Source organism: uncultured Aliiroseovarius sp. (genome assembly GCF_947492455.1).
In the GTDB taxonomy this organism is placed as follows: domain Bacteria; phylum Pseudomonadota; class Alphaproteobacteria; order Rhodobacterales; family Rhodobacteraceae; genus Aliiroseovarius.
Genome location: NZ_CANLNB010000002.1, coordinates 342,125 through 567,813, shown reverse-complemented (window position 1 = coordinate 567,813; position 225,689 = coordinate 342,125). Strand labels below are relative to the sequence as shown.

Sequence of the window (225,689 nt, the reverse complement as noted above, 5' to 3'; positions counted from 1 at the left end):
TGGAAGAGGTGATGGCGGATGACAAGCAGATCCTGCTGTCCAGCCAGATCGACCCTTCCGTGGATGAACCGGACGTGGACGGCATCTATCAGGTCGGCGTGCTGGCCAATGTGCTGCAGCTGCTGAAACTGCCCGATGGCACCGTGAAGGTGCTGGTCGAAGGGCAGTCGCGCGTGCGCATCACCGACTATGTTGACAATGCCGATTACTTCGAAGCTTTTGCCGAGGTGATCGAAGAACGTCCGGGCGACCCGAACGAAATCGAAGCGCTGCTGCGCTCGGTCGGGGAAGAGTTCGAGCGTTACGCCAAGATCAAGAAAAACATTCCCGAAGAAGCGCTTGCCGCCGTGTCCGAGACGCGCGCGCCCGATAAGCTGGCTGACCTTGTGGCCGGTCATCTGGGTGTCGAGGTTGAACAGAAGCAGGAGCTTTTGGAAACCTTCACCGTGTCCGAGCGGCTCGAGAAGGTCTTTGGCCTGATGCAGGGCGAAATGTCCGTCCTGAAGGTCGAGAAAAAGATCAAAACCCGCGTGAAGTCGCAGATGGAGCGCACCCAGCGTGAGTACTATCTGAATGAGCAGATGAAGGCCATTCAGAAGGAACTGGGCGACGGCGAGGAAGGCCAGAACGAACTGGCCGAGCTGGAAGAAAAGATCGAAGAAACAAAGCTTTCCAAGGAAGCCCGCGAAAAGGCGGATGCCGAGCTGAAGAAGCTGCGCAACATGTCGCCCATGTCGGCGGAAGCCACGGTTGTGCGCAACTATCTGGACTGGATGCTGGGTCTGCCATGGGGCAAGAAAAGCCGCGTGAAAAAGGATCTTGTGAACGCCCAGAAAGTTCTGGATGCCGATCACTATGGGCTTGAGAAGGTCAAGGAACGTATCGTCGAGTATCTGGCTGTTCAGCAGCGCTCGAAGAAGCTGAAAGGCCCGATCATGTGCCTTGTTGGCCCTCCGGGCGTGGGTAAAACTTCGCTTGGGAAATCGGTCGCCAAGGCCACAGGGCGCGAGTTCATTCGTATCTCGTTGGGTGGCGTACGTGATGAAAGCGAAATCCGCGGTCACCGCCGGACCTATATCGGTTCGATGCCCGGTAAGATCATCCAGGCGCTGAAAAAGGCGAAAACCACGAACCCGCTGATCTTGCTCGATGAGATCGACAAGATGGGGCAGGATTTCCGTGGCGACCCGGCCTCGGCGATGCTGGAAGTGCTGGACCCGGAACAGAACTCGACCTTCGTGGACCACTATCTTGAAGTGGAATACGACCTGTCGAACGTGATGTTCCTGACCACCGCGAACTCTTACAACATGCCGGGCCCGCTTCTGGACCGGATGGAGATCATTTCACTGGCCGGCTACACCGAGGACGAGAAGCGCGAGATCGCCTCGCGCCACCTGCTGCCCCAGACCATCAAGGATCACGGGCTGAAGAAGGGCGAATTCTCGGTCTCGGAAGGCGCTTTGACGGATGTGATCCGCTATTACACCCGCGAGGCGGGCGTGCGGAACCTGAAGCGCGAGCTGGCGAAACTGGCGCGGAAAGCCGTCACCAAGCTGGTGAAGAAAGAGGTCGAGACCGTCGATGTAACCCCAGATCTGCTGGACGACTATCTGGGCGTGCGCAAGCACCGCTTTGGATTGGCCGAACAAGAGGATCAGGTGGGTGTTGTCACCGGGCTGGCTTGGACCAGCGTTGGTGGTGATCTGCTGTCGATCGAGGCTCTGCGTCTGCCGGGTAAAGGTCGGATGAAGACCACCGGGAAACTGGGCGACGTCATGAAGGAATCGATTGATGCGGCCAGCTCGTATGTCCGCTCGGTCGCGCCTGAGATTGGCGTGAAGCCGCCCCAGTTCGAAAAGTGGGACATCCACGTGCACGTGCCGGAAGGCGCGACGCCCAAGGATGGTCCGTCGGCCGGTCTGGCCATGGTGACGTCGATCGTGTCTGTCCTGACGGGCATTCCGGTGAAAAAGGACATCGCCATGACGGGCGAGGTGACGCTGCGCGGCAATGCGCTGGCCATTGGTGGCTTGAAAGAAAAGCTGCTGGCTGCGTTGCGCGGGGGCATCAAGACGGTTCTCATTCCGCAGGAAAACGAAAAAGACCTGCGCGAGATCCCGGACAACGTGAAAGAGGGGCTGACCATCATTCCCGTCAGCCATGTGTCCGAGGTTCTGGAACACGCTTTGGTGCGCAAGCCGGAAGCCGTCGAATGGGACGAAGCCGCAGAAGAGGCCGCCGCGAAAGCGCTGGCCAAGGATGCGGGCGGATCGGGTGCCGTGGCGCACTGATCCTGACCGGATCGGCAAAAATTCTGGGGCGCGGCAGGTATCTGTCGCGCCCTTTTTCATTTACGCGGGAATTGGCTGCATTCTGCCTCTTGCACCCCCGACGCGGCGGCGCTACATAGCGTCCAGTCGGGTGATTAGCTCAGTTGGTAGAGCGCTTCGTTTACACCGAAGATGTCGGGAGTTCGAGTCTCTCATCACCCACCATTTCCCTTTGAATACAAAGTGATGGCACCATTGGCTAACGGGTGGTACGCGCGCGTCTTTGGTTAAGATAGGTCTTCAGGCGCTGCTTGTAACGCGTCGAATTGCGCCCGATCAGACCATGCACACCGCGGATCGCCCCGACCGAGATATCATCTTCGATAAAGGCCTGCATGATGTCACGCGTGACGCCCGTGCCATCCATATGCTTCAGCGCTGTGTGACCGCCAAAGGGCAGGGCGACGCACTTAAGGTCCGGGTGCAAAGCGCGAATGTGGTCTGCGTGCAGACGATCCTGCGGGGCTTGCCTTGGATCATAGGCAATGATGCCCTGCAGACGGTGGCCGTCTTCCAAAGGCTCAAGCTGGTCCAGTGCAGGGTCCAGCAACGCGGCTTCTTGCTGATATCCGGCCTCGTAAGGCGCTTTCGATTGCATGATGGAATATTGCGGGGACAGAAGCAGAACCCGACGCAGGCGCAGCGCATTGGCGAACAAAAGCGCCCCATATCCCCCCATCGAGAACCCGACCGAGCAGCTTTCTTTCCCCTGACACAGCTCTGACAGAAACGCGCGCAATCGGGTGGTGTCTTGGTTCAAGAACCAGTCGTTCTCTGCCGTTTGGACGTAGATATGCCCAAAGCCGTGCTCCAGAGCGGTCTTGGAGGGTGTGTAGTCCGGGAATGACGCACGATGGCGCCGCCAATGGTCGAAAGTGACGAACAGTTTTGGGCGGTCGACCGAGCTTCCAATGACCCGGAGAGAGGTGCCGTCAAAAAGAAGTTCGCTCAAACCGGGCCCCAATACTCAGTCGTCATAGGTTGCAAATACGCGCGCCGCGCCGCTTGGACCAATCTAGGGCGCGGCGGGTCCCCGGTTCAAGCCCAAGTGCACGCGAAACATAGGGTAAATGTATGCCAAGCTTCGGCGAATTTTGCTTTCCTCTTTGCAGGTTTTCCGGTTCACTTCTCCGGTCACGCAACAGGAGGAACGCATGTCAGAACATGGCTATGCAGGCGGTCGGTTGAACCTGCCATTTGTCGGAATCGCCACCTTTGGCAAGAAGCCCTACGTGGAAAATTGGGATCAGATTGACGCCGATGTGGCCGTTCTTGGCGCGCCGTTCGATTTCGGCTGCCAATACCGGTCCGGCGCACGGTTTGGCCCGCGGGCGGTGCGCGAGGCCTCGACCCTGTTCAGCTTCGGCCATGCGGGGGCCTATGATCACGAGGATGACGCGACCTATCTTGGCAGTGACGTGCGGATCGTCGATCTGGGGGATGCGGATATCGTCCACACCATGACCGATAAAAGCCACGCCAACATCGAATATGGCGTGAAGAAGATTTTGGACGCAGGCGCGTTGCCGGTGACCATCGGCGGGGATCACTCGATCAACATTCCCTGCATTCGCGCGTTCGAGGAAGACTGCGCCGAAAAGGGGCCGATTCATGTGGTGCAAATCGACGCCCATCTGGATTTCGTCGACGAACGCCACGGCGTGACCGAGGGCCACGGCAATCCCATGCGCCGCGCGATCGAGAAGGACTATGTCTCGGGCATGACGCAGCTGGGGATTCGCAACGTGTCCTCGACCGCGAAGGAAGGCTATGACGACGCGCGAGCGCGCGGTTCGGACATCCTGTCGGTGCGGCAGGTGCGTAAGCTGGGCACGGACGGCGTGTTGGACCGCATTCCGGAAGGCGCGCGCTATTACGTAACCATCGACATCGATGCTTTCTGCCCGTCGATTGCACCGGGCACAGGCACGCCCAGCCACGGGGGCTTTGCGTACTACGACGTGCTGGAGATCCTACAGGGACTCAGTAAACGCGGCGATGTGGTGGGCATTGATCTGGTCGAGGTGGCGCCCGCCTATGATCCGACCGAAAGCACGCAGATTCTGGCCGCCCAACTGCTGCTGAACTTCCTAGGCTTCATCTTCCACTACAAGAAAGCCAGATAAGGACTTACCCCCCGCCAGCTGAGAAGCGGTGGGGGGACATGCCAAAGGTCTCGCGGAATCGTTTCGAGAAATAGGCCGCAGAATCATAGCCACAGGCGATGGCCACATCGACGACCGGCATGTCCGTTTCCGCCAGCAGAATGCGGGCGCGTTGCAAGCGTAAGTCTTGCAGATATTTCTTCGGCGTCGTGTTCAGATGGTGGCGGAACAGGCGTTCCATCTGGCGGCGCGAAATGCCGAGTTCTTCGGTGACAATGTCCAGATTGACGCTGTCCTCGAGGTTCTCTTCAAAATAGGTCAGCACCCGCACCAGCTTGTCATTGCGCACCCCGATCGTGGCCGAGGTCGAGCTTTGCTGGCGATCCGTCTCGGACCGCTGGACGGTGTGCAGGCACATGTTCAACACGGCCTGCGACAGCACGGGCCCATGCGTGTCATAGATCAGCCGCAAAAACAGGTCGGTCGCCGCCGCGCCTCCCCCGCAGGTCAGGACGCGATTGTCGATGGTGTAAAGCTGCTCGACCGGATCCAGATCCGGGAAGTGTTCACGGAAGGGGGCGATGTTTTCCCAGTGCAGGGTGAACTTGTGCCCCCCCAGAATGCCTGCTTTCGCAAGCGTATAGGCCCCAGTACACAGCGACCCGACCGTGCGCCCCAGGCGCCATTGCAGCCGTACCCAGTCCGATACTTTGGTGGATAGCGATTTCTCGGGCTGAACACCCGAGCACACGAAGACCCGGCTATTGGCGGGAGTCTCGCCAATGGGGCGATCAATGCCGATCTCGATCCCATTTGAACAGCGCACATTTTCGCCATCAGCCGACATGGTTGTCCAGCGATACAGGATATGCCCCGTCAACTGGTTCGCAATGCGCAAGGGTTCAATGGCAGACGTAAAGGCCAGCATCGACAGGTTGTCCAGCAGCACGAACACAATCGTTTCGGGCTCGGCCGGAGGGGTGACGACGACATGGGCAACGCCCTTTGGAACGACGGGTTCTTGCATGGCAAACCTGATAGCTAACGAACGCAGTTTAGCGCGCTTTGCCATGCACACAAAGTAACTCAGCGTCCAGTTTTAATGCGTGTGCGTCAGAAAATGAAAAAAGTGGATTTCACCTCTTGCCAAGCCCCGGCGAATAGCGATATGTCGCGTCCCACGGCGGGTGATTAGCTCAGTTGGTAGAGCGCTTCGTTTACACCGAAGATGTCGGGAGTTCGAGTCTCTCATCACCCACCATTCCTTCCCCAAAGCATCGTATGTGATCCCTACGCGGGGCATCTGTTTCCGGACGTCTTTGCGGTTCGTCATGCGCGGGCAGGGGGCATGTTTGGCCAGATTTCGCGCCAATGACCGGGGCATCAAAAAATAATTCGAAAACTGCAAAAGGCCGCTTGACGCCCCCGGTGGGTGCGAATAGAACGCCCAAACAGTCGCAAGACTGGCAGTGAGCGGTTGTAGCTCAGTTGGTTAGAGTACCGGCCTGTCACGCCGGGGGTCGCGGGTTCGAGCCCCGTCAACCGCGCCACCACTGCCCGAAAGAAGCCCCGCCCTTGGCGGGGTTTTTTCGTTGTTGGGGTGTCGAAATGCCGCCCTCATCAGCGCCGAAACTTTTTCCCCAGAAACCGCATTTTTCCCCATTGACCCCCCGCGGGCCTCGGGCTATTCCCACCGCTACGCGCGGTTGTAGCTCAGTTGGTTAGAGTACCGGCCTGTCACGCCGGGGGTCGCGGGTTCGAGCCCCGTCAACCGCGCCACTTCACCACATTTCATAAAGTGATCTGGCCTGTTAGGGCAGGTGAACCCGTGTGGTGTAACCCTTTGGATCAGGAGACCCTTATGTCCTTCATCGACGAAATGCCCTTTTCCCTGATCCTTATTGCCTGCCTGACCTTGGGACTGGCCCCCTTCGCCCCACCGCATATTTGGGAGAAGCTGGTGATGCTGGCCTCTGGTACGCTGGTGAAGCCTGTCGATATCTTCGATTTGCTGCTGCACGGGGTGCCGTGGATCCTGTTGATTCTGAAACTGGCGCGCCTGAAGCGGGCATGAAAAAGCCCCGGAGCGCGGGTGCGTCCGGGGCTTTGGTGTGTTTCGCGATTTAAATTCGCTTAGGCCAGTTCGGCCAAGATCCTAGCCCAGCTGCGGATGCCCTTGTGGAAGCTCTGCAGGTCGTATTTCTCGTTCGGCGAGTGGATCTTGTCGTCGTCATTGGCAAATCCCACCAGCATGCTTTCCATGCCGAGGATCGACTTGAAATAGCCCGCGATCGGGATTGATCCGCCCATGCCCGCAAAGACAGCCTCGCGATTCCATTCGTCCGACAGCCCTTTCTGGGCGGCGCTGAATTCAGGGCGGGTGATGTCCATCACGGCGGCGGGCGAACCTTCCAGATCGTTGTCCCAGACCACTTTCATATCGGGCTTCAACTGCGCCTCGACATGGTCGCGCACGCGGTCGCGCAGCTTGTCAGGATCCATATCGCCCACAAGGCGGCAGGTGATCTTGCAGTGTGCTTCCGACGGAATCACGGTCTTCGAGCCGACGCCGTTATAGCCGCCCCAGATACCGTTCACTTCCAGCGTCGGGCGCGCCCATTGCTGTTCTAGGCACGAGCGGTCCTTTTCGCCGTGGCTCTGCGTGTAGCCCGCATTGTCCAGATAGGCTTTTTGATCGAAGCCCGAGTTTTCCCACGCTTCCAGCTGTTCCGTCGGGGTGTCATGGACGCCTTCATAGAATCCCTCGACCGCGACCTTACCGGTTTCGTCATCATAGAAACTGGCAACAATGCGGGACATTTCGCGCAGCGGGTTCAGGCCCGGACCGCCGTAGTGACCCGAGTGCAGATCGAGCGACGGCCCGACCAGTGTGAATTCGTCTTTCAGCATGCCGCGCAGCTGGCTGGCGATGGAGGGTACGCCGGGGCTGACCATCGAAGTGTCACAAATCAGCGCGATATCGGCGGTCAGCTCATCACGATTCTGTTCCATGAAGGGCACCAGCGACGGCGAACCTGATTCCTCTTCTCCTTCCAGGAAAATCGTCAGTTTCGCAGGGAGCGATCCATGCACTTCCTTCCAAGCGCGGCAGGCCTCGATGAAGGTCATCAACTGGCCCTTGTCGTCCGACGCGCCGCGGGCGCGGATGATCTTGCCATTGGGCGTGTCTTCGACAAACGGGGCGAAGGGGTCGTGGTCCCACTTATCCAGCGGATCGACGGGTTGCACATCATAGTGGCCATAGAATAGCAGGTGGCGATCCCCGTCGCCGCCATGCCCCACAACCATCGGATGGCCGGGGGTGTCGCGTCTATCCGCCTGAAAACCAATCGTTTTCAGATCATTTGCCAGCCAGTCAGCAGCGGTTACGCAGTGATCTGCAAAGGCAGGGTCAGTAGAAATCGACTGGATGCGCAAAAGCTCCATCAAACGGTCGAGGGCGTCGGGAAGGTCCGCATCAATGCGGTCCAGAACTTGATCAAGCGACATGTCTTGTCTCCGGTCTCGGGAAAATTTGGACCGAGCCTATCATTGCCAGTGCCACTGTCCAGATCGGATCCGATCTGAGCGCGGATTGGACGAGTTGTCGCGTCGGCTATGAAAACGCTTCCGTTTGAGGTGGATCAATGTAAAACCGCACCAAGTCCCTGATGATGGGCAAGCGAACAGGCGCGACATACGTTTTTTTGAATGTGTTTTGCGGGGGAATCCCTGTATAAGCTGCGCAGGGAACAGGATGAAACGGCCCGGGAGGGTAAATTGGACTACGAAAACAAGCTGGACGAGGCGCTGTCGCGCCTGCATGAGGAAGGGCGCTATCGCACCTTCATCGAGATTGAACGCCGCAAAGGGCAGTTTCCTCATGCCATGTGGACCAAGCCTGATGGCAGCGAAATGCCCGTCACCGTATGGTGCGGCAACGACTATCTGGGCATGGGTCAGCATCCGGTTGTTCTTGAAGCCATGCACGAAGCCATCGACGCCACCGGCGCTGGTTCGGGCGGTACGCGCAACATTTCGGGCACCACGGTCTATCACAAACGGCTTGAGGCCGAGCTGGCCGACCTGCACCGCAAGGAAGCCGCGCTGGTCTTTACCTCGGCCTACATCGCCAATGACGCAACCCTGTCGACGCTGCCCAAGCTGTTCCCCGGCCTGATCATCTATTCGGACGCGTTGAACCATGCCTCGATGATCGAGGGCGTGCGCCGCAATGGCGGTGCCAAGCGCATCTTCCGTCACAACGATGTCGCCCATCTGCGCGAGCTTTTGGAAGCCGACGATCCCGCCGCCCCGAAACTGATCGCCTTTGAAAGCGTCTATTCGATGGACGGTGATTTCGGCCCGATTGAAGAGATCTGCGATCTGGCCGACGAGTTTGGCGCGTTGACCTATATCGACGAAGTTCACGCGGTGGGCATGTACGGCCCGCGCGGAGCGGGGGTCACCGAGCGTGATAACCTCGCCCACCGGATCGACATCATCAACGGCACGCTGGCGAAAGCCTACGGCGTGATGGGCGGCTATATCGCCGCATCAGCCAAGATGTGTGACGCGGTGCGTTCTTATGCGCCCGGCTTCATCTTCACGACCTCTCTGCCGCCGTCGGTGGCAGCTGCGGCCGCGGCATCGGTTAAGCATCTAAAGACCGACCAGTCGCTGCGTGACCAGCACCAGACCCAAGCCAAGATCCTGAAGACCCGCCTGAAAGGGATGGGCCTGCCGATCATCGATCACGGCTCGCACATTGTGCCGGTGATCGTGGGGGATCCGGTGCACACGAAGCAGCTGTCGGATATGTTGTTGGAAAACTTCGGGATTTACGTCCAGCCGATCAACTTCCCGACGGTTCCTCGCGGCACAGAGCGCCTGCGGTTTACGCCGTCGCCGGTTCACGGCCCGGACGAAATGGACAAGCTTGTCCGCGCTCTGGACAGCCTGTGGTCGCATTGTGAGCTAAATCGTGCCGAACTGTCGGCCTAAGCCGAAAGTTAATATACACAATTTTGCGTGATGTGTTACTTTCCCTGCAGGGAAACGATGGACCACGAATCGTGTCCTAGGGACAAGAGGCATCAGGAGCAGTTGTATGATCGGGCGTTGGAGCACGTCACGGGTCGAGGATGAAGAACAACCTACGGGGTTCGATTCCTACGAGGTCCTGTTGGGCGATGTGATGCGCGGCGAACGTGCGACTCTTGGGAAGTCTCTTTTAGACGTTCAGCGCGAGCTGAAGATCAAAGCCAACTACATCGCAGCCATTGAAAACGCAGATCCCTCGGCCTTCGCGTCGCAGGGTTTCATTGCGGGCTACGTGCGCTCTTATGCGCGTTATCTGGGGCTTGATCCCGAATGGGCCTATTCGACCTTCTGTGCCGAGGCTGGCTTTGAAGTGGACCGCGGCCTGTCCAATGGGCTGGTCAGCGAGAAGAAGGCGCAGCGCACCTCTGAACACCGCGGAGATCCCCTGTCCAATCCAAACGCAACCTGGGTCCCCCAAAAGGAAAGCATTTTTGCCGGGATCGAGCCGGGCGCAATCGGATCAATTTCGATGTTGCTTCTGCTGATCGGTGGTCTGGGCTATGGCGGATGGGCCATGCTGAAGGAAGTCCAGCGGGTTGATTTTGCACCGATCGAACAGACGCCGGGTGTCTTGTCTGAGCTGCCTGAGCTGGAAAACGCTCCCCTTGCTGCCGACGGTGAAAACACCCAAGTCGCCGCCGCTGGCCTGACCGCGCCGCCGACTGTCGAGGCTCTGGATCGCCTCTATCGCCCGCAGGCGCTGGACGTGCCGGTTCTGACCCATCGCGACGCACCGATTTCAACGCTGAACCCGAATTCAGTTGGCGTTTTGGCTGGGCTTCAAACGCCTGAGCTTCCTGTCATCGAAGAAAGCTTCCCGGAAAGCGATACGCGCCTTGCCAGCGCAGCGCCGGTCGCAGGTAAAGTGCAGGTGCTTGGGGCAGATGCTGCAGATGTGGCTGTGTTTGCCGTTCGCCCGTCATGGGTTCGTATCCAGACTGCAGATGGCAGCGTGATCTTCGAAAAGATCCTCGACGCGGGCGAGACCTATGTCCTGCCGAAGACCGAACAGGCGCCGATTATGCGGTCGGGCAATGCAGGGTCGGTCTATTTTGCGGTAAACGGATCCGCTTATGGTCCTGCCGGTGATGGCGCAACAGTCGTTAAAAACATCGCCCTGTCTCAGGATGCGGTGCGTGAAAACTTTGCGCTTGCCGATCTTGAGGGTGACGCCGATCTGGCAACCGTCGTGGCCGAGCTGCAAGCCGCCGAATAATCACTTAATAGTCGATCTGTTCTCGCGCGTACCTTGTCGCAGGTACGAACGCGGGTTATCTGTCTGAGCAAGAGTAGCCAGCTGGAATTCTACACATGTCTCACAATCCCATTCGTCCGTGGCGTGACATCGAACGCCGGAAATCCCGGCAGATCATGGTGGGCAATGTGCCTGTAGGTGGTGGTGCGCCGATCGCGGTGCAGACCATGACCAACACAGACAGTTCGGACGTAAAGGCCACGCTGGGACAGGTGCTTGCCGCCGCAGAAGCGGGCGCTGATATCGTCCGCATCTCCTGCCCGGATGTGGGCTCGACCACTGCGCTGAAAGAGATCGTGGCCGAAAGTCCGGTCCCCATCGTGGCCGACATCCATTTCCACTACAAGCGCGCGATTGAGGCCGCTGAAGCAGGTGCTGCCTGCCTGCGGATCAACCCCGGAAATATCGGCGATGCTGGCCGCGTACGCGAAGTAATCAAGGCGGCCAAGGATCACGGCTGCTCGATCCGGATCGGGGTAAATGCGGGCTCGCTTGAGAAGCATCTGCTTGAAAAATATGGTGAGCCTTGCCCCGAGGCGATGGTGGAAAGCGGGCTCGAGCATATCCGAATTCTGGAAGACAACGATTTCCACGAATACAAGATCAGCGTGAAGGCCTCGGACGTGTTTCTGTCGGCCGCCGCCTATCATGGCATAGCCGAGGCCACCGATGCCCCCATCCATCTGGGGATTACCGAGGCAGGCGGGTTCGTGTCTGGCACGATAAAATCGGCCATCGGACTGGGCAACCTGCTGTGGGCCGGCATCGGTGACACGATCCGTGTCAGCCTGTCGGCGGATCCCGTCGAAGAGGTTAAAGTCGGCTACGAGATCCTGAAATCCCTTGGCCTGCGCCACCGGGGTGTCAACATCATCTCCTGCCCGTCCTGCGCGCGTCAGGGCTTTGACGTGATCAAGACTGTGGCCACGCTGGAAGAACGCCTTGCGCACATCCATACCCCGATGAGCTTGTCGATCATCGGCTGTGTCGTAAACGGCCCCGGTGAGGCGCTGATGACCGATGTAGGCTTTACCGGTGGTGGTGCTGGATCGGGCATGGTCTATGTCGCTGGCAAACAGGACCATAAGCTCGATAACGACAAAATGGTCGACCACATCGTAGAGCTGGTTGAGAAACGCGCCTCCGAGATCGAGGCGGAAGCGGCAGAATAGGGGGCGTTGCCCCCTCGAGCCTGCGGCCTCACCCCCAGGATATTTCTGGTAAGAAAATAAGAGTTTCTTAACCATATTCCTTCAGGGTGAAATGACGGTACAGGCGGGGACGCCGATGGCCGCGTAAGGAAATGAGACACTCGTTTCGGGGGGCTTCGTGCCCCCTTTTCATTTTCTTACTTCAAATATCCCGGGGAGCATGAATTTCCGAAGGGAAATCATGTGGGGGCAGAGCCCCTAACCGGCGCAGCCGGCCATCGCCTTGTTGGGCGCGAGGCACGGCCGAGCGCGCGTTTTATTCCGTTGGGATGATGTCCCGTATGGGAAAGCGCAGTCCGTCTTCTGTGATCAGGGTCAAGCGCGTGCCGTTCAGGACGATCAGATCACAGCGTGTGCTTCCAGTGACGAAAGTGGTGCAGGCGACACCATCCTCTTTCAGCTCATAGTGCCCAAGCCACGTGCCGCCTTCGCCGTAGGTGTAGGAGTATTCTCCATTCGCCGCGTAGACGGACCGCCCATTGTCGAAGAATACGAGAGTGCTCCCTACCAATTGGTCGCGCAGCTCTGATGTCGAGAGTGGCTGATCGCCCCCGCGCGTGTTCCAATCGCTTGCGGCGACAAGGGTGGGAAAGGCGCAAAGTATGATGGCTAAGGGGGGCAAACGCATGAGACGCTCCAGATACTTGTCGGGGAAGTCTAGCGTGCCATGCCATGACGTGCTGTCACGTTGCGGTGAAGGGCAGTGATCAGCCTTGGTTCAGGCGTGCTCGCCGTCCACCGCGCCGCTTGGTGAGGCTCGACTTGCGGGCCGGCAGGTCTTCCATGATGCGCGCGCGGTCTGCGTCGCTCATGCGGGACCAGCCACCGATTTCTTCAATCGTACGGTAGCAGCCAGTGCAGATCCGCGCCTCTGGGTGAACCACGCAGATCTTCACACAGGGGCTTGCGATTTCGTTACGTTTCCAGACGTCGTCTGTCATCACAGATGCCTCAACCGGTCCAATACACCTTGCAGGATATACCCTGCGGCCACATGGTCGATGACCTCGGCGCGACGTTTTCGAGACGTATCCGCCTCGAGCAGGGCGCGTTCGGCGGCCACGGTGGACAGGCGTTCGTCCCAAAAGCCGATGGGCAGGTCGGTCAGTTTCTCAAGATTGCGTGCAAAGGAACGGGTGGACTGGCAGCGCGGGCCTTCCGTTCCGTCCATATTGCGGGGCAGACCCAGCACCAGCCCACCCAATTGCCGACCCTTGGCGATCTCAAGCAGGCGTTCGGCGTCCAGCGTGAACTTCTTGCGCTTGATGGTTTCCAGCGGTGTGGCCACCTGACGGAAACTGTCCGAGACCGCGACGCCGATGGTTTTGGTTCCCAGATCCAGCCCGGCAAGGGCGGTCATGGGGGGCAGGGCGGTTGCGAACTCTTCGATGCTCTCACAGATCATTCCGCAATTCCCGCCTGTTGGGCAGCACGGGTCACGATGGTCAGGGCCTCGGGCTGGGTGGCAAAGACGGATTGCGCCTCGGCGTAGATCGCTGCGGCTTGTTCCGTCTCACCCACGACGCTGAGCGCCATGATCAGGCGGGCCCATTCCGCAGGCGTGCCGCCATAGGCTGCCAGCCGGTCGGAGAGGCGGGTGATCATGCTTTGGATCATCTCAGCCCGTTCTTCTTCCGACATATCTTCTGCCGCCTCAATATCATCGGCGCTGGGGCCGCTAAGGTTGCTTTCAGGGGCGGCGGGCGGAATGTAGTCTTCGCCCGCAAGGGCCGCGAGGTCACCGATCTGATCGCGGATGGCAGGCCACCATTCGGCGTCGGTCGGACCTTCTTCCAACAGGCGGCGCCACATGCGGAACGCCAGATCCGGGCGGCCGTTCTGGGCAAACATCAACCCGGTATAGAAACGGGCGAAGGCGTGGGTCGGATCGCGTTCCAAGGCTGCACGCAGCATGGCTTCGGCATCGGGCGAGACGAAGCCACCAGCGGCGTTGATCATCAGCTCCGCCTGACGTGCGTAGTCATCCGGTGTGGCGGTATCGCCTTTGATCTCAAGCAGTTGGCTCATGGCCTTGCGGGCGGCGACCATGTTGCCAAGCGCCGCTTCATGGGTCGCCAGAAGGTCCAGCCCACGCGGGTCGTCAGGGCGCCCTTCGACGGCTTTGCGCAGCCCGTCGACCAGTTCAAGATAATCGGCAGGCGCATCAATCGGAGGGCCTCCCCAGACCGGCATCTGGGCTTCGGCTTGTTCTTGCGAGGGGCGGTTCTGGCGCACCTCGTCACTGATCGCGATGCGCTTGGCGCGTCCGTAATCCGGTGCCCCCGGCACGCCGATGGTCCAGTACAGGCCAAAGCTGCCAGCCGCCAAAATAATGGCAATCAGGCCCATCGTGACGCGGGTCAAACCTTTGGGCGTGTCCTGCGCGACCTTACGGGCTTTCGCGGCTTTGTCTGCGTCCAGCAGGCGGCGCGAAATTTCGACACGGGCGCGGTCGGCATCTTCTTTTGACACGGTGCCCCGGGCAATATCGCGATCGAGTTCAGACAGTTGGTCGCGATAGACCTTCATGTCCGATGTCATTTCGGCTTCGTCCTTAGACGTGTCGCCGGAAGATGTCGCCAGCAAGCGCCGCGCCAGAACAAGGATGGTCGCCAAGGTGGCTGCGCCAATGATGGCCCAGAATGCCAAGTTATCCATGTATCCTCCGCGCGGCTTTGCAAACAGTAGCTCACCCCATGTAATGCGCCACGCGCCTTCGCAAAACCCCAGATCGTGGGCTGCGACAATCGGCATGCCGGAAAAGTGACGCGATTTGTGGATTATGTCGTCTTTTTCCGATCAAATGACGCTGATCTTGGATGGTGTCATGTCGCTTCGGCGTAAAACCGACACAAACCGAAAACCCAGACAGGGGAATCGCATGCGACGTTATTCGGCATTTGCCATTGCGCGGGAAGCTGCGCGCTATCACACCGGTTGGGAGCGGGCGTGGAAATCGCCCAAACCCAAGAAGAAGTACGATGTGGTGATCGTAGGGGCTGGGGGCCACGGGTTGGCCACGGCATTTTATTTGGGCAAGAATTTCGGGATCACCAATGTGGCGATCATCGAAAAGGGTTGGCTGGGCGGCGGGAACACGGGCCGTAACACCACCATCATTCGCTCGAACTACCTGCAGGATCCCTCGGCGGCGATCTATGAAAAGGCGCGTTCTCTGTACGAGACGATGTCGCAGGATCTGAACTACAACGTCATGTTCTCGCCCCGCGGCGTCATGATGCTGGCCCAGACCGAGCACGAGGTGCGCGGATATGAGCGCACGGCGCACGCCAACGCGCTGCAGGGGGTAAAGACCGAGTTCATTTCGCCCCAGCGCGTGAAAGAACTGGTACCGATTATGAACATCAACGGTCCGCGCTATCCCGTTCTGGGCGCGCTGTGGCAGGAGCGTGCAGGTACCGCGCGTCACGATGCGGTCGCATGGGGCTATGCCCGTGCCTGTTCCGATATGGGCATGGACATCATCCAGAAATGCGAAGTGACTGGCGTGCGTCAAGAAAACGGCGTTGTCACCGGCGTCGACACCACGCTGGGTCAGATCGATTGCGACAAGCTGGCAATGGTTGTCGCGGGCAACGCAGGTCACCTGGCCGAGATGGCAGGCTTCCGTCTGCCGATGGAAAGTGTGGCCCTGCAAGCGCTGGTGTCCGAGCCGATCAAGCCCTGCATCGACGTGGTCGTCATGGCCAACACCGTGCACGGCTATATGTCCCAGTCGGACAAAGGCGAGCTGGTCATCGGCGGCGGCACCGACGGGTTCAACAACTACACCCAGCGCGGATCGTTCCACCACGTGGAAGAGACCGTGCGTGCACTGGTCGAGACCTTCCCGATCATCTCGCGCCTGAAAATGCTGCGCCAATGGGGTGGCATCGTGGACGTGACCGGCGACCGCTCGCCCATCATCGGCAAGACGCCTTTGGGCAACTGCTTCATCAACTGCGGTTGGGGCACCGGCGGCTTCAAATCCATCCCCGGATCGGGCTGGGCCATGGCCGAGACCGTCGCCAAAGGCGAACCCGGTTCACTGGCCGGCGAGTTTGGCCTGAACCGCTTCACCGAAGGACGCTTCATTGACGAAAGCGTGGCTGCGGGGGTGGCTCACTGATGGCACTGACAACCGTACTTCAATCTTTCCGCGCGGCGCAATCGCGTAACTTGATGAAAGGAGCTGCAAAATGCTGATCCTTGAATGTCCATACTGCGGCGTGATGGCCGATGAAACGGACCTGCATGGCGGTGGCGAAGCGCATCTGAAGCGTTTTGGCCCCGGATCAAGCGATGACGAGTTCGAGACCTATCTGTTCCACCGCAAGAACCCGAAAGGCGTTCACTTTGAGCGCTGGCGGCATGTCTCGGGTTGCGGCAAGTGGTTCCACGCGGCGCGCAACACCATGACGCTCGAGGTTTATGGCACCTATCCGGCCCAGACCTATGAGCCGCCGAAAGAGCTGGTCGCCAAGATCAAGAAGAAACATCCTGAGTGGGGGGGCTACGAATGAGCACCCGTCTGGCAAATGGCGGTCGCCTGATCGACCGTTCGAAACCGAAAAACTTCACCTTCAACGGCAAACGCATGAAGGGCTACGAGGGCGACACACTGGCCGCAGCACTTCTGGGCGAAGACCAGATGCTGATGGGCCGGTCGTTCAAATACCACCGTCCGCGTGGCGTTGTGGCCTCGGGCGCGGAAGAGCCGAATGCTCTGGTCAATCTGGGGCAGGGCGAGCGCTTTGAACCCAACCAGCGCGTCACCACGACCGAGCTGTTTGACGGTCTGACCTGCACCTCGCAAAACCACTGGCCGAGCCTCGAGTTCGACGTGGGCGTGGTGAACAACTATGCGTCGCGCTTCCTGCCGGCTGGTTTCTATTACAAGACCTTCATGGCCCCCGCGGCGGCGTGGAAACACGTGTTCGAGCCGATCATCCGTAAATCCGCCGGTCTGGGCCAAGTCCCGACCGAGGCCGATGCGGACCGTTACGAGCACTATTACCACCACACCGATGTTGTGATCATCGGTGGCGGTGTGGCCGGTCTGGCGTCGGCTCTGGCTGCTGGCCGGTCGGGTGCGAAAGTGCTGGTGATGGAGCAAACCCATCACTGGGGTGGCCGTGCAGCAGTTGATGGTGGCGAGATCGACGGTCAGTCGGTTGACGCGTGGATCGACGCAACTCTGGCCGAGCTGGAAGGCATGGAGAATGTCACCCTGCGCACCCGCATGATGGCCTCGGGCGTTTATGACCACGGCTATGTGCTGGGATACGAGCGTGTGGCAGATCATACGCCGGGCGACGGGCGTCCGCGTCATCGTTTGTGGCGCATCCGCACCAAGCAGATCGTGACCGCTACCGGAGCCATCGAACGTCCGCTGTCCTTCGCAGGAAACGACATTCCCGGCGTCATGCTGGCCTCGGCCGTGCGCGATTACGTGGTGAACTGGGGCGTGTCGATTGGCGACCGCACTGTGGTCGTGACCAACAATGACGACGGCTATCGCACCGCGCTGACACTGAAAGAGGCCGGGCTGGAAGTGCCCGTCGTTCTGGACGCCCGCGCGGAAGCCACCGGCCCGCTGGCCGAAGCGGCCCGTGCTGCTGGCATCCGCGTTGAGGCTGGCAAAGCCATCGCCAAAGTGCATGGCGGCAAGCGCGTCACCGGCGTGTCGGTCTGCTTGCAGGCGGGCGAAGGCTCGGCCTTGGAAGAGATCAAATGCGACGCGGTGGCCATGTCCGGCGGCTGGTCCCCGGTCGTGCACATGTGGTCGCATTGCGGCGGCAAGCTGATCTGGGACGAGGCGCAGGCGCATTTCCGTCCCGATCCGAACCGCGCACCGACCAGCCATGACGGCGAAGCGTTTGTTGTGACCGCAGGCACGGCCTCGGGCGCGATGTCGCTGGCCGACACGCTGGAAGACGCCTATGCGGCCGGTAAGGCTGCGGGCAAAGCGGCAGGTGGCAAGGCCATCCGCAAGGCTGGCCCGAAAGCCGACGCTGAAAGCGAACAGCCGATGGCACCGGTTTGGATCATGCCGCAGGGCGCAGGTCCGAAGAAGCGCATGAAAATGTGGCTGGACTATCAGAATGACGTTAAGGTTTCCGACGTTCAGCTGGCTGCGCGTGAAGGCTATGAAAGTGTCGAGCACACCAAGCGTTACACCACGCTGGGTATGGCGACCGATCAGGGTAAGCTGTCGAATATCAACGGCTTGGCAGTGCTTTCGGATGCTCTGGATCAAGAGATCCCGACCACCGGCACCACCACCTTCCGCCCGCCTTATACGCCGATCAGCTTCGGTGCGATCGCTGGCGAAGCCCGCCATGAAATCTTCCAGCCGATCCGTCGCACGCCGATGCATCAGTGGCACGAAGATGCGGGTGCCTACATGGAGCCCGTCGGTCACTGGCGGCGCCCTTACTGCTATGCCAAACCGGGCGAAACCAACGAACAGGCCGTGCATCGCGAGGTGCTGAATACCCGCGAAAACCTTGGTCTGTTGGACGCATCCACGCTGGGTAAGCTAATCGTGAAAGGCCCCGACGCGGGCAAGTTCATGGACATGATGTACACCAACATGATGTCGAACCTGGCCGTTGGGAAATGCCGCTATGGTCTGATGTGCTCGGAAAACGGGTTCCTGTCGGATGACGGCGTTGTTGCGCGGATCGACGAGGAAACATGGCTCTGCCACACGACCTCGGGCGGTGCTGACCGCATCCACGCGTGGATGGAGGAATGGCTGCAGACCGAATGGTGGGACTGGAAAGTCTATGTCGCCAACGTGACCGAGCAGCTGGCGCAGGTCGCCGTGGTTGGTCCCAACGCCCGCAAAGTGCTTGAGAAGCTCAATGCACAAGCCGGTGGTGGTATGGATCTGTCGGCCGAAGCACTGCCCTTCATGCAGTGGGCTGACGGCAAGATCGGTGACTTCGACGCGCGCGCCTACCGCATCTCGTTCTCGGGCGAGCTGTCCTACGAGATCGCCGTTCCGGCGTCGCAGGGCCGCGCCTTCTGGGATGCTCTTCTGGAGGCCGGTGAAGAGTTCGGCGTGATGCCCTATGGCACTGAATGTCTGCACATCATGCGCGCCGAGAAGGGCTTTATCATGATCGGCGACGAGACCGACGGCACCGTGATCCCGCAGGATCTGGGGCTGAACTGGGCGATTTCCAAGAAGAAGGAAGACTTCCTTGGTAAACGCGCGCAAGAGCGTAGCCACATGACCGATCCCGAACGCTGGAAGCTGGTGGGTCTGGAAACGCTGGACGGGTCCGTCCTGCCGGATGGTGCTTACGCAGTGGGCGAGGGCAACAATGTCCACGGCCAGCGCAACATGATCGGGCGCGTGACCTCGACCTATTATTCGCCGACGCTGAAAAAAGGTATCGCGATGGGTCTGGTCAAGCATGGTCCTGACCGTATGGGCGAAGTCATCGACTTCCCCACGGTGGATGGCTCGAACACGGTGATCAAGGCGCGGATCTGTGATCCGGTCTTCTATGACAAAGAGGGAGCGAAGCAAAATGTCTAACGCAGTTTCCGCACTCCAAGGCGCGTCGTTTGACGGCTATTGCAAAGTCGAAGAGGCCGGCCTGACTGGCATGATCACCCTGCGCGGAGATCTGGCCTCGAAAGGTGTTGCCAAGGCGGTGAAAGCCGTCACGGGCGCCGCTATGCCGGGTCAGGGCGAAGTGACCGAAGGGGACAAAGGCCGTGTGGGCTGGATGTCGCCGGACGAGCTTTTGCTGATCGTCGATCACGCCGAAGCGCCCGCCATTGTCGACGCCGCGACCGCATCGCTGGGCGACGAGCATTCGCTGGTGGTTAATGTCTCGGACGCGCGGGCCGTGTACCGTGTGAAGGGCGCTGCCTGCCGCGAGATCATCGCCAAGCTTGCACCGGCCGATACCTCGGTCATGCAGCCCGGCATGCTGCGCCGTACCCGCATCGCACAGGTCCCGGCCGCTTTCTATCTGGAAGATGACGAGACCGCAGTCGTGGTCTGCTTCCGGTCGGTTGCCCAATACGCGTTCGATCTGCTGAAAGACGCGGCCCAGCCGGGTGGCGAGGTCGGAGTGCTCTGACCGGTCCACCCTTAGGTGACCTTGCGTGCCACGCCGGCACGCACATTTAAGACCATTCGCGTCCTGCCGCTAGAATTGGCGCGGGGCGCGTTTCTTTTTGGAGGGCAGGTGGATAAAGCCTGCCTTTCCTCCTTTTTTATGCAAGAGAGATCGTCTCCCTTATTTTGAAAAATTAGAATATAAATCTCTGTATGATTGTGCTTCGATTCCGATAGTGCGATGTATTCGCAGATGTTTTTTTTGAAAGGATCGATTCACAATGAAAAATCTAGTTGCACCACTGTTTGGCCTGATGCTGGCCGCTTCAGCGTTTCCTGCATTTGCCGAGACGTATGACTGTTCGGTGGATGAAGCGCAGAGTGGGAACAATAAGGGAATCCCGCCCCATATCATCGTCACGCATAAAGATGGCAAGGCGACGGTCATTGATGGCTTGATCCAAACCATTGTCGGCAAGCCCATTCCCGCAAAAATTGCCGTCAACAACAGCAAGCGCATTACGTTTTCGTGGACGATGTCACAGGTGAAGGGCGAGACGGGCAATGGTGGACCCAAAAGGAACGGCAACCTAGTGTACCGGCTGACCTATCAAAAAGGCAGCGGCAAGACGACGGTATCCATGAAGCCAGTGGGCTATGCCAATACCTTCCGCGCCAAGGGGGGATGTGTCGTAACTCCATAAAGTTTGGAGTTAGGGGGACTGTCCCTCTTGACCTTTCCCCACCTGCTGCCCCATCTAAAGGCAACAGAAACACGCATTGAACAGGGGGCCCAAAATGGCTTTTGAACTTCCCGATCTTCCTTACGCCCACGACGCTCTGGCCGAGTTCGGCATGTCGGCTGAAACCATGGAGTTTCACCACGACCTGCACCACAAAGCTTATGTCGACAACGGCAACAAGCTGATTGCTGGCACCGAGTGGGAGGGCAAGACCCTCGAAGCGATCATCGTTGGCACCTATGACGACAAAGCTGTCGCGCAGAACGGTATCTTCAACAACATCTCGCAGCTGTGGAACCACAACCAGTTCTGGGAAATGATGGGCCCGGGCAAGGTTGCCATGCCGGGTGAACTGGAAAAAGCGATCACCGAAAGCTTCGGTTCGGTTGACGAATTCAAGTCGCAGTTCTCGGCTGCCGGCGCTGGTCAGTTCGGTTCGGGCTGGGCTTGGCTGGTGAAGAACGCTGACGGTTCGCTGGCAGTGACCAAGACCGAAAACGGCGTGAACCCGCTGTGCTTCGGTCAGACCGCACTGCTGGGCTGTGACGTGTGGGAGCACTCGTACTACATCGACTTCCGCAACAAGCGTCCGGCCTACCTGTCGAACTTCCTCGACAACCTGGTGAACTGGGAAAACGTGGCCTCGCGCCTGTAACCCAAACGGGCGTGATGCCCGAGATCACAAGATTAGATGCGGCTGCCCCTTGGGTGGCCGCTTTTTTTGTGCAAAGTCTTCCGGGAAGGGCAGGAGGGCCGCATGAGCGACACAACCAAGGGCGTCATCGCCATCATCGTGGCCTGCACTGTCTGGGGGCTGTCGCCGTTGTATTACTATGCGCTAGCCCATGTGCCGCCGCTGGAGCTGCTCAGCCATCGTACGCTTTGGTCACTGGTGCTTCTGGGGCTTTATCTGGCGCTGCAAGGGCGGTTGAAAGAGCTGCCTGCGTTTATGACCGGCCGCACAGCGCTTTTGGTGTTGCTGGCTGCGGTGATGATCTCGGTCAACTGGGGCGGGTTTATCTTGTCAGTGCAGGTCGGGATGGTGGTCGAGGCCAGCCTTGGTTACTTCATCTTCCCGCTGATCATGGCGACGCTGGGTATGCTGTTCTTTGCTGAAGGCCTGTCCGCCAGCAAGCTGACGGCTGTGCTTTTGGCGACCGGAGCGGTCCTGACCCTGACCATCGGGCTAGGCGTTGCACCGTGGTTGGCGCTGCTTTTGGGCGGCACGTTCGCGACGTATAGCGTGATCAAGAAACTGATCGCGGCCGGCCCCGTGGTCACGGTGGTGGCCGAAGTGCTGTTCTTGGCACCGCTTGCGCTGATCTGGCTGTGGGGCACGCATACCCAAGGCTGGGAAGGGATCGTGGGTCGTAATGGCTCTGTGTTCGGCTCGGATTTTGTCTCCAGCGCGATGCTGATCGGATCTGGCCTTCTGACGGGTGGTCCGCTGATGCTGTTCAGCTATGCCTCGCGCCGCCTGAAACTGTCGACCGTCGGTGTGGTGCAATACCTGAACCCCAGCCTTCAGTTCCTCTGCGCGGTCGCCATTCTGGGTGAAACGATCACCATCTGGCACATGATCGCCTTCCCCTTGATTTGGGCGGCGTTGGCGATCTATTCGGCTGGCGCCTATCGTCAGGACAGGGCAGCACGCAAAGCGGCGACTGCCTGATCCACATCATCCACGACGGTGACAAAGCCCTTCAGGCTGTCCTCGGCAAAGCCCTGATTGATAACGTGATCCAGCAGCCCGATCAGCGGATCCCAGAACCCGTTCACGTTCAGCAGCAGGATGGGTTTCTTGTGCAGGCCCAGCTGACGCCACGTCAGGATCTCGAAAAACTCGTCCAGCGATCCAGCACCCCCGGGCAGCACCACCACCGCGTCCGAGTTCATGAACATCACCTTTTTACGCTCGTGCATATTCTCGGTCACGATGAAGCTGGTAAGATCACGCTTGCCGACTTCCCAGTTCAAAAGGTGCTCGGGGATGACACCAAAGGTGTTGGCACCTGCAACCTGCGCTGCCTTGGCGACTTCCCCCATCAGCCCCACATCTCCGGCCCCATAAACCAGCCGCCAGCTATTGTCGGCCAGCGCTTTACCCAAGCCTTCCGCACTGGCGCGATAAGCGGGGTCATTCCCCATGCGAGAGCCGCAGTAAACGCAGATCGAGGCTGTATGTTGTGTCATCAGGGTCTCCGGGTGCGAATATATCGGAATGATCTTTTGACCGGTGTTAGCGGTATTGTTAGGGTCGGGCAAGACAACGCGACAGTAAGATCGCAACAGGGGATGTAAATGGCTGAAAACTCAGGCGGCGCTGCGGGCGCTGGCAAGATTTGGATTGGTGTCGGGGCTGCTGTCATTGTGGCTGCGCTTGGATATTGCAGCTTTGATCAGCGTGCTCAGGCGCCGGTGTCCGATCCGGAGGATACACCACAAACCACCCAAGACGCCCCCGTTGTCGAACAGCCGGCTGCACCAACCGCCGAGGGGTCTACCGCCGAGGCCGAAACGGCCACCGATGCCGCACCGACCGAGCCCTCTGCGGCCCCCAAAGCGCCAGCCTTCGACGTCGTCCGTGTTGATCCCGAAGGGCGCGCTGTGGTCGCCGGACATGCCGCACCGGGTGCGACTGTAGAGCTATCGTTCAACGGCACCCCGATCGAAACGCTGACTGCGGATGACGCTGGCAATTTCGTGGCCTTGCTGGATCTGCAGGTCACAGAGCCCGGCCAATTGAGTCTACAGATGATGAATGACGCAGGCGAAGTGGTGGAAAATGCAGCTCCAGCACAGACCGTTCTGATCGAACCGCGCACGCCCGCACCGACCGTCGCGCCCGAGGCGCCCGAGGTTGCCAGCGCCGAGGACGCGCCTGCACAGCCCGCCGCTCCGGAAACACCTGCCGCCCCGGAAGCTCCCGCCGCACCGCGTGTTCTTTTGGCGGATAACGATGGGATCACCGTCCTGCAGGACGATGCGGGCGATCTAACGGTACAGAACGTCATCATCGACGCGATTTCCTATGATGATCAGGGCGAGGTTGCTTTGTCCGGCCGTGCCTCGGGGGGCGGAGCCTTGCGGGTCTATCTGGACAACGCGCCGATCAAAACCGCGCCTATTCCGCAAGACGGCCAATGGCGCCTGCCGCTGCCCGATGTCGCAGCGGGCATTTACACCTTGCGCGTGGACGAGCTTGCCCCCGATGGCACTGTCACGTCGCGCACGGAAACCCCGTTCAAACGCGAAGAGGTCGCACAAATCGCCGCCGCCACCGCCGCCGTGGACACCCGCGCCCGCGTCGAGGCCGTCACCGTGCAACCCGGCTCAACCCTTTGGGCCATCGCGCGTGATAACTTGGGGGAAGGGGTGCTCTACGTCCGTGTCTTTGAGGCAAACCGCGATCAGATCCGCGACCCGGACCTGATCTATCCCGGGCAGGTCTTCACGATCCCCGAGTAAGGCACTGCCCTCATTTTCTTGTTGAAAATACCTTGGGGTTCGAAGGCTTCCTGGAAACTGTCCGGGGGACAGTTTCGCCTGAGAACGGGCGGAGCCCAGGCCTGGGACGAGGGGCGACGCCCCTCTATACCTTCTGGGCGCGGGGCGCGATGCAGCCGGAAATCTCGGCAGCCCCAGCGCAGCAGTCGTTCAAAAGATAGGAAATGACACCCCCAAGGGCCGCCCGGTCCGCCGCATAGATCACATGCCGGCTTTCCTTGCGCGAGGTCAGAAGCCCTGCTTGCTCCAACTGCGACAAGTGAAATGACAGGCCCGAGGCGGATACCCCCAGCGTTTGCGCAATGTCACCGGCGCACAGCCCGTCATCGCCACGCGGAACCAGCAGGCGCACGATCTCAAGCCGCGTGTCATGGGCCATGGCAGACAGGGATTTCAGGACTCGACTCTGTTCCATAGTTCAAATATTGATGAAATATTGAAACGACGCAAGTCTGAACCTTGCGTCGCCCGAAGTTTCACAACAGTCAGGATCAGACGCTATGTCGCCCAGCCGCATCACCTCGACCGAGCTTCCAGACAACAATTGGCGCACCATCCGACGCGTCGCCCCTTATCTTTGGCCCGCCGAGCATCCGTGGGTGAAACGTCGCGTCGTGCTGGCCATGCTGGCGCTTCTGCTTTCCAAGATCGTCGCGGTGGCAACGCCGTGGTTCTATGGCTGGGCGGTGAACGAGCTGGCGGGCGACAGCACGGCGCCAGCCTATATGCTTGGGGCAGGGGCGGTCGGCCTGACCTTGGCCTATGGTATGGCGCGTCTGATGACCAACGGGTTCCAACAATTGCGAGACGCAATCTTTGCCCGCGTCGGCCAGCGCGCGTTGCGCCAACTGGCGCTGGAAACCTTCACCCACATTCACCGCCTGTCCATGCGCTATCACATCACGCGTAAAACCGGTGGCCTTAGCCGCATCATTGAACGCGGTGTGAAGGGCGTCGAGTTCCTGCTGCGCTTCATGCTCTTCTCAATGGGCCCTCTGATCCTTGAGCTTGGCCTGATCGCACTGATCCTGTTTGTAACCTTTGACGTGTGGTACCTTGCGGTCGTGGTGGTCACGATCTGGGCCTATGTCTGGTTCACCTTCAAAGTGACCGAATGGCGTGTGCGCATCCGCAAGGAAATGAACGATCAAGACACGGACGCCAACCAAAAGGCCATCGATAGCCTTCTGAACTTCGAAACCGTCAAATATTTCGGCGCCGAGAAACGCGAGGCCGAGCGTTATGACAGCGCGATGGCGGGCTACGAACAGGCCGCGTTGAAGACCTCGTACTCGCTGGCCTTCCTGAACTTTGGCCAGGCCTTCCTGATCACTGGCGGTTTGGTCGCGGTGATGGTTCTGGCAGCGATTGGGGTGCAGAATGGCCAGCTGACCGTCGGCGATTTCGTCATGGTTAACGCCTATATGATCCAGATCACCATGCCCCTGAACTTCCTTGGCACCGTCTATCGCGAAATCCGGCAGGCGCTGGTGGATATGAGCGAGATGTTCGACCTGCTGGAACAGCCCGCTGACGTGACCGACAAGCCCAATGCGTCCGAGATCACCGTGACCGGTGGGGCGCTGTCCTTCAACGATGTGCATTTCGGCTATGACGCCGCACGGCCCATTCTGAAAGGTGTGTCACTGGATGTGGGTGCGGGGAAAACTGTAGCCATCGTCGGCCCGTCCGGGTCGGGAAAATCCACCATCGGGCGGCTGTTGTTCCGCTTCTACGATGTGAATGGCGGGGGGCTGTCCATCGACGGGCAGGATGTACGCGATGTGACGCAGGACAGTCTGCATGCGCAGATTGGTGTGGTGCCGCAGGACACCGTTCTGTTCAACGACACAGTGCTTTACAACATCGCCTATGGCCGCCCCGAGGCCTCGCGTTCCGAAATCGAGGCCGCTGCCAAGGCCGCAAAAATCCACGACTTCATCATGGAACTGCCGGAAGGTTATGCGACGCAAGTGGGCGAACGCGGGCTCAAACTGTCGGGCGGTGAAAAGCAACGCGTCGGCATAGCGCGGACGCTTCTGAAGAACCCGCCGATCCTGCTGTTGGACGAGGCGACCTCGGCTTTGGACACTCAGACCGAGCGCGACATTCAGGACAGCCTGCGCGAGATGGGGCAGGGCCGCACGGTGATCACCATCGCGCACCGCCTGTCGACCATCGTGGACGCGGACGAAATCGTGGTGCTGGAAGCAGGCGTCATCGTCGAACAGGGCACGCATGACGCGCTATTGGAACATGGTGGCCGCTACGCCGCGATGTGGGCACGTCAAGCCAGCGAGGAAGAGCCGCAAGCTCTGGCGGGTTGATCCCAGTATCCAGAAACGAAAAAGGCGCGGTTTGCTCCGCGCCTTTTCTTTATTCTGCGGCGGCCTTACCGCTGCCCGGTTTGGGGTCTGGTTCGGGGTGCAGCGCCTCGGCTGTGGCCGGGGGCGGGGTCTCAGCAACCTCTGGCTCGGGTTTGTCCTCGGCCGGGGCGGGCTCGTCCTCGACCCATTGCAGCTCGTGCAGCTCCTGCTTCTTGGCGGCCTTTTCCAGCATCCGGTCGCGGGCAATCTGGCCCGAGCTATGGGCAAGGCTTTCCAGAACCGTGAACGACCGATAGGCGCCCGCCGACATCCAGACCCGCAGGGCCAGCATCGACGGCGTGAAGACCAGCGTCAGCACGGTTGCGATACCTAGTCCGAAGACCACGGCGGTTGCCAGCTGTTTCCACCACAGTGCGGTGGGGCTGTCGATCGAATAGCCGCCGCCAAAGAAGTCCAGCGACAGGCCGAACATCATCGGTGCCAGACCGGCCATCGTGGTGATGGTGGTCAGCAGAACGGGACGGATGCGCGCCTCGGCGGTGCGGGTGATCGCTTCGATCCGGGGCATGTGGCCCGCATAGTCCTGATAGGTGTCGATCAACACGATGTTGTTGTTCACCACGATCCCCGCCAGCGCAACGATCCCGGTCCCGGTCATGATAATCGAGAACGGCTGTTGCATCACCATCATCCCGATCAAGACGCCTGTGGTGGACAGAACCACCGCCAGCAGCACCAGAATCGAGTTATAGATGCTGTTGAACTGCGCCAGAAGGATGATGAACATCAACCCAAGTGCCCCGATGAAAGCTTGCCCCAAGAAGGCTTGGCTTTCGGCCTCGTCTTCCTGATCGCCGGTCCATTCATAGCTGATGCCATCGGGCAGGCCGGTGGTATCGATCCAATCAGTCAGCGTCGCGATACGCTCGGCAGGCGTGACCGGGGTGCGGGTTAGATCCGCGTTCTCGGCCATCAGCGCGTCGACGTCTTCCAGCGGAACGATCTTATCGAAGCCACTGTCATCGGTTAGACGCACAAGATCGCTGACCACAGCGGCTTTGATGTCATAGTAGCGGCTTTGATCGACACGGTCGATTTGGGCGAAGCTTGGCACCGGCGTGCGGGTGACGAAGTTTGACAGCGGCACCAGCCCGCCCGGTGTGCGCAGACGTAGGGTGTCCAGTGTGGACAGCACGCGGTCTTCTTCTGGCAGGCGGACGCGGATCTCGATTTCCTCGTCCGAGCTGTCGACCCGCATCGTGTCCAACAAGATCCCGTTGGTGATCAACTGCACCATGCCGCCCACGGTGGCGACGTTGGTGCCAAACCGCCCGGCCTCGGCTACGTCGACTTGGAGCTGCCAGTCGATGCCGGGCAGGGGCAGGGTGTCTTCGATGGCGTTCAGACCCGGTGTGCTTTCGAACTTGGCGACAGCGACTTCAGTCGCGGCTTGCAGGACTTCCCAATTATCGCCCTTTAGGCGCAGATGCACGGGCTTGGCCGATGCCGGACCCCGGTTCAAGTTCAGAACTTCGATCCGAATGCCGGGGATGGTTTTCAGCGCTTCTTCCAGCCGCAGCATCACGGCATCGCCGTCATATTCGGGGTCGATCTCGTGCGTTTTGAACGGGATGATCCCGAACAACGGCGCGTCTTTCTCGATCGAGGGGCGGTCGGCCCAGGCGACAAGTTCGATCTGCAACTGCCCCACCGTGTCGCGCGGCCCCGAGGCGCCACCGGTGTTCTGGTTCAGACCGCCTGCGCCTGCAAAGGCAAAGACGCTTTCGATGCCCTTGGTGTTCAGCGCGATTTCCTCGGCCTGACGGACCATGGCGTCTTTTTCGGCCACACTTAGGTTGCCGCGTCCGCGCACGTACACGATGGCCTGTTCCGGTTCGCTGTCGGTGAAGAACTCGACCCCAAGGCTGTTACGGCTGAACGTGATGAAAGTGCCGACCACGAAGGTGACGACCAACGCGATCGAGACAATCGGCATGATCGGATTGCCCGCGATGAAGTGGATCACACAGCCAAACGCGGTGCGCTGATAGCCGCCGTGGATGTGATCATCTTCACGGTGCCACGGCATGTGCCAGTCGATGGAGCCCATCGCGATGGACGTCCCCGAAGCCCCGATCAGGAACATCAACGCGCCCGGCAGAATGGCCATCGCGCCCTCAATCGGGCTGGTGCCACCGAAGATATAGCCGGGGTTCAGAAGTTGCAGGGCCGACAGGAACAGCACATAGGCGAAGATTACCGCCAGCGGGATACGCACCCAGATGGGTGCGAAAGACAGGGCTTTTGACAGGGTGCCAAAGAGGCGACTGATCCGGCCCGAGACGCCGCCCACAACGGGCAGATAGACCAGCGCCACCAGAAGCGAGGCAGACAGCACATAGATCAGCGTCTTCGGCAGCCAGCCCATGAACTGGCCGGGAATGCCGGGCCAGAACAGCATTGGCAGGAAGGCACAAAGCGTCGTCGCGGTCGAGCTGACGATCGGCCAGAACATCCGCTTGGCGGCCATGGTATAGGCCTGCATCGGGCCAACGCCCAGCTTGATCTTCTTGTCCGCATATTCGACGACCACAATGGCCCCGTCGACCAGCATCCCCACGGCCAAGATCAACCCGAACATCACGATGTTCGAGATCGTGACGCCAAGCGCGCCGAACAGCGCGAAGGTCAAAAGGAACGAAGTCGGGATGGCGAAGCCCACCAGCAGGGCAGGGCGGGTGCCCAAGGCGCCCAGAACCACGATCATCACCAGTGCAATCGCGGTCACCACCGAGCCTTCCAGCTGGCGCACCATGCTGTCCACGATGATGGATTGGTCGTTCGAGGTGCCAACCCAGACGGCTTTTTGCAGCTCGGGCGGCCATTCTTCGCGGGTTTCATCCACGACGCGGCGCACCTCGGCGGCGGTGCCGATCAGGTTGAAGCCTTTGCGTTTTACGACCTGCAACGCGACGGTGGTGTCGCCGTTGAAGCGGGCGGTGCCCTCGCGGTCTTCAAAGGTCAGGCGGATCGTCGCCAGATCGCCAAGTGTCACCACACTGTCGTCGTTGACCTTGATTGGCAGGTCATAGATGTCCTGTAGCTCGTCAAACGACGACGGGATCTTGACGGCGGTCGAGCCGGTGGGCGTCTTGATATCCCCGGCCGCGATCAACTGGTTGTTGTTCTGCACGACCGAGATCAACTCGCCCGCCGTGACGTTATAGGCTTCCAGTTTCAGCGGGTCGATTTCGACCTCGATCATCTCGTCGCGATAGCCAGCCAGCGAGGCTTCCAGCACGCTGTCCAGCGCCTCAAGCCGGTCTTGCAGATCGCGGGCGATCTGGACCAGCGTGCGTTCTGGCACATTGCCGGTCAGGTTCACGATGATGATCGGGAATTCCGAGAAGTTGATCTCGTTCACCGAATAGCTGTCGGCCCCCATCGGGAAATCCGCTTCGGCGTTGTTCATCGCGTCGCGCACGTCCGCCATGACCTTGGTTTTGTCCCAGCCGAATTCGAACTCCAGCGCCACACCGGCATAGCCCTCGGCCGCGGTGGCGGACATGGTTTTCAAGCCATCAATATCGGCCAGCTCGGTCTCCATCGGGCGGACCAGAAGCTGTTCGGCATCTGCGGCGGAAATGCCGGGGAAGGGGACCGAAACGAACAAAGCCGGAATTTCAATATCCGGCTCGCCTTCTTTCGGCAGGCTGACATAGGCAATCGTGCCTGCCAAAACCGACAGGATCACGAAGGCTATGACCATACGGGCCCGTTCAGAGGCCCAGTCGATGATGGCGGTCATAACCCGGACTCCTGATAGGTGATCGCAAGGGCCGACCCGTCAGTGACATAATGGTGGCCGATGATGATCACGTCAGCGGCGTCCCCTAGGCCAGCGACCCAGACACCTTTCAGGCTGTCGCGCACAACGGTGATGGGCATGAAGCCCGCGACGTCGCCGTCCAGTGCAACGCGCACGCCCAGATTGCCGTCGTCGTTCAGCGTCAGGGCGCTTTGCGGTAGCAGATGTGCCTCGGTGCCTTGGCCGGTCGCCACGATCTCGGCAGTCTGTCCGGCGCGCACGGGGGCATCGCCCTCGGCGGGGATCACTTCGACATCTACGCGGAAGGTGCGGGTGACGGGATCTGCCGTGTCGGCCACGAAGCTCACCGTGCCTTGCAGCATCCGGCCCGAGGCCAGACGGACAGTCGCGGTCAATCCGGTTGAGAGTTGGTCAACCAGAAGCTCGGACACGTAGCCCACGACGCGCACGGGGTTGTATTGCACCAAGGTGGCGCAATCTGCGCCCGGTTGCAGCAGGGTGCCGATGTCGGCGGTGTCGGTTTCCAACTCGCCCGCAAAGGGCGCGCGGATTTCAAGGCGCTCGATCTCGCGTTCAGCTGCGGCGACGCCAGCACTGGCCGACTGGATCGCAGCGTCCGAGGTGGCGGCACCAGATTGCGCCGAAATGACACCGGCGCGTGCGGCTTCCACGCCTGCGCGGGCGTTGGCCACGCGGGTGTCCGAGGCAAAGCCACCTTCCGACAGTTTCTCGGCTGCGGTCAGGTTGATGGTGGCCTCGTCCAACCGGGCTTGCGCCTCGATCACGCGGGCCTCGGCCTCGGGGGCGCGGGCTTTGGCTTCGGCCAGACGGGCCTTGGCTTCGGCAAGGCTGGCATCCCGCGTGCCGGGATCAAGGCGGCACATCACGTCGCCCTTGGCAACTGTCGTCCCCTTGGCAAGCTTGTCGGAAATGACCTGGCCCGAGGTTTCAGCGCGCAGCTCGACCCGGCGTGAGGCTTCAGTGCGGCCCCGGATCACGATGGGGGTTTCGATTTGACTAGCAATAGATTTCAGAACAACTACGGACAATCCGGTTTGTGCGTCGGCGCCGGTCTCAGCCTCGGCTTCTGCTGTCATTTCCGTGGCGTCGGTCACACCGGCGGCTTCGTCCAAAGTATCACGCTGGAACACAAGCATGAACAAGCCCGCGACGACCAGTAATGCGGTCAAAATAGGGAATAGGCGCATGACCCCTCCTGATGGGTAATGTTTTGCGTTTGAACATAGGTATTCCTGTTCGCGGTAACAAGCTTGCCCCTAGGTGAACTTGATCACTGTTTGTGATCGGAAAGATCGCCGAAACTGCTTTATCGCTCTGTCGGGTTGATGCCTCTTGGCATCGGGGCTTCGTTGGGGCAAAAGAAAGCGACTGAAATCGGAGGCAAACCCGTGAGCGACACAGACAGTTTCATTGATGAAGTGAGCGAAGAGGTTCGCCGGGACAAGCTGTATGGCATGATGCGCCGCTATGGCTGGATCGGGGTTGTGGCCGTGGTCGCTGTGGTGGGCGGTGCGGCCTATAACGAATGGCGCAAAGCCAGCGCGCAGACCGCAGCCGAGGCGTTTGGCGATGCCATTCTGGAAGCGGAAGGCATTGAAGACCCACAAGCCAGAATTGCCGCCCTTCAGGGTGTCGCGGGCGAGGGCACACAAACCGCCATTCTGAACCTGCTACTGGCGGGCGACAGTGGCGATGTTTCCGCCGATGCGCTGGGGCAGATTGCGGCTGATGCGTCGCTGCCCGATCATTTCCGCCATCTGGCAATGCTGCGTCTGGCGCAGATGCAGGATGATGCCGGATCGCTGGACGAGGTACGCAGCCTGCTGGCGCCGGTCGTCGTGGCCGGTGCGCCTTACCGTGTGCTGGGCGAAGAGGCCTTGGCCCTGGCCGAACTGCGCGCGGGGGACGAAGCGGCGGCGATGAGCCGCTTGCAGGCGCTTCTGCTGGACGATGAGGCCACGACAGCCTTGCGTCGTCGGGCAACTCAGTTGATTGTGGCGCTAGGGGGCACGCCAGAGGCATCCTGATCGTCGGGTTTTGCCACAAGCCTTTGATGAAATTTATAAGAGTCCTTTTTGGGGGGTTAACGTGAAATTCAAATTCAGCGCCGCGCTTCTGACTTCGATGAGCATTTTGGCAGCCTGTTCCACCCCGGAATACATCCTGCCGGGCGAGCGCGAGGATCTTCGCAGCCCGAACCCTCAAACCCTTGGAGCTGATGCCGCGGACGCGGCCATTGCTGCCCGCGCCGAAACCGAACAAGAGGACGGCCCGCGCCCCATCACTTTGCCCGCCACAGTGAACCACACCAGCTGGACCCATCTGGGTGGATCGCCCTCGCATCAGGTGCAGCACGCGGCCCTGTCCGCCAACCCGCAACTGATCTGGAGCGCCTCGATCGGGCAAGGCAATGACCGCAAACACCGCATCACGGCGGAACCCGTGGTGGCAGATGGGCGGATCTACACGCTGGACAGCCGCGCACAGGTGGTCGCGACCTCGACAGCAGGTGCGACCGTTTGGTCTCGGGATCTGACACCGGGATCGGATCGTTCGGATGATGCCTCGGGCGGTGGTCTGGCCTATGCGAACGGCACGCTCTTTGTGTCCTCGGGCTTTGGCATCGTGTCGGCGCTGGACGCGGCGACCGGAAACGTTAAGTGGCAACAGCAGATGGACGCGCCCGGATCGGCGGCCCCGGCAGCCGTGGGTGGACTGGTTTATGTGGTCAGCCGTGACAACACCGCATGGGCAATGGATGCGGCCACCGGCAAGGTGAAATGGCGTTTGACGGGCACGCCGAGCAACGACGGCGTAGTCGGTGTCTCGTCGCCTGCTGTGACGGACCGCGTTGTTCTGCTTCCCTTTGGCTCGGGTGAAATCGTGGCCGCTCTCAAGAAAGGCGGAACGCGCACGTGGTCCAGCATCATCGCAGGCGAACGCGTGGGCCGTGCCTATACGCAGGTCAGCGACATCACTGGCGAACCCGTTGTGAAGAACGGTGTGATCTATTCTGGCAACTCGGCTGGGCGCACTGTTGCGCTGAACCTGTCGGGTGAACGCCTGTGGACTGCGAAAGAGGGCGCCGTTAGCCCGGTCTGGGTCACTGGCGGTTCCGTCTTCCTGGTTTCGGACGAAAACGAACTTGTGCGTCTGGACGCCTCGAACGGCGAACGTATCTGGGGCGCAAGCCTTCCGTATTTCACCAAGGAAAAAATTCGCCGCCTCAAGCGCATTCATGCCAATCTTGGCCCGGTTCTGGCCGGTGGTAAGCTTTGGGTCGCGTCGTCAGATGGGATCATGCGGGGCTTCAACCCCGAGGATGGCAGCGAGATCGCACAGGTCGCACTTCCGGGCGGAGCCGCGACCCGCCCGGTCGTCGTGAACGGTGTTGCCTATGTGGTGGCCCGCGACGGCAAACTTCTGGCTTTGCGCTGACTTAAAAACCGTGTATGCGGGGCGCTTGATGTGACCCGGAGTCCGATATGAGCTTTACCCTTGCCATTGTGGGGCGCCCGAATGTGGGCAAATCCACCCTGTTCAACCGACTGGTTGGCAAACGTCTTGCGCTGGTGGATGACCAGCCGGGCGTAACCCGCGACCTGCGCGAAGGCGAGGCCCGGTTGGGGAACCTGCGGTTTACCGTGATCGACACGGCGGGTCTGGAAGAAGCGACGGATGAAAGCCTTCAGGGCCGGATGCGCCGACTGACCGAACGCGCTGTGGAAATGGCCGACGCCTGCTTGTTTCTTGTGGACGGTCGCGCCGGGATCTTGCCCGCGGACGAAGTGTTCGCCGATATTCTGCGCCGCAAGAACGCCCATGTCATTCTGGCCGCCAACAAGGCCGAGGGCAAAGCCGCCGATGCAGGTGTGATCGAGGCCTATTCGCTGGGGCTGGGCGAGCCTGTCCGCATGTCTGCCGAGCACGGTGAAGGCATGGGCGAACTTCTGATGGCGCTGGAGCCCATCGCCAAAGAGTTTGAAGCCCGCGCGGCTGAATCTGCCCCCGAGACCGAGGTCGAGATCGACGCCGACAGCGATGAAGACGCCCCGGTTCTGCCCACCCGTGACAAGCCGCTTCAGGTCGCCGTCATTGGTCGCCCGAATGCGGGCAAGTCGACATTGATCAACAAGCTGATCGGCGAAGAACGGCTGCTAACCGGACCCGAAGCTGGGATCACCCGCGACTCGATTTCGCTGAAGTTCGACTGGAACGGAACGCCGACCCGGATCTTTGACACCGCCGGGATGCGCAAACGCGCGAAGGTGCAAGAGAAGCTTGAAAAGCTGTCCGTATCTGACGGCCTGCGTGCTGTAAAATTCGCCGAAGTGGTTGTGGTTCTGCTGGACGCAGCGATACCCTTTGAACAGCAAGACCTGCGCATCGCGGACCTGGCCGAACGCGAAGGCCGTGCTGTGGTCATCGCCGTGAACAAATGGGATGTCGAGCCCGAGAAACAGGCCAAGCTGAAAGGCTTGCTAGAGGCCTTCAACCGCCTGCTACCGCAGTTGCGCGGCGCACCGTTGATCACGATCTCGGCCAAGACGGGCCGGGGGATGGACCGACTTCACGAGGCCGTTATGCGCGCCTATGACGTGTGGAACCGTCGGGTGAAAACCGCCCATCTGAACGGTTGGCTGGCCGAGATGGTTTCAGCCCACCCGCCCCCCGCACCGGGCGGCCGCCGCATCAAACTGCGCTACATGACACAGGCCAAAACCCGCCCGCCGGGCTTCATCGTGATGTGTTCGCATCCCGATAAACTGCCCGACAGCTATTCGCGCTACCTGATCAATGGTCTGCGTGAAGACTTTGATATGCCAGGTACGCCCATCCGTCTGACAATGCGGGGGCAGGGGGACAAAAACCCCTATAAAAACCGCAAGAAATCAACGCCTTCGCGGCTTCGCAAACACCTTGGGAAGGGCCGCGCGGACGAATAGTTTCTGCGCTAGAATACCGCTACAGAAAAGGGGCGCCTGAAACGGGCGCCCCTTTTTCTTGTCTCAAATATCCCGGGGTGAGCCCCGAAGGGGCGAGGGGCAGAGCCCCTCATCCCGTCAGTTCAGATAGGGCATCGGATCCACAGGTTCGGTGCCTTTGAACACAAGGAACTGGATCGCGTTATAGCGGTTCTTGGTGGCCACAGCGATTTGCTGCCCACGGTTGACCTTCTGACCCTTCTTCACCGTGATGCCAGAGATAAAGCTATAGGCCGTCTGGGTGCCGTTGCCGTGGTCGATCACCACGATCTCTTCCCCTTCGACGTCCTTCGATACCAGCCGCACCGTGCCGGCAGCCGCAGCGTTCACCGGATCGCCCGGCTTGGCGGAAATCAGGATGTATCCCGCTTTCTCGGCGTCAAACGCGCTGGTCACCTTGCCCGCGACGGGCAGGGACATCTGGGCTGCGCTGGCCTTGGTGCGGGTGTCTGCCAGTTTCGGCGCCTCGGGGGCCTTGGGGGCAGGGCGCTTCACTTCGTCCTTCGGAAGCGCTTCGGCAGCGGACGGAGGTGTTGGGGTGGATGATCCCTGACCGGGCTGCGAAATACGTGTCTCTTTCACGGGAGCGGCAACTTTGATCGGGATCAGCAGGTGCTGGCCTTCTCGGACCGTCAGACTGGACCCTAGCCCGTTCCAATCGGCTAAGGACCGAACCGACACGTCATAGTTACGCGCGATCGAATACGCGGTCTCGCCGCGTTCAACGCGGTGGCGGATGGGCTGCTGGCCCGAGACTTTGGGCGCCGTGGTCGTCGTTGCCAGGGAGTTGCCCGCGCGGTCAATGGCGTCGCCCGCCAACGTGGTGATGTTAATCTCACCCTCGGGCTTGATCACACCGCCTGCAGGTTCCGCCACGCGGCGGGGCAGGGCCAAAAGCTCGCCTTCGCGCAGGGGCGCGTCCAGTGCTAGACCGTTATAGCGGCCCAGCTCGGCGGGGCTCATGCCGATACGGCTTGCAACGTCCGCGACCGTGTCCCCGCGACCCGCAAGCGCCACCTGATAGCCCGGATAGGAAATCACGCCTCGGTTATCGGGTTGGGGGCGTTGGGCGGTGCCGACGGATTGGGCGGCTTGGGCGGTGGACAGCTCGCCCCCAGCCAGACCGCGGAAATCCATGTCGAAATTCCCGCATGCGGAAAGCGCCAGAAGCGATCCCAAAAGAAGTGTCGCGCGCGTTTTCGCCCCGCGACGCGTCGCGACATGCGGGGGCAGGCACGCAAATGTGCTGTGGAGTGGCATTGCTCGTCTCTTCCTCAATTCATGGGCCTGTTTGTCAGGCTCTGCATGTGACCCTTTTTGCGGGCCTTGTCATGATGTGGCTGGGATACCCCAACCGGACCCCGCCGTCGCGGGAAAAATCGTCACTCGCGCCCCAGCCCTTCCAAAAGGGGTACGAACCGCACCGGCAGAAGCTCGTCATAGTCAAATCCTGTCTCGGTTCTTGTGACCTTGATCAGGCTTTGTACGGCGTCAGACTGTCCGACCGGTATGATCATGATACCGCCAACCGCCAGCTGCGCCAAGAGCGGACTGGGCGGGTCTTCTGCGGCCGCCGTGACGATGATGCGGTCAAAAGGCGCCTGATCGGGCAGCCCGCGCGATCCGTCACCGGTGATGGCGGTGATGTTGTGCAGGTCCATCGCTTCAAAAAGCTCGCGTGCTTCGGCCACAAGGCGGCGGTGGCGGTCGATGGTATAGACGCGGCGGGCGAGCTTCGACAGGATCGCAGCCTGATAGCCGGACCCGGTGCCCAGTTCGAGCACCTTGTCACGGGGTGAAATGTCTGCCGCCTGCGTCATCAGCCCCACGACCGAGGGCTGCGAGATCGTCTGACCGCAGGTAATCGGCAGGGGCATGTCTTCATAGGCACGCTTGGCAAAGACGCCGCGCACAAAGGGGCCGCGATCGATTTCTTCCATGGCCGACAATACACGTGGGTTTGTTACACCTTTGGAGCGCAGCGCGAACAGGAACTGCATTTTCTGCTCTGCGTCCCATGCGGCGGGGGCTTGTCCGTCGGCTTGGCTCATTCAAACAGCCCTTCCAGCGTGGCCAGATGGTCATGCGCGGTCAGATCTGCCCGCATCGGGGTGACCGAGACGTAGCCTTCCAGATTCACCGTCAGGTCCATGCCCGGCTCGGACGGGGTGGCTTGCGGCCCGCCCTTGATCCACAGGAACTTGCGGCCAGAGGGGCTGTGATGCGCCTCGGCCCCGAAAAACGCGTCGTGGCGCCAGCCTTGCGGCGCGGTGCGGATCCCCTTGACCAGATCGGCGGCGACCGGCGGGAAGTTCACGTTGTAGAAGATCGGATAGTTCGCGCCCTTGTCCCACGGACCGGCCTCGACCAATTTGCGCACGATCTCGGGGCCGTAAGCGGCTGCGGCTTGAAACACGCTGTCCAGATCCTTGGTGCCCACACCCATATATTGCGACAGGGCGATGGCGGGCAGGCCTTGCAGGGCGGCTTCCATCGCGGCGCCCAGCGTACCGGAATAAAGCGCGTTTTCGGCCGAGTTATTGCCCCGGTTCACGCCAGAAATCACCAGATCGGGGCGTTCGGGCATGACATCATAAAGCGCGGCCAGCACACAGTCGGCGGGGCTGCCCTCGGCGGCGAAACGGCGCGGGGCAAGCTCGGCGATCATAAAGGGGCTGGTGTAGGAAATGCAGTGGCCAACGCCGGATTGCTCGAACGCGGGGGCGACGGTCCAGATCTCGGCCTTTTCACCGGCCAGATCCTGCGCGACCTGCTGTGCGATGGCTTCGGCCACTTTCAGGCCGGGCGCATTGATCCCGTCGTCATTGGTGATGAGAATGCGCATGGTGTGCCCTTTCCGCCGAGCCCTGATTTGGTGGCCTTTGGCCATTCAATAGGGCAGCGACGCCGGTGCAGCAAGCACGGCGGGCGGTGTTAGGGCGACGAAGTGAAAACCGTTGCGATCCGGCCAGAGTTTTAGGCGAGGTCCGCTTCGGACAGGATGCGCTTTGCCTCGTCTTCGACCGGGGCCAGTTTGCTGCGGTCTTCGCCGGGGAAAAACCGTGCGCGCATTGAGGTCGCCAAAGGCTTGGGTTCTGCCACGACCACACGCGGGCCGATATTGGCGTTCTCAGCCGCCCAGCTGCGCACCATTGCGACTTGCGCGGCCTTGGTCGCACCATAGCCTGCAAAGAACTTCTCGCCCGCATGGTCGTCTGCAAAGAACAGCGCGGTGCTGTCGTCGGTCATCAGCGCGTTGACCATGTAGATCAGGTTGCGCGTTGCCTCGACATTCGTGTTCCACGCCTGCGTCCAGCCCTTGTCGTCCAGATCAGGGGTCGGCATCAGGGCAGGGCCGTAAATCGCCGTATGCGCCCAGACATCAATCGGCCCCCACCGATCATGGATCGACCGACACAGATGCGCCATCGCGTCCTTGTTGGTCACATCCATCGGCGCCAGCGTGGCAGAGCCACCGGCAGCCTTGATCTTGTCATCCAGCTCTTCCAACGCACCCGTCGTGCGGCCCACGGCCACAACGTGATGGGTTTTGGACAGCTCCAGCGCGAGGGCGGCGCCAAGGCCACGCGATGCACCGGTTACGAGGGCGATTTTCTGTGTGTCGGTCATAGATGTCTCGCTTGGAGCATTCGAGGCGCTAGCGGAGTTTACTCCGCCGCCTTCAGCTCGAACCCTTTTTCGATCTGGTCCGCAGGCGTCACCGGATATTCACCCGAGAAACACGCGTCGCAATATTGCGGGCACTCTTTGTTGCGGCCTTCGGCCTCGCCAACGGCGCGGTAGAGGCCGTCGAGCGAGATGAATTTTAGGCTATCGACCTTCAGATGCTCGCACATCTCGTCTTCGGTCATCTGGGCGGCCAGCAGCTTTTCGCGGTTGGGGGTGTCGACGCCGTAGAAGCAAGGCCATGCAGTGGGGGGGGACGCGATGCGGAAGTGGACTTCCTTGGCACCTGCGTCCAGCAGCATTTCTTTGATCTTGCGGGTCGTGGTGCCGCGCACCACGCTGTCATCGACCAGAACCACACGTTTGCCGCGGATCAGGGCGCGGTTCACGTTCAGCTTCAGGCGCACACCCATGTTGCGGATCTGCTCGGTCGGCTCGATGAAGGTGCGGCCCATATATTGGTTGCGGATGATGCCCAGGGCATAGGGGATGCCGCTTTCTTGGCTATAGCCGATGGCCGAGGGCACGCCGCTGTCCGGGATCGGGCAAACCAGATCGGCCTCGACGGGTGTTTCGCGGGCCAGTTCCACACCGATCTGACGGCGGGTTTCATAGACCGAGCGACCGCCATACGAGCTGTCGGGGCGTGAGAAATAGACGTGTTCGAAGATGCAGAACTTCGAGGGCTGCGGGCGGAACGGGAAGCTGCTTTCGACGCCCTCGTCGGTGATGACGACCATCTCGCCCGGTTCGATCTCGCGGATGAACTCGGCACCGATGATGTCCAGCGCGCAGGTTTCCGACGACAGAACCCAGCCGTCGCCCAGCTTGCCCAGAACCAGCGGACGTACCCCGTGCGGGTCGCGCACACCCATCAGTTTGGTGCGGGTCATAGCCACCACCGAGAACGCGCCTTCGACACGACGCAGCGCGTCTTCCATCCGCTCGGGGATGGTGCGTTGTAGCGAGCGGGCCATCAGGTGAATGATGCATTCACTGTCCGACGAGCTTTGGAAGATCGAGCCGCGCTCGATCAGCTCGCGGCGCAAGGCGTCGGCATTGGTGATGTTGCCGTTATGGGCAATCGCAGCGCCACCCATCGAAAACTCGCCAAAGAAGGGCTGCACGTCGCGGATGACGGCGCCTTTCGATCCGGCGGTGGAATAGCGCACATGGCCGATGGACAGCGGACCCGGCAGGGTCTCCATCACGCTGGCCTTGGTGAAGTTGTCGCGCACATAGCCAAAGCGGCGGGCCGAGTTGAAGCCTTCAACCGGGTCATGGCAGACGATGCCGCCTGCTTCTTGTCCGCGGTGTTGCAGGGCGTGCAGGCCAAGCGCGACGAAGTTGGCCGCGTCTTTCAGGCCGATGACGCCGAAAACGCCACACTCTTCTTTTAGCTTGTCGTCATCAAACGGATGCGCGAATGGCATGGTGGAAGGGCAGGCGGGCGAGGTGTCGGACATGAGCAGCGGTCTCCGATTCCGTGGCGTTGGGCCTCTCTTACTGGAGAGGTTGGCCCGTGTCATCAAACTATCACAATGCCGGGGCGATTAATTCTAGCCCCTGAAACGAAACAACGCGCCCGGGGGCGCGTTGTGATGGGATCAGTTTCCGGTCTCGGTGGTGGGCAAACCGCCCGAGCAGGCACCGACCAGCTCTTCGTATTTGCCGACGATCCAGCCGGGCGCGTCCTCGGGGATCTGTTCGTTGATGCGATCCTGCGTGCGGGCGAAGATTTTGGCAGTGCGGCTGTCATCCACCATCGGGATCGTATCGGTCGTCACGATGCGGTCGTAGACCACCAGCGCGATTGCCACCAATACAAGGCCACGCAGCACGCCGAAGATGAAGCCAAGCGCCTGGTCCAGCCCGCCAAGGGCCGAACGCTGCACGGCCGAAGAAAACAGCGGTGTGAAGATCGATACGACCACCAGCGCCAAGGCAAAGACGCCCGCGAAGGCCGCAATCATCGACAGCTCGCAGCTGTCGGCGATGAAGTCTTTCAGAACCGGGATTTCCTTGATCAGCGGCAGGGCGCGCGGGGCAAAGATATAGGCCAGAACCGCGGCGGCAACCCAACCTAGGATCGACATCCCTTCGCGGACGAACCCGCGCGAATATGCCAGAATTGCCGAGATAAGAATGACCGCTGCCACGATCCCGTCAATCAGCGTGAAACCTTCCATTATCGTCACTTCGGTTCGGATATTGTCCCGATACCGTCCCTGTTGTTGGGCCTATCCGGCCCCGAATATGTCTCCGACGAACCCGGTCAGGTCCGACATCTTTTGTATGTTCAGCCCAGAGCCCGAGCCGGTCTTGCTGCGCGTTGGCGCTATCGCAGACGTGAAACCAAGTTTTTGGGCTTCTTTCAACCGGTTTTCGGTCTGTCCAACGGGCCGCAATGCCCCTGATAGACTGATTTCGCCAAAAACCACAGTGTCTTTGGGGATCGAGGCGTCCTCGCGCGCGGAAAGTAGCGCCGCCGCCACAGCCAGATCGGCTGCAGGTTCCGAGATTTTCATGCCGCCGGCGACGTTTAGATAGACGTCGAGCCCGGCAAACGGGATGCCGCAGCGGGCTTCGAGCACGGCGAGGATCATGGCAAGGCGCCCGCTGTCCCAGCCCAGTACCGACCGGCGGGGTTGCGAGTGCGGCGAGGGCGCGACGAGCGCTTGCAGCTCGACCAAAACCGGGCGCGTGCCTTCGATGCCTGCGAAGACCACGGACCCGGGTGCTGGGTCTTCGCGGTCGGACAGGAACAGGGCGGATGGGTTTACCACCTCAGACAGACCAGCCCCCGTCATCTCGAACACGCCTATTTCATCCGCTGGGCCAAACCGGTTCTTCACGGCGCGCAGGATGCGGAACTGATGCCCGCGCTCGCCTTCGAAATAGAGCACCGTGTCGACCATGTGTTCGACCACGCGCGGGCCAGCGATTTGGCCTTCCTTGGTGACGTGGCCCACCAGAACGACGGAAATCCCGCGTTTCTTGGCGAAGGTCGTCAACTCGTGCGCGGCAGCGCGAACCTGACTGACGGACCCCGGCGCGCTGTCCACATTGTCGGCCCACATGGTCTGAATCGAGTCGATGATGGCCAGCGCGGGACGTTCATTGTCCAGCGTCGTCATGATGTCGCGGAGGTTGGTTTCGGCGGCCAGCCGGACGGGCGCATCTGCCAGCCCCAAGCGCTGCGCACGCATGCGAACTTGGGCCGAGGCTTCCTCGCCCGAGACATAGATCGTGGGCAGGCCAGCTTGTGCGAAGCGCGCGGCAGCCTGCAAAAGCAGGGTGGATTTCCCGATGCCGGGATCGCCGCCCACAAGGATGGCGGAGCCGGGGACCAAGCCGCCACCCAGCACGCGGTCCAGCTCTCCCATGCCGCATTCGGTGCGGGGGGGAGGGGCCTCTTCTGTGGACAGATCGGTCAGGGCAATCGATGCCCCGCGCTTGCCGCCCAAGGATTTCGAGGCTGGCCCCGCGCTCAGCGGTGCTTCTTCGCTGATGGTGTTCCATTCCCCACACGCCTCGCAGCGCCCGGACCATTTCGAGGAGCTGGCCCCGCAGGCCGAACAGGTGAAGGTTTTTTGTGCTTTTGCCATGCGGAATTTCTGCCCGGTTGGGACCGCCTGCGCAAGGGGTTAGGCGGCTGTCCCGTCAGGCTTTTTGGCGTTTCGCCGTCGCGAAACTCAGCGCGATGGAGGTCAGGATGCAGGCGGTGAAGAGATAAAGACCCCAGCCGGTCTCGATCTTTGCCAAACCCACGCCCTTCACGATCACGATATAGAGCGCGATCAAAAAGACATCGGCCATCGCGAGTTTGCCCAAGACGTTGAACGCGGGCAGCATCCGGCGGCGCATCATGCCGAACTGGATGAGCGCGAGGCCAAGCACTTTCAGGATCGGCGCGAAGACGGCGAAGAAAGTGACCAGCAGGGCGAGGACCACGTCCGTGTCCCACAGCGCTTGCAGACCCGAGACGACGCTGACCTCTTTTAGCCCGAAGAGGGGCAGGTTGATGCCCGCATGCATTAGCGGCGCGAACCATGCGATGGGGAAAGCGATCAGGAGGGCGAGGTTGAGATAGCGAAGTGTCATGGAATCTATGAAAGCCCTCGAAGGCGATTTCGCAAGGCCGGTGTTCGGGGAGAAATGAAAAGGTTTTCCCGCTGAAGAAAGCTACCTTACCGCCTCAATCGGTCCCTCAGCGCTGCCGGAAATAAACTGCGTCACGTAGGGGTCGCCCGAATTGTCCATGTCGCCAACGGGGCCGGTCCATTGGATCTTGCCCCCGTGCAGCATCGCGACGTGGTCGGCGATCACGCGGACGGATGACATGTCATGGGTGATGGTCATGGCGGTGGCGCCCATTTCGACGACGATTTCGCGGATCAGGTCGTTGATGACGCCGGACATGATCGGGTCAAGGCCGGTGGTGGGCTCGTCGAAGAAGATGATCTCGGGCTCGGCGGCGATGGCGCGGGCAAGGCCGACGCGTTTTTGCATGCCGCCCGAGAGTTCCGCCGGGAACAGGTCGGCCACATCTGGGGTCAGACCCACGCGGCGCAGTTTCTCGATCGCGATCTCGCGGGCCTCTTCTTTGGGTTTCGCCAGCGACCCGCGCAGCAGGCGGAAGGCGACGTTTTGCCAGACGGGCAGACTGTCAAACAGTGCGCCGCCCTGAAAGAGCATGCCGAACCGGGCCAGAAAGGCGTCCCGCTCGACTTTTGAGGTGTCTTCGCCGTCCAGCGTGATTGTTCCCTGATCCTGCACCATCAGGCCCAGAATGCACTTCAACAGCACCGATTTCCCGGTGCCGGAGCCGCCGATGATCACCATGCTTTCGCCGCGGTTAATGGTCAGGTCTACCCCATCCAGAACACGCTTCGGGCCAAAGGCTTTATGGACGTTTGTCAGTTCAATCATGTGGCAAAGAAGAAGCTGGTGAGAAGGAAGTTGGCGGCAAGGATCAGGACGGCGGCGGCCTCGACCGAGGTTTTGGTGGCCCGACCAACGCCCTGCGCGCCGCGACCCGAGCGCATCCCGTGATAGCAGCCCATAACGGCGGCGATAAAACCAAAGGCCGCGCCCTTGATCAGCGAGGACACGATGTCGGACATCTCGAGGAAGTTCCAAGTGTTGTTCAGGTAGGGGCCGGTGGCAAAGCCAAGTTGTTGGGTGCCGACGATGAAGCCGCCCATGATGCCGATGATGTCGCCGATGCCAACCAGAAGCGGTACGACCAGCGTCGCGGCCAACACGCGCGGGGCAGTCAGGTATTTCATCGGGTGGGTCGAGAGGGTGACAAGGGCGTCAATCTGCTCGGTCACTTTCATCGTGGCGATTTCGGCCGCAATGGATGAGGTCACACGCGCCGCAATCATCAAGCCGACCAGCACCGGGCCAAGTTCGCGGACCATACCGATGGCGACGATCTGGGGCACCACGGCCTCGGCCGAGAACCGCTGGCCGCCGGAATAGATCTGAAGGGCAAGCGCCGCGCCGGTGAAGATCGCGGTCAGGCCAACGACGGGTAAGCTGAAGTAACCGATGTTCAGAACGGCAGTCAGAAACTCGCGCGGGTAAAAGGGTGGGCGGACGATATGGGCGATAGATTGGCCCGCAAAGATCGCCACGCGTCCGACAAGCGCCAGAAACCCAAGGGTCACGCGGCCAATGGTGGCCAAGGGTCTGGTCACGGCGTTCATGCGCGGCCCCGTGCATAGTGGCGGTGATAGCGGTGGCCCAGTTGGGTCAGGAACTCATAGCCAATGGTGCCCGCGATCTCGGCCAGATCATCAACGGTCTGTTGGTCCGACATCATGGTCAGGAATTTCGGCGTGTCGCGCAGATGGGTCACGTCTACCCCGATCATATCCATCGAAACGCGGCCCAGAATGGGGCAGGGCGTGTCCTCGAAAAACATCACGGCTTGGTTCGACAGGTGACGGTTCAGACCGTCGGCATAGCCCGCGGCAACGGTCGCCACGCGGGACGGGCGTTCGGCGCGCCAGGTGTTCGAATAGCCCACGGTCTCGCCTTCTGCGACATCGCGGATTTGGATGACGGGCAGGTCCAGGTGGACAACGGTTTGGGCGTCCTCGAACGGGAAGCCGCCATAGAGGCCGATGCCGGGGCGGGTCAGATCGAAGTGATAATCCGGCCCCAGAAGGATGCCGCCGGTGGCCGCAAGGCTGCGCGGAACCTGAACCCCGTCGGTCATGTCGTGGAACGCCGACAGCTGCTGGTGGTTCATCGGGTGATCCGGTTCGTCCGCGCAGGCCAGATGGCTCATGATCAGGCGCGGGTTTTGCGGTAGCAGGATGTCACGCAGGGCGGCCCATTCGGCGGGTTCCATCCCCAGGCGGTTCATGCCCGTGTCCAGCTGAATGCCGAACGGATGGCCGGGGAGCGCTTCCAAATGGCGGGTGACTTGTTCGACCGAGTTCAGCATCGGCACAAGGCCCAGATCGTGGACCATATCGGTATCGCCGGACATATGGCCCGAAAAGACGCTGATTTCGGGGCCGGGGCCAAGGGCTTCGCGCAGGTCGGCCCCTTCTTCGGCGGCGGCCACAAAGAAGCGCCGTGCGCCAGCGGCGGCCAATGCACGCCCAACCTTGCCCACGCCAAGCCCATAGGCGTCGGCTTTTACCACGGCAGCGGTCTGAACCTCTGCCCCACTTTTTGCATCCAGCGCCCGCCAGTTTGCGACCACTGCATCCAGATCAATTGTCAGTCTGCCCGTACTCATACAGGGGTTTTTGACGGAGCGGTGGCCCGGGTCAAGGTAAAAAGCGGACGCGCAGCACCTGCACGCGGATTTCGCCCGTCAGTGTGCTGTGTCAGTCGGCCAACACGGTTTCGATATGGCTGGAGTTTTCAAGCGTGCGATGCACCGGGCAGCGGTCTGCGATTTCCAGAAGGCGCTGGCGTTGATCGGCATCCAGATCGCCCGTCAGGTGGATTTCACGCCGGAAGGTGTCGATCCGGTTTTTCGCTCCGGTTTCGGCATCTTGGGCGTGGACCTTGTCGTGGAACACCTCGACCCGGACATGGTCTAGCGGCCAGCCCTTGCGGCGGGCGTACATGCGGATGGTCATCGAGGTGCAGGCGCCTAGCCCCGCTGACAGAAAGCCATAAGGGGACATACCCTTATTGGTGCCACCATAGGCAAGCGGCTCGTCCGCGACGGTGTGGTGTTTCGGGCCGGACTGGATGTCCTGCAGGAAGCCGCGTGGGTCGGCCTCGGACACGCGGACGATGCCCTCGGGCGCGCCGATGGGCGGGGCGGGCGGAGCGAGGTTGACGTATTTCGTGGCCCAAGTGGCGATCACCTCGGCCACGTATTCGGCGTCACTTGCCCGGCTGATCAGGTGGTCGGCATCGTCCAGCGTAATGAAGCTTTTCGGATGCTTGGCCCCCATGAAGAGCGTCGCCGCGTTGTCGATCGAGACGATCTGATCGCGCGGGGCGTGCAGGACCAGAAGGGCGGCGTTCAGGGATTGCAGCGCCTCGTCCAGTTGGTGTTCGCGCACATCATCCACGAAGCCTGATCCGATGCGGAAGGGGCGCCCACCCAAACAGACTTCGGTTGCCCCATCGGCGGCGATGTCGGGCAAAGCGTGTTCGAAATTCTCGATAACGTGCGAGGGGTCGGCAGGCGCGCCGATGGTCACGACCGCCTGAATGTCCGACAGGTGGGAGGCCGCCTTGATCACAGCCGCCCCGCCAAGCGAGTGGCCAATCAACAGGGCGGGCGGGTAGCCGCGGTCACGAAGCGCCTTGGCGGCATTTTCCAAATCGCGCACGTTCGAGGTGAAGCTGGTGTTCTCGAAATCCCCGTCAGAGTGGCCAAGGCCGGTAAAGTCAAACCGCAGGACGGCGATGCCAAGCGCGGCGAGGCGGGCCGAGATCCGACGCGCAGCCGCGATATCCTTGCCGCAGGTGAAGCAATGGGCAAACAGCGCGGTCGCCAGATGTGGGCCATCCGGCAGGTCCAAACGCGCGGCCAGATCGTGACCGGAATGTCCGGGGAAGGTGAACTTTTCGGTCGGCATGGAGGCTCCTGTCGTGATCGGCATTGCCAAAGCGGGCGCAGATATCGACCGGTCTGACGGAATTGAAGTGGTCGGACGAAGGTGGCGTGCGGCGAGCATCGGGGCAAGGGGGGCGGGGGCAAGCTCACGCAAGGGTGAAGAAACGTAGGTTCAGGTGAAGGGGCGCAGCAGATTGCGCTTGCGCCCCCGTGACGCGCCGCGCACAGTCCGGCCTGTCAGTCGGCAGGAGATGCAGATGGTCGAGATCTGTCAAAACGAGCTACCGATTCTGCCCTGGGCAGATCCCAAGACCGCGCGGCTTCCGGGGTTGAATCCGGTCGCGCCCGGAGACTGGCTGTTGGTTGACGATGCGTATGACGCGCAAATGGCGCACAGGCTGTCTTTGATGCGCGAACATAGGCAGATCGTTCATAAACTGTCCGATGGCGCGCGCGCTGCGGCGGAAGAACTGCTTGAAAATGTGCTTACGGAGCTCTCGGACAAAGAGGACTTCGAGGTGCAAGCAGACGCGGTGCGCTGCCCAGATGGGCGTTTGGTGCCGTTGGACTGGTCTCAGCCGCTTTTAACAGCGGGCGCGCTGGTGCAGGAAGACTTTGTCATCATGCAAAAACAGGGCGATGAGCATGTGATGACAGGTGCCATCCTTTGTTTTCCAGCCAGTTGGTCGCTTGAGCAGAAGTTTCTGAAACCATTGGTGAAAATACACATACCTGTTGATGCCTACACCCCGGAAATTGCCCGGCGGGTTCAACGCCTGTTTGATGGCATTCAGGTCGCGCGCCCAATGTGGCGGGCGAATTACCTGTTCTATAACGATCCCGAGCTGCATCAGCCGCGTCGGGAAGAGGAGCGTAGAAGCTATGACGCGAGCGGCCCCAATTGGTTGCGAGTCGAGCGGCAGAGCATGAAGCGACTTGCGAAAACGGGTGCGGTGATCTTCTCGATCCATACCTATGTGGTGGCACAGCAAAGGTTGGACGCGTTGGGGATCACACTGCCGGAACGTGAATGATCAGCGTTCTTTGGGCAAATAAGCGCAGTTTTACTGAATTTTGCGCGCTAATATTCATAGTTTAGACAAATTTTGTGGCTTAAAGCTAGATGTGCCCGACGGGCAGATATCGCGAGTGAACATGGAGCGGGAAAAAATTATGAAGAAACTTACTTTGGTGATGGCAATTGCGGCCACCGGTGTGATGGCAGGCTGTGTCGACAAATCGGCGTATGAAAGCAACCCGGTGCAAGTGAAGACCGAACAGGGTGTTGTGACCTGTCAGCTGTATACCCGTGACCGTGTGCAGTGGGATGAAGCGATTGCCGTTCCCGCGGGTATGACGAAAGCCGAAGGTGATGCAATTTGCTTTCAGGAAGGGCATCGCCAGTATAACGCGGCGCATAACCGCGTCTGAGCGAGCGGTTAATCCCAACCAATAATACGGTTTCGAATATCGAGACCAAAGTGAAGAAGGCGCCGGATCTGGCGCCTTTTTTGTGGTCTTGATTCCGTCAAAGCTTGGTGAACGAAAAAGGGCACCGAAAACGGTGCCCTTCTCCAAATATGTGATGTGATTAGCAGCTGTAGTACAGCTGGTATTCTACCGGGTGCGGGGTGTGCTCGTAGGCGTAGACCTCTTCCCATTTCAGGTCGATGTAACCCTGGATCTGGTCTTTGGTGAACACGTCGCCAGCGGTCAGGAAGTCGTTGTCGGCTTCCAGGCTTTCCAGAGCTTCACGCAGCGATGCGCAAACAGTCGGGATGCCTTCCAGCTCTTCTGGCGGCAGGTCGTACAGGTTTTTGTCCTGTGCGGGGCCCGGATCGATCTTGTTCTTGATGCCGTCAAGGCCAGCCATCAGCAGGGCGGCGAAGCACAGGTAGGGGTTCGCTGCCGGATCGGGGAAGCGAGCCTCAACGCGCTTGGCTTTCGGGCTTTCGGTCCACGGAATACGCACGCAGCCCGAACGGTTCGAGGCCGAGTAGGCGCGCAGAACGGGGGCTTCAAAGCCCGGGATCAGACGCTTGTACGAGTTGGTTGACGGGTTGGTGAAAGCGTTCAGGGTCTTGGCGTGCTTCAGGATGCCGCCGATGAACCACAGAGCTTCTTGGCTCAGGTCAGCGTATTTGTCGCCAGCGAAAAGCGGCTTGCCGTCTTTCCAGATCGACATGTTCACGTGCATGCCGGTGCCGTTGTCGCCTGCGATCGGCTTGGGCATGAAGGTTGCCGTTTTGCCGTAAGCATGCGCCACGTTGTGGATGATATACTTGTATTTCTGCAGCTCGTCGGCCTGTTTGGTCAGGCTGTCGAAGATCAGACCCAGCTCGTGCTGGCACGAGGCCACTTCGTGGTGGTGCTTGTCGGTCTTCATGCCGATGTTCTTCATCGTGGTCAGCATTTCCGAACGCAGGTCTTGTGCGTCGTCAATCGGGTTCACGGGGAAGTAACCGCCTTTGACGCCCGGACGATGGCCGGTGTTGCCCATTTCGTATTCAGCGTCGGTGTTCCAAGCGGCGTCTACAGCGTCCACTTCGAACGATACTTTGTTCATGGTGTTCGAGAAACGAACGTCGTCGAACAGGAAGAATTCAGCTTCCGGGCCCATGTAAGCCACGTCACCAATGCCCGAGGACTTCAGGTAAGCTTCAGCTTTCTCGGCGGTGCCGCGCGGGTCGCGACCGTATTTCTCGCCGGTGTCAGGCTCGACGATCGAGCAGTGCACGCACAGAGTTTTTTCTGCATAGAAAGGGTCGACATAGGCGCTGTCGGTGTCGGGCATCAGTTTCATGTCCGAGCTTTCGATCGACTTCCAGCCGGCAATCGACGAGCCGTCAAACATAAAGCCTTCTTCCAGGAAGTCTTCGTCGACCAGGTCACAGTCCACGGTCACGTGCTGCAGCTTGCCGCGTACGTCGGTGAAACGGATGTCGACATAGGCGATGTCTTCATCTTTGATCTGCTTGAGTACGTCTTGTGCGCTCATATCAGTATCCTTTGGTTCGTGTGTATTCGTTAGGTTCAGAGTGCATCGTCACCGGATTCACCGGTGCGGATGCGAATGGCTTGTTCAACGGGGCTGACAAAGATCTTGCCGTCGCCGATCTTGTCGGTCTTGGCGGCGTCGATGATGGCCTCAACGGCTTCATCCACCTGATCGTCGGCCAGAACGATCTCGATCTTCACCTTGGGCAGGAAGTCGACCACATATTCGGCGCCGCGATACAGCTCGGTATGACCTTTCTGACGGCCAAAGCCCTTCACTTCTATCACCGACAGACCCTGCACACCAATGTCCTGCAGCGCTTCCTTTACTTCATCCAGCTTGAACGGCTTGATGATGGCTTCGATCTTTTTCATGGATAGCCCCCCGGTTCGAAACATCGTGTTGGGCTTCACTGACCACTTTCCTTGGCGAGGGGCAATTGGCTAGGGTGGTGGTAGCGCACGCGTGGTGTGAAAAACTAAGCATGTGCCTAAAAATTAAGCAGAGCGCGCGAAGTTTGAGCAGAGTGAGAAGATTGAGATGAGTGAATTGCTAACCGCTGCCCAAATGCGCGCCATCGAGACGGCCGCAATCGAGTCGGGCGAGGTCACCGGGCTGGAGCTGATGGAACGCGCGGGCCGGGGCGTGGTCGAGGCCATATTCGAGGAATGGCCAGAGCTGGCAAAGACCTCTCACAAAGCAGTGGTACTGTGCGGGCCGGGGAATAATGGCGGTGACGGGTTTGTGGTCGCGCGGCTGTTGAAAGAATGGGGCTGGGAGGTCGAAGTGTTCCTGTATGGGGATGCTGAGAAGCTGCCGCCGGACGCCCGGGTGAATTATGAGCGGTGGGATAAGGTTGGTGAGACACTCCCTTTGTCGCCAAAAGCCTGTGACACTAAACGACATGCAGGTGTTCTTTATGTAGACGCCTTGTTTGGCACTGGGATAGGACGCCCTTTGGAAGATGAGGCGTTTGACATCCAACGACGCCTGTTTGGCCTGAAAGGGCCCATTGTGCCGGTTGGTCCGATTGTCGCGGTCGATTGCCCCTCGGGTCTGTGCCTCGATTCAGGGCGTGCTCTTCAGAGGGCAGCAGGTGCAGCGGGCATCTATGTGCCGATTGCCGCGCTGACAGTCACATTCCAGACCAAGAAGGTGGGTCATGTCCTTCAGGATGGTCCTGTGCAGTGCGGTAAAGTTCGTGTGGTCGATATTGGGTTGGCCGAACGCGTATCGAATGCGGCCCAGGGTCGTTCGACGCAAGCGATCGACCCGATTAAATCTCGAGAATACGTGCGAGAAGTTGTGGCGCCGGATGCGTCAGGACATGACTATGCTGGGGGAGGTCCTAGGGGATCCTTACGAAAACGGGTCGACCTGAACAAATTCAACAGCGGCCATGCTCTGATCCTGTCGGGATCAACCGGTAAGGGGGGCGCTGCGCGGCTTGCGGCGCGCGGCGCATTGCGCATCGGAGCAGGGCTGGTGACTGTTGCGCCCACGCCCGGTGCGCTACAGGAAAATGCCGCGAGACTTGATGCGATCATGTTGTCGCCTGTCGGCGATGCAGCAACTCTTGATACTATGTTGTCCGATAAGCGGCTCAATGCACTGTGCCTTGGTCCCGGATTGGGTCTGGATCGCGCAAAGGAACTCGTGCCAACAGCCTTGGCAGTTGAGCGTGCGACAGTGCTCGACGCTGATGCTCTCAGTGCATTTAAGGGAAAGCCGTCTGCGCTTTTTGAAATGTTGAATGCATCCTGCGTAATCACCCCACATGCGGGAGAGTTCGAGCGACTGTTTCCTGACATCGCTAAGAAAATGAAAGCGGTTAGCAAGACGGGCCCGGCCTACTCAAAGGTTGAGGCCGCCCGAGAAGCAGCTGCGCGGGCAGGGTGCGTCGTGCTCTTCAAGGGACCCGATACCGTAATCGCACATCCCAGCGGGCTTTGTTCGGTTCATGCAGCACACTACAACCGCTCCGCACCGTGGCTGGCCACCGCTGGATCGGGCGACGTGTTGGCGGGTTTCATCACCGGATTGCTCGCGCGGGGATTCTCGCCAATGCAAGCCGCGGAAACCGCCGCGTGGTTGCATGTGGAATGCGCACTGGAATTCGGGCCGGGCCTGATTGCTGAGGATCTGCCCGAGCAATTGCCCGCCGTGTTCCGCAAATTGGGGGCGTGAGCGCCTGATTCTGAGGCTCACGCCCTGCATCCCCGCCGAAAGAGCAAAAAATTGGGCAAACTCCAGCCGGATAAGGGCGCTTTTCCTCTCGCATCCGCTGCGCACTGGTGCTAGAAGGACGCGAATTTGGACGGCCCCGTCCTGAAAACGCGGGCCGTCCTCGGTTTTAGCGGGTGTGGCGAAATTGGTAGACGCACCAGATTTAGGTTCTGGCGCCGCAAGGCGTGGGGGTTCAAGTCCCTCCACCCGCACCAAGATTGAAAGAAGGACGAGACGATGCAGGTCACCGAGACCCTGAACGAAGGTCTGAAACGCGGCTACAAGATCGTGGTTCCGGCCGCTGATCTGGACGCCAAAGTCAACGAAAAGCTGGTCGAAGCGCAGCCCGAAGTCGAAATGAAAGGCTTCCGTAAAGGCAAAGTGCCGATGGCTCTGCTGAAAAAGCAGTTTGGTCAGCGCCTGATGGGCGAAGCCATGCAGGAAGCTGTCGATGGCGCCATGAACAAGCACTTCGAGGAATCGGGTGACCGTCCGGCCATGCAGCCTGACGTGAAGATGACCAACGAGGACTGGAAAGAAGGCGACGACGTTGAAATCGAAATGTCGTACGAAGCTCTGCCCGAGATCCCCGAGGTTGATCTGAAAGGCATCAAGCTGGAGAAGCTGGTTGTCAAAGCCGGTGAAGGCGAAGTTGACGAAGCGCTGGCCAACCTGGCCGAGACCGCTCAGGACTTCAAAGACCGCAAAAAAGGCACCAAGTCGAAAGACGGCGACCAGGTTGTGATCGACTTCCTGGGCAAAGTTGACGGCGAAGCCTTCGAAGGTGGTGCTGCTGAGGATTACCCGCTGGTTCTGGGTTCGGGCTCGTTCATCCCCGGTTTTGAAGAGCAGCTGGTTGGCGTGAAAGCCGGCGAAGAAAAAGAGGTCAACGTGACCTTCCCCGCCGAGTATGGCGCCGAGAACCTGGCTGGCAAAGACGCCGTGTTCGAATGCACCATCAAAGAGGTGAAAGAGCCCGTTGCTGCTGAAGTAAACGACGAGCTGGCGACCAAATTCGGTGCTGAAGACCTGAACGCTCTGAAAGAGCAGATCAGCGAGCGTCTGGAAGCAGAATTCGCTGGTGCAGCCCGTGCCGTTATGAAACGTACCCTGCTGGACGAGCTGGACAAGCTGGTTGATTTCGACCTGCCGCCGTCGCTGCTGGATGCCGAAGCTGGTCAGATCGCACACCAGCTGTGGCACGAAGAAAACCCGGACGTGCAGGGCCACGATCACCCGGAAATCGAAGCCACCGACGAGCACAAAGCTCTGGCCGGTCGCCGCGTGCGCCTTGGTCTGCTGCTGGCCGAATTGGGCCAGAAAAACGAGATCGAAGTCACCGACGCCGAGATGACTCAGGCTGTGATGAACCAAGCCCGTCAGTACCCGGGTCAGGAACGTCAGTTCTTTGAATTCGTTCAGCAGAACCCGCAGATGCGTCAGCAGCTGCAGGCACCGATCTTCGAAGACAAGGTTGTCGACTACATTGTCGAACTGGCCGAAGTTTCGGAAAAAGAAGTCTCGAAAGACGACCTGCAGAAAGCCGTTGAGGCTCTGGAAGACGAATAAGTCTTACCGACAGAATTCAAGAAGGCCGCTCCGATTGGGGCGGCCTTTTTCGTTTCTTAGCGCATTTTCTTGCTGAAAATATCCTGGGGTGAGGCCGCTCGAACTCGAGTGGCCGAGGGGCAACGCCCCTATAGGCTCACGAAGTGAGCCACCAGCAGCCCTATCCCGGGCGCAGCCCTGTTTCGACCAGCAGACCCAATCGCTTGGCCTCATAGTAATATCCACGCGCATACCAGCCCATCGCCTCCTCGATATCTCCGCCTGACACAATATAGGCCCCACGCAGATATTTACCGGCGTATTTCAGGTTTACATCCGGATCCAACAGCTCCTCGGCCGGGCCGCGATGGCCCATCGTGCGGGCGGTTTGGGGCAGGATCTGTAAAAGCCCCCAATAGGGTCCGTTGCGCGCCTCGGGACGGTGTGTGCTTTCGCGTACGGCCTGACGATGCACCAGCTCGCGCGGGATCTGATAGTGGTCAGCCCATTTGTTGATCAGGACACGCAATTCGGGCGTTTCGTTGGGGTAGAGGGGTGGGTTGAAACCGTCCGTAGGCTGGGTACGTCGTCTTGATCGGCGGCCACAGGCGGTCAGGGCGGTTGCAGCAAATAGGACGAGGGCGGTGCGGCGCGAAAACTTTCTCATGCAATAACTATAGGGGCAGAATTGTCAGCAGGAAAAGGCTGTAGCCTCCGCGTTAAAAAGTCGCCGATTTGTGCCTATATATACGGTAGACCAATGCATTGATCGGGAAATCAGATATGAAATGGCGTGACTTGGCCGAACACCAAATCCAGAAAGCGAAAGCCCAAGGGCAGCTGGATGATCTGAAAGGGCAGGGGAAGCCTCTGCCAGATCGACAGGGCGGCGATGTCGTGTCTGCGGGCATGGGGATCATGGCCGAAGCGGGCGTGCTGCCACGCGAGATTGAGCTGAAGAAGGCGATTGATGCGCAATTGAAGGTGTTGGGTCAAACCAAAGACGAAACTGAAAAGAAAGCTGTAATGCGAAAACTGGCGGATCTGGAGATGCGCCTGTCGATCGAACAGGAAGCACGCCGCAAGTTCTATCGCACCTCCTAGGAACTTACCGGATTAGTACAAAAGAAAAAGGCCGCTCAATCGAGCGGCCTTTCTGATCTTGTGTCGACAGAAGATTACTCTTCGTCCGAAGCTTCTTCTGCTGCGGCAGGAGCTTCGTCGTCGTCCGATGCAGCAGCACCGATGTCGTCGAACAGCTCGGCGATCTCGAACTCGGCTTCAGCTTCTGCTTCAGCGGCCAGTTCCTGGATCGATTTGCCCGAAGCCTGCAGTTCGGCTTCTTCTTCCGAGCGTGCCACGTTCAGGGCAATCTCGGTTTCGACTTCCGGGTGCAGACGTACGGTGACGGTGTGCAGACCCAGGTCCTTGATCGGAGCGGTCAGGATAACCTGCTTTTTGTCGACCGAGAAACCACCAGCGGTCGCAACGTCGGCGGCGTCACGGGTGGTGACCGAGCCGTACAGAGCGCCAGCGTCCGAAGCCGAGCGAATCACGATGAACTGCTCGCCGCCCAGCTTTTCAGCCAGAGCTTCTGCTTCTTTCTTGGTTTCCAGGTTGCGGGCTTCCAGTTGCGCTTTCTGAGCTTCAAACGACGCGATGTTGGCGTCCGAAGCCGACAGGGCTTTGCCCTGGGGCAGCAGGAAGTTGCGTGCGTAACCGGGCTTTACGTCAACGACGTCGCCCATTTGGCCCAGCTTGGCCACACGTTCCAGAAGGATAACTTGCATTGATCAGATCCCCTTACTTAACGGCGTAGGGAAGCAGAGCAAGGAAACGGGCGCGCTTGATAGCACGGGCCAGTTCACGCTGCTTCTTTGCCGAAACGGCGGTGATACGCGAAGGAACGATTTTGCCACGCTCAGAGATGTAGCGCTGCAGAAGACGGGTGTCTTTGTAGTCGATCTTCGGTGCGTTGTCGCCCGAGAAGGGGCATACCTTGCGGCGACGGAAAAACGGTTTAGCTGCCATGAGTTAGACCTCCGATTAACGGTCACGGCCACGGCGGTCGCCGCGTTCGTCACGTTTTTGCATTTGAACAGACGGGCCTTCGGCGTGATCGTCGACCTTGATGGTCAGAACGCGCATAACGTCGTCATGCAGGCGCATCAGGCGTTCCATTTCCTGAACAGCCGTCGACGGAGCGTCGGTCTTCAGGAAGGCATAGTGGCCTTTGCGGTTCTTGTTGATCTTGTAGGCCATCGTCTTGACGCCCCAGTACTCGCTGTCAACGACTTTGCCGCCGTTGTCACCCAGTACGGTGCCGAAATGTTCGATGAGGTTCTCAGCCTGCGCGTTGGACAGATCCTGACGCGAGATGAAGACATGCTCATAAAGGGGCATGTGAACTCCAGTTCTATTTTCAAGCGCGCTTCAAAGAATGGGTCAAAACCTTTCCGCGACCCATCCACGAGAGGCAACGCGGTTCATTCACTTACGGAAAGGACGGTGCCTTATACACGTCTGACCATGTGGCGCAAGGCTTTGCGGCAGGGGGGCGGGGCAAAAATGCTGCCTATTGGTGGCAGGCCGCGCAAATTATGGCCCCGCATTAACCAATTGGATGCCTAACTTCCGTCACACTTCGGGTCGAACGTTTAGGAAGCGCCCTTACTTGGGCGTGAAAATTACTCTGACACTCTGCTGCCCGTCAGATTCGCAAATAAAAACAAGAAAGTCTTGTCCCATGACCATGGTTTCACCTGTACCTCAGTCTGGCACGGAAATGTCCCATTCATCTCAGCCGGTTTTGCTTACGCCTACCAATTGGGGGTACGCGTTGACGAACCAAGTAAAGGCAGTCGGTGGCGGGCTGGTTTTGCGGGCATTCAGCCGTTTTCTGGGGGTGGCGTTGGCGATTTCGTCGACCGGTCTGTGGGTGATGCAAAGCGCTCCGGTGTTGGATGACACCGTCCTTCTGACGATGAAGATCGGTTTGACCTGTTTGTTTGTTGGTCTGGGTGGGCTGCTGTATCTTCTGGGTCAAAGCACAGGCGTAGCATCGACCCATGTCGATCTGCGCAACCGCGAGGTGCGTCGTGGGCGGATTGCCTCGGGCAACACGTTCCAGACCGAAGTCGTTGTGCCGTTCGACGACGTGACTGGATTGCTGTTGTCCTGCAGCAAAAGCACCGGGGGATTGGCCAATTCGCGTCAGGCGACGCTGTATCTGCGTCTTGATGATGGTGATATGAACCTGACCGCGGTCGAGGTTCTGTCCGGTCCCGAGCAGCTGTTGCGGCCGATCCAAGACCGCCTTTTGCGAGACCTGAAAGATGATCGCGGCGGGTTGACGATCCCCAGCTATGAAAGCCATCGGAGCACCGCGCCTTCGCATGGAGCAGTGGGTCGCGCCTTCCGGGCCGCCTGATCTTAGGCGGTTCGTTCCCAAACAGTTTGCACAGCGCTGCGTCGCAAGGTATCCCATTCCCCAAAGCCATTGGCATAAAGAGGAGGGGCCATGAGCCGCGCATTCGTATTTCCCGGGCAAGGGGCCCAAAGCATTGGCATGGGCAAGGCCCTTGCAGACGCCTATCCCACAGCGAAAGCCGTTTTTAACGAGGTCGACGAGGCGCTTGGCGAAAAGCTGTCGTCTCTGATCTGGGAAGGTGAGCAGGAAGAACTGACCCTGACCCAGAATGCTCAGCCTGCTTTGATGGCAACCTCGCTGGCCACCATGCGCGCGCTTGAGGCGGAAGGCGTCTCGATCGACGCGGCGTCTTATGTTGCCGGCCATTCGCTGGGGGAATACTCGGCACTGGCTGCAGCGGGCGCTTTGAGCGTTGCCGACACGGCGCGTCTGCTGCGCACCCGTGGCAAGGCCATGCAGGACGCCGTGCCGGTGGGTGTTGGCGCGATGGCCGCGCTTCTGGGGTTGGACTTCGACACGGCGGCTGAAGTGGCTTCGGAAGCCGCTCACGACCAGATTTGTCAGGCGGCAAACGACAACGACCCCGCTCAGGTGGTCGTGTCCGGCCACAAAGAAGCCGTTGAGCGCGCAGTTGAGATCGCCAAGGGCAAGGGTGCCCGCCGCGCGGTTTTGCTGCCTGTCAGCGCGCCTTTCCACTGCGCCTTGATGCAGCCCGCTGCTGAAGTTATGGCTGAGGCGCTGGTCCACGTGGAAATGAATGCGCCTGCCGTGCCGCTGGTCGCAAACGTTCGCGCCGCAGAGGTCGCTGATCCGGCGATGATCCGATCGCTTCTGGTGGAACAGGTGACGGGCTCGGTTCGCTGGCGTGAAAGCGTGGCCTATATGGCCGAGCATGGCGTGAGCGAGATCTGGGAGATCGGCGCAGGCAAGGCCCTGTCCGGCATGGTTAAACGGATCGACAGATCGGTAGCCACCCGAGCCATCGGAACGCCCGAGGATGTCAAAGCCGCTGTAGAAGCGCTGAACGGATAATCAGAAAATTCAGCCGGTCTAGCACTCTGAAGATGGCAGGCCGGAAACGTGAAGAAGGATAAGCAGATGTTTGATCTGACTGGAAAAAATGCTCTGGTGACGGGCGCATCCGGCGGCATTGGTGGCGCGATCGCCAAGGCGTTGCACGCTGCTGGCGCAACCGTGGCGCTGTCTGGCACCCGTGTGGAACCGCTTGAGGCGCTGGCCGCTGAACTGGGTGAACGCGCCCATGTACTTCCCTGCAACCTGTCGGATGGCGAGGCCGTGGACGCCCTGCCGAAGCAGGCCGTGGAAGCGATGGGCGGTGTCGATATTCTGGTGAACAACGCAGGCATCACCCGTGACCAACTGTTCATGCGTCTGTCGGATCAGGATTGGGACGACGTGATTAACGTCAACCTGACCTCGACCATGCGTCTGTGCCGTGGCGTGATGCGCCCGATGATGAAAGCCCGCTGGGGCCGCATCATCAACATCGGCTCGATCGTTGGAGCAACTGGCAACCCCGGTCAGGTAAACTATGCCGCGTCGAAGGCCGGTATGGTCGGCCTGACCAAGTCCATCGCCTACGAAGTTGCCAGCCGTGGTATCACCGCAAACTGCATCGCGCCCGGTTTCATTGGCACCGCGATGACCGACAAGCTGACCGACGACCAGAAGTCGGGCACACTGGCGCAAATTCCGGCTGGCCGCATGGGCTCGCCCGAAGAAATTGCAGCAGCCGTTCTGTATCTGGCCTCGAACGAGGCAGGCTATACGACCGGGGCAACCATCCACGTCAATGGCGGTATGGCTATGCTCTAAAGGTGATGGGCGCGGTCAGCGTTTTTTTGTCTGCGCCCTTGCACCGCGAAAGCGTTTGCCTATCTTCACCGATGTGTTATAGGCGGCGCAGGTTTTCCCCATTAGCCCACGTTGGGCAGTCCGCATGGGCTGGGGGTCTCGGCGTAACGCGCGGGAAACTTAGCGGCCCAAATGGGTCAAACGAAAAGGGCCAAGCCCTGAACTAACGTGAGGATTTATCATGAGCGACGTCGCAGATCGCGTGAAAAAAATCGTAGTTGAGCACCTGGGTGTTGAAGAGGACAAGGTCACCGAGACCGCCTCGTTCATCGACGACCTGGGCGCAGACAGCCTGGACACCGTAGAGCTGGTTATGGCTTTCGAAGAAGAGTTCGGCATTGAAATCCCGGACGACGCTGCTGAAACCATTCAGACCTTCGGCGACGCTGTGAAATTCATCACCGAAGCTGCCTGATCTTTCAGGGCACACGAGTTTCAAAGACGGCCTATCTTCGGATGGGCCGTTTTTTATGTTTAAGAGCGCCTTTTGCCGGTTTCAGCCCCAATTGAGCCGAAATTAAACGCCCGCTGTGGGATGTGCTAAACTTCACTGAGCCGTGAATGGTAAGGCGAAGGAGACGCTTCATGATTATCTATCCTACTCTCGAATTGCAGAACGGACGTTGTGTGACGTTGCATCGCGGTCGTCTTGAAGAGCCCTCGATCTGGCATGTGGACCCTGTGGAAACAGCACAGGGTTTTGCCGAGGCTGGGGCCGAATGGATCCAAGTCACCGATTTCGATGCGGTTGCTGGCGAAGGCGACAACGCCGAGCTGATCGAAAACATCATCAACGCGTCCGGATGTTCGGTGCAGGTGGCTGGCGGGATCCGTACCCGCGACATGGCGGAAGCCTGGATTGAGAAGGGCGCCGGGCGTGTTGTGATGGGAACCGTCGCCACGCGAGATCCCGCCATGGTGAAAGAGCTTGCGAACCGCTATCCGGATCAAATCGTTTTGGCCGCTGACGTTTGGCAGGGCAATCTGATGACGGACGGGTGGCGCAATCCTGTCGCGATGTCTCCGGAAAGCTTCCTTGCATCCTATGCCGATGTGCCACTGGCCAGTGTTCTGATTACCGATATCGATAGCGATATCGAGCAGCCGGATGCGCAACTGGGTCTATTGAGCGCGCTTGCGGGCGAAACAAAGCATCAAGTGATTGCGGCTGGCACCGTGCACGAGCTGGATGATGTTGCGCGGTTGAAATATGTGCCGAACATTGCGGGTACGTTGATCGGACGGGCGTTGTTCTCGAAGGATGTGGATCTGGTGGCGGCTTTGGACGTCGCGCGTCCTGCACCTGAACCCAAGGCAGAGTTCATCTGATCCTTTTTGGAACGAGTTTGTTGGCCAGTGACCAATGCGGACACATGACCGTCGCTGGCCAGCAATCACAGGGGTAACGGTGCGCGCATCGATAGGCGAGCTTTCACCTGTGCACGGATTCGGCTTGCCCCACCATGCCCAGCCGCGCTATCACCGCCAAGACATTTGAAAACCTGAGAAAGGGCACCAGAATGCGTCGAGTGGTTGTAACAGGATTGGGCATGATTTCTCCGCTGGCAAGCGGCGTCGAGGAAACATGGGAGCGTATTCTGGACGGACAGTCCGGCGCAGGCCCGATTACGAAATTTGACGCCTCGCGCGTGACTACCAAATATGCCTGCGAAGTACCGCTGGGAGATGGCACCAATGGCACCTTCAACCCGGACGACTGGATGGAGCCGAAAGAGCGCCGCAAAGTTGATGATTTCATCCTCTATGGTCTGGCCGCGGCCGAGATGGCTGTGAAAGATGCTGACTGGTTGCCCGAGGATGAGGAAAGCCTTCTGCGTACCGGCGTGATCATCGGCTCGGGCATTGGTGGTCTGTCGACCATTGCCGATACCTCGATCCTGCTGAACGAGCGCGGCCCGCGCCGTGTGTCGCCGTTCTTTATCCCCGGCTCGCTGATCAACTTGATCTCAGGTCAGGTGTCGATCAAGTTTGGCTTCAAAGGCCCGAACCACTCGGTCGTGACGGCCTGTTCGACCGGCGCGCACGCCATTGGCGACGCAAGCCGTCTGATCCAGTCGGGTGATGCGGATGTGATGGTTGCCGGTGGCGCCGAGGCCGCAATCTGCGAGTTGGGCATTGCTGGTTTCAACGCCTGTAAAGCCCTGTCGACCAAGCGCGGCGACGATCCGCAGGCTGCAAGCCGCCCCTATGACGAAGACCGTGATGGGTTCGTGATGGGCGAGGGCGCGGGCATCGTGGTTCTGGAAGAGTACGAGCACGCAAAAGCACGCGGCGCGAAGATCTATGCTGAAGTGCTGGGCTATGGCCTGTCGGGCGATGCGTACCACATCACTGCACCGGCCGAGGATGGCGACGGTGGTTTCCGCGCCATGCAAGCCGCCCTTGGCAAAGCCGGGCTGGAGCCTGCGGCGATTGACTATATCAACGCACACGGCACCTCGACCATGGCCGACACGGTGGAACTGGGCGCAGTTGAGCGTCTGCTGGGCGATGCAGCCGATAAGGCCACCATGTCCTCGACCAAATCGTCGATCGGACACCTGCTGGGTGCTGCGGGCGCTGTGGAAGCGATCTTCTGCGTTCTGGCCATCCGTGACCAGATCGCTCCGCCGACCATCAACCTAGACAACCCGGCCATCGCGCCGCGCCTGTCGCTGGCCGCCAACAAGGCAGAGAAGCGCGAAATCAACGTCGCGCTGTCTAACAGCTTTGGCTTTGGTGGCACCAATGCCAGCCTTGTGATGGGGAAGGTTGCTGACTGATGTGGCGCAACATCGCCTCGAATGCGCTGAGCCTGTTCATTGTCGTGCTGATCGTTGCGGTCGGCGTGGTGGCATGGGGCCAAAAACAGTACACGTCTGAAGGTCCGCTTGCAGAAACCATCTGCCTGCGAGTCGAGCGTGGCAGCTCGTTCTCGCGCGTGGCGGATAGTCTGGAAGCGCAGGGGGCGATTTCGAACGCTGCGATTTTCCGGATTGGTGTTGAGTATTCGGACAAGGCCTCGGCTTTGAAGGCGGGCTCGTTCCTTGTGAACGAAGGCGCCTCGATGGAAGAGATCGTGGATATCGTCACGCGTGGCGGGGCGTCGACCTGCGGGACGGAAATTCTGTATCGCGTCGGTGTTCTGTCGGCTGTTATGCAGGTGCGTGAACTGGATCCGGCCACGCAAGAGTACCAGATCACCGCCGAGTTCAAACCGGCCGAGCTGGAGGGGGATGCCCCTGCCGCATATATTGAGAAGCGCGATGAGAGCGACACGCGGTTCCGGATCGCTGTCGCCGAGGGCGTGACCAGCTGGCAGGTTGTGGACAGCCTGAACCGTGCCGATTTCCTATCGGGCGAGGTTGCCAGCACCCCCGCTGAGGGCAGTTTGGCCCCCGATAGCTATGAGGTGAAAGCGGGTGCAGATCGTGCGGCGTTGATCGCCTCGATGCAGGATGCGCAGGTCGAAATTCTGGCCGAAGCGTGGAACAACCGCGCGGCGGACCTGCCTTATGCGAGTGCGGAAGAGGCGCTTGTGATGGCGTCCATCGTCGAAAAGGAAACCGGTCTGGCCGAGGAACGTCGTCAGGTTGCCAGCGTGTTTGTGAACCGCCTGAACAAAGGGATGCGTTTGCAAACGGACCCGACGGTTATCTATGGCATCACCAAAGGGCAGGGCAGCCTTGGGCGTGGTCTGCGTCAAAGCGAACTGCGCCGCGAAACGCCGTACAACACCTATGTGATTGACGCGCTGCCGCCGACACCGATTGCCAACCCGGGCCGCGCTGCGATCGAGGCCGCTTTGAACCCGGACAGTACACCCTATCTGTTCTTCGTGGCAGATGGCACGGGCGGGCACGCCTTTGCGGAAACCTTGGCGCAGCACAACGCCAACGTGGCGGAATGGCGCAAGATCGAAGCCGAGCGCGCAAACCAGTAGGTTGCCAAAATCTTACTGCAGCGCGCGGGAGCCGCGCGTTGCTTTTTGACCGAACGTACGGTCCCGTGTAGTCTCTGACATACGCTAGAAGACGTGAACGTAACGGCCTTGGGCATCCGCCCGGGGCCGTTTTTTCATGTCGCTTGTGCGGACAAGAGCATGAGAGGCAACAAAAAAAGAATGACAATGATTACGCCTTTGGGGAAAGACGCCGCTTCGGAAGATTATCTGAAGATCGCGGACGCGTTTTTTCTACGTGTTTTGAAAGAGTTGGATCGCCAGTTGTCTACGGCGGAAACAGGTGGGTGCGAAACCACGCCGGAATTGGCGAAGGCCGTGACCGATGTGCGCCGCGCGATGCAAACGGTATTTGAAGAAAGGAAACGCCTTGAACAAAGTGGTAAAGCCGGATTTGGCGGCGGACGAGCGGCAGAGCTGGACCTTGCTCAGGCCCGAGACGAAATCGGGCGCAGACTGGCTTGCCTGCGCGACGAAAGACGAGCGCGAGAGCTTTCTGAACGATCTGAGTGACGGGGCGCTGATGGCGCTGCCCTATCTATTTGAGTTCTGGGCCTTGGATCACCAGCTGCCACCCGAGGGGGACTGGCGGACATGGGTGATCATGGGCGGGCGTGGCGCGGGGAAAACTCGCGCCGGGTCCGAATGGGTGCGGTCCGAGGTCGAGGGGGCAGGGCCGCTGGATCCCGGCCGTTCGCGTCGTGTGGCCTTGGTGGGGGAAACCATCGATCAGGTGCGCGAGGTGATGGTGTTTGGCGAAAGCGGCATTCTGGCGTGCTCGCCGCCGGACCGGCGTCCGGTGTGGGAGGCCGGGCGACGCAGGTTGGTCTGGCCCAATGGCGCAATCGCACAGGTGTTTTCAGCGCACGAGCCGGAAAGCCTGCGTGGCCCGCAGTTCGATGCGGCATGGGTGGACGAGCTGGCCAAGTGGAAAAAGGCCGAGGAGACGTGGGACATGTTGCAGTTCGGGTTACGCCTTGGGACGCATCCCCGGCAATGTGTTACTACCACGCCGCGCAATGTGGGAGTGCTAAAGCAGATCCTGAAGAACCCCTCGACGGTGACGACGCATGCGCCGACGGAAGCCAACCGCGCCTATCTGGCGAAAAGCTTTCTGGACGAGGTGCGAACGCGCTATGCGGATACGCGGTTGGGGCGGCAAGAGCTGGACGGTGTGCTTCTGGAAGACACGGAAGGTGCGCTGTGGACCATGGCGATGCTGGACCAGCATCGTTTGGGGTCCGAGACGCCCGTGCTGGATCGGGTCGTGGTGGCGGTGGATCCGCCGGTGACTGGCCATAAAGGGTCCGATGAATGTGGGATCGTGGTGGCGGGTGTCTTTACGAAGGGGCCTCCGGGCGAATGGAAGGCCGTGGTGCTGGAAGATGCCAGTGTGACTGCGGCCAGCCCGTCCGAATGGGCCGAGGCCGCGTTGAACGCGATGGATCGGCATCAGGCGGACCGGCTGGTAGCCGAGGTCAACCAAGGGGGTGACCTTGTGGAAAGCGTGATCCGTCAGATCGACGCGACTGTGCCCTACAAGGCTGTGCGCGCGACGCGCGGCAAGGTCACGCGGGCGGAACCTGTGGCAGCACTCTATGAACAGGGGCGGGTCAGCCATGCGGGCAACATGGCCGCGCTGGAGGATCAGATGTGCCGGATGACCAGCCAAGGCTACGAAGGCAAAGGCAGCCCCGACCGCGTAGATGCGCTGGTCTGGGCTCTGCATGAGCTGATCATCGAACCCGTTGCGTCCTACCGCAGACCGCAGGTGCGCACGCTGGGTTAAAGAGTTTTTTAACCCTCACTGGCAAAGTGCCAAACATCGAAAGGCGGGGCGAATAGCCCGATGGGTCTGAAGCCCCGCCTGATCACGAAATGACAAAATATCCGCTGGGTGGCGCGACCGCGTTTTGCCCGGACAGGACAGGTTTGCCCGGGAAACGCCGGGGGGCCGGAAACCGAAACCAAGGAGCCAAGGCGCATGGTATTTGATTTTCTGAAGCGAGGCGCGGATGACGCAAAGGCCGAGATGCCGCATGAGGCAAAGGCATCGGCCACCGGGCCGGTGATCGCCTACGGGAATGCGGGCCGTGTGGCCTGGAGCCCGCGTGACACGGTCAGCCTGACGCGCTCTGGCTTTTCGGCCAATCCGGTCGGCTTTCGCTCGGTCAAGCTGATCGCGGAAGCTGCCAGCGCCCTACCTTTGGTGCTACAGGACGACCAGCAGCGCTATGACATTCACCCGCTTTTGGACCTGCTTGCACGTCCCAACGCGGCGCAGGGCCGGGCCGAGCTGTTCGAAGCATTTTTTGGTCAGATGTTGCTGACCGGGAACGGCTACCTTGAGGCGGTTCTGGACGGCGAGGGCCAACCGCGCGAGCTGCATGTGCTGCGCTCGGACCGAATGGCGCTGGTGCCCGGCGCGGATGGTTGGCCGGTGGCGTATGACTATACGGTCGGATCGCGCAAACACCGCTTCCATGTGTCCGAAGGCTCCTCGCCGATCTGCCATGTGAAAGCCTTCCATCCGCAGGATGATCATTACGGGCTGTCTCCGCTTCAGGCAGCGGCCACGGCGATCGACGTGCACAACGCGGCAAGCCGCTGGTCCAAGGCGCTTCTGGACAATGCGGCGCGACCCTCGGGCGCGATTGTCTACAAGGGGGGTGAAGGGCAGGCACAGCTGAGTGCGGATCAATATGATCGCCTGCTGTCCGAGATGGAAAGCTATCATGTCGGCGCGCGCAATGCCGGGCGTCCGATGCTGCTGGAAGGTGGGCTGGATTGGAAGCCGATGGGGTTCAGCCCCTCGGATATGGAATTCCAGAAGACCAAGGAAGCCGCAGCACGCGAGATCGCACAGGCCTTCGGGGTGCCGCCGATGCTGATCGGCATTCCGGGCGACGCGACATACGCAAATTATCAAGAAGCCAGCCGCGCCTTCTATCGCCTGACTGTGGTGCCTCTGGTGTCCCGTGTCGCAGCCAGTGTCGGCCATTGGTTGGCGGGGTTCACTGGCGAGGCGGTGAAGCTGAAGCCGGATCTGGATCAGGTGCCCGCGTTGGCGGCTGAACGTGACCAGCAGTGGAAACGTGTGGCCGAGGCTGACTTCCTGACTGAATCCGAGAAGCGCAGCCTGCTGGGCCTGCCGCCGCTGGCTCAAGACTAACTAGAAAGGGTGCATTCCATGAGTGATTACCACACCGATTTCGGGCTTGAGCACAAGTTCGTCAAGCTGGGCGAGACGGTCCAGACCGCAGACGGCATTCAGATTGATGGCTATGCCAGCTTCTTCGACCAGGTCGACAATGGTGGCGATGTCGTGGCCCAAGGGGCCTATGCCAAATCGCTGGACGAGCTGAAGGCCAAGGGGCGCGGCGTGAAGATGCTGTGGCAGCACGACCCGGCTCAGCCTATCGGGATCTGGGACGAGGTGCGCGAGGATGCCAAGGGGCTTTACGTGAAAGGCCGTATCCTGAGCGATGTCGAGAAAGGCCGCGAAGCCGCCGCGCTGATCGAGGCGGGCGCAATTGATGGGCTGTCCATCGGCTATCGCACTAAGAAATCGACGAAGACCCAAACGGGCGGACGTCGCCTGACGGAATTGGAGCTGTGGGAGGTGTCGCTTGTGACCTTCCCGATGCTTCCGACAGCGCGGGTGGGGGCTAAGGGCGATGCGCTTGATGCCGATAACACCACTTTGCGTGAACTGGCCGCAACCCTTGAGGACGCGCGCCTGATGCTGGCCCGCAACGCCTGAGCCAGCGATCTGAACCCCTGAAAAGGACCCAAAGATGAGCAACAAAGAGACGAAGGCTCTGGGCCAGTCGGCTGCGCCTGCTGGCCAGGTTTCGGGCCCCACTCCGGCTGCCGAGGTGAAGACCGCGCTGGCTGGTTTCGTGAGCGATATCAATCAGTTTCACGAAGACATTTCCACCAAAATTCAACAACAGGAAGAGCGACTGACCATGCTGGATCGCAAATCTAACACCATCGCGGGACGCCCGCATCTTGCCGCGGCTGCCGATCTGGAAGCCCCGCATCAGAAAGCTTTCGAGGCCTATGTCCGTTCGGGCGACGATGACGCGCTGCGTGGCATCGATCTGGAAGGCAAGGCCATGTCCTCGGCCGTGGCGGCTGACGGCGGCTATCTGGTTGACCCGGTGACCGCTGACACCATCAAGGGCGTGCTGAACAACGCCGCTTCGCTGCGTTCGGTTGCCAATGTGGTGAACGTGGAAGGCACTGCCTATGACGTGCTGATCGACCAGGGTGATCTGGTCACCGGTTGGGCGTCGGAAACTGGTTCGGCCGCTGAAACCGGCACCCCGCAGATCGACCGCATCTCGATCCCGCTTCACGAGCTGTCGGCCCTGCCGAAGGTTTCGCAGCGCCTGCTGGATGACAGCGCCTTTGACATCGAAGGTTGGCTGGCTGGCCGCATCGCCGACAAGTTCTCGCGTGCGGAAAGCGGTGCGTTCATTAACGGTGACGGCGTTGAGAAGCCAGTGGGCATTCTGAACCACACCGCTGTGGACAATGGCAGCTGGACCTGGGGCAATCTGGGTTATGTTGCCACCGGCGAGGCCGGCGGTTTTGACGCTGCCAACCCGGGCGATGCGATTTTCGACCTGATCTATGCGCTGGGTGCGGACTATCGTGCCAATGCGGTCTTCGTGATGAACTCGAAAACTGTGGGTGCTGTGCGCAAGCTGAAGGACGCCGATGGCCGCTTCCTGTGGTCGGATGCGACCGTGGCTGGCGAACCGGCCCGTCTGATCGGCTATCCCGTTCTGATCGTCGAAGACATGCCCGATATCGGTGCTGACAGCATGTCGATCGCCTTTGGTGATTTCGCTGCCGGTTACACTATCGCGGAACGTCCCGACACGCGCATCCTGCGTGATCCGTTCTCGGCCAAGCCGCATGTCTTGTTCTATGCCACCAAGCGCGTAGGCGGTGACGTCAGCGACTTTGCTGCGATCAAACTGCTGAAGTTCTCGGTCTCGTAAGGACCGGACCTGATCCCGTGGTGACCTTCGGGCCATCACGGGGCAGGGCGCGCGCCGACCACTCCCGTGTTGTCTAGCTGCTCCCCCTCCGTCCGAGCAATACGGACGGTGCGCGCCCACCCTTTCCCACATGACGTGAGGGGCCCGAATTTCGGAGATGATCCATGATGTTAGTCGAGCAGACCACAGTGCCGGGTACGGCCCTTCCGGTCGCCCAATTCAAGGACCACCTGCGGCTGGGGACCGGGTTTGCCGATGATGGGGTGCAGGATCAGGTGCTGGAAACCTACCTTCGGGCCGCAATGGCCGCGATCGAGGCCCGCACCGGCAAGATCCTTCTGTCGCGCGAATTTACCTGGACCCTGACCGCTTGGCGCGATCTGGCGTCGCAAGCCCTGCCGGTGGCACCCGTCACGCAGGTTCTGAGCCTTGAGATCCATGACCGTCTGGGCGGGACCGAGGTGATCGCCCCCACCCGCTATGGGTTGGAGCCGGATATGCACCGCCCCCGCCTTGTGTCGACCGGGCTGTGTTTGCCCGCCATTCCCGTGGGTGGTCAGGCCGTGATTGGCTTTGAGGCTGGTTTTGGAGCCACCTGGGGCGATCTTCCTGCTGATCTGGCGCACGCCGTCATGCTGCTGGCCGCGAGTTACTATGAGAACCGTGCGGATGGCGCCATGACCGGGCAGGGTGAACTGCCTGCGGCGATTGCCATGCTCTTGCAGCGCTATCGTACTGTGCGCCTTTTTGGTGGTGGAGGGGCAGTATGAAACGCCCTGTCCTGAACCGCAAGCTGTCGCTGGAAGAGCCCGTGCGTGCGCCTGATGGCGCGGGGGGCTTCTCCCAAAGCTGGCAGGCGCTTGGCACCCTCTGGGCCGAGGTCAAGCCCGGCTCGGGGCGTGAACGTGCCGCGGGCATGGCCACCGTGTCGTCGATTGCCTTTCGCATCACGGTGCGCGCGGCCCCGGACGGTGCACCGTCGCGCCCAAAGCCGGATCAGCGCTTTCGCGATGGCTCGCGGATTTTCCGCATCCTTGCGGTGACCGAGGCCGACGCGGGCGCGCATTACCTGACCTGCTTTGCACAAGAGGAGGTCTCGGCATGAGCTATGGCGTTTCTGCGGCTTTGCAACAGGCCATTTACCAGCGCCTCGCGGCGGACAGCACGCTGTCCAGTTTGGTGCCCGGTGCGATCTATGACGCGGTGCCTGCGGGCATCATCACCGGCACATATGTCAGCCTTGGGCCTGAAGACGTGCGCGAACGGTCAGACATGACCGGGCAGGGCGCGCTGCACGAGGTCACGATCAGCGTGGTCACGGATGCTGCGGGCTTTCAGGCCGCCAAAGAGGTCGCCGCGGCGGTCAGCGACACGCTGGTGGATGCCAGCCTGATCCTTGCACGTGGCCGGCTTGTGTATCTGAACTTTCATCGTGCGCGGGCGCGGCGGGTTGAAGACGCGGATGTACGCCGCATCGACCTGATCTTCCGCGCACGTGTCGAAGACAACTAAACATTTCAAAACGGAGTGATCCTATGGCTGCGCAAAACGGCAAAGACCTTCTGATCAAGCTCGACATGACTGACACCGGCGTGTTCGAGACTATTGCGGGCCTTCGGGCCACGCGCCTGAGCTTCAACGCGGAAAGCGTGGATGTGACCAGCCTGGAAAGCACGGGCGGTTGGCGCGAACTTCTGGGTGGCGCGGGTGTGAAATCGGCGTCGATCTCGGGTTCGGGTGTGTTCAAGGATGCCTCGACCGATGAACGGGCACGTCAGATCTTTTTCGACAATGAAGTGCCGAATTTTCAGGTCATTGTACCAGATTTCGGTGTGGTCGAAGGCCCGTTCATGATCACCTCGATCGAATATGCGGGCTCGCATAACGGCGAGGCGACATATGAGCTGTCGATGGCTTCGGCCGGCGAACTGACCTTTACGGCGCTGTGATCATGACCAACCGGTGGACGGGCGAAGTGGCGCTGGTGATCGATGGCACATCCCATGTGCTGAAACTGACATTGGGGGCGTTGGCCGAGCTGGAAGAGCAGCTGGGCGAAGCCTCGATTGTGTCCTTGGCCGAGCGGTTTGAACATGGTCAGTTTTCCAGCCGCGATGTGCTGGCGCTGATCGTGGCCGGACTGCGCGGTGGGGGCTGGCAAGGCACGGCAACGGATCTGCTGGCCGCCGAAATCCAAGGTGGCCCGGTCGAGGCGGCAAAGGCAGCCGGTCAACTTTTGACCCGCGCCTTTGCATTGACCCCGAACGAGGCCGCCGATGGCTGAGCCTGCCGGGTTCGACTGGCCGGGGCTGATGCGCCTTGGCCTTGGAAAACTGGGGCTGCGCCCGGATCAATTCTGGGCGCTGACCCCCATCGAATTGGCTGTGATGGCCGGGCTGGAAGGGCAACCTTCCACCTGCTTGCGATCCCGGCTGGAAGAGCTTGCACGCGCGTTCCCCGATGAACCGCGTGCCCCCACTGGAAAGGGCATGTGATGGCTGGTTTGGACAGTATCGACAGCTTTGAAGATCAGATCGACGCGCTGGAGGCCGCACTTGGCGGTGCGCAGCAGATGACGACCGGATTCATCTTTGAACTGAAGGGGATGCATTCGACGATCTCGGATCTGAGCACAGATGTGAGCAAGCTGTCCTCGGGCATCTCGTCCGGGTTGCGGCGTGCGTTCGAAGGGTTGGTCTTTGACGGCATGAAGCTGTCGGATGCGTTGAAAATGGTTGCGAAATCCATGACGGATGCGGCCTTCAACGCCGCGATCAATCCCGTCACCAACCACTTTGGCAACATCCTTGGCCAAGGGGTTGGAGCGCTCACGAACGCCTTTCTGCCCTTCGCGGATGGGGGCGCGTTCACCCAAGGGCGTGTGATGCCGTTTGCCAAGGGGGGCGTTGTCACGCAGGCGACGACCTTCCCGATGCGCGGTGGGACGGGTCTGATGGGCGAGGCCGGGCCGGAAGCGATCATGCCGCTGAGTCGCGGCTCCGATGGCCGTCTGGGCGTGCGTGCCCAGGCCGGTGGGGTGCCGATCAACATCACCATGAATATCTCGACCCCGGATGTGGAAAGCTTCCGCCGGTCGCAAAGCCAGATCGCGGCAAATGTCCAACGTGCGCTTGCGCGCGGGCAACGTTACCGCTGATCCCCTGATTTTACGACCTGAGGAGGGTTCGCCATGTCCTTTCACGAAATTCGTTTCCCGGCCAATCTGAGCTTCGGCTCGGTTGGTGGGCCTGAACGGCGCACTGAAGTCGTGACGCTGGCCAATGGGTTTGAAGAACGCAACACCCCGTGGGAGCATTCGCGCCGCCGATATGACGCGGGGATCGGCATGCGCTCGCTTGATGATGTCGAGACGCTGATTGCTTTCTTTGAAGCGCGGCGTGGGCAGTTGCATGCGTTTCGCTGGAAGGACTGGTCGGATTATAGAAGCGGGCTGCCTTCGGCGGATCCTGCCTTCACCGATCAGATCCTGGGTTGGGGTGACGGCGAGAAGACAACGTTTCAGTTGATCAAGACCTATCGGTCGGGAACGGATACCTACGAGCGTCCGATCCATAAGCCCGTCGAGGGCACCGTTAAGCTGGGGCTGAAGGGCGACCCTCAGATCGAGGGTACGCAGTACAGCGTGGATCTGACCACGGGTGTTGTCACTTTCGTCACAGCGCCGGAAGAGGGGGCCGAGGTCACGGCAGGGTTCGAATTTGACGTACCAGTACGCTTTGACACTGACCGCGTGCATACCTCGGTCGCGTCATTTCAGGCCGGTGAAGCCCCCAATGTGCCCGTTGTCGAGGTGCGTGTCTGATGGCGATCTCAACAGAATTTCAGACCCATCTGGACGAAGCGGTCACAACAATTGCACGGCTGTGGAAGGTCACGCGACGCGATGGTGTGGTGTATGGTTTCACCGATCACGATCTTGACGTGCAAATGGATGGGGTCACCTACAAGGCCGATACTGGGATGACCGCGCATGCGCTGAGCCAAACCACGGGCCTTTCGGTGGACAACACCGAGGCTTTGGGCGTCCTGTCCACCGAGGCGATCAGCGAAAAAGACATCCGGGCGGGTCGCTATGACGGGGCCGAGGTCGAAGCCTGGCTGGTCAATTGGCGTGACGTTTCTCAGCGTTTTCTGCGTTTTCGGGGAACGGTCGGAGAGTTGGCCCGCGAGGCGGGCGGTTTCCGCGCCGAGCTGAATGGATTGAGCGAAGCCATGAACCAGCCGCAGGGGCGGGCGTATCAGTCTCCGTGCTCGGCGGTGCTGGGGGATGGGAAATGCCGGTTCGATTTGGGACAGACGGGCTATTCGGTTGAACTGGATCTGGTCGGTAACGACGAAGAGACGGTGTTCCGGTTCGCGGACATGGCGCTCTATCCCGCGGACTGGTTTGTGCGCGGGCGTTTCACGGTCATCAGCGGGGACGCGGAAGGCCTAAGCGGGATCATCAAAAATGATGCCAAAGGGGACGACGGTGCGCGGACCATCGAACTGTGGGAGGCGCTTCGCGCTGAGATGCAGCCCGGAGATCGGGTGCGGCTGGAAGCGGGCTGTGACAAGCTGCCCCAGACCTGTCGCGAGAAGTTCAACAACTTCCTGAACTTTCGTGGATTTCCTGACATTCCCGGTGAAGATTGGCTGATGTCTTATCCGATCCCATCGGGTCAGAATGACGGAGGCGATGGGCGCGAGACGCTAGACATTGATGGGCTGCTGTCGGGCGACGAAAACCCGTTCTCGCCGATCTTTGGGGGTTAAAATGGGACAGAGACAGGCAGAGATTCAGCGGGAGCTGCAGGAATGGCTGGGGACGCCCTATGTGCATCAAGCCTCGCAAAAGGGGGCAGGGTGCGACTGTCTTGGGTTGGTGCGCGGGGTTTGGCGGGCCGTATTGGGGCAGGAACCGGTCGAGGTGCCGCCCTATACCGCCGACTGGTCCGAGACTGATGGGCAAGAGACCTTGTGGCAGGCGGCACAATCTCATCTGGTGTCCAAACCCCCCGAAGATCGACAACCGGGCGACATCCTGCTGTTCCGCATGCGCTCGGACGCGGTGGCCAAGCATCTTGGCTTTGTCAGCCGCATCGGGCCGGCCCCGTCGTTTATCCATGCCTATAGCGGGCATGGTGTCGTCGAAAGCCCGCTTTCGACCCCTTGGGCGCGCCGCATTGTGGCGTGTTTCGAATTTCCTGAAAGGACAAGCTGATGGCGACGATACTTCTTTCTGCCGTGGGTGCTGCGGCTGGTGCCTCGATTGGTGGCGGTGTTCTGGGGCTGTCTTCGGTGGTCATCGGCAAGGCCATTGGGGCCACGATTGGTCAAACCATCGACAACCGTATTTTGGGCGCTGGCTCTGACCCGATCGAAACGGGGCGCGTGGACCGGCTGCGTATGAGCGGCGCGTCCGAAGGGACCCCGATTCCGATGATCTATGGGCGGGCGCGTTTGGGCGGGCAGGTGATCTGGTCCACCCGTTTCAAGGAAAACACCACCACAACCGGGGGGGGCAAGGGGCTGGTCAAACCGCCAGAGCCTGAAGTCACGACCTATAGCTATTCAATCAGCTTGGCCGTCGCGCTGTGCGAGGGTGAAATCACGCGTGTTGGCCGGATCTGGGCTGATGGCAACGAAATCGAGAAAAGCGACCTGACCATCCGTGTCTACAAAGGCACCGAGGACCAGTTGCCCGATCCCAAGATCGAAGCCGTCAAGGGTGCGGGGAAGGCACCGGCCTATCGCGGGATTGCTTATGTGGTGATCGAGGATCTAGACGTCACGCCCTTTGGTAACCGCGTGCCGCAGTTCAGTTTCGAGGTCTTCCGCCCTGAACAGCCCGGTCAGGACAAAGAGGTCGCGCGCGGCACGCAGGCCGTGGCATTGATCCCGGGGACGGGTGAATACGCAATGGCGACCACCAAGGTGCATTACGACGCAGGTCCGGGCGTCAGTGGCGGATCGAACCAAAACAGTCCCTCGGGCAAGACGGATTTTGTCACGTCGTTTCAGCAGCTGCGGGATGAACTGCCCAACTGTAAGAACTCGGCTTTGGTCGTGTCGTGGTTTGGCAATGACCTGCGCTGTGGATCGTGTCAGATCCAGCCGCGGGTCGAGCAACAAGACATGGATGGCAAGCCCATGCCGTGGACCGTCAGTGGTGTCGCACGTGCTCAGGCTGGGCTGGTGCCACGTGACGAAGACGACCGCCCGGTTTATGGCGGGACGCCCTCGGATCAGGCGGTGAAAGAAGCCATCGCCCATGCGTCGCAGAATGATCACAAAACCACCTTCTATCCGTTCATTCTGATGGAGCAGATGGAGGGCAACACGCTGTTTGATCCTTGGTCGGCTCAGATCGGGCAGCCCGCTTTGCCGTGGCGTGGCCGGATTACCACCGTGCTTGCTCCGCATCATCCCGGATCGCCTGATGGGACGACGGGGGCCGTGTCGCAGGTGAATGCGTTCTTTGGCACCGCGCAGCCTGGCGATTTCACCGTGACAGACGATGGGGTGGACTATACCGGCCCGGTTGAGTTCTCGTATCGCCGCTTCATTCTGCACTATGCGCATCTCTGTGCCTCTGCCGGGGGCGTGGATGCCTTCCTGATCGGGTCAGAGCTGCGCAGCCTGACCCAGATCCGTGGGCCGGGGAACAGCTTCCCGGTGGTCGAACAGCTGATCCAGTTGGCGGAAGATGTGCGCGGGATTCTTGGGGCCGAGACCAAGATCTCTTACGCCGCCGATTGGTCGGAGTATTTCGGCTATCAGCCGCAGGACGGGACGGGGGACGTGTTCTTCCACCTCGACCCGCTGTGGAGCCATGACGAGATCGATTTTATCGGCATCGACAATTACATGCCCCTGTCCGATTGGCGTGATGGATTGGACCATGTGGATGCGGCCTATGAGGCGATCTATAACCTCGACTATCTCAAGGCCAACATCGAAGGCGGCGAGGGGTTTGATTGGTACTATAAAACCCCCGAGGCGCGCGATTTACAGATCCGCACCCCGATCACAGATGGCGCACATGGCGAGGACTGGGTCTATCGCTATAAAGATCTGCGCAGTTGGTGGGAGAAGTCGCACCACAACCGCGTCGACGGCGTGCGCGATCCGATCCCGACCGATTGGCTGCCCGGATCGAAGCCGTTCTGGTTTACGGAAATCGGATGTGCCGCAATCGACAAGGGCACCAACCAGCCCAATAAGTTTCTGGACCCCAAAAGCTCGGAAAGTTCGCTGCCGCGCTATTCGAATGGTCGCAGGGATGATCTGATGCAAGCGCAATACTTGCGTGCCATTTACGAGTACTGGGGCGACGGGGCCAACAATCCGCATCACAGTGCCACCGGCGTTCAGATGCTGGATATGAGCCGCGCCCATGTCTGGGCATGGGACACAAGGCCGTTCCCGCATTTCCCCAATCGGAAGGGGCTGTGGAGCGATGGGGCGAACTATGAACGCGGGCATTGGCTGAACGGACGTGCGTCGTCGCGGTCGTTGGCCTCGGTGGTGAGCGAAATCTGCGAGCGTTCTGGAGTGACGCGCTATGATGTGTCCAAGCTTTATGGTTTGGTGCGTGGCTATGTGGTGGACCAGATCAGTGGGGCGCGGGCAGCGCTCCAGCCGCTCATGCTGGCCTATGGGTTTGAAGTTTCGGAACGCGAAGGGGTTCTGATCTTTGCATCACGTACAGGGCGGCCTGACCACATCTTGGACCCCGAGAAGATAGCGCTGTCACCTGAACGCGACACCACCCTTGAACGCATCCGTGCGCCCGAGGCTGAGATCGCCGGACGTGTCCGTTTGAACTATATTGAAAGCGGTGGGGACTATGACATCCGTGCGGTCGAGGCGATCTTCCCGGATGAAACCAGCTATACGGTCTCGACCTCGGAGATCCCGCTGATCCTGACCCGCGCCGAGGCGCGTGCCATCACCGAACGCTGGCTCTCCGAGGCTCGCGTGGCGCGGGATAGCGCCAGCTTTGCGCTGCCGCCGTCGGAACTGTCCAAAGGGGCAGGGGATGTGCTGAAACTGGAAACCGACGCCGGGACCGAGCATTTCCGTGTGGACCATGTCGAGCACGCAGGTGTGCAGAACATCCGCGCTGTACGGGTCGAGCCGGGCTTGTTTCTGCCGTCGGATAACGTCGAACCCGCTTCTGCGGTGAAACCTTATATTCCTGCCGGGCCGGTTTTTCCGATCTTCATGGATTTGCCCCTGCTGACGGGCGAAGAAGTGCCCCATGCACCGCATATCGCCGTTACGGCCGAGCCGTGGCCGGGTAACATTGCGGTCTACCGCTCGGCCAGCGACAATGGCTATCTACGGATTGACAGCGTGACGGCACGGTCGATCATCGGGGTCACCGAAACCGAACTGCTTGCCGCGCCTACGGGTATGCTGGACCGCGGACCTGCTTTGCGCGTGAAACTCTCCTCGTCCGACACGCTGTTCTCGGTGTCCACGGATGATCTGCTGAATGGGGCGAATGTGCTGGCGATTGGGGATGGAACACCAGAGAACTGGGAGATCCTGCAGTTCGCGACGGCAGACCTTGTGGGCGAGCAGACCTATGACCTTGGCCTGCGTTTGCGCGGGCAGCAGGGAACGGATGCAACCATGGCGTCCTCGTGGCCCATTGGCAGCTACGTGGTCATTCTTGATGGTAAGCAGACTCAAGTTCCGTTGGCGTCGTCGGCGCTTGGATTGAACCGCCACTATCGCATTGGCCCGGTACGCAAAGCCTATACGGATGATAGCTATGTGCACATCGTGCAGGGCTTCAACGGCATTGGCCTGCGCCCCTATCGGCCCGTGCATCTGACCGCGCGAGATGAGGGCGGGGATCACCAGTTCGGCTGGATCCGCCGCACACGGATTGACGGGGATCCGTGGGGCGAGACCGAGGTGCCGCTGGGCGAAGTTGATGAACGTTATCGTCTGCGGATACGAGACGGAGCCACCGTTCTGCGAGAGGTGGACGTCACCGGCCCAAGTTGGTCCTATGACGCCGCGCAGCGCAGTGCCGATATGGCGCCCAGCACCTATACGCTCGACGTGGCACAGATATCCGAGCGGTTTGGGCCGGGGCCATATGCGCAGTTGCAGGTGACGCTCTAAATGCGGCCGGTACTGCCCGGTGATGCAATGGCCGCGGCCTGTGCGCTTCTGGCGCTTGGGCCGCGTAGGCGGCCCGGTGCAATGCTTGCGATGCTTCAACGTGCCGATGCTGCGGATCGATATCGTCGGGCGCTGGGCCGGGTGCATCCGCGCTGGGGAAATGGCAGTTTGGGATCGGTCGCCATGTCTCTGCCGCGACAGGCCGAACCCTTCCACGATGATCCCGAGTTTCTGGACTGCCTTCTGACGGTCTATGCGGCCCTGAAAGCGCGCCATAAGCGCCTTACCCGGCGGCGCAGCTAACACATTTCGGGGCGGTGGGGTCCAGATCCAACCGCCCCTTCGCGATCTCTTCTCCGCAATCCTCGCAATACCCGAACTCGTCGTCGTCAATCCGAGCCAAGGCCGCAATGATCCTGTGGCGCTGGGCAGTGCGGCGGGTCTGTGTGGCTTTAGCCATCGCCTGATTTTGCAGCGCATCCATCCGCGACAACCGCCCGACCGCCTGTTGATCCAGCGTCACCACCTTCTGTCCCTCAGCCCCACGCGCATCATCACGGTCCAGCTCGTCCAACTCGGACAGCAATCGTGCTTTGAATTTGGCAAGGTCATCTGGGGTCACGATTATTTCAGGCGCTTTCCGGCTTTGCTTTTTTGAAATTCAAGCCTATCTGGTGTATCCTAAGCGTGCAACGCAGGAGACATCATGGCCGAGAAACGCGCAATCCTTACCCGGATTGATCCGGTTTGGGATCGGATCACCGACGAAGCCAAGCAAGCTATCGCCGAAGAACCGCTTCTGGGCGGTCTGATTGGTGCCTGTGTGCTGCATCACAAAACGCTGGAAAAGGCGCTGTCCTATCGCTTTGCCGCCAAGCTTAGCTCGAACGAGATGAGCATGGTGCTGCTGCGTGAAATTGCGGACGAAGCCTATGACAGCTGCGCCGAACTGGCCGAGGCGGCGCGCGCCGACATCACGGCCGTTCTGGATCGCGACCCGGCCTGCCACCGCATGTTGCAGCCGGTCCTGTACTTCAAGGGCTTCCAGGCGATGCAGGCCTATCGTCTGGCGCATTACCTGTGGAAGGAAGGGCGCAAGGATCTGTCCTATTTCATCCAGATGCGCTGCTCCGAGGTCTATGGCATCGACATCCACCCCGGCGCGCGGATTGGCCGTGGCATCATGATCGACCACGCGCACTCCATCGTGATCGGTGAAACCGCTGTGGTGGGCGACAATGTCTCGATGCTGCACTCGGTCACGCTGGGCGGGACCGGCAAGGAAGACGAGGATCGCCACCCCAAAATCGGCGACGGCGTGCTGATCGGGGCCGGCGCCAAGGTTCTGGGCAACATCAAGGTCGGGGATTGCTCGCGCATCGCGGCGGGCTCGGTCGTGTTGGAAGAAATTCCCTGCAACGTCACCGTGGCAGGCGTGCCCGCCAAGATCGTGGGCGAGGCTGGATGTGACTGCCCGTCGGTCGAAATGGACCAGACACTTATCCAATAAGTAGATCTGCGCCGGTTGCCGTGCAGGCGATCGGCGGATTTCCGCAAATTTGCGCTAAATCAATGTAAAGCTTCAGAAGTTTCATCTAAAGAAGCCCAGTGATAACCTGGGAGACCCCGAAGATGAAGCAAATCTGGCTTGCCACCGTGGTGGCGTTTTCTGCAGTGTTTTTGGTAGCAGTGGCCGGTTAATCGTTGTGAAGACGACCTGAACCACGGGTCCAATCAGCACAGCACTCAGAGGCAGAAAAGAAAGACCGCACAGACGGTCAAAAGACAAAAAGGGCGACGCATCTGCGCCGCCCTTTTGTGTGTCTGGGGGATTAGGCCGACAGCTGGTCGAAGGCTTCCATGGCGCGTGCGCCATACATATAGCCGGGGCCACCGCCCATCAGGATCGCAACAGCCACGGTCTCGGCCATTTCTTCGCGGGTCACACCTGCTTTGATGGCCGCACGGACGTGGAAGCCGATGCAGTCGTTGCACTGTTTGGCGATGCCGATGGCAATGCACTGCAGCTCTTTGTCTTTGACCGACAGCGCACCGTCTACCAACGCGGCCTTGTGCATGGTGCGGAAGCCATTGGCACCGTCTGCGTGCGCGGCTGCAAAGGATTTTGTGTTCTTGGTGGTGTCGTCCAGCAGGGCTTTGAAGTCCATGAAGTCTCTCCGAAATTGACTGTTCGGAAAAGCAAATGGCCCAAGGCGAGCTGTCCCGCCTTGAGCCATGTCAATAAATTCGCGATTGCGAATGCTTATGCCAGCATCGACATCGGGTTTTCCAGATTGTCGACGATGGCTTGCAGCAGGTTCGCCCCAACGGCCCCGTCAATCACGCGGTGATCGACCGACATGGTGACGCTCATCACCGTCGCGACGGTCAGTTCACCATCTGCGCCCACAATGGGTTTCTTCACGCCCGCGCCGACGGCCAGAATGCCCGCATGCGGCGGGTTCACGATGGCGTCGAAATTATCGATGCCAAACATACCCAGGTTCGAGATTGCGAAGCTGCCGCCCTGATACTCGGTCGGGGCCAGCTTGCGCTCACGGGCGCGCGACGCCAGATCTTTCATCTGGGTCGAAAGGCTGGACAGCGACTTCTGATCCGCATCTTGCAGGACCGGCGTGAACAGACCGCCTTCGATCGCAACGGCAACTGCCACGTCCGAGGCCTTCATCTGCAGCACACGGTCGCCTGCCCAAACGGCGTTGGCTTCCGGCACGGCCTGGAGCGCGTTGGCGACCGCTTTGATGATGAAGTCGTTGACCGACAGTTTCACACCGCGCGCTTCCAGCTGTTTGTTCAACTGGCTACGGAAGGCCAGCAGCGCATCCAGCTTGATGTCGCGACGCAGATAGAAATGTGGGATGGTCTGCTTGGCTTCCGACAGGCGGGCGGCAATGGTCTTGCGCATCCCGTCGAGGCTGATTTCCTCGTACTCGCGGTCCTGATACATGGCAGCCACCATATCGGCCGAGGGGCCGGTGGGCGCCGCAGCAGCAGGTGCAGCCGCCGGAGCCGCAGCAGCGGCAGGCGCCGCTTTCGGAGCCGCAGTCGCATTTTCCACATCCGCTTTCACGATCCGACCTTTCGGGCCCGAGCCAGTGATCTGCGTCAGGTCCAAACCCTTGTCAGCTGCGATGCGACGGGCCAATGGGGACGCGAAAATGCGTGTGCCATCAGCAGCCTGCGGGGCAGGGGCTGCGGGCGCGGCAGCAGCGGGTGCCGACGCTTCCACCGCCGCAGGGGCGGCCTCAGCCTCGGCAGCAGCAGGCGCTGCGGGTGCGCTTGCGGCGATGTCGTCCGCGCTTTCACCTTCTTCCAAAAGCACAGCAATGGCAGTGTTCACTTTCACCGCTTCGGTGCCTTCGGCCACAAGGATCTTGCCGATGATACCTTCATCAACGGCTTCGAATTCCATCGTCGCCTTGTCGGTTTCGATTTCAGCAAGCAGGTCACCCGACGCGACCTCGTCACCTTCTTTGACCAGCCATTTTGCCAGCGTGCCTTCCTCCATCGTGGGGGACAGGGCGGGCATCAGAATTTCGGTTGCCATGTCTCGGTCTCCTTAACGATAGGTCACGGCTTTGGCGGCTTCGACCACCTCGGCGGTGGTCACAAGTGCCAGCTTTTCAAGGTTGGCTGCGTAGGGCATCGGAACATCCTTGCCCGTCAGGTTGATCACCGGCGCGTCCAGGTAATCGAACGCGCGTTCCATGATCTGCGCGGTGATGTGGTTGCCAATCGATGCGACCGGCCAGCCTTCTTCCACCGTGATGCAGCGGTTGGTTTTCTGGACCGAGCGGATCACCGTGTCGTAATCAATCGGGCGCAGGGTGCGCAGGTCGATCACTTCGGCCGAGATACCCTCTTCCGCCAGCTTATCAGCCGCTTCCAGCGCGTATTTCATGCCGATGCCGAAGCTGACGATGGTCACATCCGAGCCTTCACGCCAGATGCGCGCCTTGCCGAACGGGATGGCGTAGTCGTCCATCACCGGCACGTCGAAGCTTTGACCGTAGAGCAGCTCGTTTTCCAGGAACACAACGGGGTTCTGCTCGCGGATCGCGGTTTTCATCAGGCCTTTTGCATCCGTTGCCGAATACGGCATCGCCACATAAAGACCGGGGATCTGCGCGTACCACGCGGCGTAATCCTGCGAGTGCTGCGCACCCACGCGGGCAGCGGCACCGTTCGGGCCACGGAAGACGATCGGGCAGGACATCTGACCGCCCGACATATAGCGGGTCTTGGCGGCGGTGTTGATGATGTGGTCGATCGCCTGCATGGCGAAGTTGAAGGTCATGAACTCGACAATCGGTTTCAGACCGCCAAACGCCGCACCCGTTGCCAGACCGGCAAAGCCGTGCTCGGTGATCGGGGTGTCGATCACGCGCTTGGCGCCGAATTCGTCCAGCAGACCTTGGCTGACCTTATAGGCACCTTGGTATTCCGCGACCTCTTCCCCCATCAGGAAGACGGTGTCGTCGGCGCGCATCTCTTCCGCCATCGCGTCGCGCAAGGCTTCGCGCACCGTGGTCGAGCGCATTTCGGTGCCTTCCGGGATTTCCGGGTCGGACAGGTCTTCCGAGGTGATCGGTTGCGCAGCAACCGGGGCGGCTGCCGGCGCAGCAGCAGCAGGGGCTTCCGCTGCCGGGGCAGGGGCCGACGCGACGTCGTCTGCGCTTTCGCCTTCTTCGATCAGAACGGCGATGGGGGTGTTCACCTTCACGCCTTCAGTGCCTTCTGCGATCAGGATCTTGCCGATGATGCCTTCATCAACAGCTTCGAATTCCATCGTCGCTTTGTCGGTTTCGATCTCGGCAAGGATGTCGCCCGATGCGACTTCGTCACCTTCTTTGACCAGCCATTTTGCCAGCGTGCCTTCCTCCATCGTGGGGGACAGGGCGGGCATCAATACTTCAGTAGCCATATCGTGTTCTCCTCTGTCCTAGGCTTAGGCGTAAATATCGGTCCACAGCTCCTCGAGCGCGGGCTCGGGGCTGGTTTTCGAGAATTCGGCGGCGTCATTCACGACGGCCTTGATCTCTTTATCGATGGCCTTCAGGTCATCCTCGGACGCATGTTTACCCTGCAGCAGAAGCTCGCGCACATGTTCGATGGCGTCGCGTTCTTCGCGGACTTTCTGAACCTCTTCGCGGGTGCGGTACTTGGCCGGGTCCGACATCGAGTGGCCGCGGTAGCGATAGGTTTTCATTTCCAGAATGTAAGGGCCTTTGCCCGAGCGGCAGTGCGCGGTCGCGCGCTCGCCGGCTTCCTTCACGGCCATGACGTCCATGCCGTCCACCGCTTCGCCGGGGATGCCGAAAGCTTCGCCGCGGGTATAGATGTCGGGGGTGGAGCTTGCCCGCTGCAGCGAGGTGCCCATGGCGTAGTGGTTGTTTTCGATCACATAGATCACCGGAAGCTGCCACAGCGAGGCCATGTTGAAGCTTTCATAGACCTGACCTTGGTTGGCCGCACCGTCACCGAAATAGGCAAAGGTTACGCCGCCATTGTCCAGATACTTATCTGCGAAAGCCAGACCGGTGCCAATCGGCACCTGTGCGCCAACGATGCCGTGGCCGCCGTAAAAGTGCTTCTCTTTCGAGAACATGTGCATCGAGCCGCCTTTGCCGCGCGAATAGCCGCCTTCGCGGCCGGTCAGCTCGGCCATGACGCCTTTCGGGTCCATGCCGCAGGCCAGCATGTGGCCGTGGTCGCGATAGGATGTCAGGCGCTTGTCGCCTTCTTTCGCGGCGGCTTCCAGGCCGACAACAACGGCCTCCTGACCGATGTACAAGTGGCAGAAGCCACCGATCAGGCCCATCCCATACAGCTGGCCCGACTTTTCTTCGAATCGACGGATCAGAAGCATCTCGCGATAGTATTCGAGAAGCTCTTCTTTAGATGTGTTTGATTTTGCGGTCTTTTTCGGAGCGCTTTTCCGAGCTGCCATGCGGCGTCCTCCTCCTGGCGTCATCTGGCTTAGAGTAATAGTTTAGTGTTAAACTATCTTATACAGACTTCATCCTCACCGGTCGACAAAAACTTGCAGAACCTTGCGCGGGGCAGGGTTGCGCCAGACGCAAGGCTTGCGCTTCTATAAGATTACAAAGGGAAAATCGCGCGCTGTTTAGCGCAGAACGACCTCGTCCGCGCGCACAACACCCAGCACATTGCGGGCTTGTTCGTCCAGAAGATCCAGATCCAGATAGTCGTCGGACAGGCGTTTGGTGCGATTGCGAAGATCAGCGATCTGAGCCGAGAGCGCATCACGCTCTTTCAAAAGCGCTTGCGTCTCGGCCTCGATCTGTACGCGCCGGAACAATCCATAGTCGCCCTGCACACTGGCAAACGTGAAGTAAAGGCCAAGGCCAACGGCCCCGACAAAGTAGATTACTCCACCAATTCCAGTCTGTGCGCGAGGTGCGCCCATAGGTCTCCTGCCTGTATGTACTGCCTCTTGCCCACCTCTTTTCGGGCGGTGCAAGAAGACTATGCCATAGGTGATTCGGCTTGTGAATCCCAAAAACGAATCGGTTGGAAAGTTTTTTCGGGCGTCAAAGAAAAACGGCCCGCAAAGCTGCGAGCCGTTTCAAAATGCAATCAAAGCAGGGGCTTATCCGGCGATGGAGGCCTGATAGATGCTGTCGATGGTATCCGCGATGGTGCCGTTGAATTCGTCATCCGATTGGCCCGCCGACAGGCCTTCGGTCAACGCACGCGAGAAGCTGGCGATCATGCCAGTGTTCTGCGACAGGCGCGTGTTGGCTTCTTCGCGTGAATAGCCACCCGACAGGGCCACAACCGACGCCACGCGCGGGTGGTTCACCAGCGATTTATAGTGGTTGGCGGTTTCCGGCAGGGTCAGTTTCAGCATGACGGTCTGGTCATCCGACAGTGCGTCCAGCTGGGCGGTCAGCTCGGCCAGCAGGATGTCTTCCGCCGCTGCCTTATCTGCGATCGAGATCGTGACCTCGGGCTCGATGATCGGCACCAACCCGTGACCGATGATCTGCTTGCCGACTTCAAACTGCTGGGCGACGACGGCTTTGATGCCGTCCGTGTTGGCCGCATTGATGACCGAGCGCATTTTGGTGCCGAATACGCCTGCTTTCACAGCGCGTTCGCACAGAGCGTCCAGTTCCGGCATCGGCTTCATTACTTGTACGCCGTTCTCTTCATCGGCAAGGCCCTTGTCCACTTTCAGGAAAGGCACCACGCCGCGCTCGTCCCACATATAGGTGGCGGTCGGCTTGCCGTCGATCTGACGGTCCATGGTCATCTCGAACAGAATCGCGCCGATCACTTTCTCTCCGGTAAAGGCGGGCGCCTGCGCAATACGCGAGCGCATGGCGTGGATCAGGTCATACATCTCGGCATCGCCCGAGTATGCATCTTCTTCGATGCCATAAAGGCGCAAAGCTTTCGGGGTCGATCCGCCCGACTGGTCCAGTGCTGCGATGAAGCCCTGACCGGCTTTGATCTTGTCCATTTGTGCTTGGTTCGGCATGTCGATCCCACGTGTGAATAAAGGTCTGAATTACCCCGTTCATAGGCGAGGGCGCGCGGGCATGCAATTCTGCTGGCGCTAACAAATGCACGTAGCAAGGGGTGAGGGGCAAGGTTGGATGAAACGGATATGGGCCTTGCCCCTCGGCAACGGGCGCGAAGGGAACTTGGACGGCGCAGGGGAACTCTGGCCGACACGCGCCGGTGCGTTCGCGATTACGCGGGTTACTTGGTCAGGATCAGCTTTCCGGCGCGGGTGATGGTCAGCGTATAAATCATGTCGTTCAGCACGATGCGGGCAGTCTTGCCGCTTTGCGTCAGATCCAACGCATCATGTTCGGGCGGAGCGGTCCGCAAGGCGGTTTCAAATGCGGCGCTGGTGATGGGGGCGGTCATGTGCGGTCTCCTTCAAGGATGGCGTCGATCCACGCGGCCAGAGCTTTCAAACCGTGGACAAAGGGGATGGGGTTCGGAATGTCGGTGCGGGCGGTTAGCTGCCCGCGGTGAAAGTCAGTCATATGTCGCGCTCCTGATGATATGGGGCTGGTGCCCCTCAGGCCTCCGGCTGATCGCAGTGGGTGCGACTGGCTGATAAATAATACTTATAAAAATAGTCAGGTATTAGTCAAGCGGGAAATACGCAACAAAAAACGCCCCGCGCATTTCTGCGTAGGGCATTGAAAGAATGATATTTTCGGGGATTGGCTTAGCCCAAAGCGGCGACGCCGGGCAGGGTCTTGCCTTCCATCCATTCCAAAAACGCACCACCAGCGGTTGAGATATAGGTGAAGCGTTCGGCAGCACCCGCCTTGTTCAACGCGGCCACAGTGTCCCCGCCACCCGCGACCGAGGTCAGGTTGCCCGCTTCTGATAGCTCAGCCGCTTTCAGGGCGGCTGCGTTGGTGGCGGCGTCAAACGGCTCGATCTCGAACGCGCCAAGGGGGCCGTTCCAGATCAGCGTGTTGGCGTGTTCGAAGACGTCCGAGATCTTGGCAACCGCTGCGGGGCCTGCGTCCAGGATCATCGCATCCGATGGGCAGGCGTCGGCGGCGACGGTTTCATTGGCGGCGTTGGCGGCGAATTCGCGGGCGACGACAACATCCGATGGCAGAATAATCTCGCAGCCAGCTTCTTGCGCTTTGCTCAGGATCTCTAGCGCCGTGTCGGTCATGTCATGCTCGGCCAGAGATTTTCCCACATCGATGCCTTGTGCCGCAAGGAAGGTGTTGGCCATGCCGCCACCGATCACCAGATGATCCACCTTCGCAACCAGATTGCCCAACAGATCCAGCTTGGTCGAGACCTTGGCGCCGCCAACCACGGCAACCACCGGACGTACCGGCTCGCCCAGAGCGGCCTCAAGCGCCGACAGTTCGGCCTGCATCAGGCGACCGGCGCAAGAGGGCAGAAGGCGGGCAACGCCCTCGGTCGAGCCGTGGGCGCGGTGGGCGGCCGAAAACGCGTCATTGCAATAGATATCGCCCAAAGCGGCCAGAGCGGCGGCAAAGGCGGGGTCATTCTTGGTTTCCGCCGCGTGATAGCGGGTGTTTTCCAGCAGCAGAACCTCGCCCGCCTCAAGTGCGGCAACGGCTTGTTTGGCAGGCCCGCCAATACAGTCCTCGGCAAACTTCACCGGGCTTCCAAGGGCGGCTTCAAGGGCAGGGCGCACGACAGACAGGCTCATATCCGCCACGCGTTCGCCTTTGGGGCGGCCAAAGTGGGCCAGTAGAACCGGCTTGCCGCCAGCGGCCAGAATATCGCGGATGGTAGGCAGGATGCGCTGGATGCGGGTGTCGTCGGTCACCACGCCATCTTTCACCGGCACGTTGATGTCTACACGGGTCAGAACGGTTTTGCCGTTCAGGTCCATCTCGTCGAGTGTTTTCCAGGCCATCGGTCCCTCCATTAGGTGTCGGGCGTGTTGCACACCAAAAGCACGCGCGGGTCAACAGGCGTGGCGAAAAGAAGCCCGTCTGCCCTTCCATCTTTTCGCCCGCGTGCTTAGTTTGGCGCCAACGAAACACATAATCTTAGAAGGAGGCCCCGATGGCCGAATATAAAGATCCCGAAAACACCATCCTGATGGAGCTGAAAGACGGCACCGTGGTGATCGAACTGCTGCCCGACGTGGCCCCCAAGCACACCGAGCGCATGAAAGAACTGGCCCGCGCGGGCGAATATGACGGCGTAGTCTTCCACCGCGTGATCGACGGCTTCATGGCCCAGACCGGCGACGTAAAGAACGGCAAAGACGCGACCATGCTGCGCTACGCAGGCACCGGTGGGTCGGACCTGCCGGATCTGCCGGCTGAGTTCTCGAAACTGCCGCACGACCGTGGCACGCTGGGCGCTGCCCGTTCGCAGAACCCGAACTCGGCCAACAGCCAGTTCTTCATCAACTTCAAAGACAACCACTTCCTGAATGGTCAGTACACGGTTTATGGCCGCGTGACCTCGGGCATGGAGCATGTCGACGCCATCACCCGTGGCGAGCCGCCTGCAAGCCCGGACATGATGGTTTCGGTCAAGGTCGCTGCAGATGTCTGACGACAGCTATACTTCGCGCGAGCGTCGCACCTTCTGGGCCGCGTTTCTGGCAGGCGTGGCGCTTGTGGTCGGCTATGCGGTCTATACTTTATGGCCGCAAAACTTTGAGCCGAACGCCGCAATCGCGCAAAGTGACTTCCCCAAGGTCGAGATCACCGTCGCCGGCGAAGCCAATGGCGTGATCGAGATCACCTTGCGCCCCGATCTGGCCCCTGAACATGTCGAGCGGATCATCACTCTGGCCAATGAAGGCACCTATGACAACGTGGTCTTCCACCGTGTCATCGATGGCTTCATGGCACAGACTGGTGATGTTGAGTTTGGCAAGGCCGACGGCAATGGAGGCCGCGCAGGCATGGGCGGATCGTCCTACCCGGACCTGAAGGCCGAATTCACGGACGAGCCTTATCTGGCTGGCACCGTGGGCATGGCCCGCTCGCAAAGCCCGAACTCGGCCAACAGCCAGTTCTTCATCATGTTCGCCCCTGGCGATTTCCTGAACGGGAAATACACTGTGGTGGGCAATGTGACCGGCGGCTTTGACGTGGTGCAGGCGATCAAGCGCGGCGAAGGCCCGAACGGGTCCGTGCTGGGTAAGCCCGACGTCATGACCTCGATGCGCGTGGTCGAATAACTTCGCGCACGAATGCTCAAACCCTCGTGAGGGGGGCTATGGGGCCGCTTCTTTCTCTGTCAGGCTGGGTCTGTCCGAGAAAAGGAGCGGCCTTATGCGTATTCTGATGACCATGCTTGCGATCACCGTTGGGCTTTGGGCGCAGGATCTGCGCGCCAATCCGATCCAGTGGGAACGCGAGTTTCCGAAAACCGATTTCACACAATCCAATATTGGCGGCTGGAACGAAATCCTGTCGGGCGGTCCCGGTCGCGACGGCATCCCAGCGCTCTCTGACCCAGCCTTTCGCAATGCCAGCGATGAAACCCGCATCGGCCCCCGCGAACCTGTCCTGACGGTCGAGATCCAAGGCGCGACCCCGCGCGCCTATCCGCTGCGCTATCTGACATGGCATGAAATCGTGAATGACACTGTCGGCGGTGTGCCCGTTGCTGTGACCTTTTGCCCACTCTGCAATTCTGGCATGGTCTTCGACCGCCGCGTCGGCGGGCAGGAGTTGACATTCGGCGTGACGGGCAAGCTGCGTGCCTCGGACATGGTGATGTATGACCACCAGACGGAAAGCTGGTGGCAACAGGCACTGGGGGAGGGGATCGTTGGCAAACACACCGGCACCCAGCTGAAGCAATTGCCTGCCTGGATGGAAAGCTGGGCCGAGTTCGTCCGGCGCAACCCTGACGGGCTTGTCATGGACCAACCTCGCGCCAACCGCTCCTATGGCCGCAACCCCTATGCGGGATATGACAGCCGCAACCGGCCTTATGGTTTCTTCACCGGTGAACAACCTCCCCATGGCGTCCCCGCACTGGCCCGCGTCGTCCGCGTCGGCGACCGCGCTTGGCCCGTCGCGCGCCTGTCGAAAGAAGGCGAGATCACCGAGGCGGGCGTGACCATCAGTTGGACTGCAGGACAGGCCTCGGCCTTGGACACGGCGCAGATCTCAAAAGGGCGCGACGTGGGCACGATCCGCGTGCGGGATGCGCAGGGAAGGGACGTCCCGCATGATGTGCTCTTCGCCTTTGCGTTCCATGCCTTCTGGCCAGACGGGGAGTGGATGCTAGGGGGCTAGATGTCGTTCGCGATGCGTCGCGATTTCTCGACCGCCGCCTCCAGCCCATCACGGACTACACGCTCGATCCCGGCAGCTTTCATCGCCTCAAGCCCCGCTGCCGTGGTCCCGGCATAGTCGATCATCCATTGAACCTGCTGGGCAGGAGAGGGGCCACCGGCTCCTATCTCTTGCCCCGCCGCCAAGAAAAGCTGCCGCACGGCGCGCTCGGCCACATCTGCGTTTACGCCCTGATCACGCGCGAACCCGATCATAGCATCCGCAAACAGCGCGACGAACCCGGGCACTGGGCCTGCAATCGCAGTGAATACATCCAGTTGCGCCTCATCCGTCAGAGCATCCGTCTGCCCAATCGCACCGAACAGACTTTCGGCCACCGTACCATCGCCCTGCGCACCTGCACCCAACACGTAAGGGGAATAGGCCAACCGCCCAGCCGCAGCCGGGCTCGACATGGCCCGGATCACCCGGTCATGGCCCGCGATCTCGGCCATCTGGGCCAAACTCACCCCGGCCATGACGGACAGAACCAATTTACCCTTGGCCTGAAGGCGCAGCGCTGTCGCATTGGCAGGTGGGACAGACAGAAGAATGACGTCGCAAGCCGCGACCATCTCGTCAATGCCCGAAACCAACCGCACCCCGTCCGGCAGATCCCCCCGAACACCACTTCGGTTCGCCACAAGGATCTGTTCAGCAGGAAGCGCATTGGCCTGCACCAGCCCGCGAATGATCGCGCAGCCCAATTGCCCGCTGCCTCCGATCACTCCTAAAACCAAATCGCCAAGCATCGCCGCCCCCATCCTCTTGCCAGAAATACCTTGGGGTGAATGCGCGAAGCGCAGAGGGGCAACGCCCCTAACCCCTTAGCGGTTGCCGCGCCGGGTAAACTTGGCCGCATCCTCGGCCGCGCGCCGGATGGCTTTCGACTTGTTCACCGTCTCTTCATATTCGGCCTCGGCATCGCTGTCATAGACAACCCCGCCACCGGCTTGAATATACAGCTTCTCGTCCTTCACGACAGCGGTGCGCAGGGCGATACACATGTCCATATCGCCACCCGCGCTGAAATAGCCCAAGCCGCCGCCATAGACGCCACGCTTCTCGGGTTCCAACTCGTCGATGATCTCCATTGCGCGGACCTTTGGCGCGCCGGACACGGTGCCCGCGGGCATCCCCGCCATAAACGCCGACAGCGCGTCCTGATCATCGGCCAGCTCGCCCACCACGTTTGATACGATATGCATCACGTGGCTGTAGCGCTCGATGATGAACTCTTCGGTCGGGCGCACGGTGCCAATCTTGGACACTTTTCCCGTGTCGTTGCGCCCCAGATCCAACAGCATCAGATGCTCGGCCAGCTCTTTCTGGTCGGCCAGCAGATCGGCCTCCAGCGCTTTGTCTTCCTCGGGCGTCTTGCCGCGCGGACGGGTGCCTGCGATGGGGCGGATGGTGACCTCGCCATCAAATACGCGCACCAGAATTTCCGGGGACGCGCCCACGACCTGAAAGCCGCCGAAGTTGAAATAGAACATGAAGGGCGAGGGGTTAGTGCGCCGCAGGCTGCGATAAAGCGCAAAGGGCGGCAGCGGGAAGTTTTGCGTCCAGCGTTGGCTGGGCACGACCTGAAAGATGTCACCTGCGCGGATGTATTCCTTGGCCTTTTCGACCGCCGCCAGATAGTCGGGCTTGGCGAAGTTGGACACCAGCGGACCAAGCTCTTGCGCTTCGCCCAGATCGCGTGTCTCGCCCGCCGTGCCGCGATCCAGATCACGCAGCGCGTCCATCACACGCTCGGCAGCCTGCGCATAAGCAGCCTTGGCCGTCAGGCCCGAACTCACGAAGGCGGGTGAAACAAGCGTCACGTCGCCCTTCACGCCGTCCAGAACCGCCACGACCGACGGGCGCATCATCACCGCATCCGGCACGCCAAGCGGGTCGGGGTTCACGTCGGGCAGATGCTCGACCAGACGGATCATGTCATAGCCCAGATAGCCAAACAGCCCGGCCGAGGCCTGCGGCAGATCATCCGGCAGATCAATCGCGCTTTCGGCCAGAACGGCGCGGAAGGCGTCCAACGGATTGCCTGGCATGTCCTCGTAGGCCTCTGCATCAAACCGCGCCATGCGGTTTACGCGGCTTGTTTCGCCCCGGCATTCCCAGATCAGGTCCGGTTTCATGCCGACGATCGAGTATCGACCGCGCACTTCACCACCCGTGACACTTTCCAGCATAAAGCTGTCACGGCGGGCCTCGGTCAGTTTCAGCATCAGGCTGACCGGCGTGTCCAGATCCGCGGCCAAGCGCGTATAGACCACTTGGTTTTTGCCAGCATTCCAACCGGCTTCGAACTCTTTGAACGAGGGCGTAAGGGCCATGTATGTCTTCCTGGTCCGAGGTTACTGGAACTGTGCGTTCACGGCGTTGATCATCGGGCGGTTCAGTTCGATCCCCGCCTTGGTTTGAACGGCGCGCGCAAAGGCGTTCTCGATGTCGATGGCGATTTCCTGCGCGGTTTGGGCTGCGAAATTGGCCTTGATCGCGGTGGCTTCATCGCTGTTTTGGTCGACGGGTACAACCGCGTCCAGACGCACAAGGATCACACCGTCAGCCGAGGGCACGACCTGCCAGTCACCGGCGTCCATCGCGAAGACTTCGGTCAGGAAGGCGGGCGGGGTGCCTTCGACAAAGGCGTCGCGCTCTTGGCCTCCTTCAACCACTTCGGTCAGCCCGAGCGAGGCAAGGCTTTCGCCACCTTCCAGCGACGGGATCATGGCGCGGGCTTCCTCGGCCAGAAGCGCCAGACGCTTTTCTGCCTGCCAACCCGCCAACACGGCCTCGGTCACTTCGGCCTGATCCTGCACGCGCGACGGCTCCAACGCATCAACGCGCAGGGCAAAGACGCCGCCATCGGACATCAGCGTGATTTCCGGGAAATCGCCGTCAACGGCAGCGCTCGCGGCCTCGCGGAAGGCTTCATAAGCAGCAATGCCGTCCGAGGTTTCGGCCGTCCAGTCGATCTGTTCCAGCACCATGTTGTGGCTTTCGGTGATCTCTTCCAGCGTCGCGCCACCGGCCATCAGATCATCCAGCTCCGCCACCATGTCGCCCACCCGACGGCGGGCCACATCCGAGGCCAGTTCAGCGTTCAAGTCATCGCGCACGTCCTCGAACGGGGTGTTCTGGGCCACAAGGATGGCGTTCACGCGATACAGCGCCGGGCCAAGATCGCTGGGGGCAGGGCCAGCAATTCCGGTCTCAGTCAAAGCAAAGACTGCATCCCCGGCGGCACCCAGCTGGGCTTTGGTTTGGTCACCCAGATCAATGTCCGACAGGGTCAGATCACGGGCGGTAACCAAGGCTTCAAAGCTGGTGTCGCCCGCGGCAATCGCGTCAGCCGCAGCCTGCGCTTCAGCTTCGGTGCCGAAGACCAGACGTTCGACCAGACGGCGCTCGGGCTGGTTGTATTCGTCGGACCGCTCGTCATAGAGCGCCTTGATCTGTGCTTCATCCACTTCGATCTCGCTAACCAGCGACTGCGGGTCCAGCCACGCATAGGTGATCTTCTTGGTCTCGGGCAGGGTGAAGGCGGTCGGGTTCGCGTCGTAATATGCCGTCAGCTCGGCCTCGGTCGGTTCGGGCAGGTCGGTCGTCAGCTTGGACACGGGCAGCTCGGCCCAGGTGAAGTTCCGAGCCTCGCGCGCAAACGCATAGAGCGTGTCGACATAAGTGTCGTCAGCGGCAATGCCATTGGTCACGGCAGCTTGTAGGATCTGGCGGCTGACTTCCGAACGCAGGGACTGTTCAAAACCAGCGGCGGTCAGGCCCGACTGCTCCAGCGCAAAGCGATAGCTTTCGCGGTCGAACTGCCCATCCACACCGGCAAAGGCGGGAATGTCGACGATGCGTGCGCGCAGATGATCATCGCCCACCGAAATTCCAAGACGCGCGGTCTCGTCTTCCAGCGCGACAGCGGCGATCACGCGGGCCAGTACCTGCTGATCCACACCAAAGGCCTGTGCCTGCTGCATGGTCAGGCGTTGACCGGTCTGCGCCTCGAACGCGTTCAGCTCGGACTGAAGCTCGCGCGAATAGCGGCGCGCGTCGATCTCGGTGTCGCCCACCGTGCCAATCGACCGGCCTGAGCCTCCGAAATTCGTGGACCCGAACCCTACGAGTCCCACCATCACCAGACCCATCAGGATCCAACCGAAGGTACGAGAAGCCTTGCCAGTCGCCATGGACGCTTTCCTTTTCATCAGACTGTTAACGGGGTTTGTAGGCGGTTCATGACCGATTGCCAAGCCGCCCTGCGCAGGGGATTAGGGCTGAAATGCCGCCAGCCGGGACAAAGCGGTCTGAATGCCCGCCGCATCGATGTTGGCAAAGGCCACGCGCAACTGCTGCGCACCGCTTTTGTCTCCTTCTGGCGTGAACATCGTGCCGGGCAGGGCCAGCAGGCTGGCCTTGTCGACCAAAGCCTGCGCCAGCTGGTCCGAGGGCTTGTCGAACGGGTGCTGCAGATAGGCAAAATACGCTCCGCAGCCCATCAATTTCCACCCGCGTTCCGCCAAGGGCGCGAACCCGTCGCGCATCGCTTGGGCGCGGGACAGAATCTCGATCCGTTCACCCGCCAGCCATTCGTCCAAATTGCGCAATCCCCAAAGCGCCGCGTGCTGGCCTAGTTGCGCGGGACAGATGGTGACGGTGTCCAGAAACTTCTCAATCTCTAGCAGACGGGCAGGCGAGGTCAGAACCGACCCAACCCGGTGCCCGGTCAGGCGATAGGATTTCGAGAATGAATACAGCTGAATGACCGTATCGGCCCAGTCGGGATCGGCCAGAAGGTCATGCGGCGACCCGTCTTGACTGTGAAAATCGCGATAGGTCTCGTCGATGATCAGGGCTATCCCCCGGGCGCGCGCAAGATCACGGAAGGCTGCGATCAGATCGGAAGGGTACTCCACCCCGGTCGGGTTATTGGGTGTCACCAGCGCAATTGCGCGGGTGCGCGGTGTGATCAGCGCGGCGGCCTTATCGGGATCCGGCAATAGATCTTCACCAGTCGCCAGCGGCACCGCCGTGATCCCCCCCATATCGAGCCACATTTTATGATTGAAATACCATGGGGTTGGCAGAATGACCTCATCCCCCGGCGCAGCCAAAGTGGCAATCACTGCCGCAAAGGCCTGATTGCAGCCCGAGGTGATCGCCACATTCTGCGACGACACGTCCGCGCCATAGTGACGGTTGATGTTGAACGCCAGCTCATCGCGCAACGCGGGCAGCCCCAGAACCGGCCCATACAGATGGATTTCGGGCAGGCGCAGCACCGCATCCGCCATCGCCTCGCGCATGGCTTCAGGGGGCGGATCTACGGGGGCGGCTTGGCTGACATTGATCAAGGGCTGGTCGGGCGCAAAACTCTTGCCCTCCAACCAGCGCCGCGCTTCCATGACAGGGGGCGAAAACGTGTTGGCAAGATTGGGGTTCAAAAGCATCTGGGGCCTCATGCGAAAGGTTTCACACGGACCCTATCAACGACAAAGGGGCGCGACAATGCATGTCTACGCCCTTCCTCTTGCCCAAAATACCTCGGGGTGAATGCGCAAAGCGCAGAGGGGCAGCGCCCCTCAGGCTCACGACGTGAGCCACCGACACACTCGGCAGGATCAGCCCTCTAATACCACCAACGCGTGGCGCTTCTTGCCCGCCGACAGCTTCATTGGCTGGGCCAACTCATCTGCGCCAATCATCCGGACGTCCGTTAGGGCTTCATCATTCACCTTGGCACCGTTTTCAGCGATCAAGCGTTTGGCTTCCTTGCCCGATTTCACCAGACCGGCCTTCACGAACAGCTGAATGATCGAGATCCCGTCGCCCAGATCGTCGGCAGACAGCGCAACGGTTGGCAGGTCGTCACCCGTGCCGCCCTTTTCAAACACTTCGCGCGCGGTGGCTTCGGCAGCCGCCGCCGCTTCGGCGCCATGCGCCAGCGTGGTCACTTCGTTGGCCAAGATGATCTTCGCATCGTTGATCGCCTGACCTTCCAGCGCGCCCAGACGATCGCATTCTTCAATGGGTAGCTCGGTGTAGAGCTTCAGGAACCGGCCTACATCGGCATCCGTCGTGTTGCGCCAGAACTGCCAGAATTCGTAGGGCGACAGCATGTCGGCGTTCAGCCAAATCGCGCCGTTCAAGGACTTGCCCATTTTCTTGCCGTCCGACGTGGTCAGCAGCGGCGAGGTTAGGCCGAAAATCTGGCTGTCCAGCACCCGGCGGGTCAGGTCGATCCCGTTCACGATGTTGCCCCACTGGTCCGAGCCGCCCATCTGCAAGAGACAGCCATAGCGGCGGTTCAGCTCGAGGAAGTCATAAGCCTGCAGGATCATGTAGTTGAACTCAAGGAACGAGAGGCTCTGTTCGCGATCCAAACGCGATTTCACGCTTTCAAAGCTCAGCATCCGGTTGACCGAGAAATGCCGCCCGATATCGCGCAGAAAATCGAGGTAGTTCAGATCGTCCAGCCACTCGGCGTTGTTCAGCATCAGCGCCTTGGTCGGGCCGTCGCTGTCATAGTCGATATAGCTCGCAAACACCTTTTTGATGCCGGCAATGTTGTCGTCGATCTGATCGGGCGTCAGCAGCGGACGCTCGTCTGCGCGGAAGGATGGGTCGCCCACCTTGGTCGTGCCGCCGCCCATCAGGGTGATCGGCTGGTGGCCGGTTTTCTGCAGCCAGCGCAGCATCATGATCTGGATCAGCGACCCCACATGCAGCGATTTCGCGGTGGCGTCAAAACCGATATAGGCCGGAACGACACCTTCAACCAAAGCTTCGTCCAGCGCCTGATAATCGGTGCAATCGGCCAGAAAGCCGCGCTCGATCATCACACGCATGAAGTCGGATTTCGGGTGGTAGGTCATCGTATTTCGGTCCATCCTATCTTTCGTTGGGCTTCCGTATAGACGGGGGCCGCCAAAAGGGAAAGAGCGTGTTGGCGATGGCGGATGAGAATGGGGCGAAGACGGGGCCGATTTGGGCGCTGGGGATGATGTCCGGCACCTCACTGGACGGTGTGGACGCAGCCCTTGTTCAGACCGACGGCACCCGCATTCATGCCTTCGGGCCGAGCGCCTATGCGGACTATACTGACGCCCAAAGGACCGATCTGCGCGTCGCTCTTGGACAGTGGCCGGACGGGCCGGACGTGGCACCCGCTGCGCGTGTAGGCGAAGCGGCGCATATCGCCTTGGCGCGGACGCTGCTGGCAGAGAATTCAGCGGACCTTCTGGGCTATCACGGACAAACGCTGGCCCATGATCCCACCAACGGACGCACGCATCAGGCGGGCAATGGGCAGGTGCTGGCCGATATGCTGCGCGTGCCGGTGGTTTGGGATTTCCGCAGCAAAGACGTGGCCGAAGGCGGCGAGGGCGCACCGCTTGCCCCTTTCTTTCACCACGCCTGCGCGCGGTTTATCGGCGCGGACGCCCCCATCGCGTTCCTGAACCTCGGCGGGGTGGGGAATGTCACATGGGTGGACCCGCGCATTGACGCGCCCGAGGTGCCAAATGCCTGCCTAGCTTTCGACACCGGTCCCGCGAACGCGCCGATCAACGATCTGATGTTGGCGCGGCGCGGGGTGGCTTTGGATCAAGGCGGCGCATTGGCGCTGTCTGGACTGTCCGACGAGGGCATCGTGCAGGCCTTCTTGGACCACCCGTATTTCACACGCCAACCGCCCAAATCGCTCGACCGGGATCAGTTTCCTGATCTACTGCCCGCAGTGGCCAAACTGTCCGACGCAGATGCCGCGCGCACGTTGGCTGCCTGTGCCGCCGAGGCTGTCGCCCAAGGCATGGCCCATTGCCCCAGCCCGCCAACACGGCTTCTGGTCACGGGCGGTGGGCGCAAGAACGCAGCCATCATGCACGAACTCTTTGCGCGTCTGTCCGTGCCTGTGCAAGACATCGACGATACCGGATTGGACGGAGACATGCTGGAAGCGCAGGCCTTTGCCTTCCTTGCGGTGCGCGTCGCAAGCGGGCTACCAACATCGGCGCCCAGCACGACAGGCGTTGCCGCTCCGGTTGGGGGCGGCAAGGTCTCTTCCCCTGAAAACAGCTGAAAGGCGGGCTTAGGTGCGCGCCACGGTGGCCTTGTCGCCATAGAAGGCCACATGGCCCTTGATCTGCTCAAGATCCTCGATCGGGGCGTCATAGGACCAAGCGGCATCCTCGATCACGGTCGATTTCGTCTGGATCGAGAAATGCTTCGCCTCACCCTTATAAGGGCAGGTGGTGACGGTGGCGCTGTCGTCCAAAAACGCCATGGCGATGTCGCCACGCGGGAAATAGATCACCGGCGGCAGATCGCCTTCCTGCACCTCAAGGGCGTCTTGGCTTTCCCCGATCACTGCGCCCCCGGCACGTACGGTCCATTTGCCTTCAGCGGCGCGAATGATGATGTTGTCGGTCATTGTTCTTCTTTCCCCGTACGATTTTGCGGCACCCTAACAGATCCTGTGTAAAAAGCGCGTGTCAAATTGGCGCGCAAGCACCTTTCAACCATTGCAACGCAGCGTCAGACACCTGAGTACCCAGCAATTCCAGTGTTTTGGCGTGATAGGCATTCAGCCACGCGCGTTCCTCGCCCGATAGCATCTCGGTAATGATCAACGAGGTGTCGACGGGCACATATGTAAGTGTTTCAAGGCTCAGCATCTCGCGTTCGCGGTCGCCGCCCGGCGGTGTCGGGGCTTTCTGCACAACCACAAGGTTTTCCAGCCGAATACCGAACGCGCCGTTGCGATAGTATCCCGGTTCGTTGGACAGGATCATGCCCGGCAAAAGCTCGGTATCCGAGATCGGAGAGAACCGCTGCGGCCCTTCATGGACCGACAGATAGGCGCCTACGCCATGCCCGGTGCCGTGGTTGAAATCCTGATGCGCCGCCCAAAGAGGGTAGCGTGCGATCGGGTCGAGATCGCGGCCCGTACGGCCCTTCGGGAAATAGGTGCGTGACAGGGCAACCATGCCCTGCAACACACGGGTAAAACAGCGTTTTTCATCGTCGCCGACCTCGCCCACGCTTAGGGTGCGGGTGATATCTGTGGTGCCATCGCGATACTGCCCGCCACTGTCCAGAACCACCAGATTGCCGCCCTCAAGCGTGCGGTTGGTCTCTTCGGTCACGCGGTAATGCATGATCGCGCCATTGGGACCTGCGCCTGCGATGGTCTCGAACGAGATGTCCATCAGCGCATTGGTGGCGCGGCGTTTTTCTTCCAGTTGGGTGACCAAATCAATCTCGGTCAGGCTGGTCTTGTTACTTGCCTCAAACCACGCCAGAAACTCGACCACGGCGGCGGCATCGCGCAGATGGGCTGTCCGCGCGCCTTTCAGCTCTGTCGGGTTCTTCTGTGCCTTGGGCAGGATCGCGGGATCTTCGGCCCAATCGATCGGGATCCCGGCCTCCGACAGGATCTGCCAGACCGCATAAGGGGCCGAGGCACGGTCCACACGCACCGGGCCGTCCAGACGTTTGAGCGCAGTTTGAAAATCGCGGATCGGGTGCAGCGAGACATCCGCATCAAACTGCACCTCGACCGTCCGGCCTTCCGTGGCGAAAAACTGGACCGAGGCATCGTCGCCTAAGATCGCAAAGCCCTGCACAACCGGGATGCAGGGGATGTCGTTGCCCCGGATATTTAGAAGCCACGCAATGCTGTCGGACAGCGTGATCGCGCAGGCTTTCTGCCCCTTGGCCAACAGCTCGTCGGCCAGCTCGCCCCGTTTTGCGGCGCTGGATTGCCCTGCGAATTCAAGGGGCTGCTCGATGATCTTGCCGCTGGGCGGGGCAGGGCGGTCCTCCCAGATCTGGTCGACGAGATTGTCGGTGGGCACCAGCGTGACACCAGTGCCATCCAGAGCTTTCTCGATCCTTTCGATCTCGGATTTCGTATGCAGCCACGGATCAAACCCGATCCGCGCTTTGCCCGAGATCTGTTCCTTCAGCCAATCACCCGGTTGAACCTCGGGCCAATCGACAGGTGAGAAAGCGGTCATATCGGCCTGTTCACGTACCTGAACACGATATCGCCCGTCGACGAACACCCCAGCCACACCTTTCAGCGCAATGCAGAAGCCAGCCGAGCCCGTAAATCCGGTCAGCCACGCTAACCGCGCATCGCAGTCCGCAACATACTCACCTTGATGGGCATCCGCGCGCGGCACAAAGAACCCGTCCAACCCTTTCAGCCCCATCGCGCGGCGCAGGCGGTCCAAACGGGCGGCCCCTTTGCTTGGATCGGCGGTGGTGGTGAAGCTCTGGAACATCGAGGTCTCCGAAATCGGTTTTCGCACTAAAAAACACGCCCGCGAAGGGCGGGCGCGTGTTGGGCGCAACATGCCGCGAAACGGGCGCGGTGAAAAGGGGGTAAAGCGTTTCGATTTCAACCCTTCACGGGGGAAAACGAAACGCAGCGCGAGGTATAAATGTGGCGTGCGTTTTACGATAAACCTGTACCTCAAGTTTATCGCAAAACGCTTTAGATTGCTTTCTTGATCCCCATGACGCGGGCACGGGCACGTGGGTCGCTGTCGAAAAGCGCCGCCAGCTGTTCGGTGATCGCACCGGCCAGTTGCTCGGCATCGGTGATGGTGACGGCGCGTTCGTAATAACGGGTCACGTCGTGGCCGATCCCAATCGCCAAAAGCTCGACCTGTTTGCGTTTCTCGACCATCTCGATCACGTCGCGCAGGTGTTTTTCCAGATAATTCGCGGGGTTAACGGACAGAGTTGAATCGTCCACCGGCGCCCCATCTGAAATTACCATCAGGATCTTGCGCTGCTCGGGGCGGGCCACGATCCGGCGGTGCGCCCATTCCAGCGCCTCGCCGTCGATATTTTCCTTCAGCAGCCCTTCTTTCATCATCAGGCCCAAATTGTCGCGCGTGCGGCGCATCGGGGCGTCGGCCTGTTTATAGATGATGTGGCGCAGATCGTTCAGACGGCCGGGTTGCTGAGGCCGCCCATCCGCCAACCATTTCTCGCGTGCAAGGCCACCTTTCCAGGCACGGGTGGTGAAGCCCAAAACCTCGACCTTCACCTGACAGCGTTCCAGCGTGCGCGACAGCACGTCGGCACAGATCGCCGCGATCGAAATCGGACGTCCGCGCATCGAGCCCGAGTTGTCCAGCAGCAGTGTCACCACCGTGTCGCGGAATTCAGTGTCTTTTTCCTGCTTGAACGACAGGGGCGTCGTGGGGTTCGCAACCACACGGGCCAGACGGCCTGCGTCCAGAATGCCTTCTTCAAGGTCAAACAACCACGAGCGGTTCTGCTGTGCCTGCAAACGGCGCTGCAGCTTATTGGCCAGACGCGAGACCGCGCCCTTCAACGGCTCCAACTGCTGGTCCAGATAGGCGCGCAGACGCTCCAACTCGGCAGGTTCTGCCAGATCTTCGGCCATGACCTCTTCGTCGTGCTCGTTGTGGAAAACCAGATAATCCGGGTCTGCGTCGGATGCGGGCTGAGGCGTCGGCGGTTCGGGCGGGGCGTCCGCGTCGGGCATTTCTGCCTCTTCGCCCACCTCATCTTCGGCCATGTCATCAAGGGTGACCTGCGCCTCGGACGGGTCCATCTGCTCGTCTTGCGCGCGTTCGGGATCGGCTTCGGCCTCGTCCTCTTCCGGCGACTGCTCCGAATTCGGATCGTCCTGCGCCTCGTCGTCTTCGGGCTGGGCTTCGTCCTCGTTCTCGTCATCCTCGGCGTCCGGATCATCGCCAAGCTGGTCGCCATAGCCCAGATCTTCGATGATCTGGCGGGCAAAGCGCGAGAATGACTGCTGATCGGCCAAAGCGCCGGTCAGGTCGTTCAGATGCTCGCCACATTGCGCTTCGATGAAATCGCGCCACAGGCCCATCACGTTATCAGCACCAGCTGGGAGGTCGCGGCCAGTCGCCAAATGGCGCATCAGGTATCCGGCGGCAACGGGCAGGGGGGCATCGGCGGCGGCGGTGATCTGGTCATAGCCCAGACGTTCGGCCTCGTGCCCGATCTTGGCGTCAATATTGCCCGCTGTTCCTGGCATGTCGCGGGCCCCCAACGCCTCGCAGCGGGCGGTTTCCATCGCGTCATAGATCTCGCGCGCCATGTTGCCGGCAGGGGCGTATTTCGCAAAGGTCGCTTCGTCGTGATAGCGCAGCTTCATGGCATAGGCATCCGCCGTGCCACGCGCCAACAACACCTCGTCCTTGGTCATTCGCCGCGTGACCTGAGGCAGGCGCATCGCGTCACGGCTGACGCCCGAGGGGTCCACCGTGAAGCTCACCGACAGTTCCGGCTCATCGGCAAGCGTCTTCGTCGCCTCAGCCAGCGCTTTTTTGAACGGATCAGCGGGGTTGTCGGTGGGTTTTTTCATTCTATTGGCCTATCGATCCACGGTTCAACGCGTCATCGCAATGAGGGCGGTGAAGACCCGCGGGGTGGCGCGTAAGCGCCGCCCCATGGGGGCGGGTCGGCGCTGCCCGGTCTGTCGACCGGGCGGTGCAATCTGATATCAATCGCTTGGAAATCACCCCAAGCTCATGCTCACCGCGCTCTCCGGCAGTTCCTCGTCGAAGCAACGCTGATAGAACTCGGCCACGATCTGGCGCTCCAGTTCGTCACATTTGTTCAGGAAGGACAGACGGAACGCGTAGCCGACCGAGCGGAAGATGGATGCGTTTTGCGCCCAGTTGATCACGGTCCGCGGGCTCATCACCGTCGACAGATCGCCGTTCATAAAGGCCGTACGGGTCAGGTCCGCGACGGTGACCATCTGGCTGACGGTCTGGCGGCCGGTCTCGGTGTTCAGGAATGGGTTTTTCGCCAGCACGATGTTGGTTTCTGCGTCATGCGACAGATAGTTCAGCGTGGCGACCAGCGACCAGCGGTCCATCTGCGCTTGGTTGATCTGCTGCACGCCGTGATACAGCCCCGTCGTGTCGCCCAGACCCACGGTGTTCGCGGTGGCAAACAGGCGGAAGGACGGGTGGGGGGTGATAACTTCGTTCTGGTCCAGAAGAGTCAGCTTGCCGTCATGTTCCAGCACGCGCTGGATAACGAACATCACGTCGGCACGGCCCGCATCGTATTCGTCGAACACAATCGCAGTCGGGTTGCGCAGGGCCCAGGGCAGAATGCCTTCTTGGAACTCGGTGACCTGCATGCCGTCTTTCAGCTTGATCGCGTCCTTACCGATCAGGTCGATCCGGCTGATGTGACTGTCGAGGTTCACGCGCACGGCCGGCCAGTTCAGACGGGCCGCAACCTGTTCAATATGGGTCGATTTACCCGTACCGTGATAGCCCTGCACCATCACGCGGCGGTTGTGCGAGAAACCCGCCAGAATTGCCAGCGTGGTGTCCGGGTCAAACTTATAGGTGCTGTCCACCTCGGGCACGCGGCTGGTACGTTCGGCAAAGCCCTTGACCATCATGTCGCTGTCGATGCCGAAAACCTCGCGCACCGAAATGTCTTCGGTCGGTTTCGCGTTCATATCCAGGGTGCCGTCTGCCATGTGGGTGATCCTTCTGTCACGCGCCCCATTGCGCGCTCATGTCTAGTGTTACGGACGTGATGCCCGATGTGGATCACTCGTGCAAGGGGAAGCGGGGGGAAAAGCTGACGCTGGGCAAGGCTGGCCTTACAAACTGCGAGCGGCTGGCTTGGTCACTTCGCCAAGCCAGCCGCATTTTCTTGTCACAAATATCCCGGGGTGAATGCGCAGCGCGCAGAGGGGCAGAGCCCCTTTGACCCGCCACCTTACTTAAAGCTGCGGCTGTCCTTGATCTGATCCCAGGCCCAGCGAACCTCTTGCAGCTGCTCTTCCTGAGAGCGGTCGCCGCCGTTCATGTCAGGGTGCAGCACCTTGATCAGTTTCTTATAGGACTTGCGGATTTCGGCCTTGGTCCAGTGATCCTTGGCTTCCAGAATGTCGATGGCGCGACGTTCCGTGGGCGGCAGCTTGCGGGTGCCCGTGATCGACTTGCCGGGGTTCTGCGTGGCGTTGGCGCCCAGAACCTGATGCGGGTCGTCCACGCCCAGACGGGCCCAGGCGCGCTGTTCGTCCTTGGTGCCGAAGGGCTTGGTCTCGCGTTCCCACACGCGGTCCTTGTCGGCCTGCGCGTTCATTTCCTCTTCGGACGCGCCGTCGAAGAAGTTCCATTTCAGATTATACTCGCGCACGTGGTCTTTGCAGAACCATTTGAACTCGTCCAGATGATCGGGCGAGCGGGGCGCGCGGTACTGTCCGGCCTCGTTACAGCCGTCATGTTCACACACACGTTTCGAGGTCTCAAACGCGCCAGACATCCCACGCTTGCCGCGCGGGTTGCGTTTCTTGGCTGCAGAGACAGACATGTCAAAACCAAAAGGATCGTCGTTGGGCATCATTACTACTCTTTTCGACTCGGACCCGAGAGTTTAGTGCTTTTTCACCGGGATTGAAGAGGGAACGGATAAGAAATGAACAGATCGGACCGAATTCATCAGGCGCTGAGCGCGGCGTTCGCCCCGGAACATCTTGAAGTCATTGATGAAAGCGAACAGCATCGCGGTCATGCGGGCTATCAGGACGGTGGTGAAAGCCATTTCCGGGTGATCATCCGTGCGCCAGAATTTGCCGATATGTCACGGATCGCACGCCATCGCGCGGTGCACAAGGCGCTTGGCGCGGATCTGGTGTCCGAGATCCACGCGCTTGCGCTTGAGATTTCCGGCTGATCACCGGAGCGTATAGGGCTCGTCGCTGTTAACACTTGGCGCCGCGTCGCTGTGGTCGTTCGCTTCAGTGGCTGAGGGCAGGCTTGGCGCGTTGTTTTCCTCGGTCACCTCGTCTGCGACGGCTGTCACGGCAGCGAAGTCTGCATCTGCGGCTTGCTCATCCGTTCGATCCTCGGCGGGGCGGCGGAAGACCAGCATGTTCTGATACACGGTGGTGCGCCCCGTCAGGCCCGAGCGTTCTTCGCTGGGCAGCGTATCGGTGCGCAGATATTCCCAGCCTTCTGCACTGGCCTCGTTCAGGACCTCTTGAATGGCAAGGGCGAAACGGGCCTCGGACCCTTTGACGCCACGGGCTTTCTTGCCTTTGCGCGGGGCGGGGATCACTTGGTATTCGTAGATCGTCATGGACTGACCTTTTCAATTTGTCCGGCTTTAGGCCGTATAAACGGTTTTCGGCCTAGGGGCCAAGAGGGTGTCCGTGGAAGTGGCGGATTGCCCCTGTCTGGTTAGCCCACCAGACGCGGGGGCGCGTCCTGCTTCAGGGCCGCGGCTTCGGCACGCGACAGCTGTTCGCCTTGCTTGCGCTTCAACAGCACTTCGCGGGCGCGGGCGTATTCGTCACCTTGCCAGAAGATCAGGCAGCCGTTGCAGCCTTTACCACAGCAGCCATCCGTGCCGACGCGGTTGGTTTTCAGGCGGGTCTCGCGGCCATCTGCGGCAATCGCGTCCGCCAGATCATCGCGGCGCTTTTCATAGGCCTTCGGGTTTTCTTTCCCCGACATTTCAAGCCCTTGCGTCAGCTTGTCAAAGCGGATGCGCTTCCATTGTTCGTCCGTCAGCGCCTTTTCTTTGCGCAACACGGTGAAGGCGGGGAAGCGGGCTTTCAGGTCGTCCAGATCCTCGTGATCGAACAGGGCGAAGGGCACGCGGATGGTGGTCTTGGTGCTGCCATGGACGACCTCTTTGATGTCACCCTTGTGGTAGTCCTCGAATTCGTACATCCGCAGCAGCACGGTCTCGCGCGCGATGGGCGAGATGAATTCCAGCACCTCACCGGCCTCCAGCTTGTTCTTCACTTCGACCAGGAACGCGTCCTCGGTGACATCCGTAACAACGCCCGCATATTCCCACTGCGCCAGCGACGCGGTGTGCTCGTAATCATGGGCATAGTTGGTCAGGCGACCTTCGTGGAAGGCCAGCGTGTAGCCGCGGTTCCCGACGGCCTCGAGCTCGCGCATGTAAGGCTTCGGATCCCAGTTTTCCGGGTCAGCGTAATAGTCATCAATCGCCATGCGATAGGCGCGGGCGACGATGGCGCAGTAGTACTCGGACTTGCCGCGCCCTTCGACCTTCAGGCTGTCGACACCGATCTTCAGATACTCGTCCAGCTTCGGCATGATGCACAGATCGCGCGAGTTCAGGATGTACGACCCGCGCCCGTCTTCCTCGATCGGCATGAATTCCCCGGGGCGGCAGCCTTCTTCCAGCAGGAATTCAAACATATCCGCGTTGTCTTCGGTGATGTTCAGATCTTCGATCGTGCCGTCCTTCAGGCGCATCCGAACGCCATAGTTCCAACGGCACGAGTTCGCGCAGTTGCCTTGGTTCGCGCCGCGTTCGGCCATGAAGTTGGACAGCAGGCAGCGGCCCGAATAGGTCATGCACATCGCGCCATGCACGAAGGCCTCGAGCTTCACATCCGGGCATTCTTCGCGAATTTCGACCAGCTCGGGATAGGACACCTCGCGGGCCAGAACGACCAGTTCGGCCCCCTGATCTTCCCAGAACTTCACCGACAGCCACGAACACACGTTGGCCTGCGTCGAGATATGCAGGGGCAGTTCCGGCGCGCGGGTCTTTACATATTGAAACACGCCGGGATCCGCGATGATCAGCCCGTCAGGCTTCACCTTGCGCACTGTGTCGATATATTCGTCCAGCTTCGGGATGTCTTTGTTGTGGCTGAACAGGTTCAGCGTCAGATAGGCGCGGCGGCCGTGATCGTGGCAGAACTGAACGCCCTCGATCACCTCTTCCAGCGAAAACTGCGACTTGGTGCGCAGCGACATATCCGGCGTCCCCAGATAGACCGCGTCCGCGCCATACAGCACGGCCATTTTCAGTTTTCGCAGATTGCCCGCGGGCATCAAAAGTTCAGAGCGTCGTTCAGTCATCTTATCACCCGTGTGTTCGCGCATTCGCGGGTTAGAGAAATGGCAAAGGCCCCGAAAAGGGGGCCTTCATCGCAAATTGTCGTTTGAAATCAGAGGCCCAGCTTGGCCGTCACGATTTCATTCACCGCCTTCGGGTTGGCCTTGCCGCCGGTGGCTTTCATCACCTGACCGACGAAGAACCCAACCAGTTTCGGGTTCTGTTTGGCTTTCTCGACCTGAGCGGGGTTGGCGGCGATCACCTCGTCCACGGCGGCCTCGATGGCGCCGGTGTCAGTGACCTGCTTCATGCCGCGGGCTTCCACGATCTCGGCCGGGTCGCCGCCTTCGGTATAGACGATCTCGAACAGATCCTTGGCGATCTTGCCCGAGATGTCGCCCTTGGCGATCAGCTTGATGATACCACCCAGCTGCTCGGGGCTGACCGGGCTTTCTTTGATCGAGTGATCTTCCTTCTTCAGACGGCCAAACAGCTCGTTGATCACCCAGTTGGCGGCCAGCTTGCCGTCATTGCCCTCGGCCACGGCTTCAAAGAAAGCAGCGTTCTCGGCTTCGGCGGTCAGCACGTCGGCGTCATATTCCGACAGGCCGAAATCGGTCACGAAGCGGGCTTTCTTTTCGTCCGGCAGTTCCGGCAGGGTTTTGGCGATGTCGTCCACCCACTCTTGCTCGATTTCCAGCGGCAACAGGTCGGGGCAGGGGAAGTAACGATAGTCGTGTGCTTCTTCCTTCGAGCGCATCGAGCGGGTTTCGTTCTTGTCCGCGTCATAGAGACGGGTTTCCTGAACGACCTCGCCACCATCCTCCAGAATGGCGATCTGGCGCTTGGCTTCATAGTCAATCGCTGCCTGAATGAAGCGCATCGAGTTCATGTTCTTGATCTCGCAGCGGGTGCCCAGATGACCGAAATCCTGCGTCTCTTGATATTTCTCGTACTGACCCGGACGGCAGACCGAGACGTTCACGTCGGCGCGCAGGTTGCCGTTCTGCATGTTGCCATCACAGGTGCCCAGATAGCGCAGGATCTGGCGCAGCTTGGTGACGTAGGCAGCAGCTTCCTCGGGTCCGCGAATGTCGGGACGACTGACGATCTCCATCAGCGCGACGCCCGTGCGGTTCAGGTCGACGAAGGACATGTTCGGATCCATGTCGTGCACGGATTTACCGGCGTCCTGCTCAAGGTGGATGCGTTCGATGCGGACCTTGCGGGCCACGCCCGGGCCCATATCCACGATCACTTCGCCTTCGCCCACGATGGGGTGATAGAGCTGCGAAATCTGATAGCCCTGCGGCAGGTCCGGATAGAAATAGTTTTTGCGGTCGAAGGCCGAGAACAGGTTGATGTCTGCCTTCAGACCCAGACCGGTGCGCACGGCCTGTTCCACACAATATTCGTTGATCACGGGCAGCATGCCGGGCATGGCGCTGTCCACGAAAGCCACGTTCGAGTTCGGCTCGGCGCCAAACTTCGTCGATGCGCCCGAAAACAGCTTCGCGTTCGAGCTGACCTGCGCGTGGATTTCCATCCCGATGACCAGTTCCCAGTCTTCCTTCGCCCCTGCAATCACTTTCGGCTGCGGGCTTTCATAGGCGAGATGATCAAGCATGTGTGTTTTCCCAAGTGTCAAAACCTGTCCGGGTTCTAGTTGAGGTGACGGGAAGGGGCAAGAGGGCAGGCGCGCAGGAAGGTTCGAGGTGTTGTGGCGTGAAATGGATATGCTGCACTGCAGAGGGAATGCTAACCTGCCGATAGTATTTGGTTTATTTCACCTGTGAATAAGAATGCATACCAGCCTTGCAAATAAGGCATATCAGCAAGTCATAGCCCATTGCTGCGCTGCGGCGAAAAAAGTGTTGCAATACGCAACCAACAGTCCTATTCCCCCCTGATCAGACACCGGGGGGACCGTCTGTACCAAACGTAGGTGGGAAAAATGAAACGGATTATGATGGGCCTTGTGGCGACAGTGATGCTGTCGGACGCCGTTATGGCCGAGGACTTTTTTGGCTCGCGCGCGTCGCGTCAGCCGGTACTAACCATGCAGTGGGATGAGAAGCCGCAGGCCAAAGCCTGGACCGAAGCGACCATCGCTGCACTGGAAAATCACGGAACCGTTCTGGCAGAGGTCGTTCCAGCGGACATCGCCGAGTGGTGCCCGGATTACGAAAATCAGGACACGGCAGGGCGTAACGCGTTCTGGGCGGGGCTTCTGTCCACGCTGTCCTTCTATGAAAGCACATGGCGCCAGACGGCTGTCGGCGGTGGCGGCAAATGGTACGGTCTGGTGCAGATCCTGCCCGCAACCGCACGCGGCTATGGCTGCGAAGCCCGCTCGGGCGAGGCGCTGAAGAACGGCGAGATGAACCTGTCCTGCGCCGTGCGCATCATGGCCGTGACCGTACCGCGTGACAACGTGGTCTCGCGCGGGATGAAGGGCGTGGCAGCCGACTGGGGCCCGTTCCATTCCAAGCGTAAGCGCGAGCAAATGCGCGAGTGGGTGCGCGAGCAGAACTACTGCGCTGCGGGTTAAGCCCGGAAGAATACTCCATAGATCGGTCCTGGGGCCGGTCGAAAAAGGAAGGGCGGGAGATTTCCCGCCCTTTTCTTTTGACTTAACCGTTCAGGATGCGTCCCAGCATTTCCTGACTATCGCGGCTCAGACCGTCCGTCGCCAGAACTCGCTCGATCTGGGCTTTCATCATCGCCTGACGGTCGGCGTCATAGCGCCGCCATGTCTCAAACCCTGACGACATCCGGGCCGTGATCTGCGGGTTCACAGGGTCAAGCTTGATCAGCCAATCGGCAAACAGCTTGTACCCTTCGCCCGACCCATTGTGGAACCCCGCCGGGTTCATGATGAACGCGCCAAAGACCGCGCGGAAGCGGTTCGGGTTCTTCCAGTTGAAGGCGCTGTCCTCGGTCAGTTTGGCAACGATATCGGCCGTGTCTTCCGGCGCGGAATGGGTCACCTGCATGGCGAACCACTTGTCCATCACAAGCTCATCCGTTTCGAACCGTGCCCGGAAGTCCGCCAGTGCGGCATCGCCTTTCTGGGCCTGCAACAAAAGCCCAAGCGCGCCCAGCCGAAGCGTCATGTTGTCGGCCCGATCATAAAGCGCCTGCGCCGCCGCGCCGCCATCCAGACGGTTCAAAAGGTTCATCAGCCCCAGCCCCAGCGCGCGTTTGCCCGCTTGATCAGCGTTGGGCTGGAACGGGTCGGTCACCTCCATTTCTGCCATCAGGCGGGGCAGAAGGTCTTGCAGATGCTCGGTCATTGCTTGCCACAGCGTCTGCTTGGCGCGGTAGATCTTCATGGGGTCGGGGGTGACGCCCGCGTCGAACAGCGTCTGCGCCAGATCGTCCTGACCGGGCAGGCCAAGGGTCAGCGCACGGAAGGCAGGGTCAAGGCTGTCGTCGCGCAGCATCACAGCTATCGCGTGCAGATAGTCGTCCAGCGGGGCGTCCTCGCCAGTGATCAGGGCGATCAACACGTCCCGGGCCAGCGTCCGGCCTGCTTCCCACTTGTTGAACGGGTCGGTGTCATGGGCCAGCAGGAAGGCGCGTTCCTGGGCCGAAGTTTCACGCTCCAAAATCACCGGGGCCGAGAAGTGGCGCAGGATCGAGGGTGTGGGCTTCGCGGCCAGCCCCTCGAAGGTGAAACTTTGCTCGGCCTCGGTCATCTCAAGGATTTGCGTCGACTGCACCTCGTCGCCATTGGGACCCAGAAGGCCCACGGCAAGAGGGATGTGCTGCGGCAGTTTCTCGTCCTGACCGGGGGTCGGGGGCGTCGACTGCTTGAAGGTCAACGTATAGGTGCCGTCAGCCCAGTCTTCCGACACGGCAACGCGCGGCGTACCGGCTTGTTTGTACCAGCGGCGGAACTGTGTCAGATCGCGCCCGGTGCTGTCCTCAAAGACCTTCACCCAATCCTCGATTGTCGCGGCCTCGCCATCGTGGCTGGTGAAATACAGATCCAGCGCTTTGTCATAGGCGTCATCGCCCACCAAAACCCGCAACATGCGGATCAGCTCAGCCCCTTTTTCATAGATCGTGGCCGTGTAGAAATTGTTGATCTCGACAAAGCTGTCGGGCTGCACTTGGTGGGCCAGCGGGCCATTGTCTTCGCGGAACTGACGGCCACGTAGGGCAGAGACATCGTTGATCCGGCACACCGCTTCCGACCGCATATCGCCCGAGAACTGCTGATCGCGGAACACGGTCAGCCCTTCCTTCAGGCTTAGCTGGAACCAGTCGCGACAGGTGATGCGGTTGCCGGTCCAGTTGTGGAAATACTCATGCGCGATGATCGCCTCGATCCGTTCGAAGTTCGCGTCCGTGGACGTCTCGGGCGACGCCAGAACCGCAGAGGTGTTGAAGATGTTCAACCCCTTGTTCTCCATCGCGCCCATGTTGAAGTCAGACACGGCGACGATCTGGAAGATGTCGAGGTCATACTCGCGCCCGTAAACCTCTTCATCCCATTTCATCGAATCCTTCAACGCCTGCATCCCGAAGGCAGTTTTGCCCTCGTCGCCGGGGCGCACCCACAGCTTCAGCTCCACATCCTTGCCGGACATGGTGGTGAAGCTGTCGTCACGGGCCACAAGATCGCCCGCGACCAGCGCGAACAGATAGGCGGGCTTGGGCCACGGGTCGTCCCATTCGGCCCACCCGTCGCCCGACGCGACCGGGTTGCCGTTGGACAGCATCACGGGCTCGCTGCCTTCAATGCGCACCTTGAAGGGGGCCATGACGTCAGGGCGGTCAGGGTAATAGGTGATGCGGCGGAAGCCCTCGGCCTCGCACTGGGTGCAATACATGCCGTTCGACATATAAAGCCCTTCCAAAGCGGTGTTGGTTTCAGGGCTGATCTCGACCTCGGCCTCCCACACGAAGGGCGCATCAGGTACGTCTGCTTTCAATCCGCCGTCGACCAGTTCTGGTGTGATGTCTGTTCCGTCAACGGCCGCGCGGATCAGGGTAAGCCCTTCGCCATGCAAGAAAAATTCTTTGGATACCGCGTCCGGGTTCGGTGTGAACCGGATTGTCGACACCACCCGCGTCGCGGTGGGGTGCAGGTGAAAGACCAGCTCGACCCCGTCGATCAGATAAGCGGGGGGCGTGTAGTCGGCCAGATAGATCGGTTGGGGGGCAGCGTCTTTCATCAGAAATCCTTCGGGCTTGAGTCCAGACCCGAAATCTAGGCGCGGGAGTGCAGGGCTGCAAGCCCGTCCAGACGTCATGTTGACGAGGCTCAGATAAGCTTTGCTTAACCGAGGTCAAAATAAACCCACTTGCGCATTGGTTTCGTATCGGAAACTCTAGGGTGCATACAGAGGTATACGAGGGGTTTCGACATGAGCGACTATATCGAACGGGCAGGGCTTCAGGTTCATCGCGAACTTGGCCGCTTTCTGGAAACACGCGCGCTGGCGGGAACGGCGCTGCGCTATGACGATTTCTGGAGCGGTTTTGCGCAGATCCTGACTGATCTCGCCCCGAAGAACAGGGCGCTGTTGGAGAAACGCGCGCAGCTTCAGCGGCAGCTGGACGATTGGCACAAAGCCCGCGCGGGACAGCCTCATGATGCCGTTGCCTATCGCGCCTTTCTGGAAGAGATCGGATATCTGGTCCCCGAAGGGCCGGACTTTGCGATCGAGACCGAAAACACCGACCCTGAGATTGCCTTGATCCCCGGCCCGCAATTGGTCGTACCAATCATGAATGCGCGCTATGCGCTGAACGCGGCGAATGCGCGTTGGGGCAGCCTCTACGATGCGCTTTATGGCACCGATGCTTTGGGCGATCTGCCAGAAGGCAAGGGCTATAACCCGGCCCGCGGCGCCCGCGTCATCGCAGCGGCCAAAAGCTTCCTCGACGGTGTTCTTCCGCTGGCCGATGGCAGCTGGGCGGAAGCCATGCGGATCGGAAATACGCCGCCCGCCTTGGCCAACCCCGGCCAGTTCCTTGGGAGTCGCGATAAGCTCTTCTTTTATGAAAACAATGGCTTGAAGATCGTTCTTGAGTTCGATGACACCACCGAAATCGGCGCGTCGGACCCGCTTGGCCTGTCTGACGTTCGGCTGGAAAGCGCCATGTCGGCGATCATGGATTGCGAAGACAGCGTGGCCGCGGTGGATGCCGAGGACAAGGTGCTGGCCTATTCCAACTGGCTGGGCTTGATGGATGGGTCGCTGACCGAAGAGGTCAGCAAGGGCGGCAAAACGTTCGAGCGGAAGCTGAATGACGATCTGACGTTTGACGGCCCCGATGGCGAGGTCAAGCTGAAGGGCCGCGCCCTGATGCTGGTGCGCAATGTGGGGCACCTGATGACCAACCCGGCGATCCTGTTGCCCGATGGTGCGGAAGTGCCGGAAGGATTGATGGACGCCGTCGTCACCACGCTCTGCGCCATGCATGATCTGAAGCGCGAGGGCGGGAACTCGGTCACAGGATCGGTCTATGTCGTGAAACCCAAGATGCATGGGCCTGAAGAGGTTGCCTTCGCGGACGAGATCTTTGACCGGGTGGAAGAGTTGCTGGGCCTGCCGCGTCACACCGTGAAGCTGGGCATCATGGATGAGGAACGCCGTACGTCTGTGAACTTGAAAGAATGTATCCGCGCCGCGAAGCATCGCGTGGCCTTCATCAATACAGGTTTCCTTGACCGCACCGGGGATGAAATCCACACCTCGATGGAGGCAGGGCCGATGATCCGCAAGGGCGAGATGAAGAATGCGGCGTGGATTGCCTCTTACGAGGATCGCAACGTGGATATCGGTCTGGCCTGTGGCCTGAAGGGCCGGGCGCAGATCGGCAAGGGCATGTGGGCCGCGCCGGATCGGATGGCGGATATGCTGGACCAGAAGATCGGTCATCCGATGTCGGGTGCGAATTGCGCTTGGGTGCCCAGTCCGACGGCAGCGACCCTGCACGCGACGCACTATCACCAAGTGGATGTGCTGGCCCGCCAAGAGGAACTGCTGGAGGGCGGCGCGCGCGGCACGTTGGACGACCTGCTGACCATCCCGGTCGCTGCGGGTGTAAACTGGTCCGAGGACGAAATCCGCGAAGAAATCGAAAACAACGCGCAAGGCATTCTGGGCTATGTGGTGCGCTGGATTGATGCAGGCGTTGGCTGCTCGAAAGTGCCGGACATCCACGACATTGGCCTGATGGAAGACCGCGCGACTTGCCGGATCTCGTCTCAGGCTCTAGCGAATTGGCTGCACCACGGCGTCGTCTCGCAAGACGAGGTGATGGCCGCATTGCGCAAGATGGCCGTGAAGGTCGACGCACAGAACGCGGGCGATCCCAGCTATCAGCCGATGGCACCCGGCTATGACGGCGTGGCCTTTCACGCTGCCTGCGACCTTGTGTTCAAGGGCCGTGTGCAGCCATCCGGCTATACTGAACCCGTGCTGCATGCACGTCGTCTGGAAAAGAAAGCAGAGGCTTGAGGGACACTATGAACCGTATCACGTTGGACGCAGCGCGCGTCATCATTCATGACACGATGGCCTATGGCCGCGATAAGGGCATGAAGCCGCTGTCGGTGGTCGTTGTTGACGCTGGCGGTCATGTGCTGGCGTTTGAACGCGCAGACGGGGCGCCTCCGGGCCGGTTCGACATTGCACGTGGTAAGGCCTATGGCTCGGTCATGCTGGGGATCGGCGGCACCGCGCAACGCGACCGCGCCGAGGCACAGGCCTATTTCATTGCCGCTGCTGGTGCCGCCTATGAGGGCAAGCTGGTGCCGGTGCCGGGTGGCATTCTGGTGCGCAATGACTCTGGCGATGTGATCGGGGCCGTCGGGGTCACTGGTGACACCTCGGAAAATGACCTTGAAGCCGGGTCGGCTGGGATCAAATCCGTCGGATTGACCGCCGACGGCTGATCACCTGCGATCACAGTCCGTTAAGAGGCAGCGCAAGGGGTTTGAACTTCCCTTTGCGCTGTTTTACGTTCCGGGAAACACACCACAATCGTCGGAGCAGACATGAAACGCCCCACTGTCGGCATTATCGGCAACTCCTATTTGCTGAATGACAACTACCCGACCCATGCGGGCGGCACGATGAACTCGGAAGCCGTGTCGCAGGTTGCGGGCTGTCTGCCACTGATCGTTCCGACAGATCCGCGTTTTGTCACGGTCGACGAGCTGCTCGAGACGTGTGATGGGTTCCTGTTCACCGGTGGGCGTCCCAATGTCCACCCCGAGGAATATGGCGAAGATGAAACCGAAGCGCATGGCGAATTTGATCGCTGTCGCGACGCGATCACGCTGCCGCTGATCCGCGCTTGCGTTGATCGCGGGCAGCCGTTTTTCGGGATCTGCCGGGGCTTTCAAGAGGTCAATGTCGCCATGGGCGGCTCGCTCTATCCTGAAATCCGCGAGCTTCCGGGGCGGATGAACCACCGGATGCCGCCGGACGGGACGCTTGAGGAAAAGTTTGCCATCCGTCACGATGTCCATTTCGACAAGGGCGGGGTGTTCTGTGATCTGCTGGGCGAAACCGTGCGGACAAATACTCTGCACGGGCAGGGGATCAAGACCTCTGGCCCGCGCGTGATCATCGAAGGTCACGCCGATGACGGCACGCCCGAAGCCATCGTGATCAAGGATGCGCCCGGGTTTACGCTGTCGGTTCAGTGGCACCCAGAATACCGCGCCGCCGAAGACCCGGTCTCGCGCGTGTTGTTTACGGCGTTCGGGGATGCTGTGCGCGCCTGGGCTGCGGGCAAGGCGGCCTGATCACATCCCTGTGACCTGGCTGGTTTCACGCGGGTTCACCGTTGACCTTCCCCCTGCTGGAACCCGTATCGCTGTCTTAAATGACGGTTGGACGAGGACAGGATCTTAATGAAACCAGCGTATTTCTATGGTGGCACGGCGCTTGCCGGGGTGGCTGTGGCAGCTTGGATCGGGTTTGGACCGGCGCCAGATGTGGCTCCGCCCAACCCGGTGGGCGATGCGGCCCAATATGACGCTACCCCTACCGAGATGGTTCAAGTGAACCTGCCTGATCTGGGAAGCGACTATGCCGTCGGCGCGCGCGCCTTCACCGCGAAATGTGCGGCCTGTCACGGGCCGTCGGCGGGCGGGTTGGAGGGGGCGGGCCCGCCGCTGATCCACAAGATCTATGAACCCTCGCATCACGGGGATGCGGCCTTCTTCCGTGCTGCCGAGGTCGGCGTGCGGGCGCATCACTGGACCTTTGGCAACATGCCTCCGGTCGAGGGCATCACCCGTGCCGAGGTCGCCGAGATCGTGAAATACCTGCGCGCCGTCCAACGCGCCAACGGGATCCTCTGAACGCAAAAAAGGCCCCAGCGATCTGGGGCCTTTTGGACGATTTTCTGGGGAAGTCTAGCGTGCCAGGTCCAGCACGCGGGCTTCGTATTTCTTCAACACCATACGCGCGGTGTCGCCATATTGGCGCGGTTCGCTGCGCAGTTCCGGGAACAGAGTGAACAGCTCGTCCCGTGCGGCCTCATCAACAGCTTTCAGACCCTGATGCCCCGGGTGGAAGCTTTCCGTCGCGGCGCCGTTGGCGAAGATCACCTGATGCGCGTCGAACATGATGTGGTAGTAGGTCACGCGGTCCACATCGGTCTGCGTCGCGCATCCGCTGTGCAACAGGTGCACGGCGGGGATCATAACCTCGGGTTCTGCGAAGAACAGGCTGGCCTGCGGCCCTTCATAGACCATGCGGTGCTGGGGCGAGACGATCAGCGCGCTGTGGTTGCCAAACGCGCCTTCTTGGATCCGGATCGGCGCAAGACGGCCAACGCCAGCAGTCGTCGTGTGGCTAATCCAGCGAATAGGCTGCAGACCGTGATCGCGGGTGACCACCATGTCGCCCACGCGCAGATCTTCGATGGGGCGCTCGCCGCGGTCGGTCAGGATCAGGCTACCGGTGGTAAAGCAAATCACATCGCGATAATCCAGATCGCCACCCGAGCCAAAATCACCATCGGTGTCGGGCAGAAGCACATTCCCGGCCCCATCGGTGTCGGTATCGTTGACATCCCACCCCGACACGTCGTCGACTGCGTCTTTAATGCCGTCGCCATCCGCATCGCCCGAGGCGTCAATCACGGATTGCGTGACACCATGTCCAGCTTCCTCTGCATCGCTTAGGCCGTCGTCGTCACTGTCGCTATCCCGATAGTCATGAGTACCATCGCCGTCAGTGTCCTCGGGGCTGACTCCATTCGATCCTGAGTATCCCGTGGAGGGGGTGGCATCATAGGCGTCGTCAATGCCGTCGCCATCGGTGTCTGTCCCAGTGGGCTCGACATAGCCGCTGGTCGATTGACCCTCGACGTTGTCGGTGATGCCGTCATTGTCGCTGTCCAGATCCAGATAGTCGACGATCCCGTCTCCATCTGTGTCGACAGCCGTCAGGCCGTTCGAACCGGCGGCGCCAGTCGTCGGCGTCGCATCATAGGCATCATCCAACCCGTCACCGTCGGCATCATTGCCGATGGGCGCAACATACCCTGTCGAGCTCTGCGCTTCGACATTGTCGGCAATGCCGTCGCCATCGCTGTCCAGATCAAGATGGTCAAAGATGCCATCGCCGTCGGTATCAACTTCGACAACAGTTTCGGCAACCGTAAATGTGTGTACCGCTTCGCTTCCGAAGCTCGGGTTCGCACCAGAATCCACGACCGTTACACCGTCAATGGCAACTTCGTACTTTCCGAACGACCCTTGAGTCAGCCCATCGCCAAACGAGTCGTAGACAGTGAACGTATAGTCACCCAGATCGGTGACCGAGATATCCGTGATCTCGATGGTATTATTAGCGGGATCACCTGTCGCGATGACCGCGCCGCTCGCATCCTTTAGCTCCCAGGTGTTCTCGGCGCCCGACCACTCATCCCCATCGAATGTAATGGTAATTGTGGACGGAGTTTCGGTGCCCATCTCATCTTCGTTCAGGATGCCGTCGCCATCGATATCAAGATCAACATCATCCCCAACGCCGTCGCCATCCGTATCCGGGGCAGGCACGTCGAAGGTCAGGTCCGAGATCCCCGAACCACCTGTCTGCGGCGCATCCGGACCGGGTTCGTAGGTCAGAACCAGCTGAGAGATCGGGCCAGACAGGTTGACGTCGATGTCGTTGGCGTTTGTGCCCTCGGTCTGGATCGATACCGTCCCGTCATCATTCGTAATGATCAGTTCGTCATCAATTCCTGACAGGCTGGCGATCACGTCGTCGGCCGGTATCAGATTGCCATCCGCGTCATAGGCCGCGATGGTCCAATAGTCGTCATAAGTTGATGCGCCATCATCATTGACGTGATCGATGGTGAAGGACAGGTTTTCGACGGGGGTCGAGAATTCATAGTCAGCGGTGATCGGCGATGAGACCGCGAAGGCCCCAAACTCGGATACATTGTACCCGCTTTGCGATGCATCCCAACTGCCCGTGAACGCCGCGGTCACGTCAGTGCTGTATGGTCCATCGTTGATTGTGGTTGTGCCGCCGACAGCTGTCCCGCCCGCACCGGTCAGCCAAATCGCATTGTCCAAAGTTGCCATGCAACTTCCCCCGTCTCTTACTCGTTACCAAACGCTCGGACCGGACACCTCCGGCGCTGAGCGAACACTCATTACTGCCACCAAATAAGTGGTTTACTCGGAAACCAGTTTCACGCGCAGAATTCACCACTGCAGTTGAAACGTACTTGCCACTCAATTTAGGACGGTCGATTTAAGAAAGCCTGAATGCGTCAATTTCAAGGCAAAATCAGGTGATCCAAGCCTTTGTTATGGTTAACGTTTCACGTTTATCTGCGCTCAGGGAGAAGTGCGCATATCAGAGGTAGATCTGCGCCCAGCCCATCAGCGCAAAGCGTGAAAAGCGTCGTCAGCGTTGTTCCATGAAACGCCTCAGACGCGCCAATCCTTCGCGAATATCTGCTGTTGAGCGGGCATAGGAAAAGCGCAGGGTTTGGTGGCCGCGAATCGGATCGAAATCCATACCGGGGGTCACGGCGATGTCGGCTTTTTCGAGGATCTCGGCAGCGAAGGCGCGGCTGTCGTCGGTGTGTTCGCTGACATCGGCGTAGATATAGAAGGCTCCGTCCGGCGGGGCGATCTTGTCGAACCCCGCCTTTGGCAGTTCCTCCAGCATCAACTGCCGGTTGGTGCGATAGGTGGCGAGGTTGGCGTCCAACTCGTCACGGGCGTTCAGCGCACCCAGGGCCGCTACCTGGCTGGCATGGGGCGGGCAGATGAACATATTCTGCGCCAAGCGTTCGACGGTGCGGATGTGATCTTCCGGCACAACCATCCAGCCCACGCGCCATCCGGTCATCGAGAAGTACTTCGAGAAGCTGTTGATCACGTAGATGTCATCGGACACCTCCAGCGCCGAAATTGCGCGCCCTTCATATTGCAGACCGTGATAGATCTCGTCCGCGATGAAGCTGGTGTTCTTGGCGCGGCAGGTGTCGATCAGTCCTTCCAGCGCGGCATGGTCCAGCATGGTGCCCGACGGGTTCGCAGGCGAGGCGGTGATCAGGCCAGCCAGCCCGTCCGGGATGTCCGCGGGCACCGGTTGTAGGCGGTTTTCTGGCTTGGTGGGCAGGCCGACCGGGGTCAGGTCCAGTGCCTTCAGAATTTGCCGATACGAGGGGTATCCGGGCTCGCCCAGACCGACCTTGTCGCCCGCATCAAACAGCGCAGTGAAGGCCAGAATAAAGGCGCCCGAACTGCCGGGGGTGACCACCACACGTTCGGGGTTGAGGTCCAGATTGTACCAATCTTTATAAAGCTTTGCGATGCCTTCCCGCAGGGCGGGCAGGCCCAGTGCGACAGTATATCCCAGCGCGTCGCTTTCCATTGCCTCGACCAAAGCGGCGCGCGCCGCTGTGGGGGCGGGTGTCGACGGCTGACCGACCTCCATATGGATGATGGGGCGGCCCTCGGCCTCGGCCGCGCGGGCGGCTTCCATCACGTCCATGACGATAAAGGGATCAACGTTACCACGGGTCGAGTTTTTCATCTGGGCCTCTTTGCGGTCTCGGCAGAATTGGGGCGGGCAGGGCGGTACCCGATCGTGTCGCCTGCCTGCCTGTCCCGCCCAGTGAAGTCAAGCTGGTGTCGGTGTCGCAGCGGGGGCAGTGGCGTGCGCAGATTGGCTCCGATCTCGGCGTCGGACGCGACGCAATGGTTGGCAGCACGCGCGCCATAGATTACATCCAAGTTAACTTTGAATATAAAAGCCCCGTTGGGGCACCCAGACAGGATCCTGATCGCATGCCATTTCCCTTTTCCCTGCGCAAAGCTGCCCTGACCGCCACCATGATTGCTGCGACGGCCCTGCCGGCCAGCGCGCTGGACCTGACCAACCTGTCGGATGACGAACGCAACGCTTTGCGCGACGAAATCCGCGCCTATCTTCTGGAAAACCCCGAAGTGATGATCGAGGTCTTCGCCGAATTGGAGCAGCGACAGGCGCAAGAGCAAGTCGAGCAAGACAAGACGTTGGTTCAGGTCAATGCCGAAGCGATCTTCAATGACGGGTTCTCGCATGTGATGGGCAACCCGGATGGCGACTATACGATTGTCGAGTTCGTAGATTACCAATGTGGTTTCTGCCGCAAGGCCCATACCGTGTTGCAGGACCTTCTGGCCGCAGACGGCAACATCCGTCTGATCCTGAAAGAGTTCCCGATCCTCAGCGAAGCCAGCCTGATGTCGGCGCAGTTCGCCATCTCGGCCCAGCAGCTTTTCGGGGCAGAGGCCTATGAGGTGCTGCACAACGAGCTGATCACCCTGCGTGGCAACGTGACCGAGGCCCGTTTGGTCGAACTGGCCGACGATCTGGAGCTGGACGGGGCGGCCATTGCGGCTGGCATGAACTCGCCCGAGGTGCAGCGCATCCTGACCGAGAACCGCGAGCTGGGTAAGCGCCTGCAAGTGACCGGCACACCGGCTTTTGTGATGCAGGACACCATGGCGCGTGGGTTCATGGAGCTGGAACAGATGCAGCAAATCATCTCAGCTGGCCGCGCGGCACAGTAAGCGGTGACGTTTGTGTCGCTGACAGGACGGTGTCGCAACGGGCTGCTTGCTGCGCTGTTGTCGGTGGTGTGCCCTTTTATGGCCGCCGCCAACACCACCTCTGCGCCCGATACCTCGTTGGTGCCCAAGCCACGGCCCAGCGTAAGCGCTCCTGCCCAAGCGACCACCGGGGCAGGGGATGATCGGGCACCTGTCCTGTCCGTCCCCACCCAAAGCCCCGCTGCGCTCAGCGGCTTGGCCTATCTGGCCGGTGACGGGGTTACGCTTCAGGACCGGTGGCGCGGCGTCGCCATCGAGGTGCCTATGACACAGGCGGTGCCGTGGCGTGTGTTCACCTTGGACGATCCCCGGCGTCTGGTCGTGGATTTCTCAGAGTTGGACTGGCAGGGCATTGATATCCCAAAGCTTCTGGCTCAGGGCGACTGGTTTTCGGACATTCATGCCGGGCTCTACCGTCCCGGCTGGACGCGGATTGTGTTCAGTTTGAATGCTCCGGTCGACGTGGTGTCGGCTGGTCTATCCACTCAAGAACAACCCGTGGCCGTGTCCCAACGGGCCGAGGGCGCGCGCCTGCGTGTTGATCTGGCGGCGGTCTCGGGCGCGGAGTTCGCGGCGAAGGCAGGGGCGCCCAAGGATGCCCTGTTTGACCGCCCGGCGCGTCCCATGCCTGCGCCCAAAACGCGCCAGCGTGGGGTCGGCGATGTGACCGTGGTTCTTGACCCCGGGCACGGCGGCATCGATCCGGGGGCCGAGCGGGGCGGTGTGGTCGAGGCCCATCTGATGCTGCGCTTTGCGCGCGAGTTGAAGGAAGAGCTGGTGCGCGCGGGGGGCTTCAACGTCGTCCTGACGCGCGACCGCGACGAATTCGTGCCGCTGGAAGAGCGTGTCTCGATCGCGCGGCGCGCAGGCGCCGATGTGTTCCTGTCGTTGCACGCAGATGCTTTGGCGCAAGGGCGGGCGACCGGGGCAAGCGTCTATACGCTGTCGCAAGAGGCGTCCGACGAGGCGTCGCGCAAACTGGCCGAACGCCATGATCGCAGCGATATTTTGGCCGGTGTAGACCTGTCACAACAGGATGACGCGGTGGCGCTTGTTCTGATGGATCTGGCACGGGCCGACACGGCGCCGCGTGCGGAAGCCTTGGCCGACAGCCTTGTCGAAGGGATCCACAGCGCCACTGGGTCAACCTATAAAACCCCGCGCATGCAGGCCGGGTTCTCGGTCCTGAAAGCGGCGGATATTCCGTCGGTGCTGATCGAGCTTGGCTTCCTGTCGTCCGAGCGGGACCGCAAGCTTCTGACCTCGCGTGAATGGCGGGCGGATGCGGCGCGGGGCATTCGGGAAGCACTGCAATACTGGGTGTTGCAGGACGCAGCTCAGGCTGATCTGTTGCGTCAATAGAGACGCTTAAGGCGCTGTTGTAAAAGTAAAAAGGCCACTCACTGAGTGGCCTTTTCTTGTTTTTCCTGTCTTACAGACCTTTGGCGCGATAGCTGGCCGCGATGCGGTCAATCGCCACGATGAACGCGGCCATGCGCAGGTCATCCACATCGTCGCGGGAATGCCAAACCTCGCGCATGGACTGATAGGCCACCCGCATCGTGTCATCCAGACCCGAGCGTACCAGCTCAAGTTCGTCCGCACCGCGCAGGTACTTCTCTTTGAACTCTGGCGACATCGACCAGGCGTCGCCAAGATAGCGATCCAGTCGCTCCAGCTCGTCTACCACCAGCTGGTGGCGCGCTTCTTCCTGACGGCGCTGCATGCGACCAAAGCGGATGTGGCTGAGGTTCTTGACCCATTCGAAATAGGAAACGGTCACACCGCCCGCGTTGGCATAAAGGTCCGGGATGATCACGGTCCCCTTGTCGCGCAGCACCTTATCCGCGCCCGAGGTGATCGGGCCATTCGCGGCCTCGATGATCAAGGGGGCCTGAACGCGTTCGGCATTGGTCAGGTTGATCACACCCTCAAGCGCGGCCGGGATCAGGATGTCACACTCAATTTCCAGCAACTCGGCACCATTTTCGACGTATTGGGCATCTGCAAACCCCTTCACGCCACCATGGCCCGCGATCCACTGATGCACGGCTTCAACGTCCAGCCCGTTGGCATCATACAACGCGCCATCACGCTCGATGATCCCGATGATCCGTGCGCCATCCTCATGCGATAGGAATTTGGCGGCGTGGTAGCCCACATTGCCCAGCCCCTGCACGACGATGCGCTTGTCTTTCAGTTTGCCATCTAGATTGGCAAGCTTCACGTCCTCGGGGTGCCGGAAGAATTCACGCAGAGCATATTGCACGCCACGCCCGGTGGCTTCGACACGGCCCGCGATGCCGCCAGCATGCGGCGGCTTGCCGGTCACACAGGCGCGCGCGTTGATGTCGGTCGTGTTCATGCGGGCATATTGGTCGGCGATCCACGCCATCTCGCGTTCGCCGGTGCCCATGTCGGGGGCAGGGACGTTTTGCGACGGGTTGATCAGGTCGCGTTTTGCCAGCTCATAGGCGAAACGACGGGTGATCAGTTCCAGCTCGTGCTCTTCATATTCGCGCGGATCGATGCACAGCCCGCCTTTCGAGCCGCCAAACGGCGTTTCCACCAGTGCGCATTTGAACGTCATGAGCGAGGCCAGCGCCTCGACCTCGTCCTGATCCACCGAGATGGCGTAGCGAATACCACCTTTTACGGGTTCCATATGCTCTGAATGGACAGAGCGATAGCCGGTGAACGTCTTGATCTCGCCGCGCAGACGCACGCCAAAACGGACCGTGTAGGTCGCGTTACAGACACGGATCTTTTCCTCTAGGCCCGAAGGCAGGTTCATCAGGGACGCCGCCCGGTTGAACATCAGTTCAACGGACTCTCGAAAACTCGGCTCATTCGTAAGGGACATTTTGTACCTCTGTACAGGTTTTGCATTGTTTTGCTGCGATGCCGCAGAATCGCATTGCTTTGCGACATTACGACACAGAGGTTAGGAAGATCTGATCAAAGTACCACCCCTAACATACCCGACCGAATGGTCATGTTATGAAGGGGTGTTTTCTGTTTCAAAAGTGGCATGTGCGTAACGCCATCCCACCTTGTATCTTAAGAATTTCATCGCACAACTCTGTGCATTTTTGAACGCATCCCTGTTCAGCTGTGCGTGTTGTGCGGAGGGGCGCGGATCACTAGCTTCTAGGCAGACACACAGTCAAGGAAGCGAGGTTCCCATGTCCATTCGCCCAGTTCTCTCTGCTGATCAATCCAAGCCCACGCTGGAAGGCGCCGGGGTGCATCTGCACCGCGCCTTTGGGTTCCACGATCCAAAGGCCTATGACCCGTTCCTGCTGTTTGATGATTTTCGCAATGACGACCCGCGCCTGTCCGAAAAGGGCTTCCCGTGGCACCCTCATCGCGGCATCGAGACCATTACCTATGTTCTGGCCGGCGAGGTCGAGCATGAGGACAGCCTTGGCAACACGGGCCGTTTGGGCGCGGGCGACATTCAGTGGATGACCGCCGGATCTGGCATCATGCATCAGGAAATGCCCATCGCGAACGCCAAGGGGCAGATGCACGGGTTTCAGCTTTGGGCCAACCTGCCGCGTGATCTGAAGATGACGGCGCCGAACTATCAGGATGTGCCTTCGGTCGAGATCCCGGTGATTGAAGAGGACGACGGCACCAAGGTGCGCGTGATCGTGGGCGATTTCTGGGGCCGCTCCGGTCCGGTCGATGGCATCGCGGCGGATCCGCTTTACCTGGATGTCAGCGTGCCTGCAGGGGTCACCAAGACACTGCCGGTCGATACGCGCCGTCAGGCCTTTGCCTATGTGTTTGAAGGGGCAGGGGCGTTTGCCGACGCCGCCGCCCCTCAGGGCGTGCTGCTTGAGAAAGAGGTGATGGGCCAAGAGGTCAACATCCGCGACCTGTCTGGCAACCGCACCGTGATCCGCTTTGGTGCGGGCGACGAGGTGCGCGTGCAGGCCGGGCCCGAGGGGATCCGCTTCCTTCTGGTCGCGGGCGCTCCGATCCGCGAACCCGTCGCGTGGCATGGACCTATTGTGATGAACACGAAAGACGAGCTGCGCCAAGCCATGAGCGACCTGCGTAACGGGACTTTTATCAAGCCCGCGCACTAGCGGAAATGTCGCAATCCGTTTTCATTGCGTCGGTCATTGCATAAATCTGACGAATTGTTACAAGGGCAGGAACGCTGCCCTTTTTTTACTGGTTCCATGTCCCGACTGCTCCGCCTTGTTGATCTCCCCCCGATCTGGTTGATCGCGATGGCCGCTGCGGCCTTCGGGGTGGATCGTTTTGTTCCGGGGCTAGGCTTTGATCTGGGCTGGACGCGCTGGCTGGGAAACGGACTGGTTGCGGTCGGGCTGGGGGTAATGGGTTTGGCCGTATGGGAATTTCTGCGCGCACGCACCACGATCATCCCGCGACAAACGCCAACTGCTTTTCTGCAAAACGGCATTTATCGCCTGACCCGCAATCCGATCTATCTGGGCGATGCGCTGGTCTTGGGCGGGCTGATCCTGCGCTGGGACGTGCTGCCTGCGCTGATCCTGGTGCCCATCTTCACAAGAATCATCACGACGCGCTTCATCATAGGAGAAGAGGAAGGACTGACCGCCATTTTTGGCGATGAGTTCAAAAACTGGGCCGCGACCGTGCGTCGCTGGCTATAAATTGCTGCAAAGCGGCATTGCGCCGCGACGTGCTGTCGCGTATTGAAATAATATTGTCGCAATGATCGCTGAAACGATAGCTTCTTGCGCAGCGGATGCGTATAGAATGCGCCATGAAACCGCCGGGGCCGAGGGATGACCCCTCGTTCGGCACACGACGGGAGAAGGAAGAGACTGTGAAAATCGGTGTACCCAAGGAAGTATTTGAGGGCGAAAACCGGGTCGCAATGACACCGGAAAGCGCCAAGATGCTGCAAAAGCTGGGCTATGACTGCGTGATCGAAACCAAGGCAGGTGAGGCTGCTGGTTTCTCGGATGCGGTATATAAAGAAGCAGGTGTCGAGGTCGTAAAGACCGCAGCCGCGCTTTGGAAAGCTGCAGACATCATTGCGAAAGTGCGTCAGCCGAACGATACCGAGCTGAAGCGCCTGACCGCGGACAAGACGCTGATCAGCTTCTTCAATCCGGGCGGCAACGAGGACGGGCTTGAGAAAGCCAAGAAGTCCGGCGCAAGCGTCATTGCCATGGAAATGGTGCCGCGTATCTCGCGTGCGCAGAAAATGGACGCGCTGTCCTCGATGGCAAACATCGCTGGCTACCGTGCCGTGATCGAAGCCGGTAACAACTTTGGCCGTTTCTTCACCGGTCAGGTGACCGCCGCTGGTAAGGTTCCGCCTGCCAAGGTGCTGGTTGTCGGTGCTGGTGTTGCTGGTCTGGCCGCCATTGGTACCTCGACCTCGCTGGGTGCGATTACCTATGCGTTCGACGTACGCCCGGAAGTGGCTGAACAGGTCGAATCCATGGGCGCCGAGTTCGTCTATCTGGACTTCGAAGAAGAGCAGCAGGATGGTGCCGCCACCGGTGGTTACGCCGCTGTGTCCTCGCCGGAATTCCGCGAAGCTCAGCTGGCCAAGTTCCGTGAACTGGCCCCGGAAGTGGACATCGTCATCACCACCGCGCTGATCCCCAACCGCGAAGCTCCGAAGCTTTGGCTTAAAGACATGATCGACGCGATGAAGCCGGGCTCGGTCATTGTTGACCTTGCGGCCGAAAAAGGCGGGAACGCCGAAGGCACCGTGATGGACGAGAAGGTCGTGACCGACAATGGCGTGACCATCATCGGCTATACCGACTTCCCGTCGCGTATGGCAGCCCAGTCGTCGTCGCTTTATGCCAACAACATCCGTCACATGATGACGGACCTGACACCGGAAAAAGACGGTGTGGTCAATCATGACATGGAAGATGACGTGATCCGTGGCGCGACCGTGACCCATCAGGGCGAGATCACCTTCCCGCCGCCCCCGCCGAAAGTGCAGGCCATCGCGGCCCAGCCGAAGGCCGAGGTCAAGGAACTGACGCCGGAAGAGATCAAAGCACAAGAAGCTGCCGCGTTCAAAGCGCAGACCAAACAGCAGGTGACCCTGCTGGCGGTTGGTGGTGGTCTGATGCTGCTAGCCGGTCTCTATGCCCCTGCCAGCTTCATGCAGCACTTCATCGTGTTTGTGCTGGCCGTGTTTGTGGGCTTCCAGGTGATCTGGAACGTCTCGCACTCGCTGCACACACCGCTGATGGCTGTGACCAACGCCATTTCGTCGATCATCATCCTGGGTGCGCTCATGCAGATCGGATCGGGCTCGTTCCTGGTCATCCTGTTGGCCGCAGCTTCGGTCTTTATGGCCGGGATCAACATTTTCGGCGGCTTCCTCGTGACACGGCGCATGCTCGCCATGTTCCAGAAATCGTAAGGGGGTAGAGATCATGGAATTTGGTTTCACCACGGCTGCATATGTTGTTGCAGCAGTTCTGTTCATCCTCTCCCTTGGCGGTCTGTCGGGACAGGAAAGCGCGAAACGCGCGGTATGGTATGGCATTGTCGGCATGGCGCTGGCGGTGGCTGCAACCCTGATCGGCCCCGGTGCCGGTCTGTGGTGGCTGTCGATCCCGCTGATCGCAGCAGGCGGCGTCATTGGCTATCAGCTGGCATCCAAGGTCGAAATGACACAGATGCCGGAACTGGTGGCTGGCATGCACGCGCTGGTCGGTCTGGCCGCTGTGTTCGTTGGCTTCAACGCCCACTTTGAAATCGGCAACGCCGCAGAAGCTCTGGCCATCGGCAAAGATGCCGTGAAAGAGCTGGGCAGCTTCGGTCAACTGATTGCCAAGAAATCGGCGGTCGAGATCAACATCCTGTTGGTTGAGCTGTCGCTGGGCGTCTGGATCGGTGCCGTGACCTTCACCGGCTCGGTGATCGCTTACGGCAAACTGTCGGGCAAAGTAACCTCGTCGGCTGAAAAGCTGCCGGGCGGTCACATGCTGAACGCGGGCGCGGCTGCGCTCTCGGTCATCTGCCTGATTTGGTACCTGAACACCGCATCCTTCCTGCCGCTGATCATCCTGACTGTCGCTGCTCTGTTCATCGGCTATCACCTGATCATGGGCATCGGCGGCGCCGACATGCCGGTGGTTGTGTCGATGCTGAACAGCTACTCGGGCTGGGCCGCGGCTGCCATCGGCTTCTCGCTTGGCAACGACCTTCTGATCGTTGTGGGCGCGCTGGTTGGTTCGTCGGGTGCGATCCTGTCCTACATCATGTGTAAGGCGATGAACCGCTCGTTCATCAGCGTTATTCTGGGCGGCTTTGGTGGCGGCTCGGACGGCCCGGCCATGGAAATCGAAGGCGAGCAGATCGCCATCGACGCCGATGGTGTGGCCGCGTCGCTTGAGGAAGCCGACAGTGTGGTCATCATCCCCGGTTACGGTATGGCTGTGGCGCAAGCCCAGCAGAACGTGGCCGAGCTGACCCGTCGTCTGCGTGCCAAGGGCAAGAATGTCCGCTTCGCAATCCACCCGGTTGCAGGCCGTCTGCCCGGTCACATGAACGTGCTGCTGGCGGAAGCCAAAGTGCCTTACGACATCGTGCTGGAGATGGACGAGATCAACGACGACTTCCCGGAAACGGATGTCGCCATCGTCATCGGCTCGAACGACATCGTGAACCCGGCCGCTCAGGACGACCCGAACAGCCCCATCGCCGGTATGCCGGTTCTGGAATGCTGGAAGGCCAAGCAGGTCTTCGTGTCGAAACGTGGTCAGGGTGCAGGTTACTCGGGCATCGAGAACCCGCTGTTCTTCAAAGAGAACACTCGCATGTTCTATGGCGACGCCAAACAGTCGCTGGATACGCTGCTGACGCTGATCCAGTAAGACGCTCAAAATCACGTGAAGCGCCCCCGATCCGGGGGCGTTTTGCTTTTGTGCGGGGGGATTTCCTGTCACTGTTGGCGGGCGAACAGTAGGACTTCCTGATGAACACGCCTGCACATCTGATCGTTGGCGCTGCCGCCTTTGGACACGACCGCAAGACCATGTGGGCGGCAATCGGGGGCGGGATCCTGCCCGATCTGTCGCTCTATCTTCTGGTGTTCTGGGCGATGTTCGTGCAGCAGATCCCAGAAAGTGTGATCTTCAACCAGCTCTACTTTTCGGACGCGTGGCAAGGGATCTTTGCCGTCGACAACTCTTTCATCCTGTGGGGCGCAGTGCTGGGGCTGGGCCTCTATCTGACCTCGGGCGCGCTGACGGCCTTTGCCGGGTCGGGGCTGGTGCATATCGGATCGGACTTCCTGCTCCACCACGACGATGGACGCGCGCATTTCTGGCCGCTCAGCGATTGGGTCTTTGAAAGCCCGTTCAGCTATTGGGACAGTGGGCACCACGCGCTGTGGATTGGCCCCATTCTGGCGCTGATCACCTTGGTATGTGTGGTGGTCTTGTGGCGCAGACACGCACCTTGGGGATGGCGTCTGGCCTTCTTTGCCCTTTTGATGCTCGAGGTGAACACCCTGCGCAGCTGGGTTCTGTATTTCTGACAGGCAAGGCGGGGCTTAGAAGTGCGAGTCCCATTGCGGGTGCGCGTCGTCAATCACAAGCGCATGGGTGTGGCGCCGGTGCCCTTTCAGATGCGGGTGGTTTAAGGGCAGGTTGTCGTGAGTATGGGCGACCTCGACCGGGTCGTCTGCGGGCCAGAAACGCAGGGCGGCGCTGATCCCGATGAGGGCAAGCGCGGCGAGGATCAGCAGGGCTGGTACAGTCCCGAATGCGGTCATAAGCCAGCCTGACAGCGGATAGGTCACCAGCCAGCAGGCATGGGACAGGGCGAACTGGGCGGCAAAGATCGCCGGGCGGTCCTCGGCATGGGCCGAGCGGGCCAAGAGGCGCCCCGAGGGCGTCAGGACGGTCGAATATCCTACCCCAATTACGGTCCATGCGATCAACAGAGTGGGCCAACTTAGCCCCCAGACCGCGATCACGGTGCTAAGGCTGATGAGGGTGGCGGCCATTAGCCCCGCGCCGCCCAGCATCAGGGGACGTTCAGGGGCGACGTGGAGGATGCGGGGCAGGGCGAGTGCGGCCAGCATGCTCCCCAGCCCGAAGGCAAACATGGTCCAGGCGAGGGCGCTTTCTTCAAGCCCCAACTGGCTGCGCACCAACACGACCGAGTTCACCAGCACCATCGCGCCCGCGCTCGAGACCGCAAGGTTCAGCCCCAACAGCCCGCGCAGACGCGGTGTCGCCAGATAGATGCGGATGCCCAACGTGGTGCGGTCATAGAAGCCCCGCGGCGCGGCAGGTTTTGGGTCGGGCAGGCGCACGGACATCACCATCAGGGCCGACACCACGAAGCCCAGCGTGGTGCCCAGAAACAGGCTGCTATAGCTGGCAGCGGTCAGGATCAGTGCGGCCAGTGTCGGCGACAGGATGTTTTCCAGATCAAAGGCCAGTCGGGACAGCGACAGTGCCTTGGTATAGTGTTCTTCATCAGGCAAAACGTCTGGGATGGTGGCCTGAAAAGTGGGGGTAAACGCAGCCGAGGCTGCTTGCAGCACGAAGATCAGCCCATAGACCTGCCACAGCGTCGTCGCAAACGGCAGGCAGAGCACCACGGACGCGCGGACCAGATCCAGCACGATCAGAAGGACGCGCCGGTTCACCCGATCCGCCATGGCGCTGGCAATCGGCGCCAGCCCCACATAGGCGATCATCTTGATGGTGAAAATCGTGCCCAGAACCAGCGCGGCGTTTTCGCCTGCCAGATCATACGCCAGAAGCCCAAGCGCGACCGTCGCCAGCCCCGTGCCCATCAGGGCGACGACCTGTGCCAGAAACAGGTTGCGATAGGTGCGGTTGCCAAGGACCTCGAACATCGTCGCCTCACAAATACCGGGTGATCGCTTTCAGCTCGGCGACCGCAGCCGAGGTCTCGTCCCCCAAGCAATGATCCAAATGATCATGGATCAACGCCTGCTTCGCGTTGCGAATGGCGCTTTCAACTGCTTGTAATTGCTGGGCAAGTTCGACGCAGGGGCGGCCTTGCTCGATCATTTCGATCACCGAGCGCAGATGTCCATCGGCACGTTTCAAGCGGGCCGAGATTTTCGGGTGGCTGGCATGGGTATGTGCGTGTTCCATACCTTGATCGTATCCCCCCGGGGGGGATCGGGCAAGGCCGTCTGCCATACTACGATCCGGCGCGCGCGATGGTTTCCCTTTCAACCCGCCATCCAAGCGCGTATGCGAGGGTATGACCCAAAATCGCGGCATAGCCCTTAAGCTCGGATCGGTAGCGTTCTTCATGTCCATGCAGGCCATGATCAAGGCCGCGTCTGGCCACCTGCCGCCCGGCGAAATCGTCTTCTTCCGCTCGGTCTTAGCCTTGCCGGTGATCGCCGCGTGGCTGGCATACGAAGGGCGCTTGCATTCAGCGCTGCGCACCCAGCAGCTGTGGGGCCATGTCAGCCGGGGTACGGTGGGCGTGATGGCGATGGGGCTGAACTTTACCGCCGTTGCCTATCTGTCGCTGCCCGACATTACAGCGATCCTCTACGCGTCGCCGATCATTACGGTGATCCTTGCCGCGATTTTTCTGGGTGAACAGGTGCGCATGGTGCGGATCGGGGCGGTGCTGGCAGGTCTGTTCGGCGTGCTGATCGTCATGTGGCCGCAGCTTCAGGGCTGGGGCGCAGGCGATGACCTGCGGGCCTTCGGGGCGATGCTGGCCTTGGCGGCGGCCTGTTTCATCGCGACGGCCAAGATCCTCGTGCGCAAGCTGGTGGGGGTGGATCCGCCCTCGACCGTGGTGATCTATGCATCTTTTACAGCGATTGCCCTGTCGTTGCTGACCCTGCCCTTCGGCTGGGTCTGGCCCACGGGACCCGAGTTCGCGCTGCTTTTGGCGGCGGGGCTAGCCGGAGGTGTCGGGCAGCTGATGCTGACCACCGCCTATACCCATGCCGAAGCCTCGACCATTGCACCGTTTGACTACTCTTCGATGATCTTTGCGCTGGCCTTCGGTTATCTCATTTTCGGAGACCTGCCCACCGCGCAAACCCTGTTAGGGGCGGGGATCGTGATTTCCGCCGGGTTGGTGATCATCTGGCGCGAGGCGCGTTTGGGCAAGGACCGCGCAAAATCCCGCGCGGCCCAGTCTTCAAGCGGGTGATTGCCGATGGGCCTCTTGGTCCGCGGAAAATCACTGGAATTATTAGTGAAACTGACCTACTCTTGCCGCAAGACCTCGCACAAGACGGGGCCACAGGCAAAGGCACAGACACCGGCACCAATAACCCGCAAAGGGACGGGCCGGATATAACGAGCGGTACAGGTAAATTGCAGGCGGTTATTCATGACTGAAATGGTGTATGGCGCGGTCCCCGCACAAAGCGGCGACCCCATTCTTCCCCGTTGGTGGCGCACGATCGACAAGTGGTCGGTCTCGTGCATCTTGATCCTTTTCGGCATCGGCATTCTTCTTGGGTTGGCGGCTTCGCCCCCCTTGGCCGAACGCAACGGGCTGGGCTATTTCCACTATGTCGAACGTCAATTGATCTTCGGGGTGATGGCCCTGATGACCATGTTCGCCTTCACGCTGATGACCCCGCAGATGGTGCGCCGTCTGGGTGTGCTTGGGTTTCTGGTGGCGATGGTCGCGGTGATGCTGCTGCCGGTGCTGGGCACGGATTTCGGCAAGGGCGCCACGCGCTGGTATTCGCTGGGCTTTGCCTCGGTCCAGCCGTCGGAGTTCCTGAAACCCGGTTTCGTGGTCGTTGCCGCGTGGCTGATGGCGGCCAGTCAGGAAATCAACGGCCCGCCCGGACGCGCCATGTCCGCAGGTTTGGTCACGGTGATCGTGCTGTTCCTGGCGATGCAGCCGGACTTTGGCCAATCGGCGCTGATCCTGTTTGGCTGGGGCGTGATGTACTTCCTGGCGGGTGCGCCGATCCTGTTGCTGGTGGGGGCCGCTGGGTTGGTCGTTCTTGGCGGTACGTTTGCCTATCACAACTCGCAACACTTCGCGCGCCGCATCGACGGCTTCCTGAACCCCGAGGTCGATCCGACCACCCAGCTGGGCTATGCCACCAACGCCATCCGCGAGGGCGGTTTCTTTGGTGTTGGCGTAGGCGAAGGGCAGGTGAAGTGGTCGCTACCTGACGCGCATACCGATTTCATCATCGCCGTCGCGGCCGAAGAATACGGCCTGCTTCTGGTTCTGATCATCATTGCGCTTTACGCAACCATCGTGGTCCGCAGCTTCCTGCGCCTGATCCGCGAGCGGAATACGTTTATCCGTTTGGCAGGCTCGGGCCTTGCTGCCATGTTCGGCGTGCAGGCGCTGATCAACATGGGTGTGGCCGTGCGCCTTCTGCCCGCGAAAGGCATGACCTTACCATTTGTCAGCTATGGCGGCTCGTCTTTGATTGCTGGGGGTATTGCACTTGGCATGCTTTTGGCCTTTACCCGCACGCGGCCGCAGGGCCGGATGCAGGACGTATTTGCGAACAGGCAGGGCAGATAATGACGGACCAACCGCTTCTTGTGATTGCTGCCGGGGGGACCGGCGGCCACATGTTTCCCGCGCAGGCGCTGGCGGAAGCAATGTTGCGCAAAGGATGGCGGGTAAAGCTGTCGACCGACGCGCGCGGTGCGCGTTATACAGGCGGCTTTCCCCATGTGGTCGAGATCGAGCAAGTCTCCTCCGCCACCTTCCAGCGTGGCGGCATCGTGGCGAAGGCTGTAGTGCCGTTCCGCATCGGAGCCGGCGTGTTGGGTGCTGTCCTGAAGATGCGCCGAGATCGTCCAAAGGCCGTTGTGGGCTTTGGTGGCTACCCGACCATTCCCGCCTTGGGGGCTGCGAAGCTTCTGAACCTGCCGCGTATGATCCACGAACAGAACGGTGTGTTGGGTCGGGTAAACACGATCTTCGCGACCCGTGTGAACCGCGTGGCCTGCGGCACGTGGCCAACGGATCTGCCTGACGGTGTTGAGGGCGTCTATACCGGCAATCCCGTCCGCGGCGCTGTCATGGCGCGTCAGGGTGCGGGCTATATCGCGCCCGGTGATTACCCGATGTCGATCCTTGTCATTGGCGGCTCGCAAGGTGCGCGTGCGCTGTCCGACCATGTGCCTGCTGCGCTGGCCAGCCTGCCAGAGCATCTGCGGCGCCATATCTCGGTCAGCCATCAGGCGCGCGAGGAAGACATGGAGCGGGTGAGCGCGTTCTACGCCGAACACGGCATCCGCGCCGACGTGCAGAGCTTTTTCAACGATATCCCGCGCCGGATGTCCGAGGCACAACTGGTGATCAGCCGGGCAGGGGCATCGTCCGTCGCGGATATCTCGGTCATTGGTCGCCCGTCGATCCTGATCCCTCTGCCAAGCGCCACAGATGATCACCAGACCGCCAACGCGCGGGGGCTGGTGGATGCGGGCGCTGCGATCCTGCTGCCCGAAAGCATGCTGACGCCGGACAGTCTGGCGGAACAGGTCGCGCTGGTGCTGGAAAACGCGGAAGGGGCCGAACAGATGGCCCGTGCCGCGCTGGCCCATGGCCGCCCCGACGCAACCGACGCGTTGGTCGCGCTGGTCGAAGAATTGGCCGCACAGGCCTAAGAACTACACCTGAAGGATACACCGATGAACGCAGCAGCCACCAAGCTTCCCACCGAAATGGGCAAGATCCACTTTGTGGGCATTGGCGGGATCGGCATGTCCGGCATCGCCGAAGTGCTGCTGAACCATGGCTATCAGGTGCAGGGCTCGGACTTGAAAGAGACCAAGATCACCGATCGCCTGAAGGGGCTTGGGGCCGAAATCTTCATTGGTCAGCGTGCCGAAAACCTTGAAAACGCTGAGGTTGTGGTGATTTCCTCGGCCATCAAACCGGGCAACCCAGAGCTGGATACCGCCCGCGCCCGTGGCCTTCCTGTCGTGCGCCGGGCCGAGATGCTGGCCGAGCTGATGCGCCTGAAGTCGAACATCGCTGTCGCGGGCACGCATGGCAAAACCACCACCACGACGATGGTGGCCGAGCTTCTGGTACATGGGCATATTGACCCGACCGTGATCAATGGCGGCATCATCCACGCCTATGGATCCAACGCGCGGATGGGGCAGGGCGAATGGATGGTGGTCGAGGCTGACGAAAGCGACGGCACCTTCAACCGCCTGCCCGCAACGATTGCCATCGTGACCAATATTGACCCCGAGCATATGGAGCATTGGGGCGACTTTGATACGCTGCGCCAAGGTTTCCTTGATTTCGTGTCGAACATCCCGTTCTACGGGCTGGCTGTCTGTTGCACCGACCACCCCGAGGTGCAGGCGCTGGTCGGCAAAGTTACCGACCGTCGCGTCGTCACCTATGGCTTTAACGCGCAGGCCGATGTGCGCGCCGTAAACCTGACCTATAAGGCGGGTGTCGCGCATTTCGATATCGAGCTGAACCACGAAGGCACCAAGATCGAAGGCTGCACGCTGCCGATGCCGGGGGATCATAACGTCTCGAACGCTTTGTCCGCCGTCGCGGTCTCGCGCCATTTGGGCATGAAGCGCGATGAAATCCGTGCAGCGTTGGCCAGCTTTGGCGGCGTCAACCGTCGCTTCACCAAAGTGGGTGAAGTGAATGGCGTCACCATCATCGACGATTACGGCCACCACCCGGTTGAAATCGCCGCCGTCCTGAAAGCCGCCCGCCAAGCGACCGAGGGCCGCGTGATTGCCGTGCACCAGCCTCACCGCTATTCCCGTCTGCATGACCTGTTCGAGGATTTCTGCGCCTGTTTCAACGAAGCAGACGTCGTCGGTATCGCCGAGGTCTTCGCCGCCGGGGAAGACCCGATCGAGGGCGCCTCGCGCGATGATCTGGTCGCAGGTCTTGTCCGCCACGGCCACCGTCACGCAATGGCAGTCGAGAGCGAAGACGCCCTGACGGCGCTGGTGAAAGAACATACCCAACCGGGCGACATGGTGGTCTGTCTGGGCGCCGGTACGATCAGCGCATGGGCGAACAATCTGCCAGCACGCTTGGGGTAAGCGAGGGCGAATGCTGGCGGTCTACAAGATCCTGATTTGGCCGCTGCTTGTCGTCCCCTGGGCGGCATCCCTGTCTGCGGATTTCTTGCGTGGCGCGGGCGCTATATCCGTGCGCTGTTGGTCGCAATCATTTTGTGCATTGGGTTATGGTTCGCCCACTACTCCCTTGTTTTCTATCTGGAAGGGGGACGGATCGATGCAGGTCCAGCCTTCGTCCTCCACCTTGTTCTCGACTACGCGTTTCACGCCTTCGGAATCTGTGTCGCGGTGGTTTCTCTGATCTGGCTTTGGCGCATTCTGGGGCGTAACATGCGATCTCAACAATAGGCAGGCAGATATGGCAGCCCCACTAAAGCGAAACCTCGGACTTGGTCTTCTGACCATGTATGGCGTCGGCGTCATGGTCGGGGCCGGGATCTATGTGCTGGTGGGCGCCGTGGCGGCCGAGGCTGGGGTCTGGGCGCCTTTGGCCTTCTTGCTCGCAGGTTTGATCGCGGCTCCGTCAGCGCTCAGCTACGCCGAACTCAGTTCGCGTATTCCCGAAGCCTCGGGCGAGGCGGCCTATGTGGAAAAAGGCCTGAACAGCCACGTTCTGGCGGTGTTGATAGGCTTGGCCATCGTGCTTGCGGGCACCGTATCCGCCGCGGCAGTGTTGCGCGGCGGCGTTGGTTATCTGACGGCGTTGGCCGATATCCCAAGCGCATGGGCCATCATTGGCATCGGCATTGCCCTGACCCTCGTCGCGCTTGTGGGCGTGTTGGAGAGCCTGTTGCTGGCCGCGATCTTCACGGTGATCGAGGTATTGGGCCTGATCGCGGTGGTCTATGCGGGGTTCACTGCGCCGCCCGTTGCTGTGCTGACTGACCTACCCGAGATCTATTGGCCCGGTGTCGCAGGTGCCGCCGCTTTGGCCTTCTTCGCCTTCATCGGGTTCGAGGACATGGTGAATATGGCGGAAGAGGCGAAAGACCCCACCCACACCGTCCCCCGTGCCATTCTGATCGCCTTGGTCATCACGACCCTGCTTTACGCACTGGTGTCCTACGCCGCTGTGCGTGCCGTCCCGGTGGACGCGCTGGCAAGCTCGGGCCGGCCCTTGGTGCTGGTCTGGGAAAGCAGTTTTGCGGCCTCTCCTGCCGTTCTTGGCGGCATCGCCGTGATCGCAGCGTTAAATGGTGTGCTCGCACAGATCGTCATGGCGGCGCGCGTGCTGTTTGGCCTTGGGCGCCGGGAAAAGCTGCTGTCGGTCTTCTATCGCGCCCATCCCCGGTTCGGCACGCCCGCTTTGGCGACGGTGCTGCTGGGGGCAGGGGTGATCGGGGCCGCCTTGGCCTTGCCGGTGTCCGAGCTGGCGAATGTCACCTCGACCGTGCTGTTGATCGTGTTTGCGGTGGTGAACATCGCGCTGATCGCTTTGAAACGCAAAAAGCCCGACGCGCCGTTCCGCACAGCTGTCTGGGTGCCGTGGCTGGGCCTGATCGGTGCCGTAGCGGCGCTAGCCGCGTCCTTCCTGACCGGAGCCACGCATTGAGCCCGTCTTTGATCGCAGGCGCCCTCTGGGCCATCGCCGCGACGATTGTCGCGCTGTTGCCGATGCGGATGCAATTCCCGCCGGGGATCATCCTGCTGATCTCTGCGCCGTTTATGGTTCTCTGGATTGGGGCCACGCATGGCTGGATCTGGGCAGTCCTCGGGCTGGCAGCTTTCCTGTCGATGTTTCGCCGCCCACTGTGGTACTTCGCCCGAAAATGGACAGGACGCCTATGACGCTGTCGCTGATCCTCGCCTGCCTCTGGGCGGTTGTGGCGCAGGTCATCGCGCTGACGCCGTCAAAGGATCACCACTGGCGGGTGGCTTACGTCTTGATCGCCGTGGGCATTCCGCTATTGGGGTACGTGTTGTACGAGAACGGCCCGTGGGTGGGGCTGCTGGTCTTGCTGGGCGCGATGTCGATCCTGCGCTGGCCGGTGATCTACCTGACCCGCTGGCTGCGCAAGAGGTGAGACATGGCCCGTCCTGATGAAATCGAAATTCGCGGCAGCTTGATGGCCGACAGGGAACTTGCCGGTCTGACGTGGCTGCGCGTGGGTGGTCCTGCGGACTGGCTATTTATGCCTGCCGACGAGGATGATCTGGCGCATTTCCTGTCTGAGTTGGACGCGGAGATCCCGGTCTTTCCGATGGGTGTCGGCTCGAACCTGATTGTGCGGGATGGCGGCATCCGGGGCGTGGTGATCCGCATGGGGCGGGGCTTCAACGCGGTCGAGATTGACGGTCAGACGGTGACGGCGGGTGTGGCCGCTCTGGACGCTCAGGTCGCCAGAAAGGCCGCGGCTGAGGGTGTAGATCTGACCTTCCTACGTACTATTCCCGGCGCAATCGGTGGCGCGGTGCGCATGAATGCCGGCTGCTATGGCTCTTATATCGCTGACGTTTTTCAATCTGCGACCGCCCTCACACGGGATGGCGAGCGGGTGACACTGACTGCCGATGATCTGCAGTTCCAATATCGTCAAAGCGAGCTGCCGGACGGTTGGGTTGTGACCAAAGCCGTCTTGGAAGGTCCCCAAGGCGATCCCGAGGAGCTTGCCGCGCGCATGGAGGCCCAGCTGGCCAAACGCGACGAAACCCAGCCCACCAAAGACCGCACCGCAGGGTCGACCTTCCGCAATCCGGCGGGCTTCAGCTCCACCGGGCGGGCGGATGACAGCCACGAATTGAAAGCCTGGAAGGTGATCGACGAGGCCGGAATGCGCGGCGCGACACGGGGTGGGGCGCAGATGAACCAGATGCACTCGAATTTCCTGACCAACACGGGCGATGCCACCGCCGCCGACCTTGAAGGATTGGGTGAAGAGGTCAGAAAAAAGGTTTACGAACACAGTGGCATAGAGCTACAATGGGAAATCAAGCGCGTAGGCGAACCGGCGGCAGAATAAACCGGGCGTAACACGCGGAAATGACGGTCAAAAAGGCCGGAGATTGAGGGGTCGGGCAGGCCCTGAAAACCGAAAAACAGACGCAGAAAACTGCGCGATATCTCGGTTCGGGGCGGTACGCCTCATGACAGACACCGTGGTCACACGGGATTGGCGCCGGAAACGGCAGAGCATTTGGGTCGCATTGCGGCCGGGTACGAGGCATTACAGGCATGTCGGGTTCATCCGTCAGCAAAGTTGTGGTTTTGATGGGCGGTCCATCGGCCGAGCGCGAGGTATCGCTGAGCTCGGGCGAGGAATGCGCCAAGGCCTTGGCTGGCGAGGGCTATGACGTCGTGAAGATCGACGCGGGCCCCGATCTGGCCGAGCGTCTGAAAGCCGAAGCGCCTGATGTTGTTTTCAACGCGCTGCATGGCCGTTGGGGCGAAGATGGCTGTGTACAGGGCCTCTTGGAGTGGCTGCAAATCCCTTACACACATTCGGGCGTGTTGGCGTCCTCGCTTGCGATGGACAAAGAGCGCGCCAAGGACACGTTCCGCGCCGCGGGTCTTCCCGTCGTGGCCTCTGTGCTGGCCGGCAAAGACGACGTGCAGGCCCGTCATGTGATGGAGCCGCCCTACGTGGTGAAGCCTTACAACGAAGGCAGCTCGGTTGGGATCTACATCGTGCAAGAGGGCGCGAATACGCCGCCGAAACTGGCTGAGAGCATGCCAGATACGGTGATGGTGGAAACCTATGCGCCGGGGCGCGAGCTGACGACCACTGTGATGGGCGACCGTGCGCTTGGCGTGACCGACATCATCACAGATGGCTGGTATGATTACGACGCGAAATACGCCGAGGGTGGATCGCGCCACGAAATCCCCGCCAACATCCCTGCCGAGATTGAAGCCGCGTGCTTGGATTATGCCCTGCGCGCGCACGAGGCGTTGGGCTGTCGCGGTGTCAGCCGCACCGATTTCCGCTGGGATGAAGCCCGCGGTTTGGACGGACTGATCATTCTGGAAACCAACACGCAGCCGGGCATGACGCCGACCTCTCTGGCGCCCGAACAGGGCGCGCATCAGGGGATGAGCTTCGGTCAATTCTGCAAATGGATGGTGGAGGACGCGTCGTGCAACCGATGACCGCCCCCCAGCAGGACAAGACGGACGCGCAGCGCCGCGACCCGGCGCCCTCACGTCTTGCTTATAAGGCCCATCGCCTGTGGCTGACCCCGGTCTTCCGCGCCTTTCTGCGTGTGGGCCTGCCGGTCTTTGCTATCTTGATGGCGACGGGCTGGTACCTGTCCAACCCGACCAACCGCTATGCAGTCGGCGAGAAGCTGACCAATGTGAAGCGCTCGGTGCAGGAACGGCCCGAGTTCATGGTCAAGCTGATGGCCGTCGAGGGCGCGACCCCGGTTGTCGACAGTGCCGTGCGCCAGATCCTACCCATCGATTTCCCGATTTCCAGCTTCGATCTGGATCTGGACCGCATGCGGACCGAGATCATGAAACTGGACGTGATCGAGGATGCCGATCTGCGCATCCGCCCGGGCGGTGTGCTGGAAGTGGCGCTGACCGAGCGCGAGCCAGTGATCTTGTGGCGCCACAGTGGTGTCATCGACATGCTGGACGCCAGCGGTCATCGTGTCGCCAGCTTGCTGGATCGTGCGGCGCGGTCTGATCTGCCGTTGATCACCGGGAAGGGCGCGGCCGACGCCGTGCCAGAAGCACGCGCCATTCTGGACACCGCTGCCCCCCTGCGCGGCGAGCTACGCGGGTTGATCCGTGTGGGCGAACGTCGCTGGGATGTCGTATTGAAAAGCGACCAGCGCATTCAGCTGCCAGCCGAAAACCCCGTGGCCGCATTGGAGCAAGTGATTGCCTTGCACCAGGCGCAAGACCTGTTTGGCCGCGACCTAAGCGTGATTGATATGAGAAATCCCCAGCGCCCCACGCTGCGTCTTGGCGCCACCGCCATGCACGAGCTGCGCCGCCTTAAAGGGGTTCAGATTGAAGAGGTTTCCCAATGACCGATATTTACAGCCAGCAACGTGCCATGCGGGCCATGCGCGAAGCCGCCATGCAACGCGGCGTGATTGCCATTCTGGATATCGGCAGCGCCAAAGTAGGCTGTCTGGTCCTGCGTTTTGACGGGCCCGAGCAGTTCCGTGATAGCGATGGGGTAGGATCCTTGGCAGGGCAAAGCGCCTTTCGCGTGATCGGCGCCGCGACGACCCGCTCGCGCGGGGTGCGCTTTGGCGAAATCGACGCCATGGCCGAGACCGAACGCGCCATTCGCACCGCCGTGCAAGCAGCACAGAAGATGGCCAACCTGCGGGTGGATCATGTGATTGCCTGTTTCTCGGGCGCCAACCCGCGCAGCTATGGGCTGGATGGGGCGGTGGACGTTGATGGCCGTGCGGTCACTGAAGACGATGTGGCCCGCGTTCTGGCGGCCTGTGACATGCCCGACATTGGCGACGGGCGCGAGGTGCTGCACGCGCAGCCGGTGAACTTTGCGCTGGATCACCGCTCGGGCCTTGCGGATCCGCGTGGGCAGATCGGCAACCGTCTGGCGGTGGACTTGCATGTGTTGACCGTCGATTCAGCGGTCATTCAGAACTTGCTCTATTGTATCAAGCGCTGCGACCTTGAAGTCGCAGGGCTGGCAAGCTCGGCCTATGTGTCGGGGATTTCCGCGCTGGTCGAGGATGAACAAGAGCTGGGCGCCGCCTGTATCGATTTAGGTGGAGGTTCAACTGGCATCTCTATCTTCATGAAAAAGCACATGATTTATGCCGACAGCGTGCGTCTAGGTGGGGATCATGTGACCTCGGACATCTCGAAAGGGCTTCATGTGCCCCTATCGACCGCCGAGCGGATCAAGTCCTTCTATGGTGGCGTTGTCGCCACCGGCATGGATGATCGCGAGATGATCGAGATCGGTGGCGACACCGGCGACTGGGAACACGACCGCCGCACCGTCAGCCGGGCCGAGCTGATCGGCATCATGCGTCCGCGCGTCGAAGAAATTCTGGAGGAGGTGCGGATGCGCCTTGATGCGGCCGGCTTTGACCATCTGCCCAGCCAATCCATCGTGTTGACCGGAGGCGGCAGCCAGATCCCGGGTCTGGACGGGCTCGCCCCGAAAATTCTGGGCCAGAATGTGCGCCTTGGACGCCCGCTTCGGGTGCAGGGCCTGCCGCAGGCGGCGACCGGACCGGGCTTTGCCTCGGCCGTGGGACTGTGCCTGTTTGCCGCTCACCCGCAAGACGAATGGTGGGATTTCGAAATGCCCGCCGAGACCTATCCGGCGCGCAGTTTCCGCCGGGCGTTCAAGTGGTTCAAGGACAATTGGTGAGTCTCGTGCCGCACCGCAACATGCTGTGTCTTCGGCGAAATCCTGCTTAAATCCTTCATATTTCCTCAATATTTTGCGGTGAATCGCGCCTTTAGGGCGTGACGAACCCTGCAGTTTTGAGGTAATATGGAAAAAAAGAGGCAGTCACCGACGATTCAGTCGGGATAACAACATACCAGCCGCCTTCGGGGCACATCGAAGCGGCGCAGACCTATACAGGCGGAAAAATCATGACTTTGAACCTTACCATGCCCGGTCAGGAAGAGTTGAAACCTCGTATCACAGTGTTTGGCGTAGGCGGTGCTGGAGGCAACGCCGTCAACAACATGATCGAGAAAGAACTCGAGGGCGTAGAATTTGTCGTAGCAAACACCGATGCGCAGGCGCTTCAGCACTCGCGCGCAGCGGACCGCATCCAGATGGGTGTGAAGGTCACCGAAGGTCTGGGCGCAGGTGCCCGTGCCACGGTAGGCGCAGCCGCGGCGGAAGAAAGCATTGAACAGATCGTAGACCATCTGGCGGGCGCGCATATGTGCTTCATCACCGCTGGTATGGGCGGCGGCACCGGTACTGGCGCGGCCCCGATCATCGCACAGGCCGCCCGTGAGCTGGGCGTGCTGACTGTGGGTGTTGTCACCAAACCCTTCCAGTTCGAAGGCGCCAAGCGCATGAAGCAGGCGGAAGACGGTGTCGAAGCCCTGCAGAAAATGGTCGATACGCTGATCATTATTCCGAACCAGAACCTGTTCCGTCTGGCGAACGAGAAGACGACCTTCACCGAGGCGTTCTCGATGGCAGATGACGTTCTGTATCAAGGTGTTAAGGGTGTCACGGACCTGATGGTTCGTCCCGGCCTGATCAACCTCGACTTCGCGGACGTGCGTGCCGTAATGGACGAGATGGGCAAGGCCATGATGGGCACCGGCGAAAGCACCGGCGAAGATCGCGCGGTTCAGGCAGCCGAGAAGGCCATCGCCAACCCGCTCTTGGACGAAATCAGCCTGCGTGGCGCGAAAGGTGTGTTGATCAACATCACCGGCGGCTACGACCTGACCCTGTTCGAACTGGACGAAGCAGCCAACCGCATCCGCGAAGAAGTGGATCCCGAGGCCAACATCATCGTTGGTTCGACGCTGGATGACAGCCTGGATGGCGCCATGCGCGTGTCCGTTGTGGCCACCGGCATCGACGCCTCGGACGTTCCGCTGGACATCCCGGTGCCGCGTCGCACGCTGGCCCAGCCGCTGCAGTCGCCGATCGAAGTTGAGCAGAAGATGGAAGCGGAAGCACCCGCTGCTGTTGCTGCCGCAGCCGAGATCGACGCCGCGCCTGTGCAAGCTGAAGCACCCGCCCCGATGACAGAAGAAGTTGCAGAAGCTCCTGCTGAACCGTCGCTTTTCGGCGATATGGAACAGCCGGCGGAAGCTGCGGCTCCTGAGGCCGCGTATGACAACAGCTTCCCAGCTGAAACCGCTGGTGGCGATGTGCCCCCGCCGGTCTATCAGCCGCGCGAAGAAGAGGCCGTGGATACCCGTTTCGTCGAGGAACCCGCCGTGGCGCAGTTCGTGGCACCCAAGCCGGCCGCACCTGGCACCCCGTCGCCCGAGGCGATGGCGCGCCTGCAAGCTGCCGTGCAGAACCAGCCGCGCGCAGGTCAACCGGCCCAACCGGCCGCGCCCGCACAGCCCGCTGCTGCTCCGCAGGAAAAAGCCCGCTTTGGCATCAACTCGCTGATCAACCGCATGACGGGTTCGGGCGCTGCCGATGGAACAGCCCGCTCGCAGCCTCCGGTGCAAAGCGAACAGCCGGTGCAACATCAGGCACCCGCTGCTGATCCCGAGCAAGACAAAGTCGAGATCCCCGCGTTCCTGCGCCGTCAGGCCAACTAAGACCCGGGTAAAGCCTTTGGAAAAACAGACCGCTGCGCAGAAATGCGCGGCGGTTTTTTCGCGTTTAAGGGGGGCGATTCACCTTGGGTCGCGCGGTTTGTTAATCTTCGTTTATGTTTCATTTGCGAAATATTGCCGGAATTTCCGAAGCCTGCGGTGGTAGGTGTGTGTGCTTGGGTGTCAGCGAAAACCTAATGATAACAGTTGGATAGATTCAGATTTTGCGGTGTGGGCGGATTTTTGCGCATGTTACAGGTCATGTTACAATCCGTTACAGAGGTTTGAATTGTGATTAACTCCTCTCAGGATTACCCACAATACCACCAGTCACACGTGATTGGTGCGCACCCCGAGAGGGTCGAAAATGCGAAGACCATCACCTGAAAGGTTTGAGCTTTTCCCGCGCGCGACAGCATTTCTGCGAGGCCTCCGAAAGGGCAGGGCACCGCAACCGAACCGAGGCAATGAAAGAGGCGCCACGTGCAAACCACAGTAGCCAGCACAGTCAGTTTCAACGGCACTGGACTGCATTCCGGACGCCCGGTTCGCATGAAGGTTCAACCCGCCTCGGCTGAATATGGCATCTGGTTCAAACGCACAGACGTGGAAGATCGGGACAACTTGATCTCGGTCCATTGGGCCTCGGGCGTGCCATCGCCTCTGTGTACGGTCATCCGCAACGACGCAGGCGTTGAAGTGCGCACCATCGAGCACATCATGGCAGCCCTTGCAGGCTGTGGTATCCACAACGCGTTGATCGAGATCGACGGCCCCGAAGTGCCGATCATGGACGGCAGCGCGGCGCGGTTCGTGGATGGGCTGATCAAGGCCGGTCAACGCGAACTGGCGGCGCCAGTGCGTGTGATCGAGGTTCTGAAGCCAGTGGAATACCGCGATGGCGAGGCTTGGGCGCGGCTGGAGCCGTCGGACGGTTTCCAGATCGACTTCCATATCTCGTTCCCCGATGCCGCCATTGGAACGCAAGAAATGAGCTTGGACATGTCCAACGGCAATTTCGTGCGCGAGCTGTCGGATTGCCGGACGTTCTGCCGTCAGGCCGATGTAGACGCGATGCACAAAGCAGGGTTGGCCCTTGGCGGCACCTATGAAAACGCAGTCGTTGTCGATGGCGATCAGGTTTTGTCGCCTGGTGGTCTGCGCCACGATGACGAGGCCGTGCGTCACAAGATGCTCGACGCCCTAGGCGATCTGGCCCTTGCAGGCGCACCGTTGCGCGCCCGCTATGTTGGTCACCGCGCCGGTCACGCCATGACCAACAATCTGCTGCGCACCCTGTTCGATACCCCCGGCGCATGGCGTCTGGTGGAATGCGATCATCAGGATGCAGGCAAGCTGCCCGGTGTGGGCGTGTGTCGTTCCGACCTGCCAATGACAGCCTAATCGGACCACTTAGCGGCTGCACAATAGCGGCGCCCTTCTTGATGCACCCGCGAAACGGTGCCGCTTTCAGATAAACTCTTCCAACATCGTTGAATTTTGCTGTGCAAACCATTTTGCCTTCAAAATTTCTGTGCTAGGACTTGCTGGAAGATGCCGGAATTATTCACTCGGCAGACAACAGTTGGGGTAGCACCGGTTATGATCCGCGTGAAATTGGGCAAATCCGTTAGCATTGCATTGGTATCCGGCTTGGTTTTGACAGGCTGCGGTGGCGGCTCGGGCAGCTTGGGATTCGGAAGTCTGGGCGGAAGCTCGGGATTCGGCGGTGGCGATCCGAACCGCGGGATCTTCGGCTCTCGTGTCGAGAAACGCCCGATTGATCAGTGGAGCGCTGAAGAAATCTTCAAGCGCGGCGAATATGACCTTGAGAAAGGAAAGCCGGACGACGCGGCCAAGTGGTTTGGCGAGGTTGAACGCCTGTACCCCTATTCCGAATGGGCCAAGCGCGCGCTGATCATGCAGGCGTTTTCGCACCACAAGGACAAAGAATACGAATTGGCCCGCTCTACGGCGCAGCGCTATATCGACACTTATCCGGGTGACGAAGACGCAGCCTATGCGCAGTACATTCTGGCGATCAGCTATTACGACCAGATCGACCTGATTGGCCGCGACCAAGGCCTGACCTTCCAAGCGTTGCAGGCCCTGCGCACAGTGATCGAACGGTATCCTGACAGCGAATACGCCAAGTCGGCGATCTTGAAGTTTGATCTGGCCTTTGACCATCTGGCAGCCAAGGAAATGGAAATCGGGCGCTACTATCTGAAGCGCAAGCACTATTCTGCCTCGATCAACCGCTTCCGCGTCGTGGTCGAGCAGTTCCAGACCACCACCCATGTGGCCGAGGCTCTGCATCGTTTGGTCGAAGCGTATTTGTCGCTGGGGCTGGAAGGCGAAGCACAGACGGCTGGCGCGATTCTGGGGCACAACTTCCAGTCGACCGACTGGTATGAAGACAGCTATCGCCTGCTGACCAATCGCGGTTTGAAGCCAGAAGCCAAGGGCAACAGCTGGCTGCGTCAGGTGCATCGTCAGATGATCAAGGGCGAATGGCTCTGATCTGGCTGGGCCATATGGCCCGCCGGACGGTTTTCGGGCCAGGCGCTGACGAGGCTTAGAATGCTACGGTCTCTGGACATTCGGGATATGCTGATCATCGACCGGTTGGAGCTTGAGTTCCAGCCGGGCCTAAACGTGCTGACTGGCGAAACCGGTGCCGGTAAATCCATTCTTCTGGACAGTCTGGGCTTTGTGCTTGGGTGGCGTGGCCGCGCCGATTTGGTGCGCACAGGCGCCGATCAGGGCGAGGTTGTCGCGGTGTTTGACCTGCCCGACGATCACCCCGCCCGTACTGTGTTGGACGACGCCGGGATCCCTGCCGATGACGAACTTGTGCTGCGCCGGGTCAACCGCTCGGACGGGCGCAAGACCGCGTGGGTGAATGACCGCCGTGCCAGTGGCGAGGTGCTGCGCGCCTTGTCCGATACGCTGGTGGAACTGCATGGCCAGCAGGACGACAAGGGGCTTTTGAACCCGCGTGTGCACCGGCAATTGCTGGACGAATTTGCCGGGCTGGGTGGCTCGGTCGATGCGACGAAAACCGCGTGGCGGGGCGTTGCGCAGGCGTCGAAGACCTTGGACGAGGCGCGGGCGCGGATTGACGCCGCGAAGGCCGAGGAAGAGTTTCTGCGCCATGCTGTGGAAGAGCTGGACAGCCTAGACCCGCAGCCCGGAGAAGATGCCGAGCTGGACGCGCGCCGCCGCCTGATGCAAGGGGCCGAGCGGATCGGCGAAGACATCTCGCGTGCGCATCAGGCGCTAGGCGTGGGCGAGGGGGCCGAGGCGCGCCTTGGCGACGCGTTGCGTTGGCTGGAAGGCGCGGCAGAGCAAGCCGGCGACGTGTTGGACGCCCCGATTGCTGCGCTCAGCCGTGCGTTGGATGAACTGGGCGAGGCTGTGTCAGGCGTGGAAGCCGCGATGGACAGCCTGTCTTTCAACCCGCACGAACTGGAGCAGGTGGAAGAGCGCCTCTTTGCCATCCGCGCTATGGCGCGTAAGCATCAGACAACCCCGGACGAACTGGGGGTGTTCGCCGTAGATCTACGCGGGCGGTTGGCAGCTTTGGACGCTGGGGCCGATGAAATTGCGGGGCTTGAGGCTGCGCTAGCTGACGCGCGCGCGCGGTATGATACTGCGGCGCAAGCGCTGTCCACGGCGCGCCATGACGCCGCCACTCGGCTGGATCAGGCGATGGGGGCGGAACTCGCGCCGCTCAAGATGGAGCGCGCTGTGTTCACGACGGACATTACTGCAGCGGAACCTGGCCCGGATGGCGTGGATGCGGTCACCTTCACTGTCGCGACCAACCCCGGCGCGCCCTCGGGACCGTTGAATAAAATCGCCTCGGGCGGTGAGCTTAGCCGTTTTCTGTTGGCCCTGAAGGTCTGCCTGACGCGCGACGCGACCGGCCTGACTATGATTTTTGACGAGATTGACCGTGGGGTCGGCGGCGCCACTGCCGATGCCGTCGGCCGCCGTCTGGCCGATCTCGCCAGTGCCGGGCAGGTGCTGGTCGTGACCCACAGCCCGCAGGTGGCTGCCCTTGGTGGGCATCATTGGCGTGTTAGCAAAGCGGTGATGGATGGGGTCACGCTATCCACCGTATCGCCCTTGTCATCTGATCAGCGCGTGGACGAGATCGCGCGGATGATCTCGGGCGATACGATCACCGACGCCGCCAAGGCCGCGGCGAAAGAGCTGTTGGCGGGGTGAGCTTAGTTTCGCGGGGGAACCAGCTTTCCGGGGTTCAGGATGTTGTCGGGATCAAGCGCGGTCTTGATATCCCCCATCAACGCCCAACCGTCCCCATGTTCCTCTTCCATCAGGTGCAGCTTGCCCATGCCCACGCCATGTTCCCCTGTGATGGTGCCCTCATAGCTCAACGCCCGGCGGCTCATCCGTTCGGCAAGCGCCTTTGCCTCGGCCATCTCTGACGGGCTGTCGGGGTCGATCAAGAGAATGGCATGGAAATTGCCGTCGCCCACATGGCCCAGAATAGGACCGGGGATCGTGGATGCCTCGATATCCGCACGCGTCTCTTCCACCGCCTGCGCAAGCTTTGAGATCGGCACGCAAATATCGGTGACCAAGGCCCGTGCGCCGGGGCGCAGGCTTTGCACCGCATAGAAAGCGTGATGGCGGATCTTCCACAGTGCGTTGCGATCCTCGGTTTTGGTGGCGTGTTCATAGCCTGCCGCGCCAAAATCGCGCGCGATTTCGCGGAAAATATCGCTGTCTTCGGTCACGGTGGTGCTGCTGCCGTGGAATTCCACCAGCAGATGCGGGCATTCGTCCATCTCGGTCCCGGCATATTGGTTGAACGCGCGGGCTGTGGCGTCGTCTACGAACTCGATCCGCGCGACGGCAAGCCCCATCTGGATCACCTGCTGTACTGCCTCCACGGCCGAAGCCATGTTGGGAAACGGACAGATCCCTGCGCGGATTTCTTCGGGCTGGCCATGCAGGCGCAAGGTCAGTTCGGTGATGATCCCCAACGTGCCTTCCGAGCCCAGAAACAGCGCCGTCAGATCATAGCCGGAGGATGATTTCGCCGCGCGCGAGCCGGTGCGGATCACCCGCCCATCGGCCAGCACCACGGTCAGGCCCAGCACGTTCTGGCGCATCGACCCATAGCGTACCGTTGTTGTACCCGATGCCCGGGTCGCTGCCATGCCGCCCAGCGAAGCGTTCGCGCCGGGATCGACCGGGAAGAACACGCCAAGCGTGCGCAATTCATGGTTAAGCTCTTCGCGGGTCAGCCCCGGCTGAACCACCGCAATCATGTCGCCCGGGTCTTGTGACAGCACCCGGTTCATCCGCGTCATGTCCAGACAGACACCTCCCTGCGCGGCACTTGTATGCCCTTCCAAAGACGTTCCCGCCCCGAACGGGATCACCGGCAATCCTGCTTGGCTGCAAACTTTCAGGATCTTACTGACTTCATTGGTGTTCTCGGGCCAAACCACAATATCGGGCGGGGCAGGGCGAAAATGAGTCTCGGACCCGCCATGTTGATCCAGAACAGGCTTGGACCGGCTGATACGATCGCCTAGAAATGACGAAAGCTCGGTGAACGCGGTGTCGATGGCCATCCCATCCTCCCCTGAGAAACCGGAACAACTTATGGTAAATGAAGGACCATTGGAAGGGTTCTACACGCGCAGCGCAATGATAAAACAGATAAAATTCATATTGGGTGAGCGCATCCAAATTCTGGGTGCGAAAACGCGCGAGGCGTGGCGCGTGATGGTCGAGAAGGGCCCAAGCCAGATGCAGTTCTGGTTGATCGCGCTGATCATTGGGGTGGCCTCGGGGGCGGCGGCGCTTGGCTTTCGCAAGGGGATCGAGATCTTGCAAGCGACCCTTTATGGCACCGATGATCTGACCCATTTGCACAGCTTTGCGGAAACGCTGCCGTGGTACTGGATTTTGCTGCTGCCTACTTTTGGCGGTTTGGTGGTCGGGCTGATCCTAAATTGGTTCACGCATGATGGCCGTGTGCGTGCGGTGGCAGACGTGATCGAAGGCGCGGCCCTTTGGGAAGGCCGTGTGGAAAAGCGCGCGGGTATTGGGTCGGCGCTCGCCTCGCTCATCACACTGTCGACCGGCGGATCGTCGGGTCGTGAAGGTCCGGTTGTGCACTTGGCCGCGGTGATCTCCAGCTGGATCTCGGCGCGGATCAACGCCAATGGGATCACCGGGCGCGACCTTCTGGGCTGCGCGGTTGCGGGTGCCGTCTCGGCCAGCTTCAACGCGCCCATTGCTGGCGCGCTCTTTGCGCTCGAGGTCGTGCTGCGCCACTTCGCCGTCCACGCCTTTGCGCCGATCGCCATCGCCGCCGTGTCTGGCACCGTGATCAACCGCCTGGAATATGGCGGCGTGACCGAGTTCGTCTTGCCCGCAGAAGGCACGCTGGCCTTTTATATCGAGCTCCCCGCGTTCCTGATCCTTGGACTGGTGTCGGGCATCGTCGCGGTGATCCTGATGCGCTCGATCTTCTGGGCGGAAGACTTAGGTGACACGGTGCAAAATCGACTGCGCTTGCCACGCATTCTGCGGCCCGCACTGTCGGGGTTCCTACTTGGCGCCATCGCGATCTTCTTCCCGCACATCATTGGCGTGGGCTACGAAACCACCTCGGCAGCGCTGACGGGAAGCCTGACCGCCGGGGTTGCGATTCTGTTCGTAGCGGTAAAAGTCGCCGCAGTGGCCATCACCATGGCCGGACGCATGGGGGGCGGGGTGTTTTCCCCCGCGCTGATGGTGGGCGCGCTGACCGGACTGGCCTTCGGGATTATTGCCACGGCTATCTTTCCAGACGTTTCCGGGTCCGAAACCCTTTATGCTCTGGCAGGTATGGGCGCCGTTGCGGCGGCCGTTTTGGGTGCTCCGATTTCCACCACAATGATCGTGTTCGAACTAACAGGGGACTGGCAAACCGGGATCGCCGTGATGTCCGCCGTGTCCCTGTCGACCGCGCTCGCCAGCCAGCTTGTCGACCGTAGTTTCTTCTTGACCCAGCTTGAGCGTCGCAACATTCACCTCGCTGCAGGCCCACAGGCTTATCTGCTGTCCACGGTCCGCGTGGCGCAGGTCATGCGAGATCGCGAACACGCGCGCAAAGCGGGTGAAGAACACTGCTGGGAACTGATCGAGGCTGGCGTCTATGTGGATGGCAACACCACTCTGGAAGTCGTGATGCCGATGTTTGAAGCCACGGGCGAACCCTATATTCCGGTCGTGACCTTGGGAGGCGAGGGCGATCCGCCCGAACTGTGGGGTGCGGTCTTCCATGTGGATGCACTGAAAGCCTTCAACCGCGCGCTTGCAGATACCGCGGCGGAAGAGCATTCCTGACACTCTGTTCATTTTCTTGTCATAAGTACCTCGGGGGAGCGCCGCAGGCGCGGGGGCAGCGCCCCTCAGGCTCACGACGTGAGCCTCCCAACGCCTTTACCCCAACGCCCGCGATAAGGCGCAGAACGCTTCCACGTCGATCTCTTCCGCGCGCGAAGTGGGCTTGATCCCGACCGAGGTCAGTACGTCCTCGATCTCGGGATGCATGCCCTTCAACGATGCACGCAGCATTTTGCGCCGCTGCCCGAAGGCCTTGGCCACAACAGCCTGCAGTTTGCCCGCATCCGCTTCGAACCGCGGTTCGGGCAGAGCCTCTAGATGCACCACGGCCGAGTGGATTTTCGGCGGGGGTGTAAAGGCTTCGGGGGGCAGTTCCATCACGACACGAGGCGTGGTGCGCCACTGGGCAAGTACGGCGAGACGCCCGTATTTCTTTGATCCCGGCTGGGCAACGATACGCTCGGCCACTTCTTTTTGGAACATCAGCGTCAGGCTGGACCAGGCAGGCGGCCAGCTGGGCGGGGTCAGCCACCGCACCAGAAGCTCGGTGCCCACATTATAAGGCAGGTTGGCGACGATGCGGATGGGGGGCGTCAGGTGCTGAAGCGGATCCAGCTCCAGCGCGTCGGCGTTCACAACTTCAAGCCGTCCCGGATAGGCGGCGGCGATCTCGGCCAAGGGGGCCATCGCGCGGCTGTCTTTCTCGACCGCAAGCACTTTGCGGGCGCCTTCGACCAGCAGGCCACGGGTCAACCCACCGGGGCCGGGTCCGACTTCCAAGACGTCACAGCCCGACAGATCCCCGGCCATCCGGGCGATCTTGGCGGTCAGGTTCAGGTCCAGCAGGAAGTTCTGGCCCAACGATTTCTTCGCGACCAGCCCGTGGGTGTTGATCACCTCGCGCAGGGGGGGCAGCCCGTCGATCTGGCTCATGAGGGGCTCTCCTGTCGGCGGGCAAGGCCCATTTGGTGGGCCATGCGCAGGGCGTTGATCAAGGAAGTGGCATCCGCAGCGCCGGTGCCCGCGATGTCATAGGCTGTGCCATGATCGGGCGAGGTGCGCACGAAGGGCAGGCCCAAGGTGACGTTGACACCACCCGCAAAGTCGATCGTCTTGATCGGGATCAGCGCCTGGTCGTGATACATGCAGACCGCCGCGTCATAGCCTGCACGCGCGCTGGCGTGGAACATCGTGTCGGCGGGCAGGGGGCCGCGCAGGTCAAACCCTTCGGCGCGCAGATCATTCAATAGGGGGGTGATCATGTTGATCTCCTCCATCCCCATCGCGCCACCTTCGCCCGCATGGGGGTTCAGGCCCGCAACGGCGATGCGCGGCGCTGCGTGGCCGAAATCGCGGATCAGGGAGGCATGGGTGGTGCGGATGACCTGTTCCAGCGTCTCGCGCGTTAGTGCTGCGGGGACTTCCGACAGCGCGATATGGATCGTGGCGGGTACGACGCGAAGTTCGTCGCAGGCCAGCATCATCACGACATCGGCGTCGCCTGCCAGATGCGACAGGTATTCGGTGTGGCCGGGAAACGGAAACCCCGCCCCGTCTTTCAGCGCTTTCTTGTTGATCGGGTTGGTGCAGACCGCAAGCGCCTCTCCTGTCTGCGTCAGCTCCACAGCGCGCGCGATCACATCGATCACGGCTTGCGCGTGTTCAGCTTGCGCCACACCGGGGACGCGTGGGGTGTGGAAGTCATGCGGCAATACCGGCAACGCCTCGGCACTATGCGCTTCGGCAGGATGGTCGATCTGCGTGAATGCGATACCTTCGGGCAGGTGGCGCGGGTCGCCGATCAGAAAGAACGGCACCTTGTCCTTCAAACCCGCAAAGGCCTTGGCGGCGATCTCGGGGCCGACCCCTGCCGGTTCGCCCATGGTCAAAGCCACGGGCGGGACAGGGGCGGACGCGCTGCTGTCAGCGGTCATTGCGCGTCAAATTCCTCGATAAACGCGGCGGCGCGAAGCTCTTCCAGATACGCGACCGAGAACGCTTGCAAGCGTTGGTTCTGCAGGCGCAGTTTTAGCTGGTCGCGGCTGACATCCTCGGGCAACTCGCGGCTGCGCGAACACAGCATCAGATAAACAAGGTTCTGCCCATCCGCCGAGGTTAGCGCGGTCGAGGCCTCGCCTTCATCAAGCTGTGCCAGCTCTACCGCGTATCGGGTGGGAAGTTCGCCGACCAGCAAGGTTTCATGCTGAATTTGCGCTTCGGTCGAGCCCGGGAACAGGCCGAACAAATCTACGCAACTGTCCGTTTTGGCACGGATGTCAGCAGCTTGCGCCAGCGCGTCTGCGCTGCGCCCGCCCGGGATCATCAAAGCCGCATATTCTACGGTGACGTCCGCTGGCGTGGGGCGGTCAACTTCTTCGATGGCCCGCAGCTGGAAGACGGCAATCCCATTTTGAACGGGAACAGGATCGGTCACGTTTCCGGGTTCTAGCGCTACGATTTGTGCCGCAATGGGACCAGGCAGATCCGACAGGTCCGTCCAGTCCAAACGTCCCGAGCGCCCGGCCGACTGCGCGACCGAGGACCGACGGGCTTCGGCCGCGAACGCACCCAAAGTAGAGATTTCAGACAGCTGCGTGGCACGCGCGCGTGCGTCTTGCATCTGTTCATGGGTCTGGGCGGGCAAGATAATCTCGGACATCAAAACGCGGACGTTTTGACCCGGCGCGGTCAGCGACAGTTGGCGATCAATCTCGTCCTCGGTGACCCGAATACGTCCCTGCCAGCGTTGGCGTACAAAGGCGCGCCACGCCAGCCCGTTCGAGACGAAATCGCGGAAGGTTTCGGGGGCGACGTCAGCTTGTGCGATGATCTTGTTGAAGTCCTCGACCTTCAGATTGAAGCGGCCGGTGAATTCGGACATGCCGGCCAGTACCTCTTCTGCTGTGACAGACACACCAGCGGCTTTGGCGGCCTGACGTTGTAGGGCTTCGTCGGTCAGCTGTTTCAGCGCCTGTTCGCGTAGATTGCCCGGGGCGCGCAACACCCCCAGAAACGCCATGCGTTGCGACAGCTGATACGACGTAATCACACTGTCGTTAATCTTGGCCACAGGTGCGAAAAGGTTTTGTGCCTGTGCCGGTGCTGGGCCAAATCCGGCCAGAGACACCAGACCGAAGACCAGACCCGATGCCGCGCAAGTCCATGCCGAAGCAGTTGCTTTGCGCGGTGTCTGGTGCGCTTTAGATTGGCTAAGAAATCCCATCGGTATTTTCCTGTATCGCATAACGCTTTTAATTGCTGACCTTGATCCTTGGCGTTTCATTCGCGCGGGCGCTAGCCGTTGCATTTATTCACCGCTGCTCCGCGGCCGCTTCCAAATCCGATCAATTCGAATTGCAGACCAAAATCAGTTGTTGGATCTACATTAATAGAGGTTGTGAAGCGACGCGAGAGGGAAAGATCGACCGAAAGGCATTCATTTCGGTATTCCACACCAATACTGGCACGGGTGGCCTGCTTTTCCTCGACATCGAAACTGCCATCGGCGGTGATTGTCCAGAAGTCGCCAACGTTCCAGGAGCTGTCCAGCCGCAGCTCGTGCGTGGGGATTGGCCGGTTTTCAGCCGCATCTTCGATCACCCAGATATGGGTTGCACCCAGTTGGAATTGATCAGTCAGCCACGCGGCGCGGGTTTCCGACTTGGTCAGGCCAAAGTCGTCATCCAGAAGCGCCCGGCCTTGGATCGAGATGCCCTCGCCATTGTTGACCGCGACCCCCAATAACCAGTCAGAGGTCTGACCCGATAGGCCAGAGGCGTCGGTGAACTGGCCTAGATCCGCCTCGCGGAAGACACGTCCTGCGGCCAAGGTGAACCCCCATCCCGACGGTGCATGACGCGTCCAGCTAAGACCCACGGCGGCCCGGAGCCCTTCTTCGCGGCGGTCGCTGCCCGGGAAGCGGTTCAGATCAAACAGGTTGCCCTGATCAAACTCGACGAACTGGCTGTCTTCATTGGGAATATCCGCGCCAACCTGTTCGGACCACGCCAAAGCTGCAACGGGTTCAAGCACGTCGACCGTTCCCCTCGCAGAGGCACGCGACAGGGGCCAGCGCAACGTCACACCCGCCGACGGCGCGGCGAAGCTCTGCTCAGTCTGATAGTTGCTATCCTGTTCGATCCAATAGACATCCGCGTCCAAAGCGGCCTGACCTTCGATCACCAGCCCCGCCGGACCAATCCAGTCGCGCCGCCAGTCAAGGCCGGCGCCGATACGCGCCACGTCGCGGCCCAGAATGTCCAGTTGGCTTTCACGGAAATGGGCCTGCCACGACAGGTTGGTACGTAGCTCGCCCCCGATAAGCCCTCCTGGATGGAAACGCCGCTCATAGAAGGCGTCAATCTGTGCAAAGGGCAACTGGTCCGAGATCGGGAGCTCGGACGCACGCAGAGTGTCATAACGGGTGATCCCCGCGAAGACGAACTCGTCACGGCGCGCACGCATCAACTCGATCACGTTTCGTAAGCGGTCCTGGTCCGAGTAACCGTAATCCAAGAGATAGCCGGGGTCCGAGATCTCTTGTAATTGGAACGACAGCGTATAGTCCCGTGGCAGCTGGAACTCACCCTCGGCAAACACGTAGAAACGTGGCTCGTCTTGCAGAATGCTGTCCTGACTCACGGCTCCGTTGATCAGAATGTCGCCTGTACGGAAGGCCTGACGATAGCGCAGTTCTAGGGTGCGGGTTTTGTCGGCGATATAGGGCGACACTGTAAGGTCCGCGTGGTCGCCCAGCTTGACGAAATAGGGGACCGAAAGGCCAAACCCGAGCGTCGTGTTGGTGCGGATCTTCGGTGTCAGAAAGCCGGTGGCGCGATCCAGCGTCGGGTCTGGCAGGCGCAAGCGCGGCAGATAGAAGATCGGCACATCCGCCACGCGCAGTTGAGCGTGGTGGAAGTAAAGCTGGCGCTCTTTTTCATCGTGGACCACACGCTCGGCACGGATCTGCCACAGGGGCACGGGGTTTTTCGCGCAGACATGACACGAGGACGCCGCGACACGTGACAGCTGAGTATAGCGGTCCTGCACGCGATTGATCTGGGCGGCGGCGATCTGCAATTGTTGATCCAGCACCAGACGCGCGCTTTTCAGAATGCCATTGCGCAGATCTGCGGACAGGGTCGCCTCGTCCGCCACCAAAACCGTGCCGTCGGGACGTGTGATGGTAATCGGGCCTGTGATGGACAGTGTGTTCGTGGCCTTATCATAGCTGACCTTGGTTGCGGTCAGGCGTGTGCCTTCGAACAGGACCACGACATTGCCATCGGCCACCAATCCACCATTTCCCACAACGCGCACGTGGTCCGCGATTAAACTGGCGGTCTGGGCTGCAATCGGAGCCGCCGTCAGCGCAAGCGTGCTGACCGAGCCTGCAAGCAGGGCAAGCGCCAATCGTCCGGCGCGCAGGTGCTGTGACAGGCCCATCAGCCGTCCTCCAGATGCAATAGAATGCCAAGTGGCAAAAGGATCGCGGCGATTGGGGGCGCCCACGCGGCCAGAAGGATCGGGATTTGCCCGTTCTCTCCGAGTATCTGTGCGAAGTTACGAATGAAATAGGCGCCAAAGCCCATCATCAGGGCAAAAAGAACCATGATCCCGGTGCGCCCAAAGCGTGTGTGGCGCATGGTAAAGCCCGCGCCAATCAGGACCATCGCGACCAAGAAGATCGGCATGGCCAGCTCCATATGCAGCCATACGCGGTGGGCACGGGCGGAAAAGCCTGCGGCCTCGAGTTGCCCAATGAAGCGCGGCAGATCCCAGATCGAGATCGAGCTGGGTTTGCCAAAGCTGTCCCGGATCTGCTCTTGCGTCAGGTTCGAGGCCAGCGAGAACATTGGATACTGAATGGCGGTGCTTTCGGGGTTGGCATCACTGATCAGATCCCAAACCTTCGCCCCGCGAATGGCCCAGTGTCCGGGTTCCAGCTTGGCGCTTGCCGCTTCGATGCGCAATGTGGGCGGTCCTTCAGGCGAGAAGGAAAAGAAGGTCACGTCAAAAAGCTCGGTCCCTTCGAGGTTCGAGCGATCAGCACGGATCACGGTTTGTCCGCTTTCGTTGCCTTGGCGCAACCAAACGCCGTCCGAGGCAATTGACAGGACCGAAGCCCCGCTGCCTTCGTATTGCGCTGCAATACGTTCGTATTTCTTGGTTGTCCCAGCAGTGATTGGATTGCCAATGGCGACGGCCAGAATGCCAAACAGGAATACCGTTACGACGGGCGCAATGAGAGTCATCAAGGCCGACCGTCCAGCCGCACGTGTCACTACCATTTCGGAACTGCGCGCGAGGCTCAGAAACATCCACAGCGTGGATAGAATCACGATCAAGGGCAGAATGCGGTACATCCAGACCGGTGCATTCAGCAGCGTCAGCCCCAGCACGTTCGAAAACCCGACGGATGCTGCATCGAATTTGCGCATACTCTCGACCATATCCAGCAGCACAAAGATGATCGCCAGCACGACGAGCATGCTTAGGAAGGCGCGCAGGAAGCGGCGGGCGATATAGAGATGCAGTCTCATGCGCCCACCTCGGACATTTGACGGCTGCGCTCGCGCATCGTGCGTCGACGGCGTCGTAGGTCCGAAAACGAGGGCCGGGTGGCCATGTAGAGGACGACGACGTTGAAGACGACCCCCACAAGTGTCGCCAGATAGACCAGCCAGACGCCGCCCTCGGTGCGGCGCGCCAGATCAAGCATAGTATTGTCGAGCGATTGCAGCAGGGCCACGGCCGCAAGCGCAATGACCACCTGTCGCCACAGACCAAACCGGCTGAAGCCGGCCACGATCAGCATGGAAAAGCCTGCCATCGCCGTCACGATGGAATAGAGCGCTTGGGCATTGCGGAAATGCCCTTCGGCACGCAGGGCCGCGCGGGTTTCGCCGGTCTCGACCATGGTTGCGATCGGTGGGTTCAACAGCTCGGGCGTATAGATCTGCGTCACTGTGCGCACACCTTCCTCGGCCCCGGTCAGAAGCGTGGCGATGTTGTAGGTGAAGTCCTCGAACCCGGTGGTGGTCAGGCGTTGGCTTTCGGTGTTAATTACCTGCGCCAACCCTTCAAACATCACAAGGCGGGGGCCAAGATCGGTCTTCACGATCAGGGCGCGGCGCGCGGTATAGGTATAGTGCTGCTCGTCATCTCGTTCGTCTGACAGGAAAATATCAAACAGCTCACCCGCCGGACTGATCTCGCGGATATAGAGCGTGATGCCATCTGCCGGGTGGACAAAACTGCCTTCTGTCAGGAAACGCGCGGTCACATTCTCAGCAATTTCGGCCTGACGTTCGGCAAAGCGCAACTGGCTCATCGGAACAAGGATGTGCGTCAGAACCAGCATGAACAATGCGGTGAGAAGGCCGAAAACCAGCACCGGGCGGGCCAGACGAAACGGACCATAGCCAGCCGCCTGAGCCACCACCAATTCACTTTCCGAGTTCAACCGGTTGGTGACCGATACCGCTGCCGCGAAGGACGCTATCGGGATGATGAACACGATCACGCCGGGCAGGATCATCGCCGAGAATTCAAGAAAGACCAGCGCGGTCTGGCCGTTGGCGATCAGCTGGTCAAACAGCCGCACGGCCCGGTTGACCCAGAAGAGCAACACCAGGACAAGCCCGTAGAAGCCGAACAGCACCACAAGCTGCGACAGCATATACCGGTCGAATCTGGCCACGTTCCCCCCTGTGAGCGCAACATCTTGTGGTCAGGTTTCTAAACCATCCGGCCGGCGGGGAAAACTGCTATCTGGTCAAACCTGTACGGGGCGGCTACCAATGGCAGAAACCTGCCAAACAAAGGACCCGTCATGACCGCCCCGATCCTTCCAAGTTTCACCGAAATCGACCTTGATGCGATCGGCACCCATAAGGGCCGCGTCACTGTGGTTCTGTCCGAACCCGGCAAGCTGCATCCGGCTGCGCGCCGCGTGAACAAGCTGATGCGTGGGGCGCTGGCGCGTTTTGCCGAAAGTGAGGCATTTGAGAAGATGAAGGACGGCGACGCGCAGGATTTGGCGTGGCCCGTCGGGATGGAGGCCGAGGCCGTTCAGGTTCTTCGCCTGTCCCAGCGCGCCGACGAAACCACAGCCCGCAAAGCCGGTGGAAAAATCGGGAAAGCCCTTCTGGGCAAGGATGTTCTGGTGCTGGCCGGATCGCTGAAACATGCAGATGAACTGGCACTTGGGGCCAGCCTGCGCGCCTATGCGTTCGACGATCACCAGACCAACGATGATGCGCCCGAGGGCGGCAGCCTGTCGGTGATGGTCTCGAAACCCGAAAGCTTCGCCGCGTCGGCTGACAGCGTCAAAGCCTTGGCCGAAGGTGTGTTCTTCACCCGCGATCTGGTGAACGAGCCCGCAAACGTGCTGACCACAACTGAGTTTGCGGCGCGGCTGGAAGCCCTGAAAAATCTGGGCGTTACCGTGAAGGTGCTGGAGGAACCCGAACTGGAAGCCCTCGGCATGCGCGCACTTCTGGGCGTGGGGCAGGGCTCGGAAAGCCCCTCGAAAGTCGTCATCATGGAATGGCTCAAGGGCGAAAAAGGCGCAGCCCCGCTAGCGCTCGTCGGCAAGGGCGTCGTGTTCGACACCGGCGGCATCAGCCTAAAGCCCGGCGCGGGCATGGAAGACATGACCATGGATATGGGCGGCGCGGGCACGGTCTCGGGCGTGATGAAAACGCTGGCCCTACGAAGCGCCAAGGCCAATGTGGTCGGGCTTGTCGGGTTGGTGGAAAACATGCCGGACGGACGTGCGCAACGCCCCGGAGACATCGTGACCTCGATGAAAGGCACCACGATCGAGGTGATCAACACCGACGCCGAAGGCCGCTTGGTTCTGTGCGATGTGATGTGGCATGCGCAGGAGGAATACAAACCCGCAGCAATGGTCGATTTGGCAACCCTGACCGGCGCAATCATCATCGGCTTGGGGCACGAAAACACAGGCGTATTCTCGAACGATGACACATTCTGCAATAACTTCCTGAAAGCCGCCGAGGCCGAGGGCGAAGGCGCGTGGCGGATGCCGATGGGGCCGGGCTATGACAAGCTGATCAAGTCGCATAAGGCGGACATCAAGAACGTGGGCGGTCGCGCGGCTGGGTCGGTGACCGCAGCGCAGTTCTTGGGCCGTTTTGTGAAAGACGACCAGCCTTGGATCCACCTGGACATCGCGGGCACGGCCCAGCTGTCCGGCGAAAGCCCCTTGGCGCCCAAAGGGGCAACCGGCTGGGGCGTTCTGGCGCTGAACCGTCTGGTGAAAGACCAGTTCGAAGGCTAAGCGCATGACAGACTCAGCAGGGACCGAAGGCAAAGGAACGGAAGGCGCCGCGCAAGGCGAGGTCTTCTTCTATCACCTGACCCGGTCCCCGCTGGAAGCTGCCCTTCCGATGTTGCTTGAGCGCAGCCTGCAAGCGGGCTGGCGCGTCTGCGTGCGCGGCCCCAATGCAGCGCGGCTAAACTGGCTGGATGAGCGGCTGTGGCTGACCCCGGAAGACGGGTTTCTACCCCACGGGCAGGCAGGCGGTCCGCAGGACGCACTCCAACCGATCCTGTTGACGTCGTCCCCCGATGCTCCAAACGACGCGCAAGCCCTGATGGCCATCGACGGGGCCGAGATTTCCGAAGACGACATGCGCGGACATACACGCGTGTTCGTGGTGTTTGACGGCAACGACCCCGACGCGGTGGCCCATGCGCGCACCCAATGGATGGCGGTGAAAAACGCAGGCGTCACGGCAAAATACTGGAGCCAGGAAAGCGGACGTTGGGAAATGAAAGCCTCAACCGCGCCCGAGGACGCGTAACCATACCTCTTCCTCTTGCCCAAAATACCTCGGGGTGAGGCCGTAGGCCGAGGGGCAGCGCCCCTCAGGCTCACTCTGTGAGCCACCGAAAGCATGGCCGACGACGGATGTTAGCGTGTCAGCACCAATTGATCGCGGCTGATTTCGATCTTCTCAAACCGTTGCAGATAATCGTTGCCCAGAAGAGACCGCGGCATCTCGCCCTCGTTCACCCAGACCTCGACCCCGAAATCCTGAACACCCAGAAGTTCGACATTGGCGATGCGGGCGGGGGCCGTGCGGACCTCGCCATTGGCGCTCATCGCGCGGCCATAGAAGCGCAAGGCGTTCATTTCGACGCCAATACGGGCGGCGTCCTCTGTCGTTAGGACGATGTTGCTGGCCCCGGTATCAACTATAAAATCAACGGGTTGCCCGTTCATCCTGAGCGTCGCATAGAAATGTCCGTCGTATGCGCGTGGCAACACGATTTCGCCCGTGTCCTGAATGACGCCTTGGCGCGGAGAGATGTCGTCGCGAATATCATTCCACAGCCCGACCCCCGCCAGAGCGCCCACAAAAATCAGCGCCCAGATCAGCGCATAACGCAGGTTTTGTCCCAGATTGGCGCGGCTTTCGGCAACGAAATAGCCACCCACGGCGGTCAGCAGCAGGGCAAGATAGGCAAGTCTGGCGATATCGTCTCCGGTCATAGGTCCGATATAGGAACGCCCAGCGGGAATGTCACCGGGTCAGCATGCCGCGTGTTATCCCATAAGTCCGAAATCGCGCAGCCCTTCTAGCACGAATTGCACCGCCAAAGCAGCCAACAACATGCCCAGAAGGCGGGTGACGACTTTGATCCCGGTCTCGCGCAGCAGGCGTTCCAGCAGCGGGGCCGCGTTGAACAGGACGAAGGCGATGACCAGAACCAGCGACATCACGACCAGAGCCAGCCCAACGCCCGCCAAACCGTCGCCTTGGCCCGCCAGCAGGATCACCGTGGCGATCGAGCCGGGACCGGCGATCAGCGGCATGGCCAGCGGAAAGACGGACGGGTCGTCGTCGCTTTCCGCCTCTTCCGACTGATCTTTCCGGCGCTGCGTGCGGCGTTCAAACAGCATGTCGAGCGCGGTCAGCAAGAGCAGGATCCCGCCCGCGATGCGGAAGGCCGGCATCGAGATGCCAAGAAAGCCCAGCACGCCCTCGCCAAGGAAGGCAAAGAGGGTCAGAAGCACACCCGCGATCAGGCAGGCACGGATCGCGACGGCCCGGCGTTTGGCAGCACTCATCCCTTGTGTCAACGCCATGAACAACGGCGAAATGCCGATGGGATCCATCACGACGAACAGGGTCACGAAGGACGGAACGAATAGATCAAAGTCCATCTTTAAGCCTCTGCTTTTTCAAGGTTATCTTGCGCTTCCATCCACAGGTTTTCGGCCCGTTCAATGGCCTCCATCACCTCGGCATGTTTCTTTTGCCAGACCGCGATATCATCCGAATTTCCCGCCTCATACAAAGCCGGATCGGCGAGCTTCGCGTCCAGTTTTTCGCGCATGTCTTCCAGTTTCTCGACCCGGGCTTCGGCCTTGCGTAGCTCGGACCGCAAGGCAAGGACCGTGTCGCGATCTGCGCGTTTTGCCTTGGCGTTTTCCTTGCGGGCCTCTTGCTTTTTCGCGGCCTGCTCGGCGCGATCGTCGGTTAGCAGCAACTTGCGGTAGTCTTCCAAGTCGCCCTCAAAGGGTGCTACACGCCCGTCCTTCACCAGCCATAGACGATCCGCCACAAGGCTCAGTAGATGCATGTCGTGGCTGACCAGAATGACCGCACCGGTATAGGCGGTCAGCGCCTCGACCAGCGCTTCGCGGCTTTCGATGTCCAAATGGTTGGTCGGTTCGTCGAGGATCAGCAGATGCGGGGCGTCGAGCGTCGCCAGTAAAAGCGTCAGGCGTGCCTTTTGGCCGCCTGACAGCCGCCGAACCTCGGTCTCTGCCTGATCTGCGCCCAGCCCAAAGCCCGAGAGCCGCGCGCGGTGTTTGCCCGGAAGTTCATCCGGGCGCAGGCGGCGCAGGTGATCAATCGGGGTCTCATCAGGGTACAGCTCATCCATCTGGTGCTGCGCGAAATAGCCGATCCGCAGCTTCGATGACTTGGTCATGCGGCCAGACATCAGGTCAAGTCTGTCTGATAACAGTTTGGAAAGCGTAGACTTTCCCTGACCGTTCTTGCCCAGAAGCGCAATGCGGTCATCCTGATCGATGCGCAGGGTCATGCGCGACAGGATCTCGACCTCGCCATAGCCCGTGGCGGCGCCTTCCATGTTGATGATGGGGGGCGACAGCTCCTCGGGTTCTGGGAACGAGAACGCCTTCAGCGCGGCCTCCTGCGGGGTCGTGATCGTCTTTAGCTTCTCAATCATCTTAAGACGCGACTGTGCCTGAACCGCCTTGGAGGCCTTATAGCGAAAGCGATCCACAAAGCTTTGCAGATGGGCGCGGCGGGCCTCGACCTTCTTGTTCTCCGATTCTGCCACCGCCAGACGGGCCGCGCGGGTTTCCGCGAACGTGTCATAAGGGCCCTGATAGAGCGTCAGCTTGCGGTCTTCCAAATGCAGAATGCCGCTGACCGAGCGATTAAGCAGCCCGCGGTCGTGGCTGATCACGATCACGGTGTGCGGATACTTTGTCAGATATTGCTCAAGCCAGAGCGCACCTTCCAAGTCCAGATAGTTGGTCGGTTCGTCGAGCAGCAGAAGATCAGGCTGGGCAAACAGCACGGCCGCCAGCGCCACGCGCATCCGCCAGCCGCCCGAGAAATCAGCGCAGGGCAGGGTGTGCTGGTGATCGTCGAACCCTAAGCCCTTCAGGATCGAGGCGGCGCGCGCCTCCGCGCTCCACGCATCAATATCGGCCAGACGGGTCTGGATTTCGGCAATGCGGATGGGGTCGGTGGCGGTGTCGGCCTCGGCCAACAAGGCCGCGCGTTCGGTGTCCGCTTCCAGCACCGTGTCCAACAAGGATGTCTGCGAGGCCGGAACTTCCTGCGCCACCCCGCCAATCCGCGCACCTTTAGGCACGGAAATGTCACCTGATTCCAGCGACAGCTCGCCTCGGATCAGGCGAAACAACGTGGTCTTGCCGGTGCCATTGCGCCCAACAAGGCCGATCTTGTGGCCGTCTGGAATGGTGGCCGACGCCCCTTCAAAAAGCGGGCGGCCTTCAACGGCATAGGTGATGTCAGAAATCCTCAGCATGGTTCCATGTGCCTTACCCATCCGCGCCCGTCAATCGCGGCTTTTCAAAACACGCGCGCCATGCTACGGGGGCCGCAAATCACATCGCGCCCGGTAGCGTTCCGCGCGCCCAACCGAAAAAGAGAGACCATCATGGCTATCCAACGCACTTTCTCGATCATCAAACCCGACGCAACCAAGCGTGACCTGACTGGCCAAATCATCGCCAAGTTCGAAGAAGCTGGCCTGCGTATCGTTGCGTCGAAGCGCATCCAACTGACCCTGGCCCAAGCTCAGCAGTTCTACGGTGTACACGCTGAACGCCCCTTCTTTGGCGAACTGTGCGAGTTCATGATCTCGGAGCCGATCGTTGTTCAGGTTCTGGAAGGTGAAGACGCCATCGCGAAAAACCGCGAAGTTATGGGCGCAACCAACCCGGCAGAAGCCGCAGAAGGCACCATCCGTAAAGAGTTCGCCCTGTCGATCGGTGAAAACTCGGTTCACGGTTCGGACGCTCCGGAAACCGCAGCAGAAGAAATCGCATTCTTCTTCTCGGGCCTCGAACTGGTCGGGTAAGCCACTTTTCTAGAAGACGAAAAGGCCGCTCGGGGAAACTCGGGCGGCATTTCTTATTTCCTCTTGCCAAAAATACCTCGGGGTGAGGCCGTAGGCCGAGGGGCAGCGCCCCTCAGGCTCACACCGTGAGCCACCGAACGCTATGATGATTGGCGAATGCCAATCTCATCCAAGATCGCTTCCATTTTGTCTTCGGGGGACGCCTTTGCCGCAGCCTCGACCTTCAACGCATCAAACCGCGCGCGCAGGGCGTCTTTTTCCTTGCCCTTGCAGTCGTTCCAAGGGCGGCCCTGAAGGCCCATGACCATGGCGTAGTAAGCAATGAAGTGGGGGCGGGAGCCTGTGGCTAATAGGCGGCGATAGGCCTCGTCTGGGCCGAGGGTGCGGAGCTCTTCGGCCGTATGGATGCCTGCGCGGGCATAGACCGCGTCCGAGACTTCTCCGAGATTTCAAATGGATGATACAGGATCGCTCATGTGCCGAGGTTAGTCGGTACAGTTAAAATCTTAAACCCGTATCAAGCCCAAATAAGCGCATCTGGCTCCATTTGGATCGCTTCTTCGCTGCCTCTCCCTTTGGTCGAACGCGAAAAGCGATGCGTCTTGAAATTGCGTGAACCAGAAACGCTTTAAATGCTGGCCCAATCGGTAAATAGAACCGTCGGCTCTTTCGGCTCGTCCGTGCGGGTGCGATCCCGCTTGGGCGGTGCCTTGACATGCACGTAACGCGTGCCGCCAGACGGTGGTTTATGCTTTTCTTCGGTTTTTTCCCTAGCCATATCCTTGCTCCACTACTCATTAGACGCGCCACGAATTGGACGCACAAGTTTCCCCACAGGAGCCTTTCGGCCTTCACATGTTAACATATCGTCGCGCAATAATCGTAAAAATATGAACACAAATTGTTTCCAAAGTGAAAAGGTGTGGCTGAGCTGCGACATGTGAACCGCGGGCAAAAAACACGGTACAGCCATGGTGTGGATCGCAAGATCGCGTCGTAACCCACAGAAAAAACGTAAAAATATCGGTTAATAATCGCGTTCGAAGTAAACGCCTACACCCGTTTCGCCATCCGACCCCAAACTGCCGCGTGCGGTCAGGGATGGGGACAGGGTCAGGTTCAAATTCACTTCGGCTTTACCATCTGCGCCGACCGTGACGTCGGTATAGATGTTTTCCGAGATGTATTTGCCCGCACGAACCGAGGCTGCCCCCGTTTCATCCGTGGTCACGTCCAGATCATCCAGCGCGAAACTGCCGCGCAGACGGCCCAGCACACCTTCGCCGCCTTTGCCGGCCAGCGTACGGACCGCAGCGGCCAGCCTGAGCGCCTGAATGGCCGAGATCTGGGTGATGTCTTTTCCGAACAACAGGCGCGCCAGAACTTCGTCCTCGGGTAACTCGGGGGACGAGGTAAAGCTGATTTCGGGCTCCGAGACCGGGCCGGTCAGGCCGATCCTGATGTCCGTATCTTCGGCGCGGGCTTCGGCCAGGAAGCGCAGATAGGCGTTGAAATCACCCTGCAGGCTCACATCGCCCTCGGTCAGGGTCAGGCGCTTCCCTAGCATGTCCAGTCGCCCGCGGATCAGGGTGAACTCGCCCTGCGGAATGACGTTTGCACTGGTGCCCGTGATGCGCAGCGATCCGCCCAGTTCTGCATCCAGCCCCCGTCCGCGGACAAAGACCTGCCCGGGCGCATTCAGTGTAATGTCCAGCGGGTAAGGGCGTCCGGTGGTCGTGGGGCTCGCCTCAACGATAAGTCCCGCGAACTGCCGCGTCTGGCGCACGGCCGCCGGTTCGCCCACATGTTTCAGGCCCGCCATGACGGGCAGGGTGCCGGGGGCGGTTTCTGGCACGCGCAGTTCCGTGCGTCCTAGGTCGATCTCGGCGCGCAAAGTGGCTCCGCCCTGTAGCGGTCCGCGCAGATTGGCATTGCCATTCACGGTGGTCTCGAACAGGGCGCCGTCCGTCAGGCGCAGCTGATCCAGCAGGATCGACAGATCGGCCTGCATCGGCGCGGCCAAGCCAATCGTTCCCGATGTTGCAATCCGACCACCCGCCGCGACCGAGCTTTGGATGTCCAGCGTTGCGGTCCCGCCCGCCAAGGTGACCTGTCCGCTGTTGATGTCGATGGCTTGTTTCAAACGCGGCAGGGCCACGCGCGCGTCCTGTGTGGTCAGCGTGCCCGAAAGCGACGCAAGGTCCAGTGGGCCGCGCAGGGCGAAGTCATAGCTGGCGGTGCCCGTGGCCAGCCGGGGCCGGATCATCGGATTGGCCAGTGCAAGCGGCGCGGTGCCAGACAGGGTCAGATCGGCCTCTGTGCCATCCACGCTGAGCGTGCCGTCCACGCGCCCATTCACGCCTGCGGGGCCAGTGGCGTTTACTGCAACCCGCCAGCTTTCCCCTGTCAGTTCCGCACTGCCCTGTGCCTCGGCCGGGCCGGATATGCCGTCGGCAATCAGGCCAAGATCCGTTAGGCGCGACTGGAACGTGACGCGGGTTCCCTGATCCGCAGGCGTACCCTTGGCCGTCAGGGACAGCGCGTCACTGCGCAGGGTCAAGTGGTCTAGCGACACCGGTGCATCGCCTGCGCTCTGAGCCGCCAAAGACAGGGTGCTTTCACCTCTTAAAAGAGCGTCTGCTTGTGCAATCCCAGTGCCAAGGGATGTGGCGATCGCGTTCAGCTCAATTGTGAAGTCGCCGCTTTCGGGGCGTAGTTGGCCACCCACGTCAAACTGCAGCCCGCCAGACAGGGGGCGCTGTGCCAAGCCGCTATAGGGGGCAAGCTGCACGATGTCTCCGCGCAATGTGCCGTCGATTTGCTCAGCGATTCCGTCCGCAAAGCGCACATGGGTCGTGCCGTTCAGCGTCGCCTCACCGGGGCCAGTGAAGTCCGTCTGAACCCGCAGATCCGTCCCAATTTGCAGCACAGATGCGGTCAGATGGGCCGGGCCGCGAAGCTTCGGGTCGACGGCGCTTGCATCGGGCAGGAGCAGCGAGATGTCGGCCGTCGATTCACGGCTCGTCAGATCGGCCGAGGCCGTCAGCAGCGCCTTCTCGGTCTTTAGTTCCAAGCCCTCAATCTGGGTGCCGGTTGTGTTACGCACCGCGCGCAATGCGAGCGTGCTCTGCCCACCGATCACTGCGTCCAGTTGCGGTTGGTTTACGCCCAGCCCAGCACCGCGCCCAGCAAGACGCAGATCAAAAGCGCCGCCCAGAAGGTTGCTTTCGCCAGCCAAACCTATGACCACGCGTCCCGACAAAGGCGTGCCTGCAAGGCCCGAGAACCGCGAAAGATCACCTGCGTTTAGACGTAGCGTATCGCTACGTGCGACCACGCCGTTGGCGAAGTCCGACAGGGCTACGTCGCCCGTCAGGTCGTAGTCCTTGCCTGCCAGTGTCAGGTTTGAGATCGCCAGAACGTCATCGCTTTGCCAGTTGAACTGCAGCGCGCCGGTCAGATCGGTGCCGATGGCTGCCGCCAGCTCGGGGCCTTTCGGCTGAATGGAGTTTGCGACCAGCCGCACGGCACCGTCGATCAGCGACGCACCCCCGTCCACACCGGCGCGCAATTGCCCCGACCCGGACAAGGTGGCCGCGTCAATGCTCAGATTGCTCTGCGTGAAGCCGGCAAGATTGGCGCGCGCGGTCCAGAGGTCTCCGGTGGCGGCATCATAGGCGATGGTCAGGTCGGCAGAGGACAGCAGCGTGCGTGGACCAGACAGGGGCAGGCGGACGGGCCTACCGTCTGGCGACGCGATACGCCCATTCAGGGCAATGCGCGTGGGCCAGCCGCTTGGGGCCAGCTGCACATTTCCGGTGACGTTCAGAGCCTCAGATTGCATCGACAGCGTATCAATCCGTGTCGTGCCATCAGACAGCTGAGACGCCTGCGCGCTGACGTCGACATTATCCCCGAAGAAGGTTTTGAAATCGGGATGGAGGAGGGGCGAGATATCTCCGGACAGCTCTAGGGCATATGTGCGGTCGAATTCGGGCGTGTCCGGCTGCGCAGAGGTGACAGGGCTTTCGGTTAAGCGGACATGACCCGTCAGCCGCGGTGCGCCGTCCGTTGCCAGCGCGATCTGGGCGTCGAAATCTGACAGGGGGCCGGTCCCGTCGAGCTTCAGATCAAGGGCAGGTTGGCCGGGAATGCCCAGCAGGGTGGCGGCCATGCCGCCCGCATTCTCTTGAAGCGACAGAAGCAGCGACAGGATCCGATCAGTGTTGTCATAGCCGCCCTTCAGCGCCAACGACCCTTTCGGCCCATCCAACCGGGTAATGGTCAGATCAGCATTTCCTGCACCTGCTTCCAACGCGGCAGACCCTTGAAGCGAAATCTCGGCGGCTTGCCCGATCACGTCTTCGCCAAGATGGAACCGCGCCGCGCGGATGTTGCCAATGTTCAGCGAGACTGGCAGCTCGGGCAGGGCAAAACCGGTTGCCTCGGGGGCAGGGAGGCTGGGGTCCGGGATTGGACGGCGTGAGAGTGTGATCTCCTCGGCCTCAAGCGCGTCGATCTTTACGTTCCCAGTCAATAGCGCGCTGCGGGTCCACGTCAGGGTCAGTCCGCGTAAGGACAGCCAGATCCCTTCGCCATCCGCGATGGTGATCTCGTCGACCGTGGCCTGAGAGCTGAACGCACCCTGAAATCCGACGATTTTGATCTCACGCCCTGTGTCCGACAGAGTGTCCTCTAGGAAGGCCTGAAGATAGCCGCGGTCATCCTGAGACGCGTCTTGCGACACGGCCGCGAGGGGGAGAGTGAACGCGGCAATCAGGGCCAGAAGAAAACGCAGTATCATCAGAACGCCTGCCCAATCCCAAGATAGATTTGTACGCCATCGCCGGTGTCTCCGGAAATCGGCCCGGCCACATCCAAACGCAGCGGGCCGATGGGGGTCCTATAGCGCAGCCCAAGCCCGGCGCCTGCGTGCCAGTCACCATCGCCCCCAAACAGGCTGTCATCGCTGACGTGACCGGCATCGGCAAAGGCCACCAGCCCGATGGTGTCGGTGATCGTCGCGCGCAGTTCGGTCGAGACGGCCAGATAAGACCGCCCACCGCGCAGACCGCTTATGCCTTCGGGAATACCCAAAGACTGATAGGGTTGTCCGCGGACCGAGTTCCCGCCGCCTGAAAAGAACAGGTGTTCCGGCGGAATGTCCTGTACGTCGTCGGAATAGACTGTACCGGCTTGCACCCGGCCCGCCAGCACGAAGCGGCCGCCCGTTCCCAGCCCGCGATACGCGCGCGCATCGGCATAGGCACGCGCCCCGCTGCCACCGCCATTCAGGGACAGGAACGGTGTCACCTCAGCGCGCAGGAAGGTCCCGGATGTAGCATCCAGCAGGTCATTACGCCGGTCCCAGGTCAGCCCAATTGGCAGGGTCAGCTGGAAAAAGTCACGATCGCCGAACACATCGGTGATGTCCGAGTAGTGCAGCGCGACACCAATCTCGCCCGACAATGTGTCCGAGAATATTCGGGTCATCCCCGCCCCCAGATCGACACTGCGCGAGATATAGGCGGGTTCGTCTTCATAGGCGGCATTGACATAGCCAAACGCAGTTGTGTCGGGGCCGAACGTCGCGGGCTGTTCCAGCCGGGCACCAAGGCGATAGTCGACGCCACCATGCTGGCCGCCAATCCCTGTGATCTCGCCTTCGACACGGAAGCGTTCCGCCCCGCCCAGAAAGTTCCGATGCATCCAATAGGCGGACAGGCCGATGCCTTCGAGCGAGGAAAGCTCCGCCCCCACGCCAAAGCGACGCGGCTTTTCATTGGCCAAGGCAAGCCCAACGTCCAAAGTGTCATCTGGGTTGAGGGTCTTGGCCTCGGTCACCGAGACCGACGAAAAGGCCCCCGTGCGGCGCAGGCGGCCCACCACCTTGTCCAGCGCCTCGGGCGCGTAGGTTTCACCAGTTGGAAAGCCCGCGATCCGGGCGATCCGTTCAGCCCGCACGGCGCTGTCCGTCGTCTGGGTCATGCGGCCGAACCGGGCTTTTGGACCGGGTGAGAACTGCAGGTCCGCCGACAGGGTGTGCCGGTTATGATTTGCGGTGATGCTTTGGCGCGTTAGATCGGCCTTGGGGTGGCCCGCCTGCCGCCATGCCAGATGGGCGGCATCGGCCGCCGCCTGAATTTGTGTACTTTCCGCGCGTTCTCCGGTGCGGAACCCGTCTGGCAGTTTGGTGCCCGGGGCTAAAGGGGCCACGCGCGCGGTGCCAAAGGTGAAAGGCGCGCCGGGGTCCACGGTGATCTCGATGGTGTTGATCTGGGCGGGCAGGTTGAACACGGGAATGCGTCCGGCCTCGCGCCCGTCCACACGGATGCGGATCACACCGCCGTAATAGCCGTTGGCATAAAGCGCTTCCGTCAGGCGGCCATATTCGGCCAGCGCGGCGGCCATCACGTCGCGGGGGTCGGTTTCGCCGTCCTGTTTCGCGTTCTGCACAAGCGATGCGGCTTTGATCGCGTTTTTCAGGCCACTGTCATCGCCCAGAACCGTGATCTGGACAGTGTCGAGCGCCCACGCAGATTGCCCGAAAAAGGCCAGCAGAAGAGGCAGGCAAACCCGTCGCAACAGCGGCGCGAAAGTCAACGTTTTCAAACCTAGAATCCTTGTGAGCAGCACAATCATCCCCAATGAGGGAAAGCCTAGCCCGTCGCCGGTGGAAGCACCACCGGAAACACCGGGTCGGCAGCTTTTCGCTGTGCGGGCGTCAGGTGGACAGCTGCGTGCCGAATAGGCGGCAGATCTTGGGCCGCTCGTCGGTGATCCCGGCCAGACGCAGCATGTGCCAGACAAGGGCGGTGTTGCTGGACAGAACAGGGATGCCCAGCTCGGCCTCGAGCCGTGGAATGACATTCAGGCAGCGCAGATTGGTGCAGGCAATCACAAGGGCATCGCAGGGGGTGTCGGCGGTCTTGGCGACCCGCAGCGCCGCGTCGTGAATGGCGCGCTCAGAGATCCGCGCAACCACGCGGTCATCGCCTTCCTCGAACGATCCGCCCGCGGTGATGGTGAAGCCCGCATGTTCGAGCTTCTCGCGCATCTTAAGCGACACGTCCGGGATGTAAGGTGTTATGAAGCCAAGGTTTTTCACTCCCAAGGATGTGCCTGCCGCGATCAACGCCGCCAGCGGGTCCGTCACCTTTGCCTCAGGGCGCACGCTTTGGATCGCCGCCGCGACCTTGTCGGATCCGATCACGGTCGAGGCCGAGGTGCAGCCATAGCCGATCACGTCGAACGAAAGCGAGGACGGAAACAATTTCGCCGAGGCCGGCATGTCATCCAGCATCCGCGCCAGAGTGTCTGCACGTATCTCGCTGACCATCGGGATGCGGCTGTGATAGCGGGCAACACCATCCAAATCCGCCATGCGGGCGAATTCGCTTTCCAGCGTTTCGTCGGTTTCCAGAACGATCATGCCCAGATTGGCGCGCGTTCCGATCCCTTCGTCCGTGTCAAACTCAAGCTTCAGCATGTGGCCCTCAGATCACCGGCAATTCGGGAGCGGCGCGGATGGTCAAAAGCTGCGCCCCATCTGCCCGCACGACGATGTTTTCCTCGTGCACCATGATGCGCCCATCGCCGTAGGAAAGCGAGGGCTCCAGCGTCAGCACCATGTTTTCCTCGATCACCGTGTCGTCAAACGCGGCATGCGATGGCCATTCGGTCAGTTGCATGCCCAGCCCGTGTCCCAGCCGCCCGACATCTCCGCCCTGATCGTCCAGTTCGGCGATCACGGACTGCATGGCGTTGAACAGCTCGCGGCAGGTGGTGCCGGGGCGGGCAGTGGCGATCCCGGCTTCGGTCGCGCGCCACAGCACATCATAGGCACGGCGCGAGGCATCGTCGGCCTGACCCACGGCCCAGTTCCGGTCGAAGTCACAGTAGTACCCATCCCACGTGGCACCAGTGTCCAGCATGAAGATGTCGCCGCGCTGAAGAGGCCGGGGCGAGGGCGGTGAGATCACGTCATGATAGCCCCCTTGATCGGCACCGCCGACCAAGTAGGGCACGTCGTCTGCCCCTTGAGACAGCGCCTCGCGGCGGAACTGGCGAAACAGGTCTTCGAACGCCATACCTTCCCGCGCGATCTGCGGGACCGCGTCGAAAGTGCGTGAGCCGATGGCGCAGATATGGGACAGCTTCTCGATCTCGGCCTCGGATTTGACCATGCGCAGGGTACGGATCAGGCCGGTTGCGTCCGCGATCTGAAGGCCGGGAAGGGCGGCCATCAGACGTTCATAGTCGCCCAAGGGCATACGCAGGCTGGTCTCATGGCCTTTCATCACGCCCAGATGGGCCCCGGTCGCGGCCAACGGAGACAGTAGCTCGGTCAGAAGGCTGATCCCATCATCTGCCGGAGCAGGGGCGCTCCAGGTGCGGATGTCGTCGATCCAAGTCTGGCGCATCAGCTCCGCGCCAATTTCCGGGATGATCGCGATGGGCTTTCCTTGGGCCGGGATGAACAGGAACCACGGCCGGGTCGGGCTTTGCCAGAACAGTGTGTGGAACCCGCTGAAATAGCGAACTTCAGGTTCAGTCAGCAACAGCATTCCGTCCAGACCCTGCTGTGCCATCAAGGCCTGCGCTTTTGCAGTGCGGGTGGCGAACTCGGCCTCGGGAAAGCCCCGCGCAGGGGCAAGTTGTGCCTTAGACATGGTCGGCTCCGGCCATGATAGCTTCGTAAATCGCGGGGTCGGTCACGCCTTCGGATCCGATCAGCAACACACGCGAATTAGCATCCAACCCCAATGCGTCGGACAGCGCCGGATCCTGACGGGCCGCGATCACGGCAGCCAATCCGGCTACGGCGCTTTCACCAGCCTCGACCACGTCGTCTCCGGTTTCTGCGTTGGCCAGAAGGCGCACGGTGGGGGCCACGATGCTGTCGGGAATGGTCAGGAAGTCCGAGGCCTCTTCCGACAGGATTTCCCACGCCATTTCAGAAGGTTCGCCGCAGGACAGCCCCGCCATGATGGTTTCTTCTTCGATCGCGAAGTTGGTCGCCTTGCCCGCCTTCGCGCTGTCAAACAGGCAGGCCGCGAGGTCTGGTTCCACGATCACGACGCGGGGGGCGTCATCCTTATAGAACTGCCGCAAGCCCGCCGCGACCGAGGCCGCAAGCCCGCCCACGCCGCCCTGTAGGAACACATGGGTGGGCGCCTCTTCAAGCGTTTCACAAACCTCGCGTGTCATCACGCCATAGCCGGCCATTACGTCGCGGGGCGGCTCGGTATATCCCTCCCACGAGGTGTCGGACACGACGAACCATCCGTTCTCCTCGGCTTCGGTTTTTGCCAGAACGACAGAGTCGTCATAGTCGCGGTCGATGCGGATCACGTCCGCACCCAAGTCGCGCATCGCCTCCGCACGGCCTTCGCTGACCTCGGCGTGGATGTAGATGCGGCAGGGCGCGCCGAACCGCTGACATCCCCACGCCAAGGACCGGCCATGGTTGCCATCGGTGGCAGAGACCAGCGTGATCTTGGCGCAGGCATCGCGGTGTTTGCCATTGCGGATGTCTTCTAGGCTCACATCACGGCCCAATTGCGCGCTCAGCTCGCGTTGAAGCACGCGCAGGGCGGCGTAGGATCCGCCAAGCGCCTTAAAGCTGCCCAGCCCGAACCGCGGACCTTCGTGTTTATAGTCGATCCGCGCAACGCCCAGCTCAGCGGCCAACCCGGACAGAGACACAAGCGGGGTCGGTGCGTAGCCGTCCCACGCCATGATCTCGTTACAGGCGTTTGCGAAGTCCTGTTCGGACAGAACGCTAAACGCGGCTTTCGACGGGGCGGGGGAGCCTGCTGTGTGGTGCAGGGTCGCCGTGCTGAAAATATCTTTCATGTTCAGTCCTTTCGAGGAGGCAGGCGGTCCTGCACAAGCTGGGTCCAGAACGCGGCCCCGATGGGCAAAAGCGCGTCGTTGAAGTCATAGTCCGAGGCGTGCAGGGGCTGGCCATGCGCGCCGTCGGTGCCGTTGCCCAGAAGCAGGAAACAGCCCGGGATGGCCGCTGCGAAATGGGCGAAATCTTCTGAGAAGCTCATCGGTTGACGGTCAGGTATCACGTCGCACCCAGTCGCCTTGGCCGCGCGGCAGACGGCTTCTGTCGGGCCGTCGGCATTAATGGTTTCAATGAACTCGGTCTTAAACTGCACCGTCGCCGTCACCCCATGCGCTGCCGCCACACCATCAGTGATCTGGCGCATGAAACGTTCCACGGCCAAACGATCCTCGGGCGCGCGGGCGCGGACGTCGCCTTTCAGAACCGCCTGACCCGGCAAGACGTTGCGCTGCCCATCCGTCACGAACTCCGTCACCGAGACCACCACGCCCGCTCCCGGCGCCAGCTTGCGGGCCACGATGGTTTGCAGGGCCGTGACCAGTTCGGCCCCGACGGTAATCGCATCCACGCCGACCTGCGGCATCGAGGCATGACCACCCTGACCCTGCACCGTGATCTCGAACAGGCTTTCACTGCTGCAGATCAGCCCGGGACGGGTCGAGACCTGACCCACAGGAGCGCCGGGCAGATTGTGGATGGCATAGACCTCGTCCACTGGGAATCTAGTCAGCACACCCTCGTCAATCATCGCCTGTGCGCCCAGCCCGTGTTCTTCGTTCGGCTGGAACAGGAAGACAATGGTGCCGTCGAACACCGCATCCTTCGCCAGCTGTTCAGCCGCACCCAGCAGCATGGTCATGTGCCCGTCATGGCCACAGGCATGCATCACGCCGGGCGTCTCGGATGGGTAGTCATGGGTGGTGTTTTCCAAAATCGGAAGCGCATCCATGTCGGCGCGTAGCCCGATCGCGCGGTTGCCCGTGCCCTTGCGCAAGACACCCACGACACCCACGCCTTCATGCACCTCAACCCCGAGGCTGCGCAGATGCTCTGCCACCCGCGCTTTGGTGCGCTCTTCCTGAAAGCCCAATTCCGGCTGGCGGTGAAATTGTCGCCGCATCTCGGTCAAGTGATTCACGCCACCCTCCTGATCTTCTTACGAGTATCCTAGTGCGTCAGGTGGGACTGTGAACGTCTAAGTTTTGCAAATGCGTTCCGAAATAGATTGCTAATTGTGCAGATTGCGATGATTTTCGGAACATGGATGACAAAGACCTACATATTCTCCGGCTGGTGCAAGAGAACGCGCGCCTGACTGCCGAAACCCTTGGTGAGCGTGTCGGCCTGTCCCCGGCTGCCGTTCAGAAGCGATTGAAAAAGCTAAGAGAAACCGGTGTGATCGAGCGCGAGATCGCCGTGTTGTCGCCAAAGAAACTGGACCGAGATCTGACCGTGATCGTCGAGGTCATACTCGAGCGCGAGAATCGCCAGCAACTTGAGGAATTCAAGAAAAGGATGCGCAGCGCACCGTCGGTGCAGCAGTGCTATTACACCACTGGCGAGGCGGATTTCCTGTTGATCCTGTCCGTGCGCGATATCAAGGAATACGAGGTTTTCACGCAAGAGCACTTCTTTGACACGTCCAACATCAGCCGATTCAAAACGTCGATCGTAATGGACCGGGTGAAGAGCTCATTGGATGTGCTTTAAAGGATCCGGTCACATAATTATGGCGAAATCGGGGTCCGGTTAGCTTTCCGGCCCAAGCTCGTATTTTTTACATCCCTTGAAGCCAAAAAAGCCCTTAAGGTTTTGACCTTAAGGGCTTTTTATGGCTCCGGCGGTAGGGATCGAACCTACGACCAATTGATTAACAGTCAACTGCTCTACCGCTGAGCTACGCCGGAACATGGGGGGCTTATAGCCAGCGCGATTCAGGGCCGCAAGAGGCGAAATTAATTTTTTTCACCCCTCATTCGAAAAACTGCGTTGGCCTCTAATTGGGGCGTGGCGGCGACGATTTCCCGGGTGGCCAGATCGATCAAGTGGGCAAAGACATTCCGCTCGGCAGCGGGGATCAGAGCGTCGGGGGTTTCGGTATAGATTTCGCGGGTCAGCGCGGGGACGGTTGCGTCTTCCAGACGGGATAGGGTGGTCATGATCTCTGACTCGCGGGTCAGGCGGTGGTTGATTAGCCAGCTTAGACGCTCGGCGGGAGCGTCGATTCTGTCGCCATGGGCCGGGTAGTAGACGCGGTCCTGACGCGCTTCGAGCTTGCGACAGGACGCCATGAAGGCGGTCAGGTCACCATCGGGGGGTGAGACCAGAGAGCTGGCCCATGCCATGATGTGATCCCCCGTAAAAACAATGCCTTGGGTCGCAAAGCTGATGTGGTTGGCGAAATGGCCAGGGGTCCAGATCGTTTCGATCTCCAGTCCGCCGGCCGTGAAAATCTCGCCATCAGACAGGGTGATGTCACAGGTGAAGCTGGCATCCACACCTTCGCCGCCGGACGTCAGGCCGCGTGCCACCAGATCATGCATGACCGCGCTACGGCCAGCCATGGCATCGCCAAAGGCCAGAATCGGCGCGCCCGTCGCGTCAGACAATGGACGGGCCAGCGGCGAGTGATCCAGATGCGCGTGGGTCACAAGGATTTGGGTGATCCGTTCACCGGGTTGCAACCCGTTAAGAATGGCCTGCAAATGTGTAGGGTCGGCGGGTCCGGGATCGATCACCGCAACGTTGCCTTCGCCCAGAACAAAGGTGTTTGTTCCCCAATAGGTCATAGGTGACGGGTTGGGGGCAATGATCCGGCGGATGCCGGGTTCCATCTGCTGCATGATACCTGCGGCGGGGCGATCTTTCGTCTCGGATACCATCAGCTGTCCTTTCACTGTGTTTCCACCTTCCTGACGCCGCACCCTGCGCTTGGCAAGCGCGTCGCCGCGTCATAGGGTCGGGCCATGTCGCAGACGAACCGCCCTCATGGCGCCAATTGGCGTGACTTCGCTTGGCTGAAGCAGTTCATGCCGCGCGGGCTGTACGGGCGGGCGGCTTTGATTCTGATCGTACCGATCGTGGCGCTGCAATTGGTGGTATCGGTCGTGTTCATTCAGCGGCATTTCAACCGGATTACGGTTCAGATGACGGATGCGGTGGTCGCCGAGGTGTCGTTGATTGTCAGTCAGGTCAATGCGTCAAAGACGGTGGATCAAGCGCTTGAGGCGGCGCGGCGCATTGCCACGCCTCTGGATACACGAGTCGCACTGCCCAGCGATCCCGTCACCACGCAACGGCAGCTTTCTGATTTCACAGGGACGCGAGTCGTCAGCACGTTAGAGCAGGGGCTTTCTGATCTGATCGGGGTTGATCTGGAAACCAATCGGTCGTTAGTGACCATGGCCATTGCTACAGATCATGGCGTCCTGCGCGTTGTGCTGGATCGTGACCGCGTCTCGGCCACGAACCCCCATCAATTGTTGGTCCTGATGGTGGTCACGGGGTCCCTGATGACCCTGATTGCCTACCTGTTTTTACGCAATCAACTGCGGCCGATCCGCCGTTTGGCCCGCGCGGCCGAGGCGTTCGGGAAAGGGCAGGTGTTGCCGTATCGATTGGCGGGTGCGACCGAGGTGCGGGCGGCCGGCAAGGCCTTTCTGGACATGCGCTCGCGCATTGATCGCCAGATCGAGCAACGCACCTTGATGCTGTCGGGCGTCAGCCACGATTTACGGACGCCTTTGACGCGGTTGCGGCTGGGGCTGTCGATGCTCGAGGATGAAGCGCGCGAGGATCTTCAGCGCGACGTGGATGATATGGAGCGTCTGGTCGACGGGTTTTTGGGATTCGCACAAGCGGATGCTCTGGAAGACGCGCCCGAGCAAGTTAATCTAATCGAATTCGTGCATCACTTGGCCGAGAACGCGCAGCGGGCGGGGATGAATGTCTCTCTGGGCGAGGTTTCCGACCCTGGCGAACGTCCCTTAAGGCGCGCGTCATTGGAGCGGGCGTTGGACAATTTGCTGGGCAATGCGACACGCTATGGCTCGCGCGCGCGCCTGTCTTTGCTGCAAGGGCGGGGCGATTTGCGGTTCGTGATCGAAGACGACGGGCCGGGCATTGCCGTTGGAGACCGCGAAGAGGCGTTGAAACCCTTCGCGCGTCTGGACAAATCCCGCAATCAGAACAAGGGCTCCGGTGTCGGCCTGGGGCTGTCCATCGCCAGCGATATTGCACGCGGCCACGGGGGGCATTTGCGGCTGGGGGACAGCGCGGATCTGGGTGGTTTGAAGGTCGAACTGGTGCTGCCGCTGTAAGGTGGTCGCAAACAAGCTCGACACGGCGCGATTTGACCTGTCTTCTGGTCCAAATCGAAAGGAACGCCCATGACCGTCACTGCCTCTATGCCCGATATTGCCCCTAATATTTCTTACTGGAATGAACGTGTTGATTTGGCCGCGGCTTTTCGCTGGACCGCGCGGCTGAACATGCACGAGGGCGTCGCGAACCATTTCAGCCTTGCGGTGAATGACAGCGGCACGAGGTTCCTGATGAACCCCAACCAGATGCATTTCGCGCGAATCCGGGCCTCGGATCTGTTGGAGATCGACGCAGACGATCCCAGCACGATGGACCGCCCGGACGCGCCAGACCCGACCGCCTGGGGGCTGCACGGGGGGGTCCATCGCAACTGTCCCCACGCGCGTTGCGTGATGCATGTGCACTCGATCCACGCGACGGTTCTAGCGTCCTTGGCGGACAGCAATCTGCCGCCCATCGACCAGAACTGCGCGACGTTCTACAACCGATATGTGATCGACGACGGCTATGGCGGGCTGGCCTTCGAGGACGAGGGCGAACGCTGTGCGGGGCTTCTGACCGACCCCAAGGTGAAGGTCATGATCATGGGCAATCACGGCGTTCTGGTGATCGGGGACAGCGTCGCCGATACGTTCAACCGGCTTTACTATTTCGAACGCGCGGCAGAGACCTATATCCGCGCCCTGCAAACCGGCCAGCCCTTGCGCGTGCTGTCAGACGAGATCGCCGAGAAGACCGCGAAAGAGCTGGAAGAGTACCCAGAGCAGGGGGATCGGCATATGGCGGAGCTGAAAGCCATTCTGGACGAAGAAGGCAGCAACTACGCCACATAGGCACCGTAGGGAAAATGGCCTTCGTGATGCGCAGGATGCGGCATCACGAAGGACCTTCTCAGGCAACCTTTACGACCACTTTGCCGAAGCTGTTGCCAAGCAAGACATCGTTCAGCGCTTGGGGCGCGTTCTCGATGCCGTCGACAACCTGTTCTTTATATTGGACTTTTCCTTCCGCCAGCCAGCCGGTCATGTCCTTCACGAACTCCTGATACGTGCTGATCGGGAAGCTGTCGAAAATGATGAAACCCTGCACTTTGACCTTCATCCGCAGGATCGTGCTCATGATCATGGGGCCGAAATCCGGCCCGTCCGGCAGACTTGACAGGTTGTACCACGCCACCACGCCGCAAACCGGCATACGTGCGAACGGGTTGAGCAAGGGCAGGACGCCATAAAGGACTTTTCCGCCCACATTGTCGAAATAGACATCAATGCCATCGGGGCAGGCGGCCTTAAGCTGTTCGGCAAAATCGTCGGCTTTGTGGTCAATGCAGACATCAAACCCAAGGTTCTCGACAACGTGCGCGCATTTCTCGGCGCCTCCGGCGATGCCGACGGTTCGGCACCCTTTGATCTTGGCGATCTGACCTACGGTGGCCCCAACCGGGCCCGAGGCTGCCGCGACCACGACGGTTTCGCCGGGCTTGGGCTCCCCGATCTTCAGAAGCCCGGCATAGGCGGTGTATCCCGGCATGCCCAGAATGCCCAATGCCCACGACGGATTGCTGGGGGTTGCGCCTAAATTGACGACCTCGGTTCCGTCCGAGATTGCGTAATCCTGCCAGCCACTGCCAGCCAGCACGCGGTCCCCCACGGCGAATCCGTCAAGATTCGAGGCCATGACCTCTGCCACCACCTGACCGGTCATCACCCCACCGATTTTCACCGGCTCGGCATAGGATTTCGCATCATTCATGCGTCCACGCATATAGGGGTCGATCGACAGGAACTCGGTCCGCAGCAGCATTTCGCCGTCTTTCGGGGTTGGAATGTCGACGCTTTCAAGGCGCAGAGTGTTTTCGTCGGGAAGCCCCACGGGGCGTTCTGCAAGGACGATGCGGCGGTTTTCGGTCGAGGTTTGTGGCACGGGTTGCTCCTGTCTATGTGACAGGGATGCTAGCTGTGAACGCACGCCCTTGCGAGCGGATAATCCGCTTTTTCTGTGCAGTTCCAGTAGGGGAAAGATGGTAGGCCCGGAGGGATTTGAACCCCCAACCAAAGCGTTATGAGCGCTCTGCTCTAACCGTTGAGCTACAGGCCCACTGCTACTCTTGGTGGCGCTATTGCTAGCAAACTGGGCCGCAGGGTCAAGCAAGCCGTAGACTCTTTCTGCCCCTTACGCTATCGCAGGCGCAGAAATTTTGCCGCGCGACCACAGCCACCATGGGGGACAGACATGAGCGACGCATCCAAGGGCATCACATACGCAGACGCAGGCGTGGATATCGACGCGGGCAACGCGCTGGTTGAGCGCATCAAACCAGCCGCAAAACGCACCAATCGTCCGGGCGTGATGGCCGGTCTTGGCGGCTTCGGCGCGCTGTTTGATCTGAAGGGCGCGGGTTTCAAGGATCCGGTTCTGGTCTCGGCCACCGATGGCGTAGGCACCAAGCTTCGCATCGCGATCGACACCGGCAATGTGGACACGATCGGCATTGATCTGGTGGCCATGTGCGTGAACGACCTTGTGTGTCAGGGCGCAGAACCTCTGTTCTTCCTCGACTACTTCGCGACGGGCCGTCTTGAGACCGACAAAGCCGCACGGATCATCGAAGGCATTGCCAAGGGCTGTGAACTGTCGGCCTGCGCGCTGATCGGTGGCGAAACCGCAGAAATGCCGGGCATGTATGAAGATGGCGATTTTGACCTCGCCGGTTTCTCGGTCGGCGCGATGGAGCGCGGCACCGACTTGCCCAAAGGTGTCAAAGAAGGCGACGTGCTGCTGGGGTTGGCTTCGGACGGCGTGCATTCGAACGGTTATTCTCTGGTGCGCAAACTGGTCGAGGTCTCGGGCCTGGGCTGGGACGCAGACTGCCCGTGGGATGCTGACATCACGCTGGGCGAGGCTCTGCTGGCCCCGACACGTCTGTACGTGCGTCAGGCACTGGAAGCCGTGCGGGCAGGGGGCGTGCATGCGCTGGCCCATATCACCGGCGGCGGCTTGACTGAAAACCTGCCGCGCGTTCTGCCCGAAGGTTTGGGCGCTCTGGTCGATCTCGACGAATGGGATCTGCCGCCCGTCTTCAAATGGCTGGCTGCAACCGGTGGCATGGATCAGGCTGAAATGCTGAAGACCTTCAATTCGGGTCAAGGCATGGTGCTGGTGGTTGACGCGCAGGCCGCACAACCGCTGACCGATCTGCTGACCAACGCAGGCGAGACCGTGACCCAGCTGGGCCGCATTCAGAAGGGCGAAGGCGTCAGCTATCTGGGATCGCTTCTGTGAGCGACACCGCCAAGAAACGGGTCGCCATCCTGATTTCAGGCGGCGGCTCGAACATGGTGACTCTGGCTGAGTCGATGACCGGGGATCACCCGGGGCGTCCCTGCCTTGTGCTGTCGAACGTTCCCGATGCGGGTGGTCTGTCCAAGGCAAAGGCGATGGGCATCCCCACCGCTGTCGTCGATCACCGTGACTTCAAAGGTGACCGTGAGGGCTTTGAAGCGGCTTTGAACGCTGTTCTCGACGAGGCAAATCCCGACATCATCTGTCTGGCCGGTTTCATGCGCATCCTGACTGAAGGCTTCACCGGCCATTGGGCCGGACGCTGCCTGAACATCCACCCATCGCTTCTGCCGAAGTACAAGGGCCTTCACACGCATCAGCGCGCGCTGGATGCGGGGGATGCCGAAGCGGGCTGCTCGGTCCACGAGGTCACCGCCGAACTGGATGGTGGCCCGATCCTTGGACAGGCCCGCGTGCCGGTCGCGCCGGGCGACACGGCAGACACGCTGGCCGCGCGGGTTTTGGTGCAGGAACACAAACTGTACCCTGCCGTGCTGCGCCGGTTTGCAGACGGGGACAAAACCCCGATCCTGCTGCCTTAAAGCCGCAGTCGTCATGCATCATGGCGCGAGGCTTCCCTTTCAAGGCGTTTCCCCTTAAACCCGGGCGAAACCCGTATCTGGTACGGTAAAGAGCAGGTAGAATTATATGATCACGATCACGACCACCGAGGCCCTGGAAGAATTTTGCATCCGCGCGACCTCGCACCCTTATGTGACCGTTGATACCGAGTTCCTGCGCGAACGCACCTACTACTCGAAACTCTGCCTGATCCAGTTGGCTGTGCCGGGCAATGATGAACAGGACGCGGTGCTGGTTGATCCGCTGGTGGATGGCCTGTCGCTCGAGCCGCTCTATGAACTCTTCCGAGACGAACGTGTCGTCAAAGTGTTCCATGCCGCCCGTCAGGACTTGGAGATCTTCTTTGTCGAGGCTGGCGTCTTCCCGCGCCCGCTGTTTGACACGCAGGTCGCTGCGATGGTCTGCGGCTTTGGCGATCAGGTCGGCTATGAGACGCTGGTGCGCAAGATCGCACGGGCCCAGCTGGACAAATCCAGCCGCTTCACCGACTGGTCGCGCCGCCCGCTGACCGACGCCCAGAAGAAATACGCGCTGGGGGATGTGACCCACCTGCGCGGTATCTACGAATATCTGTCGGACGAGCTGGATAAATCGGGCCGCGCCCATTGGGTGCAAGAAGAACTGACCAGCCTGACGTCGCCCGAAACCTATATCATTCACCCGGAAGACGCGTGGAAGCGATTGAAAACACGCACGAATTCGGGTCGTTTCCTGGGCGTCGCGAAAGAGCTTGCACGCTTCCGCGAAGCCTATGCCCAGTCGCGCAACATTCCCCGCAATCGGGTGATGAAGGACGATGCGTTGCTGGAACTGGCGTCCACCAAGCCGCGCAACATCCAGGAACTTGGCCGCTCGCGCCTGCTTCTGCGCGAGGCCCGCAAGGGCGAGGTCGCAGAAGAAATCCTGCGAGCGATCGCCGTAGGGATGGAGATGCCGCAAGATCAACTGCCGAAAGCCCCGGATCGCTCGAAGGAAAAGCTGCAAGTCAACCCGGCCTTGGCCGACCTGCTGCGCGTGCTGCTGAAAGCGCGCTGCGAGCAAGAGAAAGTCGCACAGAAACTGATCGCCTCAGCTGCGGATCTGGACGCTCTGGCCGCTGGAAAACGCGATGTGGCCGCGTTGACAGGTTGGCGTGCCGAAGTCTTCGGAAATGACGCACAGCGCCTGTGCGAAGGCAAACTGGCGCTGGCCGCTAAGGGCCAACGCGTCGAGGTTTTCGAGGTCTGATAAGGGCTTAGCGGCGCGCAGATCGGCTGGTGTTCGCACCAACAACGCGGATCGTTCGTACGCCCTGAAGTTTGATGTCCGACACGAAGTGGCCGACATAGACTTCGCGTTGTTGTGGGCGACCGGTCTGGGTGCGATAGCGCGGCTCAGAGATCCGGAACGAATAGGTCAGAACGCCGTTTTCAGCCCGTTCGAAATTTTCGGGCACCAGCTCGGCATCCCAATAGCCAAGGCGCGGCGGCAAACCTTTCGCGCGAATGATGGCGCCGCCTTGGGTGCGCAGAACCTCAAGCTCGATCACTTCAGCGACCAGTTCACGACCGTCGCGATCTTCCAAAAAGCCGCCTTCGGGGATCAGCGCGACTTCCTCGACGCCGTTCGAGCTGAACCAGGTGAAGGGATTAAGGCTTGCACTTCCGCCGCAGGCCGTCAGTGCCAGCAAAGATGCGGTCAACAGGGCAGGGGCAGCAAATCGGCGGAAAATCATGTCGGCTCCTTTATCTATGCCCAAAGGGTTAGCCCATGTCAGCGCCTTTGAAAAGACAGCAATCCGCGCCAAGGCTGGACCTTTGGCCGCGCAAGGCTTAAAGCGTTTCTAGTTTTTGTTGGATCCCAATAAGAACTGGAAACGCCCGCAAGCCGAACATGTCACGTTGTGTTTCGAAATCATGTTGAATCAACATAATGTCGAAACCCTTTAGGTGATGGCAAAAGCACGAAAGGATCCCCCATGGCCAGCCCAGCATTTGAAGAGATTGTCGAGGATTTCGCCTTCTTGGATGACTGGGAAGATCGCTATGCGACGGTCATCGATATGGGTAAATCGCTGCCCGATATGGATCCGGCCCTGAAAGTGCCCGCCACCAAGGTCGAAGGCTGCGCCAGCCAGGTTTGGCTGCACCCGGAAATCACTGATGGAAGGTTCACTTTCTCGGGCGATAGCGACGCGATGATCGTGAAGGGCCTGATCGCTGTCCTGTCCGCGCTCTATACCGATCAGCCCGTGTCCGAGGTCGCCAAGATCGACGCCGCTGCTGAACTGGCCCGCCTTGGCCTGAACGAAGCCCTGTCCGCGCAACGCTCGAACGGGCTGCGTGCAATGGTTGAACGGATTCGCCAATACGCATCAGAAGCGGCCTAACTCCGCATTTTCTTGTCAAAAATACCTCGGGGTGAATGCGCGTAGCGCAGGGGGGCAGAGCCCCCACAGGCTCACGCAGTGAGCCCGCTCAGTGCGGTTGCCAGATCCCCATACCCGGTGAAGCGGCGTTCATACGCCAGCCCAAGCCGCTCGGCTGCGGTCTCGGCCATTTTGTCCAGCTCGGGATTGTCGGTCTGGGCCAGATACCTCAGTTTGGTGTAATGGCCGAAATACATGTCGCGCAGTTGGGGATGACGGTCCAAACCCAGCGGCTTGATGACGAAGCTTTCGAAGCCGCGCGCTAGGAAATCGGTCAGATAGAACACGTCAATCTCGCCTTCAGCGCGGGCGGAGAACGCGTCGTTGCCCTCGAAAAAGGAATAGCAATGCGGGCCGCGGATCATTTGGATGTCCAGCTCGTCACACAATGCGTCTAGTTGCCCGCCTGTACCGCAATCCGCATAAGCGAGGAACACATGGTCATAGGCGTCGCGATGCTTGCCCACGGCGTCCCGCACCGCATCCGGGATTTTCTCGGGCGAGTTGTGTAGGATCGCCGGCAGACATGTCAGGCTCATGTGATCCCAGCCGTTCAAGCGGATCAGCGCCAAGATTTCGTTTGCCAGAGCGCCGCAGGCCAAGATCAGAACCGATCCCGAGCCTTGGGTTACATCAAGCCCGTCATGGGTAAGCGCGTCGTCATTCAGCATCAGTCGTCCCGTCCCGCGCTCAAGGCCCGCCATGCGATCGAGGCCAGCATCACGAGTGGTAGCAATGCCATTGCAACCTGACCATTTAACTGCCCAGCAGCCGCTGCCCACCCGGCAACCAGAACCGTCAAGCCGCCAGCGGTGATCACCATCGAGATCAGAAAGATGAAACGCGTTTTGCTCATAGGGTCAATCTGGGGGTGGGCGGGTAAAAAGAAAAGGCCCCGCCAGATGGCGAGGCCCAAAATCTCGGACTAATCCCGCATCAGGATCAGTGTGCGGCCAGCTGGTTGTGCTTGCTCGCCATGTATTCCTTGGCGGTTTCCACAGCGACAGCTGCGTCACGGCAATAGCTGTCTGCACCGATGGCCTTGCCGAACTCTTCGTTCAGTGGCGCGCCGCCAACCAGAACGGTATAGTCGTCGCGGATGCCTTTCTCGACCAGCGTGTCGATCACCACCTTCATGTAAGGCATGGTCGTGGTCAGCAGGGCCGACATGCCAAGGATATCGGGCTCTTCTTTTTCCAGAGCTTCCAGATAGGCTTCGACCGCGTTGTTGATGCCGATGTCCACGACCTCGAACCCGGCGCCTTCCATCATCATCGATACAAGGTTCTTGCCGATGTCGTGGATGTCGCCCTTCACGGTGCCGATCACCATTTTGCCCATGCGCGGCGCGCCGGTTTCAGCCAGCAGAGGCTTCAGGATGGCCATGCCGGTTTTCATTGCGTTCGCGGCCAGCAGAACTTCGGGCACGAACAGGATGCCGTCACGGAAGTCGATGCCCACGATGGTCATACCGCCGACCAGTGCATCAGTCAGAACGTTGTACGGCTGCCAGCCACGTTCCAGCAGAATGTTGACGCCTTCTTCGATCTCTTCAGCGAGACCGTCATAGAGGTCGTCATGCATCTGCTGCACCAACTCTTCATCATTGAGTTCGCTCAGGATGATATCTTCTTCTTGATCAGACATGTGCGTCTTTCCCTGGCTGGAGGTCTATTTCATATCCCCTAATGCGACATCTTGGCGCTTTGGGTCTGGGCAATTTGCGACATGGAGTGCCCTTTCACCGACCTGAAGGCAAATGAATATTCTGCGCCATAATAGTGAATTTCATTTGATTGTTCTGCAAATGTTCCTATTTTGACCCCATGGAAAAGGTGGGTTCCGACAGAATTGATGCAGATTGCCGTCGCGGCAGAGGGGCGGCGACTAATGCCACGGGTCGATTCGAGGAATTTCAGCGCGAACGCGTTGATGATGGCTGGACGGAAGAACCTTTGCCACCGTTCCGCACCGAGGTTTCTATCGAGCGACCGCGCTCTGTCATCACCCGCAACAGCTCGCCCGATTTGGCCTTTGATCGCTCGTTGAATCCCTATCGGGGCTGCGAGCACGGGTGCATTTATTGCTATGCCCGACCCACCCATGCGTGGCTGGGCTATTCCGCTGGATTGGATTTTGAAACCCGCCTGATTGCGCGTCCCGATGCGGCCACGCAGCTGGAAAAAGAGTTGCGGCGGAAGAGCTATCAGGTGGCCCCGCTGGCCCTGGGAACGAACACGGACCCGTATCAGCCGATCGAAGGGCAATACCGGATCATGCGGCAGGTGCTTGAGGTGCTGGAAGCGTTTCAGCATCCGGTTCTGATCATCACCAAGGGCACGTTGATCGAGCGGGATCTTGACATCCTGTCGCGGATGGCGGCCAAGGGGCTGGCGCAGGTCGGGATCTCGGTCACGTCGCTGCAAGCCGATCTATCCCGCAAGATGGAGCCCCGCGTGCCAAGCCCGGTGCGGCGGTTACGGATGATCGAGACGCTGTCTCAAGCCGGGGTACCGGTGCGCGTCATGGCCTCGCCCATCGTGCCGGGTCTGACGGATCACGAGCTGGAACCGATTCTCGAGGCGGGGCGCGATGCCGGCGCGGTAGCCGCGAGCTATATCTTGCTGCGTTTGCCCGGTGAGGTTGCACCCTTGTTTCAGGATTGGCTGGACGAGCACTATCCAGACCGCGCCGCCCGCGTCATGAACCGCGTCCGCGAGATGCGTGATGGCAAGGACTACACGTCCGAGTTTGGCGAGCGTTTTGTCGGGCGGGGTGTCGTCGCTGATCTTCTAAAGCAACGGTTTCAGAAAGCTTGTCAGCGATTGGGGTTGGTCAGGGATCTGCCGGATATGCGCTGTGATCTGTTCGAACCGCCCTTGCAGCAAGGGGATCAGCTAAGCCTGTTTTAAAAGGTTTCAACAGACGGTTGAGGCGGTAAGATTAGTCGATATGCGTGTACGCAGCTGACGTTGCGGGCGTTTCGAAATGGACTTGTGCCACAAGTTCATTCCGATACGCTTTGGGTCCGTAGACGGACCCGCGCCTGCGGCGGGCAGGGGGCGCGCGCTGCGCGCGCGCCCGGTCTGTTTGGGAATGGTGACGATCAGCTGCGACGGCGGCGGGTCCGGCGTGCAGGCTGGTTGGCATCGTCACCGGTGCCATCCGAGGCAGACGAGAACCCGCCAATCGCATCCGAGATCTGATCCAGCGTCGGGCGAGTGCCGCTTGCCGGACGGGTTTCGAGCGCTTCGCGCATGGCGCGCAGGTGCTCGGGCGTCGTACCACAGCAGCCGCCAATAATTTTAGCACCACAGTCGCGCGCCAGAACGGCGTAATCCGCCATCAGCTCGGGCGTGCCGTCATAGTGAATGTGGCCGTCCACATATTGCGGAATGCCGGCGTTACCTTTGGCGATGATCGGGCGTTCAGACCCTTGGGCGGCAAAGCCCAGCACCGTGCGCAGAAGGTCAGCCGCGCCCACGCCACAGTTGGCGCCGAAGGCGATCGGCGGGTTCGGCAGGGTTTCCACCATCTTCGCCAGATCGGCCGAGGTCATGCCCATCATGGTGCGTCCGGCGGTGTCAAAGCTCATCGTGCCACACCACGGCATGCCGGCCAGCTCGGCAGCACGCGCAGCGGCTTTGTATTCTTCAGGCGCTGAGATGGTTTCAACCCAGAGCACGTCTGCACCGCCTTCTTTCAGACCTTCGGCTTGCTCGTGGAACATCTCGACCGCGCCGTCGAAGGTTAGCGAGCCCATCGGCTCCATGATTTCGCCGGTCGGACCGACCGAGCCTGCCACGATGACGGTCCGGCCCGAGGCATCAGCCACTTCGCGGCCAAGCTCAGCGCCCACACGGTTCAGCTCGCGCACGCGGCCCTGTGCGTCGTGCAGTTTCAGACGCGAGGCATTGCCGCCGAAGGTGTTGGTCAGGAAGATGTCCGACCCGGCCTCGACCGGGCCACTATAGAGCGCGCGGATGTTGTCCGGCTTGTCCACGTTCCACAGTTCCGGCGCATCGCCCGAGGTCAGGCCCATATTGAACAGGGTCGTCCCGGTGGCGCCATCCGCCATCAGCCAATCGCGTTCGTTCATCAGTTTCGTCAGGGCATCTGTCATGGGTGTCTCCGTTCACCGCTGGTCTTGGCGCTACCTGCCACGTAACGCCGCCCGGCGCAAATGCAATACGCTCATGTTGCATTTGAATGGCGTTCACATGCCCATCATGATGCGTGGGTGCAGGTTTGGTCTGCCGATCCTGGGCTGAAGTTGACCTAGGGCCATCGCTTGAGGCGTCCGATCTCAAACTTTCGGCAGATTTCGCGTGAGACATCAAGGGCCCCGAAGGCCAGCGCCAGACGTGACGGCGCTGCTGCATAGAGCGTCTCCCAACTGGGCGCGAATGACGTCTTGAACTGGCGCAGACCTGCGGCCCCACTGATCTTGTCCAGTTTCATGCGTGCATAGTGGAACGCCCAAGGTTCGCCAGATTGCTCCTCTAAGGGGACAGCCGCAAGCGACAACCGTGCGCAACCCTCTGAAGCCGCCTGCGCGATGGCAAAGTTCAACAGCGCGTGCATCGTGCCGTCGGGGGCATCGGGGCGCATGCGCATCAGGTCCAATACTTGTTCGGCGGCATTTTCGTGCAGGGTCAGGAAGCCAACAAGGACATCATTCTGCCATGCCAGATAGACGCGCGCATGGGGCAGGTGGTCGGGATGCCATTTGCCCATCGAAAAGCCACGCTCGCCGCCGCGCGCCTTGCGCCAATCGTCGGCAATTTGCTGCATCTCGACAAGCGGCAGGTCCGCGCCTGCCTCTTTTAATGAGAGCCCTGCAACTTCGGCTTGTCGGAGTTTCCGGCGCAATTGGCGTTTATTCGATCCATTCAGCGAGAACGTCGTCGGGTTGATCCAGCCTTCGCGGGCGATGGGCAGGACCTGCCATCCAGCTTGACGTGCCGTTGCGGCCCAGCGGCCCCCGGCTTTGTAGAGGAACGGTGTCAGGAAGCTGTTTTTTGCCAAACTGCTGATATCGGCGAGTAGGGCTTGTCGTTCTGTGGCCGTCGATAGGGGATCGGACAACACAAGCAGGCTTTGCCCCGAGGACGCCGCCATCGCGGCAGGTGCCCCGTGCGCCGATGTCAGCAAGGACAGCCGGCCTTGGCGCAGCAGGCCGGCCTCAGCGCGTGGGGCTTCGGCGATGACCTGTGCCACATGCGCGGGCAGGCTGGGAGCGGATTTCAGGGAAACGAGGGCGGGGCCAGTGGTGTCGGCCTCGGCCCGTGATTTGGTCAAGGGACCGCTGATCGTCACGACCGCGGCGATCAGCGCGGGCAAGGCATAATAGACGGCACGGAAGGCCAAAATGGCGGCCAGAAGGGGTTCTGCATCAAGCGCGGGCAGAAGGGCCAGCAAAGTCACTTCGAACGCGCCCATGCCGCCGGGCGCACTGCTGATCAGGCCTGCGCCCAAAGCCAGAAGATAGGCCGCGATCAAGGGCAGAAGGGCGACCTCGCACCCCTCGGGCAGGACCATCCAGAGGGCGGCGCCTGCGGCTGCGGTGTCAATCAGGGCCAGTGCCAGAAAGGCTCCCATAGCGCGTAGGGGCGGGATGTGCAGCGCTGCCATGATCGAGGGGCGCAGAACGGACAAAGCTGCGAATACCGCTGCACCTGCCAGAACCACCCAGGCGATCCAGCCTGCCCAGGGCAAAGTCATTGGAACTGTCAGGGCAATGAGCGACGCCACAACGGCCCAAGCGGACAGGAACGACGCAGCCACGATGGCCGAGATCCGCATCGCTTGCATCAAGGACAGGTCTGGCAGCATGCGCCAGCGCACGAAGGCCGACGAGATCACACCCAGCCCAACGGTTTGCGACAATGCGATGGCCGTGATCCCCGCCCGTTCGGCCGCTTTGGATGACACATCAGTGCCGATCAGACGATGGACAACGCCATCATACTTCCCCAAGGCCCAGAACGAGATCACGGAAAATAGCGCAGCACCCAGCCATTGCAGGGGAGATACCGTTTTCAGCGAGGCATAAATATAGGGCAGATCCAATCCGCCCGCCCGCTGCCACAACAGAACGACAAGGCCGATGGTCAGGCCAACAGGCAACAGGTGGCGCAGCACGGCTCGGCGCAGGTCCAGACCGTTCTCTGCGCTGCGGGATAGCGCCGCTGACAGCCCGCGATTGGCTGTCCTACCTGATGTGTCCTTGGTGTGTTTCATAAATCAAGGCCCCCATCTGATCCCACATGCCTTGATGCAGCATGGAGCTTTGCGACGAAGGAAGTCTTAATGTCTCCAGTTTTAAGCACTTTTGCGATCTGTCCACTCTGGGTAGCGGAGCAAGAGCCTCTTGTGAAAAAGGCGCGTCTTGCGGACGCGCCTTCCAGAAATCTAACATGAAGAAGAGGATCAAACCTCGGTCATGATCTCGTTTTTGGCTTCCACCAGCAGTTCGGCGCGTTTGGCGCGAACTTCGTCAGCGGTGACGCTGCTCAGGTCGCCGGTCACTTTGCGCACCACGTCTTCGTGGCCAGCTTCTTCAAAGTCCGACACGATCACTTCGCGCGCATAGGCTTCGGCGTCGTCACCTGTCTTGCCCAGCTTTTCCGCTGCCCACAGGCCAAGTTTCTTATTCGCGCGGGCTTCAGCCTTGAACTTCATTTCTTCGTCATGCGCAAACTTGTTTTCAAACGCGTTTTCGCGATCGTCAAATGTGGTCATTGTGTTCCCTTATCACCTGGAGGGGTCTTGATCTTACCGTGCACAAGCGTCAGGCGCCTGCGTCCGCATTCCTGTCTGATATGCCAATCACGGGCGCGCATCGCAACCCCGCTAGCGCTCTCACTGGGCTGATTTCCTGTATTTGTTGTTTCATGAGGCGATATTCTTGCCCCACATGGGCCTTTCCCGTATAGGGCGGGCAACGACGGAGTCGCGACCGGGCAGGGGGCCCGTGATGCGTATGCCCGTCTTACCTGACGCGAGGGACCCATGGCACGGCGTAAGAAGCTTTATGAAGGCAAGGCAAAGGTTCTGTATGAAGGCCCCGAGCCCGGAACCATCGTTCAGTATTTCAAGGACGACGCAACCGCGTTCAACGCGGAAAAGAAGGACGTGATCGACGGCAAAGGCGTGTTGAACAACCGCCTGTCCGAGTTCTTTATGACCGGCCTGACGCAGATCGGCGTTCCGAACCACTTCATCAAGCGCCTGAACATGCGCGAGCAACTGGTCCGCGCGGCCGAGATCGTGCCGCTGGAAGTAATCGTGCGCAACTACGCCGCCGGATCCATGTCGAAACGTTTGGGTCTTGAGGAAGGCACCCGCCTGCCGCGCCCGATTGTCGAGTTCTCGTACAAAGATGACGCGCTTGGCGATCCGCTGGTGCCTGAAGAATACATCATCGCTTTCGGCTGGGCTTCGCAGCAGGATATGGACGACATCGTTGCCATGGCGCTTCGTGTGAATGACTTCTTGTCCGGCACCATGTTCGGCGTCGGCATCAAGTTGATCGATTTCAAAATCGAGTTCGGCCGCGTCTACGAAGGCGATTTCCCGCGTCTGATCGTGGCCGACGAAATTAGCCCCGACAGCTGCCGCCTGTGGGACATCGAAACCGGCCAGAAGCTGGATAAAGATGTGTTCCGTCAGGACCTTGGCAACCTGAACGATGCTTATACCGAGGTCGCGCGTCGTCTGGGGGTTCTGCCCTCGAACGTGACCCACGCCCCCACCAAACCGACCCTGATCAACTAAGGAAGTGTACCGATGAAAGTACGTGTTGATGTGATGCTGAAAACCGGCGTTCTGGACCCTCAGGGCGAGGCCGTGCGCCACGCGCTTGGCAATCTGGGTTTCGAAGGCGTTGAAAAAGTCCGTCAGGGCAAAGTGATCGAGCTGGACGTGGCTGAAGGCACGTCGGAAGAGCAGATCAAGGATATGTGCGAGAAGCTTCTGGCCAACACCGTGATCGAAAACTACGCCATTCAGGTGCTGTGATGAAGGCCGGTGTCATTGTCTTTCCGGGTTCGAACTGTGACCGCGATCTGGCGGTCGCGTTCGAGCGCGCGGGTGCACAGGTCCAAATGATCTGGCACAAGGAAACCGAGCTTCCGACCGATCTGGATATCGTCGGCGTGCCCGGCGGCTTTTCGTTCGGGGACTATCTGCGCTGCGGGGCCATCGCGGCCCAGTCGCCGATCACCCGTTCGCTGATCAAGCACACCGAACGTGGCGGCTATGCCATCGGCATCTGCAACGGCTTCCAGGTGCTGACCGAAACCGGCATTCTGCCCGGTGCCTTGATGCGCAACGCGAACCTGAAGTTCATCTGCAAACCCGTTGGTTTGAAAGTGGAAACCACCGAATGTGACTTCCTCTCGGGCTACGCGCAAGGTCAGGAAATCACCGTTCCGGTGGCGCACCATGACGGCAACTATAACGTCACGGATGAAAAGCTGGCACAGCTGCGCGACGAGGGCCGGATTGCCTTTACCTATACCGACAATCCCAACGGCTCGACCGGCGACATTGCAGGCGTGATTTCCAAGAACCGTCGCGTTCTTGGCATGATGCCGCACCCGGAACGCTGCGTAGATGCGCTGCACGGTGGCACTGACGGGGTGGCGATGTTCCGCTCGTTGGTCGACAGCGTCGTCGCTGCCTGATTGTGATGGGGCGTGATGCGCCCTATCTTTCCCCTATGGGGGATGAGACCACACACACCTTGCCTGACCCGCGGCCACCGCGGCCCGGGGTTAGCATGCGCGGGCGGCTGGTGCTGATCGCCCTGATTTCGCTTGCTGTGGCGGTCGTCTATATCTCGAACCAACTGCTGACCGAGCGCTATACGGAAACGACTCGCAACCGGGCCGAACTGCGGGTCGCGCTCTATTCCGGTAACCTGATCAGCGAGTTGCAGAGAAATTCCGTCGTTCCGCTGCTGCTGTCCCGCGATCCCGCGCTGATTTCCGCGCTGAACACGTCAGACTATTCGCAAAGTACGGCCCGCCTGATCTCGTATCTGGATGAGATCGAGGCCGCGTCGCTTCTGCTTCTGGATCGCGACGGGCGCGCCGTGGCGGCCACCAACCGCGAAACGCTGGGGTCCCAGCATCGCACCGACCCCTATTTCGTCAGCGCGCTCCGCAGCAATGACACCGTCTTTACCACCGTCCAGACCGAGGCCGGGCAATACGCCTTCACCTATTCGCGCAAGATCGAACAGGCGGGCAATTTGCTGGGCGTGATTGTCGTCGGCGTGGACCTTCGCAAGTTTGAAGATAGCTGGGCGGGGATCTCGGACGCGGTTTTGGTGACAGACAGCGAAGGCAACGTGATCCTCGCGACCGAATCTCGGTGGCGCGGCAAGCCGGAAGGCGAGGCGCTGGCAACCGTGTCCGCGCCCGAAGCAATTCGCCGCTCGGCCCGTCAGGCGATTGATTGGTCCGGCCTGCCTGCCGAAGTGCTCTATCTGGGCGAGGCGGTGATGCGCCATGAAACCCGCGTGCCGTTCCAAGGCTGGCGCATGACCTCGTTCACCTCCTACGCGTCGGTGCGCGAGAAAGTGAATACGGTTTTGTCGTTGGAAATCATGACCTTCGCCATGCTTCTGTCGCTGCTTTTCTACGTGATCAGCCGTCGCGCCCAATGGCGCAGCGCCGAGTTCGCACAGGAATCCGCCGAGCTGCGCCAGCTAAACCTTGCCCTTCAACGCGAGATCGCTGAACGCAAACGGGCCGAAGAAAACCTGCAAGTGGCCGAGCAAACTCTGGCGCAAAGCTCGAAACTGGCAGCACTGGGCGAGATGTCGGCAGCGGTGAGCCACGAGCTGAACCAGCCCTTGGCCGCGATGAAAACCTATTTGGCGGGCGCGCGCCTGCTGTTGCAACGCAAACGCCCGGACGAGGCGTTGTCGAGCTTCCAGCGGATCGACGATCTGATCGGGCGCATGGGCGCCATCACCCGTCAGCTGAAATCCTATGCCCGCAAAGGCGGCGATTCCTTTGAACCGATGGATGTGCGGGACTGCGTGTCCTCGGCCCTGTCGATGATGGAACCGCAGCTGAAACGCCGCGAAGTCCGCATTACGCGCAACATTCCGCGCGATCCGGTGATGGTCATGGGCGATCGCTTGCGCTTGGAACAAGTCCTGATCAATTTGCTGCGCAACGCACTGGACGCGACCAAGTCGGTCGAGATGCCTCAGGTGGACATCATTGTCAGCCTTGGCGATTACGCCTTGATCACAGTGCGGGACAACGGAAACGGCGTGGACGATTTGGACAGTCTTTTTGAACCCTTCTACACCACGAAGGCCCCGGGCGACGGGGTTGGGCTGGGGCTGGCGATCTCGTCAGGCATCGTATCTGACCTTGGCGGGCGCTTGATTGCGCGCAATGGTCAGGACGGAGGGGCTGTATTTGAGGTCGAACTTCCTATCTTGAAAGAGGAAGACGCCGATATTGAAGCTGCGGAATAGCAGATAAGAAGCGCACGCAGGAGGGCGCCATGGCACAGGCAATTAAAGTCGCGATCGTCGATGACGAACAGGATATGCGACAGTCCATTTCTCAGTGGCTGTCCCTGTCAGGGTTTGAAACCGACACCTTCCCCTCGGCCGAAGAGGCCTTGAAAAGCATCGGGCAGGATTATCCAGGCATTGTGGTGTCCGATATCCGGATGCCGGGTCTGGATGGGATGGGCTTTCTGAAAAAGCTGATGAGCCAGGACAGCAGCCTTCCGGTCATCATGATCACCGGCCACGGCGACGTGCCCATGGCGGTCGAGGCGATGCGTGTTGGTGCCTATGACTTCCTTGAAAAGCCCTTCAACCCGGACCAGCTGACCAAACTGGTGAAAAGCGCGACGCATAAACGCCGTATGGCGATGGATGCCCGAGCACTGCGCCGCGAGTTGGGGGATGGGTCCACGATCATGAAAAAACTGATCGGTGCCTCGCCGGTCATGTCGCGCCTGCGCGAGGATATTCTGGATATCGGTCAATCGGACGGTCACGTGTTGATCGAAGGTGAGACCGGCACCGGTAAAACCCTTGTGGCCCATGCGCTGCACGCCGTGGGGGCGAAGGCAGGTAAGCGCTTCGTTGTCACCTCCTGCGCTGGTGTGGACGAGGACGAACTGACCCGCCGTTTCTTTGGCCCGATCGACGAAGGCGGCGTGCTGCCTTTGGTCGAAGAGGCCCGTGGCGGGACGCTGGTGCTGGAAGACATCGAAGGCATGCCGATGGGCCTTCAGGCGCGTTTGCTCGCATGGATGAATGATCAAGGCAGCCCCGCAGAAACCCGCGTTGTGGCGATCTGCAATCTGCAAGAACAGGGCAAAACCTGCGAGGATTGCCTGCGTCCCGACCTGTTCTATCGCCTTGCGGCCATGAAGATCACCCTTCCACCACTGCGTCAGCGGGGCGAAGACATTTTGATGCTGTTCACCGTGTTCGCGGATCAGTTCGCCGATGAATATGGCTGCGCCGCCCCCGGCGTCAGCGCGCAAGAGGCTGCCCAGCTTCTACAAGCGCCGTGGCCGGGCAACATCCGCCAGCTTGAGAACATCGCCGAACGTGCCGTGCTGCAATCGCGTCGTGGTTCTGGTACGATCTCCTCGCTTCTGATGTCGGACCATGACGAGGTGCAGCCCGTCATGACGACCGAGGGGAAGCCGTTGAAAGAATACGTGGAAGCGTTTGAGCGGATGCTAATCGACAACACGATGCGCCGTCACAAGGGCTCGATCGTGGGGGTGATGGAAGAGCTCTGCCTGCCGCGCCGGACCTTGAACGAGAAGATGGCGAAATACGGGTTGCAGCGGTCGGATTACCTGAACTGATCACCTGAAAGGGTTGATGCGCGGGCAGGGATGCTCTAGCCTTATTGTTGCGATGTTAAGCAACGGAGGGCGCAATGCCGGCATCACCCAATACGCTAAGGAAAAATTTGGCCGCAGGCGACATGCAGATCGGCCTGTGGCTGAACCTTGGCGATGTTTCTGCGACCGAGATCGCAGCCGCCGCGGGTTTTGACTGGTGCCTGATCGACGGTGAACATGCGCCCTATGATCCAGTGACAATCCAGAACCAGCTGCGTGCCATGACGGGGTATGACAGCCACCCCATCGTACGCGCGCCGATTGGCGAGGACTGGGTGATCAAGCAAGTCCTTGATCTTGGGGCGCAAAGCGTTCTGGTGCCGATGGTCGATACGGCTGATCACGCCCGCCAAATGGTGGCAGCGACCCGCTATGCCCCGGAAGGGCGACGCGGCATGGGCGCGGCTGTGGCACGCGCCTCGGGCTGGGGACGCGTTGCGGACTATGGCGCCAATATCAATGACGAGATTTGCCTGATTGTGCAGGCCGAAACCCGCGTGGCGATGGCAAATCTAGATGAGATCGCCGCCGTGGACGGTGTCGACTGCGTTTTTATCGGTCCGGCTGACCTGTCCGCCGATATGGGCCATCGCGGCAACCCGGGACACCCCGATGTGAAAGCCGCGATTGCCGAAGGCGTCGCCAAGATCCGCGCAGCAGGCAAGGCGGCGGGCATTCTGCATTACGACAGCACAAACTTTGCCTATTACCGAGACCTTGGCGTGACCTTCCTTGGTGTGGGATCCGAGGCCTCGCTTCTGCGGGCAGCAGTGCATCAGACGCTCTCGGACGCGCGAAAGGCCGTGATCGGCTGATACAGGCGTGATCGGATGCGACAATAGCGCGCCTTGGTCGGGCTTTCGCAATGGCCAAGCGCGCGTTACATCAGGGCAAGCCGAAAGGATCCCGCATGAGCAAAAAGCCCTATTTCCCGCCTCCGCCCCCCATCCCTGAAAAGACGCGCCTGTTTCAGCGCACACCACCGGCCATTTTTCCGCCGATCATGGGCCTGTTTGGGCTGGGTCTGGCGTGGCGCCGTGCGGTGGATGGGTTTGGTGTTCCGGGTGCCTTCGGAGACATGATCCTTGGTGCTGTGACCCTGCTTTATCTTTTCTGTCTAGTGGCTTACGTTGGGAAATTGATGCAAAGATCCGCCACGTTCAAAGAGGACCTGAAGATCCTGCCGGGGCGCGCGGGCATCATCGCGATGGTTCTGTCGGGCTATCTGATGGCGGCGACTGTCGTGCCGTTCTCGACCACATTGGCGACTGTTATCTTTGGCGTGGCGCTGGCGGCGCATGTCATCGTGGTACTTCGTGTAGCGCACAGCCTGATCACCGGCCCGGTCGAGGCACGCTCGGTCACGCCGGTCTGGCATCTGATCTTCGTGGGCTTCATTCTGAGCCCGCTGGCGGCGTTGCCCCTTGGCTTCCACACCTATTCCACGGCCGTGTTCTGGATCAGCCTCGCCATCGCGCTGGCCATCTGGGGCGCGAGCCTTGCGCAGTTCATCCGCGCCGACGTGCCGCCGCCCTTGCGCCCGCTTCTGGCCATCCACCTAGCCCCGGCGAGCGTGTTGGGAACCATCGCCTTCCTGATCGGCGAGGTCCAAGTCGCCTATGGTCTAAGCGTTCTGGCCGTGGCACTGCTAAGCCTTCTGGTCCTGCGCGCGCGCTGGCTAACCGTATCCGGGTTCAGCCCGCTTTGGGGAGCGTTTACCTTCCCGCTGGCCGCGTTCTCGACCGTGATGCAGATCGCTGCCGTGCACACGGGATCGGACGTTTTGCGGACCATCGCGGGCCTCAGCCTTGTGGCCGCCAGCCTGATCATCCCGCCCATCGCCTATAAGGTCCTGATGATGTGGTCCAAAGGTGTGCTGGCGGTGAAAACCAACGCCGCTCAGGCGTGATCTTGGCCAAGCGGGCGAACAACCCGCTTGGCAGTCCCCCGCAAGAGTGCTAGCGTGCCCCCATGAAACGGAAAAGCATCATCATTATCTGCTGCATTACCCACTGACATCGTCAGGCGGGCCGTTCTTCTATTCCATACATGTCAAGAAGTTGCTAAGTCCGCCGCGAGGACACGTGTGCGCAGACTTGCGAGGACAACATGACGGATATCAAGCTTTACAACACGATGGCGCGGGCGAAGCAGGACTTCACCCCGATCGACCCCGAAAACGTCCGCATGTATGTCTGTGGGCCGACCGTTTACGACCGCGCTCATCTGGGCAATGCGCGCCCCGTAGTGGTGTTTGACGTGCTCTATCGTCTGCTGCGCCATGTCTATGGGGCCGAGCACGTGACCTATGTGCGCAACTTCACCGACGTAGATGACAAGATCAACGCGACCGCGCTGGCGCGTAAGGAAGCTGGTGCTGAGGGTACGTTGGAGGAACTGGTCCACGAACGCTCGAACGAGACGATTGCGTGGTATCTGAACGACATGCGTGCGCTGGGGGCGATGGACCCCAATGAAATGCCGCGCGCGACTGAGTTCATTCAGCCGATGATCGACATGATCGAGGATCTAATCGCCAAGGGTCATGCCTACCCAGACGGGGCAGGGCATGTGCTGTTCTCGGTCAAAAGCTATAAGGATTACGGCCAACTGTCGGGCCGCTCGGTCGATGACATGATCGCCGGCGCGCGGGTCGAGGTTGCCGACAACAAGCGCGACCCAATGGATTTCGTGTTGTGGAAACCCTCGACCGATGATCTGCCCGGTTGGGACAGCCCGTGGGGCCGGGGGCGTCCCGGTTGGCACATCGAATGCTCGGCCATGAGCCACGACCTGCTGGGCGCGTCCTTCGACATCCACGGTGGCGGCAACGACTTGCAATTCCCGCACCACGAAAATGAGATCGCCCAGTCCTGCTGCGCCCACCCGGAAGGGCAGTTCGCGCGCTATTGGCTACATAACGAGATGCTGCAGGTCGAGGGCAAGAAGATGTCCAAGTCGCTGGGGAACTTCTTCACCGTGCATGACCTGCTGGAACAAGGCGTACCTGGCGAGGTGATCCGTTTTGTCTTCCTCGGCACGCACTATCGCAAACCGATGGACTGGACCGAGAAGAAGCGGGCCGAGGCCGAGGCGACCCTGCGCAAGTGGCGTGGTCTCGTGTCGGGCATCGAGCCCGCCCCGAGCCCGTCGCCCGCCGTTGTGGCGGCCATCGCTGACGATCTAAACACGGCAGGCGCCTTGGCCGAACTGCACAAACTGGCGGCAGCGGGCGACGCTGCGGGCCTGCGTGCCTCGGCCCAAATGGTGGGGCTTCTGGGGGATGACATGGGAGATTGGGCGGAGGCACCTGCTGCTGACCTGTCTGGCTTGGCGCAAAAACTGCATGAGACCCGCGTGACTGCGATGGAGACCAAAGACTTCTCGGCCGTTGACGCACTAAAAGCCGCACTGACCGAGGCGGGTGTTCAAATCCGCATGTCTAAGGAGGGCGTTGAGCTTGAACCGGGTGCAGGGTTTGATGCCGCGAAGCTGGAGGGGCTGTGATGTTGTGTTTGAAACATAGGGAAGTGCCCGGCCGCGGGGGGGCGTGTAGCGCCCGCCCGGGGGGGCGGACGGGCGCTGCCCGTGACGCAAGCGCCACGGGTGCAGGAGTTACGCCATGACCGAACGTCTTTTCATCTACGACACAACGCTGCGTGACGGGCAACAGACCCAAGGCGTTCAGTTCTCGCTGGCGGAGAAACAGCAAATCGCGACCGCGCTGGACGCGCTTGGTGTGGACTATATCGAAGGTGGCTGGCCAGGCGCGAACCCCACGGACAGCGATTTCTTCGATGCTGCCCCCAAAACCCGCGCGACCTTCACCGCCTTTGGGATGACCAAGCGGGCAGGGTACTCGGCTGAAAATGATGACGTGCTGTCGGGCGTGATGAACGCGGGCACCTCGGCCGTCTGTCTGGTGGGCAAAAGCCATGACTTCCACGTCACCACAGCGCTTGGTATCACGCTGGACGAGAACGTGGAAAACATTAGCGCGACAATGGCTTACATGGTCAAGGAAGGGCGCGAGGCGCTCTATGATGCCGAGCATTTCTTTGATGGCTATAAGGCCAATCCCGACTATGCGCTGACCTGCGTAAAGGCCGCTTACGACGCGGGTGCGCGCTGGGTTGTGCTGTGCGACACCAATGGCGGCACGCTGCCTCATGAGGTGCACGAGATCACCAAAGCCGTCATTGCTGCTGGCATCCCCGGCGACCATCTGGGCATCCACACCCATGACGATACGGGCAACGCGGTGGCCTGTTCTCTGGCTGCCATCGACGCAGGTGCGCGGCAGGTGCAAGGTACGCTGAACGGGCTGGGTGAACGCTGTGGCAACGCGAACCTGACCACGCTAATCCCGACGCTCTTGACCAAGGAACCTTACGCCAGCCAGTTCGACACGGGCGTCAGCCAAGAGGCGCTGGCGGGTCTGACCCGCCTGTCGCGGCAGCTTGATGACATCTTGAACCGCGTGCCAAACAAATCCGCGCCCTTTGTCGGCGCCTCGGCCTTTGCGCATAAGGCGGGGCTGCATGCCTCGGCGATCTTGAAAGATCCTACGACCTACGAACACATCCCGCCCGAGACCGTGGGCAACACCCGCATCGTGCCGATGTCCAATCAGGCCGGGCAATCGAACCTGCGCGCCCGTTTGGCCGATGCCGGGATTGCGGTCGAAAAGGGCGACCCGCGCTTAAGCGAGATCCTGAACCGCGTGAAAGAACGCGAGGATCAGGGATACGCCTATGATGGCGCCCAGGCCTCGTTCGAGCTGGTCGCGCGCGACGTTCTGGGGCAGTTGCCGCAGTTCTTCGAAGTGAAGCGCTATAAGGTCACCGTCGAGCGCCGCAAGAACAAGCGCAACCAGATGATCAGCCTGTCCGAGGCAATCGTGGTGGTGAAAATCGGCGACGAAAAGAAACTGTCTGTCTCGGAAAGCATGGATGCTTCGGGCACGGATCGTGGCCCGGTGAACGCGCTGGCCAAGGCGCTGGCCAAGGATTTGGGGCCGTATCAGGACATCATCGAAGATATGCAGCTGGTCGACTTCAAGGTGCGTATTACTCAGGGCGGGACCGAGGCTCAGACCCGCGTCATCATCGACAGTGAAGACGCGTCCGGGCATCGCTGGTCGACTGTGGGTGTCAGCCCGAACATCGTTGATGCCTCGTTTGAGGCACTGCTGGACGCAATCATTTGGAAGCTTCTGCGTGACGGGGCGACCGCCGCATGACGGACGCGCCTGAAGATTATGATCCGATTGCCGCCTGCGCCGAGCAGGTGTTGAAAGGCGACCCGGATCGTTTTCTGGCTGCGATGAGCGGCACGGTCGAAGAGCGTAAACGGCTCTTCCCGCTCTATGCGTTCAATTTGGAAGTCGCCCGTGCGCCTTACATGTCGCAAGAGCCGATGGTCGCGCTGATCCGGCTTCAGTTCTGGCGCGACGTGATCACGGGCGCCGTCGACGGGACCGAGGCGCCGCGCCACGATGTGGCCACGCCGCTGTCTCAGCTGGTCATTTGGGGTGATATGCGGGCTGAGCCGCTCTTGCGGATCATTGAAGCACGCGAGGGGGACGTTCAGGGAGTCCAGCCCCAAACCGTCGATCAGATCCGCGCCTATCTGCGGGCGACTTCTGGCGCGTTGATGTTGGCCGGGGGGCAGCTCTGCGGCATGACGGAACATGCAGGCGATTACAAGGTCGACACGGCGCTGGAAGATCTGGGCGAAGCCACCGGGCTGGCCAATTGGTTGCTGGCACAACCCGCGCTGGCCAAGGCTGGGCGCGGGCATGTGGTGCCGGATGCGGATACCATCCAGTCGCTCTGTGCGAGTGGTCTTGAGCAGCTAATCAACGCCCGTGCGGCGTTGGGGCGCCACGGCAACCCCGCTTTGCGCAGTGCGTGGCGGGCGCAGGGGATCCTGAAGCAGGCGGCCAAACAGCCTGCACTGGTTGCCGAAGGGGCGCTTGGCGGCGCCGAGGTCACCCGGCGCGGTCGTATGTTGTGGCTGGGGCTGACAGGCGGCTGGTAATCGCGCCAAGTTTTCACCCCATGTACCACCTTTGTTTCCAGCGGCGCAGCTCTTGCTTTGCGCGGGACCGGTCGTCTTTCTGATCTTTCATCTCATCCCGAAAGACAGGTCTCTGGCCATCGGTCTGACGCTCCAATCGGGTGGCCGTCCGAAACGAATTTGATAGTATCGAGATCATCATCTCTCTCCTCGTTATTTGTATCTTGGTATGAAAATAATGTTGAACAGCCGTTACATGCAAAGCAGTATGATTTCCATTATGTAAGCTGAGGTAACAATATGGATTGGAAATCTCTGCCATCCCTCGCCACGTTGCGCGCCTTCGAGGCGGCCGCACGACATCAAAACCTCAGCCAAGCCGCGCGCGAGCTGAACGTGACTCATGCCGCGATCAGCCAACATGTGCGTCGACTTGAGGAAGAACTGGGCGAACCGCTGCTACTGCGTCAGGGGCGCGGTATGGCGTTGACCGATGCAGGGCGACTGCTGGCAGAAAGCCTTGGGAATGGCTTTGCTACCATCGCCGACGGGGTCGAGCAGATCCGACAGCGGGGGCAGGACCGGGCGGTGCAAATTTCAGTTACGCCTGCCTTCGCCTCGCATTGGCTGATGCCGCGGATCGGATCTTTCTGGTCTGAACATCCTGACATCAAGATCAGCATCAATCCCAGCGCCAATCTGGTCGATCTGCGCCGCGATGGGGTGGATTTGGCCGTACGTTATGGGGACGGAAACTGGCCGGATGTCGACACCGAACTGTTAACCGATGGCGAGTTTGTCGTTGTCTCGCATCCTGATCTGGTGCGCGGTCGGCAGGTCAATAGCCTGTCCGATCTGGTGGACCTGCCGTGGGTGATGGAGGACCATATGATGGAACGCCGCCGGATCGTCGAGGAAGAAGGCATTGATCTGGACGAGGTCAAACTGACCACCATGCAGACCAGTGATCTGGTCTCGTCTGCCGTGGCGGCTGGGTTGGGTGTATCAGTGCAGCCGCGGTCTTTGGTCGAGGCGCAGATTGAGGCTGGCACGGTGGTGTCGCTCTATCGCATATCACAGGCCGAACTTGGCTATTACATCGTCACACGACCCGGGGCTGTAACCTCGAACACTGAGATTTTCCGAAGATGGCTCCGGCGCACAGGGGCGGAAGCGCTGGCGACGTAATACGAAGTTATGCTTGAAGCGCGGCGGCTTCGGCGGCCAGCGCTTCGATCCCCGCCCAATCCCCTGCTTCTACCAAATCGCCCGGTGCCACCCACGATCCGCCCACGCAGAGCGTATTGGGCAGGGACAGATAGTCCATGGCGTTCTGCAAGCTCACACCACCGGTCGGGCAGAAGCGGATCTGCGGGAGGGGCGAGGCCAGAGATTTCAGGAAGGGCGCGCCGCCTGCAGCCTCGGCCGGGAAGAACTTCTGCACCGAATAGCCGCGTTCCAGCAGCCGCATGCTTTCCGTGGCCGAAGTCGCGCCGGGCAAAAGCGGTAGGTCGTTGGCTTCGCAGGCGTCCAGCAGCCGATCTGTTGCGCCGGGAGAGACACCAAAGGTCGCGCCAGCTTTCTTGGCATTTTCGACGTCCTGCGTGGTCAAAAGCGTGCCCGCGCCAACCACGCCGCCGTCGATTTCGGACATCTCGCGGATCACATCCAATGCGGCCGGGGTACGCAGGGTCACCTCCAGCGCCGGAAGTCCACCGTTGACCAAGGCCTGCGCCAGTGGGGCCGCGTGGGCAACCTCTTTCACCACAAGCACCGGCACGACGGGGGCCAGGCGGCAGATCTCTTCAGCGAGGTGGCTTGCCATTTCAGGTGTCATGTCTTTGTCTTCCTTAGAAAATCGAGGTTGCGCCTTCGGTCGCCGGACGGGCGGCGCGGCGGAAGGTTTCAAACAGTTCACGGCCGCAGCCATCTGCATTGTCACTCAGATCCACCTGCACGGCGGGGCGATCGGTGGCGCCGTCCGTCAAGACTTCGAGCGTTCCGTTGGTGGCATCCAGTCGGACGATGTCGCCGTCCCGAATGCGCGCGATGGGGCCGCCATCGGCGGCCTCGGGGGCCACGTGAATGGCCGCGGGCACCTTGCCCGACGCGCCGGACATGCGCCCGTCGGTGACCAGAGCCACTTGTTGGCCGCGCCCTTGCAGGACGGACAGGATCGGGGTCAGCCCGTGCAATTCGGGCATGCCGTTGGCGCGCGGGCCTTGGAAGCGCACCACGAAAATGATGTCTCCGGTCAGCTCGCCTGCTTTAAACGCGGTTTTGACGCTTTCCTGATCGTGGAAGATGCGGGCAGGGGCCTCGATCACATGACGTTCAGGGTCCACGGCCGAGATTTTGATCACGCCCTGACCCAGATTACCGGATAGCTGCTGCAATCCGCCGGTTTTCTGGAACGGATCGCTGGCCGGGCGCAGGATCTTGTCGTTCAGGCTAGCGCGGGGCGCGGGCTCCCAGCGGACACGGTCTCCGTCCAGCTTGGCCTCTTGCGCATAGGCGGTCAGGTCGCCTGCATTGGTGGTCGCGTCTGGGTGCAGCAGGCCTTCCTCAAGCAGGTTGCCGATCATATAGCCCAGACCGCCGGCAGCGTGGAAATGGTTCACATCGGCCAGCCCGTTGGGATAAACCCGCGCCATCAGCGGCACCAGCGCCGAGATATCGGCGAAATCTTCCAGCGTCAGGATGATGCCTGCGGCACGCGCCATGGCGGGCAGGTGCAACACGAGGTTCGTCGAGCCGCCGGTTGCCATCAGACCCACAAGCCCGTTTACAAAGGCCTTTTCGTCCAGCACGTGACCCACGGGCGTGAACTGGTCTGTGCCATGCGCGATCTCCAGCACACGGCGGGTACCCTCAGCGGTCAGCGCATCGCGCAGGGGCGTGCCGGGCGTAACAAAGGAGGCGCCGGGCAGGTGCAGCCCCATGAATTCCATCAGCATCTGGTTGGTGTTCGCGGTACCGTAAAAGGTGCAGGTGCCGGGCCCGTGATAGGCGGCCATTTCGGACGCCATCAGCTCTTCCCGTGTGGCGTCGCCGGTCGCAAACCGTTTGCGGGTTTCGGCCTTTTCATCATTGGTAATGCCCGAGGTCATTGGCCCTGCCGGCAGGAACACTGTCGGGATATGGCCAAAGCTGGCGGCGGCAATGATCAGCCCCGGCACAATCTTGTCGCAGACACCCAGATAAAGCGCGGCATCAAAGGTGTTGTGGCTCATCGCAACCGCGGCCGCCATGGCGATCACGTCGCGGGAAAAGAGGCTCATCTCCATCCCTGTTTCGCCCTGCGTGACCCCATCGCACATGGCAGGCACACCACCTGCAACCTGTGCGGTGGCGCCTTGTTCGCGGGCAACCTGCTTGATCAGGTCCGGATAAGTGGCGAAGGGCGCATGGGCGGACAGCATATCGTTATAGGCCGTAACGACCCCGATATTCGGCGCGCGTTCCGTGGCCAGCTTCGCCTGATCCACACCTGCGCCGGCGTAAGCATGCGCTTGCCCCGAACAGCTAAGATGCGCGCGGCGCGGGCCGTCCTCGACCGCATTTGCGATCTTCTTCAGATAGGCATCGCGGCTGTCGTGCGAGCGTTCTGCGATACGGTCAGTGATAGCTGTAAGTGTCGGATGGATGGCCATGTTGTGCTTTTCCAAGTGCTTACGGTTGCGCGTTACGATAAGAATACCGTGTTCGTGCCTCAGTTAACAGAAAATGATAGCGCTAACAATAGCTGGTTTTGATATGTGACCGGATTGTTGGGAGGAAAAGCGAGGGGAAATAGCCTTTCCGTTGTCCCGGCCACGCGGTAGGGAGGTCCAGCAAACACACTGAACCTCGCAGGCCGCCCAATGACCCAAGACACTGACCGCCCGGTAATTCGCCTGAAACCCAAGGCCAACGCACGCGCCATCCGGCACGGGGCGCCGTGGGTCTATGATAACGAGCTGGTCACGGATCGGCGCACCAAGAAGATCGAAGCAGGCAGCATTGCCACGCTGGAAGACGCGGGGCGCGAGGTGATTGGCACGGTCGCCGTCACCCCCGGTTCGCGTATTTTTGCGCGGATCTTGGACCGAGACCCAGGGGCGCAGATTGATCTGGAGTGGTTCAAGGGCAAGCTCCAAGCGGCGCTGGATCACCGGGCTCGACTTTTCGACGCGCCCTACTATCGCCTGATCCATGCCGAGGCCGATGGCTTGCCGGGCGTCATCATTGACCGGTTCGGGGATACTGCCGTGGTACAGCCAAATGCTGCGTGGGCCGAGGTGCATCTGGATCTGCTGACCGAGGCGTTGGTGCAGGTCACGGGCGTCAGCAACGTCTTGAAAAACGCCTCAGGCCGGTCGCGACAGTTGGAGGGGCTGGACGCCGAAAATGTTGTCCTGCGCGGCATGGCCCCGGATGCTCCGGTTCAGGTGCCGATGAATGGGGCGACCTATCTGGCGGACCTCACCGGCGGGCAGAAAACGGGCCTGTTCTATGACCAACGCCCGAACCATGCCTTTGCAGCGGGGCTGTCCAAAGACGCGCGCGTGCTGGACGTGTTTTCACATGTGGGTGGGTTTTCACTGGCGGCTTTGGCAGGCGGCGCGTCTTCGGCGGTGGCTGTTGATGGATCGGCAGCCGCTTTGGCGCTTGCCGAAGGCGGAGCTGACGCTATGGGTGCTGCTGACCGTTTCTCGACCCGTCAGGGCGACGCGTTTGATGTGCTGACAGCCCTGAATGACGAAGGCGCGCAGTTCGACGTGGTGATCTGCGATCCGCCCGCTTTTGCACCGTCCAAGAAGGCGCTAGAGCCGGGATTGCGCGCCTATGAGCGCGTGGCCCGTCTGGCAGCACCCTTGGTGGCGCCCGGTGGCTATCTGGGCCTCTGTTCCTGTTCGCACGCCGCGACGATCGACAAGTTCCGCAATGCCTCGATCCGCGGGATCGGACGGGCAGGGCGCAACAGCCAGTTGATCCACACGGGCTTTGCCGGGGCTGATCACCCGATGCATCCGCAATTGGCTGAAAGCGGCTATCTGAAATCGCTCTTTTTCCGGATCCTGCCGTGAAAGTTCTGATCGACGCCTGTGTCCTTTACCCGACCGTCATGCGCGAGATGGTGCTGGGCGCGGCGAAGCTGGGGCTGTTTACCCCTCTTTGGTCTCCTCGCATTCTGGAAGAATGGGCGCGTGCGGCGGCGAAACTTGGCCCGGATCAAGGGGCTTTCGCGCGCGGAGAGATCGCCCTCTTGAACGCCCATTGGCCGAAAGCAAGCGTTCGACCAAACGATCGCGTCGAGGCGCGCCTGTGGCTGCCGGATCAGAACGACATTCACGTTCTGGCCGCAGCCGTAACGGGTGGGGCTGACGTACTTCTGACGCTGAACAATGCAGATTTCCCACGTCACACCTTGGCGGAAGAAGGCTTGCGCCGCGAAAGCCCAGATCTGTTCCTTCTGGAGTTTCTGAAAAGCCATCCGGCAGAAATGGCCAACCTTGGCCAGCGCGTGCTATCCGAAGCGATCCGCTTGTCAGGCGATGACAGCTGGACGATGCGCAAACTGATGAAAAAGGCGCGTTTGCCTCGTCTGGGCAAGGCGCTCGAAGCGCTCTAGCCCGTTTTCTTGCAAGAAAACGTATCGGAGTTTTGCAAAACTCCGGTCACACCCATTTCTCTTGGTTTTTCTCGATCGCGGCGATGCGGTCGGCGGTTTTCGGGTGGCTCATCAGCCAGGCAGGCATCACGCCGCCTCGGCCCTGGGTCAGCTCGTCTAGCTTGCCAAACAGGCTTTTCTGCCCCTCGGCCCCGATGCCTGACTTGATCAGAAGCGCCGTGGCATAGGCGTCGGCCTCGTATTCGTCGCCACGGCTCAGGCCCGCAGCCACCAACCGTGTCAGGATGCGCGCGATATAGACGCCAGCACCCGGCAGGAAACGCGACAACATCATGGTCAGGACAGTGCGTAGGGCGTTTTGGCCAGAGAAATCAATCATCCGCTTGCGGGCGTGGCCAAGCGCGACATGGCCCAGCTCATGCGCGATGACGCTGGCCAGTTCCTCGCCGGTCACGCGGCCCTTTAGGTACTCGTCATAAAAGCCCCGCGTGATGAAAATCCGTCCGTCCGGGGCCGCGAGCCCGTTCACCGGTTGGATTTCGTAAATGTGCACTGGAATGTCCGCCAAATCCAGACTGGCCGCCATCCGATCGGTCAACGCCTTCAGCTTCGGGTCCGCCAGCCGGGTGGATTTCGCGTCTAGTTCGCAATGGGTGCGCCAGACCGAGAACCGGTAGAGGATCAGGCCATAAAGGATAGGCAGAAGAATGGGCAAGAGCTTGGTCATGCCCCCTATATGGGGGCAAAACCGTGCGCAGGGAAGGGGTTAGGGGGTGGTGTCTGCGACCCTGTCGGCGAGGTTCTTGTGACGCTCATGTGCGCGCATCATCGCTTTGATCCACACAAACGCGCCCACCGCCACCACGAGCGCCGCCAGCAGGCCCGCGATATTGCCCATCAAGTCAGCAAGGATTTCGATCCGGGAGGCGAACATGAAGCCCAGCCCGACATAGAGCGTGACCCAGATCGTCTCGCCCAAAATGTCCCAAACGGCGAAGCGCAGCCAGCCCAGACCGGTCGCGCCCGCCGCGAAATTCACCCATGGTCCCAGCGGGGCCACCGCCCATGTGGACAGGAACACGCCAATTCCGCCGCGCCGATCCACGAAGGCATGCGCCTTGGCCAACACGGCTTTGCGGGCCGGGTTGCGGGCCAAGCGCTCCAACGCTGGCGTGCCCCCGAAGCGTCCGATGGCAAAGCCGGTTTGGTCCCCGATCACCGCGCCGATGAAGGCGGCTGCTACCACATTGGTCAGCACCAGATCTCCGGTCGCGGCAAAGGCGCCACCCGCGAGCATCATCAGAGAGGTCGGGATAGGCAGCGCGAGGCAGGACAGAAAGGCCGAGGCGAAGACCACCCACGGGCCATAATCCGACAGAAGCGTGAAGACGAGCTCGGTCGAGATCATTGCGGCCCGCCTTCCTGCGGGGCTGCGGCGCGATGGGCCATAATGGCGGCCTCAATCCGTGCAATCAACTCGTCCAACGGGATGCCCTGTGCTTCGGCAAGACGTTTCAGGTTGCGACCTTTGGGGTCACCCTCTCCCAGCGCCAAAGCCTCGATCATCACAGGGCGCGGGATGTCCCAGGAATGCGCCACATAGTGTGGCGTCATCCAGCCCGCGATGGGCTGGTCGACGTGGGCGGGATCACTCCAGTAAACCCAATTCACGACCGTGCGCACGCCAAAGAAGGTTGATGCCATCAGGGCAACAACAAGGACGACCGTGGCGACAGGTGCCGCGGCCCACATGCGGCGCAGGGATGTGATCACTGGAATTCTCCTTCCTGTCTAGGTTACACGGGCGTCGCTCGAAATTCCGTCACCATCTGTGCGACATTTCGCCGGGTTTCACCAGAGCGCCCGTCGCGACTATGCCCATCGCAGCTCGTTTCAAAGGAACAGCCACATGACCAAAGCCCGTTCCATCTGGATGTTTCGCAAAATCGCGTCTGTCGAAGGGTGGAGCTATATCGTGCTTTTGTTCATTGCCATGCCCTTGAAATACTGGGCTGGTATGACGGAAGTCGTTCCCTTGGTCGGAATGGCGCATGGCTGGTTGTTTGTCGCCTATATGGGCGCGCTGGTCTTTGCGTCGTCCTATGGCGGGTTGTCGATGACGCGGGTGAACTGGGCCATTCTGGCCAGCCTGCTGCCCTTTGGCACCTTCGTTCATGATCCGTATCTGAAGCGCGAAGAAGAGGCCGCGCGCGGAGACGCAGTTTAACGCCCCAGATCTTTCATGCCGCGCTCGATCCCGTCGATGGTCATCGGGACCATGCGGCCTTCGAAGATCTGGTTGATCATCTGAACCGACTGGGTATAGCGCCAGTGATGCTCGGGCAGGGGGTTGATCCACATATTGTCCGGCCATCGTTCACGCGCGCGTTCCAGCCAGACCTGACCGGTCTCATCATTCCAATGCTCGTTCGCGCCACCGCGATAGGCGATCTCGTAGGGCGACATGGACGCGTCCCCCACGAAAATGCATTTATAGTCCGAGCCATAGGTGCGCAGCACGTCCCATGTGGGGATCTGCTCGGTCCAGCGACGGTTGTTGTCGCGCCAGACGCCCTCATACAGGCAGTTGTGAAAGTAGTAGTATTCCAGATGCTTGAACTCGGCCCGTGCGGCGGAAAACAGCTCCTCCACCACTTTGATATGCGGGTCCATGGAACCGCCAACATCGAGGAATAACAACACCTTGACGGCGTTTCTTCGTTCAGGGCGGGTCTTCACATCAAGATAGCCGTGCTCGGCTGTGGCACGGATGGTGTCGTCCAGATCCAGTTCGTCATGGGCGCCGTCGCGCGCCCAGTTGCGCAGGCGTTTCAGAGCGACCTTGATGTTGCGGGTGCCAAGTTCGACCGAGTCGTCGAGGTTCTTGAATTCGCGCTTGTCCCAGACCTTCACCGCGCGCTGGTGGCGGGACCGATCCTGACCGATCCGCACGCCCTCGGGGTTATATCCATAAGCCCCGAAGGGCGAGGTGCCCGCAGTGCCGATCCACTTGTTGCCGCCTTGGTGGCGGCCTTCCTGTTCCTTCAGACGCTCTTTCAGCGTCTCCATCAGCTTGTCAAAGCCGCCCAGCGCTTCGATCTCGGCCTTTTCTTCCTCGCTTAGGAATTTCTCGGCCATTTTTTCCAGCCATTCCTGCGGGATATCGACGGCTTCTAGCATCTGCTCGGTGCTGATGGCTTCCAGCCCTTCAAAGCTCGCCGCAAAGGCGCGGTCGAACTTGTCCAGATTGCGCTCGTCTTTCACCATCGCGGTGCGGGCGAGGTAATAGAAGCCCTCGACGTCATAAGTGACCAGCCCGGCCTTCATTGCCTCTAGAAAGGACAAGTATTCACGCAAGGATACCGGCACATTGGCGGCGCGGAGGTTCTCGAAGAAGGGCAGGAACATGGGCGGGCCTTAGGCTCGGGTGATCATGATGGTGATGAAGGTCGCGATCAGCGCCAGAACGATGCCGTAGACCGCCCCATATTGCGCCATATCCAGCCGGTTTCCGCCGCGTTTCTTTGCCCGCAGCGCACCGAAGGTTGCGCCAACCACAAAAGCCACAATTACAATCATTTTCGCATCCCTGGCCTATCGTCCCCGCGTCGCGGGGGCCTGTCATCTTGCCGAACTGGGCGCAATGGCTGCGATCTCGCGAAGCCGTGCGCCCACCTGAGCGTTCGAGCCAAAGCCATACCGCGCCCAGCCCAGACTGTCGAGCCGTAGGCGCGCAGCGTCACTTGCGTTTCCTTGGCGATCCAGCGCCTCGGCCTTGATCATCATCAGCGTCGACAACAGGGCTGCGTTTTGGGCCTGACGAACGGCGGGAAGGTGACGGTTAACGGTCGCGATGGCCTGATCCAAGTGGCCCGCGGAAAGTGCATAGGCGGCCATTTGAACACCGATATGCGCCGCATGTACATCGGTGCCCGCGCGCTCGCGATAGAGCGCGCTTGCTTCTTGGAAGGCTGCAAAGGCGAGCTTGCTGTCAGATTGTATGTGTGTTTGGCCCAGCGCATACAGGCTGAAGGCCAGCCGATTGCCCTGCCATCCCTTTTGCCGCGCGATCGAGACGGCGCGCAGGGCAGCCGCCTTGCGCTGTGCGAACGGTTTACGCGGTCCCAGTGCATCGGCAATGGCGCGCTTCCAGGCCTGGGGCGTGGGGGGTGTCACGCGCGGTGCACCGGTCCCGCCCGTGGGATTAAGCCGCTTCAGCATTCCGGGAAGGCGTTGCGTGACGTCGGCGCGTGACATACCCGAATGTAGCTCGGGCGCGTAGTAAGTGCGTAGGATCAGCATGTCGAAACCGGTCAGCACCGTGTGGAAGTTGTCATCGTTAAAGACGCTGTTCTCCAGCCGATACAGGTCATTCACCGGGCCCAGCGCCTGAGCGATTTCTTCGTGCAGGCAATCCCTCATTTCTTGCGGGCTAACGTCAGAGGGGATAACTACGGTCATCTGCGCGCGTTGCCGCATCCGTGTCCAATCGGTACGCGCCGAGCCGCGATGGCGCAGGTAGTCACCCCAGCCCGCCACGTTGGGTGCCACGAAACAGGCGGCGTGGGGCACATGGCGTTGCAGGGTGCGCTTGGGGACCATTTCGATGGTAATCTGGCCACCCGACGCCCCCGCTCCACGACGAATGTTGATCCCGGCCTCGTGCCGCAGCCGCCCCAGAAGCTGGTCCAGATCGGCCTGCATGCGGGCAGGTGCGCGTCCCGCTACGGTGACATAGATTGGGCCTTCGAAACGCGACAAGACAGGCAGGGGGCGTCCGCTTTCCAGCTGAAAGCTGAGATCCAGAAAATCGCCCATGATCAAACTGTTCGAACGGATAGGATGCGTGCCCCGCGTGGCGGGAAAGGCCTTCATGGCGGGTAGGGAGGCTGGAAGGCCTACGCGCCGGGTGGCGACCTCGTCCGGGCTTGTAGGGCGCGGCGTGGGTGTCGCAGCCATACAGCCAGCCAGCAACAAGGCCATCGGGATCAGGACTGCGCGGCGACAAGCCCACATACTAAGTTCCTTCCAAAGCTAGCGGACCCGGCACACAGGCGGGTCGCAGCGAATGAGATCTGCCAGAAGCGGGCGTTTGTGCCCCAAGCTTAGCTATCGTGCGGGAAGGGCGCCGATTTCTCAAAGGAAAAAGCGCGAGACGTAAGGAACCTGCGATTCGAGGAGTGGGCAGATGTGCTATTATCGGTGTTGGGAGGATGGGAAAATGACCAACGCTTACGCATATGCATGCCGAGACTGCGAGGGGATGGAGGCCTGCCCGGCCAGTGTCGTTGCAGAGAGCAAAGAGGAAGTCTAGAAGCTGATGGAGCTGCACGCCCGGGTCGCGCATGATGAGGATCCGGCGGATTGGGACCAAGCCACGCGCGACTATTTGGGCACGCTGATCAAACCGGTGACGGTCTAGGGAATGCTGTCCGAAGCCGGACGGGTTTCAGGCGTTCCCTGAACGGGACAACGCCTGAAAACATAGAGAATTCTGTGCTGGCTTAGCGCTGACCGCGTGCCATGAACGCCAGTCGTTCAAACAGGTGCACGTCCTGTTCGTTCTTGAGCAGCGCCCCATGCAATGTGGGCAGCGCGCTTGCGCCGTCGCGCTTCAGCTCGGCCGGGTCGATGTCCTCGGCCAGAAGCAACTTCAGCCAGTCCAGCACCTCCGATGTCGACGGCTTTTTCTTCAGGCCGGGCTGTTCGCGGATTTCATAGAATTGGGTCAGCGCCTCAGTCAGCAGACGCGGCTTGATGCCCGGGTGGTGTACCTCGACGATGCGCGACATGGTGTCGGCATCTGGGAAGCGGATATAGTGGAAGAAACAGCGGCGCAGGAACGCGTCGGGCAGTTCCTTTTCGTTGTTCGAGGTGATGATGATGATCGGGCGATGGCGGGCCTTGATGGTTTCGCCGGTTTCGTAGACGTGAAACTCCATCTTATCCAGCTCTTGCAGCAGGTCGTTCGGGAACTCGATATCGGCCTTGTCGATTTCGTCAATCAGCAGAACGACACGTTCGTCGGCCTCGAACGCCTCCCACAGCTTGCCGCGCTTGATGTAGTTTTTAACGTCATGCACACGCTCGTCGCCCAACTGGCTGTCGCGCAGACGGCTGACCGCGTCATACTCATAGAGACCCTGTTGCGCTTTGGTGGTGGACTTGATGTTCCACTCGATCATGCGCGCACCAAGGGCACTTGCGACCTGAAGCGCCAGCTCGGTCTTGCCGGTGCCGGGTTCGCCTTTTACCAGAAGCGGACGTTCCAAGGTCACGGCCGCGTTCACGGCGACCTTCAGGTCATCTGTGGCCACATAGCTGTCGGTTCCGTCAAAGCGATTGGTCATGCCCATTCCTTACATCCGGTGCGTACGATGTGTGACGAGGTAAACGGAGCAGCCCATTTTGGCAAGGCCAAGGCGCTTTGACGCTACGACGCCGAATTGAAATCCTTGGTTGCGCATTCCTTGGCCAAGATGCCTACAAAGTGAACACGAGATGTCATGCGCTATCAGTAGCTTAGTTGAAAGTGCCGAAATGCTTTATGGGGTTAAGTTTTTCAGGCGTGACATTCCATGTTAGCGGGTGTACATCAGCGCCAGAAGAAACCGGGCGCTTACTGGCGAAAAGGTCTCCAGGAACCGCGATCCGGTAGTAGAGGGAGTTGGTATGAAAGCCGAGACTTTCCTGTCCGACGATTATCGGCCAGCAGAAGACGAACCGTTTATGAATGACAGGCAGCTGGAGTACTTCCGGCGTAAACTTGAAGCGTGGAAGGCAGAGCTTCTGGACGAAAGCCGCCACACGATCGAAGGCCTGCAAGACAGCACGCGCAACATTCCTGACATCGCGGATCGCGCCTCGGAAGAGACGGACCGTGCGTTGGAACTGCGCACCCGCGACCGCGCACGCAAGCTTGTGTCCAAGATTGATCAGGCGCTGCGCCGGATCGACGAAGGTGAATACGGCTATTGCGAAGACACAGGCGAGCCGATCTCGCTGAAGCGTCTGGATGCACGCCCGATCGCGACGCTGAGCCTTGAGGCACAGGAACGTCACGAGCGCCGCGAAAAAGTGCACCGCGACGACTGATCCGGGGCCACGTGCACCGCGCGAGTTGGAGGACGGCGCGATTTGTCACGTACCTTTGGAAAAAGAACCATGTCACAAAGGCGGCGGGCTTACCGTCGCCTTTGTCGTTGAAGGGGGCAGAGCTTCAACGATAACGCAGACGCTGAGCAGGGACGGCAAGGCATGATCAAGGATCAGCAAATCACCATTTTGGGCGCCGGGATTGGCGGGTTGGCAGCGGCCGTTGCCTTGGCTCAACGTGGCGCGGCAGTAACCGTTCTGGAACAAGCCCCGGCCATCACCGAGGTCGGCGCCGGGTTTCAGATCAGCCCGAACGGTGTACGCGTGTTGGACGCCTTGGGGCTGGGCGACAAAGCACGCGCGCAGGCTGTGCGTGGGCAGGGTGTCTGGCTACGTGACGGAGTGTCCGGGCACGGTGTTCTGGATCTGGATTTCAGCAAATTGAAGCCGGGCGAGACGTTCCTTCTGTACCACCGCGCAGATCTTCAAAAGCTGCTGTACGAGGCCGCGCTGGATGCGGGCGTTACGGTCACATGTGGACAGCGGGTTCAGGCGGTGCAACCGGGGGCGGATGGCACCAAGGTAACGCTGGACGGCCAAGATCCCGTCAATATGGGGTTCGTGGTGGGTGCGGACGGGCTGCATTCCGTGATGCGCGCGGCGCTGAATGGTCCGGCCTCGCCAGAGTTCACCGGGCAGGTGGCGTGGCGCGCGCTGGTGCCTGCCACGGGGCGCGAACAGTCTGAGGCCACCGTGTTCATGGGACCGGGGCGTCACATGGTGACCTATCCGCTGCGTGAAGGCAGCGTGGTCAATATCGTCGCCGTGGAAGAACGCGATACATGGGCCGCGGAAGGTTGGTTTCACAAGGATGATCCCGCCAATCTGTTGGCGGCATTCTCGGGCTTTTGTGACGATGCGATGGCGCTTCTGGAACGCGTGGACGAGGCGCATATCTGGGGGCTGTTCCTACACCCGGTGGCCGAGCATTGGCATCAGGGGCAGGCGGTGTTGCTGGGCGATGCGGCGCACCCAACCTTGCCCTTCATGGCACAGGGCGCCGTCATGGCGCTTGAGGACGCATGGGTGCTGGCCGACTGTCTAGATCGGTTCGGGGTCGAGCGTGGCCCTGCGGTCTATCAAGACAAACGCCGCCCTCGTACCGCCAAGATCGTCGCCGAGGCGCACAAAAACGCGCGCAACTATCACTATGCCAATCCGCTGGTGCGCAGCGCGGGGCATATGGCGCTCAGGACAGTCGGGCGGTTTGCGCCGCACGCGTTGATGCGGCGCTATGATTGGATTTATGACTTCGACGTCACCGCCTAAAGCAGCGCGTCGATCTTGTCGCCTGAGATGCTTTTGCCCAACAGGCTGAAATCTCCGTCTTCGAACATGCCGTGGGCTGCGTCGAAGATCACCCGATGCGTTGCGCGCGCCAATGCGGATCCCAGTGAGATCCGCGCGACGCCTGCTTTCGCGAAATCCGCGCGGCTGTGTTGGGTGAATGGGCCTGCCGCCAAGGCATTCACGGGCAGATCCGTCGTCGCGCAAATCGCCGCCTGATCCTCGATCGTGCCGGGCAGGGGGATGTAAAGACAATCCGCCCCGGCGTCTTCATATCCCTTCAGCCGCGCCATCGCCTCGGACAGATTATATTGCCCGTTCATTACGCCATCCGCACGGGCGACCAACACGAAGTCACCGGGAAGCGCGCGGGCGGCGGCGCTTGCTGCGCGGATGCGTTCGATGGCCTTGTCGCGGGCATAGGGTTTCGCGTCGGGCAGGGCGGTGTCTTCGATTGAGATGCCCGCCAGTCCGGCCTCATAAGCCAGTTTCACGGTCTCGGCGCAGGTGTCCGGATCGTCGCCAAAGCCGTTCTCAAAATCGCCGGAGACGGGGACGTTCACAGCCGCCACCAAGTCCTGTGCATGGGCCAGCGCCTCGTCTCGGGTCACATGACCCATATCCGGACGGCCCAGCGTGAACGCATGCGCGGCCGAGGAGGTGGCGATGGCTTCCGCCCCCAAGGCCGCTAGCATCTTGGCGCTGCCGATGTCCCATGCGTTGGCGAGTATAAACGGATTGCCCTTTTGGTGCAGGGCGCGAAAGGCGGTGCCGCGATTGCTGTCGGTCATAGGGGTCCTCCGGTACTCAATGTGTTCGCAAACGAAATCAAGCGCTCAACGGCGTCTAGGAAGCGGTCGTCATCAATGGTCATGGCAATGCGGATATGGCCCGCAGCGGCGTGGCCGAAGCTTTCGCCGGGCATGACGGCGATGTGTTCTTCATCCAGCAGGCGCAGGGCGAATTCTTCTCCGGACAGGCCGGTCGCACGGATGTCCGCCATCAAATACATGTCCCCGTCCGAGGGGATCAGGCGGGCGGCCTCTTGCCCCGAGAACAGCGGCGTGGCCGCGTCACGGCGTCGGCGGAAGGGGGCGGCGATGTCAGCCTCGAACCCCGGTCCCTGGCGCAGGGCAAACAGCGCCGCGTCCTGAATGAAGCCCGCCACGCCGTAATTGGTGTTGATGGCGAGCGTTGCCAGATGGGCAATCGCCTCGTCCGGACCGATGATCCAGCCAAGGCGGCTACCCGTCATCGCGTGGCTTTTCGACATGGATCCGACAACCAAGGTGCGCTCGGCCATGCCGGGCAGGGCGCGGGGGGACAGGTGGGCACCGTGCCAGACCTGACTGTCATAGACCTCGTCCGAGATCAGCCAGAGATCTTCGTCCCGGCAGATCTGCGCCAACCCGTGCAGCGTCTCGTCGGAATAGATGACACCGGTTGGGTTGTTCGGCGTGTTGATCAAGAGGCTTTTCGCGCCCTTCGCGGCACGGCGCACGGCGTCCAGATCAGGCTGGAACCCATCACGAGACCGCGCAGGCACCGCCACCGCCTTGGCGCCGACCGACCGGAGTGTGCCGGGATATGTGGCATAGTGCGGATCGATGAACAGCGCCGTGTCGCCATCGTCGCAGGCGGCCATATGGGCCGCAAACAGCGCGGCTTGTCCGCCGGGGGTGATCAGCACGTTTTGGCGCTTGGTATCTACATGGCTCTGTTCTTCCACGCGCTTCGCCACCGCATCGCGCAGCGCGGGCGTGCCGGGAATGTCGGCGTATCCGGTGTGACCACCAACAGCGGCCTCATACATCGCGGTCAGGATCGAGGGATCGGTGCGGATGTCATGTTCGCCGATGGTCAGCTCGGTCACGTCGACACCAGCCGCCTTCATCGCGCGCGCCTTGTAGAAGACGCCCCAGCCATCATCCCCGCCGTCCAGAATGCCCTGAATGCGCGTCGAGAGTTCCATCACAGCCTCGCTATGTTCACATTTGTTCTATCCCAGAAGTTCACGGCCATTTCCGATTGTCAAACCCCGGATTTCCCGTCGAAACGCGTGCCTCAAAGAAAACAGGGCCTTTCGGGGCAGAAATATCGCCTGCCCCCTTTCCAAATGCCCCAACCCATGAGATAGGGACGTGCCAAACGAAAACTCCCAAGGAGAACGCTCATGGAGATTCGCGAGGCCCTTACCTTTGATGATGTCCTGCTGGTGCCGGCGGCCAGCAACGTGCTGCCCTCGACTGCGGATACGTCCACCCATGTGACCCGCTCGATCGCGCTGAATATCCCGCTTTTGAGTTCCGCGATGGACACCGTGACCGAGGCCCGCATGGCCATTGCGATGGCGCAGGCTGGCGGCATGGGCGTGATCCACAAGAACCTGGACGCGGAAGAGCAAGCCCGTCAGGTGCGCCGCGTGAAGCGTTTCGAAAGCGGGATTGTTTATAACCCGATTACGCTGACCGCCGACCAGACACTGGCGGACGCCAAGGCGCTGCAGGAACGCTATCGTGTCACCGGTTTCCCGGTCGTTGGCCCGGACGGCCGCGTGGTGGGCATCGTGACCAACCGCGACATGCGTTTTGCCACCTCCGACGACACGCCAGTTTCGGTCATGATGACCTCGGACAATCTGGCGATGCTGCAGGAACCTGCCGAGCTGGAAGAGGCGAAGAGCCTGATGAAGGCCCGCCGGATCGAGAAGCTGCTGGTGACCGATGCCGAAGGTAAACTGACCGGTCTTCTGACCCTGAAAGACACAGAACAAGCCGTTCTGAACCCGACCGCCTGTAAGGACGATCTGGGCCGTCTGCGTGTTGCTGCGGCCAGCTCGGTTGGTGACAGCGGATTTGCACGTTCGGAAATGCTGATTGATGCGGGCGTGGACATTGTGGTTGTCGATACCGCACATGGGCACTCGGAAGGTGTGATCGAGGCCGTGAAGCGCGTGAAAGCGCTGTCGAGCTCGGTTCAGGTGATTGCTGGCAACGTGGCAACCGGAGACGCCACCCGTGCCCTAATCGACGCAGGTGCAGATGCGGTGAAAGTGGGCATCGGCCCCGGCTCGATCTGCACCACGCGGATGGTTGCCGGTGTGGGCGTGCCACAGCTGACCGCGATTTCGGACTGTGCGAAAGCGGCAGGCGACATCCCGGTGATTGCCGACGGCGGCATCAAGTTCTCGGGCGACTTCGCCAAGGCGATTGCGGCGGGCGCAAGCTGCGCCATGGTTGGCTCGATGATCGCAGGCACCGATGAAAGCCCGGGCGAGGTGATCCTGTATCAGGGTCGTTCGTTCAAAGCCTATCGCGGCATGGGGTCGCTTGGTGCGATGGCCCGTGGCTCGGCAGATCGCTATTTCCAGAAGGATGCAGCGTCCGACAAGCTGGTCCCGGAAGGCATCGAGGGTCAGGTGCCCTATAAAGGCCCGGCCGGCACCGTGATCCACCAATTGGTGGGCGGTCTGCGGGCTGCCATGGGCTATACCGGCAACGCCACCGTGGACGAGATGCGCAAGAACTGTCAGTTCGTGAAAATCACCGGCGCGGGCCTGAAGGAAAGCCATGTGCATGACGTTCAGATCACCCGTGAAAGCCCGAACTATCGGATCGGCTAGCTAGATGACTGAGAGCCTGCAATGACACCCGGAGCCCGCGTGGCCGCCGCGATCGAGGTGCTGGACAGCTATCTGTCCGGCACACCGGTCGAACAAGCCCTGACCGGCTGGGCGCGCAGCCACCGGTTTGCAGGCTCGAAAGACCGGGCCGCCATCCGCGATCACGTATTTGATGCCGTGCGCCGGTTGGCGTCGTCAAAGGCGCTTGGCGGTGGCACGGATGGACGCGCCGTGATGATCGGGCTTCTGCGCGGGCAGGGGGGTGATCCGGCCGAACTGTTCACTGGGGAAGGCCACGCGCCTGCCGCGCTGACTGCGCCTGAAATGTCTGTCACGGCTCAGATGACCCGCGCGCAGGCGTTGGACTGCCCGGACTGGCTGTTGCCAGAGTTTGATCGCAGCCTAGGAGCCGATGCAGATGAAGTTCTGAACAGCTTGCGCAGCCGGGCGCCCGTGTTCGTGCGCGCCAATATGGTGAAATGCGATCGCGAGAAGGCGGCGGCGATCTTGGCCGAGGATGGGATCGACACGCAGCCGTCTTCTCTGGCGTCCACGGCGCTGGAAGTTGTCACAAACCCGCGCAAAATCAAAACCTCACGCGCCTTTCTGGACGGCTATGTCGAGCTTCAGGATGCGGCGTCCCAAGCCGTGATCGAGGCGTTGAACATCCAGCCCGGCATGCGGGTTCTGGACTATTGCGCAGGTGGTGGCGGCAAGGCACTGGCCATGGCCGCTCTTGGTGCTGATGTCACCGCCCATGATTTGTCGTGGGAGCGGATGAAAGACATCCCGGTGCGGGCAGAACGCGCCGGTGTTGCGATCAAATGCGTCCGGCACAGTGACCTGAAGGGGCTTGGCGGCTTCGATCTGGTGCTGGCAGACGCGCCATGTTCCGGCAGTGGCTCGTGGCGCCGTGCCCCGCATGGGAAGTGGCTTTTGACGCCCGAGAAACTGGCCAAGATCCAGTCCGCCCAGCGGGACATCCTGCGCGCCATGCCATCCTATCTGACACAAGGCGGGAGCATGGCCTATGCGACCTGCTCGGTCCTGAAAAACGAAAATCAGGATCAGGTACAGGCGTTTCTAAGTGATTGTGATGGCTACCAGATCACAGCCGAACGCCAATTCACACCGCTGGATGGCGGTGATGGATTTTACGTGTCACAACTTATGCACAATTCCGGCAAATAAAAAACAATCATAGGTAGTTTACCTTCCTTCATTAATCGGACATTAACCCTCTTCTTTCAGAAAAGAGGGGATTTCTGAGAAGGAACCATCGTGCACTCACTTGCCTTCACGTCGCACCCCCTTGCTCTTGTCGCACTGCGCCTTGCGCCCAGAACATTGCTGTTGATGGTGATCGGCGCCGCGTTTTTGGGGGCAGCTTGGATGGCTGCGTCGCCTCAGGTCGAACTTGGGCTGACACTGACCGGTTTGGCTTTCGTGAGCTTGGCCACGCTCATCGGTGGTCTTTATCTGTTTCAAAAATGGCGGCGCGGGCGGCTGGCATCCGCTTTGTCGGGCCTGTTTGAAAATGACACCACCGCTGCCTTCCTGACGGATGCTGACGGCGCGGTCATCTATCGCAACGCCGCAGCACGCGAACTGTTCGAGGGCGCATCCGACAACGCCCTGTCGATGCAACTGGCGGACTACTATGCGGCTCCGGCCTCGGTTCTTTATGGGTTGCAGGGCCGGGCGCAGGCGTTGGGGCACGCAAAGGAAGAGGTCAACACCGCGCGCGGGCGCATACGCATTCAGATCCACCTTGTCGAAGAGAATGGGTTCCTCTGGCGGTTAGAGCAATATTCATTGCGGGATGCAGGTGTGCGTGGCGGCGAGCATATTGGACTTCCGATGATGACCGCCTCGAAAACCGGGACCATCCTGTTCATGAACGATGCCGCGCGCAATCTGCTGGGTGGGCGCGAAACCACGCTGGACCGGATTTTCACGGAATTCCCCATCCAGCCGGGTACGATTATGCAAGTGTCTGGTCGCGACGGACAGGTGCCTGCCTTGGTCTGCGAACTGCCAACTTCGGCTGGACGGCGCGAAATCTATCTGCTGCCGCCAAGCTCTGCGCCCGAGCTGTCGACAGATGAGTGGGCTTTTATCGACGGGCTTCCGGTCCCACTGCTGAAGCTCGACATTGGTGGGCGCATCACCATGGCCAACCGCCGTGCCCGCGACCTTTTGGGGGACAAGGACGCGATTGGATCCCTGATGGCGGATCAGGTTGAGGGGCTGGGCCGCCCCGTGTCCGAATGGCTGCGCGAGGCCCATGCCGGGCGGCATCTTGGCCGATCCGAGATTGTCCGCGCGACACGCACCGATGAAGACGTGTTTATCCAGATTTCTCTGGCGCAGATCAGCGAAGAAAATAATCCTGCTCTGGTCGCCGTGCTTCAGGACGCGACCGAGCTGAAGTCGCTAGAAGCCCAGTTCGTGCAAAGCCAGAAGATGGAGGCGATTGGCCAGCTGGCAGGCGGCGTTGCGCATGATTTCAACAACTTGCTCACCGCGATCTCTGGCCATTGCGATCTACTGATGATGGGGCGGGATGAACAGGACCCGGCCTATTCCGACCTGTCGCAGATCATTCAGAATGCCAACCGCGCCGCTGCGCTGGTCCGGCAGCTTCTGGCATTCTCGCGCAAGCAGACCTTGCGGCCCGAAAAGCTTCTGTTGACAGACTCGCTTGCGGATCTGACGCATCTTCTGAACCGTCTGGTGGGCGAAAAGATATCGCTTCAACTGGATCATGACGCCGAGCTTATGCCTATTCGTGCAGACCGAAGGCAGCTGGATCAGGTGATCATGAACCTCGTAGTGAACGCGCGCGATGCAATGCAGGACGGAGGCACGATCCGCGTCGAAACGCGCAATGTGTTCTTGGAAACAGCCCTGCAACGCGACCGAGCCAGCGTTCCGCCCGGCGATTACGTCGCCATCCGTGTAATTGACGAGGGCACGGGGATTCCGACTGACAAAATGGGCAAAATTTTCGAGCCGTTCTTTACCACCAAGAAGGCGGGCAAGGGCACCGGGCTTGGTCTGTCGATGGCCTATGGCATCGTAAAGCAGATGGGCGGATATATCTTCGCCGACTCGCTGCCGGGGCAGGGCACGACGTTTACGCTTTACTTCCCGGTGAGCCGAGAAATCGACCCGCCGGAAGACGATGCGGAGGTGGCGGATCAGCCCCCCACGCTAGACGCGCCGCTGCCTGAGCTTGATTTGGTCCTCGATACGACGACAGTGACCCATCAGCCAGCGCAATCGGACGACGAAGCCGGAGGTGTGGTCCTTCTGGTCGAGGATGAAGCCCCCGTCCGGGCCTTTGCGTCGCGTGCGCTTCGTATGCGTGGGTTTACCGTTCTAGAGGCTGACTGCGCCGAGCAAGCTTTGCAGGTGCTTGAGGACACCGCGCTTAAAGTAGATGTGTTTGTAACGGACGTGATCATGCCCGGAATGGACGGCCCGACATGGGTGGCGCAGGCGCTTGAAGATCGCCCCGGCGTGCGAGTGGTCTTCATGTCTGGATATGCCGAGGATTCGGTGGCCGACCATCAGGCCCGCATTCCGAACTCGGTCTTCCTGCCGAAGCCGTTCTCTTTGACGGATCTGACCGCCACCGTGAATGATCAGATCCACTGAGAGCCCCTGAGGAACAAATCAACTACGTTCAGCAAGTGCCGTATCGCATTGAATTGATGTGGTAATATCTTCTCTGGCTGCCCCTGTGAAGAAATCTATCTGGCGTTAAGAACTTGGTTACTCTTCGATCGTAGGCTCACGAATAGGAAAAACTTTACTTGAATTGTTCCTTTTTTGTACTCATACAGTGAAGTGAGAACAAGACGGGAACAATCCTGTGATTGCCGCATGCAGGCGGGTGTGGAATAAGTGAGGGCAAGAGATGGCAACAGCGGATATTTTTCAGATGAAGAAAGACAGCGACAAGCAAAAAGCGCTCGACAGCGCGCTGGCCCAGATCGAACGTCAGTTCGGCAAGGGCTCGATCATGAAACTTGGCGCGGACAATCCGGTGGCCGAGATCGAAAGCACCTCGACCGGGTCGCTGGGGCTGGACATTGCACTGGGGATTGGCGGTCTGCCGAAGGGCCGGATCGTGGAAATCTATGGCCCGGAAAGCTCGGGTAAGACGACTCTGACGCTGCATTGTGTTGCCGAAGAGCAGAAAAAGGGTGGCGTGTGTGCGTTTGTGGATGCGGAACACGCGCTGGACCCGCTCTATGCCAAGAAGCTGGGCGTTGATCTGGACGAGCTGCTGATTTCGCAGCCGGACACCGGGGAACAGGCGCTGGAAATCGTGGACACGCTGGTGCGTTCGGGCGCGGTGAACATGGTCGTGGTCGACTCGGTCGCGGCGCTGACGCCGAAATCCGAACTGGAAGGCGACATGGGCGACAGCAATGTGGGTGTTCAGGCCCGTTTGATGAGCCAGGCCATGCGCAAGCTGACCTCGTCGATTGCGCGCTCGAACTGCATGGTGATCTTCATCAACCAGATCCGTATGAAAATCGGCGTGATGTTCGGCAGCCCCGAAACCACCACCGGCGGTAACGCGCTGAAATTCTACAGCTCGGTTCGTCTAGACATCCGCCGCATCGGCGCGATCAAGGACCGGGACGAGGTGGTTGGCAACGCCACCCGCGTGAAGGTCGTGAAGAACAAGGTGGCACCCCCGTTCAAACAGGTTGAATTCGACATCATGTATGGCGAAGGCATCTCGAAAATGGGCGAACTTTTGGACCTTGGCGTAAAGGCCGGCGTGGTCGAGAAATCCGGCGCCTGGTTCAGCTATGGCGACGAACGGATCGGGCAGGGGCGTGAAAACGCCAAGAATTACCTGCGCGAACATAAACGCACCGCGCTGCAGATCGAAGACAAGATCCGCGCAGCCCATGGTCTGGATTTCGACATGCCAGAACATGAGAAGGGCGAGGATGATGACGGGCTGCTTGAGGCCTAATTTCCCCCGATAATTTGATCAAAGGACTGGCCCCGGCCGGTCCTTTTTTCATTGTGTCCGCTGAAGATGCGACACGCAGTGGACAGCACGCGCGCGCAAGGGTAAACGAAACCGACAGCGCATAAGAGACGAGAC

The 225,689-nt window shown here is 60.6% G+C and carries 207 protein-coding genes, 7 tRNA genes and 1 pseudogene (1 of these 215 cut by a window edge); 117 read left to right on the top strand and 98 right to left on the bottom strand.

Annotated elements, in window-relative coordinates; translation table 11 throughout:
- Together lon and Q0677_RS06170 are read left to right on the top strand one after the other, a co-directional pair.
- A protein-coding gene (gene lon, locus Q0677_RS06175) for an endopeptidase La (RefSeq protein WP_298907176.1) crosses the window boundary here: on the top strand, positions 1-2,294 show its 3' portion. 112 nt of this gene lie to the left of the window's left edge; only the last 2,294 of its 2,406 coding nucleotides appear in the window; its start codon lies beyond the left edge, outside the window; it ends in the stop codon at positions 2,292-2,294.
- Positions 2,295-2,422: 128 nt separating this feature from the next.
- Positions 2,423-2,498, top strand: a tRNA-Val gene (locus Q0677_RS06170).
- Between the two features lie 34 nt (positions 2,499-2,532).
- Here the strand turns inward: Q0677_RS06170 and Q0677_RS06165 are convergent.
- Positions 2,533-3,285, bottom strand: coding sequence for an alpha/beta hydrolase (locus tag Q0677_RS06165; protein ID WP_298907175.1), 753 nt, complete (start codon positions 3,283-3,285; stop codon positions 2,533-2,535).
- Between the two features lie 202 nt (positions 3,286-3,487).
- Here Q0677_RS06165 and speB point away from each other — a divergent pair, with 202 nt between their 5' ends.
- Positions 3,488-4,459, top strand: coding sequence for an agmatinase (speB, locus tag Q0677_RS06160; protein WP_298907173.1), 972 nt, complete (start codon positions 3,488-3,490; stop codon positions 4,457-4,459).
- A 4-nt stretch (positions 4,460-4,463) separates the two neighbouring features.
- Here speB and Q0677_RS06155 read toward each other — a convergent pair whose 3' ends face one another.
- Entirely contained in the window at positions 4,464-5,465 is a 1,002-nt protein-coding gene (locus tag Q0677_RS06155) for a GlxA family transcriptional regulator (RefSeq protein WP_298907171.1), read from the bottom strand.
- A 158-nt stretch (positions 5,466-5,623) separates the two neighbouring features.
- Between Q0677_RS06155 and Q0677_RS06150 the strand changes: the two genes are divergently transcribed.
- From Q0677_RS06150 to Q0677_RS06135, 4 genes are all read left to right on the top strand, one after another.
- A tRNA-Val gene (locus tag Q0677_RS06150) sits at positions 5,624-5,699 on the top strand.
- A 212-nt stretch (positions 5,700-5,911) separates the two neighbouring features.
- Positions 5,912-5,988 (top strand) — tRNA-Asp (locus Q0677_RS06145).
- Between the two features lie 152 nt (positions 5,989-6,140).
- Positions 6,141-6,217: transfer RNA gene (locus Q0677_RS06140), tRNA-Asp, on the top strand.
- 82 nt (positions 6,218-6,299) lie between these two features.
- Positions 6,300-6,512, top strand: coding sequence for an RND transporter (locus tag Q0677_RS06135; protein WP_298907168.1), 213 nt, complete (start codon positions 6,300-6,302; stop codon positions 6,510-6,512).
- Positions 6,513-6,571: 59 nt separating this feature from the next.
- Here Q0677_RS06135 and Q0677_RS06130 read toward each other — a convergent pair whose 3' ends face one another.
- Positions 6,572-7,948 (bottom strand): M20/M25/M40 family metallo-hydrolase, encoded by a 1,377-nt coding sequence (locus Q0677_RS06130; RefSeq protein WP_298907165.1) that lies wholly within the window; start codon positions 7,946-7,948, stop codon positions 6,572-6,574.
- 270 nt (positions 7,949-8,218) lie between these two features.
- On the opposite strand from Q0677_RS06130, the gene hemA reads away from it, so the two are divergent.
- The 3 genes from hemA (at position 8,219) to ispG (ending at position 11,968) form a co-directional block, all read left to right on the top strand.
- A complete protein-coding gene (gene hemA / locus Q0677_RS06125) occupies positions 8,219-9,442 on the top strand; it encodes a 5-aminolevulinate synthase (RefSeq protein ID WP_298907162.1) in 1,224 nt (407 codons plus the stop codon).
- Between the two features lie 106 nt (positions 9,443-9,548).
- On the top strand, positions 9,549-10,757 hold the full coding sequence (locus Q0677_RS06120) for a helix-turn-helix domain-containing protein (RefSeq protein ID WP_298907160.1): 1,209 nt from the start codon (positions 9,549-9,551) through the stop codon (positions 10,755-10,757).
- A 95-nt stretch (positions 10,758-10,852) separates the two neighbouring features.
- A complete protein-coding gene (gene ispG, locus Q0677_RS06115) occupies positions 10,853-11,968 on the top strand; it encodes a flavodoxin-dependent (E)-4-hydroxy-3-methylbut-2-enyl-diphosphate synthase (RefSeq protein ID WP_298907158.1) in 1,116 nt (371 codons plus the stop codon).
- Positions 11,969-12,263: 295 nt separating this feature from the next.
- Here ispG and Q0677_RS06110 read toward each other — a convergent pair whose 3' ends face one another.
- The 4 genes from Q0677_RS06110 to ccmI form a co-directional block, all read right to left on the bottom strand.
- Complete coding sequence (locus Q0677_RS06110; RefSeq protein WP_298907155.1) at positions 12,264-12,635, bottom strand: hypothetical protein; 372 nt, start codon at positions 12,633-12,635, stop codon at positions 12,264-12,266.
- A gap of 79 nt (positions 12,636-12,714) precedes the next feature.
- A complete protein-coding gene (locus Q0677_RS06105) occupies positions 12,715-12,948 on the bottom strand; it encodes a DUF1289 domain-containing protein (protein ID WP_298907153.1) in 234 nt (77 codons plus the stop codon).
- On the bottom strand, positions 12,948-13,412 hold the full coding sequence (gene ruvX, locus Q0677_RS06100) for a Holliday junction resolvase RuvX (protein ID WP_298907151.1): 465 nt from the start codon (positions 13,410-13,412) through the stop codon (positions 12,948-12,950). Before ruvX ends, Q0677_RS06105 begins: the two co-directional genes overlap by 1 nt.
- The gene (gene ccmI, locus Q0677_RS06095) at positions 13,409-14,665 is read right to left on the bottom strand and encodes a c-type cytochrome biogenesis protein CcmI (protein ID WP_298907148.1); all 1,257 of its coding nucleotides are present in this window, start codon (positions 14,663-14,665) and stop codon (positions 13,409-13,411) included. Before ccmI ends, ruvX begins: the two co-directional genes overlap by 4 nt.
- A 223-nt stretch (positions 14,666-14,888) precedes the next feature.
- On the opposite strand from ccmI, the gene Q0677_RS06090 reads away from it, so the two are divergent.
- The 7 genes from Q0677_RS06090 to rarD all read left to right on the top strand — a co-directional run bounded on the left by Q0677_RS06090 (position 14,889) and on the right by rarD (position 22,505).
- On the top strand, positions 14,889-16,136 hold the full coding sequence (locus Q0677_RS06090) for a sarcosine oxidase subunit beta family protein (protein ID WP_298907146.1): 1,248 nt from the start codon (positions 14,889-14,891) through the stop codon (positions 16,134-16,136).
- 70 nt (positions 16,137-16,206) lie between these two features.
- Complete coding sequence (locus tag Q0677_RS06085) at positions 16,207-16,530, top strand: sarcosine oxidase subunit delta (RefSeq protein WP_133486420.1); 324 nt, start codon at positions 16,207-16,209, stop codon at positions 16,528-16,530.
- Positions 16,527-19,559: a sarcosine oxidase subunit alpha family protein gene (locus tag Q0677_RS06080; protein ID WP_298907140.1), complete on the top strand. Its 3,033-nt coding sequence runs from the start codon at positions 16,527-16,529 to the stop codon at positions 19,557-19,559. Before Q0677_RS06085 ends, Q0677_RS06080 begins: the two co-directional genes overlap by 4 nt.
- Positions 19,552-20,112: a sarcosine oxidase subunit gamma gene (locus Q0677_RS06075; protein WP_298907137.1), complete on the top strand. Its 561-nt coding sequence runs from the start codon at positions 19,552-19,554 to the stop codon at positions 20,110-20,112. Before Q0677_RS06080 ends, Q0677_RS06075 begins: the two co-directional genes overlap by 8 nt.
- Positions 20,113-20,371: 259 nt before the next feature.
- Positions 20,372-20,794 carry a hypothetical protein gene (locus Q0677_RS06070; protein ID WP_298907134.1) on the top strand — a complete coding sequence of 141 codons (423 nt, stop codon included), beginning with the start codon at positions 20,372-20,374 and terminating at the stop codon, positions 20,792-20,794.
- A 94-nt stretch (positions 20,795-20,888) separates the two neighbouring features.
- A complete protein-coding gene (locus Q0677_RS06065) occupies positions 20,889-21,488 on the top strand; it encodes a superoxide dismutase (protein ID WP_298907132.1) in 600 nt (199 codons plus the stop codon).
- A 102-nt stretch (positions 21,489-21,590) separates the two neighbouring features.
- Complete coding sequence (gene rarD, locus Q0677_RS06060; protein ID WP_298907130.1) at positions 21,591-22,505, top strand: EamA family transporter RarD; 915 nt, start codon at positions 21,591-21,593, stop codon at positions 22,503-22,505.
- Here rarD and Q0677_RS06055 read toward each other — a convergent pair.
- Positions 22,469-23,026, bottom strand: a complete 558-nt coding sequence (locus tag Q0677_RS06055; protein ID WP_298907128.1) for a TIGR00730 family Rossman fold protein — start codon at positions 23,024-23,026, stop codon at positions 22,469-22,471. The genes rarD and Q0677_RS06055 overlap by 37 nt on opposite strands.
- A gap of 108 nt (positions 23,027-23,134) precedes the next feature.
- Between Q0677_RS06055 and Q0677_RS06050 the strand changes: the two genes are divergently transcribed.
- Positions 23,135-24,301: a LysM peptidoglycan-binding domain-containing protein gene (locus tag Q0677_RS06050; protein WP_298907126.1), complete on the top strand. Its 1,167-nt coding sequence runs from the start codon at positions 23,135-23,137 to the stop codon at positions 24,299-24,301.
- 124 nt (positions 24,302-24,425) lie between these two features.
- Here the strand turns inward: Q0677_RS06050 and Q0677_RS06045 are convergent, their stop codons facing one another.
- Complete coding sequence (locus Q0677_RS06045) at positions 24,426-24,755, bottom strand: metalloregulator ArsR/SmtB family transcription factor (protein WP_133486438.1); 330 nt, start codon at positions 24,753-24,755, stop codon at positions 24,426-24,428.
- An 85-nt stretch (positions 24,756-24,840) separates the two neighbouring features.
- On the opposite strand from Q0677_RS06045, the gene Q0677_RS06040 reads away from it, so the two are divergent.
- Positions 24,841-26,667 (top strand): ABC transporter ATP-binding protein/permease, encoded by a 1,827-nt coding sequence (locus tag Q0677_RS06040; RefSeq protein WP_298907122.1) that lies wholly within the window; start codon positions 24,841-24,843, stop codon positions 26,665-26,667.
- 49 nt (positions 26,668-26,716) lie between these two features.
- On the opposite strand, the gene Q0677_RS06035 is transcribed toward Q0677_RS06040, so the two are convergent.
- Both Q0677_RS06035 and Q0677_RS06030 read right to left on the bottom strand, forming a co-directional pair.
- Positions 26,717-30,475: an efflux RND transporter permease subunit gene (locus Q0677_RS06035; RefSeq protein WP_298907119.1), complete on the bottom strand. Its 3,759-nt coding sequence runs from the start codon at positions 30,473-30,475 to the stop codon at positions 26,717-26,719.
- A complete protein-coding gene (locus tag Q0677_RS06030) occupies positions 30,472-31,704 on the bottom strand; it encodes an efflux RND transporter periplasmic adaptor subunit (RefSeq protein WP_298907116.1) in 1,233 nt (410 codons plus the stop codon). Before Q0677_RS06030 ends, Q0677_RS06035 begins: the two co-directional genes overlap by 4 nt.
- Before the next feature lie 201 nt (positions 31,705-31,905).
- On the opposite strand from Q0677_RS06030, the gene Q0677_RS06025 reads away from it, so the two are divergent.
- The 3 genes from Q0677_RS06025 (at position 31,906) to der (ending at position 35,463) form a co-directional block, all read left to right on the top strand.
- On the top strand, positions 31,906-32,544 hold the full coding sequence (locus Q0677_RS06025; RefSeq protein ID WP_298907114.1) for a tetratricopeptide repeat protein: 639 nt from the start codon (positions 31,906-31,908) through the stop codon (positions 32,542-32,544).
- Between the two features lie 61 nt (positions 32,545-32,605).
- Positions 32,606-33,955 carry a PQQ-binding-like beta-propeller repeat protein gene (locus tag Q0677_RS06020; protein ID WP_366940948.1) on the top strand — a complete coding sequence of 450 codons (1,350 nt, stop codon included), beginning with the start codon at positions 32,606-32,608 and terminating at the stop codon, positions 33,953-33,955.
- A gap of 47 nt (positions 33,956-34,002) precedes the next feature.
- Positions 34,003-35,463, top strand: coding sequence for a ribosome biogenesis GTPase Der (der, locus tag Q0677_RS06015; protein WP_298907111.1), 1,461 nt, complete (start codon positions 34,003-34,005; stop codon positions 35,461-35,463).
- A 117-nt stretch (positions 35,464-35,580) separates the two neighbouring features.
- Here the strand turns inward: der and Q0677_RS06010 are convergent, their stop codons facing one another.
- The 12 genes from Q0677_RS06010 to Q0677_RS05955 all read right to left on the bottom strand — a co-directional run bounded on the left by Q0677_RS06010 (position 35,581) and on the right by Q0677_RS05955 (position 47,255).
- Complete coding sequence (locus Q0677_RS06010; RefSeq protein ID WP_298907108.1) at positions 35,581-36,762, bottom strand: LysM peptidoglycan-binding domain-containing M23 family metallopeptidase; 1,182 nt, start codon at positions 36,760-36,762, stop codon at positions 35,581-35,583.
- A 122-nt stretch (positions 36,763-36,884) separates the two neighbouring features.
- Positions 36,885-37,553: a protein-L-isoaspartate(D-aspartate) O-methyltransferase gene (locus Q0677_RS06005; RefSeq protein WP_298907105.1), complete on the bottom strand. Its 669-nt coding sequence runs from the start codon at positions 37,551-37,553 to the stop codon at positions 36,885-36,887.
- A complete protein-coding gene (gene surE, locus Q0677_RS06000; protein WP_298907102.1) occupies positions 37,550-38,347 on the bottom strand; it encodes a 5'/3'-nucleotidase SurE in 798 nt (265 codons plus the stop codon). Before surE ends, Q0677_RS06005 begins: the two co-directional genes overlap by 4 nt.
- Before the next feature lie 131 nt (positions 38,348-38,478).
- Positions 38,479-39,132, bottom strand: coding sequence for an SDR family oxidoreductase (locus Q0677_RS05995; RefSeq protein ID WP_298907100.1), 654 nt, complete (start codon positions 39,130-39,132; stop codon positions 38,479-38,481).
- Between the two features lie 38 nt (positions 39,133-39,170).
- Positions 39,171-40,622 (bottom strand): amidophosphoribosyltransferase, encoded by a 1,452-nt coding sequence (gene purF / locus Q0677_RS05990; protein WP_133486578.1) that lies wholly within the window; start codon positions 40,620-40,622, stop codon positions 39,171-39,173.
- A 174-nt stretch (positions 40,623-40,796) separates the two neighbouring features.
- Positions 40,797-41,378: a CvpA family protein gene (locus Q0677_RS05985; protein ID WP_133486463.1), complete on the bottom strand. Its 582-nt coding sequence runs from the start codon at positions 41,376-41,378 to the stop codon at positions 40,797-40,799.
- A 51-nt stretch (positions 41,379-41,429) separates the two neighbouring features.
- A complete protein-coding gene (gene radA, locus Q0677_RS05980; RefSeq protein ID WP_298907095.1) occupies positions 41,430-42,797 on the bottom strand; it encodes a DNA repair protein RadA in 1,368 nt (455 codons plus the stop codon).
- Between the two features lie 55 nt (positions 42,798-42,852).
- Positions 42,853-43,293, bottom strand: a complete 441-nt coding sequence (locus Q0677_RS05975) for a paraquat-inducible protein A (protein ID WP_298907093.1) — start codon at positions 43,291-43,293, stop codon at positions 42,853-42,855.
- An 81-nt stretch (positions 43,294-43,374) separates the two neighbouring features.
- The gene (locus Q0677_RS05970) at positions 43,375-44,121 is read right to left on the bottom strand and encodes an ABC transporter ATP-binding protein (protein ID WP_133486469.1); all 747 of its coding nucleotides are present in this window, start codon (positions 44,119-44,121) and stop codon (positions 43,375-43,377) included.
- On the bottom strand, positions 44,118-44,903 hold the full coding sequence (locus Q0677_RS05965; protein WP_298907087.1) for an ABC transporter permease: 786 nt from the start codon (positions 44,901-44,903) through the stop codon (positions 44,118-44,120). The genes Q0677_RS05970 and Q0677_RS05965 overlap by 4 nt, the downstream gene beginning before the upstream one ends.
- Positions 44,900-45,949 (bottom strand): alanine racemase, encoded by a 1,050-nt coding sequence (alr, locus tag Q0677_RS05960; RefSeq protein ID WP_298907084.1) that lies wholly within the window; start codon positions 45,947-45,949, stop codon positions 44,900-44,902. The genes Q0677_RS05965 and alr overlap by 4 nt, the downstream gene beginning before the upstream one ends.
- Before the next feature lie 91 nt (positions 45,950-46,040).
- Positions 46,041-47,255 (bottom strand): bifunctional alpha/beta hydrolase/OsmC family protein, encoded by a 1,215-nt coding sequence (locus Q0677_RS05955; RefSeq protein ID WP_298907081.1) that lies wholly within the window; start codon positions 47,253-47,255, stop codon positions 46,041-46,043.
- A 235-nt stretch (positions 47,256-47,490) separates the two neighbouring features.
- Between Q0677_RS05955 and Q0677_RS05950 the strand changes: the two genes are divergently transcribed.
- Both Q0677_RS05950 and Q0677_RS05945 read left to right on the top strand, forming a co-directional pair.
- Positions 47,491-48,267 carry a DUF3445 domain-containing protein gene (locus Q0677_RS05950; protein ID WP_298907078.1) on the top strand — a complete coding sequence of 259 codons (777 nt, stop codon included), beginning with the start codon at positions 47,491-47,493 and terminating at the stop codon, positions 48,265-48,267.
- 139 nt (positions 48,268-48,406) lie between these two features.
- Positions 48,407-48,664 (top strand): hypothetical protein, encoded by a 258-nt coding sequence (locus tag Q0677_RS05945; protein WP_298907074.1) that lies wholly within the window; start codon positions 48,407-48,409, stop codon positions 48,662-48,664.
- A gap of 160 nt (positions 48,665-48,824) precedes the next feature.
- Here the strand turns inward: Q0677_RS05945 and glnA are convergent, their stop codons facing one another.
- Both glnA and Q0677_RS05935 read right to left on the bottom strand, forming a co-directional pair.
- Positions 48,825-50,231 (bottom strand): type I glutamate--ammonia ligase, encoded by a 1,407-nt coding sequence (gene glnA / locus Q0677_RS05940; protein ID WP_298907071.1) that lies wholly within the window; start codon positions 50,229-50,231, stop codon positions 48,825-48,827.
- A gap of 35 nt (positions 50,232-50,266) precedes the next feature.
- Positions 50,267-50,605 carry a P-II family nitrogen regulator gene (locus tag Q0677_RS05935; protein WP_108856600.1) on the bottom strand — a complete coding sequence of 113 codons (339 nt, stop codon included), beginning with the start codon at positions 50,603-50,605 and terminating at the stop codon, positions 50,267-50,269.
- A gap of 166 nt (positions 50,606-50,771) precedes the next feature.
- On the opposite strand from Q0677_RS05935, the gene Q0677_RS05930 reads away from it, so the two are divergent.
- The 3 genes from Q0677_RS05930 (at position 50,772) to tig (ending at position 54,026) form a co-directional block, all read left to right on the top strand.
- A complete protein-coding gene (locus Q0677_RS05930; RefSeq protein ID WP_298907065.1) occupies positions 50,772-52,418 on the top strand; it encodes an NAD(P)H-hydrate dehydratase in 1,647 nt (548 codons plus the stop codon).
- A gap of 169 nt (positions 52,419-52,587) precedes the next feature.
- Positions 52,588-52,672, top strand: a tRNA-Leu gene (locus Q0677_RS05925).
- Positions 52,673-52,694: 22 nt separating this feature from the next.
- Positions 52,695-54,026 carry a trigger factor gene (gene tig, locus Q0677_RS05920; RefSeq protein WP_298907062.1) on the top strand — a complete coding sequence of 444 codons (1,332 nt, stop codon included), beginning with the start codon at positions 52,695-52,697 and terminating at the stop codon, positions 54,024-54,026.
- 160 nt (positions 54,027-54,186) lie between these two features.
- Here the strand turns inward: tig and Q0677_RS05915 are convergent, their stop codons facing one another.
- A complete protein-coding gene (locus Q0677_RS05915; RefSeq protein ID WP_298907059.1) occupies positions 54,187-54,672 on the bottom strand; it encodes a lytic transglycosylase domain-containing protein in 486 nt (161 codons plus the stop codon).
- 116 nt (positions 54,673-54,788) lie between these two features.
- Here Q0677_RS05915 and Q0677_RS05910 point away from each other — a divergent pair, with 116 nt between their 5' ends.
- Entirely contained in the window at positions 54,789-55,109 is a 321-nt protein-coding gene (locus Q0677_RS05910) for a DUF1992 domain-containing protein (protein ID WP_298907056.1), read from the top strand.
- 74 nt (positions 55,110-55,183) lie between these two features.
- On the opposite strand, the gene rplI is transcribed toward Q0677_RS05910, so the two are convergent.
- From rplI to rpsF, 3 genes are read right to left on the bottom strand one after another with little or no spacing between them, the layout of a single operon-like run.
- Complete coding sequence (gene rplI / locus Q0677_RS05905) at positions 55,184-55,795, bottom strand: 50S ribosomal protein L9 (RefSeq protein ID WP_298907053.1); 612 nt, start codon at positions 55,793-55,795, stop codon at positions 55,184-55,186.
- Positions 55,796-55,808: 13 nt separating this feature from the next.
- Positions 55,809-56,036, bottom strand: a complete 228-nt coding sequence (gene rpsR / locus Q0677_RS05900) for a 30S ribosomal protein S18 (RefSeq protein ID WP_005982441.1) — start codon at positions 56,034-56,036, stop codon at positions 55,809-55,811.
- 15 nt (positions 56,037-56,051) lie between these two features.
- Positions 56,052-56,408 (bottom strand): 30S ribosomal protein S6, encoded by a 357-nt coding sequence (rpsF, locus tag Q0677_RS05895; RefSeq protein WP_133486495.1) that lies wholly within the window; start codon positions 56,406-56,408, stop codon positions 56,052-56,054.
- A gap of 436 nt (positions 56,409-56,844) precedes the next feature.
- Here rpsF and Q0677_RS05890 point away from each other — a divergent pair, with 436 nt between their 5' ends.
- From Q0677_RS05890 to Q0677_RS05775, 24 genes are all read left to right on the top strand, one after another.
- Complete coding sequence (locus Q0677_RS05890) at positions 56,845-57,435, top strand: hypothetical protein (RefSeq protein WP_298907048.1); 591 nt, start codon at positions 56,845-56,847, stop codon at positions 57,433-57,435.
- A gap of 90 nt (positions 57,436-57,525) precedes the next feature.
- Positions 57,526-58,467: an ACP S-malonyltransferase gene (fabD, locus tag Q0677_RS05885; protein WP_298907045.1), complete on the top strand. Its 942-nt coding sequence runs from the start codon at positions 57,526-57,528 to the stop codon at positions 58,465-58,467.
- 66 nt (positions 58,468-58,533) lie between these two features.
- A complete protein-coding gene (gene fabG / locus Q0677_RS05880) occupies positions 58,534-59,271 on the top strand; it encodes a 3-oxoacyl-[acyl-carrier-protein] reductase (RefSeq protein ID WP_133486501.1) in 738 nt (245 codons plus the stop codon).
- Positions 59,272-59,491: 220 nt separating this feature from the next.
- On the top strand, positions 59,492-59,725 hold the full coding sequence (locus tag Q0677_RS05875; RefSeq protein ID WP_108856591.1) for an acyl carrier protein: 234 nt from the start codon (positions 59,492-59,494) through the stop codon (positions 59,723-59,725).
- 170 nt (positions 59,726-59,895) lie between these two features.
- Complete coding sequence (locus Q0677_RS05870) at positions 59,896-60,639, top strand: 1-(5-phosphoribosyl)-5-[(5-phosphoribosylamino)methylideneamino] imidazole-4-carboxamide isomerase (protein WP_282180999.1); 744 nt, start codon at positions 59,896-59,898, stop codon at positions 60,637-60,639.
- A 191-nt stretch (positions 60,640-60,830) separates the two neighbouring features.
- Positions 60,831-62,093 carry a beta-ketoacyl-ACP synthase II gene (gene fabF / locus Q0677_RS05865; RefSeq protein WP_298907038.1) on the top strand — a complete coding sequence of 421 codons (1,263 nt, stop codon included), beginning with the start codon at positions 60,831-60,833 and terminating at the stop codon, positions 62,091-62,093.
- A complete protein-coding gene (gene mltG / locus Q0677_RS05860; protein WP_298907035.1) occupies positions 62,093-63,253 on the top strand; it encodes an endolytic transglycosylase MltG in 1,161 nt (386 codons plus the stop codon). The genes fabF and mltG overlap by 1 nt, the downstream gene beginning before the upstream one ends.
- Before the next feature lie 93 nt (positions 63,254-63,346).
- Complete coding sequence (locus Q0677_RS05855) at positions 63,347-63,784, top strand: hypothetical protein (RefSeq protein WP_298907032.1); 438 nt, start codon at positions 63,347-63,349, stop codon at positions 63,782-63,784.
- 10 nt (positions 63,785-63,794) lie between these two features.
- On the top strand, positions 63,795-65,060 hold the full coding sequence (locus tag Q0677_RS05850; RefSeq protein WP_298907515.1) for a terminase family protein: 1,266 nt from the start codon (positions 63,795-63,797) through the stop codon (positions 65,058-65,060).
- 195 nt (positions 65,061-65,255) lie between these two features.
- Positions 65,256-66,443 carry a phage portal protein gene (locus tag Q0677_RS05845; RefSeq protein ID WP_298907030.1) on the top strand — a complete coding sequence of 396 codons (1,188 nt, stop codon included), beginning with the start codon at positions 65,256-65,258 and terminating at the stop codon, positions 66,441-66,443.
- Positions 66,444-66,461: 18 nt separating this feature from the next.
- Positions 66,462-67,034, top strand: coding sequence for an HK97 family phage prohead protease (locus tag Q0677_RS05840; protein WP_298907027.1), 573 nt, complete (start codon positions 66,462-66,464; stop codon positions 67,032-67,034).
- A 34-nt stretch (positions 67,035-67,068) separates the two neighbouring features.
- Positions 67,069-68,286: a phage major capsid protein gene (locus Q0677_RS05835; RefSeq protein ID WP_298907024.1), complete on the top strand. Its 1,218-nt coding sequence runs from the start codon at positions 67,069-67,071 to the stop codon at positions 68,284-68,286.
- Between the two features lie 164 nt (positions 68,287-68,450).
- On the top strand, positions 68,451-69,056 hold the full coding sequence (locus Q0677_RS05830) for a hypothetical protein (RefSeq protein WP_298907022.1): 606 nt from the start codon (positions 68,451-68,453) through the stop codon (positions 69,054-69,056).
- Positions 69,053-69,391 (top strand): phage head closure protein, encoded by a 339-nt coding sequence (locus Q0677_RS05825; protein WP_298907019.1) that lies wholly within the window; start codon positions 69,053-69,055, stop codon positions 69,389-69,391. The genes Q0677_RS05830 and Q0677_RS05825 overlap by 4 nt, the downstream gene beginning before the upstream one ends.
- Entirely contained in the window at positions 69,388-69,798 is a 411-nt protein-coding gene (locus tag Q0677_RS05820; protein WP_298907016.1) for a DUF3168 domain-containing protein, read from the top strand. Before Q0677_RS05825 ends, Q0677_RS05820 begins: the two co-directional genes overlap by 4 nt.
- Positions 69,799-69,821: 23 nt before the next feature.
- Positions 69,822-70,235, top strand: a complete 414-nt coding sequence (locus Q0677_RS05815) for a phage major tail protein, TP901-1 family (RefSeq protein WP_247091374.1) — start codon at positions 69,822-69,824, stop codon at positions 70,233-70,235.
- Positions 70,236-70,237: 2 nt separating this feature from the next.
- Positions 70,238-70,570, top strand: a complete 333-nt coding sequence (locus tag Q0677_RS05810) for a gene transfer agent family protein (RefSeq protein WP_298907014.1) — start codon at positions 70,238-70,240, stop codon at positions 70,568-70,570.
- Positions 70,563-70,781, top strand: coding sequence for a rcc01693 family protein (locus Q0677_RS05805; RefSeq protein ID WP_298907010.1), 219 nt, complete (start codon positions 70,563-70,565; stop codon positions 70,779-70,781). The genes Q0677_RS05810 and Q0677_RS05805 overlap by 8 nt, the downstream gene beginning before the upstream one ends.
- Entirely contained in the window at positions 70,781-71,443 is a 663-nt protein-coding gene (locus tag Q0677_RS05800) for a phage tail tape measure protein (RefSeq protein WP_298907008.1), read from the top strand. Before Q0677_RS05805 ends, Q0677_RS05800 begins: the two co-directional genes overlap by 1 nt.
- Positions 71,444-71,476: 33 nt before the next feature.
- Positions 71,477-72,109 (top strand): DUF2460 domain-containing protein, encoded by a 633-nt coding sequence (locus Q0677_RS05795; RefSeq protein ID WP_298907006.1) that lies wholly within the window; start codon positions 71,477-71,479, stop codon positions 72,107-72,109.
- Positions 72,109-73,062 (top strand): DUF2163 domain-containing protein, encoded by a 954-nt coding sequence (locus tag Q0677_RS05790; protein ID WP_298907005.1) that lies wholly within the window; start codon positions 72,109-72,111, stop codon positions 73,060-73,062. Before Q0677_RS05795 ends, Q0677_RS05790 begins: the two co-directional genes overlap by 1 nt.
- 1 nt (position 73,063) lies before the next feature.
- Complete coding sequence (locus Q0677_RS05785; protein WP_298906983.1) at positions 73,064-73,510, top strand: NlpC/P60 family protein; 447 nt, start codon at positions 73,064-73,066, stop codon at positions 73,508-73,510.
- The gene (locus Q0677_RS05780) at positions 73,510-77,430 is read left to right on the top strand and encodes a glycoside hydrolase TIM-barrel-like domain-containing protein (protein WP_298906981.1); all 3,921 of its coding nucleotides are present in this window, start codon (positions 73,510-73,512) and stop codon (positions 77,428-77,430) included. The genes Q0677_RS05785 and Q0677_RS05780 overlap by 1 nt, the downstream gene beginning before the upstream one ends.
- Entirely contained in the window at positions 77,431-77,733 is a 303-nt protein-coding gene (locus Q0677_RS05775; RefSeq protein WP_298906978.1) for a hypothetical protein, read from the top strand.
- Here the strand turns inward: Q0677_RS05775 and Q0677_RS05770 are convergent.
- Complete coding sequence (locus Q0677_RS05770) at positions 77,714-78,052, bottom strand: TraR/DksA family transcriptional regulator (protein ID WP_298906975.1); 339 nt, start codon at positions 78,050-78,052, stop codon at positions 77,714-77,716. The genes Q0677_RS05775 and Q0677_RS05770 overlap by 20 nt on opposite strands.
- An 84-nt stretch (positions 78,053-78,136) precedes the next feature.
- Between Q0677_RS05770 and cysE the strand changes: the two genes are divergently transcribed.
- Positions 78,137-78,940: a serine O-acetyltransferase gene (gene cysE, locus Q0677_RS05765; RefSeq protein ID WP_133486540.1), complete on the top strand. Its 804-nt coding sequence runs from the start codon at positions 78,137-78,139 to the stop codon at positions 78,938-78,940.
- 322 nt (positions 78,941-79,262) lie between these two features.
- On the opposite strand, the gene Q0677_RS05760 is transcribed toward cysE, so the two are convergent.
- From Q0677_RS05760 to Q0677_RS05720, 9 genes are all read right to left on the bottom strand, one after another.
- Positions 79,263-79,598, bottom strand: coding sequence for a carboxymuconolactone decarboxylase family protein (locus Q0677_RS05760; protein WP_298906972.1), 336 nt, complete (start codon positions 79,596-79,598; stop codon positions 79,263-79,265).
- Between the two features lie 95 nt (positions 79,599-79,693).
- Positions 79,694-80,998 carry a pyruvate dehydrogenase complex dihydrolipoamide acetyltransferase gene (locus tag Q0677_RS05755; RefSeq protein ID WP_298906969.1) on the bottom strand — a complete coding sequence of 435 codons (1,305 nt, stop codon included), beginning with the start codon at positions 80,996-80,998 and terminating at the stop codon, positions 79,694-79,696.
- A 12-nt stretch (positions 80,999-81,010) separates the two neighbouring features.
- Positions 81,011-82,375: a pyruvate dehydrogenase complex E1 component subunit beta gene (locus Q0677_RS05750; protein ID WP_298906966.1), complete on the bottom strand. Its 1,365-nt coding sequence runs from the start codon at positions 82,373-82,375 to the stop codon at positions 81,011-81,013.
- A 24-nt stretch (positions 82,376-82,399) separates the two neighbouring features.
- Entirely contained in the window at positions 82,400-83,401 is a 1,002-nt protein-coding gene (gene pdhA, locus Q0677_RS05745) for a pyruvate dehydrogenase (acetyl-transferring) E1 component subunit alpha (RefSeq protein ID WP_298906963.1), read from the bottom strand.
- Positions 83,402-83,578: 177 nt separating this feature from the next.
- Positions 83,579-83,881, bottom strand: a complete 303-nt coding sequence (locus tag Q0677_RS05740) for a septum formation initiator family protein (RefSeq protein WP_133486550.1) — start codon at positions 83,879-83,881, stop codon at positions 83,579-83,581.
- A gap of 183 nt (positions 83,882-84,064) precedes the next feature.
- Complete coding sequence (locus Q0677_RS05735) at positions 84,065-84,940, bottom strand: fructose bisphosphate aldolase (RefSeq protein ID WP_298906957.1); 876 nt, start codon at positions 84,938-84,940, stop codon at positions 84,065-84,067.
- A 242-nt stretch (positions 84,941-85,182) separates the two neighbouring features.
- Positions 85,183-85,353: a hemin uptake protein HemP gene (hemP, locus tag Q0677_RS05730; RefSeq protein WP_298906955.1), complete on the bottom strand. Its 171-nt coding sequence runs from the start codon at positions 85,351-85,353 to the stop codon at positions 85,183-85,185.
- The gene (locus Q0677_RS05725; protein WP_298906952.1) at positions 85,350-85,475 is read right to left on the bottom strand and encodes a hypothetical protein; all 126 of its coding nucleotides are present in this window, start codon (positions 85,473-85,475) and stop codon (positions 85,350-85,352) included. The genes hemP and Q0677_RS05725 overlap by 4 nt, the downstream gene beginning before the upstream one ends.
- Positions 85,476-85,663: 188 nt before the next feature.
- Positions 85,664-86,851, bottom strand: a complete 1,188-nt coding sequence (locus Q0677_RS05720) for a phosphoglycerate kinase (protein WP_298906949.1) — start codon at positions 86,849-86,851, stop codon at positions 85,664-85,666.
- A 152-nt stretch (positions 86,852-87,003) separates the two neighbouring features.
- On the opposite strand from Q0677_RS05720, the gene Q0677_RS05715 reads away from it, so the two are divergent.
- From Q0677_RS05715 to Q0677_RS05705, 3 genes are all read left to right on the top strand, one after another.
- A complete protein-coding gene (locus tag Q0677_RS05715; protein WP_298906947.1) occupies positions 87,004-87,504 on the top strand; it encodes a peptidylprolyl isomerase in 501 nt (166 codons plus the stop codon).
- Positions 87,497-88,138 (top strand): peptidylprolyl isomerase, encoded by a 642-nt coding sequence (locus tag Q0677_RS05710; RefSeq protein WP_298906946.1) that lies wholly within the window; start codon positions 87,497-87,499, stop codon positions 88,136-88,138. Before Q0677_RS05715 ends, Q0677_RS05710 begins: the two co-directional genes overlap by 8 nt.
- Before the next feature lie 94 nt (positions 88,139-88,232).
- The gene (locus Q0677_RS05705; RefSeq protein WP_298906944.1) at positions 88,233-89,207 is read left to right on the top strand and encodes a DUF3179 domain-containing protein; all 975 of its coding nucleotides are present in this window, start codon (positions 88,233-88,235) and stop codon (positions 89,205-89,207) included.
- On the opposite strand, the gene Q0677_RS05700 is transcribed toward Q0677_RS05705, so the two are convergent.
- The 5 genes from Q0677_RS05700 to tyrS form a co-directional block, all read right to left on the bottom strand.
- A complete protein-coding gene (locus tag Q0677_RS05700; RefSeq protein WP_298906941.1) occupies positions 89,204-89,998 on the bottom strand; it encodes a pyrroline-5-carboxylate reductase dimerization domain-containing protein in 795 nt (264 codons plus the stop codon). The two genes, Q0677_RS05705 and Q0677_RS05700, sit on opposite strands and share 4 nt — an antisense overlap.
- A 75-nt stretch (positions 89,999-90,073) precedes the next feature.
- The gene (trpE, locus tag Q0677_RS05695; protein ID WP_298906938.1) at positions 90,074-91,585 is read right to left on the bottom strand and encodes an anthranilate synthase component I; all 1,512 of its coding nucleotides are present in this window, start codon (positions 91,583-91,585) and stop codon (positions 90,074-90,076) included.
- A gap of 21 nt (positions 91,586-91,606) precedes the next feature.
- Positions 91,607-93,448, bottom strand: a complete 1,842-nt coding sequence (locus Q0677_RS05690) for a peptidyl-prolyl cis-trans isomerase (protein ID WP_298906935.1) — start codon at positions 93,446-93,448, stop codon at positions 91,607-91,609.
- Positions 93,449-93,529: 81 nt separating this feature from the next.
- Positions 93,530-94,708, bottom strand: coding sequence for an aminotransferase (locus tag Q0677_RS05685; RefSeq protein WP_298906933.1), 1,179 nt, complete (start codon positions 94,706-94,708; stop codon positions 93,530-93,532).
- Between the two features lie 171 nt (positions 94,709-94,879).
- Positions 94,880-96,133: a tyrosine--tRNA ligase gene (gene tyrS, locus Q0677_RS05680; RefSeq protein WP_298907512.1), complete on the bottom strand. Its 1,254-nt coding sequence runs from the start codon at positions 96,131-96,133 to the stop codon at positions 94,880-94,882.
- Between the two features lie 77 nt (positions 96,134-96,210).
- Between tyrS and Q0677_RS05675 the strand changes: the two genes are divergently transcribed.
- Positions 96,211-97,338: an anhydro-N-acetylmuramic acid kinase gene (locus Q0677_RS05675; protein ID WP_298906930.1), complete on the top strand. Its 1,128-nt coding sequence runs from the start codon at positions 96,211-96,213 to the stop codon at positions 97,336-97,338.
- Positions 97,339-97,347: 9 nt separating this feature from the next.
- Here Q0677_RS05675 and Q0677_RS05670 read toward each other — a convergent pair whose 3' ends face one another.
- The 5 genes from Q0677_RS05670 to Q0677_RS05650 form a co-directional block, all read right to left on the bottom strand.
- Positions 97,348-97,689: a DUF427 domain-containing protein gene (locus Q0677_RS05670; RefSeq protein WP_298906928.1), complete on the bottom strand. Its 342-nt coding sequence runs from the start codon at positions 97,687-97,689 to the stop codon at positions 97,348-97,350.
- 61 nt (positions 97,690-97,750) lie between these two features.
- Complete coding sequence (locus tag Q0677_RS05665; RefSeq protein ID WP_298906925.1) at positions 97,751-99,547, bottom strand: aminopeptidase P family protein; 1,797 nt, start codon at positions 99,545-99,547, stop codon at positions 97,751-97,753.
- Positions 99,548-99,759: 212 nt separating this feature from the next.
- A complete protein-coding gene (gene cobT / locus Q0677_RS05660; RefSeq protein WP_298906922.1) occupies positions 99,760-101,634 on the bottom strand; it encodes a cobaltochelatase subunit CobT in 1,875 nt (624 codons plus the stop codon).
- 153 nt (positions 101,635-101,787) lie between these two features.
- A complete protein-coding gene (gene cobS, locus Q0677_RS05655; RefSeq protein WP_298906919.1) occupies positions 101,788-102,774 on the bottom strand; it encodes a cobaltochelatase subunit CobS in 987 nt (328 codons plus the stop codon).
- Positions 102,775-103,019: 245 nt separating this feature from the next.
- Entirely contained in the window at positions 103,020-103,646 is a 627-nt protein-coding gene (locus Q0677_RS05650; RefSeq protein WP_298906917.1) for a DnaJ domain-containing protein, read from the bottom strand.
- A gap of 75 nt (positions 103,647-103,721) precedes the next feature.
- On the opposite strand from Q0677_RS05650, the gene Q0677_RS05645 reads away from it, so the two are divergent.
- On the top strand, positions 103,722-103,979 hold the full coding sequence (locus Q0677_RS05645) for a BolA family transcriptional regulator (RefSeq protein WP_298906914.1): 258 nt from the start codon (positions 103,722-103,724) through the stop codon (positions 103,977-103,979).
- On the opposite strand, the gene Q0677_RS05640 is transcribed toward Q0677_RS05645, so the two are convergent.
- From Q0677_RS05640 to gatB, 3 genes are all read right to left on the bottom strand, one after another.
- Positions 103,980-104,384 (bottom strand): DUF4177 domain-containing protein, encoded by a 405-nt coding sequence (locus tag Q0677_RS05640; RefSeq protein WP_298906912.1) that lies wholly within the window; start codon positions 104,382-104,384, stop codon positions 103,980-103,982.
- Positions 104,385-104,485: 101 nt separating this feature from the next.
- Positions 104,486-106,153: a U32 family peptidase C-terminal domain-containing protein gene (locus Q0677_RS05635; RefSeq protein ID WP_298906910.1), complete on the bottom strand. Its 1,668-nt coding sequence runs from the start codon at positions 106,151-106,153 to the stop codon at positions 104,486-104,488.
- An 89-nt stretch (positions 106,154-106,242) separates the two neighbouring features.
- On the bottom strand, positions 106,243-107,757 hold the full coding sequence (gene gatB, locus Q0677_RS05630) for an Asp-tRNA(Asn)/Glu-tRNA(Gln) amidotransferase subunit GatB (RefSeq protein WP_298906906.1): 1,515 nt from the start codon (positions 107,755-107,757) through the stop codon (positions 106,243-106,245).
- A 327-nt stretch (positions 107,758-108,084) separates the two neighbouring features.
- Here gatB and Q0677_RS05625 point away from each other — a divergent pair, with 327 nt between their 5' ends.
- Positions 108,085-108,681: a transglycosylase SLT domain-containing protein gene (locus Q0677_RS05625; protein WP_298906904.1), complete on the top strand. Its 597-nt coding sequence runs from the start codon at positions 108,085-108,087 to the stop codon at positions 108,679-108,681.
- An 82-nt stretch (positions 108,682-108,763) separates the two neighbouring features.
- Here Q0677_RS05625 and pepN read toward each other — a convergent pair whose 3' ends face one another.
- On the bottom strand, positions 108,764-111,316 hold the full coding sequence (gene pepN / locus Q0677_RS05620; protein ID WP_298906902.1) for an aminopeptidase N: 2,553 nt from the start codon (positions 111,314-111,316) through the stop codon (positions 108,764-108,766).
- Between the two features lie 192 nt (positions 111,317-111,508).
- Between pepN and Q0677_RS05615 the strand changes: the two genes are divergently transcribed.
- From Q0677_RS05615 to Q0677_RS05600, 4 genes are all read left to right on the top strand, one after another.
- The gene (locus tag Q0677_RS05615; protein WP_298906898.1) at positions 111,509-113,611 is read left to right on the top strand and encodes a malate synthase G; all 2,103 of its coding nucleotides are present in this window, start codon (positions 111,509-111,511) and stop codon (positions 113,609-113,611) included.
- A gap of 8 nt (positions 113,612-113,619) precedes the next feature.
- Positions 113,620-114,048 carry a heme-binding protein gene (locus Q0677_RS05610; RefSeq protein WP_298906895.1) on the top strand — a complete coding sequence of 143 codons (429 nt, stop codon included), beginning with the start codon at positions 113,620-113,622 and terminating at the stop codon, positions 114,046-114,048.
- 102 nt (positions 114,049-114,150) lie between these two features.
- Complete coding sequence (locus Q0677_RS05605) at positions 114,151-114,906, top strand: gamma-glutamyl-gamma-aminobutyrate hydrolase family protein (protein WP_133488069.1); 756 nt, start codon at positions 114,151-114,153, stop codon at positions 114,904-114,906.
- Positions 114,907-115,014: 108 nt separating this feature from the next.
- Positions 115,015-115,467, top strand: a complete 453-nt coding sequence (locus tag Q0677_RS05600) for a cytochrome c (RefSeq protein ID WP_298906890.1) — start codon at positions 115,015-115,017, stop codon at positions 115,465-115,467.
- Positions 115,468-115,521: 54 nt separating this feature from the next.
- Here the strand turns inward: Q0677_RS05600 and Q0677_RS05595 are convergent, their stop codons facing one another.
- A complete protein-coding gene (locus tag Q0677_RS05595; protein ID WP_298906888.1) occupies positions 115,522-117,708 on the bottom strand; it encodes a Hint domain-containing protein in 2,187 nt (728 codons plus the stop codon).
- Positions 117,709-118,036: 328 nt separating this feature from the next.
- The gene (locus Q0677_RS05590) at positions 118,037-119,176 is read right to left on the bottom strand and encodes an aminotransferase class I/II-fold pyridoxal phosphate-dependent enzyme (protein ID WP_298906885.1); all 1,140 of its coding nucleotides are present in this window, start codon (positions 119,174-119,176) and stop codon (positions 118,037-118,039) included.
- Positions 119,177-119,430: 254 nt separating this feature from the next.
- Between Q0677_RS05590 and Q0677_RS05585 the strand changes: the two genes are divergently transcribed.
- Positions 119,431-120,198, top strand: coding sequence for a DsbA family protein (locus Q0677_RS05585; protein WP_298906883.1), 768 nt, complete (start codon positions 119,431-119,433; stop codon positions 120,196-120,198).
- A gap of 78 nt (positions 120,199-120,276) precedes the next feature.
- A complete protein-coding gene (locus tag Q0677_RS05580) occupies positions 120,277-121,599 on the top strand; it encodes an N-acetylmuramoyl-L-alanine amidase (protein ID WP_298906881.1) in 1,323 nt (440 codons plus the stop codon).
- 70 nt (positions 121,600-121,669) lie between these two features.
- Here the strand turns inward: Q0677_RS05580 and Q0677_RS05575 are convergent, their stop codons facing one another.
- Positions 121,670-123,100, bottom strand: a complete 1,431-nt coding sequence (locus tag Q0677_RS05575) for a Glu/Leu/Phe/Val dehydrogenase (protein WP_298906879.1) — start codon at positions 123,098-123,100, stop codon at positions 121,670-121,672.
- Positions 123,101-123,422: 322 nt separating this feature from the next.
- On the opposite strand from Q0677_RS05575, the gene Q0677_RS05570 reads away from it, so the two are divergent.
- From Q0677_RS05570 to Q0677_RS05550, 5 genes are all read left to right on the top strand, one after another.
- Complete coding sequence (locus Q0677_RS05570; RefSeq protein ID WP_298906877.1) at positions 123,423-124,334, top strand: pirin family protein; 912 nt, start codon at positions 123,423-123,425, stop codon at positions 124,332-124,334.
- Positions 124,335-124,430: 96 nt separating this feature from the next.
- Positions 124,431-124,889, top strand: coding sequence for a methyltransferase (locus tag Q0677_RS05565; protein ID WP_298906873.1), 459 nt, complete (start codon positions 124,431-124,433; stop codon positions 124,887-124,889).
- A 176-nt stretch (positions 124,890-125,065) separates the two neighbouring features.
- Positions 125,066-126,637: a Re/Si-specific NAD(P)(+) transhydrogenase subunit alpha gene (locus Q0677_RS05560; protein ID WP_298906871.1), complete on the top strand. Its 1,572-nt coding sequence runs from the start codon at positions 125,066-125,068 to the stop codon at positions 126,635-126,637.
- A 13-nt stretch (positions 126,638-126,650) separates the two neighbouring features.
- Complete coding sequence (locus tag Q0677_RS05555) at positions 126,651-128,096, top strand: NAD(P)(+) transhydrogenase (Re/Si-specific) subunit beta (RefSeq protein ID WP_133488091.1); 1,446 nt, start codon at positions 126,651-126,653, stop codon at positions 128,094-128,096.
- Positions 128,097-128,197: 101 nt separating this feature from the next.
- Complete coding sequence (locus tag Q0677_RS05550) at positions 128,198-128,761, top strand: cobalamin biosynthesis protein CobQ (RefSeq protein WP_298906867.1); 564 nt, start codon at positions 128,198-128,200, stop codon at positions 128,759-128,761.
- A 15-nt stretch (positions 128,762-128,776) separates the two neighbouring features.
- Here Q0677_RS05550 and Q0677_RS05545 read toward each other — a convergent pair whose 3' ends face one another.
- Positions 128,777-130,096, bottom strand: a complete 1,320-nt coding sequence (locus tag Q0677_RS05545; protein WP_298906865.1) for an MFS transporter — start codon at positions 130,094-130,096, stop codon at positions 128,777-128,779.
- A 7-nt stretch (positions 130,097-130,103) separates the two neighbouring features.
- Positions 130,104-130,361: a metal-sensing transcriptional repressor gene (locus tag Q0677_RS05540; protein WP_298906862.1), complete on the bottom strand. Its 258-nt coding sequence runs from the start codon at positions 130,359-130,361 to the stop codon at positions 130,104-130,106.
- A 112-nt stretch (positions 130,362-130,473) separates the two neighbouring features.
- Between Q0677_RS05540 and Q0677_RS05535 the strand changes: the two genes are divergently transcribed.
- The 15 genes from Q0677_RS05535 (at position 130,474) to recN (ending at position 147,669) form a co-directional block, all read left to right on the top strand.
- A complete protein-coding gene (locus tag Q0677_RS05535) occupies positions 130,474-131,391 on the top strand; it encodes a DMT family transporter (protein WP_298906861.1) in 918 nt (305 codons plus the stop codon).
- A gap of 183 nt (positions 131,392-131,574) precedes the next feature.
- Positions 131,575-132,744 (top strand): putative lipid II flippase FtsW, encoded by a 1,170-nt coding sequence (ftsW, locus tag Q0677_RS05530; protein WP_298906858.1) that lies wholly within the window; start codon positions 131,575-131,577, stop codon positions 132,742-132,744.
- Positions 132,744-133,838 carry an undecaprenyldiphospho-muramoylpentapeptide beta-N-acetylglucosaminyltransferase gene (gene murG, locus Q0677_RS05525; protein WP_298906855.1) on the top strand — a complete coding sequence of 365 codons (1,095 nt, stop codon included), beginning with the start codon at positions 132,744-132,746 and terminating at the stop codon, positions 133,836-133,838. Before ftsW ends, murG begins: the two co-directional genes overlap by 1 nt.
- Before the next feature lie 24 nt (positions 133,839-133,862).
- A complete protein-coding gene (murC, locus tag Q0677_RS05520) occupies positions 133,863-135,260 on the top strand; it encodes a UDP-N-acetylmuramate--L-alanine ligase (RefSeq protein ID WP_298906851.1) in 1,398 nt (465 codons plus the stop codon).
- Between the two features lie 337 nt (positions 135,261-135,597).
- A complete protein-coding gene (locus Q0677_RS05515) occupies positions 135,598-136,791 on the top strand; it encodes an APC family permease (RefSeq protein WP_298906848.1) in 1,194 nt (397 codons plus the stop codon).
- Positions 136,788-137,027, top strand: a complete 240-nt coding sequence (locus Q0677_RS05510; RefSeq protein ID WP_298906845.1) for a DUF2484 family protein — start codon at positions 136,788-136,790, stop codon at positions 137,025-137,027. The genes Q0677_RS05515 and Q0677_RS05510 overlap by 4 nt, the downstream gene beginning before the upstream one ends.
- Positions 137,024-137,263 (top strand): DUF2484 family protein, encoded by a 240-nt coding sequence (locus Q0677_RS05505; RefSeq protein ID WP_298907509.1) that lies wholly within the window; start codon positions 137,024-137,026, stop codon positions 137,261-137,263. The genes Q0677_RS05510 and Q0677_RS05505 overlap by 4 nt, the downstream gene beginning before the upstream one ends.
- A gap of 3 nt (positions 137,264-137,266) precedes the next feature.
- The gene (gene murB / locus Q0677_RS05500; RefSeq protein ID WP_298906842.1) at positions 137,267-138,199 is read left to right on the top strand and encodes a UDP-N-acetylmuramate dehydrogenase; all 933 of its coding nucleotides are present in this window, start codon (positions 137,267-137,269) and stop codon (positions 138,197-138,199) included.
- A 212-nt stretch (positions 138,200-138,411) separates the two neighbouring features.
- Positions 138,412-139,326, top strand: a complete 915-nt coding sequence (locus Q0677_RS05495; RefSeq protein ID WP_298906840.1) for a D-alanine--D-alanine ligase — start codon at positions 138,412-138,414, stop codon at positions 139,324-139,326.
- On the top strand, positions 139,323-140,216 hold the full coding sequence (locus Q0677_RS05490; protein WP_298906837.1) for a cell division protein FtsQ/DivIB: 894 nt from the start codon (positions 139,323-139,325) through the stop codon (positions 140,214-140,216). The genes Q0677_RS05495 and Q0677_RS05490 overlap by 4 nt, the downstream gene beginning before the upstream one ends.
- Entirely contained in the window at positions 140,213-141,547 is a 1,335-nt protein-coding gene (gene ftsA, locus Q0677_RS05485) for a cell division protein FtsA (RefSeq protein WP_298906834.1), read from the top strand. The genes Q0677_RS05490 and ftsA overlap by 4 nt, the downstream gene beginning before the upstream one ends.
- 230 nt (positions 141,548-141,777) lie before the next feature.
- On the top strand, positions 141,778-143,436 hold the full coding sequence (gene ftsZ, locus Q0677_RS05480; RefSeq protein ID WP_298906831.1) for a cell division protein FtsZ: 1,659 nt from the start codon (positions 141,778-141,780) through the stop codon (positions 143,434-143,436).
- A gap of 480 nt (positions 143,437-143,916) precedes the next feature.
- A complete protein-coding gene (lpxC, locus tag Q0677_RS05475; RefSeq protein ID WP_298906828.1) occupies positions 143,917-144,837 on the top strand; it encodes a UDP-3-O-acyl-N-acetylglucosamine deacetylase in 921 nt (306 codons plus the stop codon).
- 198 nt (positions 144,838-145,035) lie between these two features.
- The gene (locus Q0677_RS05470) at positions 145,036-145,956 is read left to right on the top strand and encodes an outer membrane protein assembly factor BamD (RefSeq protein WP_298906826.1); all 921 of its coding nucleotides are present in this window, start codon (positions 145,036-145,038) and stop codon (positions 145,954-145,956) included.
- A 60-nt stretch (positions 145,957-146,016) separates the two neighbouring features.
- Positions 146,017-147,669, top strand: a complete 1,653-nt coding sequence (gene recN / locus Q0677_RS05465; protein ID WP_298906822.1) for a DNA repair protein RecN — start codon at positions 146,017-146,019, stop codon at positions 147,667-147,669.
- A 2-nt stretch (positions 147,670-147,671) separates the two neighbouring features.
- On the opposite strand, the gene Q0677_RS05460 is transcribed toward recN, so the two are convergent.
- Positions 147,672-149,048 carry an FAD-linked oxidase C-terminal domain-containing protein gene (locus Q0677_RS05460; RefSeq protein ID WP_298906819.1) on the bottom strand — a complete coding sequence of 459 codons (1,377 nt, stop codon included), beginning with the start codon at positions 149,046-149,048 and terminating at the stop codon, positions 147,672-147,674.
- Between the two features lie 154 nt (positions 149,049-149,202).
- On the opposite strand from Q0677_RS05460, the gene Q0677_RS05455 reads away from it, so the two are divergent.
- Positions 149,203-150,813, top strand: coding sequence for a chloride channel protein (locus tag Q0677_RS05455; protein WP_298907507.1), 1,611 nt, complete (start codon positions 149,203-149,205; stop codon positions 150,811-150,813).
- 96 nt (positions 150,814-150,909) lie between these two features.
- Here the strand turns inward: Q0677_RS05455 and rsmA are convergent, their stop codons facing one another.
- The 6 genes from rsmA to lptF all read right to left on the bottom strand — a co-directional run bounded on the left by rsmA (position 150,910) and on the right by lptF (position 158,515).
- On the bottom strand, positions 150,910-151,746 hold the full coding sequence (rsmA, locus tag Q0677_RS05450; RefSeq protein ID WP_298906814.1) for a 16S rRNA (adenine(1518)-N(6)/adenine(1519)-N(6))-dimethyltransferase RsmA: 837 nt from the start codon (positions 151,744-151,746) through the stop codon (positions 150,910-150,912).
- Positions 151,743-152,747, bottom strand: a complete 1,005-nt coding sequence (gene pdxA, locus Q0677_RS05445) for a 4-hydroxythreonine-4-phosphate dehydrogenase PdxA (RefSeq protein ID WP_298906811.1) — start codon at positions 152,745-152,747, stop codon at positions 151,743-151,745. The genes rsmA and pdxA overlap by 4 nt, the downstream gene beginning before the upstream one ends.
- Positions 152,744-154,036 carry a peptidylprolyl isomerase gene (locus Q0677_RS05440; protein WP_298906808.1) on the bottom strand — a complete coding sequence of 431 codons (1,293 nt, stop codon included), beginning with the start codon at positions 154,034-154,036 and terminating at the stop codon, positions 152,744-152,746. Before Q0677_RS05440 ends, pdxA begins: the two co-directional genes overlap by 4 nt.
- 71 nt (positions 154,037-154,107) lie before the next feature.
- Positions 154,108-156,258, bottom strand: coding sequence for an LPS assembly protein LptD (lptD, locus tag Q0677_RS05435; protein WP_298906805.1), 2,151 nt, complete (start codon positions 156,256-156,258; stop codon positions 154,108-154,110).
- Positions 156,258-157,355, bottom strand: coding sequence for an LPS export ABC transporter permease LptG (gene lptG / locus Q0677_RS05430; protein ID WP_298906802.1), 1,098 nt, complete (start codon positions 157,353-157,355; stop codon positions 156,258-156,260). Before lptG ends, lptD begins: the two co-directional genes overlap by 1 nt.
- A complete protein-coding gene (lptF, locus tag Q0677_RS05425) occupies positions 157,352-158,515 on the bottom strand; it encodes an LPS export ABC transporter permease LptF (RefSeq protein WP_298906797.1) in 1,164 nt (387 codons plus the stop codon). The genes lptG and lptF overlap by 4 nt, the downstream gene beginning before the upstream one ends.
- A 132-nt stretch (positions 158,516-158,647) precedes the next feature.
- On the opposite strand from lptF, the gene Q0677_RS05420 reads away from it, so the two are divergent.
- Both Q0677_RS05420 and Q0677_RS05415 read left to right on the top strand, forming a co-directional pair.
- Positions 158,648-160,120, top strand: coding sequence for a leucyl aminopeptidase (locus tag Q0677_RS05420; protein ID WP_298906794.1), 1,473 nt, complete (start codon positions 158,648-158,650; stop codon positions 160,118-160,120).
- A gap of 4 nt (positions 160,121-160,124) precedes the next feature.
- The gene (locus Q0677_RS05415) at positions 160,125-160,646 is read left to right on the top strand and encodes a DNA polymerase III subunit chi (protein WP_298906791.1); all 522 of its coding nucleotides are present in this window, start codon (positions 160,125-160,127) and stop codon (positions 160,644-160,646) included.
- Positions 160,647-160,756: 110 nt separating this feature from the next.
- On the opposite strand, the gene Q0677_RS05410 is transcribed toward Q0677_RS05415, so the two are convergent.
- From Q0677_RS05410 to Q0677_RS05400, 3 genes are read right to left on the bottom strand one after another with little or no spacing between them, the layout of a single operon-like run.
- Positions 160,757-161,338, bottom strand: a complete 582-nt coding sequence (locus tag Q0677_RS05410; protein ID WP_298906788.1) for a TIGR02281 family clan AA aspartic protease — start codon at positions 161,336-161,338, stop codon at positions 160,757-160,759.
- A 54-nt stretch (positions 161,339-161,392) separates the two neighbouring features.
- The gene (locus tag Q0677_RS05405; RefSeq protein ID WP_298906785.1) at positions 161,393-162,013 is read right to left on the bottom strand and encodes a MarC family protein; all 621 of its coding nucleotides are present in this window, start codon (positions 162,011-162,013) and stop codon (positions 161,393-161,395) included.
- A gap of 2 nt (positions 162,014-162,015) precedes the next feature.
- Entirely contained in the window at positions 162,016-163,881 is a 1,866-nt protein-coding gene (locus tag Q0677_RS05400; RefSeq protein WP_298906782.1) for an ABC-F family ATP-binding cassette domain-containing protein, read from the bottom strand.
- 132 nt (positions 163,882-164,013) lie between these two features.
- On the opposite strand from Q0677_RS05400, the gene ndk reads away from it, so the two are divergent.
- Positions 164,014-164,436 carry a nucleoside-diphosphate kinase gene (ndk, locus tag Q0677_RS05395; RefSeq protein WP_298906780.1) on the top strand — a complete coding sequence of 141 codons (423 nt, stop codon included), beginning with the start codon at positions 164,014-164,016 and terminating at the stop codon, positions 164,434-164,436.
- A 140-nt stretch (positions 164,437-164,576) separates the two neighbouring features.
- Here ndk and Q0677_RS05390 read toward each other — a convergent pair.
- The 8 genes and pseudogenes from Q0677_RS05390 to Q0677_RS05355 all read right to left on the bottom strand — a co-directional run bounded on the left by Q0677_RS05390 (position 164,577) and on the right by Q0677_RS05355 (position 175,412).
- Positions 164,577-164,912 (bottom strand): annotated as a pseudogene (locus tag Q0677_RS05390) (TfoX/Sxy family DNA transformation protein).
- 152 nt (positions 164,913-165,064) lie between these two features.
- Positions 165,065-165,214 (bottom strand): hypothetical protein, encoded by a 150-nt coding sequence (locus Q0677_RS05385; protein ID WP_166636230.1) that lies wholly within the window; start codon positions 165,212-165,214, stop codon positions 165,065-165,067.
- Between the two features lie 249 nt (positions 165,215-165,463).
- Entirely contained in the window at positions 165,464-169,240 is a 3,777-nt protein-coding gene (locus Q0677_RS05380; RefSeq protein WP_298906772.1) for a translocation/assembly module TamB domain-containing protein, read from the bottom strand.
- Positions 169,240-171,048, bottom strand: coding sequence for an autotransporter assembly complex family protein (locus Q0677_RS05375; protein ID WP_298906770.1), 1,809 nt, complete (start codon positions 171,046-171,048; stop codon positions 169,240-169,242). Before Q0677_RS05375 ends, Q0677_RS05380 begins: the two co-directional genes overlap by 1 nt.
- 112 nt (positions 171,049-171,160) lie before the next feature.
- Positions 171,161-171,925, bottom strand: a complete 765-nt coding sequence (locus Q0677_RS05370) for an Asp/Glu racemase (RefSeq protein WP_298906767.1) — start codon at positions 171,923-171,925, stop codon at positions 171,161-171,163.
- Positions 171,926-171,932: 7 nt separating this feature from the next.
- Positions 171,933-173,108 (bottom strand): Xaa-Pro peptidase family protein, encoded by a 1,176-nt coding sequence (locus tag Q0677_RS05365; RefSeq protein WP_298906765.1) that lies wholly within the window; start codon positions 173,106-173,108, stop codon positions 171,933-171,935.
- Positions 173,101-174,294 (bottom strand): diaminopropionate ammonia-lyase, encoded by a 1,194-nt coding sequence (locus Q0677_RS05360; RefSeq protein ID WP_298906763.1) that lies wholly within the window; start codon positions 174,292-174,294, stop codon positions 173,101-173,103. The genes Q0677_RS05365 and Q0677_RS05360 overlap by 8 nt, the downstream gene beginning before the upstream one ends.
- Before the next feature lie 2 nt (positions 174,295-174,296).
- Entirely contained in the window at positions 174,297-175,412 is a 1,116-nt protein-coding gene (locus Q0677_RS05355; RefSeq protein ID WP_298907504.1) for an amidohydrolase, read from the bottom strand.
- A 140-nt stretch (positions 175,413-175,552) separates the two neighbouring features.
- Between Q0677_RS05355 and Q0677_RS05350 the strand changes: the two genes are divergently transcribed.
- A complete protein-coding gene (locus tag Q0677_RS05350; RefSeq protein WP_298906760.1) occupies positions 175,553-176,002 on the top strand; it encodes an Lrp/AsnC family transcriptional regulator in 450 nt (149 codons plus the stop codon).
- Positions 176,003-176,124: 122 nt separating this feature from the next.
- Here the strand turns inward: Q0677_RS05350 and Q0677_RS05345 are convergent.
- Positions 176,125-176,199 (bottom strand) — tRNA-Asn (locus Q0677_RS05345).
- 48 nt (positions 176,200-176,247) lie between these two features.
- Positions 176,248-177,174, bottom strand: coding sequence for an MBL fold metallo-hydrolase (locus Q0677_RS05340; protein WP_298906757.1), 927 nt, complete (start codon positions 177,172-177,174; stop codon positions 176,248-176,250).
- 84 nt (positions 177,175-177,258) lie between these two features.
- On the opposite strand from Q0677_RS05340, the gene Q0677_RS05335 reads away from it, so the two are divergent.
- Together Q0677_RS05335 and Q0677_RS05330 are read left to right on the top strand one after the other, a co-directional pair.
- Positions 177,259-178,611: an ATP-binding protein gene (locus Q0677_RS05335; RefSeq protein ID WP_298906755.1), complete on the top strand. Its 1,353-nt coding sequence runs from the start codon at positions 177,259-177,261 to the stop codon at positions 178,609-178,611.
- A 69-nt stretch (positions 178,612-178,680) separates the two neighbouring features.
- Complete coding sequence (locus tag Q0677_RS05330) at positions 178,681-179,448, top strand: class II aldolase and adducin N-terminal domain-containing protein (protein ID WP_298906753.1); 768 nt, start codon at positions 178,681-178,683, stop codon at positions 179,446-179,448.
- A 58-nt stretch (positions 179,449-179,506) separates the two neighbouring features.
- Here the strand turns inward: Q0677_RS05330 and Q0677_RS05325 are convergent, their stop codons facing one another.
- Both Q0677_RS05325 and Q0677_RS05320 read right to left on the bottom strand, forming a co-directional pair.
- Positions 179,507-180,538, bottom strand: a complete 1,032-nt coding sequence (locus Q0677_RS05325; RefSeq protein ID WP_298906752.1) for an NADP-dependent oxidoreductase — start codon at positions 180,536-180,538, stop codon at positions 179,507-179,509.
- Between the two features lie 98 nt (positions 180,539-180,636).
- Positions 180,637-180,712 (bottom strand) — tRNA-Ile (locus Q0677_RS05320).
- A gap of 135 nt (positions 180,713-180,847) precedes the next feature.
- Here Q0677_RS05320 and purM point away from each other — a divergent pair.
- From purM to rnd, 3 genes are all read left to right on the top strand, one after another.
- Positions 180,848-181,897, top strand: a complete 1,050-nt coding sequence (purM, locus tag Q0677_RS05315; protein WP_298906746.1) for a phosphoribosylformylglycinamidine cyclo-ligase — start codon at positions 180,848-180,850, stop codon at positions 181,895-181,897.
- The gene (gene purN / locus Q0677_RS05310; protein ID WP_298906744.1) at positions 181,894-182,499 is read left to right on the top strand and encodes a phosphoribosylglycinamide formyltransferase; all 606 of its coding nucleotides are present in this window, start codon (positions 181,894-181,896) and stop codon (positions 182,497-182,499) included. Before purM ends, purN begins: the two co-directional genes overlap by 4 nt.
- Positions 182,500-182,605: 106 nt before the next feature.
- Entirely contained in the window at positions 182,606-183,766 is a 1,161-nt protein-coding gene (gene rnd / locus Q0677_RS05305; protein WP_298906742.1) for a ribonuclease D, read from the top strand.
- A gap of 7 nt (positions 183,767-183,773) precedes the next feature.
- On the opposite strand, the gene Q0677_RS05300 is transcribed toward rnd, so the two are convergent.
- On the bottom strand, positions 183,774-184,253 hold the full coding sequence (locus tag Q0677_RS05300; protein WP_298906740.1) for a hypothetical protein: 480 nt from the start codon (positions 184,251-184,253) through the stop codon (positions 183,774-183,776).
- Positions 184,254-184,496: 243 nt separating this feature from the next.
- On the opposite strand from Q0677_RS05300, the gene Q0677_RS05295 reads away from it, so the two are divergent.
- On the top strand, positions 184,497-184,907 hold the full coding sequence (locus Q0677_RS05295) for a SufE family protein (RefSeq protein WP_298906738.1): 411 nt from the start codon (positions 184,497-184,499) through the stop codon (positions 184,905-184,907).
- 71 nt (positions 184,908-184,978) lie between these two features.
- Here the strand turns inward: Q0677_RS05295 and Q0677_RS05290 are convergent, their stop codons facing one another.
- From Q0677_RS05290 to Q0677_RS05280, 3 genes are all read right to left on the bottom strand, one after another.
- Positions 184,979-185,650 (bottom strand): DUF1638 domain-containing protein, encoded by a 672-nt coding sequence (locus Q0677_RS05290; protein WP_298906736.1) that lies wholly within the window; start codon positions 185,648-185,650, stop codon positions 184,979-184,981.
- Positions 185,617-185,802: a hypothetical protein gene (locus Q0677_RS05285; RefSeq protein WP_298906734.1), complete on the bottom strand. Its 186-nt coding sequence runs from the start codon at positions 185,800-185,802 to the stop codon at positions 185,617-185,619. The genes Q0677_RS05290 and Q0677_RS05285 overlap by 34 nt, the downstream gene beginning before the upstream one ends.
- 86 nt (positions 185,803-185,888) lie before the next feature.
- Positions 185,889-186,593: a B12-binding domain-containing protein gene (locus Q0677_RS05280; RefSeq protein ID WP_298906732.1), complete on the bottom strand. Its 705-nt coding sequence runs from the start codon at positions 186,591-186,593 to the stop codon at positions 185,889-185,891.
- 179 nt (positions 186,594-186,772) lie between these two features.
- On the opposite strand from Q0677_RS05280, the gene Q0677_RS05275 reads away from it, so the two are divergent.
- Positions 186,773-187,858 carry a PA0069 family radical SAM protein gene (locus Q0677_RS05275; protein WP_298906730.1) on the top strand — a complete coding sequence of 362 codons (1,086 nt, stop codon included), beginning with the start codon at positions 186,773-186,775 and terminating at the stop codon, positions 187,856-187,858.
- A gap of 194 nt (positions 187,859-188,052) precedes the next feature.
- Here Q0677_RS05275 and bmt read toward each other — a convergent pair whose 3' ends face one another.
- The 3 genes from bmt to Q0677_RS05260 form a co-directional block, all read right to left on the bottom strand.
- Positions 188,053-189,069, bottom strand: a complete 1,017-nt coding sequence (gene bmt / locus Q0677_RS05270; RefSeq protein WP_298906727.1) for a betaine--homocysteine S-methyltransferase — start codon at positions 189,067-189,069, stop codon at positions 188,053-188,055.
- A 155-nt stretch (positions 189,070-189,224) separates the two neighbouring features.
- Positions 189,225-191,189, bottom strand: coding sequence for a phosphatidylglycerol lysyltransferase domain-containing protein (locus Q0677_RS05265; RefSeq protein WP_298906724.1), 1,965 nt, complete (start codon positions 191,187-191,189; stop codon positions 189,225-189,227).
- 189 nt (positions 191,190-191,378) lie between these two features.
- Positions 191,379-191,690: a DUF1476 domain-containing protein gene (locus tag Q0677_RS05260; protein ID WP_298906721.1), complete on the bottom strand. Its 312-nt coding sequence runs from the start codon at positions 191,688-191,690 to the stop codon at positions 191,379-191,381.
- Positions 191,691-191,960: 270 nt separating this feature from the next.
- Here Q0677_RS05260 and purC point away from each other — a divergent pair, with 270 nt between their 5' ends.
- The 11 genes from purC (at position 191,961) to Q0677_RS05205 (ending at position 204,062) form a co-directional block, all read left to right on the top strand.
- Complete coding sequence (gene purC / locus Q0677_RS05255; protein ID WP_298906718.1) at positions 191,961-192,725, top strand: phosphoribosylaminoimidazolesuccinocarboxamide synthase; 765 nt, start codon at positions 191,961-191,963, stop codon at positions 192,723-192,725.
- A gap of 12 nt (positions 192,726-192,737) precedes the next feature.
- Entirely contained in the window at positions 192,738-192,968 is a 231-nt protein-coding gene (gene purS, locus Q0677_RS05250) for a phosphoribosylformylglycinamidine synthase subunit PurS (protein ID WP_133488201.1), read from the top strand.
- Complete coding sequence (purQ, locus tag Q0677_RS05245; RefSeq protein WP_247091175.1) at positions 192,968-193,636, top strand: phosphoribosylformylglycinamidine synthase subunit PurQ; 669 nt, start codon at positions 192,968-192,970, stop codon at positions 193,634-193,636. Before purS ends, purQ begins: the two co-directional genes overlap by 1 nt.
- Positions 193,637-193,731: 95 nt before the next feature.
- Positions 193,732-195,450: an ATP-binding protein gene (locus tag Q0677_RS05240; RefSeq protein ID WP_298906711.1), complete on the top strand. Its 1,719-nt coding sequence runs from the start codon at positions 193,732-193,734 to the stop codon at positions 195,448-195,450.
- A 29-nt stretch (positions 195,451-195,479) separates the two neighbouring features.
- Positions 195,480-196,814 (top strand): sigma-54 dependent transcriptional regulator, encoded by a 1,335-nt coding sequence (locus tag Q0677_RS05235; RefSeq protein WP_298906708.1) that lies wholly within the window; start codon positions 195,480-195,482, stop codon positions 196,812-196,814.
- Between the two features lie 74 nt (positions 196,815-196,888).
- On the top strand, positions 196,889-197,668 hold the full coding sequence (locus Q0677_RS05230; RefSeq protein ID WP_298906706.1) for an HpcH/HpaI aldolase/citrate lyase family protein: 780 nt from the start codon (positions 196,889-196,891) through the stop codon (positions 197,666-197,668).
- 95 nt (positions 197,669-197,763) lie between these two features.
- Positions 197,764-198,762, top strand: coding sequence for a tellurium resistance protein (locus Q0677_RS05225; RefSeq protein ID WP_298906705.1), 999 nt, complete (start codon positions 197,764-197,766; stop codon positions 198,760-198,762).
- A gap of 200 nt (positions 198,763-198,962) precedes the next feature.
- A complete protein-coding gene (gene cysS / locus Q0677_RS05220) occupies positions 198,963-200,360 on the top strand; it encodes a cysteine--tRNA ligase (protein ID WP_298906703.1) in 1,398 nt (465 codons plus the stop codon).
- A 115-nt stretch (positions 200,361-200,475) separates the two neighbouring features.
- Entirely contained in the window at positions 200,476-202,095 is a 1,620-nt protein-coding gene (gene cimA / locus Q0677_RS05215) for a citramalate synthase (protein WP_298906700.1), read from the top strand.
- Positions 202,092-202,895, top strand: coding sequence for a squalene/phytoene synthase family protein (locus tag Q0677_RS05210; RefSeq protein ID WP_298906697.1), 804 nt, complete (start codon positions 202,092-202,094; stop codon positions 202,893-202,895). Before cimA ends, Q0677_RS05210 begins: the two co-directional genes overlap by 4 nt.
- Positions 202,896-203,174: 279 nt before the next feature.
- Positions 203,175-204,062, top strand: a complete 888-nt coding sequence (locus Q0677_RS05205) for a LysR family transcriptional regulator (protein WP_298906694.1) — start codon at positions 203,175-203,177, stop codon at positions 204,060-204,062.
- A 7-nt stretch (positions 204,063-204,069) separates the two neighbouring features.
- On the opposite strand, the gene eda is transcribed toward Q0677_RS05205, so the two are convergent.
- Positions 204,070-204,711 (bottom strand): bifunctional 4-hydroxy-2-oxoglutarate aldolase/2-dehydro-3-deoxy-phosphogluconate aldolase, encoded by a 642-nt coding sequence (gene eda, locus Q0677_RS05200; protein WP_298906691.1) that lies wholly within the window; start codon positions 204,709-204,711, stop codon positions 204,070-204,072.
- Positions 204,712-204,724: 13 nt separating this feature from the next.
- Positions 204,725-206,527 carry a phosphogluconate dehydratase gene (gene edd, locus Q0677_RS05195; protein WP_298906689.1) on the bottom strand — a complete coding sequence of 601 codons (1,803 nt, stop codon included), beginning with the start codon at positions 206,525-206,527 and terminating at the stop codon, positions 204,725-204,727.
- 210 nt (positions 206,528-206,737) lie between these two features.
- Between edd and Q0677_RS05190 the strand changes: the two genes are divergently transcribed.
- Entirely contained in the window at positions 206,738-207,943 is a 1,206-nt protein-coding gene (locus Q0677_RS05190; RefSeq protein WP_298906686.1) for an RSP_2647 family RNA methyltransferase, read from the top strand.
- Positions 207,940-208,488 (top strand): RSP_2648 family PIN domain-containing protein, encoded by a 549-nt coding sequence (locus Q0677_RS05185; RefSeq protein WP_298906684.1) that lies wholly within the window; start codon positions 207,940-207,942, stop codon positions 208,486-208,488. The genes Q0677_RS05190 and Q0677_RS05185 overlap by 4 nt, the downstream gene beginning before the upstream one ends.
- Before the next feature lie 46 nt (positions 208,489-208,534).
- Here Q0677_RS05185 and Q0677_RS05180 read toward each other — a convergent pair whose 3' ends face one another.
- From Q0677_RS05180 to Q0677_RS05170, 3 genes are read right to left on the bottom strand one after another with little or no spacing between them, the layout of a single operon-like run.
- Positions 208,535-209,215: a M48 family metallopeptidase gene (locus tag Q0677_RS05180; RefSeq protein WP_298906682.1), complete on the bottom strand. Its 681-nt coding sequence runs from the start codon at positions 209,213-209,215 to the stop codon at positions 208,535-208,537.
- 39 nt (positions 209,216-209,254) lie between these two features.
- Positions 209,255-209,896: a DedA family protein gene (locus Q0677_RS05175; RefSeq protein WP_298906679.1), complete on the bottom strand. Its 642-nt coding sequence runs from the start codon at positions 209,894-209,896 to the stop codon at positions 209,255-209,257.
- Positions 209,893-210,261 carry a hypothetical protein gene (locus Q0677_RS05170; protein ID WP_298906676.1) on the bottom strand — a complete coding sequence of 123 codons (369 nt, stop codon included), beginning with the start codon at positions 210,259-210,261 and terminating at the stop codon, positions 209,893-209,895. Before Q0677_RS05170 ends, Q0677_RS05175 begins: the two co-directional genes overlap by 4 nt.
- A 136-nt stretch (positions 210,262-210,397) precedes the next feature.
- Between Q0677_RS05170 and Q0677_RS05165 the strand changes: the two genes are divergently transcribed.
- The gene (locus tag Q0677_RS05165) at positions 210,398-210,715 is read left to right on the top strand and encodes a DUF3817 domain-containing protein (protein WP_298906673.1); all 318 of its coding nucleotides are present in this window, start codon (positions 210,398-210,400) and stop codon (positions 210,713-210,715) included.
- Here the strand turns inward: Q0677_RS05165 and Q0677_RS05160 are convergent.
- The 4 genes from Q0677_RS05160 to Q0677_RS05145 all read right to left on the bottom strand — a co-directional run bounded on the left by Q0677_RS05160 (position 210,712) and on the right by Q0677_RS05145 (position 214,838).
- A complete protein-coding gene (locus Q0677_RS05160; RefSeq protein WP_298906670.1) occupies positions 210,712-211,896 on the bottom strand; it encodes a VWA domain-containing protein in 1,185 nt (394 codons plus the stop codon). The two genes, Q0677_RS05165 and Q0677_RS05160, sit on opposite strands and share 4 nt — an antisense overlap.
- Before the next feature lie 9 nt (positions 211,897-211,905).
- Positions 211,906-212,067: a hypothetical protein gene (locus Q0677_RS05155; RefSeq protein WP_298906668.1), complete on the bottom strand. Its 162-nt coding sequence runs from the start codon at positions 212,065-212,067 to the stop codon at positions 211,906-211,908.
- A gap of 42 nt (positions 212,068-212,109) precedes the next feature.
- Entirely contained in the window at positions 212,110-213,504 is a 1,395-nt protein-coding gene (locus tag Q0677_RS05150) for a DUF2927 domain-containing protein (RefSeq protein ID WP_298906665.1), read from the bottom strand.
- Positions 213,505-213,992: 488 nt separating this feature from the next.
- Positions 213,993-214,838, bottom strand: a complete 846-nt coding sequence (locus Q0677_RS05145; protein WP_298906663.1) for a MoxR family ATPase — start codon at positions 214,836-214,838, stop codon at positions 213,993-213,995.
- Positions 214,839-215,160: 322 nt separating this feature from the next.
- Between Q0677_RS05145 and dksA the strand changes: the two genes are divergently transcribed.
- Positions 215,161-215,583, top strand: a complete 423-nt coding sequence (gene dksA / locus Q0677_RS05140) for an RNA polymerase-binding protein DksA (protein WP_133488244.1) — start codon at positions 215,161-215,163, stop codon at positions 215,581-215,583.
- 162 nt (positions 215,584-215,745) lie between these two features.
- The gene (locus tag Q0677_RS05135) at positions 215,746-216,912 is read left to right on the top strand and encodes an FAD-dependent monooxygenase (RefSeq protein WP_298906655.1); all 1,167 of its coding nucleotides are present in this window, start codon (positions 215,746-215,748) and stop codon (positions 216,910-216,912) included.
- Here the strand turns inward: Q0677_RS05135 and Q0677_RS05130 are convergent.
- Together Q0677_RS05130 and Q0677_RS05125 are read right to left on the bottom strand one after the other, a co-directional pair.
- Positions 216,909-217,721, bottom strand: coding sequence for an isocitrate lyase/phosphoenolpyruvate mutase family protein (locus Q0677_RS05130; protein WP_298906651.1), 813 nt, complete (start codon positions 217,719-217,721; stop codon positions 216,909-216,911). The genes Q0677_RS05135 and Q0677_RS05130 overlap by 4 nt on opposite strands.
- Entirely contained in the window at positions 217,718-218,902 is a 1,185-nt protein-coding gene (locus Q0677_RS05125; RefSeq protein ID WP_298906648.1) for a pyridoxal phosphate-dependent aminotransferase, read from the bottom strand. Before Q0677_RS05125 ends, Q0677_RS05130 begins: the two co-directional genes overlap by 4 nt.
- Positions 218,903-219,103: 201 nt before the next feature.
- Here Q0677_RS05125 and guaB point away from each other — a divergent pair, with 201 nt between their 5' ends.
- The 4 genes from guaB (at position 219,104) to recA (ending at position 225,554) form a co-directional block, all read left to right on the top strand.
- Positions 219,104-220,552 carry an IMP dehydrogenase gene (guaB, locus tag Q0677_RS05120; protein ID WP_298906645.1) on the top strand — a complete coding sequence of 483 codons (1,449 nt, stop codon included), beginning with the start codon at positions 219,104-219,106 and terminating at the stop codon, positions 220,550-220,552.
- A 21-nt stretch (positions 220,553-220,573) separates the two neighbouring features.
- On the top strand, positions 220,574-221,743 hold the full coding sequence (locus Q0677_RS05115; RefSeq protein ID WP_298906641.1) for an RsmB/NOP family class I SAM-dependent RNA methyltransferase: 1,170 nt from the start codon (positions 220,574-220,576) through the stop codon (positions 221,741-221,743).
- A gap of 90 nt (positions 221,744-221,833) precedes the next feature.
- Entirely contained in the window at positions 221,834-224,215 is a 2,382-nt protein-coding gene (locus tag Q0677_RS05110) for an ATP-binding protein (protein WP_298906639.1), read from the top strand.
- Positions 224,216-224,477: 262 nt separating this feature from the next.
- On the top strand, positions 224,478-225,554 hold the full coding sequence (gene recA / locus Q0677_RS05105) for a recombinase RecA (protein ID WP_298906637.1): 1,077 nt from the start codon (positions 224,478-224,480) through the stop codon (positions 225,552-225,554).
- Positions 225,555-225,689: the final 135 nt, after the last annotated feature.

Excerpts from the sequence above, each read along its gene's own strand:
- speB (WP_298907173.1), top strand. The coding sequence starts at position 3,488 with ATGTCAGAACATGGCTATGCAGGCGGTCGGTTGAACCTGCCATTTGTC.
- Q0677_RS06155 (WP_298907171.1), bottom strand. The coding sequence starts at position 5,465 with ATGCAAGAACCCGTCGTTCCAAAGGGCGTTGCCCATGTCGTCGTCACC.
- Q0677_RS06135 (WP_298907168.1), top strand. The coding sequence starts at position 6,300 with ATGTCCTTCATCGACGAAATGCCCTTTTCCCTGATCCTTATTGCCTGC.
- Q0677_RS06130 (WP_298907165.1), bottom strand. The coding sequence starts at position 7,948 with ATGTCGCTTGATCAAGTTCTGGACCGCATTGATGCGGACCTTCCCGAC.
- Q0677_RS06120 (WP_298907160.1), top strand. The coding sequence starts at position 9,549 with ATGATCGGGCGTTGGAGCACGTCACGGGTCGAGGATGAAGAACAACCT.
- ispG (WP_298907158.1), top strand. The coding sequence starts at position 10,853 with ATGTCTCACAATCCCATTCGTCCGTGGCGTGACATCGAACGCCGGAAA.
- Q0677_RS06110 (WP_298907155.1), bottom strand. The coding sequence starts at position 12,635 with ATGCGTTTGCCCCCCTTAGCCATCATACTTTGCGCCTTTCCCACCCTT.
- Q0677_RS06105 (WP_298907153.1), bottom strand. The coding sequence starts at position 12,948 with ATGACAGACGACGTCTGGAAACGTAACGAAATCGCAAGCCCCTGTGTG.
- ruvX (WP_298907151.1), bottom strand. The coding sequence starts at position 13,412 with ATGATCTGTGAGAGCATCGAAGAGTTCGCAACCGCCCTGCCCCCCATG.
- ccmI (WP_298907148.1), bottom strand. The coding sequence starts at position 14,665 with ATGGATAACTTGGCATTCTGGGCCATCATTGGCGCAGCCACCTTGGCG.
- Q0677_RS06090 (WP_298907146.1), top strand. The coding sequence starts at position 14,889 with ATGCGACGTTATTCGGCATTTGCCATTGCGCGGGAAGCTGCGCGCTAT.
- Q0677_RS06085 (WP_133486420.1), top strand. The coding sequence starts at position 16,207 with ATGCTGATCCTTGAATGTCCATACTGCGGCGTGATGGCCGATGAAACG.
- Q0677_RS06080 (WP_298907140.1), top strand. The coding sequence starts at position 16,527 with ATGAGCACCCGTCTGGCAAATGGCGGTCGCCTGATCGACCGTTCGAAA.
- Q0677_RS06075 (WP_298907137.1), top strand. The coding sequence starts at position 19,552 with ATGTCTAACGCAGTTTCCGCACTCCAAGGCGCGTCGTTTGACGGCTAT.
- Q0677_RS06070 (WP_298907134.1), top strand. The coding sequence starts at position 20,372 with ATGAAAAATCTAGTTGCACCACTGTTTGGCCTGATGCTGGCCGCTTCA.
- Q0677_RS06065 (WP_298907132.1), top strand. The coding sequence starts at position 20,889 with ATGGCTTTTGAACTTCCCGATCTTCCTTACGCCCACGACGCTCTGGCC.
- rarD (WP_298907130.1), top strand. The coding sequence starts at position 21,591 with ATGAGCGACACAACCAAGGGCGTCATCGCCATCATCGTGGCCTGCACT.
- Q0677_RS06055 (WP_298907128.1), bottom strand. The coding sequence starts at position 23,026 with ATGACACAACATACAGCCTCGATCTGCGTTTACTGCGGCTCTCGCATG.
- Q0677_RS06050 (WP_298907126.1), top strand. The coding sequence starts at position 23,135 with ATGGCTGAAAACTCAGGCGGCGCTGCGGGCGCTGGCAAGATTTGGATT.
- Q0677_RS06045 (WP_133486438.1), bottom strand. The coding sequence starts at position 24,755 with ATGGAACAGAGTCGAGTCCTGAAATCCCTGTCTGCCATGGCCCATGAC.
- Q0677_RS06040 (WP_298907122.1), top strand. The coding sequence starts at position 24,841 with ATGTCGCCCAGCCGCATCACCTCGACCGAGCTTCCAGACAACAATTGG.
- Q0677_RS06035 (WP_298907119.1), bottom strand. The coding sequence starts at position 30,475 with ATGACCGCCATCATCGACTGGGCCTCTGAACGGGCCCGTATGGTCATA.
- Q0677_RS06030 (WP_298907116.1), bottom strand. The coding sequence starts at position 31,704 with ATGCGCCTATTCCCTATTTTGACCGCATTACTGGTCGTCGCGGGCTTG.
- der (WP_298907111.1), top strand. The coding sequence starts at position 34,003 with ATGAGCTTTACCCTTGCCATTGTGGGGCGCCCGAATGTGGGCAAATCC.
- Q0677_RS06010 (WP_298907108.1), bottom strand. The coding sequence starts at position 36,762 with ATGCCACTCCACAGCACATTTGCGTGCCTGCCCCCGCATGTCGCGACG.
- Q0677_RS06005 (WP_298907105.1), bottom strand. The coding sequence starts at position 37,553 with ATGAGCCAAGCCGACGGACAAGCCCCCGCCGCATGGGACGCAGAGCAG.
- surE (WP_298907102.1), bottom strand. The coding sequence starts at position 38,347 with ATGCGCATTCTCATCACCAATGACGACGGGATCAATGCGCCCGGCCTG.
- Q0677_RS05995 (WP_298907100.1), bottom strand. The coding sequence starts at position 39,132 with ATGACCGACACACAGAAAATCGCCCTCGTAACCGGTGCATCGCGTGGC.
- purF (WP_133486578.1), bottom strand. The coding sequence starts at position 40,622 with ATGCCATTCGCGCATCCGTTTGATGACGACAAGCTAAAAGAAGAGTGT.
- Q0677_RS05985 (WP_133486463.1), bottom strand. The coding sequence starts at position 41,378 with ATGGAAGGTTTCACGCTGATTGACGGGATCGTGGCAGCGGTCATTCTT.
- radA (WP_298907095.1), bottom strand. The coding sequence starts at position 42,797 with ATGGCAAAAGCACAAAAAACCTTCACCTGTTCGGCCTGCGGGGCCAGC.
- Q0677_RS05975 (WP_298907093.1), bottom strand. The coding sequence starts at position 43,293 with ATGACACTTCGCTATCTCAACCTCGCCCTCCTGATCGCTTTCCCCATC.
- Q0677_RS05970 (WP_133486469.1), bottom strand. The coding sequence starts at position 44,121 with ATGATTGAACTGACAAACGTCCATAAAGCCTTTGGCCCGAAGCGTGTT.
- Q0677_RS05965 (WP_298907087.1), bottom strand. The coding sequence starts at position 44,903 with ATGAACGCCGTGACCAGACCCTTGGCCACCATTGGCCGCGTGACCCTT.
- alr (WP_298907084.1), bottom strand. The coding sequence starts at position 45,949 with ATGAGTACGGGCAGACTGACAATTGATCTGGATGCAGTGGTCGCAAAC.
- Q0677_RS05955 (WP_298907081.1), bottom strand. The coding sequence starts at position 47,255 with ATGCCGACCGAAAAGTTCACCTTCCCCGGACATTCCGGTCACGATCTG.
- Q0677_RS05950 (WP_298907078.1), top strand. The coding sequence starts at position 47,491 with ATGGTCGAGATCTGTCAAAACGAGCTACCGATTCTGCCCTGGGCAGAT.
- Q0677_RS05945 (WP_298907074.1), top strand. The coding sequence starts at position 48,407 with ATGAAGAAACTTACTTTGGTGATGGCAATTGCGGCCACCGGTGTGATG.
- glnA (WP_298907071.1), bottom strand. The coding sequence starts at position 50,231 with ATGAGCGCACAAGACGTACTCAAGCAGATCAAAGATGAAGACATCGCC.
- Q0677_RS05935 (WP_108856600.1), bottom strand. The coding sequence starts at position 50,605 with ATGAAAAAGATCGAAGCCATCATCAAGCCGTTCAAGCTGGATGAAGTA.
- Q0677_RS05930 (WP_298907065.1), top strand. The coding sequence starts at position 50,772 with ATGAGTGAATTGCTAACCGCTGCCCAAATGCGCGCCATCGAGACGGCC.
- tig (WP_298907062.1), top strand. The coding sequence starts at position 52,695 with ATGCAGGTCACCGAGACCCTGAACGAAGGTCTGAAACGCGGCTACAAG.
- Q0677_RS05915 (WP_298907059.1), bottom strand. The coding sequence starts at position 54,672 with ATGAGAAAGTTTTCGCGCCGCACCGCCCTCGTCCTATTTGCTGCAACC.
- Q0677_RS05910 (WP_298907056.1), top strand. The coding sequence starts at position 54,789 with ATGAAATGGCGTGACTTGGCCGAACACCAAATCCAGAAAGCGAAAGCC.
- rplI (WP_298907053.1), bottom strand. The coding sequence starts at position 55,795 with ATGCAAGTTATCCTTCTGGAACGTGTGGCCAAGCTGGGCCAAATGGGC.
- rpsR (WP_005982441.1), bottom strand. The coding sequence starts at position 56,036 with ATGGCAGCTAAACCGTTTTTCCGTCGCCGCAAGGTATGCCCCTTCTCG.
- rpsF (WP_133486495.1), bottom strand. The coding sequence starts at position 56,408 with ATGCCCCTTTATGAGCATGTCTTCATCTCGCGTCAGGATCTGTCCAAC.
- fabD (WP_298907045.1), top strand. The coding sequence starts at position 57,526 with ATGAGCCGCGCATTCGTATTTCCCGGGCAAGGGGCCCAAAGCATTGGC.
- fabG (WP_133486501.1), top strand. The coding sequence starts at position 58,534 with ATGTTTGATCTGACTGGAAAAAATGCTCTGGTGACGGGCGCATCCGGC.
- Q0677_RS05875 (WP_108856591.1), top strand. The coding sequence starts at position 59,492 with ATGAGCGACGTCGCAGATCGCGTGAAAAAAATCGTAGTTGAGCACCTG.
- Q0677_RS05870 (WP_282180999.1), top strand. The coding sequence starts at position 59,896 with ATGATTATCTATCCTACTCTCGAATTGCAGAACGGACGTTGTGTGACG.
- fabF (WP_298907038.1), top strand. The coding sequence starts at position 60,831 with ATGCGTCGAGTGGTTGTAACAGGATTGGGCATGATTTCTCCGCTGGCA.
- mltG (WP_298907035.1), top strand. The coding sequence starts at position 62,093 with ATGTGGCGCAACATCGCCTCGAATGCGCTGAGCCTGTTCATTGTCGTG.
- Q0677_RS05850 (WP_298907515.1), top strand. The coding sequence starts at position 63,795 with ATGGCGCTGCCCTATCTATTTGAGTTCTGGGCCTTGGATCACCAGCTG.
- Q0677_RS05845 (WP_298907030.1), top strand. The coding sequence starts at position 65,256 with ATGGTATTTGATTTTCTGAAGCGAGGCGCGGATGACGCAAAGGCCGAG.
- Q0677_RS05840 (WP_298907027.1), top strand. The coding sequence starts at position 66,462 with ATGAGTGATTACCACACCGATTTCGGGCTTGAGCACAAGTTCGTCAAG.
- Q0677_RS05835 (WP_298907024.1), top strand. The coding sequence starts at position 67,069 with ATGAGCAACAAAGAGACGAAGGCTCTGGGCCAGTCGGCTGCGCCTGCT.
- Q0677_RS05830 (WP_298907022.1), top strand. The coding sequence starts at position 68,451 with ATGATGTTAGTCGAGCAGACCACAGTGCCGGGTACGGCCCTTCCGGTC.
- Q0677_RS05825 (WP_298907019.1), top strand. The coding sequence starts at position 69,053 with ATGAAACGCCCTGTCCTGAACCGCAAGCTGTCGCTGGAAGAGCCCGTG.
- Q0677_RS05820 (WP_298907016.1), top strand. The coding sequence starts at position 69,388 with ATGAGCTATGGCGTTTCTGCGGCTTTGCAACAGGCCATTTACCAGCGC.
- Q0677_RS05815 (WP_247091374.1), top strand. The coding sequence starts at position 69,822 with ATGGCTGCGCAAAACGGCAAAGACCTTCTGATCAAGCTCGACATGACT.
- Q0677_RS05810 (WP_298907014.1), top strand. The coding sequence starts at position 70,238 with ATGACCAACCGGTGGACGGGCGAAGTGGCGCTGGTGATCGATGGCACA.
- Q0677_RS05805 (WP_298907010.1), top strand. The coding sequence starts at position 70,563 with ATGGCTGAGCCTGCCGGGTTCGACTGGCCGGGGCTGATGCGCCTTGGC.
- Q0677_RS05800 (WP_298907008.1), top strand. The coding sequence starts at position 70,781 with ATGGCTGGTTTGGACAGTATCGACAGCTTTGAAGATCAGATCGACGCG.
- Q0677_RS05795 (WP_298907006.1), top strand. The coding sequence starts at position 71,477 with ATGTCCTTTCACGAAATTCGTTTCCCGGCCAATCTGAGCTTCGGCTCG.
- Q0677_RS05790 (WP_298907005.1), top strand. The coding sequence starts at position 72,109 with ATGGCGATCTCAACAGAATTTCAGACCCATCTGGACGAAGCGGTCACA.
- Q0677_RS05785 (WP_298906983.1), top strand. The coding sequence starts at position 73,064 with ATGGGACAGAGACAGGCAGAGATTCAGCGGGAGCTGCAGGAATGGCTG.
- Q0677_RS05780 (WP_298906981.1), top strand. The coding sequence starts at position 73,510 with ATGGCGACGATACTTCTTTCTGCCGTGGGTGCTGCGGCTGGTGCCTCG.
- Q0677_RS05775 (WP_298906978.1), top strand. The coding sequence starts at position 77,431 with ATGCGGCCGGTACTGCCCGGTGATGCAATGGCCGCGGCCTGTGCGCTT.
- cysE (WP_133486540.1), top strand. The coding sequence starts at position 78,137 with ATGGCCGAGAAACGCGCAATCCTTACCCGGATTGATCCGGTTTGGGAT.
- Q0677_RS05760 (WP_298906972.1), bottom strand. The coding sequence starts at position 79,598 with ATGGACTTCAAAGCCCTGCTGGACGACACCACCAAGAACACAAAATCC.
- Q0677_RS05755 (WP_298906969.1), bottom strand. The coding sequence starts at position 80,998 with ATGGCAACCGAAATTCTGATGCCCGCCCTGTCCCCCACGATGGAGGAA.
- Q0677_RS05750 (WP_298906966.1), bottom strand. The coding sequence starts at position 82,375 with ATGGCTACTGAAGTATTGATGCCCGCCCTGTCCCCCACGATGGAGGAA.
- pdhA (WP_298906963.1), bottom strand. The coding sequence starts at position 83,401 with ATGGCAGCTCGGAAAAGCGCTCCGAAAAAGACCGCAAAATCAAACACA.
- Q0677_RS05740 (WP_133486550.1), bottom strand. The coding sequence starts at position 83,881 with ATGGGCGCACCTCGCGCACAGACTGGAATTGGTGGAGTAATCTACTTT.
- Q0677_RS05735 (WP_298906957.1), bottom strand. The coding sequence starts at position 84,940 with ATGGACAAGATCAAAGCCGGTCAGGGCTTCATCGCAGCACTGGACCAG.
- hemP (WP_298906955.1), bottom strand. The coding sequence starts at position 85,353 with ATGACCGCCCCCATCACCAGCGCCGCATTTGAAACCGCCTTGCGGACC.
- Q0677_RS05725 (WP_298906952.1), bottom strand. The coding sequence starts at position 85,475 with ATGACTGACTTTCACCGCGGGCAGCTAACCGCCCGCACCGACATTCCG.
- Q0677_RS05720 (WP_298906949.1), bottom strand. The coding sequence starts at position 86,851 with ATGGCCTGGAAAACACTCGACGAGATGGACCTGAACGGCAAAACCGTT.
- Q0677_RS05715 (WP_298906947.1), top strand. The coding sequence starts at position 87,004 with ATGGCCGAATATAAAGATCCCGAAAACACCATCCTGATGGAGCTGAAA.
- Q0677_RS05710 (WP_298906946.1), top strand. The coding sequence starts at position 87,497 with ATGTCTGACGACAGCTATACTTCGCGCGAGCGTCGCACCTTCTGGGCC.
- Q0677_RS05705 (WP_298906944.1), top strand. The coding sequence starts at position 88,233 with ATGCGTATTCTGATGACCATGCTTGCGATCACCGTTGGGCTTTGGGCG.
- Q0677_RS05700 (WP_298906941.1), bottom strand. The coding sequence starts at position 89,998 with ATGCTTGGCGATTTGGTTTTAGGAGTGATCGGAGGCAGCGGGCAATTG.
- trpE (WP_298906938.1), bottom strand. The coding sequence starts at position 91,585 with ATGGCCCTTACGCCCTCGTTCAAAGAGTTCGAAGCCGGTTGGAATGCT.
- Q0677_RS05690 (WP_298906935.1), bottom strand. The coding sequence starts at position 93,448 with ATGGCGACTGGCAAGGCTTCTCGTACCTTCGGTTGGATCCTGATGGGT.
- Q0677_RS05685 (WP_298906933.1), bottom strand. The coding sequence starts at position 94,708 with ATGCTTTTGAACCCCAATCTTGCCAACACGTTTTCGCCCCCTGTCATG.
- tyrS (WP_298907512.1), bottom strand. The coding sequence starts at position 96,133 with ATGACCTACCACCCGAAATCCGACTTCATGCGTGTGATGATCGAGCGC.
- Q0677_RS05675 (WP_298906930.1), top strand. The coding sequence starts at position 96,211 with ATGGCGGATGAGAATGGGGCGAAGACGGGGCCGATTTGGGCGCTGGGG.
- Q0677_RS05670 (WP_298906928.1), bottom strand. The coding sequence starts at position 97,689 with ATGACCGACAACATCATCATTCGCGCCGCTGAAGGCAAATGGACCGTA.
- Q0677_RS05665 (WP_298906925.1), bottom strand. The coding sequence starts at position 99,547 with ATGTTCCAGAGCTTCACCACCACCGCCGATCCAAGCAAAGGGGCCGCC.
- cobT (WP_298906922.1), bottom strand. The coding sequence starts at position 101,634 with ATGAAAAAACCCACCGACAACCCCGCTGATCCGTTCAAAAAAGCGCTG.
- cobS (WP_298906919.1), bottom strand. The coding sequence starts at position 102,774 with ATGGCAGACGGCACCCTGGATATGAACGCGAAACCGACCGAAGACATT.
- Q0677_RS05650 (WP_298906917.1), bottom strand. The coding sequence starts at position 103,646 with ATGCCCAACGACGATCCTTTTGGTTTTGACATGTCTGTCTCTGCAGCC.
- Q0677_RS05645 (WP_298906914.1), top strand. The coding sequence starts at position 103,722 with ATGAACAGATCGGACCGAATTCATCAGGCGCTGAGCGCGGCGTTCGCC.
- Q0677_RS05640 (WP_298906912.1), bottom strand. The coding sequence starts at position 104,384 with ATGACGATCTACGAATACCAAGTGATCCCCGCCCCGCGCAAAGGCAAG.
- Q0677_RS05635 (WP_298906910.1), bottom strand. The coding sequence starts at position 106,153 with ATGACTGAACGACGCTCTGAACTTTTGATGCCCGCGGGCAATCTGCGA.
- gatB (WP_298906906.1), bottom strand. The coding sequence starts at position 107,757 with ATGCTTGATCATCTCGCCTATGAAAGCCCGCAGCCGAAAGTGATTGCA.
- Q0677_RS05625 (WP_298906904.1), top strand. The coding sequence starts at position 108,085 with ATGAAACGGATTATGATGGGCCTTGTGGCGACAGTGATGCTGTCGGAC.
- pepN (WP_298906902.1), bottom strand. The coding sequence starts at position 111,316 with ATGAAAGACGCTGCCCCCCAACCGATCTATCTGGCCGACTACACGCCC.
- Q0677_RS05615 (WP_298906898.1), top strand. The coding sequence starts at position 111,509 with ATGAGCGACTATATCGAACGGGCAGGGCTTCAGGTTCATCGCGAACTT.
- Q0677_RS05610 (WP_298906895.1), top strand. The coding sequence starts at position 113,620 with ATGAACCGTATCACGTTGGACGCAGCGCGCGTCATCATTCATGACACG.
- Q0677_RS05605 (WP_133488069.1), top strand. The coding sequence starts at position 114,151 with ATGAAACGCCCCACTGTCGGCATTATCGGCAACTCCTATTTGCTGAAT.
- Q0677_RS05600 (WP_298906890.1), top strand. The coding sequence starts at position 115,015 with ATGAAACCAGCGTATTTCTATGGTGGCACGGCGCTTGCCGGGGTGGCT.
- Q0677_RS05595 (WP_298906888.1), bottom strand. The coding sequence starts at position 117,708 with ATGGCAACTTTGGACAATGCGATTTGGCTGACCGGTGCGGGCGGGACA.
- Q0677_RS05590 (WP_298906885.1), bottom strand. The coding sequence starts at position 119,176 with ATGAAAAACTCGACCCGTGGTAACGTTGATCCCTTTATCGTCATGGAC.
- Q0677_RS05585 (WP_298906883.1), top strand. The coding sequence starts at position 119,431 with ATGCCATTTCCCTTTTCCCTGCGCAAAGCTGCCCTGACCGCCACCATG.
- Q0677_RS05580 (WP_298906881.1), top strand. The coding sequence starts at position 120,277 with ATGGCCGCCGCCAACACCACCTCTGCGCCCGATACCTCGTTGGTGCCC.
- Q0677_RS05575 (WP_298906879.1), bottom strand. The coding sequence starts at position 123,100 with ATGTCCCTTACGAATGAGCCGAGTTTTCGAGAGTCCGTTGAACTGATG.
- Q0677_RS05570 (WP_298906877.1), top strand. The coding sequence starts at position 123,423 with ATGTCCATTCGCCCAGTTCTCTCTGCTGATCAATCCAAGCCCACGCTG.
- Q0677_RS05565 (WP_298906873.1), top strand. The coding sequence starts at position 124,431 with ATGTCCCGACTGCTCCGCCTTGTTGATCTCCCCCCGATCTGGTTGATC.
- Q0677_RS05555 (WP_133488091.1), top strand. The coding sequence starts at position 126,651 with ATGGAATTTGGTTTCACCACGGCTGCATATGTTGTTGCAGCAGTTCTG.
- Q0677_RS05550 (WP_298906867.1), top strand. The coding sequence starts at position 128,198 with ATGAACACGCCTGCACATCTGATCGTTGGCGCTGCCGCCTTTGGACAC.
- Q0677_RS05545 (WP_298906865.1), bottom strand. The coding sequence starts at position 130,096 with ATGTTCGAGGTCCTTGGCAACCGCACCTATCGCAACCTGTTTCTGGCA.
- Q0677_RS05540 (WP_298906862.1), bottom strand. The coding sequence starts at position 130,361 with ATGGAACACGCACATACCCATGCCAGCCACCCGAAAATCTCGGCCCGC.
- Q0677_RS05535 (WP_298906861.1), top strand. The coding sequence starts at position 130,474 with ATGACCCAAAATCGCGGCATAGCCCTTAAGCTCGGATCGGTAGCGTTC.
- ftsW (WP_298906858.1), top strand. The coding sequence starts at position 131,575 with ATGACTGAAATGGTGTATGGCGCGGTCCCCGCACAAAGCGGCGACCCC.
- murG (WP_298906855.1), top strand. The coding sequence starts at position 132,744 with ATGACGGACCAACCGCTTCTTGTGATTGCTGCCGGGGGGACCGGCGGC.
- murC (WP_298906851.1), top strand. The coding sequence starts at position 133,863 with ATGAACGCAGCAGCCACCAAGCTTCCCACCGAAATGGGCAAGATCCAC.
- Q0677_RS05515 (WP_298906848.1), top strand. The coding sequence starts at position 135,598 with ATGGCAGCCCCACTAAAGCGAAACCTCGGACTTGGTCTTCTGACCATG.
- Q0677_RS05505 (WP_298907509.1), top strand. The coding sequence starts at position 137,024 with ATGACGCTGTCGCTGATCCTCGCCTGCCTCTGGGCGGTTGTGGCGCAG.
- murB (WP_298906842.1), top strand. The coding sequence starts at position 137,267 with ATGGCCCGTCCTGATGAAATCGAAATTCGCGGCAGCTTGATGGCCGAC.
- Q0677_RS05495 (WP_298906840.1), top strand. The coding sequence starts at position 138,412 with ATGTCGGGTTCATCCGTCAGCAAAGTTGTGGTTTTGATGGGCGGTCCA.
- Q0677_RS05490 (WP_298906837.1), top strand. The coding sequence starts at position 139,323 with ATGACCGCCCCCCAGCAGGACAAGACGGACGCGCAGCGCCGCGACCCG.
- ftsA (WP_298906834.1), top strand. The coding sequence starts at position 140,213 with ATGACCGATATTTACAGCCAGCAACGTGCCATGCGGGCCATGCGCGAA.
- ftsZ (WP_298906831.1), top strand. The coding sequence starts at position 141,778 with ATGACTTTGAACCTTACCATGCCCGGTCAGGAAGAGTTGAAACCTCGT.
- Q0677_RS05470 (WP_298906826.1), top strand. The coding sequence starts at position 145,036 with ATGATCCGCGTGAAATTGGGCAAATCCGTTAGCATTGCATTGGTATCC.
- recN (WP_298906822.1), top strand. The coding sequence starts at position 146,017 with ATGCTACGGTCTCTGGACATTCGGGATATGCTGATCATCGACCGGTTG.
- Q0677_RS05460 (WP_298906819.1), bottom strand. The coding sequence starts at position 149,048 with ATGGCCATCGACACCGCGTTCACCGAGCTTTCGTCATTTCTAGGCGAT.
- Q0677_RS05455 (WP_298907507.1), top strand. The coding sequence starts at position 149,203 with ATGGTCGAGAAGGGCCCAAGCCAGATGCAGTTCTGGTTGATCGCGCTG.
- rsmA (WP_298906814.1), bottom strand. The coding sequence starts at position 151,746 with ATGAGCCAGATCGACGGGCTGCCCCCCCTGCGCGAGGTGATCAACACC.
- pdxA (WP_298906811.1), bottom strand. The coding sequence starts at position 152,747 with ATGACCGCTGACAGCAGCGCGTCCGCCCCTGTCCCGCCCGTGGCTTTG.
- Q0677_RS05440 (WP_298906808.1), bottom strand. The coding sequence starts at position 154,036 with ATGGGATTTCTTAGCCAATCTAAAGCGCACCAGACACCGCGCAAAGCA.
- lptD (WP_298906805.1), bottom strand. The coding sequence starts at position 156,258 with ATGGGCCTGTCACAGCACCTGCGCGCCGGACGATTGGCGCTTGCCCTG.
- lptG (WP_298906802.1), bottom strand. The coding sequence starts at position 157,355 with ATGAGACTGCATCTCTATATCGCCCGCCGCTTCCTGCGCGCCTTCCTA.
- Q0677_RS05420 (WP_298906794.1), top strand. The coding sequence starts at position 158,648 with ATGACCGCCCCGATCCTTCCAAGTTTCACCGAAATCGACCTTGATGCG.
- Q0677_RS05415 (WP_298906791.1), top strand. The coding sequence starts at position 160,125 with ATGACAGACTCAGCAGGGACCGAAGGCAAAGGAACGGAAGGCGCCGCG.
- Q0677_RS05410 (WP_298906788.1), bottom strand. The coding sequence starts at position 161,338 with ATGACCGGAGACGATATCGCCAGACTTGCCTATCTTGCCCTGCTGCTG.
- Q0677_RS05405 (WP_298906785.1), bottom strand. The coding sequence starts at position 162,013 with ATGGACTTTGATCTATTCGTTCCGTCCTTCGTGACCCTGTTCGTCGTG.
- Q0677_RS05400 (WP_298906782.1), bottom strand. The coding sequence starts at position 163,881 with ATGCTGAGGATTTCTGACATCACCTATGCCGTTGAAGGCCGCCCGCTT.
- ndk (WP_298906780.1), top strand. The coding sequence starts at position 164,014 with ATGGCTATCCAACGCACTTTCTCGATCATCAAACCCGACGCAACCAAG.
- Q0677_RS05385 (WP_166636230.1), bottom strand. The coding sequence starts at position 165,214 with ATGGCTAGGGAAAAAACCGAAGAAAAGCATAAACCACCGTCTGGCGGC.
- Q0677_RS05380 (WP_298906772.1), bottom strand. The coding sequence starts at position 169,240 with ATGATACTGCGTTTTCTTCTGGCCCTGATTGCCGCGTTCACTCTCCCC.
- Q0677_RS05370 (WP_298906767.1), bottom strand. The coding sequence starts at position 171,925 with ATGCTGAAGCTTGAGTTTGACACGGACGAAGGGATCGGAACGCGCGCC.
- Q0677_RS05365 (WP_298906765.1), bottom strand. The coding sequence starts at position 173,108 with ATGTCTAAGGCACAACTTGCCCCTGCGCGGGGCTTTCCCGAGGCCGAG.
- Q0677_RS05360 (WP_298906763.1), bottom strand. The coding sequence starts at position 174,294 with ATGAAAGATATTTTCAGCACGGCGACCCTGCACCACACAGCAGGCTCC.
- Q0677_RS05355 (WP_298907504.1), bottom strand. The coding sequence starts at position 175,412 with ATGCGGCGACAATTTCACCGCCAGCCGGAATTGGGCTTTCAGGAAGAG.
- Q0677_RS05350 (WP_298906760.1), top strand. The coding sequence starts at position 175,553 with ATGGATGACAAAGACCTACATATTCTCCGGCTGGTGCAAGAGAACGCG.
- Q0677_RS05340 (WP_298906757.1), bottom strand. The coding sequence starts at position 177,174 with ATGGTATCCGAGACGAAAGATCGCCCCGCCGCAGGTATCATGCAGCAG.
- Q0677_RS05335 (WP_298906755.1), top strand. The coding sequence starts at position 177,259 with ATGTCGCAGACGAACCGCCCTCATGGCGCCAATTGGCGTGACTTCGCT.
- Q0677_RS05330 (WP_298906753.1), top strand. The coding sequence starts at position 178,681 with ATGACCGTCACTGCCTCTATGCCCGATATTGCCCCTAATATTTCTTAC.
- purM (WP_298906746.1), top strand. The coding sequence starts at position 180,848 with ATGAGCGACGCATCCAAGGGCATCACATACGCAGACGCAGGCGTGGAT.
- rnd (WP_298906742.1), top strand. The coding sequence starts at position 182,606 with ATGATCACGATCACGACCACCGAGGCCCTGGAAGAATTTTGCATCCGC.
- Q0677_RS05300 (WP_298906740.1), bottom strand. The coding sequence starts at position 184,253 with ATGATTTTCCGCCGATTTGCTGCCCCTGCCCTGTTGACCGCATCTTTG.
- Q0677_RS05295 (WP_298906738.1), top strand. The coding sequence starts at position 184,497 with ATGGCCAGCCCAGCATTTGAAGAGATTGTCGAGGATTTCGCCTTCTTG.
- Q0677_RS05290 (WP_298906736.1), bottom strand. The coding sequence starts at position 185,650 with ATGGCGGGCCTTGAGCGCGGGACGGGACGACTGATGCTGAATGACGAC.
- Q0677_RS05285 (WP_298906734.1), bottom strand. The coding sequence starts at position 185,802 with ATGAGCAAAACGCGTTTCATCTTTCTGATCTCGATGGTGATCACCGCT.
- Q0677_RS05280 (WP_298906732.1), bottom strand. The coding sequence starts at position 186,593 with ATGTCTGATCAAGAAGAAGATATCATCCTGAGCGAACTCAATGATGAA.
- Q0677_RS05275 (WP_298906730.1), top strand. The coding sequence starts at position 186,773 with ATGGAAAAGGTGGGTTCCGACAGAATTGATGCAGATTGCCGTCGCGGC.
- bmt (WP_298906727.1), bottom strand. The coding sequence starts at position 189,069 with ATGACAGATGCCCTGACGAAACTGATGAACGAACGCGATTGGCTGATG.
- Q0677_RS05265 (WP_298906724.1), bottom strand. The coding sequence starts at position 191,189 with ATGAAACACACCAAGGACACATCAGGTAGGACAGCCAATCGCGGGCTG.
- Q0677_RS05260 (WP_298906721.1), bottom strand. The coding sequence starts at position 191,690 with ATGACCACATTTGACGATCGCGAAAACGCGTTTGAAAACAAGTTTGCG.
- purC (WP_298906718.1), top strand. The coding sequence starts at position 191,961 with ATGGCACGGCGTAAGAAGCTTTATGAAGGCAAGGCAAAGGTTCTGTAT.
- purS (WP_133488201.1), top strand. The coding sequence starts at position 192,738 with ATGAAAGTACGTGTTGATGTGATGCTGAAAACCGGCGTTCTGGACCCT.
- purQ (WP_247091175.1), top strand. The coding sequence starts at position 192,968 with ATGAAGGCCGGTGTCATTGTCTTTCCGGGTTCGAACTGTGACCGCGAT.
- Q0677_RS05240 (WP_298906711.1), top strand. The coding sequence starts at position 193,732 with ATGCGCGGGCGGCTGGTGCTGATCGCCCTGATTTCGCTTGCTGTGGCG.
- Q0677_RS05235 (WP_298906708.1), top strand. The coding sequence starts at position 195,480 with ATGGCACAGGCAATTAAAGTCGCGATCGTCGATGACGAACAGGATATG.
- Q0677_RS05230 (WP_298906706.1), top strand. The coding sequence starts at position 196,889 with ATGCCGGCATCACCCAATACGCTAAGGAAAAATTTGGCCGCAGGCGAC.
- Q0677_RS05225 (WP_298906705.1), top strand. The coding sequence starts at position 197,764 with ATGAGCAAAAAGCCCTATTTCCCGCCTCCGCCCCCCATCCCTGAAAAG.
- cysS (WP_298906703.1), top strand. The coding sequence starts at position 198,963 with ATGACGGATATCAAGCTTTACAACACGATGGCGCGGGCGAAGCAGGAC.
- cimA (WP_298906700.1), top strand. The coding sequence starts at position 200,476 with ATGACCGAACGTCTTTTCATCTACGACACAACGCTGCGTGACGGGCAA.
- Q0677_RS05210 (WP_298906697.1), top strand. The coding sequence starts at position 202,092 with ATGACGGACGCGCCTGAAGATTATGATCCGATTGCCGCCTGCGCCGAG.
- Q0677_RS05205 (WP_298906694.1), top strand. The coding sequence starts at position 203,175 with ATGGATTGGAAATCTCTGCCATCCCTCGCCACGTTGCGCGCCTTCGAG.
- eda (WP_298906691.1), bottom strand. The coding sequence starts at position 204,711 with ATGACACCTGAAATGGCAAGCCACCTCGCTGAAGAGATCTGCCGCCTG.
- edd (WP_298906689.1), bottom strand. The coding sequence starts at position 206,527 with ATGGCCATCCATCCGACACTTACAGCTATCACTGACCGTATCGCAGAA.
- Q0677_RS05190 (WP_298906686.1), top strand. The coding sequence starts at position 206,738 with ATGACCCAAGACACTGACCGCCCGGTAATTCGCCTGAAACCCAAGGCC.
- Q0677_RS05180 (WP_298906682.1), bottom strand. The coding sequence starts at position 209,215 with ATGACCAAGCTCTTGCCCATTCTTCTGCCTATCCTTTATGGCCTGATC.
- Q0677_RS05175 (WP_298906679.1), bottom strand. The coding sequence starts at position 209,896 with ATGATCTCGACCGAGCTCGTCTTCACGCTTCTGTCGGATTATGGCCCG.
- Q0677_RS05165 (WP_298906673.1), top strand. The coding sequence starts at position 210,398 with ATGACCAAAGCCCGTTCCATCTGGATGTTTCGCAAAATCGCGTCTGTC.
- Q0677_RS05160 (WP_298906670.1), bottom strand. The coding sequence starts at position 211,896 with ATGTTCCTGCCCTTCTTCGAGAACCTCCGCGCCGCCAATGTGCCGGTA.
- Q0677_RS05155 (WP_298906668.1), bottom strand. The coding sequence starts at position 212,067 with ATGATTGTAATTGTGGCTTTTGTGGTTGGCGCAACCTTCGGTGCGCTG.
- Q0677_RS05150 (WP_298906665.1), bottom strand. The coding sequence starts at position 213,504 with ATGTGGGCTTGTCGCCGCGCAGTCCTGATCCCGATGGCCTTGTTGCTG.
- Q0677_RS05145 (WP_298906663.1), bottom strand. The coding sequence starts at position 214,838 with ATGACCAATCGCTTTGACGGAACCGACAGCTATGTGGCCACAGATGAC.
- dksA (WP_133488244.1), top strand. The coding sequence starts at position 215,161 with ATGAAAGCCGAGACTTTCCTGTCCGACGATTATCGGCCAGCAGAAGAC.
- Q0677_RS05135 (WP_298906655.1), top strand. The coding sequence starts at position 215,746 with ATGATCAAGGATCAGCAAATCACCATTTTGGGCGCCGGGATTGGCGGG.
- Q0677_RS05130 (WP_298906651.1), bottom strand. The coding sequence starts at position 217,721 with ATGACCGACAGCAATCGCGGCACCGCCTTTCGCGCCCTGCACCAAAAG.
- Q0677_RS05125 (WP_298906648.1), bottom strand. The coding sequence starts at position 218,902 with ATGGAACTCTCGACGCGCATTCAGGGCATTCTGGACGGCGGGGATGAT.
- guaB (WP_298906645.1), top strand. The coding sequence starts at position 219,104 with ATGGAGATTCGCGAGGCCCTTACCTTTGATGATGTCCTGCTGGTGCCG.
- Q0677_RS05115 (WP_298906641.1), top strand. The coding sequence starts at position 220,574 with ATGACACCCGGAGCCCGCGTGGCCGCCGCGATCGAGGTGCTGGACAGC.
- recA (WP_298906637.1), top strand. The coding sequence starts at position 224,478 with ATGGCAACAGCGGATATTTTTCAGATGAAGAAAGACAGCGACAAGCAA.